At 51.8% G+C, this 227,494-nt stretch carries 236 protein-coding genes, 5 tRNA genes, 2 pseudogenes and 1 riboswitch (2 of these 244 running past the window's edge); of the genes and pseudogenes, 106 read left to right on the plus strand and 137 right to left on the minus strand.

Annotated features, from left to right (window positions below; translation table 11 throughout):
• From FOB24_RS14805 to FOB24_RS14830, 6 genes are all read left to right on the plus strand, one after another.
• A protein-coding gene (locus FOB24_RS14805) for a Csu type fimbrial protein (RefSeq protein WP_069324672.1) crosses the window boundary here: on the plus strand, positions 1-833 show its 3' portion. Its footprint begins 136 nt before the window's first position; the window shows 833 of its 969 coding nt (coding positions 137-969); its start codon lies beyond the left edge, outside the window; it ends in the stop codon at positions 831-833.
• A gap of 322 nt (positions 834-1,155) precedes the next feature.
• Positions 1,156-2,430, plus strand: coding sequence for a Glu/Leu/Phe/Val family dehydrogenase (locus FOB24_RS14810; protein WP_038641196.1), 1,275 nt, complete (start codon positions 1,156-1,158; stop codon positions 2,428-2,430).
• Between the two features lie 326 nt (positions 2,431-2,756).
• On the plus strand, positions 2,757-3,827 hold the full coding sequence (gene dhaK / locus FOB24_RS14815; RefSeq protein WP_150345103.1) for a dihydroxyacetone kinase subunit DhaK: 1,071 nt from the start codon (positions 2,757-2,759) through the stop codon (positions 3,825-3,827).
• Between the two features lie 11 nt (positions 3,828-3,838).
• Positions 3,839-4,471: a dihydroxyacetone kinase subunit DhaL gene (gene dhaL, locus FOB24_RS14820; protein WP_038641211.1), complete on the plus strand. Its 633-nt coding sequence runs from the start codon at positions 3,839-3,841 to the stop codon at positions 4,469-4,471.
• A 10-nt stretch (positions 4,472-4,481) separates the two neighbouring features.
• Positions 4,482-5,912 (plus strand): dihydroxyacetone kinase phosphoryl donor subunit DhaM, encoded by a 1,431-nt coding sequence (dhaM, locus tag FOB24_RS14825; RefSeq protein ID WP_150345104.1) that lies wholly within the window; start codon positions 4,482-4,484, stop codon positions 5,910-5,912.
• A gap of 168 nt (positions 5,913-6,080) precedes the next feature.
• Positions 6,081-7,793: an alpha,alpha-trehalase gene (locus FOB24_RS14830; protein WP_087856080.1), complete on the plus strand. Its 1,713-nt coding sequence runs from the start codon at positions 6,081-6,083 to the stop codon at positions 7,791-7,793.
• Positions 7,794-7,840: 47 nt separating this feature from the next.
• On the opposite strand, the gene FOB24_RS14835 is transcribed toward FOB24_RS14830, so the two are convergent.
• Positions 7,841-8,095, minus strand: coding sequence for a GlsB/YeaQ/YmgE family stress response membrane protein (locus FOB24_RS14835; protein ID WP_069324680.1), 255 nt, complete (start codon positions 8,093-8,095; stop codon positions 7,841-7,843).
• Positions 8,096-8,293: 198 nt separating this feature from the next.
• Here FOB24_RS14835 and ycgR point away from each other — a divergent pair, with 198 nt between their 5' ends.
• Complete coding sequence (gene ycgR, locus FOB24_RS14840) at positions 8,294-9,028, plus strand: flagellar brake protein YcgR (RefSeq protein WP_038641216.1); 735 nt, start codon at positions 8,294-8,296, stop codon at positions 9,026-9,028.
• Positions 9,029-9,039: 11 nt separating this feature from the next.
• On the opposite strand, the gene emtA is transcribed toward ycgR, so the two are convergent.
• A complete protein-coding gene (gene emtA, locus FOB24_RS14845; protein WP_016153365.1) occupies positions 9,040-9,651 on the minus strand; it encodes a membrane-bound lytic murein transglycosylase EmtA in 612 nt (203 codons plus the stop codon).
• A gap of 98 nt (positions 9,652-9,749) precedes the next feature.
• Here emtA and ldcA point away from each other — a divergent pair, with 98 nt between their 5' ends.
• Entirely contained in the window at positions 9,750-10,664 is a 915-nt protein-coding gene (ldcA, locus tag FOB24_RS14850) for a muramoyltetrapeptide carboxypeptidase (RefSeq protein WP_150345105.1), read from the plus strand.
• 97 nt (positions 10,665-10,761) lie between these two features.
• A complete protein-coding gene (locus tag FOB24_RS14855; protein WP_038641221.1) occupies positions 10,762-12,495 on the plus strand; it encodes a potassium/proton antiporter in 1,734 nt (577 codons plus the stop codon).
• Here FOB24_RS14855 and FOB24_RS24715 read toward each other — a convergent pair.
• The 3 genes and pseudogenes from FOB24_RS24715 to FOB24_RS14865 all read right to left on the minus strand — a co-directional run.
• A pseudogene (locus tag FOB24_RS24715) lies at positions 12,433-12,585 on the minus strand (hypothetical protein); the annotation flags it as partial. The gene FOB24_RS14855 and the pseudogene FOB24_RS24715 overlap by 63 nt on opposite strands.
• On the minus strand, positions 12,546-13,616 hold the full coding sequence (dadX, locus tag FOB24_RS14860; RefSeq protein ID WP_038641223.1) for a catabolic alanine racemase DadX: 1,071 nt from the start codon (positions 13,614-13,616) through the stop codon (positions 12,546-12,548). The pseudogene FOB24_RS24715 and the gene dadX, both read right to left, overlap by 40 nt.
• Positions 13,617-13,628: 12 nt before the next feature.
• On the minus strand, positions 13,629-14,927 hold the full coding sequence (locus FOB24_RS14865) for a D-amino acid dehydrogenase (protein WP_085048063.1): 1,299 nt from the start codon (positions 14,925-14,927) through the stop codon (positions 13,629-13,631).
• A gap of 322 nt (positions 14,928-15,249) precedes the next feature.
• On the opposite strand from FOB24_RS14865, the gene FOB24_RS14870 reads away from it, so the two are divergent.
• Positions 15,250-16,782 (plus strand): SpoVR family protein, encoded by a 1,533-nt coding sequence (locus FOB24_RS14870; RefSeq protein WP_069324685.1) that lies wholly within the window; start codon positions 15,250-15,252, stop codon positions 16,780-16,782.
• 93 nt (positions 16,783-16,875) lie between these two features.
• Here FOB24_RS14870 and fadR read toward each other — a convergent pair whose 3' ends face one another.
• A complete protein-coding gene (gene fadR / locus FOB24_RS14875) occupies positions 16,876-17,595 on the minus strand; it encodes a fatty acid metabolism transcriptional regulator FadR (protein ID WP_038641229.1) in 720 nt (239 codons plus the stop codon).
• A gap of 237 nt (positions 17,596-17,832) precedes the next feature.
• Here fadR and nhaB point away from each other — a divergent pair, with 237 nt between their 5' ends.
• The 3 genes from nhaB (at position 17,833) to FOB24_RS14890 (ending at position 20,501) form a co-directional block, all read left to right on the plus strand.
• Positions 17,833-19,377: a Na(+)/H(+) antiporter NhaB gene (gene nhaB, locus FOB24_RS14880; protein ID WP_038641231.1), complete on the plus strand. Its 1,545-nt coding sequence runs from the start codon at positions 17,833-17,835 to the stop codon at positions 19,375-19,377.
• A gap of 141 nt (positions 19,378-19,518) precedes the next feature.
• Positions 19,519-20,049 (plus strand): disulfide bond formation protein DsbB, encoded by a 531-nt coding sequence (gene dsbB / locus FOB24_RS14885; protein WP_042307884.1) that lies wholly within the window; start codon positions 19,519-19,521, stop codon positions 20,047-20,049.
• Between the two features lie 110 nt (positions 20,050-20,159).
• A complete protein-coding gene (locus tag FOB24_RS14890; protein WP_150345106.1) occupies positions 20,160-20,501 on the plus strand; it encodes a DUF1971 domain-containing protein in 342 nt (113 codons plus the stop codon).
• A gap of 29 nt (positions 20,502-20,530) precedes the next feature.
• On the opposite strand, the gene FOB24_RS14895 is transcribed toward FOB24_RS14890, so the two are convergent.
• The 3 genes from FOB24_RS14895 to FOB24_RS14905 form a co-directional block, all read right to left on the minus strand.
• Entirely contained in the window at positions 20,531-20,977 is a 447-nt protein-coding gene (locus FOB24_RS14895) for a YcgN family cysteine cluster protein (protein WP_199952001.1), read from the minus strand.
• A 92-nt stretch (positions 20,978-21,069) separates the two neighbouring features.
• Complete coding sequence (locus tag FOB24_RS14900; protein WP_038641240.1) at positions 21,070-21,729, minus strand: fumarylacetoacetate hydrolase family protein; 660 nt, start codon at positions 21,727-21,729, stop codon at positions 21,070-21,072.
• Positions 21,730-21,797: 68 nt separating this feature from the next.
• A complete protein-coding gene (locus FOB24_RS14905) occupies positions 21,798-22,091 on the minus strand; it encodes a YcgL domain-containing protein (protein WP_038641242.1) in 294 nt (97 codons plus the stop codon).
• A gap of 126 nt (positions 22,092-22,217) precedes the next feature.
• Here FOB24_RS14905 and minC point away from each other — a divergent pair, with 126 nt between their 5' ends.
• From minC to minE, 3 genes are read left to right on the plus strand one after another with little or no spacing between them, the layout of a single operon-like run.
• On the plus strand, positions 22,218-22,925 hold the full coding sequence (gene minC / locus FOB24_RS14910; protein WP_121529147.1) for a septum site-determining protein MinC: 708 nt from the start codon (positions 22,218-22,220) through the stop codon (positions 22,923-22,925).
• Between the two features lie 23 nt (positions 22,926-22,948).
• Positions 22,949-23,761, plus strand: a complete 813-nt coding sequence (gene minD / locus FOB24_RS14915; protein WP_038641246.1) for a septum site-determining protein MinD — start codon at positions 22,949-22,951, stop codon at positions 23,759-23,761.
• A gap of 3 nt (positions 23,762-23,764) precedes the next feature.
• Positions 23,765-24,031: a cell division topological specificity factor MinE gene (gene minE, locus FOB24_RS14920; protein ID WP_003833739.1), complete on the plus strand. Its 267-nt coding sequence runs from the start codon at positions 23,765-23,767 to the stop codon at positions 24,029-24,031.
• Between the two features lie 86 nt (positions 24,032-24,117).
• Here minE and FOB24_RS14925 read toward each other — a convergent pair whose 3' ends face one another.
• Positions 24,118-25,035 carry a LysR family transcriptional regulator gene (locus FOB24_RS14925; RefSeq protein WP_038641248.1) on the minus strand — a complete coding sequence of 306 codons (918 nt, stop codon included), beginning with the start codon at positions 25,033-25,035 and terminating at the stop codon, positions 24,118-24,120.
• Between the two features lie 103 nt (positions 25,036-25,138).
• On the opposite strand from FOB24_RS14925, the gene FOB24_RS14930 reads away from it, so the two are divergent.
• A complete protein-coding gene (locus FOB24_RS14930) occupies positions 25,139-26,224 on the plus strand; it encodes a tartrate dehydrogenase (RefSeq protein ID WP_137350742.1) in 1,086 nt (361 codons plus the stop codon).
• A gap of 384 nt (positions 26,225-26,608) precedes the next feature.
• Here the strand turns inward: FOB24_RS14930 and rnd are convergent, their stop codons facing one another.
• The 5 genes from rnd to FOB24_RS14960 form a co-directional block, all read right to left on the minus strand.
• Positions 26,609-27,724 (minus strand): ribonuclease D, encoded by a 1,116-nt coding sequence (gene rnd / locus FOB24_RS14940; protein ID WP_038641255.1) that lies wholly within the window; start codon positions 27,722-27,724, stop codon positions 26,609-26,611.
• 84 nt (positions 27,725-27,808) lie between these two features.
• Positions 27,809-29,494, minus strand: a complete 1,686-nt coding sequence (fadD, locus tag FOB24_RS14945; protein ID WP_123261005.1) for a long-chain-fatty-acid--CoA ligase FadD — start codon at positions 29,492-29,494, stop codon at positions 27,809-27,811.
• 204 nt (positions 29,495-29,698) lie between these two features.
• Positions 29,699-30,283, minus strand: a complete 585-nt coding sequence (locus FOB24_RS14950; RefSeq protein ID WP_038641259.1) for a Slp family lipoprotein — start codon at positions 30,281-30,283, stop codon at positions 29,699-29,701.
• A gap of 95 nt (positions 30,284-30,378) precedes the next feature.
• Positions 30,379-31,074, minus strand: coding sequence for a tRNA (adenosine(37)-N6)-threonylcarbamoyltransferase complex dimerization subunit type 1 TsaB (gene tsaB, locus FOB24_RS14955; protein ID WP_137347822.1), 696 nt, complete (start codon positions 31,072-31,074; stop codon positions 30,379-30,381).
• A 58-nt stretch (positions 31,075-31,132) separates the two neighbouring features.
• Positions 31,133-33,043 (minus strand): ATP-dependent DNA helicase, encoded by a 1,911-nt coding sequence (locus FOB24_RS14960; protein WP_150345107.1) that lies wholly within the window; start codon positions 33,041-33,043, stop codon positions 31,133-31,135.
• 140 nt (positions 33,044-33,183) lie between these two features.
• Here FOB24_RS14960 and FOB24_RS14965 point away from each other — a divergent pair, with 140 nt between their 5' ends.
• Positions 33,184-33,528 carry a RidA family protein gene (locus tag FOB24_RS14965; protein WP_042307863.1) on the plus strand — a complete coding sequence of 115 codons (345 nt, stop codon included), beginning with the start codon at positions 33,184-33,186 and terminating at the stop codon, positions 33,526-33,528.
• A 6-nt stretch (positions 33,529-33,534) separates the two neighbouring features.
• Here the strand turns inward: FOB24_RS14965 and FOB24_RS14970 are convergent, their stop codons facing one another.
• Positions 33,535-33,714, minus strand: coding sequence for a YoaH family protein (locus tag FOB24_RS14970; RefSeq protein ID WP_003020986.1), 180 nt, complete (start codon positions 33,712-33,714; stop codon positions 33,535-33,537).
• An 83-nt stretch (positions 33,715-33,797) separates the two neighbouring features.
• Between FOB24_RS14970 and pabB the strand changes: the two genes are divergently transcribed.
• From pabB to FOB24_RS14990, 4 genes are all read left to right on the plus strand, one after another.
• Positions 33,798-35,159, plus strand: coding sequence for an aminodeoxychorismate synthase component 1 (pabB, locus tag FOB24_RS14975; RefSeq protein ID WP_150345108.1), 1,362 nt, complete (start codon positions 33,798-33,800; stop codon positions 35,157-35,159).
• A 3-nt stretch (positions 35,160-35,162) separates the two neighbouring features.
• On the plus strand, positions 35,163-35,741 hold the full coding sequence (locus FOB24_RS14980) for a CoA pyrophosphatase (protein ID WP_038641269.1): 579 nt from the start codon (positions 35,163-35,165) through the stop codon (positions 35,739-35,741).
• 183 nt (positions 35,742-35,924) lie between these two features.
• Entirely contained in the window at positions 35,925-37,289 is a 1,365-nt protein-coding gene (sdaA, locus tag FOB24_RS14985) for an L-serine ammonia-lyase (protein ID WP_038641271.1), read from the plus strand.
• Positions 37,290-37,419: 130 nt separating this feature from the next.
• A complete protein-coding gene (locus FOB24_RS14990) occupies positions 37,420-39,021 on the plus strand; it encodes an EAL domain-containing protein (RefSeq protein WP_150345109.1) in 1,602 nt (533 codons plus the stop codon).
• 6 nt (positions 39,022-39,027) lie between these two features.
• Here FOB24_RS14990 and yoaE read toward each other — a convergent pair whose 3' ends face one another.
• Together yoaE and FOB24_RS24655 are read right to left on the minus strand one after the other, a co-directional pair.
• A complete protein-coding gene (gene yoaE / locus FOB24_RS14995; protein ID WP_038641275.1) occupies positions 39,028-40,587 on the minus strand; it encodes a CNNM family cation transport protein YoaE in 1,560 nt (519 codons plus the stop codon).
• Positions 40,575-40,784 (minus strand): protein YoaL, encoded by a 210-nt coding sequence (locus tag FOB24_RS24655; protein WP_072014731.1) that lies wholly within the window; start codon positions 40,782-40,784, stop codon positions 40,575-40,577. Before FOB24_RS24655 ends, yoaE begins: the two co-directional genes overlap by 13 nt.
• Before the next feature lie 262 nt (positions 40,785-41,046).
• Here FOB24_RS24655 and manX point away from each other — a divergent pair, with 262 nt between their 5' ends.
• The 5 genes from manX to mntP all read left to right on the plus strand — a co-directional run bounded on the left by manX (position 41,047) and on the right by mntP (position 45,250).
• On the plus strand, positions 41,047-42,009 hold the full coding sequence (manX, locus tag FOB24_RS15000; RefSeq protein ID WP_005122176.1) for a PTS mannose transporter subunit IIAB: 963 nt from the start codon (positions 41,047-41,049) through the stop codon (positions 42,007-42,009).
• Between the two features lie 58 nt (positions 42,010-42,067).
• Complete coding sequence (locus tag FOB24_RS15005) at positions 42,068-42,868, plus strand: PTS mannose/fructose/sorbose transporter subunit IIC (protein WP_005122174.1); 801 nt, start codon at positions 42,068-42,070, stop codon at positions 42,866-42,868.
• Positions 42,869-42,880: 12 nt separating this feature from the next.
• Positions 42,881-43,732, plus strand: coding sequence for a PTS mannose transporter subunit IID (locus FOB24_RS15010; RefSeq protein WP_006684184.1), 852 nt, complete (start codon positions 42,881-42,883; stop codon positions 43,730-43,732).
• Between the two features lie 60 nt (positions 43,733-43,792).
• A complete protein-coding gene (locus tag FOB24_RS15015) occupies positions 43,793-44,251 on the plus strand; it encodes a DUF986 family protein (RefSeq protein ID WP_038641277.1) in 459 nt (152 codons plus the stop codon).
• Positions 44,252-44,683: 432 nt separating this feature from the next.
• Positions 44,684-45,250, plus strand: coding sequence for a manganese efflux pump MntP (gene mntP, locus FOB24_RS15020; RefSeq protein ID WP_038641279.1), 567 nt, complete (start codon positions 44,684-44,686; stop codon positions 45,248-45,250).
• On the opposite strand, the gene rlmA is transcribed toward mntP, so the two are convergent.
• From rlmA to mgrB, 6 genes are all read right to left on the minus strand, one after another.
• Complete coding sequence (gene rlmA, locus FOB24_RS15025; protein WP_150345110.1) at positions 45,247-46,056, minus strand: 23S rRNA (guanine(745)-N(1))-methyltransferase; 810 nt, start codon at positions 46,054-46,056, stop codon at positions 45,247-45,249. The genes mntP and rlmA overlap by 4 nt on opposite strands.
• A 63-nt stretch (positions 46,057-46,119) precedes the next feature.
• Positions 46,120-47,865: a peptidoglycan glycosyltransferase FtsI gene (ftsI, locus tag FOB24_RS15030; protein ID WP_038641283.1), complete on the minus strand. Its 1,746-nt coding sequence runs from the start codon at positions 47,863-47,865 to the stop codon at positions 46,120-46,122.
• 219 nt (positions 47,866-48,084) lie between these two features.
• Positions 48,085-48,294 carry a transcription antiterminator/RNA stability regulator CspE gene (gene cspE, locus FOB24_RS15035; RefSeq protein ID WP_001062678.1) on the minus strand — a complete coding sequence of 70 codons (210 nt, stop codon included), beginning with the start codon at positions 48,292-48,294 and terminating at the stop codon, positions 48,085-48,087.
• A gap of 12 nt (positions 48,295-48,306) precedes the next feature.
• A complete protein-coding gene (locus tag FOB24_RS15040; RefSeq protein ID WP_006684179.1) occupies positions 48,307-48,450 on the minus strand; it encodes a DUF2627 domain-containing protein in 144 nt (47 codons plus the stop codon).
• 636 nt (positions 48,451-49,086) lie between these two features.
• Entirely contained in the window at positions 49,087-49,371 is a 285-nt protein-coding gene (locus FOB24_RS15045; RefSeq protein WP_069324695.1) for a YebO family protein, read from the minus strand.
• A gap of 74 nt (positions 49,372-49,445) precedes the next feature.
• A complete protein-coding gene (mgrB, locus tag FOB24_RS15050) occupies positions 49,446-49,589 on the minus strand; it encodes a PhoP/PhoQ regulator MgrB (RefSeq protein ID WP_038641290.1) in 144 nt (47 codons plus the stop codon).
• A 164-nt stretch (positions 49,590-49,753) separates the two neighbouring features.
• Between mgrB and FOB24_RS15055 the strand changes: the two genes are divergently transcribed.
• A complete protein-coding gene (locus FOB24_RS15055; protein WP_038641292.1) occupies positions 49,754-49,993 on the plus strand; it encodes a YobH family protein in 240 nt (79 codons plus the stop codon).
• 114 nt (positions 49,994-50,107) lie between these two features.
• On the opposite strand, the gene kdgR is transcribed toward FOB24_RS15055, so the two are convergent.
• The gene (gene kdgR / locus FOB24_RS15060; RefSeq protein ID WP_006684175.1) at positions 50,108-50,899 is read right to left on the minus strand and encodes a DNA-binding transcriptional regulator KdgR; all 792 of its coding nucleotides are present in this window, start codon (positions 50,897-50,899) and stop codon (positions 50,108-50,110) included.
• A gap of 174 nt (positions 50,900-51,073) precedes the next feature.
• On the opposite strand from kdgR, the gene FOB24_RS15065 reads away from it, so the two are divergent.
• A complete protein-coding gene (locus FOB24_RS15065; RefSeq protein WP_038641296.1) occupies positions 51,074-52,447 on the plus strand; it encodes an MFS transporter in 1,374 nt (457 codons plus the stop codon).
• Positions 52,448-52,493: 46 nt separating this feature from the next.
• Here the strand turns inward: FOB24_RS15065 and htpX are convergent, their stop codons facing one another.
• From htpX to FOB24_RS15085, 4 genes are all read right to left on the minus strand, one after another.
• Entirely contained in the window at positions 52,494-53,375 is an 882-nt protein-coding gene (gene htpX, locus FOB24_RS15070) for a protease HtpX (RefSeq protein WP_003034964.1), read from the minus strand.
• A gap of 192 nt (positions 53,376-53,567) precedes the next feature.
• Positions 53,568-55,616, minus strand: coding sequence for a carboxy terminal-processing peptidase (prc, locus tag FOB24_RS15075; RefSeq protein ID WP_069324696.1), 2,049 nt, complete (start codon positions 55,614-55,616; stop codon positions 53,568-53,570).
• A gap of 19 nt (positions 55,617-55,635) precedes the next feature.
• Positions 55,636-56,322 carry an RNA chaperone ProQ gene (gene proQ, locus FOB24_RS15080; protein ID WP_003833781.1) on the minus strand — a complete coding sequence of 229 codons (687 nt, stop codon included), beginning with the start codon at positions 56,320-56,322 and terminating at the stop codon, positions 55,636-55,638.
• Positions 56,323-56,418: 96 nt separating this feature from the next.
• Positions 56,419-56,916 (minus strand): GAF domain-containing protein, encoded by a 498-nt coding sequence (locus FOB24_RS15085; RefSeq protein ID WP_038641301.1) that lies wholly within the window; start codon positions 56,914-56,916, stop codon positions 56,419-56,421.
• A gap of 128 nt (positions 56,917-57,044) precedes the next feature.
• Here FOB24_RS15085 and yebS point away from each other — a divergent pair, with 128 nt between their 5' ends.
• The 5 genes from yebS to FOB24_RS15110 all read left to right on the plus strand — a co-directional run bounded on the left by yebS (position 57,045) and on the right by FOB24_RS15110 (position 63,062).
• Complete coding sequence (gene yebS, locus FOB24_RS15090) at positions 57,045-58,328, plus strand: membrane integrity lipid transport subunit YebS (RefSeq protein WP_038641303.1); 1,284 nt, start codon at positions 57,045-57,047, stop codon at positions 58,326-58,328.
• Positions 58,297-60,930 carry a PqiB family protein gene (locus FOB24_RS15095; protein WP_150345111.1) on the plus strand — a complete coding sequence of 878 codons (2,634 nt, stop codon included), beginning with the start codon at positions 58,297-58,299 and terminating at the stop codon, positions 60,928-60,930. The genes yebS and FOB24_RS15095 overlap by 32 nt, the downstream gene beginning before the upstream one ends.
• Before the next feature lie 112 nt (positions 60,931-61,042).
• On the plus strand, positions 61,043-62,431 hold the full coding sequence (gene rsmF / locus FOB24_RS15100; RefSeq protein ID WP_263364682.1) for a 16S rRNA (cytosine(1407)-C(5))-methyltransferase RsmF: 1,389 nt from the start codon (positions 61,043-61,045) through the stop codon (positions 62,429-62,431).
• 100 nt (positions 62,432-62,531) lie between these two features.
• The gene (locus FOB24_RS15105; RefSeq protein ID WP_029139506.1) at positions 62,532-62,768 is read left to right on the plus strand and encodes a YebV family protein; all 237 of its coding nucleotides are present in this window, start codon (positions 62,532-62,534) and stop codon (positions 62,766-62,768) included.
• A 102-nt stretch (positions 62,769-62,870) separates the two neighbouring features.
• Positions 62,871-63,062 (plus strand): YdfD/YebW family protein, encoded by a 192-nt coding sequence (locus FOB24_RS15110; protein ID WP_032939629.1) that lies wholly within the window; start codon positions 62,871-62,873, stop codon positions 63,060-63,062.
• Here FOB24_RS15110 and pphA read toward each other — a convergent pair whose 3' ends face one another.
• The 5 genes from pphA to yobA form a co-directional block, all read right to left on the minus strand.
• Positions 63,063-63,704, minus strand: a complete 642-nt coding sequence (gene pphA / locus FOB24_RS15115; RefSeq protein ID WP_087856062.1) for a protein-serine/threonine phosphatase — start codon at positions 63,702-63,704, stop codon at positions 63,063-63,065. It lies immediately after the preceding gene.
• 73 nt (positions 63,705-63,777) lie between these two features.
• Positions 63,778-65,058, minus strand: coding sequence for a hypothetical protein (locus FOB24_RS15120; RefSeq protein ID WP_085048049.1), 1,281 nt, complete (start codon positions 65,056-65,058; stop codon positions 63,778-63,780).
• Positions 65,059-65,639: 581 nt separating this feature from the next.
• On the minus strand, positions 65,640-65,978 hold the full coding sequence (locus tag FOB24_RS15125; protein ID WP_038641391.1) for a YebY family protein: 339 nt from the start codon (positions 65,976-65,978) through the stop codon (positions 65,640-65,642).
• 20 nt (positions 65,979-65,998) lie between these two features.
• On the minus strand, positions 65,999-66,871 hold the full coding sequence (gene copD / locus FOB24_RS15130) for a copper homeostasis membrane protein CopD (RefSeq protein ID WP_069324700.1): 873 nt from the start codon (positions 66,869-66,871) through the stop codon (positions 65,999-66,001).
• Positions 66,872-66,874: 3 nt separating this feature from the next.
• Positions 66,875-67,249: a CopC domain-containing protein YobA gene (yobA, locus tag FOB24_RS15135; RefSeq protein WP_038641395.1), complete on the minus strand. Its 375-nt coding sequence runs from the start codon at positions 67,247-67,249 to the stop codon at positions 66,875-66,877.
• A 143-nt stretch (positions 67,250-67,392) separates the two neighbouring features.
• Here yobA and FOB24_RS15140 point away from each other — a divergent pair, with 143 nt between their 5' ends.
• The 3 genes from FOB24_RS15140 (at position 67,393) to exoX (ending at position 69,071) form a co-directional block, all read left to right on the plus strand.
• Positions 67,393-67,623, plus strand: a complete 231-nt coding sequence (locus tag FOB24_RS15140; protein WP_038641397.1) for a DNA polymerase III subunit theta — start codon at positions 67,393-67,395, stop codon at positions 67,621-67,623.
• A gap of 106 nt (positions 67,624-67,729) precedes the next feature.
• Positions 67,730-68,386 (plus strand): carbon-nitrogen hydrolase family protein, encoded by a 657-nt coding sequence (locus tag FOB24_RS15145; protein WP_150345113.1) that lies wholly within the window; start codon positions 67,730-67,732, stop codon positions 68,384-68,386.
• Positions 68,387-68,408: 22 nt separating this feature from the next.
• Positions 68,409-69,071 carry an exodeoxyribonuclease X gene (gene exoX, locus FOB24_RS15150; RefSeq protein WP_150345114.1) on the plus strand — a complete coding sequence of 221 codons (663 nt, stop codon included), beginning with the start codon at positions 68,409-68,411 and terminating at the stop codon, positions 69,069-69,071.
• Here exoX and ptrB read toward each other — a convergent pair.
• The 4 genes from ptrB to yebG form a co-directional block, all read right to left on the minus strand.
• On the minus strand, positions 69,053-71,128 hold the full coding sequence (gene ptrB / locus FOB24_RS15155; RefSeq protein ID WP_190971837.1) for an oligopeptidase B: 2,076 nt from the start codon (positions 71,126-71,128) through the stop codon (positions 69,053-69,055). The genes exoX and ptrB overlap by 19 nt on opposite strands.
• A gap of 86 nt (positions 71,129-71,214) precedes the next feature.
• A complete protein-coding gene (locus FOB24_RS15160; RefSeq protein WP_038641405.1) occupies positions 71,215-71,874 on the minus strand; it encodes a tellurite resistance TerB family protein in 660 nt (219 codons plus the stop codon).
• Positions 71,875-71,968: 94 nt separating this feature from the next.
• Positions 71,969-72,322: a protein YebF gene (gene yebF / locus FOB24_RS15165; RefSeq protein WP_038641408.1), complete on the minus strand. Its 354-nt coding sequence runs from the start codon at positions 72,320-72,322 to the stop codon at positions 71,969-71,971.
• Between the two features lie 121 nt (positions 72,323-72,443).
• Positions 72,444-72,734, minus strand: coding sequence for a DNA damage-inducible protein YebG (yebG, locus tag FOB24_RS15170; protein WP_085048046.1), 291 nt, complete (start codon positions 72,732-72,734; stop codon positions 72,444-72,446).
• Between the two features lie 132 nt (positions 72,735-72,866).
• Here yebG and purT point away from each other — a divergent pair, with 132 nt between their 5' ends.
• Positions 72,867-74,045, plus strand: a complete 1,179-nt coding sequence (gene purT / locus FOB24_RS15175) for a formate-dependent phosphoribosylglycinamide formyltransferase (RefSeq protein ID WP_150345116.1) — start codon at positions 72,867-72,869, stop codon at positions 74,043-74,045.
• Positions 74,046-74,113: 68 nt separating this feature from the next.
• Here the strand turns inward: purT and kdgA are convergent, their stop codons facing one another.
• The 3 genes from kdgA to zwf all read right to left on the minus strand — a co-directional run bounded on the left by kdgA (position 74,114) and on the right by zwf (position 78,311).
• The gene (gene kdgA / locus FOB24_RS15180; protein WP_038641415.1) at positions 74,114-74,755 is read right to left on the minus strand and encodes a bifunctional 4-hydroxy-2-oxoglutarate aldolase/2-dehydro-3-deoxy-phosphogluconate aldolase; all 642 of its coding nucleotides are present in this window, start codon (positions 74,753-74,755) and stop codon (positions 74,114-74,116) included.
• Positions 74,756-74,789: 34 nt separating this feature from the next.
• Positions 74,790-76,601, minus strand: coding sequence for a phosphogluconate dehydratase (gene edd, locus FOB24_RS15185; protein WP_150345117.1), 1,812 nt, complete (start codon positions 76,599-76,601; stop codon positions 74,790-74,792).
• 234 nt (positions 76,602-76,835) lie between these two features.
• A complete protein-coding gene (gene zwf / locus FOB24_RS15190) occupies positions 76,836-78,311 on the minus strand; it encodes a glucose-6-phosphate dehydrogenase (protein ID WP_003034896.1) in 1,476 nt (491 codons plus the stop codon).
• A 365-nt stretch (positions 78,312-78,676) separates the two neighbouring features.
• Between zwf and FOB24_RS15195 the strand changes: the two genes are divergently transcribed.
• Both FOB24_RS15195 and pyk read left to right on the plus strand, forming a co-directional pair.
• The gene (locus FOB24_RS15195; protein WP_150345581.1) at positions 78,677-79,546 is read left to right on the plus strand and encodes a MurR/RpiR family transcriptional regulator; all 870 of its coding nucleotides are present in this window, start codon (positions 78,677-78,679) and stop codon (positions 79,544-79,546) included.
• A 118-nt stretch (positions 79,547-79,664) separates the two neighbouring features.
• Complete coding sequence (gene pyk, locus FOB24_RS15200; RefSeq protein ID WP_038641420.1) at positions 79,665-81,107, plus strand: pyruvate kinase; 1,443 nt, start codon at positions 79,665-79,667, stop codon at positions 81,105-81,107.
• 44 nt (positions 81,108-81,151) lie between these two features.
• Here the strand turns inward: pyk and lpxM are convergent, their stop codons facing one another.
• From lpxM to znuA, 3 genes are all read right to left on the minus strand, one after another.
• Positions 81,152-82,123 (minus strand): lauroyl-Kdo(2)-lipid IV(A) myristoyltransferase, encoded by a 972-nt coding sequence (lpxM, locus tag FOB24_RS15205; protein ID WP_085048042.1) that lies wholly within the window; start codon positions 82,121-82,123, stop codon positions 81,152-81,154.
• A 119-nt stretch (positions 82,124-82,242) separates the two neighbouring features.
• The gene (mepM, locus tag FOB24_RS15210; RefSeq protein ID WP_050764953.1) at positions 82,243-83,562 is read right to left on the minus strand and encodes a murein DD-endopeptidase MepM; all 1,320 of its coding nucleotides are present in this window, start codon (positions 83,560-83,562) and stop codon (positions 82,243-82,245) included.
• 15 nt (positions 83,563-83,577) lie between these two features.
• Positions 83,578-84,522 carry a zinc ABC transporter substrate-binding protein ZnuA gene (znuA, locus tag FOB24_RS15215; protein WP_038643243.1) on the minus strand — a complete coding sequence of 315 codons (945 nt, stop codon included), beginning with the start codon at positions 84,520-84,522 and terminating at the stop codon, positions 83,578-83,580.
• Between the two features lie 78 nt (positions 84,523-84,600).
• Here znuA and znuC point away from each other — a divergent pair, with 78 nt between their 5' ends.
• Both znuC and znuB read left to right on the plus strand, forming a co-directional pair.
• Positions 84,601-85,362 (plus strand): zinc ABC transporter ATP-binding protein ZnuC, encoded by a 762-nt coding sequence (gene znuC, locus FOB24_RS15220; protein ID WP_150345118.1) that lies wholly within the window; start codon positions 84,601-84,603, stop codon positions 85,360-85,362.
• Complete coding sequence (gene znuB / locus FOB24_RS15225; protein ID WP_069324707.1) at positions 85,359-86,144, plus strand: zinc ABC transporter permease subunit ZnuB; 786 nt, start codon at positions 85,359-85,361, stop codon at positions 86,142-86,144. Before znuC ends, znuB begins: the two co-directional genes overlap by 4 nt.
• 78 nt (positions 86,145-86,222) lie before the next feature.
• Here the strand turns inward: znuB and ruvB are convergent, their stop codons facing one another.
• The 6 genes from ruvB to aspS all read right to left on the minus strand — a co-directional run bounded on the left by ruvB (position 86,223) and on the right by aspS (position 91,479).
• Complete coding sequence (gene ruvB, locus FOB24_RS15230; RefSeq protein WP_005120696.1) at positions 86,223-87,233, minus strand: Holliday junction branch migration DNA helicase RuvB; 1,011 nt, start codon at positions 87,231-87,233, stop codon at positions 86,223-86,225.
• Between the two features lie 8 nt (positions 87,234-87,241).
• Complete coding sequence (ruvA, locus tag FOB24_RS15235; RefSeq protein WP_038641428.1) at positions 87,242-87,853, minus strand: Holliday junction branch migration protein RuvA; 612 nt, start codon at positions 87,851-87,853, stop codon at positions 87,242-87,244.
• Between the two features lie 80 nt (positions 87,854-87,933).
• A complete protein-coding gene (ruvC, locus tag FOB24_RS15240; RefSeq protein WP_003034867.1) occupies positions 87,934-88,455 on the minus strand; it encodes a crossover junction endodeoxyribonuclease RuvC in 522 nt (173 codons plus the stop codon).
• 34 nt (positions 88,456-88,489) lie between these two features.
• The gene (locus FOB24_RS15245) at positions 88,490-89,233 is read right to left on the minus strand and encodes a YebC/PmpR family DNA-binding transcriptional regulator (RefSeq protein WP_006684137.1); all 744 of its coding nucleotides are present in this window, start codon (positions 89,231-89,233) and stop codon (positions 88,490-88,492) included.
• Positions 89,234-89,261: 28 nt separating this feature from the next.
• The gene (gene nudB, locus FOB24_RS15250) at positions 89,262-89,705 is read right to left on the minus strand and encodes a dihydroneopterin triphosphate diphosphatase (protein WP_038641430.1); all 444 of its coding nucleotides are present in this window, start codon (positions 89,703-89,705) and stop codon (positions 89,262-89,264) included.
• 1 nt (position 89,706) lies between these two features.
• Positions 89,707-91,479: an aspartate--tRNA ligase gene (aspS, locus tag FOB24_RS15255; RefSeq protein WP_042307805.1), complete on the minus strand. Its 1,773-nt coding sequence runs from the start codon at positions 91,477-91,479 to the stop codon at positions 89,707-89,709.
• A 266-nt stretch (positions 91,480-91,745) separates the two neighbouring features.
• On the opposite strand from aspS, the gene FOB24_RS15265 reads away from it, so the two are divergent.
• The 5 genes from FOB24_RS15265 to cmoB all read left to right on the plus strand — a co-directional run bounded on the left by FOB24_RS15265 (position 91,746) and on the right by cmoB (position 95,446).
• Positions 91,746-92,312, plus strand: coding sequence for a hydrolase (locus FOB24_RS15265; RefSeq protein WP_150345119.1), 567 nt, complete (start codon positions 91,746-91,748; stop codon positions 92,310-92,312).
• The gene (locus tag FOB24_RS15270) at positions 92,309-93,127 is read left to right on the plus strand and encodes a DUF72 domain-containing protein (RefSeq protein WP_150345120.1); all 819 of its coding nucleotides are present in this window, start codon (positions 92,309-92,311) and stop codon (positions 93,125-93,127) included. Before FOB24_RS15265 ends, FOB24_RS15270 begins: the two co-directional genes overlap by 4 nt.
• Positions 93,128-93,301: 174 nt before the next feature.
• Positions 93,302-93,697, plus strand: a complete 396-nt coding sequence (locus tag FOB24_RS15275) for an MAPEG family protein (RefSeq protein ID WP_038641437.1) — start codon at positions 93,302-93,304, stop codon at positions 93,695-93,697.
• 40 nt (positions 93,698-93,737) lie between these two features.
• Entirely contained in the window at positions 93,738-94,481 is a 744-nt protein-coding gene (gene cmoA / locus FOB24_RS15280) for a carboxy-S-adenosyl-L-methionine synthase CmoA (RefSeq protein ID WP_038641439.1), read from the plus strand.
• Complete coding sequence (cmoB, locus tag FOB24_RS15285) at positions 94,478-95,446, plus strand: tRNA 5-methoxyuridine(34)/uridine 5-oxyacetic acid(34) synthase CmoB (protein ID WP_137350754.1); 969 nt, start codon at positions 94,478-94,480, stop codon at positions 95,444-95,446. Before cmoA ends, cmoB begins: the two co-directional genes overlap by 4 nt.
• 235 nt (positions 95,447-95,681) lie before the next feature.
• Here cmoB and cutC read toward each other — a convergent pair whose 3' ends face one another.
• Together cutC and FOB24_RS15295 are read right to left on the minus strand one after the other, a co-directional pair.
• The gene (gene cutC, locus FOB24_RS15290) at positions 95,682-96,428 is read right to left on the minus strand and encodes a copper homeostasis protein CutC (protein WP_085048039.1); all 747 of its coding nucleotides are present in this window, start codon (positions 96,426-96,428) and stop codon (positions 95,682-95,684) included.
• A gap of 2 nt (positions 96,429-96,430) precedes the next feature.
• Positions 96,431-96,997: a VOC family protein gene (locus FOB24_RS15295; RefSeq protein WP_038641445.1), complete on the minus strand. Its 567-nt coding sequence runs from the start codon at positions 96,995-96,997 to the stop codon at positions 96,431-96,433.
• A gap of 238 nt (positions 96,998-97,235) precedes the next feature.
• On the opposite strand from FOB24_RS15295, the gene argS reads away from it, so the two are divergent.
• A complete protein-coding gene (argS, locus tag FOB24_RS15300; RefSeq protein ID WP_085048037.1) occupies positions 97,236-98,969 on the plus strand; it encodes an arginine--tRNA ligase in 1,734 nt (577 codons plus the stop codon).
• A gap of 182 nt (positions 98,970-99,151) precedes the next feature.
• Complete coding sequence (gene mrdA, locus FOB24_RS15305) at positions 99,152-101,089, plus strand: penicillin-binding protein 2 (protein WP_038641449.1); 1,938 nt, start codon at positions 99,152-99,154, stop codon at positions 101,087-101,089.
• Here the strand turns inward: mrdA and bglB are convergent.
• The 5 genes from bglB to flhB form a co-directional block, all read right to left on the minus strand.
• Positions 101,061-102,200 carry a beta-galactosidase BglB gene (bglB, locus tag FOB24_RS15310; protein ID WP_150345121.1) on the minus strand — a complete coding sequence of 380 codons (1,140 nt, stop codon included), beginning with the start codon at positions 102,198-102,200 and terminating at the stop codon, positions 101,061-101,063. The two genes, mrdA and bglB, sit on opposite strands and share 29 nt — an antisense overlap.
• On the minus strand, positions 102,201-103,787 hold the full coding sequence (locus FOB24_RS15315) for an MFS transporter (RefSeq protein WP_038641453.1): 1,587 nt from the start codon (positions 103,785-103,787) through the stop codon (positions 102,201-102,203).
• A gap of 261 nt (positions 103,788-104,048) precedes the next feature.
• Positions 104,049-104,441 (minus strand): flagellar protein FlhE, encoded by a 393-nt coding sequence (flhE, locus tag FOB24_RS15320; RefSeq protein WP_038641455.1) that lies wholly within the window; start codon positions 104,439-104,441, stop codon positions 104,049-104,051.
• Positions 104,441-106,519, minus strand: a complete 2,079-nt coding sequence (gene flhA / locus FOB24_RS15325) for a flagellar biosynthesis protein FlhA (protein WP_006684120.1) — start codon at positions 106,517-106,519, stop codon at positions 104,441-104,443. Before flhA ends, flhE begins: the two co-directional genes overlap by 1 nt.
• Positions 106,512-107,663, minus strand: coding sequence for a flagellar biosynthesis protein FlhB (gene flhB, locus FOB24_RS15330; protein ID WP_038641457.1), 1,152 nt, complete (start codon positions 107,661-107,663; stop codon positions 106,512-106,514). Before flhB ends, flhA begins: the two co-directional genes overlap by 8 nt.
• A 491-nt stretch (positions 107,664-108,154) precedes the next feature.
• Here flhB and FOB24_RS15335 point away from each other — a divergent pair, with 491 nt between their 5' ends.
• From FOB24_RS15335 to FOB24_RS15350, 4 genes are all read left to right on the plus strand, one after another.
• Positions 108,155-108,730, plus strand: coding sequence for a fimbrial protein (locus FOB24_RS15335; RefSeq protein ID WP_087856046.1), 576 nt, complete (start codon positions 108,155-108,157; stop codon positions 108,728-108,730).
• Between the two features lie 79 nt (positions 108,731-108,809).
• Positions 108,810-109,505 (plus strand): fimbrial biogenesis chaperone, encoded by a 696-nt coding sequence (locus FOB24_RS15340; protein ID WP_150345122.1) that lies wholly within the window; start codon positions 108,810-108,812, stop codon positions 109,503-109,505.
• Positions 109,505-112,033 (plus strand): fimbria/pilus outer membrane usher protein, encoded by a 2,529-nt coding sequence (locus FOB24_RS15345; RefSeq protein ID WP_150345123.1) that lies wholly within the window; start codon positions 109,505-109,507, stop codon positions 112,031-112,033. Before FOB24_RS15340 ends, FOB24_RS15345 begins: the two co-directional genes overlap by 1 nt.
• Before the next feature lie 186 nt (positions 112,034-112,219).
• Complete coding sequence (locus tag FOB24_RS15350; RefSeq protein WP_223851214.1) at positions 112,220-113,179, plus strand: fimbrial protein; 960 nt, start codon at positions 112,220-112,222, stop codon at positions 113,177-113,179.
• Positions 113,180-113,229: 50 nt separating this feature from the next.
• Here FOB24_RS15350 and cheZ read toward each other — a convergent pair whose 3' ends face one another.
• From cheZ to tar, 6 genes are read right to left on the minus strand one after another with little or no spacing between them, the layout of a single operon-like run.
• On the minus strand, positions 113,230-113,874 hold the full coding sequence (cheZ, locus tag FOB24_RS15355; protein ID WP_038643245.1) for a protein phosphatase CheZ: 645 nt from the start codon (positions 113,872-113,874) through the stop codon (positions 113,230-113,232).
• A 13-nt stretch (positions 113,875-113,887) separates the two neighbouring features.
• Entirely contained in the window at positions 113,888-114,277 is a 390-nt protein-coding gene (gene cheY / locus FOB24_RS15360; RefSeq protein WP_038641468.1) for a chemotaxis response regulator CheY, read from the minus strand.
• Positions 114,278-114,295: 18 nt separating this feature from the next.
• Positions 114,296-115,345 (minus strand): protein-glutamate methylesterase/protein-glutamine glutaminase, encoded by a 1,050-nt coding sequence (locus FOB24_RS15365; protein WP_038641470.1) that lies wholly within the window; start codon positions 115,343-115,345, stop codon positions 114,296-114,298.
• A complete protein-coding gene (cheR, locus tag FOB24_RS15370; protein ID WP_038641472.1) occupies positions 115,342-116,214 on the minus strand; it encodes a protein-glutamate O-methyltransferase CheR in 873 nt (290 codons plus the stop codon). Before cheR ends, FOB24_RS15365 begins: the two co-directional genes overlap by 4 nt.
• Before the next feature lie 19 nt (positions 116,215-116,233).
• Positions 116,234-117,835 (minus strand): methyl-accepting chemotaxis protein IV, encoded by a 1,602-nt coding sequence (gene tap / locus FOB24_RS15375; protein WP_150345124.1) that lies wholly within the window; start codon positions 117,833-117,835, stop codon positions 116,234-116,236.
• Between the two features lie 43 nt (positions 117,836-117,878).
• Positions 117,879-119,540, minus strand: a complete 1,662-nt coding sequence (gene tar, locus FOB24_RS15380; protein ID WP_087856042.1) for a methyl-accepting chemotaxis protein II — start codon at positions 119,538-119,540, stop codon at positions 117,879-117,881.
• Positions 119,541-119,946: 406 nt separating this feature from the next.
• Here tar and FOB24_RS15385 point away from each other — a divergent pair, with 406 nt between their 5' ends.
• Positions 119,947-121,206: a dicarboxylate/amino acid:cation symporter gene (locus FOB24_RS15385; RefSeq protein WP_150345125.1), complete on the plus strand. Its 1,260-nt coding sequence runs from the start codon at positions 119,947-119,949 to the stop codon at positions 121,204-121,206.
• Between the two features lie 79 nt (positions 121,207-121,285).
• On the opposite strand, the gene cheW is transcribed toward FOB24_RS15385, so the two are convergent.
• The 6 genes from cheW to flhD all read right to left on the minus strand — a co-directional run bounded on the left by cheW (position 121,286) and on the right by flhD (position 126,724).
• Positions 121,286-121,789: a chemotaxis protein CheW gene (gene cheW / locus FOB24_RS15390; protein WP_038641481.1), complete on the minus strand. Its 504-nt coding sequence runs from the start codon at positions 121,787-121,789 to the stop codon at positions 121,286-121,288.
• A gap of 21 nt (positions 121,790-121,810) precedes the next feature.
• The gene (cheA, locus tag FOB24_RS15395; protein WP_121529173.1) at positions 121,811-123,859 is read right to left on the minus strand and encodes a chemotaxis protein CheA; all 2,049 of its coding nucleotides are present in this window, start codon (positions 123,857-123,859) and stop codon (positions 121,811-121,813) included.
• Between the two features lie 4 nt (positions 123,860-123,863).
• The gene (motB, locus tag FOB24_RS15400; protein WP_038641486.1) at positions 123,864-124,793 is read right to left on the minus strand and encodes a flagellar motor protein MotB; all 930 of its coding nucleotides are present in this window, start codon (positions 124,791-124,793) and stop codon (positions 123,864-123,866) included.
• On the minus strand, positions 124,790-125,677 hold the full coding sequence (motA, locus tag FOB24_RS15405; RefSeq protein ID WP_032939611.1) for a flagellar motor stator protein MotA: 888 nt from the start codon (positions 125,675-125,677) through the stop codon (positions 124,790-124,792). Before motA ends, motB begins: the two co-directional genes overlap by 4 nt.
• 124 nt (positions 125,678-125,801) lie before the next feature.
• Positions 125,802-126,386: a flagellar transcriptional regulator FlhC gene (gene flhC, locus FOB24_RS15410; protein WP_170973258.1), complete on the minus strand. Its 585-nt coding sequence runs from the start codon at positions 126,384-126,386 to the stop codon at positions 125,802-125,804.
• A complete protein-coding gene (gene flhD / locus FOB24_RS15415) occupies positions 126,383-126,724 on the minus strand; it encodes a flagellar transcriptional regulator FlhD (protein ID WP_003034622.1) in 342 nt (113 codons plus the stop codon). The genes flhC and flhD overlap by 4 nt, the downstream gene beginning before the upstream one ends.
• A 793-nt stretch (positions 126,725-127,517) precedes the next feature.
• Here flhD and uspC point away from each other — a divergent pair.
• Positions 127,518-127,946 (plus strand): universal stress protein UspC, encoded by a 429-nt coding sequence (gene uspC / locus FOB24_RS15425; RefSeq protein WP_038641488.1) that lies wholly within the window; start codon positions 127,518-127,520, stop codon positions 127,944-127,946.
• A 16-nt stretch (positions 127,947-127,962) separates the two neighbouring features.
• Here the strand turns inward: uspC and otsA are convergent, their stop codons facing one another.
• The 6 genes from otsA to FOB24_RS15455 all read right to left on the minus strand — a co-directional run bounded on the left by otsA (position 127,963) and on the right by FOB24_RS15455 (position 134,834).
• Positions 127,963-129,384, minus strand: coding sequence for an alpha,alpha-trehalose-phosphate synthase (gene otsA / locus FOB24_RS15430; protein ID WP_038641490.1), 1,422 nt, complete (start codon positions 129,382-129,384; stop codon positions 127,963-127,965).
• On the minus strand, positions 129,359-130,162 hold the full coding sequence (otsB, locus tag FOB24_RS15435) for a trehalose-phosphatase (protein ID WP_087856039.1): 804 nt from the start codon (positions 130,160-130,162) through the stop codon (positions 129,359-129,361). The genes otsA and otsB overlap by 26 nt, the downstream gene beginning before the upstream one ends.
• 175 nt (positions 130,163-130,337) lie before the next feature.
• Complete coding sequence (gene araH, locus FOB24_RS15440) at positions 130,338-131,324, minus strand: L-arabinose ABC transporter permease AraH (protein ID WP_042307755.1); 987 nt, start codon at positions 131,322-131,324, stop codon at positions 130,338-130,340.
• 14 nt (positions 131,325-131,338) lie between these two features.
• The gene (gene araG / locus FOB24_RS15445; protein WP_038641495.1) at positions 131,339-132,853 is read right to left on the minus strand and encodes an arabinose ABC transporter ATP-binding protein AraG; all 1,515 of its coding nucleotides are present in this window, start codon (positions 132,851-132,853) and stop codon (positions 131,339-131,341) included.
• Between the two features lie 115 nt (positions 132,854-132,968).
• Positions 132,969-133,958, minus strand: coding sequence for an arabinose ABC transporter substrate-binding protein (locus FOB24_RS15450; RefSeq protein WP_038641497.1), 990 nt, complete (start codon positions 133,956-133,958; stop codon positions 132,969-132,971).
• A 318-nt stretch (positions 133,959-134,276) separates the two neighbouring features.
• Complete coding sequence (locus FOB24_RS15455; protein ID WP_150345126.1) at positions 134,277-134,834, minus strand: DJ-1/PfpI family protein; 558 nt, start codon at positions 134,832-134,834, stop codon at positions 134,277-134,279.
• A gap of 554 nt (positions 134,835-135,388) precedes the next feature.
• Here FOB24_RS15455 and FOB24_RS15460 point away from each other — a divergent pair.
• Positions 135,389-135,892, plus strand: coding sequence for a non-heme ferritin-like protein (locus tag FOB24_RS15460; RefSeq protein WP_038641501.1), 504 nt, complete (start codon positions 135,389-135,391; stop codon positions 135,890-135,892).
• 136 nt (positions 135,893-136,028) lie between these two features.
• On the opposite strand, the gene FOB24_RS15465 is transcribed toward FOB24_RS15460, so the two are convergent.
• Positions 136,029-136,280 carry a DUF2766 family protein gene (locus FOB24_RS15465; protein WP_005127709.1) on the minus strand — a complete coding sequence of 84 codons (252 nt, stop codon included), beginning with the start codon at positions 136,278-136,280 and terminating at the stop codon, positions 136,029-136,031.
• A gap of 131 nt (positions 136,281-136,411) precedes the next feature.
• On the opposite strand from FOB24_RS15465, the gene FOB24_RS15470 reads away from it, so the two are divergent.
• Positions 136,412-137,833 (plus strand): MFS transporter, encoded by a 1,422-nt coding sequence (locus FOB24_RS15470; RefSeq protein ID WP_150345127.1) that lies wholly within the window; start codon positions 136,412-136,414, stop codon positions 137,831-137,833.
• A gap of 33 nt (positions 137,834-137,866) precedes the next feature.
• On the opposite strand, the gene FOB24_RS15475 is transcribed toward FOB24_RS15470, so the two are convergent.
• Positions 137,867-138,505, minus strand: a complete 639-nt coding sequence (locus tag FOB24_RS15475; protein ID WP_038641506.1) for an RpiB/LacA/LacB family sugar-phosphate isomerase — start codon at positions 138,503-138,505, stop codon at positions 137,867-137,869.
• Positions 138,506-138,772: 267 nt separating this feature from the next.
• On the opposite strand from FOB24_RS15475, the gene FOB24_RS15480 reads away from it, so the two are divergent.
• Both FOB24_RS15480 and ftnA read left to right on the plus strand, forming a co-directional pair.
• Entirely contained in the window at positions 138,773-139,108 is a 336-nt protein-coding gene (locus FOB24_RS15480; RefSeq protein WP_038641508.1) for a YecR-like lipofamily protein, read from the plus strand.
• Between the two features lie 193 nt (positions 139,109-139,301).
• Positions 139,302-139,799 carry a non-heme ferritin gene (gene ftnA / locus FOB24_RS15485; RefSeq protein WP_038641510.1) on the plus strand — a complete coding sequence of 166 codons (498 nt, stop codon included), beginning with the start codon at positions 139,302-139,304 and terminating at the stop codon, positions 139,797-139,799.
• Between the two features lie 45 nt (positions 139,800-139,844).
• Here the strand turns inward: ftnA and FOB24_RS15490 are convergent, their stop codons facing one another.
• Complete coding sequence (locus tag FOB24_RS15490) at positions 139,845-140,084, minus strand: YecH family metal-binding protein (protein ID WP_038641513.1); 240 nt, start codon at positions 140,082-140,084, stop codon at positions 139,845-139,847.
• A gap of 227 nt (positions 140,085-140,311) precedes the next feature.
• Here FOB24_RS15490 and tyrP point away from each other — a divergent pair, with 227 nt between their 5' ends.
• Positions 140,312-141,523, plus strand: a complete 1,212-nt coding sequence (gene tyrP / locus FOB24_RS15495; RefSeq protein ID WP_150345128.1) for a tyrosine transporter TyrP — start codon at positions 140,312-140,314, stop codon at positions 141,521-141,523.
• Positions 141,524-141,550: 27 nt separating this feature from the next.
• Here the strand turns inward: tyrP and FOB24_RS15500 are convergent, their stop codons facing one another.
• The 4 genes from FOB24_RS15500 to FOB24_RS15515 all read right to left on the minus strand — a co-directional run bounded on the left by FOB24_RS15500 (position 141,551) and on the right by FOB24_RS15515 (position 144,179).
• Positions 141,551-142,216, minus strand: a complete 666-nt coding sequence (locus tag FOB24_RS15500) for a YecA/YgfB family protein (protein WP_042307734.1) — start codon at positions 142,214-142,216, stop codon at positions 141,551-141,553.
• Between the two features lie 208 nt (positions 142,217-142,424).
• Positions 142,425-142,706: a heavy-metal-associated domain-containing protein gene (locus tag FOB24_RS15505; protein WP_038641518.1), complete on the minus strand. Its 282-nt coding sequence runs from the start codon at positions 142,704-142,706 to the stop codon at positions 142,425-142,427.
• Entirely contained in the window at positions 142,703-143,059 is a 357-nt protein-coding gene (locus tag FOB24_RS15510) for a mercuric transporter MerT family protein (RefSeq protein ID WP_069323582.1), read from the minus strand. The genes FOB24_RS15505 and FOB24_RS15510 overlap by 4 nt, the downstream gene beginning before the upstream one ends.
• A complete protein-coding gene (locus tag FOB24_RS15515) occupies positions 143,037-144,179 on the minus strand; it encodes a transglutaminase-like domain-containing protein (RefSeq protein WP_150345129.1) in 1,143 nt (380 codons plus the stop codon). The genes FOB24_RS15510 and FOB24_RS15515 overlap by 23 nt, the downstream gene beginning before the upstream one ends.
• A gap of 328 nt (positions 144,180-144,507) precedes the next feature.
• On the opposite strand from FOB24_RS15515, the gene FOB24_RS15520 reads away from it, so the two are divergent.
• Complete coding sequence (locus tag FOB24_RS15520; RefSeq protein WP_121529181.1) at positions 144,508-145,533, plus strand: patatin-like phospholipase family protein; 1,026 nt, start codon at positions 144,508-144,510, stop codon at positions 145,531-145,533.
• Between the two features lie 19 nt (positions 145,534-145,552).
• On the opposite strand, the gene FOB24_RS15525 is transcribed toward FOB24_RS15520, so the two are convergent.
• Both FOB24_RS15525 and FOB24_RS15530 read right to left on the minus strand, forming a co-directional pair.
• Entirely contained in the window at positions 145,553-146,023 is a 471-nt protein-coding gene (locus FOB24_RS15525; RefSeq protein ID WP_087856035.1) for an SRPBCC family protein, read from the minus strand.
• A 13-nt stretch (positions 146,024-146,036) separates the two neighbouring features.
• Entirely contained in the window at positions 146,037-146,726 is a 690-nt protein-coding gene (locus FOB24_RS15530) for a LolA family protein (RefSeq protein WP_121529182.1), read from the minus strand.
• A 200-nt stretch (positions 146,727-146,926) separates the two neighbouring features.
• Between FOB24_RS15530 and FOB24_RS15535 the strand changes: the two genes are divergently transcribed.
• The 5 genes from FOB24_RS15535 (at position 146,927) to FOB24_RS15555 (ending at position 151,882) form a co-directional block, all read left to right on the plus strand.
• Positions 146,927-147,271, plus strand: a complete 345-nt coding sequence (locus tag FOB24_RS15535) for a hypothetical protein (protein ID WP_085048013.1) — start codon at positions 146,927-146,929, stop codon at positions 147,269-147,271.
• 446 nt (positions 147,272-147,717) lie between these two features.
• The gene (locus FOB24_RS15540; protein ID WP_087856032.1) at positions 147,718-148,167 is read left to right on the plus strand and encodes a hypothetical protein; all 450 of its coding nucleotides are present in this window, start codon (positions 147,718-147,720) and stop codon (positions 148,165-148,167) included.
• A 71-nt stretch (positions 148,168-148,238) separates the two neighbouring features.
• Positions 148,239-149,606, plus strand: coding sequence for a Dyp-type peroxidase (locus FOB24_RS15545; RefSeq protein WP_150345130.1), 1,368 nt, complete (start codon positions 148,239-148,241; stop codon positions 149,604-149,606).
• A gap of 240 nt (positions 149,607-149,846) precedes the next feature.
• A complete protein-coding gene (locus FOB24_RS15550; RefSeq protein WP_150345131.1) occupies positions 149,847-151,463 on the plus strand; it encodes a hypothetical protein in 1,617 nt (538 codons plus the stop codon).
• 41 nt (positions 151,464-151,504) lie between these two features.
• Positions 151,505-151,882 carry a hypothetical protein gene (locus FOB24_RS15555; protein ID WP_223851215.1) on the plus strand — a complete coding sequence of 126 codons (378 nt, stop codon included), beginning with the start codon at positions 151,505-151,507 and terminating at the stop codon, positions 151,880-151,882.
• Positions 151,883-152,009: 127 nt separating this feature from the next.
• Here the strand turns inward: FOB24_RS15555 and FOB24_RS15560 are convergent.
• The 6 genes from FOB24_RS15560 to uvrY form a co-directional block, all read right to left on the minus strand.
• A tRNA-Leu gene (locus FOB24_RS15560) sits at positions 152,010-152,096 on the minus strand.
• A 12-nt stretch (positions 152,097-152,108) separates the two neighbouring features.
• Positions 152,109-152,182: transfer RNA gene (locus tag FOB24_RS15565), tRNA-Cys, on the minus strand.
• Between the two features lie 51 nt (positions 152,183-152,233).
• A tRNA-Gly gene (locus FOB24_RS15570) sits at positions 152,234-152,309 on the minus strand.
• 151 nt (positions 152,310-152,460) lie between these two features.
• Positions 152,461-153,009, minus strand: coding sequence for a CDP-diacylglycerol--glycerol-3-phosphate 3-phosphatidyltransferase (gene pgsA, locus FOB24_RS15575; RefSeq protein ID WP_038641531.1), 549 nt, complete (start codon positions 153,007-153,009; stop codon positions 152,461-152,463).
• Positions 153,010-153,064: 55 nt separating this feature from the next.
• The gene (uvrC, locus tag FOB24_RS15580) at positions 153,065-154,897 is read right to left on the minus strand and encodes an excinuclease ABC subunit UvrC (RefSeq protein WP_150345133.1); all 1,833 of its coding nucleotides are present in this window, start codon (positions 154,895-154,897) and stop codon (positions 153,065-153,067) included.
• Positions 154,894-155,550, minus strand: coding sequence for a UvrY/SirA/GacA family response regulator transcription factor (gene uvrY, locus FOB24_RS15585; protein ID WP_038641535.1), 657 nt, complete (start codon positions 155,548-155,550; stop codon positions 154,894-154,896). Before uvrY ends, uvrC begins: the two co-directional genes overlap by 4 nt.
• A gap of 392 nt (positions 155,551-155,942) precedes the next feature.
• On the opposite strand from uvrY, the gene FOB24_RS24720 reads away from it, so the two are divergent.
• Together FOB24_RS24720 and FOB24_RS15590 are read left to right on the plus strand one after the other, a co-directional pair.
• On the plus strand, positions 155,943-155,990 hold the full coding sequence (locus tag FOB24_RS24720) for a hypothetical protein (RefSeq protein WP_419866966.1): 48 nt from the start codon (positions 155,943-155,945) through the stop codon (positions 155,988-155,990).
• Between the two features lie 19 nt (positions 155,991-156,009).
• Positions 156,010-156,234: a DUF2594 family protein gene (locus FOB24_RS15590; protein ID WP_006684077.1), complete on the plus strand. Its 225-nt coding sequence runs from the start codon at positions 156,010-156,012 to the stop codon at positions 156,232-156,234.
• 66 nt (positions 156,235-156,300) lie between these two features.
• Here the strand turns inward: FOB24_RS15590 and sdiA are convergent, their stop codons facing one another.
• The 9 genes from sdiA to FOB24_RS15635 form a co-directional block, all read right to left on the minus strand.
• Complete coding sequence (gene sdiA / locus FOB24_RS15595; RefSeq protein WP_038641538.1) at positions 156,301-157,023, minus strand: transcriptional regulator SdiA; 723 nt, start codon at positions 157,021-157,023, stop codon at positions 156,301-156,303.
• Between the two features lie 231 nt (positions 157,024-157,254).
• Positions 157,255-158,007 carry an L-cystine ABC transporter ATP-binding protein TcyN gene (gene tcyN, locus FOB24_RS15600; protein WP_003030477.1) on the minus strand — a complete coding sequence of 251 codons (753 nt, stop codon included), beginning with the start codon at positions 158,005-158,007 and terminating at the stop codon, positions 157,255-157,257.
• A complete protein-coding gene (gene tcyL / locus FOB24_RS15605; protein ID WP_006684074.1) occupies positions 158,004-158,672 on the minus strand; it encodes a cystine ABC transporter permease in 669 nt (222 codons plus the stop codon). Before tcyL ends, tcyN begins: the two co-directional genes overlap by 4 nt.
• Before the next feature lie 20 nt (positions 158,673-158,692).
• Positions 158,693-159,679: a D-cysteine desulfhydrase gene (gene dcyD, locus FOB24_RS15610; protein WP_085048011.1), complete on the minus strand. Its 987-nt coding sequence runs from the start codon at positions 159,677-159,679 to the stop codon at positions 158,693-158,695.
• Between the two features lie 107 nt (positions 159,680-159,786).
• Positions 159,787-160,587 carry a cystine ABC transporter substrate-binding protein gene (gene tcyJ, locus FOB24_RS15615; protein ID WP_032939603.1) on the minus strand — a complete coding sequence of 267 codons (801 nt, stop codon included), beginning with the start codon at positions 160,585-160,587 and terminating at the stop codon, positions 159,787-159,789.
• A 100-nt stretch (positions 160,588-160,687) separates the two neighbouring features.
• On the minus strand, positions 160,688-161,239 hold the full coding sequence (fliZ, locus tag FOB24_RS15620; RefSeq protein ID WP_150345134.1) for a flagella biosynthesis regulatory protein FliZ: 552 nt from the start codon (positions 161,237-161,239) through the stop codon (positions 160,688-160,690).
• Between the two features lie 56 nt (positions 161,240-161,295).
• Positions 161,296-162,015 (minus strand): RNA polymerase sigma factor FliA, encoded by a 720-nt coding sequence (gene fliA, locus FOB24_RS15625; RefSeq protein WP_038641545.1) that lies wholly within the window; start codon positions 162,013-162,015, stop codon positions 161,296-161,298.
• Positions 162,016-162,211: 196 nt separating this feature from the next.
• The gene (gene fliB, locus FOB24_RS15630) at positions 162,212-163,414 is read right to left on the minus strand and encodes a flagellin lysine-N-methylase (protein WP_150345135.1); all 1,203 of its coding nucleotides are present in this window, start codon (positions 163,412-163,414) and stop codon (positions 162,212-162,214) included.
• A gap of 79 nt (positions 163,415-163,493) precedes the next feature.
• Positions 163,494-164,729 carry a FliC/FljB family flagellin gene (locus FOB24_RS15635; RefSeq protein ID WP_150345136.1) on the minus strand — a complete coding sequence of 412 codons (1,236 nt, stop codon included), beginning with the start codon at positions 164,727-164,729 and terminating at the stop codon, positions 163,494-163,496.
• 255 nt (positions 164,730-164,984) lie between these two features.
• Between FOB24_RS15635 and fliD the strand changes: the two genes are divergently transcribed.
• The 4 genes from fliD to amyA all read left to right on the plus strand — a co-directional run bounded on the left by fliD (position 164,985) and on the right by amyA (position 168,735).
• Positions 164,985-166,385 (plus strand): flagellar filament capping protein FliD, encoded by a 1,401-nt coding sequence (fliD, locus tag FOB24_RS15640; RefSeq protein ID WP_150345137.1) that lies wholly within the window; start codon positions 164,985-164,987, stop codon positions 166,383-166,385.
• A 15-nt stretch (positions 166,386-166,400) separates the two neighbouring features.
• On the plus strand, positions 166,401-166,808 hold the full coding sequence (fliS, locus tag FOB24_RS15645; RefSeq protein WP_150345138.1) for a flagellar export chaperone FliS: 408 nt from the start codon (positions 166,401-166,403) through the stop codon (positions 166,806-166,808).
• Positions 166,808-167,179, plus strand: coding sequence for a flagella biosynthesis regulatory protein FliT (fliT, locus tag FOB24_RS15650; RefSeq protein ID WP_003030458.1), 372 nt, complete (start codon positions 166,808-166,810; stop codon positions 167,177-167,179). The genes fliS and fliT overlap by 1 nt, the downstream gene beginning before the upstream one ends.
• A 68-nt stretch (positions 167,180-167,247) precedes the next feature.
• Positions 167,248-168,735: an alpha-amylase gene (amyA, locus tag FOB24_RS15655; protein WP_137347784.1), complete on the plus strand. Its 1,488-nt coding sequence runs from the start codon at positions 167,248-167,250 to the stop codon at positions 168,733-168,735.
• A gap of 40 nt (positions 168,736-168,775) precedes the next feature.
• Here amyA and yedD read toward each other — a convergent pair whose 3' ends face one another.
• On the minus strand, positions 168,776-169,189 hold the full coding sequence (gene yedD / locus FOB24_RS15660; protein ID WP_038641556.1) for a lipoprotein YedD: 414 nt from the start codon (positions 169,187-169,189) through the stop codon (positions 168,776-168,778).
• Positions 169,190-169,374: 185 nt separating this feature from the next.
• Between yedD and yedE the strand changes: the two genes are divergently transcribed.
• A complete protein-coding gene (yedE, locus tag FOB24_RS15665) occupies positions 169,375-170,580 on the plus strand; it encodes a selenium metabolism membrane protein YedE/FdhT (protein ID WP_148043753.1) in 1,206 nt (401 codons plus the stop codon).
• Positions 170,577-170,810: a sulfurtransferase-like selenium metabolism protein YedF gene (gene yedF / locus FOB24_RS15670; RefSeq protein WP_000790504.1), complete on the plus strand. Its 234-nt coding sequence runs from the start codon at positions 170,577-170,579 to the stop codon at positions 170,808-170,810. Before yedE ends, yedF begins: the two co-directional genes overlap by 4 nt.
• 54 nt (positions 170,811-170,864) lie before the next feature.
• Here yedF and fliE read toward each other — a convergent pair whose 3' ends face one another.
• Positions 170,865-171,179 carry a flagellar hook-basal body complex protein FliE gene (gene fliE, locus FOB24_RS15675; RefSeq protein ID WP_016153486.1) on the minus strand — a complete coding sequence of 105 codons (315 nt, stop codon included), beginning with the start codon at positions 171,177-171,179 and terminating at the stop codon, positions 170,865-170,867.
• A gap of 216 nt (positions 171,180-171,395) precedes the next feature.
• Between fliE and fliF the strand changes: the two genes are divergently transcribed.
• The 14 genes from fliF (at position 171,396) to rcsA (ending at position 182,895) form a co-directional block, all read left to right on the plus strand.
• On the plus strand, positions 171,396-173,069 hold the full coding sequence (gene fliF, locus FOB24_RS15680) for a flagellar basal-body MS-ring/collar protein FliF (RefSeq protein WP_150345139.1): 1,674 nt from the start codon (positions 171,396-171,398) through the stop codon (positions 173,067-173,069).
• The gene (fliG, locus tag FOB24_RS15685) at positions 173,062-174,060 is read left to right on the plus strand and encodes a flagellar motor switch protein FliG (RefSeq protein WP_003030443.1); all 999 of its coding nucleotides are present in this window, start codon (positions 173,062-173,064) and stop codon (positions 174,058-174,060) included. Before fliF ends, fliG begins: the two co-directional genes overlap by 8 nt.
• The gene (fliH, locus tag FOB24_RS15690) at positions 174,053-174,760 is read left to right on the plus strand and encodes a flagellar assembly protein FliH (RefSeq protein WP_069323568.1); all 708 of its coding nucleotides are present in this window, start codon (positions 174,053-174,055) and stop codon (positions 174,758-174,760) included. The genes fliG and fliH overlap by 8 nt, the downstream gene beginning before the upstream one ends.
• Positions 174,760-176,130, plus strand: a complete 1,371-nt coding sequence (fliI, locus tag FOB24_RS15695) for a flagellar protein export ATPase FliI (RefSeq protein WP_038641572.1) — start codon at positions 174,760-174,762, stop codon at positions 176,128-176,130. Before fliH ends, fliI begins: the two co-directional genes overlap by 1 nt.
• Positions 176,131-176,151: 21 nt before the next feature.
• Positions 176,152-176,595 (plus strand): flagellar export protein FliJ, encoded by a 444-nt coding sequence (fliJ, locus tag FOB24_RS15700; protein WP_003030438.1) that lies wholly within the window; start codon positions 176,152-176,154, stop codon positions 176,593-176,595.
• Entirely contained in the window at positions 176,592-177,806 is a 1,215-nt protein-coding gene (gene fliK, locus FOB24_RS15705) for a flagellar hook length control protein FliK (RefSeq protein WP_150345140.1), read from the plus strand. Before fliJ ends, fliK begins: the two co-directional genes overlap by 4 nt.
• 104 nt (positions 177,807-177,910) lie before the next feature.
• Positions 177,911-178,378: a flagellar basal body-associated protein FliL gene (fliL, locus tag FOB24_RS15710; protein ID WP_038641578.1), complete on the plus strand. Its 468-nt coding sequence runs from the start codon at positions 177,911-177,913 to the stop codon at positions 178,376-178,378.
• Positions 178,379-178,382: 4 nt separating this feature from the next.
• Positions 178,383-179,387 (plus strand): flagellar motor switch protein FliM, encoded by a 1,005-nt coding sequence (gene fliM, locus FOB24_RS15715; RefSeq protein WP_038641580.1) that lies wholly within the window; start codon positions 178,383-178,385, stop codon positions 179,385-179,387.
• Positions 179,384-179,797: a flagellar motor switch protein FliN gene (fliN, locus tag FOB24_RS15720; protein ID WP_005127761.1), complete on the plus strand. Its 414-nt coding sequence runs from the start codon at positions 179,384-179,386 to the stop codon at positions 179,795-179,797. Before fliM ends, fliN begins: the two co-directional genes overlap by 4 nt.
• Positions 179,797-180,174: a flagellar biosynthetic protein FliO gene (gene fliO / locus FOB24_RS15725; protein WP_137350964.1), complete on the plus strand. Its 378-nt coding sequence runs from the start codon at positions 179,797-179,799 to the stop codon at positions 180,172-180,174. The genes fliN and fliO overlap by 1 nt, the downstream gene beginning before the upstream one ends.
• Positions 180,174-180,911, plus strand: coding sequence for a flagellar type III secretion system pore protein FliP (gene fliP / locus FOB24_RS15730; protein WP_150345141.1), 738 nt, complete (start codon positions 180,174-180,176; stop codon positions 180,909-180,911). Before fliO ends, fliP begins: the two co-directional genes overlap by 1 nt.
• 9 nt (positions 180,912-180,920) lie before the next feature.
• Positions 180,921-181,190 (plus strand): flagellar biosynthesis protein FliQ, encoded by a 270-nt coding sequence (fliQ, locus tag FOB24_RS15735; RefSeq protein WP_032939600.1) that lies wholly within the window; start codon positions 180,921-180,923, stop codon positions 181,188-181,190.
• Positions 181,191-181,198: 8 nt separating this feature from the next.
• Positions 181,199-181,984, plus strand: a complete 786-nt coding sequence (fliR, locus tag FOB24_RS15740) for a flagellar biosynthetic protein FliR (protein ID WP_038641586.1) — start codon at positions 181,199-181,201, stop codon at positions 181,982-181,984.
• A gap of 287 nt (positions 181,985-182,271) precedes the next feature.
• Complete coding sequence (gene rcsA, locus FOB24_RS15745; RefSeq protein ID WP_038641587.1) at positions 182,272-182,895, plus strand: transcriptional regulator RcsA; 624 nt, start codon at positions 182,272-182,274, stop codon at positions 182,893-182,895.
• A gap of 54 nt (positions 182,896-182,949) precedes the next feature.
• On the opposite strand, the gene dsrB is transcribed toward rcsA, so the two are convergent.
• The gene (dsrB, locus tag FOB24_RS15750; RefSeq protein ID WP_038641589.1) at positions 182,950-183,138 is read right to left on the minus strand and encodes a protein DsrB; all 189 of its coding nucleotides are present in this window, start codon (positions 183,136-183,138) and stop codon (positions 182,950-182,952) included.
• 163 nt (positions 183,139-183,301) lie between these two features.
• Here dsrB and yodD point away from each other — a divergent pair, with 163 nt between their 5' ends.
• On the plus strand, positions 183,302-183,529 hold the full coding sequence (gene yodD / locus FOB24_RS15760; protein WP_032939599.1) for a YodD family peroxide/acid resistance protein: 228 nt from the start codon (positions 183,302-183,304) through the stop codon (positions 183,527-183,529).
• Between the two features lie 205 nt (positions 183,530-183,734).
• On the opposite strand, the gene FOB24_RS15765 is transcribed toward yodD, so the two are convergent.
• Together FOB24_RS15765 and FOB24_RS15770 are read right to left on the minus strand one after the other, a co-directional pair.
• On the minus strand, positions 183,735-183,917 hold the full coding sequence (locus FOB24_RS15765; protein ID WP_038641592.1) for a YodC family protein: 183 nt from the start codon (positions 183,915-183,917) through the stop codon (positions 183,735-183,737).
• A gap of 77 nt (positions 183,918-183,994) precedes the next feature.
• Positions 183,995-184,909 carry a DUF808 domain-containing protein gene (locus FOB24_RS15770; protein ID WP_170973267.1) on the minus strand — a complete coding sequence of 305 codons (915 nt, stop codon included), beginning with the start codon at positions 184,907-184,909 and terminating at the stop codon, positions 183,995-183,997.
• A gap of 175 nt (positions 184,910-185,084) precedes the next feature.
• Between FOB24_RS15770 and yedA the strand changes: the two genes are divergently transcribed.
• The gene (gene yedA, locus FOB24_RS15775) at positions 185,085-186,005 is read left to right on the plus strand and encodes a drug/metabolite exporter YedA (protein WP_087856013.1); all 921 of its coding nucleotides are present in this window, start codon (positions 185,085-185,087) and stop codon (positions 186,003-186,005) included.
• Here the strand turns inward: yedA and FOB24_RS15780 are convergent.
• The 3 genes from FOB24_RS15780 to FOB24_RS15790 form a co-directional block, all read right to left on the minus strand.
• Entirely contained in the window at positions 185,997-186,464 is a 468-nt protein-coding gene (locus FOB24_RS15780) for a very short patch repair endonuclease (protein ID WP_038641598.1), read from the minus strand. The two genes, yedA and FOB24_RS15780, sit on opposite strands and share 9 nt — an antisense overlap.
• Complete coding sequence (locus tag FOB24_RS15785; protein WP_085047998.1) at positions 186,445-187,875, minus strand: DNA cytosine methyltransferase; 1,431 nt, start codon at positions 187,873-187,875, stop codon at positions 186,445-186,447. The genes FOB24_RS15780 and FOB24_RS15785 overlap by 20 nt, the downstream gene beginning before the upstream one ends.
• Before the next feature lie 76 nt (positions 187,876-187,951).
• Positions 187,952-188,644, minus strand: coding sequence for a phosphohydrolase (locus FOB24_RS15790; protein WP_150345142.1), 693 nt, complete (start codon positions 188,642-188,644; stop codon positions 187,952-187,954).
• A 440-nt stretch (positions 188,645-189,084) separates the two neighbouring features.
• On the opposite strand from FOB24_RS15790, the gene ompC reads away from it, so the two are divergent.
• Positions 189,085-190,260, plus strand: a complete 1,176-nt coding sequence (gene ompC / locus FOB24_RS15795; RefSeq protein ID WP_085047996.1) for a porin OmpC — start codon at positions 189,085-189,087, stop codon at positions 190,258-190,260.
• A 105-nt stretch (positions 190,261-190,365) separates the two neighbouring features.
• On the opposite strand, the gene FOB24_RS15800 is transcribed toward ompC, so the two are convergent.
• From FOB24_RS15800 to FOB24_RS15815, 4 genes are all read right to left on the minus strand, one after another.
• The gene (locus FOB24_RS15800) at positions 190,366-190,698 is read right to left on the minus strand and encodes an EmrE family multidrug efflux SMR transporter (RefSeq protein ID WP_003839058.1); all 333 of its coding nucleotides are present in this window, start codon (positions 190,696-190,698) and stop codon (positions 190,366-190,368) included.
• 79 nt (positions 190,699-190,777) lie between these two features.
• Positions 190,778-191,137, minus strand: a complete 360-nt coding sequence (locus FOB24_RS15805) for a hypothetical protein (RefSeq protein ID WP_150345143.1) — start codon at positions 191,135-191,137, stop codon at positions 190,778-190,780.
• A gap of 209 nt (positions 191,138-191,346) precedes the next feature.
• Positions 191,347-192,186 (minus strand): MBL fold metallo-hydrolase, encoded by an 840-nt coding sequence (locus tag FOB24_RS15810; protein ID WP_121529200.1) that lies wholly within the window; start codon positions 192,184-192,186, stop codon positions 191,347-191,349.
• A gap of 17 nt (positions 192,187-192,203) precedes the next feature.
• Positions 192,204-192,383: a hypothetical protein gene (locus FOB24_RS15815; protein ID WP_087856009.1), complete on the minus strand. Its 180-nt coding sequence runs from the start codon at positions 192,381-192,383 to the stop codon at positions 192,204-192,206.
• Between the two features lie 219 nt (positions 192,384-192,602).
• Between FOB24_RS15815 and FOB24_RS15820 the strand changes: the two genes are divergently transcribed.
• Positions 192,603-193,502 (plus strand): LysR substrate-binding domain-containing protein, encoded by a 900-nt coding sequence (locus FOB24_RS15820; protein ID WP_150345144.1) that lies wholly within the window; start codon positions 192,603-192,605, stop codon positions 193,500-193,502.
• Positions 193,503-193,685: 183 nt separating this feature from the next.
• Here FOB24_RS15820 and FOB24_RS15825 read toward each other — a convergent pair whose 3' ends face one another.
• Positions 193,686-194,432, minus strand: a complete 747-nt coding sequence (locus FOB24_RS15825) for an SDR family NAD(P)-dependent oxidoreductase (protein ID WP_085047990.1) — start codon at positions 194,430-194,432, stop codon at positions 193,686-193,688.
• Between the two features lie 70 nt (positions 194,433-194,502).
• A complete protein-coding gene (locus tag FOB24_RS15830; RefSeq protein WP_087856006.1) occupies positions 194,503-195,192 on the minus strand; it encodes a helix-turn-helix transcriptional regulator in 690 nt (229 codons plus the stop codon).
• Between the two features lie 176 nt (positions 195,193-195,368).
• Between FOB24_RS15830 and FOB24_RS24725 the strand changes: the two are divergent.
• Positions 195,369-195,572 (plus strand): annotated as a pseudogene (locus tag FOB24_RS24725) (hypothetical protein); the annotation flags it as partial.
• Between the two features lie 27 nt (positions 195,573-195,599).
• On the opposite strand, the gene FOB24_RS15840 reads toward FOB24_RS24725, so the two are convergent.
• A tRNA-Ser gene (locus FOB24_RS15840) sits at positions 195,600-195,689 on the minus strand.
• A 93-nt stretch (positions 195,690-195,782) separates the two neighbouring features.
• Between FOB24_RS15840 and mtfA the strand changes: the two genes are divergently transcribed.
• From mtfA to FOB24_RS15865, 5 genes are all read left to right on the plus strand, one after another.
• Complete coding sequence (gene mtfA, locus FOB24_RS15845; RefSeq protein WP_085047988.1) at positions 195,783-196,580, plus strand: DgsA anti-repressor MtfA; 798 nt, start codon at positions 195,783-195,785, stop codon at positions 196,578-196,580.
• Positions 196,581-196,679: 99 nt separating this feature from the next.
• Positions 196,680-196,755, plus strand: a tRNA-Asn gene (locus FOB24_RS15850).
• Positions 196,756-197,017: 262 nt separating this feature from the next.
• On the plus strand, positions 197,018-198,055 hold the full coding sequence (locus FOB24_RS15855) for an extracellular solute-binding protein (RefSeq protein WP_038641620.1): 1,038 nt from the start codon (positions 197,018-197,020) through the stop codon (positions 198,053-198,055).
• Positions 198,039-199,727, plus strand: a complete 1,689-nt coding sequence (locus FOB24_RS15860; protein WP_150345145.1) for an ABC transporter permease — start codon at positions 198,039-198,041, stop codon at positions 199,725-199,727. Before FOB24_RS15855 ends, FOB24_RS15860 begins: the two co-directional genes overlap by 17 nt.
• Positions 199,728-199,737: 10 nt before the next feature.
• Positions 199,738-200,421 carry an ABC transporter ATP-binding protein gene (locus FOB24_RS15865; protein ID WP_038641624.1) on the plus strand — a complete coding sequence of 228 codons (684 nt, stop codon included), beginning with the start codon at positions 199,738-199,740 and terminating at the stop codon, positions 200,419-200,421.
• A 24-nt stretch (positions 200,422-200,445) separates the two neighbouring features.
• Here FOB24_RS15865 and ldtA read toward each other — a convergent pair whose 3' ends face one another.
• The 23 genes from ldtA to pduF form a co-directional block, all read right to left on the minus strand.
• Complete coding sequence (gene ldtA, locus FOB24_RS15870; protein WP_085047985.1) at positions 200,446-201,375, minus strand: L,D-transpeptidase; 930 nt, start codon at positions 201,373-201,375, stop codon at positions 200,446-200,448.
• 126 nt (positions 201,376-201,501) lie between these two features.
• Positions 201,502-202,566: a nicotinate-nucleotide--dimethylbenzimidazole phosphoribosyltransferase gene (gene cobT / locus FOB24_RS15875; RefSeq protein ID WP_150345146.1), complete on the minus strand. Its 1,065-nt coding sequence runs from the start codon at positions 202,564-202,566 to the stop codon at positions 201,502-201,504.
• A gap of 24 nt (positions 202,567-202,590) precedes the next feature.
• Positions 202,591-203,334: an adenosylcobinamide-GDP ribazoletransferase gene (gene cobS, locus FOB24_RS15880; protein ID WP_038641631.1), complete on the minus strand. Its 744-nt coding sequence runs from the start codon at positions 203,332-203,334 to the stop codon at positions 202,591-202,593.
• Positions 203,331-203,876, minus strand: a complete 546-nt coding sequence (gene cobU, locus FOB24_RS15885; protein WP_087856003.1) for a bifunctional adenosylcobinamide kinase/adenosylcobinamide-phosphate guanylyltransferase — start codon at positions 203,874-203,876, stop codon at positions 203,331-203,333. The genes cobS and cobU overlap by 4 nt, the downstream gene beginning before the upstream one ends.
• Complete coding sequence (locus FOB24_RS15890; RefSeq protein ID WP_150345147.1) at positions 203,873-205,393, minus strand: cobyric acid synthase; 1,521 nt, start codon at positions 205,391-205,393, stop codon at positions 203,873-203,875. The genes cobU and FOB24_RS15890 overlap by 4 nt, the downstream gene beginning before the upstream one ends.
• Entirely contained in the window at positions 205,390-206,205 is an 816-nt protein-coding gene (locus FOB24_RS15895; protein ID WP_150345148.1) for an energy-coupling factor ABC transporter ATP-binding protein, read from the minus strand. Before FOB24_RS15895 ends, FOB24_RS15890 begins: the two co-directional genes overlap by 4 nt.
• Positions 206,206-206,213: 8 nt before the next feature.
• Entirely contained in the window at positions 206,214-206,891 is a 678-nt protein-coding gene (locus FOB24_RS15900) for an energy-coupling factor ABC transporter transmembrane protein (RefSeq protein WP_016156861.1), read from the minus strand.
• Positions 206,878-207,159, minus strand: coding sequence for an energy-coupling factor ABC transporter substrate-binding protein (locus FOB24_RS15905; RefSeq protein ID WP_038641640.1), 282 nt, complete (start codon positions 207,157-207,159; stop codon positions 206,878-206,880). Before FOB24_RS15905 ends, FOB24_RS15900 begins: the two co-directional genes overlap by 14 nt.
• Before the next feature lie 2 nt (positions 207,160-207,161).
• The gene (gene cbiM, locus FOB24_RS15910) at positions 207,162-207,899 is read right to left on the minus strand and encodes a cobalt ECF transporter S component CbiM (RefSeq protein WP_038641642.1); all 738 of its coding nucleotides are present in this window, start codon (positions 207,897-207,899) and stop codon (positions 207,162-207,164) included.
• A complete protein-coding gene (locus FOB24_RS15915) occupies positions 207,896-208,609 on the minus strand; it encodes a cobalt-factor II C(20)-methyltransferase (protein ID WP_038641643.1) in 714 nt (237 codons plus the stop codon). Before FOB24_RS15915 ends, cbiM begins: the two co-directional genes overlap by 4 nt.
• On the minus strand, positions 208,606-209,400 hold the full coding sequence (cbiK, locus tag FOB24_RS15920; RefSeq protein WP_150345149.1) for a sirohydrochlorin cobaltochelatase: 795 nt from the start codon (positions 209,398-209,400) through the stop codon (positions 208,606-208,608). Before cbiK ends, FOB24_RS15915 begins: the two co-directional genes overlap by 4 nt.
• A gap of 10 nt (positions 209,401-209,410) precedes the next feature.
• The gene (locus FOB24_RS15925; RefSeq protein WP_038641647.1) at positions 209,411-210,196 is read right to left on the minus strand and encodes a cobalt-precorrin-6A reductase; all 786 of its coding nucleotides are present in this window, start codon (positions 210,194-210,196) and stop codon (positions 209,411-209,413) included.
• A complete protein-coding gene (locus FOB24_RS15930; protein ID WP_003030278.1) occupies positions 210,193-210,918 on the minus strand; it encodes a precorrin-3B C(17)-methyltransferase in 726 nt (241 codons plus the stop codon). Before FOB24_RS15930 ends, FOB24_RS15925 begins: the two co-directional genes overlap by 4 nt.
• The gene (gene cbiG, locus FOB24_RS15935; protein ID WP_038641649.1) at positions 210,918-211,973 is read right to left on the minus strand and encodes a cobalt-precorrin 5A hydrolase; all 1,056 of its coding nucleotides are present in this window, start codon (positions 211,971-211,973) and stop codon (positions 210,918-210,920) included. The genes FOB24_RS15930 and cbiG overlap by 1 nt, the downstream gene beginning before the upstream one ends.
• Entirely contained in the window at positions 211,954-212,727 is a 774-nt protein-coding gene (locus FOB24_RS15940) for a cobalt-precorrin-4 methyltransferase (RefSeq protein ID WP_085047979.1), read from the minus strand. Before FOB24_RS15940 ends, cbiG begins: the two co-directional genes overlap by 20 nt.
• Positions 212,720-213,289: a decarboxylating cobalt-precorrin-6B (C(15))-methyltransferase gene (locus FOB24_RS15945; protein WP_038641653.1), complete on the minus strand. Its 570-nt coding sequence runs from the start codon at positions 213,287-213,289 to the stop codon at positions 212,720-212,722. The genes FOB24_RS15940 and FOB24_RS15945 overlap by 8 nt, the downstream gene beginning before the upstream one ends.
• Positions 213,279-213,884 (minus strand): cobalt-precorrin-7 (C(5))-methyltransferase, encoded by a 606-nt coding sequence (locus FOB24_RS15950; protein ID WP_061381971.1) that lies wholly within the window; start codon positions 213,882-213,884, stop codon positions 213,279-213,281. Before FOB24_RS15950 ends, FOB24_RS15945 begins: the two co-directional genes overlap by 11 nt.
• Positions 213,878-215,014: a cobalt-precorrin-5B (C(1))-methyltransferase CbiD gene (gene cbiD / locus FOB24_RS15955; protein WP_150345150.1), complete on the minus strand. Its 1,137-nt coding sequence runs from the start codon at positions 215,012-215,014 to the stop codon at positions 213,878-213,880. The genes FOB24_RS15950 and cbiD overlap by 7 nt, the downstream gene beginning before the upstream one ends.
• Positions 215,011-215,643, minus strand: coding sequence for a cobalt-precorrin-8 methylmutase (locus FOB24_RS15960; protein ID WP_150345151.1), 633 nt, complete (start codon positions 215,641-215,643; stop codon positions 215,011-215,013). Before FOB24_RS15960 ends, cbiD begins: the two co-directional genes overlap by 4 nt.
• Positions 215,644-215,653: 10 nt before the next feature.
• The gene (cbiB, locus tag FOB24_RS15965) at positions 215,654-216,613 is read right to left on the minus strand and encodes an adenosylcobinamide-phosphate synthase CbiB (protein ID WP_087855995.1); all 960 of its coding nucleotides are present in this window, start codon (positions 216,611-216,613) and stop codon (positions 215,654-215,656) included.
• Positions 216,610-217,989, minus strand: coding sequence for a cobyrinate a,c-diamide synthase (locus tag FOB24_RS15970; protein WP_150345152.1), 1,380 nt, complete (start codon positions 217,987-217,989; stop codon positions 216,610-216,612). The genes cbiB and FOB24_RS15970 overlap by 4 nt, the downstream gene beginning before the upstream one ends.
• Positions 217,990-218,077: 88 nt before the next feature.
• A riboswitch (cobalamin riboswitch) is annotated at positions 218,078-218,252 on the minus strand.
• Between the two features lie 329 nt (positions 218,253-218,581).
• Positions 218,582-219,493, minus strand: coding sequence for a transcriptional regulator PocR (pocR, locus tag FOB24_RS15975; RefSeq protein WP_006683984.1), 912 nt, complete (start codon positions 219,491-219,493; stop codon positions 218,582-218,584).
• Positions 219,494-219,696: 203 nt separating this feature from the next.
• Complete coding sequence (pduF, locus tag FOB24_RS15980) at positions 219,697-220,506, minus strand: propanediol diffusion facilitator PduF (protein WP_087855993.1); 810 nt, start codon at positions 220,504-220,506, stop codon at positions 219,697-219,699.
• Positions 220,507-221,030: 524 nt separating this feature from the next.
• Between pduF and pduA the strand changes: the two genes are divergently transcribed.
• The 8 genes in view from pduA to pduJ are tightly spaced (at most 19 nt apart) and all read left to right on the plus strand, a layout consistent with a single transcriptional unit that may run on beyond the window.
• Positions 221,031-221,312 carry a propanediol utilization microcompartment protein PduA gene (gene pduA / locus FOB24_RS15985; RefSeq protein WP_003030255.1) on the plus strand — a complete coding sequence of 94 codons (282 nt, stop codon included), beginning with the start codon at positions 221,031-221,033 and terminating at the stop codon, positions 221,310-221,312.
• A complete protein-coding gene (pduB, locus tag FOB24_RS15990) occupies positions 221,312-222,124 on the plus strand; it encodes a propanediol utilization microcompartment protein PduB (protein WP_150345153.1) in 813 nt (270 codons plus the stop codon). Before pduA ends, pduB begins: the two co-directional genes overlap by 1 nt.
• An 18-nt stretch (positions 222,125-222,142) precedes the next feature.
• Positions 222,143-223,807 carry a propanediol dehydratase large subunit PduC gene (gene pduC / locus FOB24_RS15995; RefSeq protein ID WP_038641668.1) on the plus strand — a complete coding sequence of 555 codons (1,665 nt, stop codon included), beginning with the start codon at positions 222,143-222,145 and terminating at the stop codon, positions 223,805-223,807.
• A 10-nt stretch (positions 223,808-223,817) separates the two neighbouring features.
• Positions 223,818-224,492 (plus strand): propanediol dehydratase medium subunit PduD, encoded by a 675-nt coding sequence (gene pduD, locus FOB24_RS16000; RefSeq protein ID WP_038641670.1) that lies wholly within the window; start codon positions 223,818-223,820, stop codon positions 224,490-224,492.
• 14 nt (positions 224,493-224,506) lie between these two features.
• Positions 224,507-225,025: a propanediol dehydratase small subunit PduE gene (gene pduE, locus FOB24_RS16005; RefSeq protein WP_016153529.1), complete on the plus strand. Its 519-nt coding sequence runs from the start codon at positions 224,507-224,509 to the stop codon at positions 225,023-225,025.
• A gap of 15 nt (positions 225,026-225,040) precedes the next feature.
• Positions 225,041-226,873 carry a diol dehydratase reactivase subunit alpha gene (locus tag FOB24_RS16010; protein WP_121529217.1) on the plus strand — a complete coding sequence of 611 codons (1,833 nt, stop codon included), beginning with the start codon at positions 225,041-225,043 and terminating at the stop codon, positions 226,871-226,873.
• On the plus strand, positions 226,863-227,213 hold the full coding sequence (locus tag FOB24_RS16015) for a glycerol dehydratase reactivase beta/small subunit family protein (protein WP_038641675.1): 351 nt from the start codon (positions 226,863-226,865) through the stop codon (positions 227,211-227,213). Before FOB24_RS16010 ends, FOB24_RS16015 begins: the two co-directional genes overlap by 11 nt.
• A gap of 19 nt (positions 227,214-227,232) precedes the next feature.
• On the plus strand, positions 227,233-227,494 hold the 5' portion of the coding sequence (gene pduJ / locus FOB24_RS16020) for a propanediol utilization microcompartment protein PduJ (RefSeq protein ID WP_001057752.1). Its footprint extends 14 nt past the window's final position; only the first 262 of its 276 coding nucleotides appear in the window; it begins with the start codon at positions 227,233-227,235; the stop codon falls past the right edge of the window.

Here is a 227,494-nt window from a genome sequence, read left to right on the forward strand (position 1 = left end):
CGTCAACAATGACGTTCAGCTACACCTGTACCAAAGAGCTTGGTGACACGCTGGCGGGGATCAATCTGTGTTTTAATATTGGCGCCTCGGCCGTCAGTGGTCAGGTGACACCCCGAAATATGTCGTTAAGCGGCGACCCGGCCAGAACGTTGACCTATCAACTGTATCAGGGTGCCAATGGCTCGAATGTCTGGGGTAGCCAATACCAGACGGGGACCACGTTTCCGATGGTGCAACTTAACTTGCTCAATCTCACGCCTGTCACTGGTTCACTAACGGTCTCTGCCCAGATCGTCACCCCGCAAACCGCAGCTGTCCCAGGAAACTATCAGGATAGCTATACGACGGCGACAGCGTTTGTCACGCTCAATCCCGGCCTGCTTTTCCCGCCCACTACCTGTGGCGATACCGTTGCCGCCAGGTTTCCTTTCACCGTATCAGCGGCTGTCAGCAAACAATGCAACATCACCTCGGCGACTAATATCAGCTTTACGCCAACCAAGGCCACCGGGCGTAATCTGACGGCTTCAAATACCGTGGGCGTCGCATGCTCTAATAACACCCCTTACACCATCGGCTTGCAACCCTCCAATGGGAATACGGCGGGTAGCGGTCAAATGACCGGGACGGGGACGAATGCCGATAAAGTCCCCTACCAGCTTAGCTCAACGCCAGGACCTTCCGGTACGGTCTGGGGCAATACAGCGCTCAATACCGTCGCGGGTAACGGCACGGGTACAACCACGGCGTACCCGGTTTACGCCACCGTTCCCAGCGCGAACTACACACCCGACAACTATGCCGATACCGTTACCGTCGTCGTTACCTATTGACGCCCCGCTAAAAAGCAATAAGGAAAACACATTTTATTATCATATTGTTTACTTTTAGAGGTGCGTCATAAATCTGACAAATTATGAATTTCACAACCAATGCATATTAACCCACTTAAAAAGCAAATATTTTCAATAAACACCACATTGAAAGGATAACTATTCACAGAATATCTAAAGCCCACACTAATAATACAGATAAACCGAGCAGGGCAAGCAGGCCGTCCTTTGAAAAAAATGTTAAATTTAGGTGTGTATGGTGAGATTCACTGTATACCACGGCCAAATTAAGAACATATTACTTTTATAACTAAGGTTTATCATGGATAAGTTATCTTACGCTTCAGATAGCAGCACATCTGCCTGGAATACCTACCTGCAACAAATCGAGCGTGTGGCCCCTTACCTGGGCGAACTTTCCCATTGGGTGGATACCCTGCGTCACCCAAAACGCGCGTTGATTGTCGATATCCCGGTACAAATGGATGACGGGACTATCCGTCATTTTGAAGGGTATCGCGTGCAACATAACCTTTCCCGCGGTCCGGGCAAAGGCGGTGTGCGTTTTCATCCTGATGTTGATCTTAATGAAGTGATGGCCCTGTCCGCATGGATGACCATCAAATGCGCAGCATTGAATCTGCCGTACGGCGGTGCCAAAGGTGGTGTGCGCGTCGATCCGTTCTCACTGTCTGAAGGCGAACTGGAGCGTTTGACCCGTCGTTATACCAGCGAAATCGGCATTATTATTGGACCACAGAAAGACATCCCTGCGCCGGATGTGGGTACAAACGGTAAAGTGATGGCCTGGATGATGGATACCTATTCCATGAACCACGGCACCACCGTGACCAGCGTGGTCACCGGTAAACCTATTCACCTCGGCGGCTCGTTAGGCCGCGATAAAGCCACCGGTCGCGGCGTTTTTGTCAGCGGTCTGGAAGTGGCTCGTCGTGCCAATATCGACGTTGAAGGCGCTCGCGTCGCGGTGCAAGGTTTTGGTAACGTCGGCAGTGAAGCCGCCCGTCTTTTCGCGGCAGCTGGCGCACGCGTAGTCGCTATTCAGGATCACACCGCGACGCTGTTTAACGCTACCGGCATCGACATGTCCGCGCTGTCAGCCTGGCAACTGGAGCACAAACAGATTGCTGGTTTCCCGGGGGCTGAAACCATCGCCAGCGAGGCTTTCTGGAGCCTGGAGATGGACATTCTGATCCCTGCCGCGCTCGAAGGTCAGATCACCCGTCACCGCGCTGAAACGCTGACCTGTAAACTGATACTCGAAGGCGCCAACGGTCCAACCTATCCGGATGCCGACGACGTTCTGGCAAGCCGCGGTATTGTGGTTGTTCCTGACGTAGTTTGTAACGCCGGCGGCGTTACCGTCAGCTACTTCGAATGGGTTCAGGACATGGCAAGCTTCTTCTGGAGCGAAGAAGAGATCAACCAACGCATGGATAAAATCATGACCGATGCGATGGTACACGTGTGGGAAAAGGCCGCTGAGAAATCCTGCTCTCTGCGTACCGCCGCCTATATTGTCGCCTGTGAGCGTATTTTGCTGGCACGTAAAGATCGCGGAATTTATCCGGGCTAAGATTGGATCTTTTCCTGTTCATAAACCACCTGCCTGGCAGGTGGTTTTTTTTCAGCAAAACCCAGCGCGTAATCGCTTTCCCGCCTGATACTGCCCAATCTCACATTTCCGCTGTTTTTTGCGGCTATACGTTTCAATATGGAACATATTGAGATAGCAATGTTCCTTATTGAAACACCACCAACAGCAATTTTCTTTTGCATACCCGTGTGCAAAATTACTTTATCGGCAGCGAGCGGTCGCCGTAGCGTTGTACAAACCGATACCCTACATCAGATGGCTGCAGAATTTTGGCAGCATCCAGGACTGTCTGCGGAGCATAAATAATGAAAAAATTGATCAACCGTGTTGAAGACGTACTGAATGAACAACTCTCCGGACTGGCGAAGGCTTACCCCTCCCTGGCGCTGCATCAGGACCCGGTGTACGTCACTCGCGCAGATGCGCCGGTGATGGGCAAAGTGGCGCTCCTCTCCGGCGGCGGCAGCGGACATGAGCCAATGCACTGCGGTTATATTGGGCAGGGCATGCTCGCCGGGGCCTGCCCGGGTGAGATTTTCACCTCACCTACGCCGGATAAAATGTTCGAATGCGCCATGCAAATTGACGGCGGTGAAGGCGTCCTGCTGATCATCAAGAATTACACCGGCGACATTCTTAACTTCGAAACCGCCGCCGAGTTGCTGCACGAAAGCGGTATTAAAGTCACGACCATGGTGGTGGATGACGACGTCGCGGTGAAAGATAGTCTGTATACCGCCGGTCGTCGTGGCGTGGCGAATACCGTATTGATAGAAAAACTGGTCGGCGCGGCAGCCGAACGCGGTGACTCGCTGGAAGCCTGCGCGGCACTCGGGCGTCAACTGAATAACCAGGGACACTCCATTGGGATCGCCATTGGCGCCTGTACCGTTCCGGCCGCCGGGCAACCGTCGTTCACGCTGCAGGATAACGAAATGGAGTTTGGCGTGGGTATCCACGGGGAGCCGGGCATTGACCGCAGAGCCTTCACGTCTCTCGACCAAACCGTAGATGAAATGTTCGACACGCTGCTGGAAAACGGCAACTACAGCCGCACGCTGCGTCATTGGGACAACGTCCAGGGCGCGTGGCAGGAAGGCAAAGAAAGCAAGCGGGCGTTGCAAAGTGGCGATCGCGTCATCGCGCTGGTCAATAATCTCGGTGCGACGCCGTTGTCAGAACTCTTCGGCGTGTATAACCGCCTCGAAAGCCGTTGCCAGGATGCGGGGATCGTCATTGAGCGCAACCTGATCGGCTCTTACTGTACCTCTCTGGATATGACCGGTTTCTCAATCACCCTGTTACAGGTGGATGACGAAACGCTGAATTTATGGGATGCACCGGTTCACACCCCTGCTCTCAACTGGGGTAAATAAGGAGATTCATGATGTCCCTCACCAGAACGCAAATTGTTAACTGGCTCTATCGCTGCGGCGAAATATTCACTACCGAAAGTGATTTTCTCACCGGGCTGGACCGGGAAATCGGCGATGCAGACCACGGTCTGAACATGCATCGTGGCTTTAGTAAAGTGGTCGAAAAACTGCCGTCTATCGCCGATAAAGACATCGGCTTTATTTTAAAAAATACCGGCATGGTATTGCTCTCCAGCGTTGGCGGAGCCAGCGGCCCGCTGTTCGGTACCTTTTTCATCCGCGCCGCCCAGGTCACGCAAGCCCACCAGAGCCTGACGCTGGACGAGTTGTATCAAATGATTCGCGATGGCGCAGAAGGCGTCATTAGCCGTGGTAAAGCTGAGCCTGGCGACAAAACCATGTGCGACGTTTGGTTGCCGGTGGTGGAATCTTTACGTCAGTCCTGCGAGCAAAAGCTAAGCGTACAGGCGGCGCTGGAAGCCGCAAGCCAACAAGCGGAAGCCGCGGCACAAAGCACCATCACCATGCAGGCACGCAAAGGCCGCGCCAGCTACCTTGGTGAACGCAGCATTGGCCATCAGGATCCTGGCGCAACGTCCGTCATGTTTATGATGCAAATGCTGGCTCAGGCGTCCAGAGAGTAAGGATAAAGCGATGGTAAACCTGGTTATTGTGTCTCACAGCGCCCAACTGGGCGAAGGCGTCGGCGCGTTAGCCCGACAAATGTTAATGGGCGATGGCTGTAAACTCGCTATTGCCGCAGGCATTGACGATCCTGAGAATCCCATTGGCACCGATCCGATTAAGGTGATGGAAGCCATCGAGTCCGTGGCCGATACGGATCACGTGTTAGTGATGATGGATATCGGCAGCGCGTTGCTGAGTGCGGAAACCGCCCTTGAACTGCTCGACCCTGACATCGCCGCGAAAGTCCGTCTGTGCGCCGCCCCGCTGGTTGAAGGCACGCTGGCCGCGACGGTTAGCGCTTCTGCGGGTGCTGATATCGAGCAGGTCATCCGTGATGCCATGCACGCCCTCGACGCCAAATGTGAGCAACTGGGTTTACCTTCGCCCTCGGCAGCAAAGTCCGCTTCTGCCGAACTATCACCCGACGCAGATGCCCGTTCGATTGCCATTGTGGTGAAAAACCCCAACGGTATCCACGTTCGCCCGGCCTCACGGCTGGTATCTACGCTGTCTGGCTTTAACGCCGACATGTGGCTGGAAAAAAACGGCAAGTGCGTCGTTCCTGATAGTCTCAATCAGATAGCCTTGCTGCAGGTGCGTTGTAACGACACGCTGCGCCTGATTGCCAAAGGCGAACAGGCAGAAGATGCCCTGGCCGCGTTCAAACAGTTGGCGGCAGAGAATTTTGGCGAATCGCTCGCACCAACGCAGGCGAAAAACGTGGCGACTCAGGTCCCGTCACGGGTAACGGGGACGGTATTTTGTTACACGCCATTCTCACCCGAGATAAGCCCGCAGCCCGCAGCGTCATTGCAGGCTGAGCAGCAGCGATTACAGGCCGCCATCCAGAGCACGCTGAACGATTTAAGCGAGCTAACCGCGCTCGCTGAAGAGAAGTATTCCGCCGATATCGCCGCGATCTTCTCCGGTCACCACACGCTGTTGGACGATCCCGAGCTGTTCGATATGGCGTGCGACGTAATGCGTGAAAAGCAGTGTAGCGCCGCCTGCGCCTGGCAGCAGGTGCTGAGCGAACTCAGCCAGCAGTATTTACAGCTCGACGATCCCTACTTACAGGCGCGATATATCGACATTGAAGATTTACTGTCTCGTTCGCTGCAGCATTTAACAGGAGCGACGGCGCAAATCCCGACGTTCAGCCGCCCGACAATCCTGGTCGCGGACGTCATTTACCCGTCTACGGTGTTGCAACTCGACCCGCTGACCATCAAAGGGATCTGTCTGCGTGCCGGGAGCGAGGCTTCTCACCCCGCGATTATCGCCCGTGAAATGGGACTTTGTTGGATGTGTCAGCTTGGGGAGACCCTCGATAGTATAAAGACGGGAGATACGGTCACTCTTGACTGCGTGGCGCATCGGATAACCCATACAGGTTAATGGCATCAGCACACCCTTTCTCAACAGGGTGTGCATCTTCCTGGCGCGTCGGGAAATGTCTGTTTATTCGCAAAATGGGGAGTCGATCACGCGCAACGGTCGATCCTGAACTAAGGTTTTCTCATGGTAAATGCCGCTGCTTCGGCACACCGCTAAGGAGATTAACCGATGATAACACCAGCAATTCGCCATTCCGGGCTGCTTTCTGTAGCGATAAAACTGACGTTTGCCAGTACCCTTTTTGCCTTTACCTCTTTTACCGTCAATGCGGAGGACGCGCCAGCAACGACACCGCAACCACCTGATATTCTGCTCGGCCCTCTGTTTAACGATGTACAAACGGCCAAATTGTTCCCTGACCAGAAAACCTTTGCTGACGCGGTTCCCAATAGCGATCCGTTAATGATCCTCGCCGATTACCGAATGCAAAAGAATCAATCTGGATTCGATTTACGTCATTTTGTCGGAGTGAACTTTACCTTACCAAAAGAGGGTGAGAAATACGTCCCCCCTGCCGGGCAATCGCTGCGCGAGCATATTGATGGTCTGTGGCCGGTGCTAACACGCTCAACAACAGACGTTGAAAAATGGGACTCGCTGCTGCCGCTCCCGGAGCCATATGTGGTGCCAGGCGGGCGTTTTCGCGAAATATATTATTGGGACAGCTATTTCACCATGCTGGGGCTTGCCGAAAGTAATCACTGGGACAAGGTCTCCGACATGGTGGCAAATTTCGCTTACGAGATTGATGCCTGGGGACACATTCCTAACGGCAACCGCACCTATTATCTGAGCCGTTCTCAACCGCCGTTCTTTGCCTTTATGGTTGAACTGCTGGCGCAGCACGAAGGGGATGATGCGCTGAAAAAATACCTCCCGCAGATGCTCAAAGAGTACACCTACTGGATGGAGGGCGTCGAAACGCTCCAGCCCGGTCAGCAAAATAAGCGCGTGGTCAAGCTGGATGACGGCACCATTTTGAACCGCTACTGGGATGACCGCGATACACCGCGGCCAGAGTCATGGGTGGAGGATATCGCCACCGCTAAAAGTAACCCGAACCGCCCGGCCACCGAAATCTACCGCGACCTGCGCTCCGCCGCCGCGTCCGGCTGGGACTTTAGTTCCCGCTGGATGGATAACCCCAACCAGCTAGGTACCCTGCGTACCACCAGCATTGTGCCGGTCGATCTCAATGCGCTGATGTACAAAATGGAAAAAATGATCGCCCTCGCCAGTAAAGCCGCTGGTGATGATGCCAAAGCTGCTCAATATGACGGTTTTGCCAATGCCCGACAAAAAGGGATCGAAAAGCACCTGTGGAACGACAAAGAAGGCTGGTATGCCGACTACGATCTAAAGAGCCACAAAGTACGTAACCAACTCACTGCCGCCGCCCTGTTCCCGCTGTATGTTAATGCAGCGGCAAAAGATCGCGCCAGTAAGGTCGCCGCGGCAACCCAGGCGCATCTGCTGCAGCCCGGCGGTCTTGCTACCACCTCGGTGAAAAGCGGCCAGCAATGGGATGCGCCAAACGGCTGGGCCCCTCTCCAGTGGGTCGCGGCAGCCGGGTTACAGAATTACGGTCAGGATAACGTCGCCATGGACGTAACCTGGCGATTCCTCACCAACGTGCAGCACACTTACGATCGCGAGAAAAAGCTGGTTGAAAAGTATGACGTGAGTACCACTGGCACCGGCGGTGGCGGCGGTGAATATCCGTTGCAGGATGGGTTCGGCTGGACTAACGGCGTAACGCTAAAAATGCTCGACCTGATTTGCGCCAAAGAAAAACCGTGTGACAGCGTCCCCGCATCGCGTCCAGCCCCGGCTGGGACGGCATCAACTGAGCCTCAAAAGCAGACGCAACCGACGCCATAACGAACTTTCTATTCCAAAGAAACGGCCCCCCAGAGGGGGTCGCTCACTCAATCTCGTCGCACAAGCCGGAAAACACCCAGCACAACAATCGCGCCGACTACGGCCACCAGGAAGCTGTGGAGATTAAATCCGCTGACATCACCGCCGATACCAAACATTGTTGCCAGCCATCCGCCGACCACAGCGCCGACAATACCGAGAATACAGGTCAGGATAAATCCACCGCCATCGCGCCCCGGCATAATCAGTTTGGCGATAATACCTGCAATCAGACCAAAAACAATCCAGGCAATAATTCCCATTTTCAGGCCCTCTTTCCAGTGAATGTGCGCTCGTTATTCCCGCGCCAGTGCATTAAGTATAGGCAAGCTGTTGGATGACGTTTTTCCACACAGACTTAATTCATTGGCTTTGGCAAAAAATTTCATTCATTTGTCTTAAGTTCCGTCGTTTGATGCCGATAATCCAACGATAAACCAGGCATCCAGGAGTCATTAGGTGTGAGCAACTACAATGAGCAGTTCCTGAAGCAAAATCCGTTAGCGGTGTTAGGCGTTCTCAGGGACTTAAATTCGCAGCAGGTTCCACTGCGTATCTCCTGGTCAGGTGGCCAGTTCATTAGCAAAATACTGGCGGTCACCCCGGACGAACTGATCATGGACTTTGGCAGTCAGGAATATGAAAACCAGGCCGTGCAGCGGGCCAGCCAGATCTCAATTATCGCCGAAACGCAGGGCGCCAAAGTGGAATTCACGCTGCCGCAGCTTAAAAAAGGCGAGTATCAGCGACTACCGGCATTTATCTCAACGCTGCCGCCTTCCCTGTGGTTCATACAGCGTCGGGAGTATTTCCGTATCGGCGCGCCGCTGCATCCTCCCTATCGCTGCGCGGCAAAGATGCCGGACAACAGCATTCTGCATTTTCGCCTGTTCGATTTGTCTCTCGGCGGCATGGGTGGACTGTTAGAAACGGCAAAGCCAGAGGGACTGGTAGAAGGCATGCGCTTCTCACAAGTTGAACTGAACATGGCGCAATGGGGTGTGTATCACGTTGACGCCCAGCTGATTTCCATCAGCGAGCGCGTGGTTATCGACAGCAAAAACGAAACCATTACTACTCCCCGCCTGAGCTTTCGTTTTCTCAACGTCGGCCCGGCGGTGGAGCGGAACTTACAGCGGATTATTTTTTCCCTTGAGCGCGAAGCCCGGGAAAAAGCAAATAAGGTGCGCGGATAGCATTACATGAACTACATGACATCCAGCGCTTGCTGGAGCTTCCAGATATAGCGCGGAGCCTGCGGCGCCGGATGATTATCAGCCACATGTTCAATAAATTCATCCGGGCTGAGATCGTTGATCTTATTAATGGCTTTTTTTCTGTCGGAGGAGAATGTTCGCAGCAGGGCGCCCGCCCCGTTAGCGTACGACACCACCAGCGCATATTGCATCACCTGAGGATCTTCAATTCCGGCCAGCGGCCCGGTCTCAAGAATACTCAGGTAGGCGGCTCCCATCGAAATATTACGCTCAGGATTTTTCAGCTCGCTGGTCGACGGCTCTCCGCTCCATCCCATACGACGGTAAACATCGCGTCCTGACGTGGACGCTTTTAACTGCATCAGACCAATCGCATTCGATTTACTGACCGCATTCGGGTTTCCGCCAGATTCAATGGCGATGATAGCGGTAATCAATTGTGGGCTGACACCCCAGGCCGCACCGGCTTTTTCACTGATCGGCATCCATTGCATTGCGCGTTTGACCGGAACTTCAGCATTCCATGGCGGATTTTTGTAATCCTGTTTTGAACTACAGCCCGCAAGTAATACAACCAAAAAAGCAAACCATCTCAATTTCACGTCATCTATCCTTATAGCCGGAACCTGTCGCTGAGGTGACAACGACATACCTACGCGGCATGATATACATTTGGTTTTAGTTGTAGCAAGGAAATGCCATGTCCCGGTTTCACTTAATTGCCCCTTCGGGCTACTGTATCAACCAGCAGGCTGCATTACGTGGGCTTGCGCGGCTTACTGAGGCCGGTCACCAGGTCGATAATTCAGCGGTCATTGCGCGCCGATGCCAGCGTTTTGCGGGCACAGAATCAGAACGTCTGGCAGATGTGAACTCGCTCGTTAATCTGCACACGCCTGATACTATTGTCATGGCGGTACGCGGCGGCTATGGCGCGAGCCGTTTACTGGAAGGGATCGACTGGCAGGGACTGGCTGCTCGTCAGCAACAAAACCCGCTACTGCTGTGCGGGCACAGCGATTTTACGGCGATTCAGTGCGGTTTGCTGGCGCAGGGCAATGTGATTACCTTCAGCGGCCCAATGCTGGCGGCTAACTTCGGGGCCGAGGAGATGAACGCGTTTACCGAGCACCATTTCTGGCAGGCTTTGCGTCATCCCCAATTTACCCTTGAATGGCAGAGTAACGGCCCGGCGTGTGCGACCGAAGGTACGCTATGGGGCGGAAATCTGGCGATGATCATTTCGCTGATGGGCACACCGTGGATGCCCGCTATCGAAAATGGTGTGTTGGTGCTGGAAGATATTAATGAGCACCCATTCCGTATTGAACGCATGCTGCTGCAGCTATACCATGCGGGAATACTGGCCCGGCAGAACGCCATTATTCTTGGCAGTTTTAGCGGCAGTGCGCCCAATGACTATGACGCCGGTTACAGCCTTGATTCGGTTTGCGCTTTTCTACGCGACAGATTGTCAGTTCCGTTAATCAGCGGTCTTGATTTTGGTCATGAACAACGTACCGTCACCCTGCCTTTGGGTGCCAATGCGGTGCTGAAAAACGATAAAAATGGCGCTCAGCTCACCATAAATGGTCATCCGGTACTTAAATCGTAAAAAAAGCTGCCAACAGGGCTAAGTAAAACGCTGTTTCTGTCGTTATTATGTTAGGGTTTGTTAATACGAAACAGCGTAATTCAGGAGTAAACGAACGTTGGATGCCGCAGCAGTTATTAGCCTTTTTATTTTGGGTTCCGTTCTCGTCACCTGCAGTATCTTACTCAGTTCATTCTCATCACGTCTTGGCATCCCTATTCTGGTGATATTTCTCGCTATCGGGATGTTAGCGGGGGTGGATGGTGTAGGCGGTATTCCTTTTGACAACTACCCTTTTGCCTACATGGTGAGCAACCTGGCACTGGCGGTTATCCTGCTCGACGGCGGCATGCGCACCCAGGCCAGCTCTTTTCGCGTCGCGCTGGGTCCGGCGCTATCGCTGGCGACCGTCGGGGTACTGATTACCTCCGGACTTACCGGCATGATGGCCGCATGGTTGTTTAATCTGGATCTGATTGAGGGGCTATTGATTGGCGCGATAGTCGGTTCCACCGATGCGGCGGCGGTCTTTTCCTTGCTTGGTGGTAAGGGGCTTAACGAACGTGTTGGCTCCACGCTGGAAATTGAATCCGGGAGTAATGACCCGATGGCGGTATTTTTGACTATCACGCTTATCGCCATGATCCAAAACCACGAGACCGGTTTAAGCTGGATGTTCGCGGTGCATATACTCCAGCAGTTTGGTTTAGGGATTGTGCTGGGTCTGGGCGGCGGCTATCTGCTGCAGCAAATGATTAACCGCATTTCGTTGCCTGCCGGGCTGTATCCGTTACTGGCTTTAAGCGGCGGGATCCTCATTTTTGCCCTGACTACCGCACTGGAAGGCAGCGGTATTCTGGCGGTTTATCTGTGCGGTTTCCTGCTGGGTAATCGCCCGATTCGCAACCGATTTGGTATTCTGCAAAACTTCGATGGCCTGGCCTGGCTGGCGCAAATCGCCATGTTCCTGGTGCTGGGGCTACTGGTCACGCCTTCCGACCTGCTGCCTATCGCGATTCCAGCGCTGATTTTGTCCGCATGGATGATTTTCGTGGCTCGTCCGCTGTCGGTCTTCGCCGGGCTGCTGCCGTTCCGTGGCTTCAATCTGCGCGAGCGTATTTTTATCAGTTGGGTGGGCTTGCGCGGCGCGGTGCCGATCATCCTTGCCGTCTTCCCGATGATGGCCGGCCTGGAAAATGCGCGTCTGTTCTTTAATGTGGCGTTCTTCGTGGTTCTGATCTCCCTGCTGTTTCAGGGAACGTCACTTTCCTGGGCGGCTAAAAAGGCCAAAGTGGTGGTTCCCCCGGTCGGCTGGCCCGTTTCGCGTATTGGTCTGGATATTCACCCGGATAACCCCTGGGAGCAGTTTGTTTATCAGCTCAGCGCGGATAAGTGGTGTGTGGGAGCCGCATTGCGCGACCTGCATATGCCGGAAGAAACGCGAATTGCCGCCCTGTTTCGTGACAATGTCTTGTTTCATCCATCGGGCAGTACGCGCCTGCGTGAAGGTGACGTGTTGTGCGTCATTGGTCGCGAGCGCGATCTCCCCGCTCTCGGCAAGCTATTCAGCCAGTCGCCGCCGGTATCGTTAGACCAGCGCTTCTTTGGGGATTTTATTCTCGAAGCCAGCGCAAAATATGCCGACGTGGCGCTGATATATGGCCTCGACGATGGCACAGAATATCGCGATAAACAACAAACGCTGGGTGAAATCGTTCAGCACCTGTTAGGCGCCGCGCCGGTCGTCGGTGACCAGGTTGAATTTGCTGGCATGATCTGGACGGTGGCCGAGAAAGAAGATAATGCGGTGCTGAAGGTTGGTGTTCGCGTTGCTGAAGATGAGGATGAGTGACGTAGCTGTTTTTGCCGGGTGGGAGCTGCGCCTGACCCGGCATACAAAAGTTACACCGTCACAACCGGTACGCGCAGCGCCAGCGAACACATCAGTTCGTAGCCCACCGTACCCGCAGCAGCGGCCACATCGTCAATTTTAATCTCTTTGCCCCACAGCTCTACCGGCGTGCCGATCCCCGCCTGAGGACATGGCGTCAGGTCAACCGCCAACATATCCATTGAGACCGTTCCGACCGTTTTGGTGCGTACACCATCTACCAGCACTGGCGTGCCGCTCGGCGCATGGCGCGGATAACCATCTGCATACCCGGTCGCCACAATGCCGATGCGTTGCTCCCCGCTGGCGGTGTAACGCCCGCCGTAACCGACCCGATCGCCGGCTTTCAGCGTTTGTATGCCGATAATTTCGCTGCTTAACGTCATCACAGGTTTCAGGCCCGTATTGGCGATGTCTCGCCACTGTCCAGACGGCGATGCTCCGTACAAAATGATGCCCGGACGAACCCAGTCATAATGCGCTTCAGGATGCCACAGCGTCGCAGCCGAATTGGACAGTGACCGTCTGCACTCCAGCCCTTCTGTCGCCTGCGCAATACGTGTCATCGCTTCCTGAATGCCATCCGGGTGTTCTGCATCAGCGAAGTGCGACATCAGCGTCATTTCACCGACATTGGGCATGGCCCGCAGCTGTTGCCAGACCGTGGAAACTCTGTCTGGTAAGAAACCCAGCCGGTTCATGCCGCTGTTCACCTTCAGATAAACATCGAGCGGTGCGTTCAGGCGCGCATTCTGCAATGCTTTTAGCTGCCAGTTACTGTGCACACACGTTGTCAGACGATATTTGTCATATATCGTCAGGTCGTCGGCGTGGAAAAAACCCTCCAGCATTAATATCGGGCCTTTCCATCCCCGCTCGCGCAGGGTTATCGCCTCTTCAAGATTGAGCATGGCAAAACCGTCGGTTGTGCCCAGCGCATTCCATACTCGTTCAATGCCATGTCCGTAAGCATTGGCTTTCACTACCGACCAGACGCGGGCGTCCGGTGCGGCCTGGCGAGTAATGGCCAGATTTTGTTTCAACGCCTGCAGGTCAATGCTGGCCAGTATCGGGCGGGTCATCTCTCATCCTTATCAGTTATGGGCGCCGTGTAAATGCCGTGGCCGAGAGGGGGTAAACCCCGGGCTGTAACGCGCCACGCTCAAATCGTCGTAAGGAATGGCTGGGGTACGACCAGATAAAATATCGCTCAGCAGCTGGCCGGATCCACAGGCCATCGTCCAGCCCAGTGTGCCATGACCCGTATTAAGCAGCAGATTTTTAAAGCGGGTTCGTCCCACGACCGGCGTACCGTCCGGGGTCATCGGACGCAGTCCGGTCCAGAATGTAGCCTGCTCCACATGACCGCCGCGCGGGAAAAGATCGCGTACAACCATCTCCAGCGTTTCGCGGCGAGGCTGCAGCAATTCGGTATTGAAGCCAACAATCTCCGCCATGCCGCCAACGCGAATACGGTTATCAAAGCGGGTTATGGCGATCTTGTAGGTTTCATCAAGGATAGTAGAAACCGGGGCCCCATCATCCTGCGCCACAGGAATGGTCAAGGAATAACCTTTAAGCGGATAGACCGGAATATCAACAATACCTTTGAGCATCGCCGTGGAGTAAGAGCCAAACGCCATCACATAAGCATCGGCTTTAATAATTTCATCCCCACACTGGACGCCATATATTTGCTCCCCCTCGCTGAGTAGCTTATCGACCGGGGTGTTAAAGCGGAACGTGACGCCCGCTTGCTCGGCCATCTGCGCCAGGCGCTGGGTAAACAGCTGGCAATCACCGGTTTCGTCATTTGGTAAACGCAAGCCGCCGGTCAGCTTATGCGCCACTTCCGCCAGCGCGGGTTCGACTTCCGCCAGGCGGTTTGCTTCAAGCAACTGATATGGCACGCCCGCATCTTCGAGCACGGCGATATCGCGGGTGGCGTTCTCATACTGTTGAGCAGTACGGAACAGCTGTAACGTTCCACCCTGACGTCCTTCATACTCAATGCCGGTAGAGGCGCGCAGCGCTTTCAGGCAATCACGGCTGTATTCCGCCAGCCGTACCATGCGTCCTTTGTTTTCCATGTAGTGGCTGGTGTCGCAGTTACGCAGCATTTGCCACATCCATTTCAACTGGAACTGAGTCCCGTCGAGACGGACGGCCAGCGGGGCATGGCGCTGAAACATCCATTTAATTGCTTTAAGCGGTACGCCGGGCGCCGCCCATGGTGCTGCATACCCTGGAGAGATTTGTCCGGCGTTTGCCGCACTGGTTTCCAGTGCCGGACCGGGCTCACGATCAATGACGGTGACATCATGTCCAGCCTGACTTAAGTACCAGGCGCTGGTCACGCCAACGACACCACTTCCCAGTATGACAACTCGCATAGCCACTCCGTTAACAGTAAAAGAACAATCATCTAATTACATCTTGATAACTCAGTTGAAAATATTATTCAACATATGGCTTTTTTATGGTGACTTATCTCACATATAGCAGTGATTGCTGGGAACTCCCGGCTTTGGAATCTCATGCTGTGCGTTATTTTTATCCAGCATAAAATTTTGCGGATATGCCTTTTTTCTGCGCTTCGCTAACGTGAAATCGCAAAGAAAAAATTTCTGCCGCAGCACGTTTTTTAACACCATGATCTATGCTTGAAATGAGGTACTCCACACAGAGAGTGCCGCCAACAATGAGGGTGCGCGAATGGCTACGATTGATTCCATGAACAAGGACAGCACACGGTTAAGCGATGGACCCGACTGGACGTTTGATCTGCTGGATGTCTATCTGGCGGAAATAGACCGCGTGGCGAAACTCTACAGACTGGATACCTACCCGCACCAAATCGAGGTGATCACCTCCGAACAGATGATGGATGCCTACTCCAGCGTCGGGATGCCAATCAACTATCCGCACTGGTCGTTTGGTAAGAAGTTTATTGAAACCGAGCGCTTGTATAAGCATGGTCAGCAGGGGCTGGCCTATGAAATCGTCATTAACTCCAATCCGTGTATCGCATATCTGATGGAAGAGAACACCATCACCATGCAGGCGCTGGTGATGGCGCATGCCTGCTACGGACATAACTCTTTCTTCAAAAATAACTACCTGTTCCGTAGCTGGACGGATGCCAGCTCCATTGTCGACTATCTGATCTTCGCGCGAAACTACATTACCCAGTGTGAAGAGCGTTACGGTGTGGATGAAGTCGAAAAGCTCCTCGACTCCTGCCATGCGCTGATGAACTACGGCGTGGACCGTTACAAACGACCGCAAAAAATCTCGCTTCAGGAAGAGAAAGCCCGGCAGAAAAGCCGTGAAGAGTATCTACAAAGCCAGGTGAATATGCTGTGGCGCACGCTGCCGAAGAAAGAGGAAGAGAAAACCATTTCCGAAGCGCGGCGATATCCTTCCGAGCCGCAAGAAAACCTGCTCTATTTTATGGAAAAAAACGCGCCGCTACTGGAGTCCTGGCAGCGTGAGGTCTTACGCATCGTGCGCAAGGTCAGCCAGTATTTTTATCCGCAGAAACAGACGCAGGTGATGAATGAAGGCTGGGCCACCTTCTGGCATTACACCATCCTTAACCACCTTTATGATGAAGGTAAAGTTACCGAGCGTTTCATGCTGGAGTTTCTGCATAGCCATACCAACGTGGTTTTCCAGCCGCCGTACAATAGTCCGTGGTATAGCGGGATAAACCCTTACGCGCTGGGCTTTGCGATGTTCCAGGATATCAAGCGTATCTGTCAGTCCCCCACCGAGGAAGACAGGTACTGGTTCCCGGATATTGCCGGTTCCGACTGGCTGGAAACGCTGCATTTTGCGATGCGCGATTTTAAAGATGAGAGTTTTATCAGTCAGTTCCTGTCACCAAAAGTGATGCGCGATTTTCGCCTGTTCACCGTGCTGGATGACGATCGCCACAATTACCTGGAGATTTCCGCTATCCATAATGAGGAAGGATATCGTGAAATTCGTAGCCGACTGTCGTCGCAATATAACCTCAGCAACCTGGAGCCGAATATTCAAGTCTGGAATGTCGATCTGCGCGGCGACCGTTCGCTCACCTTGCGTTATATTCCGCATAACCGTGCCCCGCTGGATAAGGGACGCAAAGAGGTACTGAAACATGTGCACCGGTTATGGGGTTTTGACGTGATGCTGGAGCAGCAGAATGAAGATGGCAGCGTGGAGCTGCTGGAGCGTTGCCCGCCGAGGATGAACGGTCTGTAATTCTTATTGCCGGAGGCGGTGTAAACACCTTATCCGGCCTGCGCATTCGAGGCCGGATAACACGCTTTAGCGTCGCCATCAGGCATTGCGTAATTAGCGTCCCTGAATAGCTAAATCGCCCGGCAGGTTTTTCTGCATACGATGCCAAATCTCGCCGCTGTCGTGACCATAGCGGCGCACCGTTTCATAAACCTGCTCATGAGCGCCCTGCTCGCACAGTTCTGACAGCTTACGATAGAAGCTCAGCGCCAGACCACGCGCTTCTGGATTAGCAAAATAATGACGACCAATACGGGTATATAACCCTTTCATTCCGTTGAGGATCAGACCGTATATGGGGTTACCGGACGCAAATGCCAGACCGCGAAAAATGTTGTAGTCCAGATCGGCGAACGCATCAGCGTGGTCAGCTACCTGATTTGCTGTCGCCAACACCTCCTGCGCTTTGTCAGGATGCTGGCGAAACGCGGTACGGATAAAGATGGTTGAAATGTTGGTGCGCACAGACAGCAGATTATCGATCAACTGCGGTACGCTCTCGTGATCGAGGCGCGCCAGCGTTTCAAGAATATTCAACCCGGAGGTTTCCCAGAAGTTATTCACCTTCGTCGGTTTGCCGTGTTGAATGGTCAACCAGCCGTCCCGCGCCAGACGCTGTAATACTTCGCGCAACGTAGTACGTGTCACTCCGATCAGTTCAGAGAGTTCACGTTCAGCGGGCAAAATAGTGCCAGGTGGGAAGCGGTTATTCCAGATACTCTCAATGATGTACTCTTCCGCGAACCCCGCCGGGCTTTGCGCCTTAATGACCATAGTAATAATTCCATTACACAGCAAAACATAGTTACAGTTATCATACCAGACGGGTTTCATAGCTGATAGCTGACGAAATGAAGAAAAAGTGGATCAAGGCTTCATTTTCCAGATAACGCTGATACTCACTCCCCCCTTGCCATTCACGTGAAGAGCTTGCCTGCGCACCCTCCTCCCGCTAAGCTTTGCGGTCAAACATAAAAACATCATTTCATTTTTAAAGGTAGGGAAATCACCATGGAGCTATCATGGAGCCGCGCGATGTGGCGGAATTTTTTAGGTCAGTCGCCAGACTGGTATAAACTTGCACTGCTCATCTTCTTAGTCGCTAACCCGATTATTTTTTTCATCAATCCCTTTATTGCAGGCTGGTTGTTGGTGGCCGAGTTCATTTTTACGCTGGCAATGGCGCTAAAATGTTATCCGCTGCTGCCGGGCGGGCTGTTGGCAATTGAAGCTGTCATCATTGGCATGACCAGCGCCGCGCATGTGCGTGAAGAAGTTGCCGCCAACCTTGAGGTGTTACTGCTGCTGATGTTTATGGTGGCAGGCATCTACTTTATGAAGCAACTGCTGTTGTTTATTTTCACCCGTCTTCTGCTCAGTATTCGTTCCAAGTCACTGCTGTCGCTCTCCTTTTGCATTGCTGCCGCCTTCCTGTCCGCGTTCCTTGACGCGTTGACCGTCGTTGCCGTGGTGATAAGCGTAGCGGTCGGTTTCTATGGCATCTACCATCGCGTGGCCTCTTCCCGTGGGGAAGATAACAATATGCTCGATGACAGCCATATCGATCAGCACAACAAGGTCGTTCTGGAGCAGTTCCGTGGTTTTCTGCGTAGCCTGATGATGCACGCAGGCGTCGGTACGGCGTTAGGCGGCGTAATGACCATGGTTGGTGAACCGCAAAACCTGATTATCGCCAAAGCTGCTGGCTGGCACTTTGGCGACTTCTTCCTGCGCATGTCACCAGTCACCGTTCCGGTGCTGATTTGCGGTCTGCTAACCTGCGTGCTGGTCGAGAAATTACGTTGGTTCGGCTATGGCGAAACGCTGCCGGAGACCGTCCGCGATGTCCTGCAAAAATTTGACGATCAGAGCCGTCAGCAGCGAACCCGCCAGGACAAGATCAAACTGATTATCCAGGCGATTATCGGCGTCTGGCTGGTGGTCGCCCTGGCACTGCATCTGGCGGAAGTGGGATTAATTGGTCTGTCAGTGATTATTCTGGCAACGTCGTTAACCGGCGTTACCGACGAACATGCTATAGGCAAAGCCTTTACCGAGTCGCTGCCCTTCACCGCCCTGCTGACCGTGTTCTTCTCTGTTGTTGCGGTGATCATCGATCAGCAGCTCTTTTCGCCGATTATTCAGTTCGTTTTACAAGCCTCTGAACACGCGCAATTAACGCTGTTCTATCTGTTTAATGGTCTGCTGTCGTCTATTTCTGATAACGTCTTTGTCGGCACTATCTACATCAACGAAGCCAAAGCGGCCCTGGAACAGGGGACTATCAGCCTTAATCAGTATGAACTGTTAGCGGTGGCGATTAACACCGGGACCAACTTGCCTTCCGTAGCCACACCAAACGGGCAGGCGGCGTTCCTGTTTCTGCTGACTTCCGCCCTGGCACCATTGATTCGCCTCTCTTATGGTCGCATGGTATGGATGGCTCTGCCTTATACCCTTGTCCTGACACTCGTCGGGTTGCTTTGCGTGGAGTTCACGCTTGTTCCTATGACCGAATGGATGACCCAGTCGGGCTGGTTAGCTACACTTTCATAACAATTAGCCGGGTAAATCACTGCCCGGTTTGACTTTTTGCATGATAATTATCCGATTACGCAAATTTTCAATTCCCGCTAGTGGCGCATAAAGTGAATTGGTTTAAACTGCGGTCTCTACGCATGTTGCAGGGAAATTATTATGTTGCGATTTTTAAACCAGTGTTCCCGTGGTCGTGGAGCGTGGTTATTGTTGGCGTTTACCGCCTTTGCGCTGGAACTCGTCGCGTTGTGGTTCCAGCACGTCATGCTGCTAAAACCTTGCGTGTTGTGTATTTATGAACGTAGCGCATTATTTGGCGTGATGGGTGCGGGACTGGTGGGGGCTATCGCGCCAAAAACACCGCTGCGCTATGTGGCAATGGTTATCTGGATTTACAGCGCCTGGCGCGGTCTTCAGTTAGCGTATGAACACACCATGATTCAGCTTCACCCGTCACCATTTATGACCTGTGATTTTGCCGCGCGCTTTCCGAGCTGGTTACCGCTGGATAAATGGCTGCCGCAGGTGTTTGTGGCATCGGGCGACTGCGCTGAGCGTCAGTGGTCGTTTTTAACCCTCGAAATGCCGCAGTGGCTGCTCGGGATCTTCGCCGCATATCTTGTTGTGGCAATACTGGTCGTCATAGCACAACCGTTTAAACCGAAAAAACGTGACCTTTTCGGTCGCTAACAGAGACGCTCCTTCGGGAGCGTTTTTTTTGGCTTAAATTCATTGCCTGCTGGCATCTATAAGATGTATATTAAATACATCTTATAGATGCCACACGAAGGAGATGTCTTATGTCCCATTTACGCATCCCGGCAAACTGGAAAGTTAAACGCTCTACTCCCTTCTTTACGAAAGACAATATTCCTGCGGCACTGCTCTCCCACCACAACACCGCTGCGGGGGTGTTTGGACAGCTCTGCGTGATGGAAGGCACAGTCACGTATTATGGCTTTGCCAATGAAGACGCAAAAGAACCCGAAGTGAAAGTAGTGATTAATGCCGGCCAGTTCGCGACCAGCCCACCACAATACTGGCATCGCGTTGAATTAAGTGACGATGCGCAATTCAACATCAATTTCTGGGTTGAAGACGACAACCATGGAGATGAAATGTATCAGGCGAAAAAATCTTAACCCTTAACGCCTGCTAATCGATGGGCGGCTCAGTCCGCCCATGAAGGTTTGTTCAGGATATGATCCTGCCAGTCGCGCACTTCTGATTCTTTTACCGCAATATGACGTACCGAAATACGTTCGCCATGCATTGCCGCTTTCGACCCGATCAGCAACGGATGCCATTCTGGCAACCCTTTTCCTTCCGCCAGCAGACGATAGGCGCAGGTCATCGGCAACCATTCAAAGGTAGGCAGATTATCACGCGTGAGTTTGATGCAGTCCGGCTCGTATTCGAATCGACGTTCGTAGTTACGGCACTGGCAGGTTTTAATATTGAGCTGCTTACAGGCGACGTTGGTAAAATAGATTTCGTCAGTGTCTTCATCCATCAGCTTATGCAGGCAGCATTGACCACACCCATCACATAATGACTCCCACTCGGCATCGGTCATTTCATCAAGGGTTTTACTTTGCCAGAAAGGTATGTCGCTCATCAGGGTATCCGCTATTGTAATAAAGCTGCACCTTATAACCAGTCTGGCACGCTGATGCAAGTTTTGCCGCCCGAAAAGGCGGCAAGCAGAGACTACAGCACGCGGGTGGTCAGTGTTTGTCCATGGAAACTGATAGCCAGTTCATCACCACTACTTAACGGTCCAACCCCTGCTGGCGTACCCGTCAGCACAACATCGCCCGCTTTGAGCGTAAAGAAACGGCTCATGTAGGCAATCAAAGGAACAATGGGATGGATCATATCTGCCGTCGAGCCGTGCTGACGCGTTTCGCCGTTTACCGTCAAGCCGAGCATTGTATCCTGCGGATCACCATCAAATTCCGCCACCGGGATAAATCCTGACAGCGGGCATGAGTTATCAAAGCCCTTGGCTTTTTCCCACGGCTGACCGGCTTTCTTCATTTTGCCCTGAATATCGCGCAGGGTTAGATCCAGCGCTACGCCATAGCCAGCGATGGCTTTACGCACATGTTCTTCTGTCGCCTGGCGTAAGGTTGCGCCAATCAGTACCGCCAGCTCAACCTCATGGTGAACCGACCCCATATCGGATGGGATCGCCAGCGGCTGGCGCAAATCACACAGCGCAGTTTCCGGTTTGATAAACAGTACCGGCTCTTCCGGGGTGGTTCCCCCCATCTCTTTTATATGGTTGGCATAGTTACTGCCTACGCAAACCACCTTACTCACCGGATAATCCAGCAGAGCACCATGCCAGTTGTGATGTTGATACATTACTTTCCCCTAACGTAGTATAGATTTCAGGTACTGCATCGATGGAACGTGCTGCTGCCGGATGCAGTTTAACGTTTAGCGTCTGATGTATTTTGTTTGGCCGCTGCCAGATGCTGTTTGAGCAAATCTTCTGGCGGTGGCGGTATTTGTAAATAATAGCCCTGCTCGATTAGCGCCTGTTTTACTTTTTCAAGATCGGCATTAACCAGTTTTTTTCGACCATCAAGCGGCAACATCATTGCCAGCGTTGGCTGACCAAATCCTTTCATCAGTTCTTCAGGAACTCGCGAGAAATCGTCTTTTTTTTCGACATATAAATAAGTCTGGTCACGTTTGCTGCTTCGGTAGATCACACAAAACATATCTTTTACTCTGAATTCACGGAATGGTGGCTTGCCTCAATATAATACTGACTATAACATGCCTTATAGTCTTCGGAATATCACCCCGCGCTGGGGATGATAAATAGCAAATTGAGTAAGGCCAGGATGTCAAACACGCCAATCGAGCTTAAAGGCAGTAGCTTCACCTTATCAGTGGTTCATTTACATGAAGCAGAACCCGAGGTTATTCGTCAGGCGTTGGAAGACAAAATCGCGCAGGCCCCTGCATTTTTAAAACATGCGCCCGTGGTGGTTAACGTGAGTGGTCTTGAAAGCCCGGTAAACTGGTCGGCGCTGCAGGAAGTTGTCGCGTCTACCGGCTTGCGCATTATCGGCGTTAGCGGATGCAAAGACGCCCAATTAAAGGCTGAAATTGACGAAATGGGACTTCCTTTACTGACTGAAGGTAAAGAAAAAGCGCTTCGTCCCGCGCCTGTTGAGGCTCCAGTTCCCGTCCCGCCGCTGCAAAACGTTACTCCCATCACAAAAACACGATTAATAAATGTACCGGTTCGTTCCGGTCAGCGCATTTATGCTCCACAATGTGATCTGATTGTTACAAGCCACGTCAGTGCGGGCGCCGAGCTTATCGCTGATGGCAATATTCATGTTTATGGGATGATGAGAGGTCGAGCGCTGGCAGGCGCAAGCGGTGACCGGGAAGCGCAAATTTTTTGTACCCATCTGACGGCAGAACTGGTGTCTATCGCAGGTGTTTATTGGCTGAGTGATAAAATCCCAGCAGAATTTTATGGCAAAGCGGCACGCCTGCAATTAGCAGAGAACGCTTTGACAGTTCAACCGTTGAATTGATCCCTTTTTAACAAGGAATTTCTATGGCACGCATTATTGTTGTTACTTCGGGTAAAGGGGGCGTTGGCAAAACCACCTCCAGCGCGGCCATCGCTACAGGTTTGGCCCAGAAGGGAAAGAAAACTGTCGTTATTGATTTTGATATCGGCCTGCGTAATCTTGATCTGATTATGGGTTGTGAACGCCGCGTCGTTTACGACTTCGTCAACGTTATTCAGGGCGATGCGTCGTTAAATCAGGCGTTAATCAAAGATAAGCGTACCGAGAATCTCTTTATTCTTCCGGCCTCACAGACCCGCGATAAAGACGCGCTGACGCGTGAAGGCGTCGCAAAAGTTCTGGACGATCTGAAAGCGATGGACTTTGACTTCATCGTCTGCGATTCCCCGGCGGGTATCGAAACCGGCGCGCTGATGGCCCTGTATTTTGCTGATGAAGCCATTATCACCACAAACCCGGAAGTCTCTTCTGTACGCGACTCAGACCGTATTCTGGGTATTCTGGCGTCGAAATCCCGCCGCGCAGAAAACGGTGAAGAGCCGATTAAAGAGCATCTGTTGCTTACGCGCTACAACCCTGGCCGCGTAAATAAAGGTGACATGCTGAGCATGGAAGACGTACTGGAAATTCTGCGAATCAAGCTGGTTGGCGTGATTCCTGAAGATCAGTCAGTCCTGCGCGCGTCTAACCAGGGTGAGCCGGTTATTCTCGACATCAATGCTGATGCCGGTAAAGCCTATGCTGATACCGTAGACCGTCTGTTGGGAGAAGAACGTCCTTTCCGCTTCATTGAAGAAGAGAAGAAAGGTTTCCTCAAACGCCTGTTCGGAGGATAAGTTATGGCATTACTGGATTTTTTTCTCTCGCGGAAAAAGAGCACAGCGAACATCGCTAAAGAGCGACTGCAGATTATTGTTGCGGAACGTCGTCGTAGTGACGCCGAGCCACATTATTTACCGCAGCTAAGGAAGGATATTCTCGACGTTATCTGTAAGTATGTACAAATTGATCCAGAAATGGTCACCGTACAGCTTGAACAAAAAGACGGCGATATTTCGATCCTCGAGCTGAACGTAACATTACCTGAAGCAGAAGAGTCTAAATAACCTTTTGTGTAAATGCGTCATGGTTGCAAAAAAGGCAGATTATTCTGCCTTTTTTAATTTTCGTCCTTTGCCAATCTGCAACACCTTTATTCCAACGTAAACTTCGGGTAGTTTTCGGCAAAATAGCGGCGCAAATACTCAACGGTAATACGGATTTTTGCCGACGTCGCCAGGCGTGAAACATAAACCGCCCAAATATTTGCTGGTTGATAATACTCAGGCAATATGTGTATCAGATGTCCGCTGGCAATGTTGCCACAGACATCCCACCACGAACGCAGAGCAATTCCCTGGCCGTCAAGACACCATTGATGCACCACTTCGCCATGATTAGATGACAAAGGCCCGGTCACTTTAATTGAGTGAGTCCCCTCTTTATTGCGCATTTGCCAGATACCAAACGGATGGTCACGCTCTTTAATGACCAGACAGGGAAAAGTAGAGAGATCGTTCAGTTGCTTCGGCATTCCATGCTGCGCCACAAACTCCGGCGAGGCGCAAAGAATGCGATAGTTAGTCGCCAGTTTACGGGCAATCAGATTAGGTGCGATATCATCCCCGATACGAATATCGAGATCGACGCCCTCATTCACCAGGTCCACCAGACGGTCTTCAACATCGAATCTCAGCTCCAGCTGTGGGTACTCTTTCGCCAGCGCAGACAACGCAGGAGCCACCACCCGGCGGCCAAAACCAAAACTGCTGATAATACGTAACATCCCTTGCGGGATCTGCCTGACATCGGACAGCTCGTCCATCATCTGATCGACATCATGCAGGATCCGCTGCGCCCATTCGTATATCCGCTCCCCCTCTTCCGTTATGGTCACCCGCCGTGTTGTCCGGTGTAATAGCACCACGTTCAGCGTCTGCTCCAGGAGGGCTACACGCTTACTGATATAAGCCGGTGATACGCCCAACTCTTCGGCAACGGCGGCAAAACCCGCGCGGCGCGCAACCAGCATAAAGACGCGCAAATCATTTAACAGCGGCAGATTATTCATGATCTGTGTTTTATGTTTCACCAGTTAGGGGGATTAACTATCGTTCAGTCAATTATAGGATGAGGGGAAAGTCAATTTTGATGGCGTACAAGTGAGAGCTGCTATGAAGAAAACCTATCGTATTGCCGCTATCCCCGGAGATGGCATTGGTAAAGAAGTCCTGCCTGAAGGCATTCATGTGTTACAGGCAGCCGCCGAACGCTGGGGCCTGTCGCTTAGCTTTGAACAAATAGAGTGGGCCAGTTGCGAATACTACGCCCAACACGGCAAGATGATGCCGGATGACTGGCGTGAACAGCTGCAATCCTTCGATGCGATCTATTTTGGTGCCGTGGGCTGGCCGGACACCGTCCCGGACCACATTTCACTATGGGGTTCGCTGCTTAAGTTTCGCCGCGAATTCGATCAGTACGTTAACCTGCGCCCGGTGCGGCTGTTTCCCGGCGTCCCTTGTCCGCTGGCGGGCAAACAGCCGGGAGACATTGATTTCTACGTCGTGCGTGAGAACACCGAGGGGGAGTACTCTTCCCTCGGCGGACGTGTGAGCGAAGGTACCGAACACGAGATGGTGATCCAGGAGTCGGTTTTCACCCGTCGTGGTGTCGACCGTATATTGCGTTACGCCTTTGAACTGGCGCAAAGCCGCCCGCGCAAAACGCTAACCTCAGCGACTAAATCAAACGGTCTTGCCATCAGTATGCCCTACTGGGACGAGCGCGTCGAAGCGATGGCGGCCAACTATCCAGAGATCCGCTGGGATAAACAGCATATTGATATTCTCTGCGCCCGCTTTGTGATGCAGCCGGAACGTTTTGACGTCGTGGTCGCTTCCAATCTGTTTGGCGATATTCTCTCCGATCTCGGTCCGGCCTGTACCGGTACAATTGGCATTGCGCCATCTGCCAACCTAAACCCGGAACGCACCTTCCCGTCCCTGTTCGAGCCGGTACACGGTTCAGCCCCCGATATCTACGGTAAAAATATCGCTAACCCAATCGCGACAATCTGGGCTGGCGCGATGATGCTCGACTTCCTTGGTCACGGTGATGCCAACTATAAGGCCGCCCACGACGGCATTCTGGCGGCAATTGAGCAAGTTATTGCCAGCGGCCCGAAAACGCCAGATATGAAAGGTAACGCCACCACACAGCAGGTTGGTGAGGCCATTAGTCGGGCATTGCGCCTTTAAGCTTCGTGCCATTAAAAACGGGAGCACCCGGCTCTAATACCGATCAGTTAAGCATGTATGGAGAACATGTGATTCTTACTCAGGATTCCGTTCACCTCAGCGCTGTCATTTCTTGAAACGCAGTTACCCGTGAACGGGCAAGGGAGGCTCACCGCCTCCTCCCTTGCAACCCAGGCTCCCGGCGGGATTGTAAAGGGCGTGGCGGAGAACGCCCTTTATACGCTCACAGGAATCAGTGTCTCAGAGAAACGATGAACATGAGGTGAACGGAACCCTTTCTCTGATATTGCATGTTCATTACTTCCGCTAATACTGGTTGATGCTTTCTGATACTGAGACGCTAACTGACTAGCATTAAAGCACCCGGCTCCCTTTTTAGCTTGCTTACTGCGGATACTCCAACAGCAGCGCGTTAAGACGCTCAGCCATCAGTTCGCCACGCCAGCCGGAAATCAGCTCAGGCAGGGATTGCTGCGGCTTTAATTTCCAGTGCCAGTTGAGCAATTGGTTGATCTGGCGGCGTGAAGCCAGCAGCTCGACGCTGAGATTTTGCTCCGCACTGACTTCGGCAACCAGCGCCTTAATGGCTTTGAACGCCTTGCGGTAGCCTGGCATATCCATCAAATTCAGTAGCGGTTGCGGCAGCGACGCCTCCGGTAAAGCCTGCGCTTTCTCGACAAGGGAAATCAGCGTCTTGCCGTGGAAGCGAATTTCGCTGCCGGAAAGCCCCAGGCTGTCCAGTTCGCCCAGACTACCCGGCATATAACGCGCCACCGCCCATAAGTGTTCCTCACGCACCACGAAGTTTACCGCCAGATCGCGCTCGCGCGCTTTACGCAGTCGCCAGTCGGCAAGCAGTTGCAGACAGGCCAACTGACGGGTACGCAGTTGCCAGGCATTGGTGATCTCGCGCCAGGCATCCTCGGGCGCCAGAATCTCCTGGCGACGCTGCTGCATTAAGCGACATTCGTCCAGCGCGGCGGGCAGCCAGCCGCTGGCTTCGGTTTCAGCCATCAGCGTTGTGGTGATCGGTAACAAATACCAGACGTCAGCCGCCGCGTATTCACACTGACGCTCGGTCAGCGGCCTGGCCAGCCAGTCGGTACGGGATTCGCTTTTGTCCAGGGCTATGCCAGTAAACTCTTCCACCATCGCGGCAAACCCCCACGACAGCGGACGACCGCAAAAAGCGGCGAGGATTTGCGTGTCAATCAACGGCTGAGGGAGTTCACCAAAGGCATTGAGAAACACCTCCAGATCTTCACTACCGGCATGCAGAAACTTGGTTATCGCCGTATCACGTAAAATATCGCGTAGTGGCGACCAGTCAGTGATCCCCTGTGGGTCAATCAGAGCAACGTGTTTGCCATCAAACAGCTGGATCAACCCCAACTGCGGATAATAGGTACGCGTGCGAACAAATTCGGTATCCAGGGCTATCGCCGGAAATTCACGGACGGCTTCGCACAGCGTGGCCAACGCGTCGTCCGTAGTGATCATTTGATAATTCAAATCGTGCTCTCTTAGGTTTACGCCAAAAAAAACGCCGGATTACCCGGCGTTTTCTGCTGGCTGACTTAACGCTCAGCCTTTATTGTCCACTTTGGCACGTGCTTCGTCACGTAATTCTCGTCGCAAAATCTTTCCAACGTTAGATTTTGGCAACTCATCACGAAACTCCACCAGCTTCGGTACTTTATAGCCCGTCAGATGACGACGACAAAAAGTGACCAGCGCCTCTTCGGTTAACGAGGCATCTTTCTTCACCACGAAGATTTTCACCGCCTCACCGCTGCTGCCCGATGGAACGCCAACCGCAGCGACTTCCTGTACGCCAGAATGTTGCATCACCACGTCTTCAATTTCATTCGGATAAACGTTAAAGCCGGACACCAGGATCATATCTTTCTTACGATCGACAATCCGCAGGAAGCCTTCATCATCCATCACCGCAATATCGCCAGTGTGCAACCAGCCGTCTTTGACAATTTCATCAGTCGCATCCGGTCGCTGCCAGTAACCCAGCATCACCTGCGGACCTTTCACGCACAGTTCACCCGGCTCTCCCGGCGGCACTTCGTTATCGTCGTCATCCACCAGCTTGACCTCGGTGGAAGGAACCGGTAAACCGATACTGCCGCTGTGGTAGTCGATATCGTGAGGGTTGACGCTCACCAGCGGAGCGCACTCCGTCAGGCCATAGCCTTCCAGCAGATACTGACCCGTCAGCTTCACCCAACGCTCGGCCACCGCCTGTTGAACCGGCATGCCGCCGCCTGCCGAAAGATGTAGCGAGGAAAAATCCAGTTGCTGGAACTCTTTGTTATTCAGCAGCGCGTTAAACAGCGTGTTAACGCCAGTCATCGCGGTGAAGGGGTATTTCGCCAGCTCTTTGACCAGTCCTGGAATATCGCGCGGATTCGTAATCAGCAGGTTTTGACCGCCCAGCTCAATAAACAGCAGGCAGTTCATTGTCAGCGCGAAAATGTGATACAGCGGTAAGGCCGTTACCACCAGCTCTTTACCCGGATGCAGCAACGGTCCGTAGGTGGCGTTAACCTGCTCAAGGTTAGCCAGCATGTTGCGGTGCGTGAGCATCGCGCCTTTCGCCACACCGGTTGTCCCACCGGTATATTGCAGAAACGCCAAATCTTCCGACACCACTTCAGGCTTCACATACTGCATGCGATAACCGTTTTGCAGCGCACTGCGAAACGAGATGGCATCCGGCAGGTGATATTTTGGCACCAGGCGCTTAATGTACTTCACGACAAAGTTAACCAGCGTCCCTTTGGCGGTAGAAAGTTGATCGCCCATACGCGTCAGGATCACGTGTTGCACCGACGTTTTATCGACCACCTTCTCCAGCGTGTGAGCAAAGTTAGACACGATGACAATCGCCGACGCGCCGCTGTCATTGAGCTGGTGTTCCAGCTCGCGAGGCGTGTACAGGGGGTTCACGTTCACGACGATCATGCCAGCACGTAAAATCCCAAACAGGGCGACCGGATATTGCAGCAGGTTCGGCATCATCAGCGCGACGCGATCGCCCTTTTTCAGCCCGAGCCCTTGTTGCAAATAGGCCGCAAACGCCCGGCTGCGCTCTTCAAGCTTGCGGAAGGTCATCACCTCCCCCATGTTTACAAACGCGGGCTGATCGGCATAGCGCCTTACTGAGTGTTCAAAGAGTTCCACCAGGGATTGATAACGGTCAGGATTGATCTCCGCAGGGACACCAGCGGGATAACGGTTAAGCCAAACCTTTTTCAATACATCACCTCTAAAATGCATATTCGTCGTCATCACAACCCCAGGCAATAAACAAACTGTTAACATAATATTAACTCAGCGTACCAGTTTGTTTATTACACAACGACAAGGTTGCGAAGCACGTCACTATTTATTTTTCTTATATCCACATTAATGCAGAAACAGCGGACGAGCCGCTGTTTCTTTTACTAATAAAACAAAGAGTTACTCAGTTACTATGGTCTGAACCTGTGCCGGACCGGGATTGTACCATCCCCATCCGCCGTAGCCACCGTAAGGCCAGCCACGCGCGCCGTAGAACCAGGGGTCGATCGGCTGAGGCGGCATAACAATCTGCTGAGTAATATGCCAGCGTTTATAACCGGTTACCTGCATCAGCATGAATTTATACGGCGTACTGCCAATTTTTCCGTCCACTGTTCCGCTAATCGGACCGACGACGGTAACCAGTTGACCACGAAAATCCACCGGGTCGAGAAAGCCGTTTACATCGGCAAAAATTCGTCCGCGAGAGGCTTCGCCCAGCACGGGGCGCGCCCCGCTATCGAGAGGAACCGTGGCAATTTCCAGACGGGATTTCCCCTGCTGGTTCTGAATATCCACCACTTTGCCGCCGAAACGCGCTTCCTGTCCGACATAAAGCTGCGGCGCATTCATCACCCGCACCAGATCCTGCTGTGGCGTAGGGCTTGAGCCTTTAATCGCATCTGGGATGGTAACGCAGCCGCTTAGCATTAACGCCAATACGCCCGCCAACACACCTTTCACTACCTGCTTTTGCACCGCCATATTGCGACTCCCTCTTCTTAGCGCCTGCCCCGGAAAATTCACCGATGCGGGTCACTGACGACTGCGCGAATTAACCGGGGATGTACTACTAAGATTCATTCTTTACCGGGAAGTTTCTTCCACGCCACGGTGTTACGTAAATAAACCGGTTCAGCATGTTCAACCGCCACGGTCTTACCGGCAGCCAGCAATTGCGTGGCGACAGGCAGCATGTCTTCAGCCGCCGGCAGCAGAACACCGCCATCGCTCAGCGTCAGGCCGCTGTCTTTACCCAGTTCAGGCCAGGCAGGCCACCCAGTTCCGACAGTGACCCATTCGCCAGACAGTTGCAGCAAGCGTTCATGTACTTGTTCAGGCGTTAACACGGCTTCGGTTTCTTCACCGCGCCAGATGCCATTTTCATCACGCTGGTATTCGGCCCAGTAAACCTCGCCCATTCGCGCATCAATCGCCGCCAGCACGCGGGTGGCGCCAGACTTACGCCAGGCCCCCTGCGCCATGGTCGCCAGGGTAGAGACGCCGATCATCGGCAAATTCGCGCCTAACGCCAACCCCTGAGCAATGCCAATCCCGATACGTACGCCGGTGAAACTGCCGGGGCCGCGACCAAACGCCAGGGCGTCGATATCGGATAAGGCTAATTCGCCAGCGGCCAGGATCTCCTGGACCATCGGTAAAATTCGTTGGGTATGTTCTCGTGGGCAAAGCTCGAAATGAGCTTTGATAGTACCGTCATTCCACAGGGCAACAGAGCACGCCTCTGTGGCGGTATCGATAGCCAGAATTCGCATGGGTGTTTGTGATCAGATCAATAAATTTGGCGCGCATCTTACCACACTCCGTAACAAATTACTCAGTCGATGGTATGGCAAGAAAACGGACAGCACGCGCAATGTCACGCGTGCGCGGCGCAGGCGGAAGACTCGCCAGGAAGGTAGCGCCGTAGGGTCGCATCACCAGGCGGTTGTCGCAAATTACCAGCACGCCGCGATCGTCTGCGTCACGAATCAGCCGTCCTACGCCCTGTTTCAGGGTGATTACCGCATCCGGGAGTTGAACCTCGTCGAAGGGATCGCCGCCGCGCAGGCGACAGTCTTCCATCCGGGCTTTTAACAGCGGGTCATCCGGCGAAGTGAACGGCAGTTTATCGATAATGACCAGCGACAGCGTATCGCCACGCACGTCTACCCCTTCCCAGAAGCTGCTGGTAGCAACCAGTAACGCATTACCTGCGCTGACAAACTGCTGTAACAGTTGCCCTTTACTGGTTTCGCCCTGCAACAGGACCGGCAGCGTCATGGTGGCGCGGAATTGTTCTGCCAGATCGCGCATCATCGCGTGTGAGGTACACAGCATAAAGCAGCGACCGTTGTTTGCTTCAATAATGGGACGCAGCATTGACGCTAACTGGCGCGCGGCTCCCGGCTGGTTGGTTTGCGGGAGATTACGCGGCACGCAGAGCAGCGCCTGACGCGTGTAATCAAAAGGACTCGGCAACAGCATCGACTCGGCGTCATCTATGCCCAGCCGCGCAGTGAAATGATGAAGGTCATCGTTTACCGACAGCGTCGCGGAGGTAAAAATCCAACAGCCCGGCTTTTGTTCCATCACTTCTTTGAATTTATCCGCCACGGTGAGCGGCGTTAGCGCAAGAGTGAAATGGCGGGAGGTGCATTCATACCAATAGCTGAAGCCTGGCTGGTTAATCTCTTTCAGGTGCTTCAAACGGGCGCGATAAAGCGTGGCACGCTCAAACGCAGCATCCAACAACGCCGAACGTCCAAGAGACAGTTTCGCCACGTCGTAGCACAGCTCCAGCGTGTCATCGAGCAACAAAAACGCGCGCTGCACACGCTGGTCAGCCAGCAGTTCGCGCAGATTGCCGCGATAGCCCGGCTCGCCAAGTTGCAGGCGGAAGTCCTGCGCGCTTTGCGCCAGGCGATCGGCGCACTTCTGCAACTGCTGAGTGTCTTTCAGCTCGGTGCGATAGGCAATGGTGATGTCTTTCGCCAGGTCTAACAACTGACGACTGGAGAGCGATTGACCAAAGTACTGGCTGGCGATATCCGGTAACTGATGCGCTTCATCGAAGATCATCACTTCAGCTTCGGGGATCAGCTCGCCAAATCCGCTCTCTTTCACCACCATATCAGCGAGAAACAGATGGTGGTTGACCACCACCACATCTGCCTCCATCGCTTTTTTACGCGCTTTAACGACAAAACACTCTTTGTACAGCGGGCAGTCGCTGCCCAGACAATTGTCGTTGGTGCTGGTGACCAGCGGCCAGGCCTGAGAATCTTCCGCCACGCTGACGCAGGTACTGATGTCGCCATCAAGGGTTTGATTTGACCAGGAGCGCAGCAGAATGACGTCGCTTAAGGTTTGTACCGGCAGGTCGCCGCCCGCCAGCGCCTGCTGTTCAAGGCGTTCCAGACACAGATAGTTGGAGCGCCCTTTCAGCAGCGCCAGTTTGCCGGTGAATTCCAGCGCCTTTGCGACGGTCGGGAGATCGCGGCTATAAAGCTGATCCTGCAACGCTTTCGAACCGGTAGAGACGATGACTTTTTTACCCGCACGCAACGCAGGTGCCAGATAAGCGTAGGTTTTACCCGTTCCGGTTCCGGCTTCTACAACAAGCGGCTGTGATTTTTCAATGGCATGGCTAACGGCGAAGGCCATCTGCCGCTGTGGTTCACGCGGTTTAAAACCCGGTATCGCTTTAGCCAACTGACCGTCTGCTGCAAAATCGTCCGTCACACTACCCCCTGTTCATTTGAACAGGGATTATGTCAGGCCAGCGGGTCTTTCGCCAGTTGAAGAGGTGACGTAGGCACAACATTATGGCAGTCTTGGCGCAACCTGAAGCCATTATGAAAAACGTAAATGAGGAATGATTTATGACAATTGTGCGCATTGATGCCGAAGCGCGTTGGTCCGACGTGGTTATCCATAACAACACGTTGTATTACACTGGTGTACCGGAAAACCTGGATGCAGACGCCTTTGAACAAACGGCGAATACGCTGGCGCAAATTGACGCAGTTCTGGAAAAACAGGGCAGCAACAAGTCACGTATTCTTGATGCCACCCTTTTTCTGGCAGATAAAAGTGACTTTGCCGCGATGAACAAAGCCTGGGACGCGTGGGTCGTTGCCGGTCACGCGCCGGTACGTTGTACGGTCCAGGCCGGGTTGATGAACCCGAAATACAAAGTAGAGATCAAGATTATCGCTGCGGTGTAAGCGACGTTACTCGTCTTCATCTTCGAAACGCGCCACGATCCGCTCGCCGGTATGGCTGGCGCGTAACTCTTCAGCAACCAGAGCAATCGCTTGTCCGCTGCTCATCCCTTGCGACATCAGTTCCTGAATACGCTCGACCGCTTTTTGCTGCTGCTCATGACTGAGTGAAGGTAAACCTGCAAACATTGTTAACTCCTGCTAAATTGTCTGCGCTAATTATTTCATGCTACCAGGCGGTTAGCCAGTAGAGTAGCAACGAGTCAGGACAGATGAAGACGTTATCTCCCGCAGTAATCACATTACCCTGGCGTCAGGACGCCGCTGAACGCTATTTTTCGACCTTAAGCCATCTCCCCTGGGCGATGCTGTTGCATTCGGGTCATGCTGACCATCCACATAACCGTTTTGATATTCTGGTGGCGGATCCCGTCGCCACGCTGGTTACGCGCGCAGAAGAAACCGTTGTCTATGACGGACACGCAACTGTACGCACGCTTGATGACCCAATGACGGTATTACATTCAGCGCTCAGCGCACGGGGGATTCACCCGAGCTGTCACCCCAATCTGCCGTTTCAGGGCGGCGCGTTAGGTCTGTTTGGCTACGATCTTGGCAGAAGATTTGAATTGCTGCCCACGATTGCCACGCGCGATATTGCCCTGCCGGATATGGCCGTCGGCATTTACGACTGGGCGCTGATTGTCGATCATCAGCTGCAGACCGTATCCCTGCTCAGCCATACCGATGTCGAAGCGCGGCTGCAATGGCTCAACGCGCAACAATCCTCAAAACGTGAGCCATTTACATTAACCTCGGCGTGGCAGTCCAATATGAGCCGTGCCCAGTACGGCGAAAAATTTCGCCAGGTCCAGAGTTATCTGCACAGCGGCGACTGTTATCAGGTCAATCTTGCTCAACGTTTTCAGGCGCATTATCAGGGCGATGAGTGGCAGGCATTTGTACGACTCAATCACGCTAATCGTGCGCCGTTTAGCGCGTTCATTCGTCTTGAGGAAGGCGCAATCCTCAGCCTTTCACCCGAACGGTTTATTCTGTTGGAAAACCAGCACATCCAGACGCGTCCTATTAAAGGGACGTTGCCAAGACATGAAGATGCTGATGCCGATCGTGAGCAGGCCCAACTGCTGGCGAACTCACCGAAGGATCGTGCGGAAAACCTGATGATCGTCGATTTAATGCGCAATGACATCGGTCGCGTTGCCGTGCCGGGTTCGGTACAGGTTCCGGAGCTGTTTGTAGTCGAGCCGTTCCCTGCCGTTCATCATTTAGTCAGCACCATTACCGCACGTTTGCCGGAATCTTTGCACGCTACCGACCTGCTGCGCGCCGCCTTCCCCGGCGGCTCCATTACCGGCGCGCCGAAAGTGCGGGCGATGGAAATTATAGATGAGCTGGAGCCGCACCGACGTAATGCCTGGTGTGGCAGCATTGGTTACCTGAGCTTTTGCGGCAATATGGACACCAGCATCACCATTCGCACACTGACGGCCACAAACGGACACATTTATTGTTCCGCAGGCGGCGGCATTGTGGCGGACAGTCAGGAAGACGCGGAGTATCAGGAAACATTTGATAAAGTGAATCGTATTTTGCACCAACTGGAGAACTGACACGTGGAATACAGCAGCCTGACGCTTGATGATTTTTTATCGCGCTTCCAACTCCTGCGCCCGCAGGTTAACCATGCCGCGTTAAACCAGCGCCAGGCCGCCGTACTGATCCCTGTCGTCCGCCGACCACAGCCGGGTCTGCTGCTAACCCAGCGATCCGTTCATCTGCGCAAACATGCCGGCCAGGTCGCTTTTCCTGGCGGCGCGGTGGACAGCACCGATGCCTCGTTGATCGCCGCAGCCCTTCGCGAAGCGCATGAAGAAGTGGCCATTCCGCCGTCATGCGTTGAGGTGATCGGCGTACTGCCGCCGGTCGACAGCGTCACCGGTTTCCAGGTTACCCCGGTCGTCGGCATTATCCCGCCTAATCTGCCGTATCGCGCCAGTGAAGATGAGGTTTCCGCGGTGTTTGAAATGCCGCTGGCGCAGGCGTTACATTTGGGGCGTTACCATCCGCTCGATATTTATCGTCGCGGTGATTCTCATCGCGTGTGGCTTTCGTGGTATGAGCAATATTTCGTCTGGGGAATGACCGCCGGGATAATTCGTGAGCTGGCTCTGCAAATTGGCGTCAAGCCCTGACTATACTTATCTTTACGCACGCCATAGACAACTTGAAACTCAGGTCACAACATTAGTAAAACCGCGGTTATCTATTAGTTTAATTCATGTGAATAGTTAAGCCGATCGCCGCGTTCCCTCTTACACTATGCGCAGTTATAACATCGTTACTGGAAAGCCCAGTCGCCCTGTAGGAGTATTATCGTGATTAGTCTATTCGACATGTTTAAGGTGGGGATTGGTCCCTCATCTTCCCATACCGTAGGGCCTATGAAGGCGGGTAAACAGTTCGTCGATGACCTGGTCGAAAAAGGATTACTGGACAGCGTTACTCGTGTCGCCGTCGACGTGTATGGTTCACTGTCGCTCACGGGTAAAGGTCACCACACCGATATCGCCATTATTATGGGTCTGGCGGGCAACGAGCCTGCTACCGTAAACATTGACAGCATTCCCGGATTTATCCGCGATGTAGAAGCGCGTGGACGCCTGCTGCTTGCACAGGGTCAGCACGAAGTGGATTTCCCGCAGAATGATGGAATGCGTTTTCATAACGGCAACCTGCCGCTGCATGAAAACGGCATGCAGATCCATGCGTATAATGGCGAAACCGTCATTTACAGCAAAACGTACTACTCAATCGGCGGTGGATTCATCGTTGATGAAGAACATTTTGGTCAGGATACCGCCAATGAGGTCAGCGTACCTTATCCGTTCAAATCCGCCACTGAAATGCTGGAATACTGCAACAGCACCGGCCTGTCCCTCTCTGGCATGGTGATGCAGAACGAACTTGCTCTGCACAGCAAAAAAGAGATTGAAGAGTACTTTGGCAACGTCTGGCAAACCATGCAGGCCTGTATCGATCGTGGGATGAACACCGAAGGCGTTCTGCCTGGGCCGCTGCGCGTTCCGCGTCGCGCCTCTGCCCTGCGTCGTATGTTGGTCTCCAGCGACAAGCTCTCCAACGATCCGATGAACGTGATCGACTGGGTGAACATGTTTGCGCTGGCCGTTAACGAAGAAAACGCCGCGGGTGGTCGCGTTGTCACAGCGCCAACTAACGGTGCCTGCGGTATCGTGCCTGCGGTCCTGGCCTATTACGATCATTTCATTGAGTCCGTCAGCCCGGATATCTACACCCGCTATTTCCTGGCGGCCGGTGCAATTGGCGCGCTGTACAAAATGAACGCATCTATCTCCGGTGCTGAAGTCGGCTGTCAGGGTGAAGTTGGCGTGGCTTGTTCTATGGCGGCTGCCGGTCTGGCTGAGCTGCTGGGTGCAAGTCCTGAACAGGTGTGTGTTGCGGCAGAAATCGGTATGGAGCATAACCTCGGTTTAACCTGTGACCCGGTTGCCGGTCAGGTACAGGTTCCGTGCATCGAACGTAACGCCATTGCTTCCGTGAAAGCTATCAATGCCGCACGTATGGCAATGCGCCGTACCAGTGCGCCACGCGTTTCACTGGATAAAGTCATTGAGACCATGTACGAAACGGGTAAAGACATGAACGCCAAATACCGCGAAACGTCCCGTGGTGGTCTGGCAATCAAAGTTCAGTGTGACTAATACTTAATTTTCGCCCATCTGCGACGGATGGGCGAATTTATCTCCCCTTCCTCGTCTACTGTAATTTTCCCCACTACACTTGCTCTGTTGCTTTTGGCTTTTGTGACCAACGGCTTATCGGGCGGCCCGCATGCATACAGCACAACGGATCATTAAAAACTATCGCCGGAATCGCTTATTTGTTTGCACCCTATGTGCCCTGGTAACGCTTATTCTCACGTTAACGGTCCGATTTATTTCGGAGCGTAATTTAAATCATCGAAATACCGTAACCTTTGCCAACCACGCGGTTGAAGAGTTGGATCACGTGCTTTTGCCCCTTCAGACCGGACGAGATGTGCTGTTGCCGTTGATTGGTCTCCCCTGTTCAGTCGCGCGTTTACCGTTGAGCAAGCATGCTGCCAGGCTGCAAACGGTACGCTCTGTCAACCTGGTTAAAGATGGGATTCTGTATTGCTCCAGCATTTTTGGTTATCGCAATGAGCCTGTTCGTCAACTGGAGCCTGAATTACCAAGCCAGGAGTCGCTACTGCTGTTATCAACCGACCATTCGATAATTAAAGGTAGTCCGATTCTGACACAATGGTATCCATCCTCTGCCGATGGTGAAGATGGCGTGCTGGAAATCGTCAACATTGAGTTATTATCATCCATGTTGCTTGAGCCACAACTGCCGCAGATCACCCATGCCAGCTTAAGCGTCGGCAATCGCCATCTGCTCTACGGACAAGGTGTTGTCGATACGCTACCTGAACTAAAGAATGAAAAACGCTACCAGCTCTCATCACAGCATTTCCCATTTACTATCAGCGTTACCGGTCCGGGCGCCAGTGAACTGGCGATTAAACATCTGCCAACACAACTGCCGCTGGCGGTGATCCTCAGTCTGTTAGTGGGGTACCTGGCGTGGCTGGCAACCGCCAACAGAATGAGTTTCTCCTGGGAGATAAATCTGGCCCTTGCCGCCCGGGAATTCGAGCTGTTCTGCCAGCCGCTGCTCAATGCGCAAACGCAGCAATGCATGGGGGTGGAAATCCTGTTACGCTGGAATAATCCGCGTCAGGGTTGGATCTCTCCCGAAGTGTTTATTCCCATCGCCGAGGAGCACAACCTGATCGTGCCCCTGACGCGTCATGTCATCGCAGAAACCATTCAGCAACGACACGTCTTCCCCATGAGCAGTCAGTTTCATATCGGGATCAATGTCGCCGCCAGCCATTTTCGCCATGGCACGCTGTTAAAAGATCTCAACCAATATTGGTTTAGCCAGCATCCCATTCAGCAGTTAGTCATCGAACTTACCGAACGTGATGCGTTACTGGATGTGGATTATCGGGTTGTACGCGAGCTAAATCGCCTTGGCGTAAAACTGGCGATTGACGATTTTGGCACTGGCAACAGCTCGCTCTCCTGGCTGGAAAAACTCCGCCCGGATGTACTGAAAATTGATAAATCATTTACTTCTGCGATCGGTACCGATGCCGTGAACTCAACCGTTACAGACATCATCATCGCGCTGGGAAAAAGACTGAATATCGAACTGGTGGCGGAAGGGGTTGAAACTCAGGCGCAGGCACAGCATTTGCGCCGGCACGGTGTACATTTATTGCAAGGTTTTCTGTATGCGAAGCCAATGCCGCTACGCGATTTTCCAAAATGGCTGGCGGGCAGCACGCCGCCGCCCACCCGGCATAACGGGCGACATAGTATGCCCGTTATGCCATTTCGCTAAACCCGATTACTCGTCTTCGTCGTGAGCAGGTTGTTCTTTAACAATGCGAACTAAATCCACACGATAGTCATTCGCTTCGACAATCGTAATACTCAGCGGCGCAACCTCGATAACATCGCCGACGCGTGGAATATGACCGTTAGCCGCGATGACTAAACCTGCCACCGTCGCGATATCTTCGTCTTCATCCACCAGCGTATCCACGTCCAGCGCCTGCTGCAATGCATGCAGGTCGGTTCCGCCTTTCACCAACCAGCCGCCGGCATCAGCAATAATTTCAGGCGTTTCATCGGCATCGGGGAACTCACCGGCGATAGCTTCTAATACGTCCAGCGGTGTAACCAGCCCCTGCACGACACCAAATTCGTTAGTGACGATCACGAAACTGCCGCGGGCACGACGCAGAACGCCCAACAGATTGATCGGGTCCAGCGTTTCCGGGACCACGATAGCCGGAGAGGCTGAGGCAATCGCCGCCACATCCACACCCTCTTCCAGCGCTACCAGCAGTTCTTTGGCACGGACGATACCGATAATTTCGTCCAGCTCACCGCGACATACCGGGAACAGGCTGTGCGGTGACGAAAGCAATTGCTCGCGAATTTCCGCTACGCTCAGGTCCGCATCAACCCAGCTAATCTCGCCACGAGGCGTCATAATGCCACGTAATGAACGCGAGGCCAGGGAGAGTACGCCGTTGATCATATAGCGTTCTTCTTCCACAAATGCGCCTTCCGGAACGGGCACAGGTACCGGATTGTCGGATTCCATCTGCGCGCTGGCCTGACGTTTACCGCCCATCAGACGCAGGATTGCATCCGCAGTCCGCGCACGCAGCGGCAGGGTCGACTGGTGGCGAATAAAGTTACGACGGGCAATCTGGTTAAACAACTCGATAATGATCGAGAAGCCAATCGCCGCATACAGATAACCTTTCGGAATGTGGAAGCCAAACCCTTCGGCAACCAGACTCAGACCAATCATCAACAGGAAGCTCAGACACAGCACCACCACCGTCGGATGTTGGTTCACAAATCGCGTCAACGGCTTGGAAGCCAGCAGCATCACGGCCATAGCTATCACGACCGCCGCCATCATGACCGGCAGATGGTTGACCATACCGACCGCAGTAATCACCGCATCCAGCGAGAACACCGCATCAAGGATGACAATCTGCGTCACCACAACCCAAAAGCTCGCATAGCCTTTCGTCTGCCCGGTATCATGTTCACGGTTTTCCAGCCGCTCATGCAGCTCTGTCGTAGCCTTGAACAAGAGGAAGATACCGCCCAGCAGCATAATCAGATCGCGCCCCGAGAACGCATAGTCCATTACCGTAAACAGCGGCTTTGTCAGCGTTACCATCCACGAAATCACGGACAACAAGCCCAGACGCATAATCAGTGCCAGTGACAAACCGATTAAACGCGCTTTATCTCGCTGTTTCGGCGGCAGCTTATCAGCCAGGATCGCAATGAAGACCAGGTTATCAATACCCAGAACAATTTCGAGAACGACAAGCGTGAGCAAACCCACCCAAATCTGCGGGTCCATTAATAATTCCATGACAAGCTCCTGCTTAAGGAATGACCAAACTGCGCGCTGAGGATCTCAGGCGTTAAAGCATTATGCAGAGAAAATTTGTGGCAAAAAGTGCCAATCTGACAGGCGCAAAGCGGCCTGAGGGTGAAATGACGTCGGTGACGATCCATATGGTGGGCTACTGCCCTATACTCCTGAGTAATTAAACAGATGCTAAACATAACAGAGACAACCGGTTTTTAGCAAAGATTTACCTTCCTTTGCAATAAGTTGTTTCGGAGATATTTTACCCTTCGAAATTTCTTTTCATCGGAAGTTAAATTACGGATCTTCATCACATAAAATATTTTTTTCGATATCTAAAATAATTCACGAAAATCATAGGTTTTTCTTTGTAACCCTTATCTGAATCGATTCGATTGCGGACGACGATTCAAATACATCTTTACGTTGATGTGTTAACGATAATAAAGGAGGTAGCAAGTGACCATTGCTATTGTAATAGGCACACATGGTTGGGCTGCAGAGCAGTTACTTAAGACAGCAGAGATGCTGTTAGGCGAGCAGGAAAACGTCGGCTGGATCGATTTCGTTCCAGGCGAAAATGCCGAAACGCTGATCGAAAAGTACAACGCTCAGTTGGCAAAACTCGATACCAGTAAAGGCGTGCTGTTTCTCGTTGACACATGGGGAGGCAGCCCGTTTAACGCTGCGAGCCGCATTGTCGTCGATAAAGAGCATTACGAAGTTATCGCCGGTGTGAACATTCCCATGTTGGTTGAAACCTTCATGGCGCGTGATGACAACCCGAGCTTTGATGAATTAGTGGCACTGGCCGTTGAAACCGGTAGCGAAGGCGTGAAAGCGTTGAAAGCGAAACCGGTGGAAAAAGCCGCTCCTGCCCCCGTTGCGGCACCAAAAGCAGCAGCACCGGCTAAACCGATGGGCCCGAACGATTATATGCAGATCGGTCTGGCGCGTATCGATGACCGTTTAATTCATGGTCAGGTAGCCACTCGCTGGACCAAAGAAACCAACGTAACGCGCATTATCGTCGTCAGCGATGAAGTTGCCGCCGATACCGTGCGTAAAACGCTGCTGACTCAGGTAGCACCTCCGGGTGTGACGGCGCATGTGGTTGATGTCGCGAAAATGATCCGCGTCTACAACAACCCGAAATATGCAGGCGAGCGTGTGATGCTGTTGTTCACCAACCCGACCGATGTGGAACGTATCGTTGAAGGTGGTGTGAAAATTACCTCTGTAAACATTGGCGGTATGGCTTTCCGTCAGGGTAAAACACAGGTAAACAACGCAATTTCTGTTGATGAAAAAGACATCGAAGCCTTCAAAAAACTCAACGAACGCGGTATTGAGCTCGAAGCGCGTAAAGTTTCGACCGATCAGAAACTGAAAATGATGGATTTGATTGCCAAGGCGAAATAATTCCCTGGCATTTACTTAGTTTTCACACTTAAGTCTGTATAGCAATAGGAGAAGTACAATGGAGATTACCACTCTTCAGATTGTGCTGGTGTTCATCGTCGCATGTATCGCGGGTATGGAGTCGGTACTCGATGAATTTCAGTTCCACCGTCCGTTGGTGGCCTGTACGCTTATTGGCGCCGTTCTCGGGGATATGAAAACCGGTATTATCATCGGTGGTACCCTGGAAATGATCGCCCTGGGCTGGATGAACATCGGTGCTGCGGTTGCACCAGATGCCGCACTGGCGTCAATTATCTCTACCGTTCTGGTTATCGCGGGTCACCAAAGCATTGGTGCCGGTATCGCGCTGGCTATCCCGCTGGCAGCAGCAGGTCAGGTTCTGACCATCATCGTTCGTACTATCACCGTAGCATTCCAGCACGCAGCGGATAAGGCGGCCGAAAACGGCAACCTGACGGCGCTCTCCTGGCTGCACGTGTCCTCACTGTTCCTGCAGGCTATGCGTATCGCTATCCCGGCGGTAATCGTGGCGATTTCTGTAGGTACCAGTGAAGTTCAGAGCATGCTCAACGCCATTCCGGAAGTCGTCACCGGCGGCCTGAATATCGCAGGCGGTATGATCGTGGTGGTTGGTTATGCGATGGTCATCAATATGATGCGCGCGGGCTACCTGATGCCGTTCTTCTACCTCGGCTTCGTCACCGCGGCATTTACTAACTTCAACCTGGTTGCTCTGGGTGTGATTGGCGCAGTGATGGCAATCCTCTACATTCAGCTGAGCCCGAAATATAACCGCGTCGCCGGTGCGCCAGTTCAGGCAGCTGGTAACAACGATCTTGATAACGAACTGGACTAGCAGGTGAGCGAAATGGTTGATATGACTAAAACTACCACCGAGAAAAAACTCACTCCGAGTGACATTCGTGGCGTGTTCATTCGTTCTAACCTGTTTCAGGGTTCATGGAACTTCGAACGTATGCAGGCGCTGGGTTTTTGTTTCTCCATGGTACCGGCTATCCGCCGTTTGTACCCGGAAAACAACGACGCACGTAAGCAGGCTATTAAGCGTCACCTGGAATTCTTTAACACCCATCCGTACGTAGCCGCACCTGTGCTGGGCGTTACGCTGGCGATGGAAGAGCAGCGTGCCAACGGCGCAGAGATTGACGATGGTGCTATCAACGGTATCAAAGTTGGTCTGATGGGACCGCTGGCAGGCGTCGGCGACCCAATCTTCTGGGGTACGGTACGTCCGGTATTTGCTGCGCTTGGCGCTGGTATCGCGATGAGCGGCAGCCTGCTTGGACCACTGTTGTTCTTCATTCTGTTTAACCTGGTGCGTCTGGCAACCCGTTACTACGGTGTGGCATACGGCTACCGTAAAGGGGTCGATATCGTTAAGGATATGGGCGGCGGCTTCCTGCAGAAACTGACTGAAGGGGCGTCAATCCTCGGCCTGTTTGTCATGGGGGCATTGGTTAACAAGTGGACGCACGTGAATATCCCGTTAGTGGTCTCCACTATCACCGGTCAGGATGGTCAGACTCGCGTCACCACCGTGCAGACTATCCTTGATCAGCTGATGCCGGGCCTGGTTCCTCTGCTGCTGACTTTCGCTTGTATGTGGCTGCTGCGTAAGAAAGTGAACCCGCTGTGGATTATCGTTGGCTTCTTCATCATCGGTATCGCGGGCTACGCTGTCGGCCTGCTTGGCCTGTAAGACTGTTGTACACCACCGGGGGCTTGCCCCCGGTTTTTCTATTCAGAGGATTGAGGATTCATGACTATCACGGACCTGGTGCTGGTTCTTTTTATCTTTTCGCTGCTGGCGTATGCCATTTACGATCAGTTCATCATGCCCCGCCGTAATGGCCTTACTCTGCTGACGGTCGCCCTGCTTCCTCGCAGCCGTGTTGACAGTGTTATCTTCATTGGCCTGGTAGCTATTCTTATTTACAACAACGTCACCAGCCACGGGGCGCAATTCACCACGTGGTTATTATGCGCACTGATATTGATGGGGTTGTATCTGTTCTGGATCCGTACGCCGAAAATCATCTTCAAGCAAAAAGGTTTTTTCTTTGCCAACGTCTGGATTGAATATAACCGCATTAAAGAGATGAATTTATCAGAGGACGGCGTGCTGGTGATGCAATTAGAACAGCGGAGATTGCTGGTTCGCGTACGAAATATAGACGATCTTGAAAAAATATATAAACTTCTCATTTCAAATCAGTAAATTAGAAAGATAGCCTGAACTATGTTTTTTATATATTTTTGAAAACAAAACATAGCTAAGGCTATATTACAACGTCCGTAATGTTATTTATTTTAACGTTCTGTTTATAAATAAATCTAAATGAAAATCGTTTTCAATTAGAAGTCAAATATTATTTCCCTGTTTCTTGTTTTATATTCTCAATATATGTTAAGGTTGCGCCCGTCGTTGGGGAGTAGCCGATTTCCAGACTCCGGAAATGTACGTGTCAACATACTCGTTGAAAAACGTGGCGCGTACGGACTGAACATACAGCTTCAGTCAGGCGAGACCATAGGCACATCAACTGCAATGCATACCTGAATGGCACGATATATTTCGTGATTTTAATCTGTGTGCATGGTTACTGGGGGCAGTGATGTGTTTTATGGATACCCCGGTCAGGACGCTGTTATGAATCTCACCGCTACTGTACTTCTCGCTTTCGGCATGTCGATGGATGCTTTCGCTGCATCAATTGGCAAAGGCGCCACCCTGCATAAACCCAAATTTTCTGAAGCTCTGCGCACCGGTCTCATTTTCGGCGCAGTTGAAACCCTGACGCCGCTGATTGGCTGGGGAATGGGCATGCTGGCAAGCAAATTCGTGCTGGAGTGGAACCACTGGATCGCTTTCATTTTGCTGATTTTCTTAGGTGGGCGAATGATAATCGAAGGTTTTCGCGACAACGGTGATGAAGATGAAGAACCGCCGCGCCGCCACGGATTCTGGCTGCTGGTCACCACCGCTATCGCCACCAGTCTCGACGCGATGGCCGTCGGGGTGGGTCTGGCGTTCCTGCAGGTTAACATCATTGCGACTGCGCTGGCCATCGGCTGCGCCACGTTGATGATGTCCACGCTCGGCATGATGATCGGTCGTTTTATTGGTCCGATGCTGGGCAAACGAGCTGAAATCCTGGGCGGGGTGGTACTGATTGGTATCGGCGCCCAGATCCTCTGGGCGCACTTCCACGGTTAATTCTGGCGCTGCCAGATGTGAATACTAAAATCTGTCTGGCAGTCAAACGTCGTTTTTCCTGCCAGCGTTTCCCACACTTCCGGTTTTGCCCGCCAGGCGAACGGCGTCATTTGCAGTAATGCTACGGCTTCGCTGCCCTGGAGCTGCATCTGATAGCCCAGCGCAATACTTTGCTGCAGGACAAAACCTTCCAGTTGTTCGGTATGTGGCGCATGCAAACGCACCTCATCATAAATCAGCCCTTTCAGCTCCATTAAATGACGCGGCCCAGGCGTAGCGGTGATTACCCATCCTCCCGGTTTCACCACGCGAGCCAGCTCTTGCGCTTTACAGGGCGCGTAGATCCTGATGATGGCATCCATGGACGCATCGGCAAACGGCAGACGATGGCTGGAAGCCACGCAAAAGGTGACCTGCGGATAACGGCGGGCTGCGGCCTTAATCGCCACTTTAGAGACGTCGAGGCCAACGGTCTTGCCGCCAGTCAGCGTATCGGCAAAGGCATGGGTGTAATACCCTTCTCCACAGCCGATATCCAGAATCGCCGCGTTCTCTGAACTCAGCGTCTGCGCAAGCACATTCACAATCTCGTCACGCAGCGGTTGATAGTGTCCGGCATCAAGAAACGCCCGGCGCGCCTGCATCATCTCAGCGCTGTCACCCGGATCGCGCGACCGCTTATGCTGAACCGGCAGTAAGTTGACATACCCTTCTTTCGCCACATCAAACTGGTGCCGCTCAGGGCAAATAAAACTGTTTTTCGTTTGAGTAAGAGGCTGGTGGCAAAGAGGACAGGAAAACGACATGACAACTCCGGCAGGTGATTTGAGGGCGCAAGTGTAACGCGAATTGCGCCCCGGGAAAATAACTTACAGCGTCGGTGAGGATACGCTGTCACCATGCATCACCAGCAGGTGATCGGAGTCGGCAGGCATGCCGTCTGGTTTAACATTTTCCAGGCGTAAAACATCTCCCATAATCTGGCTGAATACCGGCGCGGAGACGGCGCCCCCATAGTAAGCACCGTTTTGTGGATTATTAATAACCACGACTAAGGCGAATTTCGGGTCGCTCGCTGGCGCAACGCCTGCCGTATAAGCCACGTATTTATCAACATATTTACCATCATCGCCAATTTTTTTCGCCGTCCCGGTCTTCACCGCAACCCGATAATCCCTGACCGCGGCCTTGGTTCCCCCACCGCCGGGTAACGCGACGCTTTCCATCATATGTTCAACCTGATGAACCAGCGCCTCCGGCATCACCCGCGTCCCTATTACCGGCGGATCAATACGGGTGATAGAAAGGGGGCGATAGATGCCAAAACTACCGATGGTAGCATAGACATGCGCCAACTGGAGCGGCGTCACCATGAGCCCATAACCGAATGCAAAGGTGGCGCGATCCAAATCGCTCCAGTAGCGGCGTTGAGGCATTAAACCACTGCTTTCGCCGGTTAATCCCAACCCGGTTGGGTCGCCAAAGCCAAAACGTTTATAGGTATCCAGCAATTTCTGCACCGGCATAGCTAACGACAAGTGCGAAACGCCCGTGTCGCTCGATTTCTGCAAAATGCCGGTCAGCGACAGCTCCGGGTAAAATCCGACGTCGCGAATACGATGCCCGTCGACATTAAAAGGATGGGTATCAATTACGCTGTCCGGTTGCACAATCCCCTGCTGGAGCGCGGTCATGATCACCAGTGGCTTAACGGTTGAACCGGGTTCAAAGGTGTCGCTAATGGCACGGTTACGAAAATCATCCAGTACCGCGCCGTCTCGATTGTTGGGGTTAAAGTCGGGGAAACTTGCCATGGAGAGAATTTCGCCGGTGTCAATATTAACCAGTACCGCGGCCCCGGATTCCGCTTTATTCCATGTAACGGCATTGTCCAGCGCGTCTTCGGTAACCGTCTGCAAACGCTCATCAATACTGAGTTGTAACTCATGTGCAGGCACCGGCATCACTTCGGTGATATTTTCGATGACATGGCCAAATTTGTCTTTACGGACCAGGCGGGAGCCGGGTTTGCCCATCAACTGGCTATTGAAGCTTTTCTCCAGGCCTTCAATACCCTGGCCATCAATATTGGTGAAACCAATGAGATTAGCCGCAACATGTCCGGCGGGATAAAAGCGGCGTGATTCTTCACGCAGATTGATTCCCGGAAGATTAAGGTTATCGATCCATTCAGCCTGCTGAGGAGAGATCTGGCGCGCCAGATAAATAAAGCGTCCCGCAGGATTACTGTTAACACGCTCAGCCAGAGAACTGAGCGAAATGTTCAGAGTCTTTGCTAACGCCTGCCAACGTTCGTTGTAGCCCACGCCTCCCTTGCTGATAATGGTTTTAGGGTCTGCCCAGACGGCATTCACCGGGACACTTACCGCCAGCGGTCGCCCTTCTCTGTCGGTAATCATTCCGCGTGGCGAGGCAATGGTAACCTCGCGTAACGAACGCATATCTTCCTGTTTTACCAAAGTTGTCGGCGTGACAATTTGTAGCCACGCCACACGACCCAGCAGCAATCCCAGGCTTAATAATATCGCCACACAAAGCAGGGCAAAACGTACGGGAGTAAAATTGCGCGCATCTATGTCGTTTTTCTTTTTCACCTGGACTCCCGCATGATAGTTTTTCAGGTGTCTGATTTAACGAGAAATGCCGCGAGAATGCGGGGAAAACTATGCTACGAACATCACGCCTTTGCAACAAAGCGCTAATGGATGGGCTTTCAGAAATATTTTGACGTAATTTGAATTAAAAAGCCCCGCATAAGCGAGGCTTTATATCTGAGATGGTTGCGCAAGAGCGCATCAAATCAGTGGTGTCGATCAGATAGCTGTTACGTTTACAGCAGCCGGACCTTTCTGGCCGTCCTGAATTTCGAACTCAACGTTCTGGCCTTCAGCCAGAGTTTTGAAGCCGTTACCCTGGATAGCGGAGAAGTGTACGAACACGTCTTTGCTGCCATCAGCCGGAGTAATGAAGCCAAAACCTTTAGACTCGTTGAACCACTTAACTTGACCTTTAATCTTTGCCATTTGCAAAATTCCTTAGAGTATTTTCTTCGCCCGCGGGCATAACATAGATAAAACTGAGACATTACTGCTTGAGGCACTAATATAAGGTTCGGCAGAGAAGCGGTATTCAACGTCAACGTGTTTACTCAGGACTTCTTTACTGAAAATGCCACACATAAACAGAACTGTACCTCGTTTAACCCAAAACGTGTTATCACATACAACGTAAATAATGGCAAGCCATTTTTAAACGTGTCTCGATCGGTCGCACAAATCCTGTTGTTCATCAAACAACCACTGCACAGTTATGCGCCAGACCGAGCAGAGTTATATTCTCACCTCTCTCCCCTTGCCCCGTCAGGCTTGCACCGTCACAGGGACATTTCTACCATAGCTCAATAGCTTCGGTTGTTCCAGGTTATCTGTCACAGGGGCTGGTGGATATCATTTTTTATGCTTAGTAATGCATAAAATGTCACAAGCGTAAAAATGAGATCCGCCTTCTGGTTTTGCACTAAAATAATGAAAGAATGATGACAATGAACAAAAAAAGTAAGAGAAACGTTTCGCTGTGAATAAGACGATCGCTATCACAAAAATGACATAATCATATTTTTAACGTATGGGAAAATATATTTAGATCAGACCGCACGTAAGATATTAATTGGATAGAGTATCTGAAAATACTCAGGTGACAGGCGACGCCGAACGCTAATTACGCGGCGAGAGCAGAAGAAAATGATCTGACATGTTGACGACAGGATGAGGTATCTGCGAACCGCATCAGCAGACCTTCACCCTGCCATACTGTTTTTAGCGCTCAGCTACCAGGCGGATGATGTCGTCATCTTCATCCTTCGCAGCAACCGCTGCAGGTTCTGCCGTTTTTTCTGGTTCGTTAGCTTCACAAAGGCGACGGAGCAATGCGTTCTGTCTTTTTTGCTGGTCTAACAATGCTTCAAGCAGTTCTATCTGCTCGTTAGTACGCGAACTTGCCCGATTGACGAAAAACCACAACACAAGCCCAACAACCAAAACCACCACCGATACCGCTAAAGACGCAAAACTCAACGCGCCAGAATTCAAAACTTCGTTCATTTCACCACCTCAATGTAGACAGCATAGTTTACCACTGCCGCACAAGAAGGTAATCAACTGTTGTAAAAATGCGCTTACCAGGGAATAAATTTATTGATGGCACAAATACCGCTGAAAAATTGTACGTCCTGATCGCACATGATGTTAAACACCTGCGCCCACATCAATATGCATACCAGCACGATAACAATCAGTACCACCCAGCGTATTTTTTTCACTCCAGCTCCACTCTTCAACTCTACATCTTATGACTATAAATTATCATGCGTTACCTAAACCCAGCGTTAACTGTAACGGCATTCCATCTTTTTAGGAATGATTGACTTGTTTCATCCCGTGTACAGGCTAATCTACTAATAACGAGAAAAGATAAGAGGTTGTAATGCGTCTGATTATCCGCGCTATTGTGTTGTTAGCTCTGGTTTGGATCGGTTTATTACTCAGCGGCTATGGCATTTTGATTGGGAGTAAAGAGAATGCGGCCGGTCTGGGTTTGCAATGCCAATATCTGACCGCTCGCGGGACCAGCACCGCACAATATGTCCACTCAAACAGCGGCCTTATTGGCCTTTCAGATTGCCCTGTATTGCGGAAAAGTACTGTCGTTATCGATAACGGTTAAGATAGAAGCAATACATTCTCAATGCTATTTGCGCAAAACAGCGTTAATTTTATTCATTAAAAAACCCCAGGTACGCAATACCTGGGGTTTTACACTTAGCGCTATTGCTGCGGATTAGAACGGATAGTCGTTATAGCCCATTTGTTCAGAAATCTTACGCGCTGCCGTATGCAGCATCGCCACATATTCGTGTAAACGCTCTTCGGAAAAGCGCAGCGTCGGGAATGAGATACTCAAGCCCGCAATCACCACGCCAAAACGGTCAAACACTGGAACACCGATGCAGCGCAGGCCTTCTTCCTGCTCTTCGTTATCTTCGCCGTATCCCTGTTCACGTACTTTATCTAACAATACCAGCAATTCATCAGTATTTGTGATAGTACGGTCGGTGCTGCGTTTATACTCGATGCCGTCAAGAATTTCCTTCACTTCATCGCGGTCACGCCATGCCAGAAGAACTTTACCGATAGCCGTACTGTACAATGGGTTACGACGACCGACGCGGGAATACATACGCAGATTGTACATGGAGTCGATTTTATGAATGTAGACGATGCTGTCTTCATCCAGCGCACCAAGGTGTACGGTCTCTTTGGTCAAACGTGAAAGTTCACGCATCTGGATGTCAGCACTACGGATCAGATCAACGTTTTGTAACGCGCGCGCACCCAGTTCGAATAATTTCAGGGTCAGGGAGTATTTCTCTGACTCCCCTTCTTGTGCCACATAACCCAGCGTTTTCATGGTCTGCAAAAAGCGATAAACGGTGCTTTTCGACATCATGACGCGTTGCGACAGCTCGGTAATACCAATTTCGCGCTCTTCACCCAGCGCCTGCAGGATGCCAAAAACTTTCAGCACGGAAGATACAGAATCAGGTTGTTTATCCAGATCTGCGATTGCCATTTATCACCTCATTACGAGTGTTTTATAAAAATCAGAACCGGTTTTTATTATAATTTCGCGGACCTGCCCTCGCAATCGCTCTTTGCTTACTTAGTTACAAATCTGCGACCTAACGCCTGTATATCAATGCTAAGATTATTATTCTCATCATAATTCCCGATAAAATGACCCCTTATGGAAAAAATTCAGGCTGATGGCCTGCCATTGCCCCAGCGATATGGTGCAATTTTAACCATTGTTATTGGCATCTCTATGGCAGTACTCGACGGCGCAATAGCTAACGTCGCACTTCCGACGATTGCTACCGACCTTCAGGCGTCACCCGCCAGTTCAATCTGGATCGTTAACGCCTATCAAATCGCCATTGTCGTTTCACTGCTGTCACTCTCATTTTTGGGTGATATGTTTGGCTATCGACGCATTTATAAATGTGGTCTCGTCGTATTTCTGCTTGCCTCGCTGTTCTGTGCTTTATCAGACTCGCTACAAATGTTAACTCTGGCCCGCGTGGCTCAGGGGTTTGGCGGCGCGGCGCTGATGAGTGTAAATACAGCATTAATTAGACTTATTTATCCCCAGCGTCAGCTTGGTCGGGGGATGGGAATTAACTCCTTCATCGTGGCGGTATCCTCAGCGGCAGGCCCCACCATTGCCGCGGCGATCCTCTCTATCTCGTCATGGAAATGGCTGTTTCTGATTAACGTCCCGCTGGGAATAATTGCCCTGCTGCTGGCTATGCGCTTTTTGCCACCTAATTCGTCCCGCAGCAATAAACCACGCTTTGACCTGCCAAGTGCGGTAATGAATGCCTTAACGTTTGGCTTGTTAATTACCGCGCTCAGTGGATTTGCGCAAGGGCAGTCGCTAAAATTGATTGGCACCGAGCTTGTGGCGCTTATCGTGGTCGGTTTTTTCTTTATCCGCCGCCAGTTGGCGTTGCCGGTACCGTTATTACCGGTTGACCTGCTGCGTATTCCGCTGTTTTCACTCTCGATTTGCACGTCAATCTGTTCATTTAGCGCGCAAATGCTGGCGATGGTTTCTCTGCCCTTCTTTCTTCAAACCGTGCTCGGTCGTAGCGAAGTCGAAACGGGCCTGCTATTGACCCCATGGCCGCTGGCAACCATGGTGATGGCGCCGCTGGCCGGATATCTTATCGAACGCGTCCACGCGGGGCTATTGGGTGCACTGGGTATGGCCGTGATGGCAAGCGGATTATTTGCCCTGGTGTTACTTCCCTCTGCGCCCTCCGATATTAATATCATCTGGCCGATGATATTGTGCGGCGCGGGTTTTGGTCTATTTCAGTCACCGAATAACCACACCATCATCACCTCCGCACCGCGTGAACGCAGCGGCGGGGCGAGCGGGATGCTGGGGACTGCGCGCTTGTTAGGGCAAAGTACCGGCGCGGCACTGGTGGCGTTAATGCTCAATCAGTTTGGTGACAGCGGAACACATATGTCGCTGATAACTGCGGGTGTACTGGCAACGGCTGCCGCCATAGTGAGCGGCTTACGTATCACGCAGCCGCGCGTTCAGGCATAAAAAAAGCGCGTCTGACGACGCGCTTTTTCTTCCAGACTTCTTAGGGTTACTTCAGGTATTCCCCACTACGCAGCGCTTCAATACGCTTATCCAACGGCGGGTGAGTCATAAACAACTCACTCAACGATTTGGATTTACCGTTGATACAGAACGCCATCATGCTGGTGGCTTCCTGCGGTTCATAGCTGGTTTTCAGACGCTGCAACGCGGCGATCATCTTCTCACGGCCGACCAGTTTGGCAGAACCGGCATCCGCATGGAATTCACGGTGGCGTGAGAACCACATGGTAATAATGCTGGCCAGAATACCAAACACCAGTTCCAGCACCGTCGCCACCGCAAAGTAGATTAATGGGTTGCCGTTGCTGCCCTCGCCCTCATCGCGGTTACCGCCCATAAATCCGGCGGCAATTTGCGCCAGAATACGGGAGATAAAGATAACGAAGGTGTTGACCACCCCCTGAATGAGGGTCATGGTCACCATATCACCATTGGCAATGTGGCTGATCTCGTGCGCGATAACTGCTTCGGCTTCGTCCGGGCTCATGTTTTGCAACAGGCCAGTACTCACAGCAACCAGCGAAGCATCCCGGCGCGCACCGGTAGCAAACGCGTTAATATCTGGCGCATGGTAGATTGCAACCTGCGGCATAGCGATACCGGCCTGACGGGCCTGATTCGCTACCGTATTCATCAGCCAGCGTTCTCTTTCATTACGGGGCTGTTCGATCACTTCCCCGCCAACGGACTTTAACGCCATCCATTTGGACATCAGCAGCGAAATGAAGGAACCACCAAAACCAAACAGCAGTGCCATGATCAACAAGCCTTGAACGCTGCTTGACTGAATCCCTGTCAGGCTCAATACCAGCCCGAAAACGACCATCACAGCCAGGTTCGTCAGCAGGAAGAGCGCGATTCGCATCATAATTTTCTTTTAACCTCAATTTAACAAAACGCACTATGCGATTACCCATATCGTATGGGTCTTATGGCTATTTTCAAGCATCCATAGGTGCTAAGTCACCAGAAAGACACAACTTTACATTTTATCGTATCAGACTGACGTCTTCATGCGGTTGTTAAAAAAACAGGCACAATTTCTTGTGCCTGTTGGAGGTTATTGACTGGTTGCGGGCTGTTCCGCTGGCTTCTCTTTTTCAAGATGCGCCAGGTCGAGCGCTATTTTTACCGTTTCATCCAGATACGGATCCGGCTCCTGGTAATCTTTCGGCAGATCGTCCAGTTTCTTCAACAACGGTTTGCCTTCACGCTTAAACCGATCGTTGATGCGCGCCAGACGCAGTGCATCATCTTCGTTATTCTCTTTCTCACGCTGAGCGTAATTCAGAGAAGCAATGCTGCGCTTATCCTTCATCGCATTAAATCGCGCAATGTCCTTCATGATGTACTGGAACTCAGGATCGTTCGCAATACGTGCATTGTGCTCTTTTAGCAATTCAGGTCCAAATGGCGTCAGGTTATCAGACTTTGTATAGGTTGCCGCATCAATGCTATCCCACGGCAGCGCGTTATCTTCAAACTTCTCACCGGTTTCAGTTTCTTCATTACCTGTCGGCATGATGATATCCGGCGTAACGCCCTTACGCTGCGTACTGCCACCATTTACACGGTAGAATTTCTGGATCGTGTACTGAACGGAACCCAGTGCTGGCCATTCCGGACGCAGCATCTGATCGTAAATACGGTTCAGAGAACGATACTGCTGTACGGTGCCCTTCCCAAAGGTCGGTTCACCGACGATCAGCGCACGGCCATAATCCTGCATTGCCGCGGCAAAAATTTCCGATGCCGAGGCACTGAAGCGATCGACTAACACCACCAGCGGACCTTTGTAATACACAACACCGTCGGTATCGCTGTCTTCACGCACTTTGCCGTTATTGTCACGAACCTGAACCACCGGGCCGGAAGGAATGAACAGACCAGAAAGCGAGACCGCTTCGGTCAGTGCGCCACCACCGTTAGTACGCAGATCGATAATCACGCTGCTGACATTCTGTTTTTCCAGTTTCTGCAGCTGAACTTTTACGTCATCCGTCAGACCAACATAGAAACCAGGAATATCCAGTACGCCGACCTTTTCTTTGCCAACGGTTTTCACAGACATTTTAACAGCGCGGTCTTCGAGACGAATGCGTTCACGCGTTAGCGTGACAATGCGCGTCTTGGTGCCTTTACCAGCAGGCAGGATTTCGAGGCGAACTTTGCTGCCTTTAGGTCCTTTGATCAGCGCCACAACATCATCCAGACGCCAGCCAATCACATCGACCATGCCTTTTCCGGTCTGGCCCACGCCGACAATACGGTCGCCAACGCTTATCGCTTTGCTCTTGGCTGCCGGGCCGCCTGCCACCATGGAGTTAATGACGGTGTAGTCATCATCCATTTGCAGAACTGCGCCAATACCTTCCAGAGACAAGCTCATTTCAGTATTAAACTGTTCTGTGTTGCGCGGAGAAAGATAGTTAGTATGCGGGTCTATTTCACGAGCAAAAGCCGTCATCGCCAGTGAGAACACATCTTCACTGTTCGTCTGCGCCAGGCGGCGAATGGCAAATTTATAGCGACGTGTCAGCGTTTCGCGAATTTCCGCATCGGTTTTACCGGTCAGCTTCAGGCTGAGTTCGTCAAATTTTACTTTGCCGTCCCACAGCGCATTGAGCTCTGCTTCGCTCTTCGGCCAGGGAGCTTTGCTCCGGTCGAGGTTAAAGGTGTCAGTCCCGGTAAAATCCATTGGACGCGCCAGCACGCTTAGCGCGTACTGATATCGTTCAAAGCGGCGTTTTTGCGCCAGATTATAAAGATCGTAAAAGACATCCAGCTTGCCCGTGCGCAGTTCATCGCCGAGGACAGTTTTCTTTTTTGCATACTGTTCGATATCGCTCGCCAACAGCACGTTATGGCTGTAGTCGAGCAGATTCAGATAGCGGTCAAAAATTTTTGCCGAAAACGCCTGATCCAGATCGAACTGGCGATAGTGTGAACGTGTAAAACGTGAAGTTACACGTTCACTCACCGTCGCATGCTGGGTTTCTTCCTTTAAAACGGGGATTTGATCGGCACGCGTGATGTCTTCTACAGCAAGTGCCTGGCCTGCTAATGCAAGCAGACCAGCTAACGCAGTAAGCCTAAAAAAAGTGTTCATGCCAGGCCTGGCCTCCGTTTCAGAACACCAGGTGTTCTGCGCGTACAATCAAAGACATACCCGAATTCAGCTGTACACGGACGCCATCTTTGGTGATTTCTAATACGGTGGCATCCATCGCATTATTACCTGCTTTCACCTTCAAGGACTGCCCTACCGTCAGCACTGAAATATCAGATACCGGGGTATGCTGTTCTTCACGAGGAGCACGCGGTGCTTTTGCTGCTGGTTTTTCAGCGCGAGGTTTACGTTCAGCCCCTTCTTTACGACGCGGAGCAGGACGCGGCTTACGCTCGCGACGCGGTGCGTCTTCTTTTTCGCCGGCAGCAGCGGCCGCTTCGCGTTTTTTCGCCTGTTGCTCTGCACGTTGCGCCTGAACGCGAGCTTTAGCTTCTTCCAGCTGTTTGCGAGCATGTTCAACATGTTGCTCATCCAACTCACCACATGGGTTGCCGTCGAGATCAACACGCGTTGCGCCCAATTTAACGCCATACAGATAGCGCCAGCTTGAAGTATAGAGACGTAAGGCAGAACGGAGCTGTGTCTTGCTGAGGTTCATTTCGCCCTCAACACGCTCTACCAAATCCTGAAAAATGCCAATTTTCAGTGGGCGCGCTTCGCCTTCAGCACTAAAACACTGCGGGAAGCGTTCGGCCAGAAACGCGATGACTTCTTTACTGCTATTCAACTTAGGTTGATTTTCCATGAAATTTCCTGATTACAACGGACGTAGCCAACAAGCGCAGGCATGAACAGGCGACATTATAATGACGTCATCAGTAATTGCTACGTTATCCGTTGATTATCCTGCGACGCTCGCAAAGAATTTTTTGTAATCCGTCGTTGCAAGCACGGTTTCAAGCTGTGCCACAAGCGTACGCAGCCCCTGTTCGTCTTCTTCAGTGAAGCGACCAAACGCAGTGCTATCAATATCCAGCACGCCGATTATCTGATTTTCAACGGTGACAGGCAGAACGATTTCCGCGTTGCTGGCGGCATCGCATGCGATGTGCCCGTCAAACGCGTGCACGTCTTCGATACGCTGCACCTGATTGCGCGCCACCGCGGTACCGCATACACCACGCCCTACCGGGATCCGCACACAGGCAATTTTGCCCTGGAAAGGGCCAAGTACCAGAGTCTCGCCCTCAAGCAGGTAAAAACCGGCCCAGTTTACTTGTGCCAGACGCTCGTACAACAATGCGCTGGTATTTGCCAGCGTTGCCAGAAAACTAGTTTCACCTGCCATTAATGCCTGAAAATCACGGTTCAGATCCGTGTATAGCTCTGATTTGTTCATTATGTAATCACTTAGTTGTCTTACTTAAAACTGCAGCCTACTAAAATAAACATTAAATGCGTTAATGCTCAAGATCATTCCCGTCATGAGTTAAGATAACATTACTTCAACATTTTGATACGCGATACATGGCCCTTACGACATCACGCATCACGCCAACTAAAAAAATAGCCATCAGGTCTATCGGCGAGGCACTACCGCGTGCACATTATCATCGTTGTCCTGAATGCGACCTGATATTTAGCTTGCCTAAAATGCGCTCGCACCAAAGCGCATTCTGCCCACGCTGTCAGGCAAAAATCCGTGACGGACGCGACTGGTCCTTAACGCGGCTGGCAGCAATGGCTGTCACCATGTTGCTGCTGATGCCCTTCGCCTGGGGAGAGCCGCTGTTACATATTTTTTTGCTCGGTGTACGCATTGACGCCAATGTGATGCAGGGTATCTGGCAAATGACCCGCCAGGGTGACCCACTCACCGCATCTTTCGTGCTATTTTGCGTTGCGGGCGCGCCGATTATTCTCGTTACCTCAATCGCTTATCTGTGGTTTGGTAATATTCTCGGGATGAACCTGCGTCCGGTGCTACTGATGCTGGAAAGGCTCAAAGAGTGGGTGATGCTCGATATCTATCTTGTGGGTATCGGCGTCGCGTCAATTAAAGTTCAGGACTATGCTTATTTGCAACCTGGGGTGGGACTGTTTGCTTTTATTGCGCTGGTGATCCTCAGTATTTTGACGTTATCGCACCTCAACGTAGAACAGCTTTGGGACCGTTTTTACCCACAAAGGCCTGCTCGTCGGCCCGATGAAAAGCTTCGCGTTTGCCTTGGTTGCCACTTTACAGGGTATCCGGACGCCCGCGGCCGCTGCCCTCGTTGCCACATACCGTTGCGCTGGCGCAGAAATCAAAGTATTCAAAAATGTTGGGCTGCTCTGCTGGCCTCGATTGTCCTGCTGCTGCCTGCGAACCTCCTGCCTATCTCGATTATTTATGTCAATGGCTCCCGGCAGGAAGACACGATCATGTCAGGCATACTGTCTCTGGCGAACAGTAATATCGGCGTGGCGGCGATCGTGTTTATTGCCAGTATTCTGGTGCCATTCACCAAAGTGATTGTGATGTTTACGTTGCTCATCAGCATTCATTTTAAATGTGAGCAAGGATTGCGTACCCGCATCAAACTACTGCGCATAGTGACCTGGATTGGTCGCTGGTCAATGCTGGATCTTTTTGTTATCGCTTTAACCATGTCGCTGATTAATCGCGATCAGATACTTGCTTTTACTATGGGACCGGCTGCGTTTTATTTCGGCGCAGCGGTAATATTGACTATTCTTGCAGTGGAATGGCTGGACAGCCGCTTACTTTGGGATGCACATGAGTCAGGAAACGCCCGCTTCGCAGACTGAAGCGCAGATTAAAACAAAACGTCGTATCTCCCCGTTCTGGCTGCTGCCGTTCATCGCATTGATGATTGCAGGATGGCTTATCTGGGGAAGCTATGAAGATCTCGGTAATACCGTAACCATTGACTTTATGTCGGCGGACGGCATTGTGCCTGGCCGTACCCCTGTTCGCTATCAGGGCGTCGAAGTGGGCACGGTGCAGGACATCAACCTCAGCAAAGACCTGCGTAAAATTGAAGTCCGCGTCAGCATCAAATCAAATATGAAAGATGCACTGCGCAAAGATACCCAGTTCTGGCTGGTCACGCCGAAAGCGTCACTGGCGGGGGTTTCCGGCCTGGATGCGTTAGTTGGCGGCAACTATATCGGCATGATGCCCGGAACCGGCGAGCCAGAGGATCATTTCGTCGCGCTTGATACGCAGCCGAAATACCGTCTGAACAATGGCGATTTGATGCTGCACCTGCGGGCCCCCGACCTCGGTTCGCTTAATAGCGGCTCGCTGGTTTATTTCCGCAAAATCCCGGTAGGTCGGGTCTATGACTACACCATTAATCCAAATAATCAGGGCGTAACCATCGACGTGCTGATTGAACGTCGCTTTACCAATCTGGTGAAAAAAGGCAGCCGTTTCTGGAACGTATCAGGGGTAGACGCGGATGTCAGCCTCAGCGGCGCCAAAGTGAAACTGGAGAGTCTGGCTGCGCTGGTAAATGGCGCCATTGCCTTTGACTCACCGGAAGATTCGCAACCCGCCGTTGCCGACGACACGTTTGGTTTGTATCAGGATCTCGCGCACAGCCAGCGCGGCGTGATCGTTAAGCTCGACTTACCCAGCGGCGACGGACTGAAAGCAGGCTCAACTTCGCTGATGTATCAAGGATTAGAAGTCGGTCAACTGACCAAACTGGATTTAAATCCGGGCGGGAAAGTCACCGGCGAGATGACGGTCGATCCCAGCGTCGTCACGCTATTGCGCGACAACACGCGTATTGAATTACACAGCCCTAAATTATCATTAAGCGATGCGAATCTCAGTTCGCTGCTGACGGGCAAAACATTCGAACTGATACCTGGCGAGGGCGAGCCGCGTAACCAGTTTGCGGTGATTCCTGCAGAGCAATCATTGTTACACGATCCGGGCGTCATGACGCTGACGCTGACCGCGCCAGAAAGTTACGGGATTGATGCCGGCCAACCGCTGATTCTTCACGGCGTACAGGTCGGTCAGGTGATTGATCGCACGCTCTCCAGCAAAGGCGTTTCGTTTACCGTCGCCATCGAACCGCAGCATCGCGCGCTGGTGCAAGGCGACAGTAAGTTTGTGGTCAACAGTCGGGTCGATGTCAAAGTTGGGCTTGATGGCGTGGAGTTTCTTGGTGCCAGCGCCAGTGAGTGGATCAGCGGCGGCATTCGTATTTTGCCTGGTACAAAAGGTGAAATGAAAAAAAGCTATCCGCTGTATGCCAATCTGGAAAAAGCGATTGAGAACAGCCTGAGCGATCTGCCAACCACCACGGTCAGCCTGAGTGCCGAGACGCTGCCCGATGTGCAGGCCGGTTCGGTGGTCTTATATCGTAAATTCGAAGTCGGTGAAGTGATTAGTGTTCGTCCACGCGCCGATGCGTTTGATATCGATCTGCATATCAAACCGGAATATCGCAACCTGCTGACCAGCAACAGTGTGTTCTGGGCCGAGGGCGGCGCCAAGGTTCAGCTTAACGGCAGCGGTTTAACCGTTCAGGCTTCTCCCCTGTCGCGAGCGATTAAAGGCGCAATAAGCTTCGATAACCTGAGCGGCGCCAGCGCCAGCCAACGCAAAGGCGACAAGCGGATTCTGTATGCGTCAGAAACCGCTGCGCGTGCGGTGGGCGGCCAGATAACCCTGCACGCCTTCGATGCCGGTAAACTGGCGGCCGGGATGCCGATTCGCTACCTGGGAATCGATATTGGCCAGATCCAGACGCTTGAGCTGATCACTGCCCGTAACGAAGTTCAGGCCAAAGCGGTACTGTATCCGGAGTACGTACAGACCTTTGCGCGTAGCGGCACACGCTTCTCCGTGATTACCCCGCAAATCTCAGCAGCCGGCGTGGAGCATTTAGATACCATCTTACAGCCGTATATCAACGTTGAACCTGGCCGCGGTAACCCGCGCCGTGATTTTGAGCTGCAGGAAGCTACTATCACCGACTCTCGTTACCTCGATGGTCTGAGTATTGTGGTGGAAGCACCGGAAGCGGGTTCATTAAACATCGGTACGCCAGTTCTGTTCAGAGGTATTGAAGTCGGGACCGTCACCGGGTTGACGCTCGGCTCCCTTTCCGATCGCGTGATGATCGCTATGCGCATCAGCCAGCGCTATCAGCATCTGGTGCGTAACAACTCTGTATTCTGGCTGGCATCCGGCTACAGTCTCGACTTCGGCCTGACCGGCGGCGTCGTGAAGACCGGTACCTTTAATCAGTTCATTCGCGGTGGGATCGCCTTTGCAACCCCGCCGGGTACGCCACTGGCCCCGAAAGCACAGGCTGGTAAACACTTCCTGTTGCAGGAAAGCGAACCGAAAGAGTGGCGTGAATGGGGAACCGCCCTGCCACGATAACATCTCCCTTTGCTCCGGCGTACTCGCGCCGGAGCACTTATGCTACACTGCGCACCTGTTTTTTTGCCGGTGGTACCAAGTGGCTTATTTTCCCGACGCCTTTCTGACACAAATGCGTGAAGCAATGCCTTCCACGCTCTCATTCGATGATTTTCTCGCTGCCTGCCAGCGTCCGCTGCGCCGTAGCATCCGCGTCAATACGCTGAAAATCTCTGTTGCCGATTTCCTCACTCTGACAGCGCCATATAACTGGTCGCTCACCCCTGTTCCATGGTGTGCTGAAGGCTTCTGGATTGAACGCGATGATGAAACGTCACTGCCGCTCGGCAGCACCGCAGAACATTTAAGCGGCCTGTTTTATATTCAGGAAGCCAGCTCAATGTTGCCAGTCGCCGCGCTGTTTGCCGATGGCAATACCCCGGAACGCGTAATGGATGTCGCGGCAGCTCCCGGCTCCAAAACCACGCAAATTGCCGCCAAAATGAATAATCAGGGCGCGATTCTGGCGAATGAGTTTTCCGCCAGTCGCGTCAAAGTCCTGCATGCCAATATCAGCCGTTGCGGTATCAACAATGTCGCCCTGACCCATTTTGACGGGCGGGTATTCGGCGCGGCATTACCAGAAACATTCGATGCCATATTGCTGGATGCTCCATGTTCCGGCGAAGGCGTGGTACGTAAAGATCCCGATGCGCTGAAAAACTGGTCCATAGAAAGTAATCTGGAAATTGCCGCAATCCAGCGTGAGCTCCTCGACAGCGCATTTCACGCTCTGCGTCCCGGCGGCACATTGGTTTATTCAACCTGTACGCTGAACCGTGACGAAAACGAAGCCATTATGCAGTGGTTGATTGAAACCTACCCGGATGCCGTTGAATTTTTACCGTTGGGCGATTTATTCCCGGAGGCTGAACACGCCCTGACGCCGGAAGGATTCCTGCATGTGTTCCCGCAGATCTACGATTGTGAAGGATTCTTCGTCGCGCGTTTGCGCAAAACGGCCGCCATTCCTGCGCTACCCTCACCGAAATATAAAGTGGGCAACTTCCCGTTCAGCCCGCTGAAAGGACGTGAATCCGCGCTTGTTGCTCAGGCCGCTAACGCCTGCGGATTACAATGGGCAGACAATTTACGCCTGTGGCAGCGCGATAAAGAGATCTGGTTATTTCCGACAGAGATTGAACCCCTGATTGGCAAAGTTCGTTTTTCCCGCCTCGGGGTTAAACTGGCTGAAACCCACAACAAAGGGTATCGTTGGCAGCATGAAGCCGTCATCGCCCTCGCCGATCCAGGCCACAGCCATGCGTTCGAACTGAGCCTTTCCGAAGCGGAAGAGTGGTATCGCGGTAGAGATGTTTACCCGCAAACTTCACCCGCAACTGACGACGTGTTAGTTACGTTCCAGCATCAGCCGATCGGCCTGGCAAAACGTATTGGATCGCGATTGAAGAATAGCTATCCACGCGAGCTTGTCCGGGATGGCAAACTCTTTACAGGATAACGCACGTTTTGACTGGCGCTTTTGCTAACGTTGACTACGCTGAAAAATGGACGACCTAACTGGTCGTACCACAATCAGCAGATAAACGGAGAGCACGATGATGAAAACCAGTGTGCGCATTGGCGCTTTTGAAATCGACGACGCCGAGTTGCATGGCGAATCGCCGGGGGACCGAACGTTAACCATTCCATGTAAGTCCGATCCGGATTTATGTATGCAACTGGACGCCTGGGATGCCGACACCAGCGTCCCGGCCCTTCTGAATGGAGAACATTCTGTTCTGTTTCGCGAGCACTACGATCGTAAGTCAGATGCCTGGATCATGCGCCTTGCCTGATTCAAAAAGAACCCGTCGCCAGACGGGTTATTTCCTGGCTAATTTCCCTCATCTATCAACATCTTCTACACTAGAGGTATGGCTTTACCATTAGAGGATGGAATGTTCACGCTGGTTCTTTTTGTGTGCTACCTTGACGGCGGTTGTGAAGATATCGTGGTTGATGTCTACAAAACTGAGCAGCAATGCCTTGTATCGATGGACGATCAGCGCATTCGTAACGGCGGATGTTTGCCTGCGGACGATTATATCGACAGCTTCTGGCGTCCGGCCCAGGAATACAGTGATTTCTGATTATTGCAGTTGCACCAGCGTTAATTCGCCGCCAAATACCGCACCGGTATCAATATAGTGCAGATTGTCGCGATCCAACCGATGCCGCAGCGGCGTATGTCCAAACCAAAAGTGATCCGCGCCGCGTATGCCGTTACCATTGTTCATCAACCGCGCTCGATCCCACAGTACCCGCTGTAAATCGACCTCTTTTTGCCACTGGTAATCATCATCCGGGTAATCAGCATGAGCAACAACGTGTATACCACTCCGGCAGCGTAGTTCCAGAATCCAGGGTAACTTTCGGCACGCTTCCAGTGCTAACCTCGCCGCGGGCTGATCCGCGTGAGCAAACCACGCGCCGCCGTTCATAAACCACGACAGTTGCTCCCCCGTCGCCAGTGCATCCAACGCCATCTGCTCATGATTGCCCCTGACTGCCACAATCCAGCTTTTACGCATCAGGCGCAGGCAACGGAGACTGTCAGGGCCACGGTCGATAACATCGCCCACTGAAACCAACAGATCCTGCCAGGGATCAAAATGGCACTGGCGCAGTTTAGCCATCAATAAAGAGAAGCAACCGTGGAGATCCCCAACGACCCAGACGTGTCGCCAGTTTGTTGCTGCGATCCGCTGGTAGATATTGTCAGGCTGTCCCATTTGACCTCCTGCATACAAATATTACCCTTCACTTAATTAAACCATAGCAGCAAAATTCCGAACGATGCTGGTGTCACGACCCTATGTGATCAGCCCGCCTAACAGGCACCTGGGCAACAGCTTCCAGCTCTTCTTCCAGTTCTGTAACAATAGATTGCAGGTCATAAGTGGGTGCATTTCGCGTGCTGGCTCTTTCTTCTCTTTTATGTTTGCTTGTTATTTTTATATAAAAATCAATAACCTCAGGTATGTCTGCTGTGATTTTTTTCACGTCATTATCATGGTAAAAGAGCAGTGGCGGCCCACCCTGGGTATTAAATGCAACGGCCTTTAATGGTGTCAGCTCCATAGCTTCAATAAATCCTTTATCACAGCTTAAAATTCCAGGGAAAAAATACCGTTGGTCATTTCCGGTATTGAAGGTAATAGCTTGTTCTAAATATCTGCAATGAGTAAGGTCCCATGCCATCCCATGTAAAGCTGGCCACATATTTTTTGATTTTTTATGTATCTTGTTAAAAAATCTAAATTGAGTTCCTCTTTTAAAGAACTCACTTGCAAGAATCAGCTCTCTTGTGGCCAGAAAACCGACTTTGTTGTGTGCAAAAATTAACAGATCGATAAGTTTATTCTTTAGCGACCTGGCGGGTGATTTGATTTGGATGATACTCATCATTAGAAGGTAAGCATATATACTATCATGTCGATCTCGTAGCGCACGCCTGAACTCAGAATCCTTGTGTTTAGCAAGCATAGAATTAAAATGTCTGTCAGTTTTAAGTAAAAGCTCACTTTGTGATATTTTTGATGTCAATTTCCCGGTATTTCCCGTTTTGATGAAATCTACATCCTTTATAAACTCGTAACCTAACAATTTATCAAATATTTTATGATGGTTTTCTTTTACATCTAAATTGTTAAGATTCTCCAGTTCATACAGTACAGAATCTACCTGAGTATTTTTATGGGAAATAAAATTGAATATTTCTTCAATGTCATCATCTAAACCTGAGACCTTTCCGTTAATATAAGGCCGCAAATAACTTAATGCCTGGCTATCAAGGGATATTGAGTAGTCTATTTTAAAAGTAGAGCAGCGTTTATCACTAAACATTTCTTCTATCGTTTGAGGATCCATGACGAACACGTTTTCATCATTGAATAAAGAACGAATAGATGCTCCGTTTTCGAACTTTTTGTTAGTTTGAAAGCCCGGATATGGACCTTTAGGAGACGAAAATACAAATTTATATTCAGGTATTAACTGATAGACATTAGTGTAGAGATTTAATGAGGAAGAGAGATCGTCTGCATTACCAATTTCCATCACCAGCCATTCTTTAAACTTATCCATTTCTTCTGTCTCTTTACTGTGAGTCTAAGTCCCGAGTCAGTGGTGAGAACTTCACCTATTGATGAAGAAGTATACCGCTATCGGTACAAGCGAGTCCAAACGTCTGAGGGAACAAGAACCCACTGAAAACACTGACACATAAGTCATGCACACTCCTGGATACGAGGAAAAACAGCACCCAGCCCTGTTCTTTTTCTCTGCAAATACACTGTGAATGTTAAAAACTGTGTGGTATAACGAAGCAATCCCAAATACTGATATGTGGACAAATTTCGGAAATTTTTGGACATGACGTTCTAACTTATTGAAATGAAATCCGCATAAAAAGAGACCGAATACGATTCCTGTATTCGGTCCAGGGAAATGGCTCTTGGGAGAGAGCCGTGCGCTAAAAGTTGGCATTAATGCAGGCTAAGTTACCCTGCCATTTAAGAATAGATGACAGCGCCAGGTTTTCCAGTCCGCGACTAAAGTGACCGGAAAAAAAGGCAGTCTGTTACACGACCAAATGTAAAAACCGCAAGTTCTCCTGTGAGATCCTGCGGTTTTTTTATTGGAAATCAGAACGCTACATCTGACAATTAACAGAGTTTTTCTGCACGCTCAACAAACGGCGCCAGGCTCATTTTTTCACCCGGTTTCGTCGGGTCATCAATCTGGATAATCTCAATCGGCTTCGCCGTGGTTTTACCGCTCGCAACCTGTTCTCTGGCAACATCATTCAATGGATATTGCACCAGCGTGCTGGGATTGATGACATACAGCGCGTGACCTGCACGGCAGGTCAGCATCACCTCTTCCCGATTAAACGCCCACTTATCTTTGCCAACCTCAAAACGGCTGACGGTGATGACCTGTGGCGCTGCCAGCGCGGCCCCTGAACTTGCCAGTAGTAGTAAAGAGAGAATGATTTTTTTCATGCGTTTTGCCAGTCCATCAATCAAAAAGGTTCGAGGGTTGCAAACAGGCTGACAATCGCCAGCACAACGGCCCCTATTCCCCATTCCAGTTTTGTCATCCAAATGAAATAGAGCGTCACACAGCCATTATCCTGCTGCATGCGTGGTACCAGAACATACCGATTCGCCAGGGCAATCGCTACCATTAGCATGACAAGGGCACCTTTTAACAAAAGCAGTTGCCCATAAGCCATGTGCCAGGAGCCGGAAACACCGACAATAAACAGGGCATTCATAATCCCGGTAAGTAAAACCCCGGCCACGAAGAGATGCCCATAGCGGGAGAAACGCATCATGGTTCCGATCGCTTGTTCCCGCCAGCGGCCCTGCGCCATTCTCATACAGTAAAGTACGGGCAGCAACCCGCCAAACCAGGCGGCGGCACATATCAGATGTAAGGCATGGTTAACCTGTTGGATAGCCCCAGCGACGCCAGTATGCAGCGTTGCATGTCCAACACCTGCCAGCAAAATAAACTGAGCAATCGTCAGCATCAAGAGCAGCCGCGACATGCTGCGCGGCACAACGATGGTCACCACCAACGTGACCATCGCGAGGATAATCTGCCATAGCCAGACGCCGCCAAATTGCGTCTGCAGAACGGCGCCCCAAACGTCTGTAGAGACGACATCCCGCCATCCTGAGCCCATTAAGCCCCCCTGGATCGCCAGCATTAGCGTCGCGCTGATAAAACTCCACGTCGCGGCATGGCGTTGCAGACGTAAAAAACGACGCATCATTAAACGGCGAACCGAAACGGGAGCCAGCCATGCGCCGTAAAGCGCACAACCAAACACCAGCATCAACGCGGTAAAATGAATAAATCGCAGGGCAACCCAGGTAAATGCCAGCATCGGTTATTTCACGCTAAAGGTATATTGTCCCTTTGTCTTGTGACCATCCACGGATACAACGTGCCAGTCAACCGTATATTTTCCGGCCTCCAGCGTTTGAGCGAGCGGAATAATCAGTTGCGTTTTGTCCTGATCGCTGCGGGTCGCTTTGCCCGTCTTGATTGATTCCTTTTGTGGACCTGTCAGCGTTGCGCCGCTGAACGCAGGTTCGACGCCCTCAGAAAAATTCAGCGTCAGCGCCTGGGGAGAAGCGGTGACTTCCGCATTCGCCGCCGGACTTTGTTTTGTCAGGTGAGCATGCGCCAATGCAGCGGGTGTTGCGAGGAGGCTGGCGAGTACGATGAGAGTATTACGTAGCGAAGATGCAGATGAAGCCATTTCAACTATTCCTTTTTGTTATGTCTAATCTATAGAGAATAACCTTCTACAATGATCGAGTCGAGAATCATCAATTCTGTCTTGCCATTAATGCGCACTCTTAGTAACTTTGCGCGCCGGAAGACAGAGAAAAGGAGCAGCCTATGAACATCAATCTGGCCAAACTTGAGCAAGCCGAAATGGATAAGGTCAATGTTGACCTGGCCGCGGCGGGTGTCGCATTTAAAGAACGCTACAATATGCCGATCGTTGCCGAAGTGGTTGAACGTGAACAGCCCGAACATTTACGCGACTGGTTTCGTGAAAGACTCATCGCGCATCGCCTGGCATCCGTCTCCCTTTCACGTTTACCGTACGAGCCGAAAGTTAAATAAAACTTATATTACGTTACGATTCCTTACATGATGCCTGCTACAGTATAAGTATATTCTTAATCTATACTTTAAAGATGGTTGTAGACACTATGAAAAGGAAATCATTATGTCACACTGGAAAATCGCAGCAGCACAATACGAACCTCTTCACGCGTCAGTGACCGAAAACGTTGCCCATCACCTGCAATTCATTCAGGCAGCCGCACAATGCCAATGTGAATTGCTGGTCTTCCCCGCCCTCTCCTTGTTGGGCTGCGTTGATGAGAATGACTCCCTCCCAGCGCCACCTGATGAAGCGTTGCTGGAACCGCTGGCGCATGCCGCAGCGACTTACCGCATGACAATTATCGCGGGATTGCCGGTAGAGCATAACAATCGTTTTGTGAAAGGCATTGCGCTTTTCTCTCCCTGGATGACATCACCATTAACGTTTCATCAGAGCCACGGGGCCTGTATTGCCAGACAGCGCAATGCCATTAGCGTTGTGGATAGTCAGCCAGAAGGTATTGATATCGATCCTGCTTTTTCGTTATTCACCAGTAGCCAGTCCATCAGCGAGCCAGAACTCCTCTCATCCGCATCTCAGCTACAAAGTTTCTCGCATAAATTTGCCATCGCGGTATTAATGGCCAATGCACGCGGGAGCAGCGCGTTATGGGACGAGCGAGGTCGATTGATTGTACGCGCCGACAGCGGTTCTTTGCTCTTAACCGGTCAACGCACGCCACGGGGTTGGCAAGGTGATATCATTCCATTACGCTAGTCGTTTTGGTCGGGAGCATGGCATGTTGCGCATAATAGATACAGAAACCTGTGGTCTGCAGGGAGGCATTGTTGAGATTGCTTCTGTCGATGTGGTTGATGGAAAGATAGTTAACCCAATGAGCCACCTGGTGCGCCCTGACCGCCCCATTAGCCCCCAGGCGATGGCTATTCATCGCATTACTGAAGCGATGGTAGCCGATAAGCCATGGATTGAAGATATCATTCCGCACTATTACGGTAGCCAGTGGTATGTGGCGCACAACGCAAGTTTCGACCGCCGCGTATTGCCAGAGATGCCCGGAGAGTGGATCTGCACCATGAAGCTCTCCCGTCGATTGTGGCCAGGAATCAAATACAGCAATATGGCGCTGTACAAATCACGTAAGCTGAACGTTCAGACGCCTGCAGGCCTGCATCACCACCGCGCTCTGTACGATTGCTACATCACTGCGGCTTTGCTGATCGACATCATGCAGACTTCAGGCTGGACCGCAGAGCAGATGGTCGACATTACCGGCCGCCCTGCATTACTCACTACTTTCACATTTGGTAAGTACCGTGGAAAACCGGTATCAGAGGTGGCAGAACGCGATCCGGGCTATCTGCGTTGGTTATTTAATAACCTCGACAGTATGAGCCCGGAGCTGCGATTAACGCTGAAGCACTATCTGGATAACATCTGATCTGAAGCTTGCCCAGACAGCGTTCCCTGTGCCAGCCCAATCAAAAACGCGTACTCCAGGGCCACGCCTTCGTAAGATTTAAAACGCCCGGACTTACCGCCGTGCCCGGAATCCATATCCGTGCACAGTAACAGCAAGCGATCGTCCGTTTTCAGCTCACGCAATTTTGCCACCCACTTTGCCGGTTCCCAGTATTGCACCTGGGAGTCGTGTAATCCCGTCGTGACCAGTAAATGCGGATAATCCTGCGCGGTGACGTTGTCATAGGGGCTGTAGCTTTTCATATACGCATAGTACTGCGGATCCTGCGGATTACCCCATTCCTCAAATTCACCGGTGGTCAATGGAATTGAGTCATCCAGCATCGTGGTCACCACATCGACAAACGGCACCTGGGCAATCACGCCATGGAACAAGTCCGGGCGCTCGTTGATGGCGACACCCATTAACATTCCGCCGGCGCTTCCCCCCATGCCGTAACATAACGATGGCGCGCCATAGCCCATTTTTAGCAGCGCATCGCAGACGTCGAGGTAATCATTAAAGGTATTTTTCTTGTGCAGAAACTTACCGTCTTCGTACCATTGCTGACCCAACTCACCGCCGCCACGCACATGGGCAATGGCATAAACAAAGCCGCGATCCAATAAGCTTAAACGGCTGCTACTGAAATCAGCATCCATACTGGCGCCATACGAACCATAGCCGTAAACCAGTAATGGGTTTTTCCCTTTCAGGAAATACTTTTGATGATAAACCAGTGAGACCGGAACCTCGGTACCATCGCGCGCGGTGATCCAGACATGTTCGCTGCGGTAATTCGCCGCATCAAATCCGGGGACCTCCGTCTGCTTAAGCACGCGACGCTCCCCGGTGTCCATATCCAGTTCAAACAACGTGTCCGGCGTGGTCATGGAGGAATAGCCATAGCGCAGTCGCGATGTCTCCGGTTCCGGGTTATAGGCAAGCCAGGTCACATACGCCGGATCGTCAAAGGCGATACCGATCACTTCGCGCGTTTTGCGATTGATCTGACGCAGACTGGTTAAACCCTGCTGGCGTTCTTCCACCACCAGCCAGTCGGTAAACAGGGTAAACCCCTCCAGCATGACGTTTTCGCGCGGCGGGATCAGCACCTCCCACGCTTGTTCATTGCGTACGCGCGTGCGGTACAGACCAAAGTTTTTACCTTCACGATTAGAGCGCAGATAAAACTTGTGCTGATAGTGATCGAGGCTGTACTCGTGGTCTTTACGCCGCGCTAAAAAAAGCAACGGTTCGGCGTCGGCCAGTTCTGCATCCAACAGCAGAACCTCACTGGTCGTCGCGCTGGCGATATGGATCACCACATAATGTAACGAGGTGGTTTTATGCAGACTGACATAAAACATGTCATCGGCTTCTTCGTACACCAATTCGTCCAGTGACGAGGGAGATCCGACGGTATGCCGCCAGACCTGGTACGGCAGTAACGTCGTGGCGTGTTTGCGAACGTAATAGAAGGTCTGGGAATCATTCGCCCAGACCAGATCCGCTTCAACGTTATCCAGTACTTCCGGATACCAGTTGCCGCTTTCCAGATTGCGGAAGCGAACGCCATATTGCCGCCGGGAGAGGTAATCTTCGGCCAGCGCCATAATGCTGTTATCGGGTGATATCGCCAGCCCTCCCAGCGTATAAAATTCACTGTGGGCTGCGCGTTGGTTGCCGTCCAGCAGAGTATCCCATTCATCCCACTCTTCGCTGAGAACCGACTGGCGCTGATAAATGGCATATTCACATCCCGGTTCATAAATATGCCGGTAACGATAACCATTTTTCACATAGGGAGCGGACGCATCCTGTGGGGGAATACGGTCGATAATTTCTTTCAGAACGCGGTCCTGCAAAGCCTGCTGCGAAGCCATAACCTGATGGCCATACGCATTTTCCTGTTGCAGGTATTCGAGCACGTCCGGCTGCGAGCGGGTGTCGTCTCGCAACCAGTAATAATTATCAACACGTGTATCGCCATGCTGCGTCATGGCGTGAGGAATACGAGAAGCTTTTGGTAGCATGTCATTGTTCTTTTGCTTAAACATCCTATAAGGGTGGCAAAAGACAGCGATGATGCAAGCGAAACATGCGCCTTAGCGATAAGTAATTAACCCGGTAAAGCCTGTTTTTGCGCCTTGAGATCCTGTTCAATGCCGTCACGAACATCCTGTGGGATCTTCAACGCATCACCCAGAGCATTCAGATAGCTGCGCTCCATAAAGTGGTCGATATCAATCGCCGCACAGCTCAGGAAGTAAATTTCCAGCGCCTCTTCTTCGTTGCGGATCCCTTGCGCCAAGCGCTGAGGATCCAGCGGTTGTTCGATAGCCCGCTCAATCAGAACGCGGCCTTGCTCCTCAACACCCGCGTCACGAAGCTGCTGTTCAATGGCGGTACGCTCTTTGGCATCAATATGACCATCGCTTTTAGCCGCAAAAACCAGCGCCAGGATCAGGCGTTCAGTTCGCTCATCCAGCGGCGAGCTTTGTACGCCGAACTGCGGCTCATCCTGATGCGCGGCGCGAACTTTATCTTTGTATTTGTTCCACAGCACGGTTCCGGCAACCGCACCACCACCCACCAGAAGCGCGCTGGTGCCGTATTTGCTCAGTAACTTACGTGAGGATTTGTTGGCAACCAGTAATCCCGCCAGACCGCCTAACGCGCCAGGGACCAGAAGTTTACTCAGCCCTTGCTCGCCGGAAGATGATGCGGAGGATCCTTTTTGCCCAAGAAGAGATTGTAGTTGGTTCAGCCAGTTAGCCATTTTGCCCCTCAAGTACAGACGAATAATCGTCAAAGCGTACCCGAGGGGATGTCAGGAAGTGTTCAGCTCATCAAAAGATGTGCAAATACGCTCATTACTGCGGTTGATACTCCGCCGTTCCGGCCTGGCAGTCGACTTTTACCTGATAGTGAATATCCGCGCTTTTTCCGCGAACCGTCAGCGGGACCGACCATTTGCCATCTTTGCCCGTAATATCGGGGGTATTAACCCAGGCGACAGGATCGGCTTGCCCAACACGCTTTTGATCGTCAGCCCAGCGCGCGATGCGATTTTGTTGATAATCACGTTTCACGCTCGCCGCAATACCATCAGCATTCAGCCCTTCGCATTTTGGAAACTGAACATTTTTGCTTTCCATATTTGCCGCAAAAACAGATACGCTGGCAGATAACAACAGCAGGCTTAATAACGCTCTTTTTTTATACATTTTTTTCTCCTTTATCTCCCCTTCGTCTTTCCGGTTGCATGTAGCAATGCGAAAGGACGTCAGGGATTGCACAATGATTCAGGGAAAAGCATGGTACAAAACGTCAGGAGCGCAAGTCGTTTCAGGCAGCCTGGGTATCATCCTCAGCGTGCGCGTCATTTTTAACGGCCTGCGGAGACGGCAGCTTGCCGTTTTTCAGGATGGCGCTCAGCACATCTTTTTGCTCAGCCAGCCACAGGGAAAGCGCTTCACGCTGCTCGTCTTCAAGCGCTACCGGTGACTGCTCCAGCCATGTGTCGAGCAAATCCGCTGTATCAAGCATTTTGTCATACGCATCGGCTTCCTTTTTGCTGGTAAACGACATTTTTTCCTCACCTTCCCGAATGACTACGTATTTAACTTCAACCGCCATTTTTGCAGCCTCTTAAATTACCTGTATTTATGTACAGTATATTCTTTTTGCGCCCCAAAATCAACCTGGTAATAAAGACAGACGCAAACGTTTTCGTATATACTGCGCCCAGATAAAACAGGGGATTAATTTATGACGTTATTAGGCACAGCGCTGCGTCCCGCAGCAACGCGAGTGATGTTATTAGGTTCAGGTGAACTGGGTAAAGAAGTGGCGATCGAATGCCAACGCCTGGGTGTGGAAGTCATTGCCGTGGATCGTTACCCCGACGCGCCAGCCATGCACGTTGCCCATCGCTCATACGTTATCAACATGCTGGATGGCGAAGCGTTACGCGAGGTTGTCGCGCGTGAAAAACCACATTATATCGTGCCGGAAATAGAAGCGATTGCCACGGATATGCTGGTAAAGCTGGAACAGGAAGGGCAACACGTTGTGCCGTGCGCGCGAGCGACCCAACTGACCATGAACCGCGAAGGGATCCGTCGCCTCGCCGCAGAGGAGCTGTCTTTACCAACCTCTTCTTTTCGCTTTGCAGAGAGCGAAACTCGCTTTCGCGAGGCCGTCGCCGAAATAGGCTTTCCTTGCATCGTGAAGCCAGTAATGAGTTCCTCAGGTAAGGGGCAAAGCTTTATTCGTTCAGCCGATCGGCTCACCGAAGCCTGGAACTATGCTCAACAGGGAGGCCGGGCAGGCGCCGGGCGCGTTATCGTCGAAGGCGTGGTAGATTTTGATTTTGAAATTACCCTGCTTACCGTTAGCGCCGTTGATGGCGTACACTTTTGCGCGCCGGTAGGGCATCGTCAGGAAGATGGCGATTATCGTGAATCCTGGCAGCCTCAGCAGATGAGCGACCTGGCGCTGGCGCGCGCGCAGGAGATTGCCCGTAAAGTCGTGCTGGCGTTAGGCGGCTACGGTCTGTTTGGCGTGGAGCTGTTTGTCTGCGGTGATGAGGTCATTTTTAGCGAAGTCTCCCCTCGCCCGCACGACACCGGGATGGTGACCTTAATTTCGCAGGACCTGTCTGAATTTGCCCTGCACGTCCGCGCATTTCTCGGTCTGCCCGTTGGCGCAATCCGTCAGTATGGGCCTTCCGCTTCCGCCGTTATTCTGCCGCAACTTAGCAGCCAGAATGTGACGTTTGATAACGTACAGGCCGCCGTGGGCGCTGGCCTGCAAGTACGATTCTTTGGTAAGCCGGAGATCGACGGGAGCCGTCGTTTAGGCGTGGTACTGGCTACAGCGCAAACCATTGAAGACGCGGTTGAACGCGCGAAACACGCCGCCGCACAGGTGAAAGTTACAGGATAAAAAACCAGCCCCGTAGGCCGGATAAGGCGTTGATGCCGCATCCGGCCTACGGTTTACACATTAACGGCTTACTGCTTCGCGCCTTCTACTGCTTCACGAGCCAGTTTGGTAATGCGTTCGTAATCGCCAGCTTCCAGCGCATCTGCCGGAACCAGCCAGGAACCACCGATGCACAGCACGCTTTTCAGCGCGAGGTAGTCACGGTAATTCGCCGGAGAGATACCACCGGTCGGGCAGAAACGTACCTGAGAGAACGGGCCCGCAATCGCCTGCAGCGCTTTAGTACCGCCGTTCGCTTCCGCCGGGAAGAATTTGAACTCTTTCAATCCGTAGTCCATACCCAGCATCAGTTCAGAAACCGTGCTGATGCCAGGGATCAGCGGAATAGTCCCTTCCGTTGCAGCTTTTAACAGCGGCTCGGTCAGACCCGGGCTGATAGCAAACTGCGCACCGGCTTCGGTGACTTCAGCCAGTTGTTGCGGATTCAGTACAGTACCTGCGCCGACGATGGCGTCCGGAACTTCTTTCGCGATCGCGCGAATGGCATCCATCGCACATGCAGTACGTAAGGTCACTTCCAGAACGCGCACGCCACCTGCAACCAGCGCTTTTGCCATCGGCACCGCATGTTCCAGTTTATTAACCACAATAACCGGTACAACCGGGCCAGTGGTCAGGATTGCTTCTGCACTTGTCTTCCAGTTTTTCATCAGAGTTTTCTCTCGCCTGATTACAAAATAAGTCTTAAAAAGTGATACAGGTTGCGCCCTGCTCCGCTCCGGACAGCTTCTCACGCAACGCGCTGAACATTTCACGTCCGGTCCCCACGCGCGATGCGCTGAGGTCTGGAATGTGAGGCTGACGTGAAGCAAGTTCTTCTTCGTCAACCAGCAGCGTCAATTCACCTGTCTGTCCATTCACACGAATGATGTCGCCATCACGTACTTTTGCCAGCAGACCGCCATCATAGGCTTCTGGGGTTACATGGATTGCTGAAGGCACTTTACCTGAAGCACCTGAAAGTCGTCCATCGGTAACTAACGCAATTTTGAAACAACGGTCCAATAATACACCAAGTGGCGGCATGAGTTTATGTAATTCTGGCATTCCGTTCGCTTTTGGTCCCTGATGACGCACAACAACTACGCAATCGCGGTCAAGCAGACCGGCATCGAACGCCGGTAACACATCGTGCTGACTTTCAAAAACGACTGCCGGCGCTTCAATAACCTGATTTTCAACCGGTACCGCCGACGTTTTCATCACTGCGCGCCCGAGGTTACCGCTCAGCACTTTAGTGCCGCCGTGGTGGGAGAAAGGTTGGTCAAAGGTGGCAATCACGTTGCTGTCCAGTGATTTCGCCGCCCCTTCGCGCCAGTCCAGTTCACCGTTGTTAAGCCACGGCTCCATGGTGTAACGCGATAAACCGAATCCGGCAACGGTATTCACATCTTCATGCAGCAGACCCGCATTCAGCAGCTCACGCATTAGCACCGGTACGCCGCCCGCCGCCTGGAAATGGTTAATATCCGCCGGACCGTTCGGGTACAAACGCGCCATCAGCGGCACGATATCGGACAGATCGGAGAAGTCATCCCAGTTAATCAGAATCCCGGCCGCGCGCGCCATGGCCACCAGATGCATCGTGTGGTTAGTTGAGCCCCCGGTCGCCAGCAGCGCCACAATTCCGTTCACCACCACTTTTTCATCGATCATTTTACCGATCGGCATCCATTCATTGCCGTTCCCGGTAAGACGCGTAACCTGACGGGCGGCAGCAGCGGTCAACGCTTCACGCAGCGGCGCATCCGGATGGACGAATGAGGAGCCTGGCAGTTGCATCCCCATGAACTCAACGACCATCTGGTTGGTATTCGCCGTACCGTAGAACGTACAGGTACCCGGTGCGTGGTAAGACGCCGCCTCGGACTCGAGCAGCGCCATGCGATCAACTTTGCCTTCCGCATAGAGTTGACGAATACGCACTTTTTCTTTGTTCGCCAGGCCGCTCGCCATCGGCCCGGAAGGAATGAAGATTGACGGCAGATGACCGAATGACAGCGCCGCCATCACCAGGCCAGGGACAATTTTATCGCACACGCCGAGGAACAACGCGCCATCGAACATATTGTGAGAGAGACCTACAGCCGCTGACATCGCAATCACTTCACGACTCAGCAGCGAAAGCTCCATCCCATCCTGTCCCTGGGTAACACCGTCACACATGGCCGGCACACCACCGGCAACCTGACCTACCGCATTGGCTTCATGCAGCGCCTGGCGAATGATAGCCGGATAATGTTCATATGGCTGATGCGCAGAAAGCATGTCGTTGTAGGAGGTAATGATCGCGATATTGTTACGCAGCATGCTTTTCAGCGATGCTTTGTCGTCCGGTTGACACGCGGCAAAGCCATGCGCCAGGTTACCGCATGCCAGTTGCGAACGATGAACGGTGGTCGATTTAGCTTGTTCAATACGGGCGAGGTAGGTGGAACGTGTATGGCGAGAACGTTCGACGATACGTTGTGTTACGCGTAACAAATTCGGATTCATAGAGGCTCCTAAAATTTATCTGTCAGAGCGGTAGGGTTAACAATGCTTATCAGTCGTGTTAAAAAGTGCTGAATCGCTTGTTTGCCGTAGCTCAGGGGCAAAATCGTTTCAGGCAGTGTAATAAAAAAAGCCCCGCGGGTGAATCCACGCGAGGCTTAAAAGTGCAAAAATTATTCTGCAATCTGTGTTAGATCATGTTACCGGTAAAATACCCCCTATGGGTAAGGCGATCTTTTACTCGAATTCGTTCCAGGAACGACCATCTCGGGTGATCATTGCCACAGAGGCAACCGGTCCCCAGGTCCCTGCCTGATACGGTTTCGGCGCATCGTTGTCCATCGCCCATGCTTCGGTAATTGAGTCGACCCACTTCCAGGCCTCCTCAACTTCATCACGACGCACAAACAGCGCCTGAATACCGCGCATCGTTTCAAGCAGCAGTCGCTCATAGGCGTCGGCCAGATGCGTCTGGTTAAAGGTTTCGGAATAACTCAGATCAAGCTTGGTGATTTGCAGGTTATGCTTGTGATCCAGACCCGGCACTTTGTTCAGCACCTGGATATCAACACCTTCATCAGGCTGCAAACGAATAGTCAGCTTGTTCTGCGGCAGATCCTGCCAGGATTCCCGGAACAGATTCAGCTCAGGCGTTTTGAAATAGACGACGACTTCAGAGCATTTCGTCGGTAAACGCTTGCCGGTACGCAGATAGAACGGAACGCCCGCCCAACGCCAGTTATCGATATCCACACGGATCGCCACAAACGTTTCCGTATTGCTGCTTTTGTTCGCGCCCTCTTCTTCCAGATATCCTGGAACTTTTTTGCCCTGGGCAAAACCCGCGGTGTACTGACCGCGAACCGTCTTTTCACGCACGTTTGAGCGGTCGATACGGCGTAGTGATTTCAGTACCTTCACTTTTTCATCACGAATGCTGTCAGCGCTCAGGTCCGACGGCGGAGACATCGCGATCATGCACAAGATCTGCAGCAGGTGGTTTTGGATCATGTCGCGCATTTGACCGGCCTGGTCAAAATAGCCCCAGCGACCTTCAATACCCACTTCTTCCGCGACGGTAATTTCAACGTGATCGATCGTGCGGTTATCCCAGTTGTTTACAAACAGGGAGTTGGCAAAACGCAGAGCCAGCAGGTTCAGCACCGTCTCTTTACCGAGATAGTGGTCGATACGATAAACCTGACACTCTTCGAAATATTCACCGACCTGATCATTGATCTCGCGCGATGTTGCCAGTGACGTTCCCAACGGTTTTTCCATCACGACGCGGGCAGGTTTAGCATTCAGCTTTGCTTCACCCAAACCTTTGCAGATCGCGCCAAAGGTGCTTGGCGGCATCGCGAAATAGTTAATCGTAGTCCGTGATTTCTGATCCAGCATTTCACCCAGACGGCTAAATGCTGCGGTATCATTGACATCCAGATTACAAAACTCCAGACGGCCGCTGAGGGTCTCCCACAAACCTTCATCAATTTTTTCTTTCATGAAGGTTTCGAGCGCTTCGCGCACAACCTTGGTATAGGCTGCTTTGTCCCAGTCGGCACGCCCTACCCCGATGATACGGGTTTCCGGGTTAATCTGGCCGGCCTTTTCCAGTTGATACAGGGAAGGCAGCAATTTCCGCCGCGCCAGGTCGCCCTTCGCGCCGAAAATGACCAGGTCACATGCCTGGGCTGTTTGCGTTACCGCCATGTCATTCTCCTCAATTAAGTGTCTGGTGCTTTTGCCAGAAACTGGTTGTAATTTTATTACAGTGCACTGTACTGCTTTTACGTGAATCCGGAAACCGTAAACGCTTATCCAGCCGTGCTGTTACCGCAAACAGGCGTTTGATTGGCGTTTACCTCTGCAAAATGGATAAAAAAGTCGCTTTTTTTCGTAGTCATGAAGAAGTAACAAAACCAGACTTCGATCATGTAATGAAAAAAAACAACAACTATTCTGTCCATTTTGCCCCGTTCCTTCCGTGGCAGGGGTAATATCTAGCAAATGTATCCCCCGATTTCCCCGTATCGCTGAAATCGTTTTTTCCCATGAGCCATGAGTCGACCTACATCATGAATATGCTGGAAAAAATCCAGTTAAAACTGGAACAGTTGAGCAAATCAGAGCGTAAAGTCGCTGACATTATTCTTGCCTCACCCGACCAGGCAATCCATTCAAGCATCGCTGCGCTTGCGCTGGAAGCCAACGTCAGCGAGCCGACGGTGAACCGCTTCTGTCGCAGTATGGATACGCGCGGCTTTCCTGATTTTAAACTTCATCTGGCGCAAAGTCTGGCAAATGGCACCCCTTATGTTAATCGTAATGTGGATGAGGATGACAGCGTAGAATCTTACACGGGAAAAATCTTCGAGTCGGCGATGGCAAGTCTTGACCACGTTCGCCAGTCTCTGGATAACACCGCGGTAAACAGGGCGGTGGATTTGTTAACCCAGGCGAAGAAAATTGCCTTTTTTGGCCTTGGGTCTTCCGCCGCGGTAGCACACGACGCGATGAACAAATTTTTTCGTTTTAACGTACCGGTGATCTATTCCGACGATATTGTACTGCAACGTATGGGTTGCATGAATTGTAGCGACGACGACGTTATTGTGCTGATTTCGCATACCGGAAGAACCAAAACTCTGGTTGAACTGGCGCAGTTGGCGAGGGAAAACGACGCGATGGTTATCGCCTTGACCTCTCCCGGCACGCCGCTGGCGCGCGAAGCCACGCTGGCCATTACCCTCGACATACCGGAAGATACTGACATTTATATGCCCATGGTCTCTCGACTTGCTCAACTGACCGTGATAGATGTGCTGGCTACAGGATTTACTTTGCGCCGCGGGGCAAAATTTAGAGATAACTTGAAGCGTGTCAAGGAAGCACTCAAGGAATCGCGTTTTGATAAAGAATTACTCATCAAGAGTGATGATCGCTAAAAGCAATAACAATGTTCTACCCTTTTATCATCCGGGTCGTTCATTTACCGTCAATGTTTGAGAACGACCGGATTAATGTTCACGCAACACCTAGTTGTTTCAGTCAACGGAGTATTACATGTCCAGAAGGCTTCGCAGAACCAAAATCGTTACCACGTTAGGCCCAGCAACTGATCGCGATAACAACCTCGAAAAAATTATCGCTGCGGGTGCGAACGTCGTACGTATGAACTTTTCGCACGGCTCTCCAGAAGATCACAAAATGCGGGCGGATAAGGTCCGTGAAATTGCCGCAAAACTGGGACGCCATGTAGCTATTTTGGGTGACCTGCAGGGACCTAAAATCCGCGTATCAACCTTTAAAGAAGGTAAAGTTTTTCTTAATGTTGGCGACAAGTTCCTGTTAGACGCCAACCTTGGCAAAGGCGAAGGCGACAAAGAAAAAGTCGGGATCGATTATAAAGGTCTGCCTGCTGACGTCGTGCCAGGCGATATCCTGCTACTTGATGACGGTCGCGTACAGCTTAAGGTGCTGGAAGTCCAGGGAATGAAAGTCTTCACCGAAGTCACCGTCGGCGGCCCGCTGTCCAATAATAAGGGCATCAACAAACTGGGCGGCGGTCTTTCTGCTGAAGCCCTGACCGAAAAAGATAAAGCTGACATCGTCACTGCAGCGCAAATCAGCGTTGATTATCTGGCCGTCTCCTTCCCGCGCTGCGGCGAAGACCTGAACTATGCCCGTCGTCTGGCGCGCGACGCAGGTTGCGATGCGAAAATCGTCGCCAAGGTAGAACGTGCGGAAGCTGTCTGCGACCAGAATGCGATGGATGACATCATTCTGGCTTCCGACGTGGTGATGGTCGCGCGTGGCGACCTGGGCGTTGAAATCGGCGATCCTGAGCTGGTAGGTATTCAAAAAGCGTTGATTCGTCGCGCACGTCAGCTGAACCGTGCGGTCATTACCGCCACACAGATGATGGAGTCGATGATTACCAACCCAATGCCGACCCGTGCGGAAGTGATGGACGTGGCTAACGCCGTTCTGGACGGTACCGATGCCGTTATGCTCTCTGCAGAAACGGCAGCAGGCCAGTACCCGGCAGAAACCGTCGCGGCAATGGCTCGCGTATGCCTGGGTGCCGAGAAGATCCCGAGCATCAATGTCTCCAAACACCGTCTTGACGTGCAGTTTGACAACGTCGAAGAAGCAATTGCTATGTCAGCGATGTATGCCGCTAACCACCTGAAAGGGGTAACCGCTATCATCGCGATGACTGAGTCTGGTCGTACCGCGCTGATGACCTCTCGTATCAGTTCTGGCCTGCCGATTTTCGCTATGTCTCGTCATGAACGTACGCTGAATCTGACCTCTCTGTATCGCGGCGTCACCCCGGTTCACTTTGACAGCGAAACTGATGGCGTGGTTGCCGCCAATGAAGCGGTGAACCTCCTGCGCGATAAAGGTTATCTGGTTTCCGGCGACCTGGTGATTGTGACCCAGGGCGATGTCATGAGCACCATTGGCTCAACCAATACCACGCGTATTCTGACCGTCGAGTAACTACCGTCTGATGTAAAAAGGCCTCTCACATGAGAGGCCTTTTTTTATTTCTTCGGATAGAGATCTTTGCGTTTATAAGGCTCAATTTCACCCGGTTTACGCGTCTTAAGCAGTTTTAAAATCCAGGTGTATTGCTCAAGGTGTGGGGCAACAAAAATTTCCACCTCTTCGTTCATTCGTCTGGCAATTGTGTGATCATCCGCCGTCAGGATGTCATCCATCGGAGGACGTACCTGGATCGTCAGGCGGTGCGTTTTACCATCATATACCGGGAACAGAGGCACCACGCGCGCATGGCACACCTTCATCAGACGGCCAATCGCCGGTAACGTTGCTTTATAGGTCGCAAAAAAGTCCACAAACTCGCTGTGTTCAGGACCATGGTCCTGATCCGGCAAATAGTATCCCCAATATCCCTGACGTACAGACTGAATAAACGGTTTGATACCATCGTTACGCGCATGCAGGCGGCCACCGAAACGACGGCGCACCGTGTTCCAGACGTAATCGAATACCGGGTTTCCCTGGTTGTGGAACATCGCCGCCATTTTCTGCCCCTGGGAAGCCATCAACATCGCCGGGATGTCCACCCCCCAGCCATGAGGAACGAGAAAAATCACCTTTTCATCGTTGCGACGCATCTCTTCGATGATATCCAGGCCTTGCCAGTCAACCCGACTCTGAATTTTCTCCGGGCCGCGTATCGCCAGTTCCGCCATCATGACCATCGCCTGAGGCGCGGTCGCGAACATTTCATCGACAATGGCCTCGCGCTCAGCTTCACTACGCTCAGGAAAGCAGAGAGACAAATTGATCAATGCTCTGCGACGCGAGCTTTTTCCCAGTCTTCCGGCGAGCCGTCCGAGCTTTGCCAAAATAGGATCGCGGAATGATGCTGGCGTTAACGCAATCCCGGCTATCGCCGCCACGCCAAGCCAGGCGCCCCAGTAGCGCGGATGGCGAAATGATTTGTGAAACTCAGGGATATACTCAATATTCTTTTTTTTCGTTTCCATGCTCTTCCAGTGTCTGGTATCGCGAAAAGTAAATCTGCTGATAGTGTAGCGGCGCACCGTGTGCCGTACAAAATAAAAAAGCCGGCACGCATCGCGTACCGGCTCTGTCAGTGTGCTAATTAATCAAAACGCAGTTGAGGAACAACTTCTTTCACCTGTGCCAGGTAATCAGTGCGATCTGAACCAGTCAACCCTTCTGTACGCGGCAGTTTCGCCGTCAGCGGGTTAACAGCCTGCTGGTTGATCCAAACTTCGTAATGCAGGTGCGGGCCCGTTGAACGTCCGGTATTGCCTGACAGCGCGATACGGTCGCCACGTTTCACTTTTTGTCCTGGCTTAACCAATAGCTTACGCAGGTGCATATAACGCGTAGTGTAGGTGCGACCATGACGTACCGCAACATAGTACCCAGCGGCGCCGCTGCGCTTCGCGACAACCACTTCACCATCACCCACCGATAGCACTGGCGTCCCCTGCGGCATCGCAAAGTCGACACCTTTATGCGGCGCTACGCGTCCCGTCACCGGGTTCAGGCGACGCGGGTTAAAGTTCGAGGAGATGCGGAACTGTTTCGCCGTTGGGAAACGCATAAAGCCTTTCGCCAGTCCGGTACCATTTCGGTCATAGAACTTACCGTCTTCAGCGCGGATGGCGTAATAATCTTTGCCTTCAGAACGCAAACGCACGCCCAGCAGTTGGCTTTGCTCACGTTTGCCGTCGAGCATTTCGCGAGACATCAGCACCGAGAACTCATCGCCTTTTTTCAGTTTGCGGAAATCCATCTGCCACTGCATGGCCTTGATCACCGCACTGATTTCAGAGCTGGTCAGCCCGGCATCTTTAGCACTGGCAACGAAGCTCCCGCCGACTGTGCCTTTGATACGGCTGTTGACCCAATCGCCCTGCTGCATTTCGCTACTCATTTTGAAACCCGTCGCAGTGCGATCGTAAGTACGAGTTTCGCGACGAGAAACTTCCCAGGTCAGGCGTTGCAGGTCACCTTCCGCGCTTAGCGTCCAGGAAAGTTGCTGGCCAATTTTCAGGTTACGCAACTCTTTATCGGAAGCAGCAAGCTGGCTGATGTCACCCATATCGATGCCGTACTGATTCAGAATACTGCTCAGCGTATCGCCCGTAGAGACGACATACTCATGCACACCGGCCTCACCAGACGTTTTGTCATCCAGTTCATCCTGGGGGATAGCTTCATCTTCCTGAGCGGCCTGATCGATAGGTTCGCTGGCCTCAGGCAACAGAGAACGAATCTCGCTTTTTTCCAGCTCGATAGTTTTGACGATGGGTGCAGAATCGGGGTGGTAAACATAGGGCCGCCAGACAGCGACGGCCAATGTCAGTACGGTAAGCGACCCCAGCATAACGCGATGGGGTCGCGGCAGATTATTAAATGCCAGAGCGACAGAGCGGGCTATCTGTTGCACGTATTCACTTCCTCATTAATCTCCTTTCAGGCAGCTCGCGTACTGGTTGGCTAATTGGTTCAAAAACGCTGAATAGCTTGTTTTACCCAGTTTGATATTCGTTCCGAGTGGATCCAACGTTCCCATTCGAACGGTTGTCCCTCTCGCGACGGCTTCAACGACCGCTGGCCTGAACTGTGGCTCAGCAAAAACGCAGGTTGCTTTTTGCTCAACCAACTGTGTTCTTATTTCATGTAAACGCTGCGCACCAGGTTGAATCTCAGGGTTCACGGTAAAGTGACCAAGCGGTGTTAGTCCGTAGTGTTTCTCGTAGTAGCCATAGGCGTCATGAAAAACGAAATAACCTTTGCCCTTGAGCGGCGCGAGCTCGTTACCTACCTGCTTATCGGTTGCGGCTAATTGTGCCTCAAAATCCTTCAGGTTGGCGTCAAGTTTGGCTCGACTTTGCGGCATAAGTTCCACTAATTTTTCATGGATTGCAACCGCTGAGGCCCGCGCTATCTCTGGGGAGAGCCAAAGATGCATGTTGTAATCGCCGTGATGGTGATGCTCGTCACTTTTTTCACCACCCGCATCGCTGTGTCCATGATCGTCATCGTCGTCGTCAGCACCTTTCATGAGTAACGGTTTCACGTCATTAAGCTGCGCAATCGTTACCTGTTTCGCGTTAGGAATATTCTTGACTGACTTTTCCATAAACGCTTCCATCTCAGGTCCAATCCACACGACTAAGTCCGCGCCCTGTAAGCGTTTTACGTCTGAAGGACGCAGTGAGTAATCGTGTTCGGAAGCCCCGTCAGGCAGCAGAACCTGGGTATCAGTTACCCCATCAGCAATGGCTGAAGCGATAAATCCCAGCGGCTTAAGAGACGCCACAACGGCGGCATTTGCCGCCTGTGTTGCACTACCCCAAAGAGCAGCGGATAATGCTGCGAAAAGAAGCGTATTTTTATGTAACATAATGCGACCAATCATCGTAACGAATGTAAGAAATGTGATATTATAACATTCTATAACTTCTGCAAGACTAAAATTGATATGACGACTTTGGTTTCACTGGAAAATGTCTCGGTCTCTTATGGTCAACGCCGCGTCCTTTCTGACGTATCGCTTGAACTTCGACCCGGTAAAATTTTGACGCTTCTCGGCCCAAATGGTGCCGGGAAGTCAACCCTGGTGCGCGTTGTTTTAGGGCTGGTAGCGGCTGACGAGGGAGTTATCAAGCGTAATGGTCAATTGCGGATTGGCTATGTGCCGCAAAAGCTGTACCTCGATACCACGCTTCCGCTGACGGTCAGTCGTTTTCTGCGCTTACGTCCCGGCACCAAAAAAGAGGATATTCTTCCGGCGCTGAAGCGCGTTCAGGCCGGGCATCTGATGAATGCGCCGATGCAAAAACTCTCTGGCGGGGAAACGCAACGCGTCCTGTTGGCCCGTGCTTTATTGAATAAGCCTCAGCTACTGGTTCTTGATGAACCGACCCAGGGTGTGGATGTCAATGGTCAGGTCGCACTGTACGATCTTATCGACCAGTTACGACGTGAACTGGATTGCGCCGTACTGATGGTTTCCCATGACCTGCATCTGGTGATGGCTAAAACCGATGAAGTGCTGTGCCTCAACCACCATATTTGCTGTTCCGGCGCGCCGGAAGTGGTTTCCATGCACCCGGAATTCATCTCAATGTTCGGGCAACGCGGCGCCGAACAACTCGGAATTTACCGTCATAATCATAATCATAATCATCGCCACGATTTACAGGGTCGTATCGTCTTACGCCGGGGAAATGGTCACTCATGATTGAATTGTTATTACCCGGTTGGTTAGCCGGGATCATGCTGGCCTGTGCCGCCGGCCCACTCGGCTCGTTCGTTGTCTGGCGTCGTATGTCTTATTTTGGTGATACGCTGGCCCACGCTTCACTGCTGGGCGTCGCTTTTGGTCTGCTGCTGAATGTAAATCCTTTCTATGCCGTCATTGCCGTGACCCTGATGCTGGCGGCCGGTCTGGTATGGCTGGAGAAGCGCCCTCACCTCGCGATCGATACCTTGCTTGGTATTATGGCGCACAGCGCGTTGTCATTGGGGCTGGTTGTCGTCAGCTTGATGTCAAACATCCGCGTGGATCTGATGGCCTACCTGTTTGGTGATTTACTCGCCGTGACGCCAGAAGATCTCATCTCCATCGCCATTGGCGTGATTATCGTTCTGGCGATTCTGTTCTGGCAGTGGCGCAACCTGCTGTCGATGACCATCAGTCCGGATCTGGCTTTTGTTGATGGCGTGAAGCTGCAACGCGTTAAGCTGTTGCTGATGCTGGTTACAGCTTTAACTATCGGTGTGGCGATGAAGTTTGTCGGGGCGCTGATTATCACCTCTCTGCTGATCATCCCTGCGGCAACCGCCCGTCGTTTCGCCCGCACACCGGAACAGATGGCAGGCGTCGCCGTTGGTGTGGGTATGATAGCGGTTACAGGGGGGCTGACCTTCTCAGCCTTTTATGATACCCCAGCAGGGCCATCCGTGGTGCTGTGTGCCGCGCTGCTGTTTATCTTCAGCATGATGAAAAAGCAGGCGAGCTAAGCGAGTGTTGCCCGGTGGCGCTGCGCTTACCGGGCCTACAAAATCGCCCTGGCCTGGTGAGCGTAGCGACTTCAGCCGCTAAGGCATCTCTGGCGGCGTGATCCCGAAATGGTTCCAGGCGCGCACCGTTGCCATTCTTCCGCGCGGCGTACGCTGCAGAAAACCTTGCTGAATCAGATACGGCTCCAGCACATCCTCAATGGTTTCACGTTCTTCCCCGATCGCCGCCGCCAGGTTATCCAGGCCGACCGGTCCACCGAAGAATTTATCGATCACCGCCAGCAGCAGCTTGCGGTCCATATAATCGAAGCCTTCCGCGTCGACGTTGAGCATATCCAGCGCCTGAGCGGCGATATCCGCCGAAATGGTGCCGTCATGCTTCACCTCGGCAAAATCACGTACCCGGCGTAATAAACGGTTGGCGATACGCGGCGTACCACGGGCGCGACGCGCCACTTCCAACGCCCCTTCATCGCTCATTTCCAGTCCCATGAAGCGGGCGCTACGTCCGACAATGTGCTGCAGATCGGCAACCTGATAGAACTCCAGTCGCTGCACAATACCAAAGCGATCACGCAGCGGGGACGTTAACGACCCGGCGCGCGTCGTCGCCCCAATCAGGGTAAACGGCGGCAGATCGATCTTAATTGAACGTGCAGCAGGCCCTTCGCCAATCATGATATCCAGTTGATAATCTTCCATCGCCGGATACAGCACCTCTTCCACCACCGGCGACAGGCGATGGATTTCATCGATAAAGAGAACATCGTGGGGTTCAAGGTTAGTGAGCATCGCCGCCAGATCGCCCGCTTTCTCCAGCACAGGTCCGGATGTGGTGCGCAGGTTGACGCCCATTTCATTGGCCACAATATTGGCAAGCGTGGTTTTACCGAGGCCAGGAGGACCAAAAATCAGCAGGTGATCGAGGGCATCACCGCGCAGCTTTGCCGCCTGAATAAAAATCTCCATTTGCGAGCGTACCTGAGGCTGGCCAATATACTCTTCCAGCAATTTAGGGCGGATCGCACGATCCACCAGGTCTTCAGGTGTCGTGCTGACAGCCGAAATCAGGCGATCTGCTTCAATCATCCTTTACCTCACAATGCCGCGCGAAGCGCTTCACGAATCAGGGTTTCACTGCTGGCATCAGGGCGGGCAATTTTGCTCACCATGCGGCTGGCTTCCTGTGGTTTATAGCCTAACGCCACCAGCGCAGCAACCGCTTCCTGCTCGGCGTCCTCCGTTGCCGGACTTGCCGGAGAGGTCAGGACCAGATCCGCCGCCGGGGTAAAGAGATCGCCATGCAGACCTTTAAAGCGGTCCTTCATTTCTACAATCAAACGCTCGGCAGTTTTCTTTCCAATGCCGGGTAACTTCACCAGCGCGCCAAGTTCTTCACGTTCAACGGCATTCACGAACTGCTGGGCAGACATACCGGAGAGGATCGCCAGCGCCAGCTTCGGGCCTACGCCATTGGTTTTAATTAACTCTTTAAATAGCGTGCGTTCTTGCTTGTTGTTGAAGCCATACAGCAACTGCGCGTCTTCACGCACCACAAAATGGGTGAAGATAATCGCTTCCTGTCCGGCTTCCGGCAGCTCGTAAAAACAGGTCATGGGCATATGCACTTCATAGCCTACCCCACCCGTTTCCAGAAGGACCAGCGGGGGTTGTTTTTCAAGAATGATGCCTCTGAGTCTGCCTATCACATGACGCTCCTGCGTTAAGGGCTAAAAGGTAATGCGCTATCATAAAAAAAGGCTGGATAGATATCCAGCCTCATTTGTCACTAACGTAACCGACCTCGCGCCAGATTCAGCCTCGACTCGCTCATTTGCATGGCATTCTGACTGACATGGCAGTGGGTAATGGCAATCGCCAACGCATCCGCGGCGTCCGCCTGCGGGTTGGCGGGCAGCTTCAGTAGCGTACGCACCATATGCTGCACTTGGCTTTTTTCCGCACTACCGATACCAACCACGGTCTGTTTTACCTGGCGGGCCGCGTATTCAAAGACCGGAAGGTCCTGATTGGTCGCCGCAACGATTGCCACGCCGCGCGCCTGCCCCAGCTTTAGCGCCGAGTCGGCATTCTTCGCCATAAAAACCTGCTCAATGGCAAAATAGTCCGGCTGGAACTGGGTAATAATCTCCGTCACGCCCGCATAAATCAGCTTCAGACGTGACGGAAGATCGTCGACTTTGGTGCGAATACAGCCGCTGCCGAGGTAGGTCAGTTGCCTGCCGACCTGACGGATTACGCCATAACCGGTAATGCGTGACCCCGGGTCAATGCCGAGAATAATAGACATCACGCATCTCCTGTTACTTTATGGCTTAACCACATCATTCTAAGGTCGCAGCAACCTCATCGGAGATTTCACCGTTGTGGTAAACTTCCTGTACGTCGTCGCAGTCTTCCAGCATATCGATCAGACGCATCAGTTTCGGTGCCGTTTCTGCATCCATGTCTGCTTTAGTGGACGGGATCATCGTCACTTCAGCGCTGTCTGCTTTCAGGCCAGCCGCTTCCAGCGCGTCACGCACTTTGCCCATCTCTTCCCACGCGGTGTAAACATCAATTGCGCCGTCGTCGTAGGTCACTACATCTTCAGCACCGGCTTCCAGCGCCGCTTCCATGATGGTGTCTTCGTCGCCTTTCTCAAAAGAGATCACGCCTTTTTTGCTGAACAGGTAAGCCACAGAGCCGTCGGTGCCCAGGTTACCGCCGGTTTTGCTGAACGCATGACGCACTTCAGCCACGGTACGGTTACGGTTGTCAGACAGGCATTCAATCATCACTGCGGTGCCGCCAGGGCCGTAACCTTCATAGATGATGGTCTCCATATTCGAGTCTTCATCACCGCCCACGCCACGCGCGATGGCACGGTTCAGGGTGTCACGGGTCATGTTGTTGGACAGCGCTTTATCCACCGCCGCGCGCAGACGCGGGTTAGCATCCGGATCGCCCCCGCCCAGCTTAGCCGCCGTCACCAGCTCACGAATGATTTTGGTGAAAATTTTACCGCGCTTGGCATCCTGCGCGGCTTTACGATGTCTGGTATTGGCCCATTTACTATGACCTGCCATAAATAATATCTCCAAAAAGCGCGCCTTCTCAGGCGACGTTAATCACAAATTCTTCAATCGCCTGCCGATTACTCCACGACTTGGTTAACTGGGCGGCTTCAACCGCATTAACCCAACGATAGGTCAGATGTTCGGTGAACACGATCTCTCGTTCTGAGGGAAGTGCCAGGCAAAACCAGGATTCAGTATTACGTTCAATTCCCGGCGCATAGCGATGACGTAAATGGCTAAAAATCTCAAACTCCACCGTGCGCTGACAGTCAATTAAGGTCAGTTGCTCAGTCGCAACATCAATGGCGACCTCTTCCTTTACTTCGCGCATGGCGGCCTGCGACGCGGTTTCACCCTCTTCCAGACTGCCGGTGACCGACTGCCAGAAGTCAGGATCGTCGCGTCGCTGTAACATCAGCACTCTCCCGGTGTCCTTTGCATAAATCACGACCAACACCGAGACAGGCTGTTTGTACTTCATATCAGTTATTCTCGGCCTTCTTCACAACCTGAATGCTCAGTTCCGCCAGCGCAGCTTCGTTAGCGAAGCTTGGCGCTTCAGTCATCAGACACGCGGCTGCCGTCGTTTTCGGGAAGGCAATAACGTCGCGAATGTTATCAGTACCCGTCAGCAACATGGTCAGACGATCCAGACCAAACGCCAGGCCCGCATGCGGCGGAGTACCATATTTTAGCGCATCCAGCAGGAAGCCGAATTTCTCGCGCTGCTCTTGCTCGTTAATGCCCAGAATACCGAATACGGTCTGCTGCATGTCACCGTTGTGAATACGTACGGAACCACCACCTACTTCATAGCCGTTGATAACCATATCGTAAGCATTGGCAACCGCATCTTCCGGCGCAGCTTTCAGCTCAGCAGCGGTCATGTCTTTCGGCGAGGTGAACGGGTGGTGCATCGCGGTCAGACCGCCTTCACCATCGTCTTCAAACATCGGGAAGTCGATGACCCACAGCGGCGCCCATTTCGACTCGTCGGTAATGCTCAGATCTTTACCCAGTTTCAGACGCAGCGCGCCCATCGCGTCGGCAACCACTTTCTTGTTGTCGGCACCGAAGAAAATCATGTCGCCGTCTTGCGCTCCGGTACGCGCCAGAATCGCTTCCACGATTTCTGCGTTCAGGAACTTAGCCACCGGGCTGGTGATACCTTCCAGACCTTTCGCACGCTCGGTGACTTTGATGTAAGCCAGACCTTTCGCGCCGTAGATCTTAATAAAGTTACCGTAATCATCGATCTGCTTACGGCTTAAGCTCGCACCGCCCGGTACGCGCAGAGCGGCTACTCGGCCTTTCGGATCGTTCGCCGGACCAGAGAACACCGCGAACTCAACGTCTTTCACCAGATCGGCGACGTCAACCAGTTCCATTGGGTTACGCAGGTCTGGTTTATCGGAGCCGTAACGGCGCTCAGCCTCGGCAAAGGTCATGATCGGGAAATCGCCGAGATCCACACCTTTCACTTCCAGCCACAGATTCCGCACTAACGCTTCCATTACTTCACGCACCTGCGGCGCAGTCATGAAAGACGTCTCGACGTCGATCTGGGTAAATTCAGGCTGACGGTCAGCACGTAAGTCTTCATCGCGGAAGCATTTTACGATCTGATAGTAACGGTCAAAGCCAGACATCATCAGCAGCTGTTTGAACAGCTGAGGAGACTGCGGCAGCGCGTAAAACTTGCCTTTATGAACGCGGGAAGGCACCAGATAGTCGCGCGCGCCTTCCGGCGTCGCTTTGGTCAACATCGGGGTTTCGATGTCGAGGAAGCCGTGATCGTCCATAAAACGACGCACCAGGCTGGTAATTTTGGCGCGTGTTTTCAGGCGCTGCGCCATTTCAGGACGACGCAGGTCCAGATAACGATACTTCAGACGCGCTTCTTCGGTATTAACGTGGTTAGAGTCCAGCGGCAGTGAGTCTGAGCGGTTGATGATGGTCAGATCGGACGCCAGTACTTCAATTTCGCCAGTCGCCATATCGGCATTGACGTTTTTCGCATCACGCGCACGCACGGTGCCCGTAACCTGGATGCAGAACTCATTACGCAGTTCGGAGGCCAGCTTTAACGCGTCCGCACGGTCCGGATCGAAAAATACCTGCACGATACCTTCGCGGTCGCGCATATCGATAAAGATCAGGCTACCAAGATCACGACGACGGTTGACCCAACCACACAGAGTCACCTGCTGCCCCTCGTGGGACAGACGTAGCTGCCCGCAATATTCTGTACGCATGAGATATCCCTTAACTTTGCCGCAGGCGGATTGTCATCTGTCTCGCAGATGACGAAGTCGCAGCTTTAGCTGAATGTCACAACTGAATGAAAAAAGGCGGCTATTATACTGGAAATTCTGCCGCACGATAAGTCCGGTACTGACTGTACGCCTGTTTCCTCGACGGGCATTGCGTAATCTCACAAAAAATAACAAAAATTGTCGCCCCTTTCACACTGATTCGCGATTAAGGTGTAACGGAATTCTTATTTTTTACTGGAGTGACCATGCTGGAACTGAACGCAACAACAATCGCCCTTGTCGTTATTGACTTACAGGAAGGGATCCTGCCTTTCGCTGGCGGACCACATACGGCACATGATGTGGTTATCCGCGCCGCACGGTTGGCGGAAAAATTTCGTGCTAAGGGTTCTCCAGTAGTGATGGTACGCGTTGGCTGGTCTGATGATTATGCTGAAGCGCTGAAACAGCCGGTTGATGCCCAGGCCCCGGCCAAAGCGTTACCCGACAACTGGTGGCATTATCCGCAAGCCCTGGGCAAATGCGCCAGCGATCTGGAAGTCACCAAACGTCAGTGGGGCGCGTTCTACGGTACCGATCTCGAGCTACAGTTGCGCCGCCGGGGCATCGATACCATCGTCCTGTGTGGCATCTCCACGAATATTGGCGTGGAATCCACCGCGCGAAACGCGTGGGAGCTAGGATTCAATCTGATTATTGCGGAAGATGCCTGTAGCGCCGCCAGTGCTGACCAGCATCAAGGCAGCATGACACACATTTTCCCACGCATTGCGCGCGTGCGCAGTGTGGACGAGATCCTGCACGCGTTATGATCTATATCGGCTTACCCCAGTGGTCGCACCCGAGATGGGTGCGACTTGGGATCACCAGCCTGGAAGAGTATGCCCGGCACTTTAACTGCGTGGAAGGCAACACCACGCTGTATGCGTTGCCAAAAGCCGAGATTGTCGCCCGCTGGCATGCTCAAACCACCGATGCGTTTCGATTTTGTTTTAAGTTTCCGGCCACCATTTCACATCAGGCCGCGTTGCGTAACTGTGATAATTTGGTACAGGAATTTTTCACGCGCATGTCACCGCTGGAAGCGCGCATCGGGCAATACTGGTTACAATTACCCGCCACCTTTGCCCCACGCGATCTGTCCGCTCTGTGGCCGTTTCTCGACGCGCTCCCCAAATCCTTTACCTACGGTGTCGAAGTTCGCCATCCGGACTTCTTTGCCAAAGGCGAAGCCGAGCAGCAACTGAATCGCGGCCTGCATGAGCGAGGTGTAAACCGGGTGATTTTAGACAGTCGCCCGGTGCATGCCGCCATCCCGCATACTGAAGCGGTACGAGAAGCTCAGCGTAAGAAACCAAAGGTTCCGGTTCATGCAGTGGTAACAGCCAATCATCCGATGGTGCGTTTTATCGGTAGCGATGATATGGCACAAAACCGGCAGTTATTTGCAGTTTGGTTAACCAAGCTGTCGCAGTGGCAGCAATCCACGACGCCGTATCTTTTTTTACATACGCCGGATATCGCGCAGGCCCCGGAGCTGGTAGACACGTTATGGGCGGATTTACGTAGCGCCCTGCCAGAGATCGGATCAGCACCGTCTATTCCACAGCAATCTTCTCTTTTCTGAAATTGCCACCTATCATAGACAGTGCCATCAACTCAACCATACTCTAAATAATTCGAGTTGCAGGAAGATGGCAAGTGAGAGAATCCCCTGGAGCTTACATAAGTAAGTGACTGGGGGGAGCGAGCACAGCCATCGCGCATGCAACTTGAAGTATGACGAGTAAAGGGAGTTTGTATGGTCAGCGCGCTTTATGCCGTATTAGGTGCGTTATTGTTAATAAAGTTCTCATTTGACGTCGTGCGCCTGCGTATGCTGTACCGCGTTGCCTATGGTGACGGTGGTTTTAGCGAACTGCAAAGCGCTATCCGTATTCATGGTAATGCGGTGGAATATATTCCTGTCGCGTTAGTGCTGCTGTTATTTATGGAAATGAACGGCGCAGAAACGTGGATGGTGCATATTTGCGGACTGATGTTGATTGCCGGACGACTGATGCATTATTACGGATTCCACCACCGGCTTTTCCGCTGGCGGCGTTCAGGCATGAGCGCGACCTGGTGTTCGCTGTTGCTAATGGTGCTGGCGAATCTTTGGTATATGCCCTGGGAGTTGGTTTTCTCCCTGCATTAGCGCACAATACGCCACTTTATTTTTCCCGGATTTTTACGTTATGTCTCACCGCGACACGCTTTTTTCTGCGCCTATCGCCAGTCTGGGTGACTGGACCTTTGATGAACGGGTAGCTGAAGTCTTCCCGGATATGATCCAGCGTTCCGTTCCCGGCTACTCCAATATCATTTCGATGATTGGCATGCTGGCCGAACGTTTCGTACAACCCAACACACAGGTCTACGATCTCGGCTGCTCTTTGGGCGCGGCGACGCTCTCGGTGCGTCGCAATATTCATCACGAGAATTGCAAAATTATTGCCATTGATAATTCCCCGGCGATGGTTGAGCGCTGCCGTCGTCATATTGACGCTTATAAGGCACCAACCCCGGTTGACGTCATCGAAGGCGATATTCGCGACATTACTATCGAAAACGCCTCGATGGTGGTGCTGAATTTTACCCTGCAGTTCCTTGAGCCACCTGAGCGCCAGGCATTGTTGGATAAGATTTATCAGGGACTGAATCCCGGCGGTGCGCTGGTGCTGTCGGAGAAATTCAGTTTCGAAGACGCTCAAGTTGGCGAGCTGCTGTTCAACATGCACCATGACTTCAAACGCGCAAATGGCTATAGCGAACTGGAAATCAGCCAGAAGCGCAGCATGCTGGAGAACGTGATGCTGACCGACTCCGTAGAAACACACAAAGCGCGCCTGCATCAGGCTGGTTTTGAGCACAGCGAATTGTGGTTCCAGTGCTTCAACTTTGGTTCCCTGGTGGCGTTGAAAGCTGAGGTTTGCGCATGATCGATTTTGGTAACTTTTATCAGTTGATTGCCAAAAATCACCTTTCCCACTGGCTGGAAACACTCCCGGCGCAAATCGCTGCCTGGCAGCGCGATCAGCATGGCTTATTTAAGCAGTGGTCGAATGCGGTGGAGTTTTTGCCAGAGTTAACGCCGTATCGTCTGGACTTACTGCATAGCGTCACCGCAGAAAGCGAGCAACCACTTAGCGACGGTCAGCTCAAACGCATCGACACCCTGATGCGGAACCTGATGCCATGGCGTAAAGGGCCATACTCGCTCTACGGCGTCAATATTGATACCGAATGGCGCTCAGACTGGAAATGGGATCGCGTCCTGCCGCATTTATCGGATCTTACCGGCCGTACCATTCTCGATGTCGGCTGCGGCAGCGGATATCACATGTGGCGTATGATTGGCGCGGGGGCGCACCTGGCGGTGGGCATCGATCCTACGCAATTGTTCCTGTGCCAGTTTGAAGCGGTGCGTAAACTGCTGGGCAACGATCAGCGCGCGCATCTGCTGCCGCTGGGTATTGAACAGCTTCCGGCGCTCAACGCCTTTGATACCGTATTTTCCATGGGTGTGCTGTATCATCGACGTTCCCCGCTGGAACACCTGTGGCAGTTGAAAGATCAGTTGGTTAAAGAGGGTGAACTGGTACTGGAAACGTTGGTAGTCGAGGGTGATGAAAATACCGTACTGGTGCCGGGTGACCGCTACGCGCAGATGCGTAACGTCTATTTTATCCCCTCTGCGTTGGCGCTAAAAAACTGGCTGGAAAAATGCGGATTTGTTGATGTACGCATCGCCGATGTCTGCGTCACCACCATCGAAGAGCAGCGCCGCACCGAGTGGATGATAACCGAATCGCTGGCCGATTTTCTCGACCCGAACGACCACAGTAAAACGGTTGAAGGCTACCCCGCCCCATTACGCGCGGTATTGATTGCGCGTAAGCCGTAATAGATTGCCGAATGACCGTTACGTATAGCACCGTTTCTCCAAAATAGTTCACGTTGCAGCAAGGCGGCAACGCAGTAAATCTCCGGGAGCGTAGATAACTACGTGACCGGGGTGCGCGAGGCGGCCAACGCTGCTGCGGCTTGAAATATGAAGGAGAAAAAAAGGCCCCTGTTGAAATTGCAGGGGCCTGGTACGAGCAAGCATCATATTGGGCGACATGATGCAACGGTAAAAATCAGCTGGCCTGATGGCGTGCCATGATTGCTTTCATTTCAGCAACCGCCGCTCCGTCTACCGCATAGCGAGAATACTCATCCGCCTGCGTATCCGAAGACATCGACAACCCCGAATGGCGATAACGCATTGGGGAAGCCAGCCATACTCCGGCAGAACTATGGACTTCCTGCACTCCAGCATCCAGGAACAGGGACAAATTCGAGGCGCGAACCCCCGCTCCGGCCATAATGATTGGAGCACCCGCCTGCGCAATAAGTTCCATTATTTTTGTTAAACCTTGCACTGCATCTGATTTTTGCCCGGAAGTCAGTACCCTGGCGATGCCCAATTGAGAGAGTTTTTGTAGCGCATTGAGTGGGTTAGCGCACATATCAAACGCCCGATGAAAAGTGACATTCAGCGGACCGGCAGCCGCCATTATTTTTTCCATGCGCGGCATATCGACATTGCCATCCACATCTAAAATACCGGTCACCAGCCCTGGAAATCCCAGTTCTCTGACCATCGCAATATCATCCAGCATTGCCGCGAATTCACCGTCGGTATAACAAAAATCCCCTCCACGCGGGCGGATAATCGGGTTGACGGGAATAGCAACATGCTGACGAACCGAACGCAATACGCCCAGTGACGGCGTTAAGCCCCCTTCTTTGGGCGCCGAGCAAAGCTCAATGCGATCCGCGCCGTTTTGCTGCGCCGTAAGCGCGCATTCCATGCTGTAACAGCAAACTTCCAGTAAGGCCATGTTTACTCCTGTCGCTCACTTGCCACAATGGTTTCAATCGACCACGGGTGAAACTTTATCGTCACACTGCCATCGCTGACCGCCAGCGTAGGATTGGGTAATCGCTCACGCTCTCCTTTCGGTGAGCTGGTTTTCACGAAAATGCCCGGCTGACTCAAGCCTTGATCGGAAAGCAGCGCCAACGCTCGCGCATTCAGCGTTTGTGCATCACCCGGCAGGACAATCTCAATATGCTCCCAACCTTCATGTGGATAACGCTTTTCTCCCGGCCACGGCAGCTCTACGATGGAAAATGTCCAGTGCAGTACGCAAACCGGCTCATGAAGTTTGAACAGGCAAATGGGTCTGCCATTGATGATATTCTCTGACAATAGTTCACCGCACTGCTCAAACCCACGACGCCAGCGCTCTGCGGTAGTATTTTGATGGCAACGCAAAGAAATGTGATCGGCTTCAAGCGGTGTGACATCCAGACCAAGACGGGTGGAAAGTTCTGTTAACGCCTGCGTGAAATGCGGTAAATCTGCGGAAATATCATGCAGTTCTGCAACTGTTTGCCAGTTCGCCATAATAAAAGCTCATATCCATGTTCAAAGCCGCTAATTTACTCTGTTGCACTGCGCCATCCAACCGCTGTTTTTTTCAAACGCGATATGCATAATTATACGTTATTGCGTTGCTTTCATTTCCGACAGCGCACTGTACTCGCAATGCTGACGGCAACGGGCATTTGCAGTATACTCCCGCCCTAAATTCTTAAACTGGCGCGGTGAATTTTATCCCGCTTCATAAATGTAAGGTATTCCGGTGAATATTCAGGCTCTTCTCTCAGAAAAAGTCAGTCAGGCCATGATTGCTGCAGGCGCGCCTGCAGATTGCGAACCGCAGGTTCGTCAGTCAGCAAAAATACAGTTCGGTGACTATCAGGCCAACGGCATGATGGCTGTCGCTAAAAAACTGGGTATGGCGCCGCGACAACTGGCTGAGCAGGTGCTGACTCATCTGGATCTCAACGGGATTGCCAGCAAGGTTGAAATTGCTGGCCCGGGCTTTATCAATATTTTTCTCGATCCGGCATTTCTGGCGCAGCATGTTCAGCAGGCGCTTGCCTCCGATCGTCTGGGCGTAACCCAACCGGCTAAACAAACCGTTGTTGTCGACTACTCCGCGCCTAACGTAGCGAAAGAGATGCACGTGGGTCACCTGCGTTCCACCATCATCGGTGACGCTGCGGTGCGTACGCTGGAGTTCCTCGGCCACAATGTTATTCGTGCTAACCACGTTGGCGACTGGGGTACTCAGTTCGGTATGCTGATCGCATGGCTGGAAAAACAGCAGCAAGAAAACGCCGGAGAGATGGCGCTGGCTGACCTGGAAGGTTTCTACCGTGACGCGAAAAAGCATTACGACGAAGATGAAGCCTTCGCAGAACGCGCCCGTAGCTATGTTGTTAAACTGCAAGGCGGCGACGAATATTTCCGTGAGATGTGGCGCAAACTTGTCGACATTACCATGTCGCAGAATCAGTTAACTTACGACCGCCTGAACGTCACGCTGACCCGTGACGACGTAATGGGGGAAAGCCTGTACAACCCGATGCTGCCAGGTATCGTGGCCGATCTGAAGGCGAAAGGTCTGGCTGTTGAGAGCGAAGGCGCTACCGTCGTATTCCTTGATGAGTATAAGAACAAGGAAGGCGAACCGATGGGCGTTATCATTCAGAAGAAAGATGGCGGCTATCTCTACACCACCACCGACATCGCCTGCGCCAAGTATCGTTACGAAACGCTGCATGCCGACCGCGTTCTCTATTACATCGATTCCCGTCAGCATCAGCACTTGATGCAGGCCTGGACCATCGTCCGTAAAGCTGGCTATGTGCCGGATTCCGTGCCGCTGGAACACCACATGTTCGGTATGATGCTGGGCAAAGACGGTAAACCGTTCAAAACCCGTGCGGGCGGTACGGTTAAACTGGCCGATCTGCTGGATGAAGCGCTGGAACGCGCGCGTCGTCTGGTGGCTGAGAAGAACCCGGATATGCCTACCGATGAGCTGGAAAAGCTGGCGAATGCGGTCGGTATCGGCGCAGTGAAATATGCGGATTTGTCCAAAAACCGTACCACTGACTACATCTTCGACTGGGACAATATGCTGGCGTTCGAAGGCAACACCGCGCCGTACATGCAGTATGCCTACACCCGCGTACTGTCCGTGTTCCGTAAAGCGGAAATCGACGAGAGCACGCTGGCAAATGCGCAGGTCATTATCAATGAAGATCGCGAGGCCCAGTTGGCTGCGCGTCTGCTGCAGTTTGAAGAAACGCTCACCGTCGTGGCCCGTGAAGGTACGCCGCACGTGATGTGTGCCTACCTGTACGACGTAGCGGGTCTGTTCTCCGGCTTCTACGAGCATTGCCCTATCCTCAGCGCGGAGAACGAAGAGATTCGTAACAGCCGTCTGAAGCTGGCGCAACTGACGGCGAAAACCCTGAAGCTGGGTCTGGATACGCTGGGTATCGAAACCGTAGAACGTATGTAAGTACGCAATGATTGAGGCCTGAGTCTGTAACGCGGACTCAGGCCTTTTTTATTTCCGTAACAGGCTATCTGTAACAACTCACAAGGAATGACACATTTCCGTAGAGATATGGAACATTTTTTGCCTGTCATCCCGTTTGAGCCTCCGTATCATTAGGCGGCGAATTAATCGGGTACGGGTCAATGACATTCAGAGATTTTGAGGCGGAAGAAAAACTCTTCCAGCGGCGTGTGATAGTGGCCTTTGGCCTTGTGGTTATCTGTTTTGGCATCCTGATTTACAATCTCTACAATTTACAAATCTGTCAGCACCAGTATTACACCACCCGCTCGAATGCAAACGACATCAAAATGCTGCCCGTCGCTCCAACGCGAGGCATGATTTACGATCGTAACGGCATCCCGCTGGTGCGCAACGTAACCTGGTACGACATTTCCGTTACGCCTTATAAAATCAGCGATATGGATACCCTAATCAGGCAGCTAACGCCGATCGTTGACCTCACCCCGGATGACATTGACCAGTTCCGCCATGAGCTAAAATCCAGCAGCCGTTATCGCCCGGTAGTGCTAAAAAATGCGCTGACCGATGTAGAAATCGCTCGCTTCTCGGTTAACCAGTTTCGTTTCAGTGGCGTCAATATCAATAGCTATGAAGACCGCCAGTACCCCTATGGGGCCGCACTGGCGCATGTACTTGGCTATGTTTCAAAAATCAACGACAACGATCTGAAAGCACTGGATAAAAAAGGTCTGGCAGAAAACTACGCCGCCGATCACAACATCGGCAAGCAGGGTATTGAGCACTATTACGAAAACGAACTGCATGGAAAAACCGGTTATCAGGAGGTGGAAGTCGATAACCACGGACGCATCGTCCGCTTGATCAAGGATGTGCCGCCTGTTGCCGGGAAAGATATCCATCTGACACTGGACTTACATTTACAGCAATACATTGAGAGTCTGTTGGCGGGCCAGCGTGCGGCAGTACTGGTGGAAGATCCGCACGACGGTTCCGTGCTGGCGATGGTCTCCAATCCCAGCTATGACCCCAATCCGTTTGTCAAAGGCATCAGCTATCAGGACTATAACAAGCTGTTGCAGGATAAAGACCTGCCTTTAATCAACCGCGTCACGCAGGGGTTATACCCTCCTGCCTCCACGGTCAAACCCTACATGGCGATGTCAGCGTTACTGAACGGCGTCATCACCCCGCAGACCAGTTTCTTCGGCGCGCCCACCTGGACGCTACCCGGCACCGAGCGACATTATCGTGACTGGAAAAAAACCGGTCACGGTATGCTGGACGTCACCAAAGCGATTGAAGAATCCGCCGATACCTTCTTTTATCAGGTGGCGTATATGATGGGGATCGACCGGATTAACAGCATGCTCAGCCAGTTTGGTTACGGTAAACCGACCGGTATCGATCTTGATGAGGAGTATAACGGCCTGCTCCCGAGTCGCGAATGGAAACAGAAAGTACATAAAAAAGCATGGTATCAAGGGGATACCATTTCTGTTGGTATCGGCCAGGGCTACTGGATTGCCACGCCGATCCAGATGGTAAAGGCTATGGTAGCGCTGATTAACAACGGCAAAGTCATCGCTCCTCACCTGCTACTCGATGAAGAAAGCGGCAAAACCCTCACGCCATACCAGGCTCCTGAACCGCCGTCGCAAATCGCCTCTGCGTCGTCACCCTACTGGGGGCTGGTGCGTCAGGCGATGTTCGGCATGGCAAATGAACCAAACGGTACCGGGTATAAGTTCTTTCACACCGCACCTTACGGCATTGCGGCGAAAAGTGGCACATCGCAGGTCTTCAGCCTGAAAGAAAATCAGACCTACAATGCGAAAATGATTCCTGTCCGTTTGCGCGACCATGTGTTTTATACCGCTTTTGCGCCCTATAAGAACCCGAAAGTCGCCGTGGCGTTAATCCTCGAAAACGGCGGCAGCGACGGTGTTACCGCCGCGCCGGTCATGCGGCAAATCATGGATCATCTGTTTGCGCCGCAGGATAATGCCGCGCAAACAGAGGTGAATCAACAATCAGGTCCGTTAGCGGCAGCCCCCTCTGCCAACGAGATCAAAAATACTTACGCAAGTATTCGGTAAGGCACAGTATCGCCATGGCCTGTCCATATGGCATGGAGGTCCGCGGGATATTGCGGTAAAAATCGAGATTGTGCCCCATTCCGGTACCAAACGAGGTGTGCATCAATTCACCTTCTGGTGAGATATGTTGCACAATGCCTCTGATGGCTTTTTCGGCCACCGCGGCATACTCTTGTCCGACATAGCGTTTACGTACTGCTTTGAGGATCCCATACGCAAATCCGGCGGTAGCTGACGCTTCCAGATACGACTGCTGATCGTCCAGCAGCGTGTGCCACAATCCACTTTCATCCTGGCACCTTGCCAGCGCCGCGATTTGCGCGTGCAGGACCTGCACCAGATAGCGGCGAACGGCACTGTTTTCTGGTAAATCGAGCAGTTCGAGGAAGTCCGGGATTACGATAGTTAACCAGCTGTTACCACGCGCCCAGCGGGCGTTGGCAAAATTATGCCGCCCTTCATAGCTCCAGCCGTGGAACCACAGCCCCGTTTCTTTATCCATCAGGTTCTGCACATGCAGCAGGAACTGATAGGTTGCCTCTTCGATATATTCTGGACGGTTGAGCAACTTGCCGATTTTCGCCAGTGGCAAAACCGTCATCATCAACGTGTCATCCCACATTTGCTGATGATTCTCTTCCGCCAGCGTAATGTGCTGCATACCGCCGAATTCGGTACGCGGCATATCATGCATGGCCCACTCAGCCCAGCTGTCGAGCCACGGCAGATACGCGGGGTTACGCGTCTCTTCATAGCGATACGCCAGCGTTAAAAACGGCGCCATAGTGTTGACGTTTTTGGTGGTCGCACCTTCAGCAAAGCGATCGGCAAACCAGCTATCGATGATATCGCGCATCGTTTCATCGCCGGTTTGCTGATAATACTGATACATCCCGTACAGGCCGACGCCGTGCGTCCACTCCCATCCCGCCCAGCCTTTGGTATCAATAACGCGGCCGTCGTCCAGACGCAGCAGGAATTCGCCTGTCTCATCATGAATATTGACCAGGTTATGCGTCACCTTTTTGATCAACGTTTTTAATTCATCCCTGGCAATAAAATGGTCAGGTTGTCGCAATAACGGGCTGTGTTTAACCGGGTAAACAATCATTTACTTCACCTCTGTCAATGTCGAATTCAATGCGGCACCCTTTTCCAGTTTCGGTGCTGCTGGCTTATTACGATTCAGGTAACCAATATTGTTGTTGCCCCAAAGTGATTCATATGGCATGCCCGACAGCATCTCTACGGTCGCGCGGCCTTTGGCGGAGAGCCCTTCCGGCACGGGGCGTCCCGATGCCCGCATTTTTGCGGTCTCTTCACGTAGGGTACTGTGGGTTTGCAGGTTCAGTTTGAAGCGCAAGGAAACCAGGAAACCCAGCGCCAGAACAATTAGCGTACCGCAGCTCAGAATTAACAAAATGGTATGGCTGACCGCCGCGGGTTGTACGCTGTGACCGGAGACAAAACCGGACATCTGCATGACAATCCCAACCAGCATCACCGCTCCCGCCTGTGACGCCTTACGCGTTAACGTCATAATGCCGGCGAAGATCCCTTCCCGGCGCTGGCCGGTAATCACTTCGTCAACGTCAGCAATATAGGTGTAGGTATTCCAGGGGACATAATTGATACCGCCGCGTCCCAGACCCGCAATGGCAGAGACCAGCAGCAACAGAGAATAAACATCGCTTAACCCGGCATAGTAAAGCAGCGCATAAGAGAGAGAGCTCGCGCCAAACAGGACAACCACCATCCGGTATGATGGCGCGGGTCCAAAGCGGATACACAATGGGATCATGGCGATAACGGCAATGAACTGGAAGATAGCCATCGTTCCCAGCAGGTTTGACGCCATCGAGGCTTCCTGCATCAGCACAAACACCACATAGTAAGTAAAGACGGCGTTAAAAACGTCCTGCGCTATATAGCCGCCGAGATACATTCCTAAATGCTGGCGGAAGATTCGGATGCGCAGTGTTGAACTCAGTTCAACAAACAGACGGGTCATGCTTTGGCTAAAGGTCAGCTTTTTCTTCTCTTCTTCGGCTCGCAGCGCGGCTTCAGTCCACTCAGCACGTGGGCGCTCCCAGGTAAAGAACCAGACGAAAATCAGCATCAGCGCGCACAGCACAGAGAACACCAGGCTGGCGTAGAAAAAAGACACCGGGTTATCTTTGCCAAACAGCGTCAGCAGAACGCCGGGTAAGAACGAGGCCAGAATAGCTGACATTTGCGCCATCGAAATACGCGCGCCGGAAAACTTGGTTTTCTGTTTGAAGTCATCGGTCATTTCGGGCACCAGCGTTTCATAGGGCACCAGAATCATGGTGTAGACCACGTCAAAAATCAGATAGGTCAGCAGGTAGTACCAGAAACCCATGTCACCCACCCACATCAGCGAGTAGCTAAAGACGCAGGGGATCCCCAACAGAATAAAAAACTTACGTCGCCCGAAGCGTTTACCGAGCCAGGTGGAACCAAAGTTATCGGTTAAAAACCCCATTAACGGGCTAACCACGGCATCCAGCACCCTGGCGGTGGCAAAAATGAAGGTCGCCTCGATAGGCGTCAGGCCACAAAACGTAGTGTAAAAATAGAGCAGCCAGGCGGCGGTTAATGCCGTGGTACCTGCGCCCAAAAAATCCCCCGAACCGTAGGCAAAATAGTTAACCAGTCCGATTTTACGTGTCTTCATTGCCGTTACCCCTGCACATTATTGGGAGGCCCCGCAATCCTCGCGTTGATATTGGGCGTCCTTACAGGGTCACAGTAAAAGCTAACAGGAAGTGAAACCTTTCTGTTTCTGCCAGGGATGTTCGCGAAATGGCAATAGCACAAAGAGTCCGGCAACGTATGTCACCAATTTTATAAAACAGCGTTTCTTTTTAATCAAAGCGGTGGGCTAAAATTGCGAAGCAGCCAGCAGTTTCTGCTGCTGGCCTAATGAAGGAAGGCGTTAACGATAGTTTACTATTACCTGATTGCTCTGTACTTGTAAGGCGGGGATCAGACGACCGCCGCCGGGAACTTCCCAGACAAAATGCATCGGTTCGATGGCGGGAACATTATTAAACCCGTTGGTGGTGCCACTTTGTCCGTCCAGCTCGACACAGCGGGACTGAGAACATAAACGCACACGTAACCCCGCAGGGGTTGGTCCATTAAGCGCATAGCGCCACGCCACCAGGGTCATCAAACCCGAGACGGGCTGACTGGGAACCAGTGGTGCGGACGAGGCTGACTGGCCACGGTGGTTTAAGGTGATGCCCATTCCGCTCGCCTGCCATGCCCCTTCTCCGGCCGCCTGCGCCACCAAAGGAAAAACCAACAGCCACAGTAAGTTACGCATTATTTACCTCCAATGGTCGCCGTCATACGAATATGGCGGTTATCGGAAAGCTCCATGTTCGATAACACCACCAGTTGCGGTATGCTGCGGCGTAAAAAGCGTGCCAGTAACGGGCGTAACGCGTGATTAACCAGCAATACCGGCGGCGCACCCAACATTTCCTGGCGGGAGAGCGCTTCCTGAGTTTGGGCCAGCAGCCGGTCTGCCAGACCAGGCTCCAGACCGCCGCCGCCCTGTAATGCTTGCAGCAGCAGACGTTCAAGCGGGGTATCCAGACCAATAACCTGAACCTCTTCATTACCCGGGAACCATTGCTGGGTGATGGCGCGCCCCAGCGCAACGCGGACTACCGCAGTAAGCTCATGCGGATCGTTTTGCAGCGGCGCATGTTCAGCCAGCGTTTCAAGAATGGTGCGCATATCGCGAATCGGTACTTTTTCGTCCAGTAAGTTCTGCAGCACTTTGTGCAGTGTGGTCAGCGTCACAACCCCAGGGACCAGATCTTCGGTTAGCTTTGGCATCTCCTGTGAGACGCGGTCCAGTAGCTGTTGCGCTTCCTGACGCCCGAACAGCTCAGCGGCAAACTGACCAATCAGGTGATTCAGATGCGTAGCGACAACGGTACTGGCTTCAACCACCGTAAAGCCCTGAATCTGCGCCTGTTCCTTCAATGCGCTCTCAATCCAGATAGCGTCCAGACCGAAAGCCGGATCGACCGTTTTCTCTCCCGGCAACGAACCTGCCGCCGTCCCCGGGTTAATAGCCAGCCAACGTCCGGGATAGGCGTCCCCGCTGCCGATTTCCACCCCTTTCATCAGAATGCGATAGCGGGCGGGTTGCAGATCCATATTGTCGCGAATGTGGACCACCGGCGGCAGGAAGCCCATATCCTGGGCAAATTTCTTACGAATACTGCGAATTCGCCCCAGTAGCTCGCCATCCTGCTGAAAATCCACCATTGGGATCAGGCGATAACCCACCTCCATTCCCAGTGAATCCTCCAGTTGCACATCGTTCCAGGTGGCTTCCACCACAGAGTTATTTTCCGGCATTTTTACCGGCTGAGGTTCAGCAGGCGCTTTGAGTTCGCGACCACGCATCCACCAGGCCAGGCCGAGTAATGCGGCGGTAAACATCAAAAATACCAGGTTTGGCATACCAGGTACCAGGCCCAGCAAACCCAGCACCGCTGCACTAAGCAGCATAACGCTTGGATTACTGAACAGTTGGGTCACCATCTGTTCGCCTACATCCTGATCGGTACTCACGCGGGTCACGATAACACCCGCCGCCGTTGAGATAACCAGCGCGGGGATCTGCGCGACCAGGCCGTCACCGATAGTCAGCAGGGTATAACTTTCCGCGGCGCTGCCCATGCTCATACCATGCTGTAGCACCCCGACCAACAGGCCGCCAACCACGTTGATCACCATGATCAAAATACCGGCGATGGCATCTCCGCGTACGAATTTACTCGCACCATCCATCGAACCGTAGAAGTCCGCTTCCTGCGTCACTTCCGAACGGCGTTTTTTGGCTTCATCTTCGCCAATCAGTCCGGCATTTAAGTCGGCATCAATCGCCATCTGCTTGCCGGGCATACCATCCAGCACGAAGCGTGCGCCAACTTCAGCGATACGACCGGCGCCTTTGGTAATAACCATAAAGTTAATGATGACGAGAATAACGAAAACCACGATCCCGATGGCAAAGTTACCGCCCACCAGGAAGTGGCCAAAGGCTTCAACCACCTTCCCCGCCGCGGCCGCACCGGTATGTCCTTCCATCAAAATGATACGCGTCGACGCGACGTTCAGGGCCAGGCGCAATAATGTGGTGAACAGCAAAATCGTCGGGAATGCAGCAAACTCAAGCGTGCGCTGTGTAAACATCGCCACCAACAGCACCATGATCGACAGCGCAATATTAAACGTGAACAGCAGATCGAGGATGAAAGCCGGCAGCGGCAGCACCATCATCGACAGGATCAGCAGAATGAGGATCGGCCCGGCAAGGATTTGCCATTGCGTGGATTTGAGGTTGCCGGGCAGGCGCAGCATCGCGACCAGATTAGCCATCAGTATTCTTCTCGTTCAGGAAATCCAGTGCGTCAGGCACCGGAAGGTTTTCAGGTTGTGGTGGCGGATTGCCGCCTGCCAGACGCCAGCGTTTTAACTGCCATACCCATGCCAGCACTTCGGCAACGGCGGCATATAATTGCCCCGGTATTTGCTGACCAATCTCTGCATGACGATATAACGCACGCGCCAGTGGTGGTGCTTCTAGCGTGGGGACACGATGCTCGGCGCCAATCTCACGAATGCGTAACGCCACCAGCCCCGCGCCTTTGGCAACAACTTTCGGCGCGCTCATTTTGTTCTCGTCATACTGCAACGCCACCGAGTAGTGCGTGGGGTTGGTTACAATGACGTCCGCTTTCGGTACATCCGCCATCATGCGACGCTGTGCCGCCGCGCGCTGCATTTGGCGTATTTTGCCCTTAACGTGCGGGTCACCTTCGCTTTGCTTAAATTCGTCACGGATATCCTGACGCGACATGCGCAGCTTTTTCAGATGGCTATAAATCTGGAAAAAAACGTCGAACCCGACCATGGGAATGACGCCCAGCACCACCAACAGCGCGCACATACCGACTAAATCCAGGGCATTGCCCATCGCCGTAATCGGTGATTCCGCCATCAGCCGCATCATCGCCGGCCAGTTATGCCAGAGATAAAATCCGGCCACGCTTCCCACTAACGTGGACTTCAGTATCGCTTTGAGTAGTTCGGCACCGGTTTGCGCGGAAAACATGCGTTTAATGCCTGGCAGCGGATTCAACTTAGAGAACTTGGGTTGCAGAGATTTACCACTGAAGATCAAGCCACCAAGCATCACGGGTGAGATCAATGCCACCAGAACGACGCCAGTAATCAACGGCAACAGCGCAATCATCGCGTCTTTAATCAGCAGGATGATTTGGCTGAGGATCAGATTGGGGTCATTGACCATACTGTGGTCAAACCGTAGTCCAGCCGACAGCATGCCAGCCAGTCTGCGGGCCAGCGACTCTCCACCAATCCAGATAATGCACACTCCCACCAGCAAAATAAGCAGTGAAGTCAGCTCCTTGGATCGGGGGATCTGCCCTTCCTCCCGGGCTTTTTCAAGTCGGTGGGGTGTGGGGGCTTCTGTTTTGTCGTCGTCGCTTTCTTCTGCCACAGTACGTGCTCGCTGCCCATTACGTCTGACTTATCATGCCAGCATGGTCCGTAAGCAATGGCGAGAAAAAACCGCGCAATCATGCTCTTTTCGGGGTTTACCCGGCGGATAGATCCTGCGCAATATCGTCTCATCGTCGGCTAAAATCGCTTTCACAGCATAATATTTATTAATTTCTGAATTAAGAAACATTAAAAAAAGACGAACATAACTCTGTTAACAGAACAAAATCGAATAAAAAAATAGCAATTCCGCCTAAGTTTTAGAAGAAAGCAATATAAGAAATGCTTAACATAATCACATTATATATCATTCCCTTCAGACTCAATAATAAAATAAAAAATCATAAGCTTTAATTATAACCCACTTAACCCCACCCTACTCCACAACGATTAAACCTCATGTATACTGGCGGCCGAATAATATTACCGTTGAGCTACACCCATATTTTTATGGAATAAAATATTAACACTTACAGGGATTATCAAATCATGAAGATGAAGAAAAGCGCTGTATTTTTTGCTCTGCTGTCAGCATATTCACTTAATGTATTAGCCGCAGAAATGAATGCAGGGACGATTCATTTTACCGGAGAAATTATTGAACCAAGTTGTGTCATTGATGGAGATAATGGTACGGACAGCACTATACCGCTGGGTACGTGGCCGACATCATTATTTACCACAGTAGGTACAGAAACAGATCTGGTTGATGTCGATATAAAACTGACTGACTGTCCGGTGACGACTGAAGGTCTGACTTCCGTGCAGTTAACCTTTAATGGCCCTACCGCATTAACCAAGTCCAATACGCTTCTTGACGTCAGTCAGATCACGACCGCAGGAGAGACGGCAGCTACCGGAGTGGGTATTGCACTTAGCCCGATCAACTCACCAACAACATTGTTGGCCTTCGATGGTTCAGAGGGGCAAGTTTATATTCCGCTATCAACAGAGTCCACCGATACCATTCAGGCTCACCTTCAGGCTCGCTATAAATCGTTCGCAAAAGAAGTCACCGCTGGCCCGGCTGATGCGGACATGACAATTAATATTTTATATCGCTAACACTTTCTATTTTTACGCCTGGAATACTTCCAGGCGCTTAATACCATCGATAATATTTAACCTATTACGGGTCCATTTTATGCGCATCCTTATTATGGTGGCATTATTCCCTCCTCTCTTTTACTCGTGTTTTTGTCCGGCGAGTGGAATTCAGGTTGGCCGCACACGGATTATTTTTGACGCTAACAAAAAAGAGGTCGCGCTGGCGCTGACTAATACTGACACGCAACTGCCATGGTTAATTCAGTCGTGGACCGATACGGGGGATGAGAAGACGCGCGGACCTTTTATCGTTACCCCGCCGCTTTTTCGCCTCAATGCGCAAAAGGAGCAGAGCCTGCGTATCACCTGGAACGGCACGCCACTGCCAGAGAATAAAGAATCGCTGTTTTATATGAACGTGCGCACTATTCCGGCTACCGCCAAAGAAAATGAAAGTAAAAATATTCTTCGGCTAATCTATAAAACCCGTCTCAAACTGCTCTGGCGCCCTAAAAATATTACGGGTTCACCGGCACAAAGCTGCGAGAAGTTACAGTTTGTGCGTTCAGGTAACCAGTTACAGATAACGAATAATAACGCCTTCTATACGGTTTTCGATAGCTTACACTTGGGCGCAGTTTCACTTCCGAAGGCGGATATGGTGGCACCTTTCAGTACCGCCACTTTCCCGCTGCCCGTGCAAGCTAACGGTGATCAGGTTACCTGGCACTGCATTACCGACTACGGAAATGCCTCGCAACAATACTCGGCCCCGTTGAGCAAGGGGGGTTAATGTTGCGACGTTCTACGTTTGCTCCTTCGAGGCTGTCGCTGCTAATCCGCGGTCTTCTCAGCATTGCATTTGTCGTTTCAGGCCATGCTTTCGCACGGGAATATTCCTTTTCCTCTTCATCACTGGAGGGCAACGAACTCTCGCAACAGGATATCGATTTGTCGCTTTTCTCCCGCGAAAATGCGCAACTGCCCGGTACCTGGCCTTCGCGGCTACAGCTCAATAAGACGTTGCTGGGTGAAGAACCGGTTACCTATACAAGTGCCACGGATGGTACGCTTCAGGCACAGTTCACGCCGGAAATGCTGCGCCACTGGGGCGTTAAAATTGAGAACTATCCAGCACTTGCGGATGCGCCAGCGAATGTACCTCTCCCACACCCTCTGGGGTATTACATCCCGCAAGCCTCATCATCGCTCGACTTTTCCACGATGACGCTCAATATCAGCATGCCGCAGGCCGCCATTGCGAATCCGGCCAGGGATGGTATTGACCCGTCACTGTGGGATGACGGCGTACCGGTTCTGTTTACGGATTACAGTTATTCAGGTTCACAGACCCGTGACGGTAACCATAATACCTCTGACAGCCAGTACCTCAATCTGCGTAGTGGTCTTAACCTGGGCGGATGGCGGGTACGCAACTATTCCACCTGGAGCAAATCTGAAAGCATCAATGCCTGGGATGCCATTAATACCTATCTGCAGCATGATATTGATGTGCTACGCAGCCAGTTTACCGCGGGTGAAAACAGCACCCGTGGCGATGTCTTCGACAGTATTCAGTACACAGGTGTAAATCTGGCCTCCGATGACGAAATGTTACCGTTCAGCCAGCGCGGCTACGCGCCCGTTGTACGCGGGATCGCCAGTTCAAATGCGGAAGTCTCCATCCGGCAAAATGGCTATTTGATCTACCAGCAAAACGTTGCCCCGGGGGCTTTTGAGATTTCCGATCTCTACTCGACAACCAACAGCGGCGATCTGGATATCACGGTAAAAGAAGCCGACGGAACGGAGCATCATTTTACCCAACCCTACTCCAGCACCGCCGTGATGTTACGTCCCGGCAGGATAAAATACGAAGTCACCGCGGCCCGTTACCGGGCTGCCAGCAGCAGCGACGAGAAAGAACCCGAATTCGCCCAGGCCAGTTTTATCTACGGTTTGAACAATGCCGCAACGCTGTTCGGCGGAGTCACCTCTTCTGGTGATTATCAGGCTGCGAACGCCGGGATCGGTATAGCACTGGGCGAGTTGGGCGCCCTTTCGGCTGACGTCACGGCCGCCAGAGCCACGCTGGATAATGATCAAACAAGTTCCGGGCAGTCGTATCGCCTGCTTTACTCGGGCAAGATCGAGCGTACCGCCACCAACTTCACGCTCGCCAGCTATCGCTATTCTACGCAGGGCTATTACAGCTTCAGTGATGCCAATAAGAAATACAGCGGTAATGAAGATGACCTGATGTTCAGCTATAACAAACGCAACCGAATTCAGGCCAGCATCAGCCAAACATTGCTGGGCAGCAGCATCTACCTGAACGGTTATCAGCAGGACTACTGGGGAACCTCAGAAACTGAACGCAGCCTGTCTGCCGGAGTAAATACGACAATAAATGGGATTAGCTATCATCTGACTTATACCTACAGTAAAACCAGCGATCGACAAGACGATCAGATGATCGCCTTTGGACTCAGCGTGCCTCTCAGCCGCTGGTTGCCCAAAGCATGGTCGACCTATAACATCAGCAGCAGCAAACATGGCTATACCCGCCATAATATCGGGTTGAACGGCACGCTACTTGACGATCAGCGTCTGAGCTATTCCCTGCAGCAAAGCCACAGCAATCACGACGGCGAAGATACCAGCAGTCTGTACAGCAGCTACCGCTCACAATACGCCAGTTTGAACGCCGGCTATTACACTTCATCGGACCGCTCGCAACAGTTGAATCTGGGTGCCAGCGGCGCGATTGTCGCCCATCCTCACGGCATCACCTTTTCTCAACCATTGGGCGATCAGTTTGCCATAGTCTCTGCTCAAGGGGCAAAAGGCATCCGCTTTCAGAATCAGCGCGGTGTCCGCACCGACTGGCAGGGTAATGCTGTCATCCCCTCCCTGACGCCGTATCAGAAAAACAGCATCCGAATTGATACCACCAGCCTGCCGGATGATGTTGATACCGATGCAACTGCCACCACCGTCATTCCAAGCAGTAGCGCAGCGGTGGCGGCAAACTTTGTCGCGCACATCGGTTATCGGGCGCTTCTCCATCTCACCAATGCCAGGGGACAAGTGATTCCTTTCGGTGCAATGGTCTCCGTCGATAATGCCTCAATTCTCGGCATCGTTGATGATACCGGCACCGTCTACCTCGCAGGGGTTCCGGCGACCTTTCCGATAACCATTCAATGGGGTAAGGCTCGTGAACAACAATGCCATGCCAGCGTGGTCCTCCCTGAGCCCGAACACGCTGCGAATCTCGCAGGGATTCTCTCTACTCAGGCCATTTGCAAACAGGAATAATATATGCGCCACATTTTTGCGGTCGTATTGACCTCGGTTCTCTTTATATTGCCAGCCTCAGTCCAGGCTGCGATAACGCTATTATCAAATTGCTTTGGAGCATCTGCTGACTATTCAGTGTCATATGAGCATGAACTCAGCAGCACAGAAAATAACACAAATTATTCATACTTAACGGGGAGCTACATGCCAGGTACCGGGCCTGAGATCGAAGCCAATTGCACATGTCCCGCCAATACCACATCAGCATCGATGATTTATGAATACAACTTCGCCGGTAGTCCGCTGACGGCAGGCGTCAGCGGATACGGAGTCTTAACAGAGAACCTGGATATCAAGGTTTCGGGATTTAACGACGCTATCGACAATCCCGATGGCATGGGGTTAAGTGAGATCAAAATCACCGAGTACCCGACCCCAATCGGCAATATGGGCAGTCAAAAGGCAGACCAAAAACTGTCGGAAGGGACGGCAGATGTCTGTAACAACGAAACGCGACCGACCGGTGGCGCAACGGTCAAACGAAAGTTCAAGCTCAGCGTGATTCGCTTTTATCTGTACATTAAAAAACCGATTCTGGGTGAAGAGATCATCAACCCCACGCTGGTTGTGCAAAGCTATGCCTGTCTGTATACAGGAAATGGTTCATGCCGCAACACCGATGCTCAACTGGTGTCCAATATCTGGCTGAGCGGTAAGCTTACCGCCCCTCTCAGTTGTACGATTAATGCTGGAAGCACCATTGAGGTTGATATGGGGAGTATTATCAGCAGTCAGTTTGTTAACCAGGGTCAACCGCCAAAAGGCTATACGCTGAAAGATGTCGATATCGCCTACCATTGTGACGGCCCCGCCATCAGCAACAGCGACAAGATTAAGCTGACGTTGACCGCCGATCAGGGCGTGGTAGAGGGTAGTCAGTCCTACATCGCCAAACTGATTGGCAGAAACGATCTCGGTATCAGAATGTTTGATGCAAATAATCAGAACGTTGTACTGGATGGTTCTGTGGACTTTCCGGTTACGCTGGATGAACAGGGAAATGGCATAATTAACATGACGGCCGCGCCGGTCTCTACCACCGCCAGCCGCCCGGAACCAGGAAGCTTTGAAGGCAACATGACCGTTAAAATGGATTTACGCTGAGAGCTTTCCCCTCAGACCTACTCTGCGGCCTGAGGGGACTCGCGCAACAATCAGAACCCGAGACTATCCAGCAGGTCGTCAACCTGATCCTGACTTGCCACCACGCCGGCTTTTGAGGTGTCAACCTGCGGGCCGTTCAGTAAGCTTTCGTTTTCACGTTTTGGACGAGCGCCCTGCTCCGGAATGTTTTCCAGCAGAACCATCAGCAGCTGACGTTCAATCTCCTGGATAACATCCATCATACGCTTGATGACCTGACCGGTGAGGTCCTGGAAATCCTGCGCCATCATGATGTCCAGCAACTGGGCATTGGTGAAGCTGGTATGTCCGGGCACGTCACCAAGAAACTGACGGGTGTCGGTGACCAGCTCCCGGGCGTCAGACAGCTCGATCGGATTTTCGAACCATTCATCCCAGCGTTTTGTCAGCTCTTTGGCCCCTTTTTCCATCGCGTCCTGGTGCGGTTGCGAAGCTTCCACGCTGTTCAGCGCGCGCTCTGCCGCCTGTGCAGTCATTTGCACAACGTAATCGAGACGATCGCGGGCATCGGGAATCGCTTCCGCCGCTTCGGCAATAGCCTGATCCAGCCCCAGTTCGCGCAGGCTGTCGCGCAGCATTCGGGTCAAACTGCCGATGCGCGCGATGATGTCCCCTGCTGAGTGTTCGTCAGCAGGTTTAATTTGTGGTTGCATCATCATTATCACACCCTCACATGCCCAGTTTCTCAAAGATCTTATTGAGTTTTTCTTCCAGCGTCGCCGCCGTAAACGGTTTAACGACATAACCACTGGCGCCTGCCTGTGCTGCCGCAATAATGTTTTCTTTCTTCGCTTCTGCCGTGACCATCAGCACTGGCAGGGAAGACATTCCGCCATCTGCACGAATGGTTTTCAGCAGTTCCAGGCCGTCCATATTCGGCATGTTCCAGTCGGAAATGACAAAACCGAATCCCCCAGTCTGCAGCTTATTCAGCGCATCCACGCCGTCTTCCGCCTCTTCAACATTGTTGAACCCCAGCTCTTTGAGCAGGTTACGCACGATGCGACGCATGGTGGAAAAGTCATCCACAACCAAAAACTTAAGCTCTTTATCCGCCATAAAAAATAGACTCCTGATTCAAATACGTATTGCCTGTCCGGCACTGATTTTCGCCAGCATTTGCTGGCTTACCTGGCTAAGATCGACCACTTCGCTTACGCCACCCATATTGATGGCCTCGCGCGGCATGCCGAACACCACACAACTTGCTTCATTTTGCGCAATGGTCCAGGCGCCAGCCTGGTTCATCGCTAACATTCCGGCGGCGCCGTCGTTGCCCATGCCGGTCAGGATCACTCCCACCGCATTACGCCCCGCATGTTTTGCCACCGAATGGAACAGCACATCCACTGAAGGCCGGTGCCGGTTAACCGGCGGGCCGTCATGAATTTTGATTTGGTAGTTCGCGCCGCTACGCGCCAGCTCCATATGTTTGTCACCGGGCGCAATATACGCATGCCCCGGGAGAACGCGTTCCCCGTCTTCGGCTTCTTTCACCGTGATCTGACACAGTTTGTTCAGACGTTCGGCGAACGAGCGGGTAAATCCTGGCGGCATATGCTGGGTGATAAGAATACCTGGACTTGAAAGCGGCAATGGCTGGAGTACATGGCGAATTGCCTCTGTTCCTCCGGTTGAGGCGCCAATCACCAGCAATTTTTCCGAACTGAGTAATGGCCCTGCTTTCAAGGTCGTTGGTGCTGCCATGGGTTTATGAGCCGCCAGTTTTGCCCGCGACGCAGTGCGGATCTTCTCCGCGATCATTTCGCTGTAGGCCAGCATCCCTTCACGGATCCCCAACTGCGGTTTAGTGACAAAATCAATCGCCCCCAACTCCAGCGCCCGCAACGTGACCTCTGAACCTTTACCGGTCAGAGAAGAGACCATGACGACCGGCATCGGACGCAGACGCATCAACTTCTCAAGAAAGTCGAGACCGTCCATGCGCGGCATTTCCACATCCAGCGTCAGTACGTCGGGATTGTATTTTTTGATTAAATCCCGGGCGACCAACGGATCTGGCGCCGTCGCCACCATTTCCATATCACTGTGGCTGTTAATAATTTCGGTCATGATTTGACGCATCAATGCAGAATCATCAACCGACAACACCCTGATTTTACTCATGCTTTATCCTTACCTGGCGCATGCGCATACACGGTCTGTCCACGCAGGCTAAACTCGCGCACGAGGTTGCTAAAGTTTTCTGAATGACCTGCGAACAGCAGCCCATCTGGTTTAAGAAGTGGAACAAAACGGTGCAAAATGTCCTGTTGCGTCGTTTTATCGAAGTAGATCATTACGTTACGGCAAAATATGGCATCGAAGGGCCCAGGCACGTTGTACTGCTTATCCAGTAAATTCACGCTGGAAAATTCAACATGCCCCGCCAGTTCCTGCCGGACGCGTACCAGCCCTTCATGCGGTCCGGTGCCGCGCATGAAATAACGCTGCAACTGCTGGGGTGACAGCGTCTTTAGCTCATCAAGGCGGTAAATACCGCTTCTCGCCTTTTCCAGCACTTCGGTATCAATGTCGCTGGCAAAAACACGCCAGCGGCCCGGCGCCATACCTAAGGTATCGGCGAGCGTAATGGCGATGCTGTACGGCTCTTCTCCGGTTGACGCCGCCGCGCTCCAGACGCGGTATTCACCGCTACGCCGACGAGCATGATCCGACAGCACCGGAAAATGATGCCCTTCGCGAAAAAACGCGGTCAGGTTGGTGGTCAGAGAATTAATAAAAGCCTGCCACTCAGCACTGTTCTGGTTAGCTTCCAGCATGCTGAGATAGCGACCAAAGTCATCCAGACCCAGGGTTCGCAGGCGGCGGACCAGGCGGTTATAAACCATGTCCCGCTTATGGTCGGCCAGTACGATCCCCGCACGCTGGTAGATTAATTGACATATCCGACGAAAATGCGCGTCAGACAGCGCGAGGCGCTGTGTCATCTGTAACAATAATGACGTTTGCCCGGAGGGCAGAGATGATGTCATAGCGCCTTCTCAATCACATTCAGGATACAACGGGCACAACCTGCGGTTGCGCCAACTCTTGTTTTGCTACGTTTTGCTCTTCAAGCTTAAAAAATGCGACACAGGCAGAAAGATGATCGGCCTGCGTGGCGAGTTGTCCGGTGGCGGATGCGGCTTCTTCCACCAGCCCGGCGTTTTGCTGCGTCACGGAGTCCATCTGGCTGACGGCCTGCGCCACCTGTTCAATACCTCTGCGCTGTTCATCAGACGCCGAGGCAATCTCCCCCATGATGTCGTTCACCCGGGTCACAGAGCTGACAATTTCTGTCATCGTGCGCGCCGCCATATCGACCAACTGCGATCCCTGATGAACCCGGGTGACAGATTCCTCAATCAGTCCCTTAATTTCCTTTGCTGCCTGTGCGCTCCGGCTGGCCAGATTGCGCACTTCTCCAGCAACAACGGCAAAACCGCGCCCCTGTTCCCCCGCTCGGGCAGCCTCTACAGCGGCATTCAGCGCCAGGATATTGGTCTGAAAGGCAATGCTGTCAATCACCCCGATAATGTCGCCAATTTTCTGCGAGCTGGCGGAAATCTCATGCATAGTACTGGCGACCCGCGACGTCTGTTCGCCACCTTTATGGGCTGTGTCTGCCGCACTTTTAGCAATTCCTGAAGCCTGGCGCGCGTTATCCGCATTCTGCCCAACGGTGGCAGTGAGTTGTTCCATACTGGCGGCCGTTTGCGCCAGTGCAGCCGCCTGCTGTTCAGTTCGTGAAGACAAATCGTTATTGCCCATCGCGATCTCTGAAATGCCGCTGTGCATGGCTGAGCTACCCTGGCGAACTTCACTCACCGTTTCACGCAGCGCCTGCTGCATCTTCTTCAGGCTGGCAAAAATGGCCGAGATCTCATTGCGACCATAAACTGCTACCGGCCGTGCCAGGTTACCCGCGGCAATGCTGTCGAAATGGCTACCGATAATCGCCAGCGGCTGGACAATCATCTTGCGCGACCAGTACAACGCCGCACTGGTTAACAGCACCGCCAGTACCACCATGACGGCGAAAATCACCCCCGACATATGATAATTTCGCTGGCTGAGATCCCCTGCTGTTTGCAACACGCGGTCGATGTTGCTCTGCCACGCGTTAACATTCGCATCAAAAGCAGCCTGCGAAGCCTGCACCGGCGCGGTCAGAAAATCTGACAATTGGTTGTTCTCAAGCCAGGTTGCCTGATGAACAAGATCGCTGTGCCATTGGCTAAAGCTTTTCTCCGTCGCGACAATCAGCGCCTTCTCTTCTTCTGTGGTATCCGACGTCGCCATAAAGCGTTTAAACATTGACTCGGACTGCGCCAGGCTATCGCGCGCAAGCGTCATCAAGGCTTTGATATCCTCTGGCGGATAGCTCAGTGCAGTCAGCGTTCCTGCCTTATTAAGGGCCGTACTGGCCTGTAATAACACAGCGCGGGTTTGGGCCAGCGCAGCGCGTTGTTGGTTACTCCGTTCGACCTGATTCAGGTTTTGAAAACCGTCCCGAAATGCCCAGAAGGACAAGCCATTACTGCTAATCTGCAAAACACCGCAGAGGATTAAAATCAAAAACAGCGTGGTCGAAATTCGAATACGATTAAACATCAACGCTCCCATCGGGCGGCGCAGGCCGCGGTTTAACTACCAGTCAAAATGTTTCCCAATTCGTATCTTGTTCACTATTCTGGCGCGGAGATGATGCAGTCGCTGTCGCCGCCGCAGGTAACCGCGTATCACGGGGTTTAGCCGACGTCGGGCGTGACGCGAGACGGAAAATCGACACCGACTGGGTTAAGCGACTGGCCTGTTCTTCGAGCGCTGCCGCTGCGGCGGCCGATTCCTGAACCAGCGAGGCGTTCTGTTGCGTCACACGATCCATTTCAGATACTGCGAGCGCAACCTGATCTATCCCGCGGCTCTGTTCGTCTGAAGCAGAGGCGATTTCCCCCATAATGTCGGTCACCCGCGTCACCGCATTGACGATGTCATTCATGGTTTCCCCGGCGCTCTCTACCAGGACAGAACCGGTATCCACTCGGGAAACAGAGTCTTCAATCAATGCTTTGATCTCTTTCGCCGCCTGCGCACTACGGCTCGCCAGATTACGCACTTCGCCTGCGACCACGGCAAAACCACGCCCTTGCTCACCGGCACGCGCCGCTTCAACCGCCGCATTCAGTGCGAGAATATTGGTCTGGAAAGCAATGCCATCAATGACGCTGATGATGTCGGCAATTTTCTTCGAGCTATCGGCAATTTCATGCATGGTGTTCACCACGCGATCAACCACTTTGCCGCCATGTTGTGCGGTATCAGAGGCGCTTTTCGCCAATTGAGAAGCCTGACGCGCGTTATCCGCGTTTTGCTTCACGGTTGCGGTCAGTTGTTCCATGCTGGCGGCGGTCTCTTCCAGCGCAGATGCCTGTTGCTCAGTACGGGATGAAAGATCGGTGTTACCACTGGCAATTTCGCTGGTACCGGAATAAATCGCATCAGAACCTTCACGTACCAGGGTGACGGTTTCCGTCAGCGAACGCTGCATATGGTCAACCGTACTGGCCAGCTCACCAATTTCGTTACGTCCGTGGACCGTCAACGTCGCGGTTAAATTACCGCTGGCGATCTCACGGATATGAGCAATAACGCGCGCCAGAGGGTTGAGCAAGGTATGACGGATGCCGTACCACACCACCACCAGAATCAGCACCAGCACCACGGCCAGAATGCCGAGCTGCCATTGGGCGAAGTGGTAATCACGCGCGCTTTGATCGAACGCCTGAACGTAAAGCTTCTCGCTAACGCTGGCATACTTGCCCAACGCCTCGCCGAGCGCGTTTTGCATTCCCTGAGTAGGTTGCGCGAAATAGGCGTCCATATTGCCGTTTTCCAGAAACTGGACCAGTTCTGATAAGGCCGCATGGTACTGCTGATACTTCTCATCAACGTTGCCGCTGGCTTCTGCCATCTCCGGCAACGGCGTGATGTTTTTAAATTTTGCGTAATGCGTTTCTGCCTGCGCCAGCGATGCTTTCGCATTCTTTAGCAGATCGTTTTTCGCGCTGCTTTGCTGATTGGACGCATCCATCATCATACGCGCGGAAGAACGGCTTAAATTAATTCGTGTTTGCAGCATCAGATCCCATGTCGAGGTGAGTTCGCTTTGCTGCTGTCGAAGATCGTTAGAAATAACAAAACTTTGCTGATTCTGCTGCAATGAAGAAAACAACAGACCACCGGAAACAAGCTGTAGCAGTGCGAAAACCCCCAGCACCATCATCAGCATTGTGACAACGCGGATACGGTTAAACATAAGGCACCTTCCTGAAAACGAGTTATCAACGTTATCGGCACTCGCTGAGATAACTTTACGTTTGCGAAAGGGAAATACGGGAGGGAAATACAGTCAGGCAGAACCACCGAACAGCAGTTGAACAGCCACCACAAGTCATTCACATAAAAACATCATAATTATCATGTAAATAACATTCATATCTGCCTGTTCTTAGGATCAGATGAGAACAATCATGCACTTTTTCGTGATTCAGATCACATATCCTCTTCGTAAATACCACAACAAAATGAATAAAAAATTAAAAAAAGTTGTATCCGATTACGCTTTAATCCAATTTATATGATGAATACTTCGTTACCACTTAATAAGTATAAAAAATGAGTAACCGAACAATAAATGTTAAATCCTTACTGAGGGCTTTTTAGTGGCAAATGCAAACAAACTCACGTTGTTTATTGTGATCTTCATGCTGGCGGGGATCCTGTCGGGTGCAGGGATCCACTCTTATGCCTCGCCCGGCGTTGTTACCGCCTGGGCCGATAATATTACGCTTCTCACCGACATCTTTTTGCGCCTGATTAAGATGGTGATTGCGCCTTTAGTCTTCAGCACCCTGACCGTGGGTATTATGCGCCTGGGCGAAACCTCAACCATCGGGCGCGTGGGTGGCAAAGCGATGATCTGGTTTATCAGCTCTTCTATTCTGTCTATTCTGGTCGGTCTGTTTGTGGTCTCCCTCGAACAACCCGGCAGCGGCCTGAACCTGGCGATCCCGCTGGAAGCCAGCGATACCGGCCTGGCCGTAGGCGGTATGAGCCTGAAAGGTTTTCTGACGCATACCATTCCCACCAGCATCGCTGAGGCGATGGCCAACAATGAGATTCTGCAAATCGTCGTGTTCTCGATGTTCTTCGGCATCGGTGGTGCTTCGCTCGGCGAAAAATTTAACGCCCCGCTGGTTGCCGCGCTGGATGTCGTCTCCCACATTATGCTGAAGGTGACCGGTTACGTGATGTATGTTGCGCCGCTGGCTATTTTTGCCGCAATATCTTCCGTTATCTCCACCCAGGGCCTGGGGATCCTGCTCAACTACGCGTCGTTCATTGGCGGTTATTATGTGGCCATTTTGCTGACCTGTCTGGTCCTGCTGGCCGTGGGTTATGTGATGCTGAAAAAAGAGGTGTTCCGTCTGGTCAGCATGCTGAAAGACCCGGTGCTGGTCGCCTTCACCACCAGCAGTTCCGAAGCCGCTTATCCGAAAACGCTGGAGCAATTAAGCAAATTTGGCTGCTCGCCTAATATCGTGTCATTTGTACTGCCTATCGGTTATTCGTTTAACCTGGTGGGTTCTATGGTCTACTGCTCATTTGCATCTATGTTTATCGCACAGGCCTACAATATCCATCTCTCCTTTGCAGAAATCACCGTCCTGATGTTGACCCTGATGCTGGCGTCCAAAGGGATTGCCGGTGTGCCGCGTTCTGCGCTGGTGGTGCTGGCGGCAACCATCCCAAGCTTTAATATTCCGGTTGCAGGAATTTTGTTACTGATGGGTATCGACCATTTCCTCGATATGGGGCGCTCAGCGATCAACGTATTAGGTAACGGGATTGCAACGGCGATGCTGGCACAGGATGAAGGTTTACTGGAAGAAGAACCGGAACTGGTTGAACGGGAAGCGTAAGAAGGAAAGGTGTCGGATGCGCTACGCTTATCCGGCCTACAATAGCAATTATTGTAGGCCGGATAATATGTTTACTTATTTACGCCATATGAGCAGCGGCAATATCTAACAACGCCATCTCTTCGCTGTTCAGCAGTTTCTCAATGTTGACCAGAATCAGCATCCTCTCTCCCAGCGCGCCCAGACCCGTCAGATATTCCGTTGACAGCGTAACCGCGAATTCCGGTGCCGGTCGGATTTGATCGGTTGTCAGCGACAGCACGTCAGATACGCCGTCAACCACAATCCCAACCACCCGTTGCCCCAGATTCAGTACAATCACCACGGTGTTTTCGTTGTAATCCACATCGCTCTGGCTAAACTTCACGCGCAGATCAACAATCGGCACAATCACACCGCGCAGGTTTGTAACGCCTTTGATAAACGCTGGCGTGTTAGCAATGCGGGTTACCTGATCGTAACCACGAATTTCCTGCACTTTCAGGATATCGATACCGTACTCTTCATCCCCCAGCGTAAACACGAGGAATTCCTGACCTGACGGTTCGCCGGCCAGTTTAGTTACATTACTCATACCGGTCATATTATTCCCTTTCTTACTCAATCAGGCGGCTGTGATCGCCACACGTTGTTCGCGGTTTAACCCCTGCAATGCAGACACATCAACAATCAACGCGACGCTACCGTCGCCGAGAATCGTTGCAGCAGAAATACCTGGCACTTTGCGGTAGTTGCTTTCCAGGTTTTTGACCACCACCTGGTGTTGGCCAATTAACTGATCGACAAGCAGCGCATAGCGACGACCTGCGCTTTGTAAAATCACCACGATGCCCTGCGTTGCTTCGGTTTTTGCGCCTTCAACTTCGAAGACTTTCCACAACTCAACCAGCGGCAAATATTCGCCACGCACTTCCAGAACGCGCTCTCCTCCGGCCAGCGGATGGAGATCTTCTTCGCGCGGTTGCAGTGACTCCATCACGGCATTCAGCGGCAGAATAAAGACTTCGTCCGCCACGCGTACGGACATCCCGTCAAGGATCGCCAAGGTCAGCGGCAGCAAAATTCGGATGGTCGTCCCCTGTCCTTGCTTCGATTGGATCTCAACATGGCCGCCCATCTCCTGGATATTTCGCTTCACCACGTCCATCCCCACACCGCGACCAGAGACATCCGTCACCTGTTCAGCCGTCGAGAAGCCCGGGGCGAAAATCAGCATACCGACTTCGTCATCGCTCATGTTTTCGTGGATCGGCATCCCCTGGGAGATGGCTTTGGCGAGGATTCGTTCGCGGTTCAGACCAGCGCCATCATCGGTCACTTCAATACAAATATTCCCGCCCTGGTGTTCAGCGGAAAGCGTCAGATTGCCGATGGGGCTTTTCCCGGCTTCGAGACGTTTTTCCGGCAGTTCAATACCGTGGTCCAGACTGTTACGCACCAGGTGCGTCAATGGATCGATGATGCGTTCAATCAGGCTTTTATCGAGTTCTGTTGAACTCCCCACCTGCGTCAGCTCAACCTGTTTACCCAATTTACCCGCCAGGTCGCGGACCAGGCGTGGGAAGCGGCTGAATACGTACTCCATCGGCATCATACGAATCGACATCACCGACTCTTGCAAATCACGGGCGTTACGTTGTAACTGCCCCATACTGGTGATGAGATCGCCGTGATTGACCGGATCCAGTTCATTAGAACGCTGGGCCAGCATTGACTGGGTGATAACCAGTTCACCGACCAGGTTAATGAGCTGATCAACCTTCTCAACCGCTACGCGGATGCTGGTTGATTCACTGGCGCGGGCAGGCTTATCACGTTCCGCGCGGGCGTGTGGCGCTTCACTGGCGGCGGTTTTAACCGCAGGCGCGACGGCAACCGGCTGCGGCGTCGCGACTACGGCTACCGCTTCAGTTTCCGCTTTCGCATCAACCGCCACGGGCGCTGCGCTGACGGTTTCGAATTCAATCTGATCCGCTTCAATTACGAAGCAAAGCACCGCAATAATGTCATCTTCCGCAAGGTTGCCATCCAGCGTTGCAGACAGCGTATCGCTTCCTTTCACCACGTCGGTTAAGGTCGCCAGATTTCCTAGCTCCTCTTCCAGCAGATCGACTTCACTGGATTTCAGGCGCGAGAGAATAATCCGTTTCTTGACCTCTTTACTGGCCGGAGCGGGATTGGCAACGGTTTCTTCCTGCATCGCCGCCCCGTCAACAACGCTCAGCTTTGCGGTATTGACGAGCGCGGCTGAGGTTTCACCTTTTGCTTCAAGCGCTAACTGTCGTAACGCATTACAAATGTACTCAAAGCTGGCGGCATCCGGCTCTTCTGAGTTTTTATAGGCGTCGAGCTGTTCCTGCATAATATCTTTCGTTTCCAAAAACAGGTTGATAATGTCGGCATTAAGCTGCATCTCGCCACGCCGTGCTTCATCCAGCAGGTTTTCCATCAGATGGGTCGTTTCCTGCAAAATGGTAAAGCCGAAGGTGCCCGCCCCGCCTTTTATCGAGTGAGCGGCACGAAAAATGGCATTCAGCTGTTCGGAATCCGGGGCTTCAGGAACCAAATCGAGCAGGTGTTGCTCCATGTCGGCCAACAGTTCGTCGGCTTCATCAAAAAAAGTCTGATAAAAATCGCTAATATCCATGCTCACGCTATCACCTCGGATTGGCTGGTGGCGATGTGGGAACGCTTGCCGGCGGAAGTTCCGCTGGCTGTTGTAAGACACTTACCGGCTCATTCTGGCTTTCAGCGTTTTCATGCAAAATGGCCTCTTCTGCCTGCTTATTGAGAACCAGCAGGCTAATACGGCGGTTGATGGCGTCCTCAGGACCGCGATCGCTCAGACGCATCGTGGCGGCCATGCCTACCACCCGTAATACTTTTCCATCATCCAGACCGCCGCTAACCAGCTCGCGGCGCGACGCATTAGCGCGATCGGCAGACAGTTCCCAGTTGCTGTACCCTTTCTCACCGTTGGCGTAAGGGTAATCGTCTGTATGTCCGGAAAGACTGATTCGGTTAGGGATGCCGTTGAGCACTGGCGCAATAGCCCGCAGGATATCGCGCATATACGGCTCAACTTCAGCACTGCCGGTCTTAAACATTGGTCGGTTCTGACTGTCGATAATCTGAATACGCAGCCCTTCCTGAACTAAATCAATTTTCAAATGCGGGCGCAGCGCACGCAGTTTAGGGTCCGATTCAATCAATTGATCGAGATCGCCGCGAAGTTTGCTTAAACGGCTTTGCTCCATGCGTTTTCTCAAATCATCAATATTCGGCTGCTTGTGCACTTCTCCCTGCTGCTGGGTGTAATCATCCCCTCCACCAGGGATGGGGCTTTGGCTATTCGAAATACGATTGCCGCCTGTCACCGCGGTAGCCAGTGGAGTACGGAAATATTCGGCAATCTGGATCAATTCTTTAGGGCTGGAGATGGAAATGAGCCACATCACCAGAAAGAAGGCCATCATGGCGGTCATAAAATCGGCGTAGGCGATTTTCCACGAACCATGCGCCCCACCACCATGACCTTTATGTTTGCGTCGCTTTACGACGATAATGGGATGGGCCTGATTTTTCATGCGTCCTCGGTCGTCTGCTGCGCAGCTGGATTTCTCACCGCACGAACATGCTCTTCCAGTTCGATAAACGAAGGACGTTCGCTGGAATACAATGTCTTACGACCAAATTCGACGGCAATCGGCGGGGCGTAACCATTCAGGTTGGAGAGCAGCGTTATCTTCACGCACTGCATCATCTTGGTGGTTTCAGCGCTTTTCTGACGCAGGACACTGGCAAGTGGAGAAATAAAGCCATAGGCCAGTAAAATACCGAGGAATGTCCCCACCATCGCATGCGCAATCAGCGAACCCAGTTCAGCCGCCGGGCGATCGGCGGAAGCCAGCGCATGGACAACGCCCATGACCGCCGCCACAATCCCGAATGCCGGTAGCGAGTCGCCAACCATCGCCAGGCTATTAGCCGGAACTTCGGCTTCGCTCTCATGAGTCTCAATTTCTTCGTCCATCAGCGCTTCAATCTCAAACGTATTCATGTTGCCGCTGATGATCAGTCGCAGATAATCGACAATAAAATCAAGCATCACGGCATCCGCAAGAATGCGTGGATAGCTGGCGAAGATTTCACTCTCTTTAGGGTTTTCGATGTCACGTTCGAGCGAGAACATGCCCTGCTGACGTGACTTGGCCATCAGGCGATATAGCAGCGCCAGCAGATCCATATACATCGCTTTGGTGTATTTCGAACGACGGAAAAGCATCGGGATCGCTTTCATCGTTCCCTTAATGGCTTTTCCGTTATTGCCGACGATGAATGCCCCAATACCTGCGCCACCGATAATCACCAGCTCAGCCGGTTGATAGAGTGCCCCAAGGTGTCCGCCGGTCATCATGTAACCGCCGAAAACTGTACCAATAACAACCAGGTAACCTAATAAGATAAGCACGACATCATCCTTTCGCAATTGACTATGACAGGATGCGCAGTCGGGAAGTTAACTTGAGGTCAGGACAAAAAAAAGCAGCGGTAATCGCTTACCGCTGCTGGAGTGTTTATCCACACCGTATCAGTTAAACAGCCTGTTCGATCTGTTCATCCAGCAGTTGTGGAATAATATCGGCAGCATTCTGGGAAAGTTTACGTCTTTTTACGGCCCGTGATGGCGGCTGGCATAAACTGCAGGCAAAGCTGCCTGCGGGTTGGTGTGCGTGGGTGATAAAGTTCCCGCCGCAGCAGTTGCATGTGGACAATTCCAGCAATCCGCTGTCGACAAAACGTACCAGCGTCCATGCGCGAGTTAACGCCAGCAGTGGACCATCTTCCTGCTGCGGACACTGCTCAAGATATAAACGATACGCTTTAATTACGGCATCCACACCGCTACACAACCCTGTTTTGAGCAGGAATTGCCATGCATTGCAAAACATCGAGGCATGGATATTTTGTTCCCACGTCATAAACCAATCGGTGGAGAAAGGAAGCATCCCTTTTGGCGGAGGACTGCCGCGTAATTCTTTGTACAGCTTGATAAGACGACCACGACTTAATTGCGTTTCGCTTTCCAGCATTTGCAAACGGGCGCCCAATGTGATTAATTCCATTGCCAACTGGATATCACGCGCTTCCTGAACAATGCTTTTTTCGCTCATCATCAAGCCCTTTTCTTGCGCGCGGCATCATCGATGTCGCTTAACAGTCGCGTAGAAAGCATGATGCCGGTATGAATTTGCTGGAGATCGTCAACGCGGGAGTCTTGCGTCAGGCGAGTGACAGTCTGGTGATCGTCGAAACGGAAGTGACACACCAGTTGGTTTGTTTCAGCCAGTTTGACCATTTGAGGAAGAGTTAATGTTGCCAACGTGTCCGCCATCTCTTCGCTGATACCAAGGCGAAACATCGCAGATGCTTTGTCCTGAACGATCAAACGTTGTGCAAGCAATAAATATGACAAATTGATGTCATAAATGTGTTTCAGCAACTCGGATGTATGCATTATTTGCATCCATAATAACCAACATTATTTTCATGCGGTAAAACCGCACCCCGTGATGTCGCCGGGAAGTCCCGGTAAAAAAAAGCAAAAGGTCAAATACATAGCAGCGTGACGACACATACACGTTGTGTAAATCAGCCCTTTTGAAGAATGCGCACTTCTTACAAGCTCACATCAATTCTTACAATTGTCTAAGATTTTTCCTAATTCGACGCAACTCTACCCGCCGCAAGTTACACATACAACGGAACCGTGCTGCGAATTTAAAGAATATGTGACGCAGATCACATAAATCAGCTAAACACTTAACATAAATCCATCAGCGTAGCTTTTACTTTGCTTATTTTTTAAACCAGCATTCATCTTTTCGATTCCTGGGCTACGAATATTCTTGCAATAAAAGCGAATAGTATTTTGTTCACAAACGTTAATATCACGCTGTGAAATAGCGAGCTGGATCACATATTTTATGTAAAACGACTTTTCAATTAAATTGTTTATAAACAATAACTTAAATATTAAGGGTGATTAATTAATACCGCGCAGTGATAACCCGTCAAATGTTAATATTTGTTTATTTTTTATTAACACATTGTTTTCATTGGCGGTGAGTTTTACTTAAGTGACCAGAACCTATTTGCAATTTATATGAAGCGATTATTCTATTTATAAGAATAATTAATGAATAATAATGATGGGATTCACACTATCCTGGGGAGAAACGTTGCAGTATGGAGTAAGCTGAGTAAAGCAGAAAAGTTCTCTCATAATTCTTGAAAAAAAGGAGCGAGTTATGAGCTATGCGCACATTCTGGTGGCGGTTGCCGCCACCCCTGAAAGCCAGCAATTGTTAGCCAAGGCAGTTTCTATCGCTCGCCCTGTCAACGCCCGCATTAGCCTGATCACATTGGTCTCAGACCCTGAAATGTATAACCAGTTTGCCGCCCCCATGCTGGAAGACCTGCGTGAACTCATGCAAGAGGAGACCCAGGATTTTATCGATAAACTCAGCAAAGAAGCCCAGTACCCCATCGAGCATACTTTTATTACCTATGGGGCACTGAATGAACATATTCTCGACGTTTGCCGTAAACACGCAGTCGATCTGGTCATTTACGGCAACCATAACCAGAGCTTCTTTTCGCGCGCTTCGTGCTCAGCAAAAAGCGTGGTCGGCGCCAGCCAGGTGGATGTTCTGCTGGTTCCTCTGGCTGGAGATTAATACCGTCTTCAGGTCGTTACGCCAGTTTCGAACAGGAAGGCACACTGTCTGACAACTGGCGCTTACTCTGACGCGACGTAACTTTTCTTAGATCGCATATAAATCTCGCCTGCCAGTTGTCGATATCGTTTTTAATGATAGTCTCAAGCATTTCAGCATGACGAGAGATACGTTCAGCAAGCGACATTGTCAGCGCCTGGTTAAGTGCGCCAGCCACTTCATCCCGGTCATAAGGATTCACAATAAGCGCAGAAGTTAACTCATTCGCCGCCCCGGCAAATTGCGATAACACCAGAACGCCGGGGTTGGCCGGATCCTGTGCAGCCACATACTCTTTCGCCACCAGGTTCATACCATCGCGCAATGGCGTCACTAACCCTACATCAGAATAGCGGAATATTTTCATCAGCAATTTGCGGTCAAAATACTGGTTCAGATAGTAAAGCGGCGTCCAGCCCAACTGCCCATATTTACCGTTAATCCGCCCGGCCTCTGTCTCCAGTTGATGGCGAATGTCCTGGTAGGCCTGCACCTCTCCGCGCGAGGTTGGCGCTATCTGCGTATAGCGAATTTTGCCATGGTGCTGCGGGTAATGCTCCAGCAGCGCCTCATAGGCCTGGAAGCGCTCTGGCAAGCCTTTGGAGTAATCCAGACGCTCAACGGAGAATATATTCTTCACATTCTTAAGCTCTGCCTTTAACTGCGCCATTTTTGGCGGCAGAGGACCTGAAGCTTGGCGTGCGATTTCCTCCGGCTCGATGCCGATTGGATACACTTCTGTGCAAAACGCTTTATCCCATGCTTTGTGGCGCTTATCGCTGTGGGTAGTTACCTGAGTCTGGACAGCCAGACAGTCCAGAAAAGCCTGGCGATCGTTTTCGGTCTGGAAACCCAGTAAATCAAAATCACACATCTGCTCAAGCAGAGCCTGGTGTGGAGGGAGCGCGTTAAAAATTTCCGGCGTCGGAAAAGGGATATGCAGGAAAAAACCGATGCGATTATTCACGCCGCGTTTACGCAACTCGTAGGCAAACGGTAACAGGTGGTAATCATGAACCCAAATAATGTCATCTTCGCTCAGCAGCGGCAGCAGTTTATCTACCAGCAAGGCATTAACCCGCTGATACCCCTCCCAGGCCGGGCGCTGAAACTGAACTAAATCCAACCGGTAGTGGAATGCAGGCCATAAAACGGCATTCGAAAACTGACAGTAATACTCTTCATAATCCTGCTCGCTCAAATTAAACGAGGCCCAGGTAATATTGCCACGAGTGACCTTTTTTAACGGTTTATCCTCATTACCGATATCGCCACTCCAGCCAAACCACAATCCACCAGCAGTTTTTAACGCGCCCAACACACCGACCGCGAGCCCACCTGCGCTCCCTTTGTCATCTGGCGAGGCGATACGATTAGATACTACGACTAAACGACCCATAGTCACCTCTTCTGTTGTTTGTTGTATTCGATTGTTGCTGCGAAGAGTTAATTTGCTCCAGCCAACGCCAGACATCGCTGACGCCATCCAGACGCCATGTCGCCAGCGTCGCCCCGCTCCCCACCTTCACTGAAATACCGCCTGCGCGGTTAACTACCTCAAAGCCGGTTTCATCCGTTAGATCATCACCGAAAAATACGGGGATCCTTCCGGCAAAAGGCGCTTCCTGCATAAATGCAGCAATCGCATCACCTTTATTCGTACCTTTCGGTTTTATTTCAACGACACATTTTCCATGCTGCAATGCAAGCTGCGGCCATGTATGCGTGATGCATTCCGCCAGCGTTACCAGCGCTGCTTCATGCTCTGGCGCCTGACGATAGTGCAGCGCGAAAGCCATACCTTTTGCTTCCAGCGTCGTGCCAGGCAGTTTCGACAACGCCGTCTGTAACAGCGCGCCGGCTTCACGTTCAATACCCGCGGGCAGGCGCACTATATGGGTTTGACCATTGATGTCACGGCGTTCTGCCCCATGCACTCCGGCAAGCGGAAAACGAAAGGGAGTGGTGAGGCCGTCAAGCTCAGCCATCGAGCGCCCTGAAATCAATGCCAGCGCACCCGCGTTATGCGTCGCCAACTGATGTAATAATTGCAGGATTGTCTTAGGGACAACGACCTGGTCAGGATAGGGCTTGATCTCAGCCAGTGTCCCATCGAGATCAAAAAAATAAGCACAGTTTGCAGATTGTTCAGGGGGTAATGTCAGTGATGCTGTCACCCGGTTATCCTCCTCATCATGGTTTGTACGCCGCGCGGATCGCGCCGTATAGATGATGTATGACGGATATAAGTATAGACAGTGTGACCATGCTCGCCATTTGGAAAAACAATCGCCAGCCGGGTAGCGGCTGGCGATTAGCTGAGGCTAGACTAAAAAGTTAGGGCTTAAATCATTAAATGGTACGCTTCGCTTTTTGCTTGTAACGGTCGAAGATTACCGCCGCCAGCAGGATGAGACCACGTACGACGTACTGTGCAAAAGGAGAGATATTCAGCAGGTTCATCGCGTTCTCAACCGTCCCCAGAATCAATACCCCGGCGACCACATATGAGATTTTTCCGATGCCGCCTTTCAGCGAAACGCCCCCTAATACACATGCAGAAATCACGATCAGCTCATAACCGATTGAGGTCATTGGCTGACCGCTGGTCATGCGCGATGCGAGGATAATGCCGGCAATTGCGGATACCAGACCGGAAAGAATAAAGATAATAATCTTGGTGCGAACAACCGGAACCCCGGCCAGGCGCGCAGCCTCTTCATTCCCCCCAATAGCCAGCGTGTTACGACCAAACGTGGTTTTATTTAACAGTAAGCCAAATACGATGAAACAAACGATCGTTATCCAGATAGGTGCCGGCAGCCCGAACCAGTTAGCATAGCCAAGGGTGAAGAAACGCTCGTCTTCAATCCCGACCGCCTTACCGTCAGAGATAATGTAGGCCAGACCGCGGACAATCTGCATCGTCGCCAGAGTGGTGATCAGGGCATTGATTTTTAACCGGGCAATCACAAACCCATTCACCAGACCGCATAAAATCCCCAGCAACAGCCCGGCAGCGACGCCAATCCACAGGCTCTCGGTCATGTTGATGACCACGGCAGTAGTGACCCCCGCACAGGCAATGACGGATGCAACGGACAGGTCGAAGTCACCGGATGCCAGGCAAAAGAGCATCCCACATGCGACCATACCCGACATCGATACCGCCAGTCCCAGCCCCTTCATGTTGATGAAGGTGGCAAAGTTTGGCACGAAGATGGCACAAACCAGGAACAATGCCGCGAACACCACCAGCATCCCGTATTGATCCCAAATGCGGCCAAGATTTAGCGCCGATTTCGCAGCACCTGAACCCGATGTAGAAACGGAAGACATCATACTCTCCTTATTCAGGCCACAGCCTGGCTGACTTTAGGCATTGCAAGGCTCAACGCCTGGCGTTCATCCGCCTGTTCATGAAGTAACTCCCCGGCAATCTCGCCTTCTCTCATCACCACGATACGATCGGCGACACCGAGAACTTCTGGCAGGTCACTGGATGCAAACAGCACGGCCACGCCGCGCGCCGCAAGGGCATAAATCACGTTATAAATTTCATGCTTGGCGCCCACATCAATGCCGCGGGTAGGTTCATCCAGCAAAATCACTTTCATCTCTTCCGATAACCACCTGCCAAGAATAGCCTTCTGTTGATTACCGCCAGAGAGGTTCATGATCAGTTGCTCCGCCCCCGGTGTTTTGATGTTGAGCGAACGAATATGGTGATCGGCATTGGTTTCTTCCCAGCCGTTATTGATCACGCATCCTCCCAATACATGTTTACGACGCGCGCTAATGTTGATGTTGTTACGCACCGAATGAACCGGAATAATCCCTTCAGCTTTGCGATCCTCCGGGCACAGCATCATCCCCGCTTCAATGGCGTGGCTCGGTTTGCGGATATCAATTGGCTGTTCATCAATAAACACCTGGCCTGCGGTGATACGCGTGCCGCCAAACAAGCCTTTCATTAATTCGCTACGTCCAGCGCCCACCAGCCCAAACAGTCCGACGATTTCACCGCTACGCACCGATAAACTGATCGGCGTGCGCACGCCTGGGGCTTTGACCTCATGCAAACGCAGGCGCTCTGCGCCATAAGGCCTGGATTTCCAGCCATAAATATCACCCAGGTCACGCCCTACCATCGCCTGCACCAGCGCATCGTGATCGACCTGCTGCATATCCGTAAACGTTTTAACGTAGTGCCCATCTTTAAATACGGTAATGGCATCGCTAAGGGCAAAAATCTCCTCCATACGGTGCGAGACATACAGAATGATGCGCCCTTCGTTGCGCAGCTCACGGATAACGCGAAACAAATTCTCAATCTCGCGTGCCGACAGGGAACTGGTCGGTTCATCAAAGGCGATAATTTTGGCGTTACGCGCCAACGCTTTTGCAATCTCTACCATCTGCCATTGACCAATGGAGAGGTATTTCAGTGGCGTGTCGGGATCTATATCCATGCCCAGATGCTTAAGCTGTAGCCCCGCTTCATAGTTCAGCAGCGACCGATTCACAATGCCGCCTTTATGCGGCAGTTGCCCTAAATAGATATTTTCGGCAACGGTCATTTCCGGGACGAGATGCAGTTCCTGGTAAATAATGGCGACACCAGCGTTCAACGCGGCTGTGGTATCCGCAAACGAAACTTCTTGTCCGCGGATCGCCAGGGATCCCGTCGTTGGCGCATAGTTACCACTGAGAATTTTTAAGAGTGTTGATTTTCCGGCGCCATTTTCGCCCATCAGCGCATGCACCTGACCGGCATAGCAATCGAAACTGATATCCGTAAGCGCTTTAACGCCGGGGAACGTTTTGCCAATGCCGCGAAATGAGAGATACGGGGTAGACTGTTGCATAACGTCTCCGTGATTCAGATCTTTATACCGGATGGCGGCTTTGCCTTATCCGGCCTACTGAGTACGTAATTCGTAGGCCGGATCAGACGCTTTGGCGACGCATCCGGCATTTATGTTACTTACCGCCTAAACCTTTCTTCGCCAGTTCTTCTTTGAAGTTATCGCGGGTAATCAGCACCACATCCGTCACTTCAGTAAACATCGGTGGCTCTGCACCTTTCGTTACCCAGTTGTAGAGCATTTGGCTTGATTTATAGCCGTGAACGTCCGGGCTTGGCAGTAATGAACCGTAGAACCCGGTCGCTTCGCCTTTAGAGAGTTCACTCACCGCGTCAACGCCGTTAATACCGATACCGATCACGTTCGGCGCTTTAAAGCCTTGCCCTTCGGTCGCACGTACGCCGCCCAGCACGGTGTTGTCGTTCATCCCCACGATCAGCCAATGTTTGACTTCAGGATGCTGAACAAGCATGGAGTTGGCGGCGTCGAATGCGCCAGGGATATCATTCGATTTGGTTGGAACCTGGTAGATCTGTTTTTCCGGGAAGCCCGCAGCTTTCAGCGCTTCCATTGAGCCTGAAGTGCGGCGGCGCGCGGTATCCAGTTCGTTCGCGGTAATGGCCATTACCGCGGTGGATTTCACATCCCACCCGCGCTTTTGCATCTCCTTGTACAGCTCCTGACCCTGGCGTTCACCAATTTTTGTTGCCGCCATCATGACCAGCGGCACGGTGTCCATCGGTTTCCCTTTCGCGTTGGCAAACTGGTCATCGACAGCAATGACTTTCATATCGTAGCCGCGCGCCTTCGCCATAATGGCAGGCCCGAGTTTGGGATCCGGCGTACAAATCACAAACCCTTTCGCACCGCTTGCAGCCAGGCTGTCAATCGCGTTAAGGGTTTTCTCACCATCCGGGACGGCGATTTTTATCACCTCAAAACCAAGGTCTTTACCGGCTTTATCGGCAAATTTCCATTCAGTCTGGAACCACGGTTCTTCCGGTTGTTTGACCAGGAAACCGAGCTTCATGGACTCAGCGATAGCGGATTGTGACATAATGGCAGCCAGGCCGATGGCCGCCAGCGCTTTAGTGAATTTGTGCATGGTCAACTCCAGCTTTAACGTTCTTTTATGTAGGGTAAAATCAGACGATTTTTTGTAATTCGGACGTAAAACAAGGCATTACCTTTTATTGATAAGATCAATGCCAGTGCTGAGAGTATTTTTAGCGGGAAATTGATTCTCCATAAGAGAGCGGCATCACACCACAGAATTACAGTAATTGCGTACATAAATTCAGCGAGAAATGACATAAAGAAACGCGATTTTGACGACGAAGAAAAAGAGGAATAGCAGATTAGTCCATAACATCAGTCAGCAAATCCTTGTCCCCGAATGCTGAAGCATTCGGGAAAACAATGTTTACCATGGGTAGTAAATGTGGTCGGCGTGATCGCGAATCGGAATATCATCTCCCAACAGACGCGCCGAAAGCGTAAACGCAAAATCAAAAATATGCCCTAATCCTTTGCCGCTAATAAGATTGCCATCCTCAACAACGGGCGCATCGATATATTCGCCATCCGTGACGTTTTGCCATAAATCTCCCGAGCACACGTAGCGACGCCCCTTTAGCAGACCGTTGCCGCCCAGTACGCGCGCGGCCGCAGAGCACACAGGACAAATCAGTTTTCCCGCCTCATCATGGCAGGTGACAAACTGGATGACTGCCTCGCTGGCGGCAAGATTAACGCTACCTTGCGGCCCCCCAGGCAACACGACGGCATCGTAGAGATGGGCCTGACGCGCAGCCAACGTACTGTCGGTCACCATCGGTACGTCATGATAGCTCACCACCGCACGCGACTCCGCGCAGGCCAGCGTTTCGACTTCGATATTCAGGCGACGCAGAATATCAATGGTAACAATCGCTTCCGCCTCTTCAAAACCAGGCGCCAGCAGCACCGCAACCTTTTTCATAGGTAACTCCTCGATTTCCCCACATTCACCAAACAATAAATGCCGAATCGTACAGGTCGTTAAATTTATTAATTTCAGCAAAAATGATCTGGCGCAAAATATTAACTACCAGATAGTTTTCATTTACCTTACCCAATCGTGAAATCGCCACCAGCCGGGACTTCATAATCAGCGAGGTCAAGACAATAACGTATTGTTAAATTTAATTTTGTGATATGAAACAACATTTCATTATCAGAATATTACTATAAATACTTAAATATCAATCAATTACATTCACGCATCTTATATGACGAAATGCAGGTATTAAGAATATTGCTATGACAATATGTAAAAAAACATAAATATGCAGATTTAAGGATTTTCTTATGTCAGATCACGCGCTATGCTGAATCTCGATCGGAAGCGGATATAATCCGTGATCACTAAAGGACCGGCGGAACGGATTTATTCTGCTAACAGTTTTAATTGTACGTAGATGTGAAGTGCGGCGACAGCCCGTTGCACTGACGTTAGTAACGTACATTCTCCTTTCTGGAAATAAGGATATTGATATGGCTGCAGTTGGAATTGTTCATAAACTCAACACGCAAATGAATCTTGAGTTCTACGCATCGAATCTTTACCTGCACCTTAGCGAATGGTGCTACGAACATAGCCTGACAGGTACCGCAACGTTTCTACGCACGCAGGCGCAGGGTAACGTAACTCAAATGATGCGTATGTTTAATTTTATGAAAAGCGCCGGGGCTAACCCCATCGTCAAGGCCATCGATGTTCCGGGTGATGAACTGACTTCCCTTGAAGAACTGTTTCAGAAAACACTGGATGAGTACCAACAGCGTTCGAGTAAGCTTTCACGCTTAACCAATGAAGCTGAAGCATTGAACGATGAGCCAACCGTTGATTTTCTCCACGATCTGGAAAAAGAGCAGCAGCAGGATGGCGTACTGTTACAAACCATTCTTGATGAAGTCCGCAGCGCGAAACGCGCGGGACTGTGCATGGCGCAAACCGATAAACATCTGCTGAACGTCGTAAACTACCAACATCACTAATCTTCAATTTTCATAACGCTAGCCGGATAGTCATGCCACGCATCTTATCCGGCTAGCGCTCAATGATCGCTACGCTCGCGCCTCTCATTCTCAAAGGCGCAAAAAACCTTTCTAAAACCTGAAACAACGGTTTATTTTAGTGAGACTCATTCTGCGGCGTGAATTTCAACTCGATCAAGGCAACTGCTTTTTGTATTGCGCGCATAGTAACCGGATCGGCACCTGCAGGGTGACTTGAAAAGTCGATGCTTTTCAGTTGGCTGGACATTTTCTCCCGGACTTCTACCGGGGCGATAACATCAATGACATCCAGAATTTGTTTGATAACCAGCTGACAGGCAACAACGTCCGAGAGCAGTTCCTGATCGGCATTCAGTGTTTGGGACATAATGAGCTCCTTATAGAAAGGTCGTCATAGTACCCATTCAGCGATCGAAACGGTAGCGGCGTACGCATAACGGATACGCTGAAAATAAATAAACAGACCCGGTCAGTTTCTTTTGAGATGGCAAGCACAACATGAGTGAACATTTAGCAGTTGAGAATAAACGCGGTCTCTCCCCGGCGGCATTACTTGTAGCCGGCGCTTTCTTTATGGAGTTTATTGACGGTACGGTGATCGCTACCGCCCTGCCCGACATGGCCAAAAGCTTTGGCGTACAGGCGGTTGACCTGAATATTGGTATTAGCGCCTACCTGATCACCCTCGCCGTACTTATCCCCGCCAGCGGCTGGATTGCGGACCGCTTTGGCGCCAGAAAAGTGTTTACCCTCGCACTGGCGATATTTACCCTCGCCTCGGTCTTATGCGGTTTGTCCACCAGTCTTGAAAGCTTTGTCGCCATGCGAATCTTACAGGGCGTGGGCGGCGCATTAATGGTTCCTGTTGGCCGCCTTGCGGTACTACGCACCACGCCTAAACATCAGTTAATCACCGCCATTGCGACTCTGACCTGGCCCGCGTTAGTCGCGCCCATCATCGGCCCTCCGCTTGGCGGATTCATCACCAGCTATGCCAACTGGCGTTGGATCTTCTTCATTAACGTCCCATTGGGAATACTGGCGATAGCGCTGGCGCGACGTTTTATTCCGGATATTCATGACGACGAGCGCCGTCCGTTTGATATAGCGGGTTTTGTCGCGACCTCTGTTGCCATGGTAAGTCTGGTGTATGCCATGGAGTTGCTGGGAACCCAGCAGCCGCAGGGTTGGCTAACTGCCGGACTTCTCACGCTGGGAATAGTGACTTTCCTGTTTGCCCTACGCCATTTTCGCCGCGCCGCCTGGCCGATGATTCGTCTTGATGCCATGAGCGTCCCGACTTTTCGCGTCACGATGTATGGCGGATCGCTGTTTCGCGCCTCTATCAGCGCCGTACCATTTCTGCTGCCGTTAATGTTCCAGGTAGGTTTTGGCATGAACGCTTTTCACGCAGGTTCGCTGGTGTTGGCGGTGTTTGTAGGCAATCTGACGATAAAACCTGCCACCACGCCGTTGATACGCTGGCTGGGCTTTAAGAAATTGCTGTTGATCAACGGGGCCCTTAACGTCCTGGCGCTGCTGGCCTGTGCATTGATAACGCCGCAAACGCCCGTATGGGTTATTTTGCTGGTGCTGTATCTGGGCGGTGTGTTCCGTTCAATCCAGTTTACCGGCGTCAGTACGCTTGCATTTGCGGACGTCCCCGCGTCGCAAATGAGCTACGCCAATACGCTGTTCAGTACGGCAACACAGTTAGCAGTGGGACTGGGAATTTCATTAGCCGCTATTGGGATCCGCATCGGCGCTGAAGTCAGTCAATGGCTGGCGCTGGGCAATATTCCGGGGATCAGCTTCCGCCTGGCCTTTGTGGCTATCGCCATAATTTGTCTGGTCGGTATGGTGGATACGCTGCGGCTTACCCGTGATGCCGGAAGTGCGGTGTCAGATAAGAACAGATAGCCCGGCGGGAGAACACCGCCGGGCCAGCAGGATTTAGCCAATAATCTCGCGCACAAACGCTTCGATCGACTTGTCCTGGCAGTTTTCAAAGAAGCACTGCTGGAAGCGTGGACCCGAGACGGCGGTTTTCACCAGTTCAGGATCGATAGCGCGCAGCGTATCCAGATAATTCTCTTTTACCACTGCAGCTTTCACCTGATTCAGAATACCGGCGTTACGCACCTGCGGCTCTTTACGTTCCGGTGGATAACCTTCCCCGGTACGTCCAGTAAACGCTTTTTCAAACATATAGCGCACATTGAGCTCGGCGCCCCAGCCAAAGCCTTTGGCGAAGGCCAGAGAAAGCGCATTCCCATTGTTGATCTGAGAAAACAAGAATGCGTCCGCCGGATCGAGGCAGTAGCCGCATACGACTCCCGGATGGATATTCAGTGACATCATTGCGCCCTGACCCGTACCACAGCCGGTGACCACAAAATCCACGGCTCTGGAATTCAGCAGGATGCTGGCCATAATCCCTAAATGAATGTAGGTCAGATGATGGTCATTTTCATCGCTCATGCCGACGTTATAAACGGGAAAACCTTTCTCATCCGCAACGGCTTTAAGCTCGTTATGAATGATGGCGTTTTTGCTTGCCTGGCTGTTTTCCATCATCAATGCAATTTTCATTCTGTCATCTCCTGAATGCGTAGCGTGGACTGCTGAAAGTCATAACATTCAGGCCACATTACTATTTTGCAAACCCACTTTCAAATTTAATGAAATTTTGTTTTATAAAGTAATGAAGGGCTCACATTTTTCCCTCAGCAGCTCAGAATGGCCTCAAGAAAGTGACGTCGTTGCGATTAATCGCAGGTGATCTTCAGGCTATTCAAGCCATTGATACGTCGAAAGGCATGCCATGATAGACTATCTCCGAACTTTCAGAGCGATCTCATGAAGACCTTTATCATTGCCCTTTTGCCGCTCGTGCTGACAGGATGCACTATTACTAAACAGGCGCAGGTGAGCGAAGCCAGCGCCATCACCGGCGTGGTTCGCCTGACTTACAACCAGGCCATGTTGCAAACGGCACGAACCGATGACTACGTAACCCAGGGAACCGCCACCAAAGAGTGCCAGCGTATGGGTTATGCCAGCGCCGTTGCGTTTGGGCAGCCAGTGTCAACCTGTAGCGTATATGCCGGTTCTTTGTGTTTGAACACCAAAATTACGCTCGCCTGGCAGTGTCACGGCGTCGCGGTATCTCCAGCGTCCTCATTCAATTACTAATATTTTCGACCAGCATTTTTTTGCTGGTCATTTGTTACTTCGGTATTTATATCCTCCGCTCAATAGCGTTAATGCGTTTTATTCCCATTCGTATTTTTAATAAATAAATTTATTATTTTACCTTTTGCAAATAATTAAATAACAAATTATAGTGGCGCCACGTAATATATAATAACGTTTGTGGAGCAGAACCATGCTGAAAACAGAAATGATCGACCAACTGAATGAGCAAATGAACCTTGAATTATATTCATCTCTGCTCTACCAACAGATGAGCGCGTGGTGCAGCTATCACAGCTTCGAAGGTGCTGCCGCGTTTCTGCGCCGTCACGCCCAGGAAGAGATGACGCATATGCAGCGTCTGTTCGACTACCTGACTGACACCGGTAGCTTACCGCGTATTAATACCGTCTCTTCCCCCTTCGCTGAATATGCTTCTCTGGACGAACTGTTCCGTGTCACTTACGAACACGAACAGCTGATCACCCGGAAAATTAATGAACTGGCTCACGCGGCAATGACCCACCAGGATTATCCGACGTTTAATTTCCTGCAGTGGTATGTTGCCGAGCAGCATGAAGAAGAGAAATTATTTAAATCTGTTATTGATAAGCTATCGCTGGCAGGAAAAAGCGGTGAAGGTCTTTATTTCATCGACAAAGAGCTGGCTACGCTCGATACGCAGAATTAATTCTGTTGGATAACGGTGGTGAGATGCCACCGTTATTCGATAATCTTAATGGCGGCAGATCTTGCTTTCGTGCGTAGAGAAGCCGTCTTCTTTTGCAATAAACTTCCCCTTCGCCGCTAAAAATGCCACCAGCTCAGCCGCCGTCATTCCTTGCGCAGAACAGGTGTGAAAACGTGCCCGCTCGCCAAAACGAGCCGTAATCGCCGCTTCAAGACTGGCATTTGAATACTGCTCGCCAGATTCAATCATCATGTTGAGCACTTCATGCCCGTGAATAGATTCCATACTACCTCCTCAATAAAGGGCATAGCCTAATGTGAAGCGCAGGGCGCTGCTTTGCGCTAACACAGGTTTACCAGCAGATAAATGTCATTTCCCATACATCTTAAAATCACCCAATAATCGTAAAGATTAATGTACATGCATTGTAACGGTGATTTGACGAAAATAATGTTTTGCCTTAACCTGCGCCGCAGATATAACCGTTGATTATCTCTGGGACAGAGGAAAGCGTGAAAAACAGAACCCTGGGTAGTATTTTTATCGTGGCGGGAACCACGATTGGTGCCGGTATGTTGGCAATGCCGCTGGCTGCGGCAGGCGTGGGGTTTAGCGTCACGCTGGTATTGTTAGTCAGTCTGTGGGCGTTAATGTGCTACACCGCGCTGTTGCTGCTTGAAGTGTATCAACACGTACCGGCTGACACCGGGCTGGGTACCCTGGCGAAACGTTATCTTGGCCGTTACGGACAATGGGTAACGGGTTTTAGCATGATGTTTTTAATGTACGCGCTGACGGCGGCGTATATCAGTGGCGCAGGTGAACTGCTGGCCTCCAGCATCAGCGACTGGACCGGGACAGCTATCTCGCCATCAACAGGTGTACTGCTGTTCACCTTTGTTGCCGGTGGTGTGGTTTGCGTTGGGACGTCGCTGGTCGATCTGTTCAACCGTCTGTTGTTCAGTGCCAAGATAATTTTCCTGGTGGCGATGCTGGCCCTGTTAATGCCGCATATCCATAAAGTGAATCTGCTTACGCTGCCGCTTCAGCAAGGGCTGGCGCTGTCCGCGATCCCGGTTATCTTCACGTCGTTCGGTTTTCACGGCAGCGTTCCGAGTATCGTCAGCTATATGAACGGTAACATCCGTAAACTGCGCTGGGTATTTATTACCGGTAGCGCCATTCCTCTGATCGCCTATATTTTCTGGCAACTGGCAACGCTGGGCAGCATTAACTCGTCCACGTTCATGAGGCTGTTAGCCAACCACGCTGGCTTAAACGGATTGCTACAGGCGTTACGTGAAGTCGTGGCATCGCCGCACGTTGAACTGGCGGTACATTTGTTTGCCGATCTCGCACTGGCGACCTCTTTCCTCGGTGTCGCGCTGGGGCTGTTTGACTATCTGGCAGACCTTTTCCAGCGCCGAAATACCGTAGCAGGAAGGATGCAAACCGGCGTGGTGACGTTCCTGCCGCCGCTGGCATTCGCGCTGTTCTATCCACGTGGTTTCGTGATGGCGCTGGGATATGCGGGCGTTGCCCTCGCGGTACTGGCGCTACTGATCCCCGCCATGCTGGCATGGCAAAGCAGAAAACATAACTCGCAGGCTAACTACCGCGTGGCGGGTGGCGCACCGGCGCTGGCGTTGGTGTTTATGTGCGGCATTATGGTGATCGCGGTACAGTTTTCCATTGCAGCAGGGTTACTGCCTGAAGTGGGTTAAACAAAAGGGGCTTTACGCCCCTTTCTGTTAATGCAGACAGCACTGCTTATATTTTTTCCCACTGCCGCACGGGCACGGGTCGTTACGTCCTACCTTGGCATCCACTTTTACCGGCACCTTCACCGGCGTTTCCTGCGGATGCGCCATCCACCAGGCATGCAGATCCAACGCCGCCAGACGGATAGCGTCCACGCTTTCCTCAAACTCTTCTGGCGTCAGTTTCTCAACCACCGCGAAGTTTTCTTCTGTACCATGCAGCGCAATAGCCTCGAGCGCCGGTTTCAACGTATCCGGTAATGCGGACCAGTCCGACAACGCGACGCCGCGCATATAACCAAAGCACCACTCTTCTACGATGGTCAGTTCATGCTCGTCAATTTCACGCAGACCAAACAGCGGCTCAAACTGCTCAGGGTATTCATCCAGACGATCGGCCGTATCCGCCATGTGCTGAAACGCCAGGTTCATGAAGCGCGTCATTTCTTTTTCGGAGGACCAGCGAGGGACATACTGCGCACCACCCCAAATTGCGACCAGCCACTGCTCCGGTTCAATTTCATACGGTGAACTGAGCACCGCCGTCAGCAAACCATCCAGTTCTGACACATCCAGAATAGCCTTGTCCGTATTGTACTTAGTCAGTACATCATCCAGCCATTCCAGTTCGCTCTCGTTTAATGGTCCCGTTTTCATAACGCTTTTCCTTAGTCAAAAATTCTCGCCTGTAATCATCCTACATGGCTGGAGGGATAACAGATACAAATGGGCGTGGGCGGCTTACAACTGCCGCCAGTTCAGGTTAACAGGAAACGAGGGGAATTCCGGTAGTTAACGCACAAAAGAGAACACCAGGCCGCCGGGCATCATACCGGGAAAACAGAACAAAACCACCCGTAGGTGGTTATTGTTGCTCAATACGGTTAAGCGTCGCGCTATACCCGGTTTTTGCTACCGCTTTAAGCAAAGTCTCGGTAGGAAAACCTTCAGGCACGATCGCTTCTGCCTGCCTTGTCTTGAGTGAGGATTTGGCCTTAATGACGCCATCGGTTTCGCGTAATGCCTGATTGACCGAAATTACGCATAACGAGCAGGTCATATTTTGTATATCCAGCACCACTTTTTGATTGGCCGCCTGAACCCACAACGGCAATAATAAGCCTGCAACTAACGTGAAAATCTTCATTCAAACACCTCATAAAACCAGGCAACCAGCGTTGGGTAAAATAACACCGGCAAAATCAACGCCAGCGCACACCAGTAGAGAACGCGCGCTTGTTTCAGGGTTAGCCAGCCAGAACACCACAACCGTTTGGAAAAATAGAGTCGCCAGAAAACACGCAGTAATAATCCCAATGACAGCAGCATCAAAGGAATTCGTAAAAACTCAAACCGGGTTAAAACAGCAAAGCTCGCCGCTGAAATACCAAATAACAGATATAACAGCGGCCCAACGCAGCATAAACCGGCAGTGACGGCAGCCGCCGCGGCCGTCAGCAGGGTCAGTCCCGCGCCTTTAGCGTTGTTCTGTGGCGACATAGCGGTAGGAGAACACTTTAGGATCGTAGAAATTGATCGGGTCGCCATCGACTTCTGCGTAAGGATAACCAAAGTTGTTCATGGCGCCCTGCTCTGTCGCCGGATACAACTCGAAATCACGTCCGTAGTTGAATCCTACCCAGTTCATTTCCCAGTTACCAAACAGATAAGCGTTGACGGCCTGGACATCGGCGTCCTGATGCGATTTTTTCTCAGTCAGACGCATTTTGGTCACGTCAGCGGGATCGCACGGTAACCAACCGTAACCTGCCAGATAGAATTCGGCGCGACAGTGCTGTCCACCGCTGACATCGGCAACGCCTGCGCTATCGGCCTTGCCAAAGGCGCTTGTCGAGTAGCGCTCGAGCTTATTGGCTTTGCCCAGACGGATACCAAACAGTTCACGCGCCGGAATACCGCTGGCCCGTGCCAAAGCAACAAAAACGGAGCTCATATCGGTACATTTTCCCTTGAGCTTGCCGCTTTTTAAGATCTCCGCCACATCACCGGTACCGCAGCCAATAACGTCATTATCTCGTTCCATATGGCTACTCACCCAGTCGTAAATGAGACGCGCTTTTTTCAGCGGATCTTGCTCATTACCGGTAATTTTGCGCGCGGTTTCCAGAACCAGCCCATCAACAGGCGTATGTGCCGTCGGTAACAAGTAGGGTTTTACATCCAGCGGATAAATAATCTGCTCCGGTACTTGCCAGGTTTTTAGCGCATCCTGCTTTAACGGCTCCCAGTCAGCGGTTTCAATGTCGATATCAACGTTAATCAACAATTCGCTCTGGGAGTCTGGCCAGGTGGCGAACAGCGTCTTCGCGCCATAGGCATTGTTGGTGGTGACATACGCCTGCTGATAGTTACCGCTAAAGGCAAGGGCTGTCATTTGTTGAAACGCGGTATCTACAGGTAGCGGGATCCAGAGTTTCACCACACCGCGCGATCCCTCAGGAGGGTTGAGTTTATACGTTTGTGATAAGACAAAGCGTCGACGCGCGACAGGCGCGACTGTTGGCTCCGCGGCATGTACTGTCTGGCTAAGAACCGTAGGCCCGACTAAACCGGCGGCGGAAAGGAGAACGCTATTTTTGAGAAATTGTCGACGTTGCATTGCTGTCTGTCCATGTTGTAAGAGTTGAGCTACGGCCCGTTGGGAAACCGGCGATCATCACAGCAGACAGACGCTGACTTAAAAAGGCGAGTCGATGGAGATTATTCATCAATAACAGACCTGTTAACTGTGAATGAAATGAGAGACTACAAGGTCGCTATTAAGCCATTTACAGGCAAAAAAGTACAGTAGCAAGCGGATATCAATCTGCCAGATCACCCTGTCGCATGAAGCAAACGCAGCAGAAATCCGGCCTATATTTAAATGCATGCAATAGTAGAAATAACCCAATCCATAATCCCGTTTCATATTCTGGGAGGAAGTAAAAATGGCAATGAGAATACTGTCTATTGATGGCGGCGGGATCAGAGGCATCCTGCCGGGTATGCTACTTGTGGCACTGGAGAAGAAATTGCAGGATATATCAGAAAATCCTGCCGCCAGAATTGCGGATTACTTCGATCTGGTTGCCGGTACCAGTACCGGGGCCATTCTGTGTTCTGCTTATGTTTGCCCTGACGCAAAAGGAAAACCAAAGTTCTCCGCTCAGGAAGCCGTCAATTTCTACCTTCAGGATGGGGATGAAATTTTTGATGTCGGTGTCTGGAAAACAATCAGTTCACTGGGTGGCGCTACCGATGAGAAATATTCTGCAAAGGAGCTGGAGCGAGTATTAAAAATGGCATTCGGTGAAACAAAACTCAGTGAATTATTAAGACCAACCTGCTTTGTTTCTTATGACGTGAGCAGTCGTCTTCCTGTCATTTTCAAACAACATTCAGCCCTCGCCAAAAATCGGGACTTCCTGGTCAGGGACGCTTTACGGGGTACCTCTGCGGCTCCCACCTATTTCGAAGCAGCGCGTATTTATTCATTGCCCCCTGTTCCCGAAAAATTTGTCCTGGTTGATGGCGGTGTGGTAGCAAACGACCCCGCGCTCTGTGCCTATTCCGAAGCGATTAAATTCAGTAATGTCGCTGGCATTAAGGATATGATTATTGTCTCACTGGGAACCGGCAAGAAACTGCAGGGGTATTCCTATTCCGAAGTTAAGGACTGGGGTCCCTTTGGCTGGGCAAAACCGGCTATTGATATCGCGCTTGAGGGGGGGCCGCAGATGACCGCGTATTATCTGCAACAAATTGCCTCAACGGTAAAAAATTCTAAATACTACAGAATACAGCCTGAACTATACGGCGCCGATCCAACGCTGGATAACGCATCGCGTGAAAACTTAGAACTTCTGCGCCAGGCAGGTCTACAAAATGCCGCCGTGTATGATAAGACATTGACTGAGATCGCTAAGTTATTAATCAATAGTGGAGGCAATTTTAAATATCAGGACGCTCATTAATCCCCAACGCTGACTGAACTCAAAATATATGCACCTTCGTTGCCAGTTTACGGGCTAACCCTCTTGCCCCCTCACGCATGACCGCATTGTGATTCCAGCGAAATACGGGTGCCGCCAGCGGGGCAAGATAATTCATCCAACGGATAGTGGTTCGGACATTCCAGTCATATTTGACAATAGTCTCTTTGCCACTCGCAGTAAAAGACCACACACCTCGCCCTTCTACCGCCCCGCTGGCTTGTCCTTCAAGCAGAGAGCAAGGGAGAATATTCAATACGTTGATATCAAAGGTTAAACGATAAGGAAGCGCCCCTTTCCAGGTATAACGATGTAGCGCGCCAATGCCCTGTAAATCCCCCTTCTTGATCTCCACAATTCTTTCCAGACTGCCCCACCATTCCGGCCACTGGTCCGGATGGGAAAAAATATCCCATACCTCCTGGATTGAAGCCTCAACCCGCCAGACCGTGGAAAACTGATACTCAGCCATAGTACGGGCTCCCTCAAGGCGTGAAGAAATTAGCGGGAAAACGGATGTTGATAACCATAGCTTCCAGAAGAACGGTTTCTAATCGCCGCCCATCTGGGGCATAGCCGATCACTTTGGCAGGGAATCCGTGATAATTATCCAGCCAGACGTCGTAGCGGTGAACGCCATCCACTGTCATTATTCCCGGCCCAACCACAGACACATGCGTCGTCTCCCGCCCCGCTAGACGCTCCTGAGCAACAACCGTCGTTGTTCCCTCGCGCTGCAGATGGCGAATATTGCCTAACAACACGCCGATATCAGAACGATCCACCCGATGACCGCGCTCATCCTGGATCAATGAATTGGTCGGCGACAGGTGCAAAATGGGCAACGACCCCACACCAAATGGCCATAATGTCACTTTACCGGTGACGGGATTAAAGATGAGCACCGCGCCTGAATGCGGCTGGGAAAAATCCATTCGTACGTAGCCGGGTTTCTGATAGCTGTAGCGAATGATTTTATTCTCATCCTGCGCAGATGAAGATCGCAGCATGACCTGATAAGAGGTCATGTTGTTAAATGACTGCAGCGAAAATGCAACAGGATCCGTGGCTCGGGCTCGCGGTGATAATCCCCCTCTTTCTTCCACCGACCATACTGAGCAACTAAAGACAAGCAATGCGGTGAACGCAACTAGCGGAAAAAATGAGACGCTCATGGCCGCCCCCTGTATCTGTACTATCTGCCAACAGGAGTCATCGCCTGTCGACTGTTATTATAGTTCTTAACCGCGCGGCGCTACTCTCCCGGCTTCTCAGACTCAGTAGGGACTGTTGGTTAAATTGTTGGTTTTCTTTTCAGTTGAGATGACAACATCAAGCTATACTTTAATAGCCACACTCTTAACAGGTATTAATCATGAAACTGCCATCGGTATTTTCATGCGCCGTTCTCATCTTACTGCTGCTGGCGTCATCATCTGCCACAGCCAGCGCGTTACAAAACCAGGCCGCGAGTGAGCAAGCGTTAAGCGCGGCACTCCGTGCCGGTAATGGCATCATCATCATTGGCGGTACAGATGATTTCGCTTTCACGTTCAGGGCACCAAACCGAATCCACAGACATTTAGCGATTCAGGATAGCTTTGGCGATCCCACCATGATAAATGGTTTCCAGGACCTCAACGATAATCCTGCCCGAAATGGGTTTATCAACAACCCTGCCCGAGGACGATTTATGCTTAACGCACCGATTCGTCGATAATCGACAAACAATGTCTGCAATGATCGTTACCTGAAATACGTTCTCGGTATACGTGCCACTGGTTTGACATAATTATATGAACAGTTTCCCATATAACTCAGTTTGGCTTAAATTTTCACCTACGATTACTCATTATATTTTCTTATTTCTGTACAGAGATTTCACCCGCTGGTATTAATGACACATATAATAACCAATAAAATAATAAGATTACCCTGACTCATTACATCAATAAAAGCACCACTGAAATTATAAATATATATTTCTCATAAGGACAGCCTTCCTTCAAAATAGTGCTAAACTTTGGTACAGGGTAAAGAAAAAGTTTTAACCTGGAAACTCCAACACAACGGAGCCTGTTAATCTTTTTTAATTCATCGCTCCAGCATTCTGCCCCTGATTTATCCGTTGTACTGGTATCGTTAATCATCTCTGGGAGTTACACAATGCCACATGCTCTGAATATGACAATGCCATTAAAACAGGATGAGGGATCCCTACAAGCCCTTCAACAGCTCAAAGCAACATTTGCAGATACCTTCCAGAAGGAGATTGGCAACGCGCTAGCTGAGTCGAATATCGTCCATTATGCCAGAATTCTAATTCTCGATGACAAATACATTCAGATACTCACTGAATACGATGGAGATAAAATAAACTATGCGCTCTTCTTCTACCGCAAATTACCTAACGTATTCAGAGGTATTTTTAGTCTGGTAGAAGGTGCTCCTGCCATAGATGATTTAATGCAGAGTGAAGATTTGTTTGTCGCAACATCAAAAAGTTTCGACGTACATGCTCTGGGAAAAAAAGATGATGATGATGAAGCTGGATGGCTATTCTCAGCATTTGAAGATAAGACGGTAAATGACATAAAGCTTGCACTATCCAAATGAAGCACAGTTTACACAATCGGGAATCGGCACTCATGGATTCCCGTTTTTCAATTGTCTATAAGGCGGCCCGTATGTCTTTAACAGATCTGTCCGATATCCAGGGCTTGATTCACCATAGTTACGGCTACTCAAAGTCCCGTCATCTCTTGTTTGAAATCACCAGCCAGGAGGCAGGTAAACGTTTACTGGATTACCTGGCACCGTTGACAACGCATGCGATGGTCCTACCCGCGGCAAAACCCTCAGCATTACTCAACGTCGGGATCACCTATAAAGGACTTGAAGCACTACGAGTGGCCCCCCGCTTGTTAAAATTTTTCCCTTCGGAGTTTCGGGAGGAACCAAATAAACAAACGATGGGAGATTTAGGTCTTAGCGATCCAGCAAACTGGTGGAATGGAAAATTCAAAACGGAACAGATACATCTGGTCGTGCACCTGTACACGCAGTCACTTGAGATTCTGGACGAAGTGACTGCCGATGTTCGCAACGCTGCCATTGGTTGTCAGGAATTACGCCCGACCAGAGAAGATAGAGCTATTGAAGGCGGGTGGATCGACAATACCCCCGGCGAACTTCATTTTGGCTATCGTGATGGTATCTCCCAGCCTACAGTTCGCTGGAATGATGCCCCCCTTCAACAAGGCGAAATTGACTATCGGCATTTTATTCTCGGCTACGCAACACAGAAGATCCAATCAGCTCCAATGATACTGCCTTCTTCTCCAGACTCTGTTCTGGCAACGGAGTTAGTTCGCAACGGCTCCTATTCCGTGTTTCGTTGGCTTTACCAGGATGTGGCGTTGTTTAACCGCTTTCTTCGTACAGAAGGTCCCAGAGTATTCCCATTATTGCCACCGAAGGACGCAGAAGAATTGCTCGCAGCCAAATTGATGGGACGATGGCGTGATGGCACGCCACTAGTCGAGTCGCCTGATGTGCCCAATACATTACTTTCCAGTAGTAACAACTTTGGTTACACCGGAGATCTTAATGGTCAGCGGTGTCCTTTCTCCGCGCATATCCGGGTTGTTAATCCGCGAGATCAAGCGCTCAATCCTACTTCAGCGGCAGAAGAGATCCCCCGAGTTATTCGCCGAGGTACCCCATTCGGGCCAAAATTAACTGAGGAGGAGGATGATCAGGTTGAACGTGGGCTGGTAGGAATGTTTATTTGCGCCAGTATTCTTCGGCAGTTCTACAAACTCACGGGTTGGATGAAAGTGAATGACTTCAGTCCCATTTTTCCCGATCAACACGCCCAGGATCCTTTGGCAAATCGCTCTTCTGCAAATACCACCACTCCCTTCTTGATTCCGACCGAGCAGAGTAGTCAAAACGTGGCATTACACAATTTCGTGACCACCAAAGGAACCGCTTTTTTTCTGCTGCCGGGGGTGAAAACACTACAAGCTATTGCACAAGGGAAGTACCAGTAGAAGAAAAGCAATCTTTGACTATTTCTAATGATAATATTATCAACTGCTTTTATTATTCTGCTTGAAAAAATTAATGCTTTTTTCATATATACAATATGTGCTGAAATACAAAAATAAAAAGTATCCATTCACAACAATATAATTTTTGTGACTTGAAAATTATGTCACTAATCCATCCAGTGTTGGCTTACGTCACAGCACGTTGCTGCAACTTTTTCAGTTTACTATGCAGAGCCCATTATGATCAGAAAACTCAGAAACGACCAAAGAGATATTAATACTCCTGATGATGTCATCATTAAAATGGAGTCTCGCGCCCCTGACCAGGACCCTACTCTTGGAGTAGCCGTAGCTCAAAGTATTATAAAAGGTATCAGTACGAATAAGTTAGTCACGATCGGTGACTCCGTAACACAGGGATTTCAGAGCGGTGCCATTTTCAATACCCGACTTAGCTGGCCGAAAATTGTCGCATATGAAATAGGATGTGACTCCTCTTTTCGTTTTCCTCTTTATGACGGCTACGGCGGGTTACCACTAAATATTGAATATCTCTTGCGTGTATTGGAACAAAAATTCGGACCTGATATTAACGTGCTGGAACTTCCGCTAGCTCTTTTCGAAGCCCGTCACCTGATGGCTCAAATCGAAGATTACTGGGAAAGAGGCACAGGAGCAACAGTCCCCCCAACTTCCGGCATAATGCATAACCTTGCTGTATATGGTTGGGATCTGCGTGATGTACTGGACCGCACGACCCAAAACCTGCTAAAGGACAGGGTTATCCCTAAAGATAATGTCTTTTCGCAGGTTGTTGAAAATGCCAATATCAGAGCAGGACTAGGAGTTTATAGTTCTTTTTCATTAAACGACACAGTATTGGATGCGGCCAGAAAGCTTGGTGAACAAGGGGCATTACCCGGAACCGGAGGCAATGACAAAACCCCCGGAATTGAGACCCTTATAGTCTTTCTTGGGGCGAATAATGTTCTTGGAGCCGTCACTCATCTGAAGGTGGAATGGAGCAATAGCGGTTATGATCAACTAGGTAAAGCGAAAAACAGCTTTACGGCATGGCGTCCAACTCATTTTGAGAGTGAATATCAACTACTCGCGCAAAAACTGGATGAAATAAAAGCTCAGCATGTAATTTTAGTCAATGTACCGCATGTCACAATTGCTCCGATCGCACGCGGCGTTGAAGGAAAAGTAGAGAAAGGTTCTCGCTATTTTCCGTATTACACACGTCCATGGGTTAAAGACGATCAGTTTAATCCATCGAACGACCCTCACATCACCGCGAATGAAGCCAGGGCCCTTGATAGCGCAGTTGATCAGTATAACGACACCATTTCGGCAATAGTCAAGGAACGCCGAAAGCAAGGTAAAGATTGGTATGTTATGGATATAGCAGGCATGCTCGATCGTCTTGCTGCGCGACGTTATATCACAGACTTTTCCGCTCGCCCAGACTGGTGGACACCTTATGAATTACCTTACGCGTTAAAAACACTATACCCTGCAGTCACATCACATTTCTTCTCTTCTGGTCCGCAAGGACGGATTCAGGGCGGATTATTCTCACTTGATGGTATCCATCCCACAACCATTACCTATGGACTGATAGCGCAAGAAATCATAAATATCATGCAACTGGCGAAAGTTCCGTTTTATCACTCTGATGGCGTTACGTTGCGACAGGGTCCAGTACAGGTCAATTTCGACCGCTTGATCAAACTGGACACCTTAATTTCCCAGCCGCCGACTTCACTGGCAGGCGATCTCAAAATTTTGGGATGGCTGGATGAGGTTGCTGATATTTTCACTGGCTTCAATCCATTTCACAAACAATCATGAACACACTAAAGCTTCCCCCACCGCCGGGGGCTTCCCGAATAATGGTAAAAACCCCCATTTACGCTCGTGAGGAATGGGGTAATACACAGTTATTTGTCATAAAAGGAGAGACTTATTTTTTCAGAGCAACGGGGAAATGGCTCGATTTTTTTATCCTATGTAACCCCAACGGTTATGACCTTTGGTATCTCAAGATTGCCAAAAAAAATCTGCGTTGCAGACTACCAGGTGCTAACTGGTTTACCCTGATTGGAGCGATTGATGAAAGGGTGGACTCTCTGTTCGTGATTGGCGACGGGACCCGTCACACAAAAGGATGGACCGCACCATATTCAGGAAATCTCTGCGCATTCGCTAACGACATGCCAGGCATGTACTGGAATAATTTCTCATCCATCATGCTTGAGGTATGGCAATAGTCCGTCTGGGAGCATGATCAACATGTAGCGAAAGTTTATTGATTTACCAAGATCTCAGGCACAAAAAAACCACCCGTAGGTGGTTTCACGACACTGCTTATTGCTTTGATTATTCTATTCTTTCCCATGGTACCCGGAGTGGGACTTGAACCCACACAGCGCGAACGCCGAGGGATTTTAAATCCCTTGTGTCTACCGATTCCACCATCCGGGCTCGGGAAGAAATTGGAGGCGCGTTCCGGAGTCGAACCGGACTAGACGGATTTGCAATCCGCTACATAACCGCTTTGCTAACGCGCCGAAATCTTCTGGCTTTTCAGCCGACACCCGCTATTGCCGATGCCTTTAATTTGGAGCGGGAAACGAGACTCGAACTCGCGACCCCGACCTTGGCAAGGTCGTGCTCTACCAACTGAGCTATTCCCGCATCACCAAGTAACTTTGTTAATCACTTGATTTTGTTATCGTCTGGCAATCAGTGCTGCCGTTCGATGCGTTGCATTCTACTTACCTGACGCAATGAGTCAACGATATTTTTCACCACTGACGATCGTTTGCTGAAATTTGCGCCGAAACGATCACTGTTCAAGCAAATCTCCCCATGCAGCGCTCAAATACTGGAACATTGACCACAAAGTCAGTACCGCAGCGACGAAGAAAAGTGCGATCCCGGCATACTCTACCCAAATATTTGGACGCCACAGCAGCCACGCCAATGCGGCCATCTGCGAAGTGGTTTTCACTTTACCGATCCAGGACACTGCCACACTGCTGCGTTTACCCAGTTCTGCCATCCATTCACGTAGCGCAGAGATGATAATTTCACGCGCGATCATCGTGGCGGCAGGAAGCGTCACCCACCAGCTGTGATAGTGCTCCGTCACCAGCACCATCGCGATAGCAACCAGCACTTTATCGGCAACGGGGTCGAGGAAGGCGCCAAAACGCGTGCTTTGGTTCCAGCGACGCGCCAGATAGCCATCAAACCAGTCGGTGACCGCCGCAATACAGAAGATCAGCGCACAAACAAAGGGAGCCCAGGTGAATGGCAGATAAAACGCCAATACAAAGAATGGGATCAGGATGACGCGAAACAGCGTGAGCAACGTAGGGATATTAAATTGCATATGACGGATAACTATCTGTTGTCAGTGAAATTACCCCTATGTTGCTACAGAGGGCCTAATGTTTCAACGAGTAGAAGATCTTTTCTGCCAGAGCTTGCGAAATACCCGGCACTTTTGCAATTTCTTCAATACTTGCGTTACGAAGACCTTGCAAACCGCCCATATATTTCAACAACATCTGCCGACGCTTAGGCCCAACGCCTTCAATGGTCTCAAGCGTGCTGGTACTTTTCACCTTCGCGCGTTTTTTCCGGTGTCCGCTAATCGCATGATCGTGAGATTCATCGCGGATATGCTGTATCACATGCAATGCGGGCGAATCCGGCGGCAGGCTAAAGCCCTCTCCTTCCGGCTCAAAGAATAGCGTTTCCAGACCCGCTTTACGATCGGCCCCTTTCGCCACCCCCAGCAAAAGTGGGTGCTGTTTATCCCAGGGAACATCCAGCTCAGCAAAAACGGCTTTCGCCTGTCCCAACTGACCTTTACCGCCATCGATCAATATGACGTCCGGAACCTTACTTTCTTCTATCGCCTTACCGTAACGCCGACGCAGAACCTGATTCATCGCCGCATAATCGTCGCCCGGCGTAATGCCGGTGATGTTATAACGACGATACTCTGCGCGCAGTGGGCCATTGGCATCAAAAACCACGCAGGAGGCGACCGTCTGCTCGCCCATCGTATGGCTGATGTCAAAACATTCCATGCGTTTTACAGCGGGTAACTTCAATACCGATGCCAGCGCCGTCAGTCGCTGAGTAATGGTCGACTGCTGAGAAAGCCTGGTGGTTAACGCTACTGCCGCGTTGGTACGCGCCAGCTTCAGATAACGCGCACGATCTCCGCGCGGTTTCGTCTGAACATTAATCTTCCGCCCGGCCAGTTCAGACAATGAATCCGCCAGCAGAGTTTTATCGCTAAGATTAAAATCGAGCAGGATCTCGCCGGGTAAGGTACGCATCTGACTTCCCTGCAAATAAAACTGCCCGACAAAGGTTTCCACCACCTCGCCGAGTTCTGTTCCATTCGGTACTTTCGGGAAATAGCTGCGACTGCCCAACACTTTACCCTGACGAATGAACAGTACGTGCACACAAGCCATGCCAGCGTCAAACGTCACCCCGATAACGTCCAGATCATCCCCGGAATTCGAGACAAACTGTTTTTCGGTGACGCGACGTACAGCCTGAATTTGGTCACGAATACGCGCAGCCTCTTCAAATTCGAGATTTTGGCTGGCCTTTTCCATCCGGGCGATCAGTTGGGTTAATACCTGATCGTCTTTCCCGGACAAGAATAAACGGACGTACTCGACCTGCTGTGCATACTCTTCTTCACTCACCAGGCCCGCCACACAGGGACCGAGGCAACGGCCAATCTGATATTGCAGGCAAGGTCGCGAGCGATTGCGATACACGCTGTTTTCGCACTGGCGGATGGGAAAAATTTTCTGCAGCAGCGCCAGCGTTTCTCGTACGGCATAGCCGTTGGGGAACGGTCCAAAGTACTCGCCTTTGGCATGCTTGGCCCCACGATGCATCGCCAGGCGTGGATGAGTATCGCCGCTGAGGAAAATAAAAGGATACGATTTATCATCGCGCAGCAATACGTTATAGCGCGGCTGATACAGCTTGATGTAGTTGTGTTCAAGCAATAACGCTTCGGTTTCGGTGTGTGTCACCGTGACATCAATCTGCTGGATTTGCGCGACCAACGCTTCGGTCTTACGCGACGCGAGATTACTACGGAAGTAACTGGAAAGCCTTTTTTTCAGGTCTTTCGCTTTCCCGACATAGATAACCGTCCCGGCGGTATCATACATACGATAAACGCCGGGCTGACTGGTTACGCTCTTCAGGAACGCTTTGGCATCAAACTGATCGGTCACTGGCTTGTTAATGTCTCCGCATTACACAGGCCATGGCGAATTGCCAGGTGAGTCAACTCGACATCGCCGTGAATGTTTAATTTACTGAACATTCGATAGCGATAGCTGTTCACCGTTTTAGGACTAAGATTCAGTTGTTCTGAAATCTCATTGACCTTCTGACCTTTGGTGATCATCAGCATAATCTGCAACTCGCGTTCAGACAAACTGGCAAACGGGGTTTCCGTTTTCTCAGGTTCAATCTGGCTGAGCGCCATCTGCTGAGCGATATCGGAGGCAATATAACGTTGCCCGGAATAAACCGAACGAATGGCACTCACAACTTCCTGGGGGGCGGCTCCTTTGCTGAGATATCCTGCGGCACCTGCCTGCATGACCTTTGCAGGTAACGGGTTCTCGGTATGTACCGTCAGCATAATCACTTTAATGTCTGCCGTTGAACGCGCAATTTTGCGGGTTGCTTCGAGACCGCCAATACCGGGCATATTCATATCCATCAGCACAACGTCCACGGTATTTGAGCGGCACCATTTCACCGCATCTTCACCGCAGCACGCTTCGCCGACAACTTTTATGCCTTTTATATCTTCCAGAATGCGTCGTATCCCTGCGCGCACCAGTTCGTGGTCATCAACAAGAAAAACGTTGATCAAAGGAATATCTCCAGAATAGGGATAACGCTACCGATAGTTAATCGGTCCTATGTTAACGGGTTTTATCTCAACTTTGAAATGTAAAAAACGTCCGACTTTCGATTTTGCTCTCGTTTTTGGAAATTAGATTGTACGGCGGGTGGAAAATTTCAGGCCTCATAGCCTGCTGCCACGGTTATATCTGCATAGCTGTTTCAGAATAGTGACAAAAAATTCATATTCCTGCGCTGAATGCAAAACAGGCAGCCAAAGTTGTAACAACAATTAACGAGTAAAATACTCGAAATAAACAACAAGTGGAGAAAATATATGCACTGCAACATGTTGTTTATTTTAATGTCCATCCCTTTAGCTTGCACAAAAAACAACCACTGATATTTTTAGCCTCGCTTATGGTATACTCCGCCGCCTTAAGATCTGACATCGCACTTTTTCATTGAAACATAACGAGGAAAATAAATGAGTACGCCTGACTTTTCCACTGCTGAGAATAACCAGGAACTGGCCAATGAAGTCACCTGTCTGAAAGCCCTGTTAACACTGATGCTGCAGGCAATGGGTCAAGCCGATGCTGGACGCGTGATTCTTAAAATGGAAAAACAGATCGCGCTGATTGAAGATCAATCACAGGCTGCGGTATTTTCCAGCACTGTTAAGCAAATTAAACAGGCCTACCGCCAGTAACAAGAAACCGGCTGACAGCATTGCTATCAGCCGGTTTTGCGTCTGACACTCAGAACGATAATTTATTCAGATAAGCCCGGTCGCAGCGGCGTAACACGCTATCTGCGTTTTGTTTGGCGCATTGAATTTCTTTTGCATATTCTTCTGGTGAAAGTTAACGGTATTTTCAGAAATCGACAGTATTATCGCTATCTCCGAAGACGTTTTCCCCTCTGCGGTCCACTTCAATATTTCTTTTTCCCGCTTGCTAAAACGCATCTCTGGCACCATGACCATGTCATCTTCCAGTCGCGTCAGCACCGACAGGCTTTCCCGCACCAGAAGCTGCATTCTGAGCTCCACTTCATCATTCGCAAAACGACTATTTTGGACACTCGCTCGCGATACCGATAAAAATCCCAACGCCCGATTCGGCAACATTAAACATTGCGTCATCCCTTTGCGTAAACCGTGATTGCGTGCGGCGTCCCACAGGGGTTGCGCATCACGAAACAAGCTATCGTCCCAGGGTAAATGCCCCTGGCTGAAGTTTTCAGGCTTCAGCACCGGATCAATGGCGAAATAATTCTCGGACTGATAATGTGCCACCCACGCTTTGGGATAGGTCGTATGAAGTGACGTTTTAGGACGGGTAAAGGGTACGGGATGACGAACACAGAGAGCGTAGAAATCGAACTCTAAATGCTGCGTCTGTTGTTGTAACTCATTATAGACATCCTCTGCCGTCGCCATTTCCTGAAAGCGTAACAGCATGCTCCGTCGCCAGGTAAAGAAATCATGATCCTGCATACTAAGTGGTAATGCCCCTGCGATTGATAATCATCCAAACATATGAAACAAGCTAACACATAAATGTATTTTATATATGCAAATTATCGGACAAATGAAAAATTACTTGAGCGTGACTCAATCGCCAGAGTAAGCAATAGAATCAAGTATTAATAATAAAGCAATATTTATAAATAGTTATGCGCACAGCACTCACCATAAAACAATGCCGGTGAGTGCTGCTTGTACTATTTATTGCATGAGGAATTTTTCGAGAAACTGACGGGTTCGCGGCTGTTGCGGATGCGTAAATAAAGATTTAGCGGGTCCCTGCTCCACTATCCGTCCTTGATCCATAAATATCGCCCGGTCAGCCACATCACGCGCAAAGCTCATTTCATGCGTCACAATCACCATGGTGCGTTTTTCCTGCGCCAACTGGCGAATGGTATTAAGCACCTCGCCAACCAGTTCAGGGTCAAGCGCTGAGGTGGGTTCATCGAATAAAATAACCTCTGGTCGCATCGCCAGCGCCCGGGCAATCGCCACGCGCTGCTGCTGCCCACCGGACAGGCGGCGCGGATAGCTGGTTTCTTTTCCCGCCAGCCCGACTTTTGCCAGCAGTTCGCGCGCACGGGCTGTCGCTTCGGCTTTAGGTTCGCCTTTGACAATCACCGGACCTTCAATAATGTTTTCCAGCACCGTACGATGGGGAAACAAATTAAAGTTCTGGAACACAAAGCCTACGTGCTGGCGCAACTGGCGAATCAGTCCTTTCTGCTGAGTTAACGACCGCGCGGTATCAATGGTTATCTCACCCACTTTAATGGTGCCCGCCTCCGGTTGCTCCAGCAAATTAATGCTCCTCAGCAGCGTGGTTTTGCCCGAACCGCTCGGTCCGATAATCGCCACAACTTCACCGGGTTTGACGTCGAGATCGATCCCATGCAGCACCGTTTGCCCATGGAATTTTTTGACCAGGTTTCTGACTTCAATAGCACTCATTTCGGCTCTTTCTCCTGGCGGTTCAGTTGTTCTTCAAAATAGTTCTGCAGCGCAGAAAGCACTGTCGCCATTACCCAATAAATCAAGGAGGCCGCCAGATACATAGTGAACACTTCCAGCGTACGCGAGGTAATCAGCTGCGCCTGACGGAACAGTTCAGGAACCTGAATAGTCGCGGCCAGCGAAGTGTCCTTCACCAGGCTGATAAAGCTGTTGCTCAGCGGCGGCAGCGCAACGCGTGCCGCCTGCGGCAGGATCGCCCGGCGCATGGTCTGCCAGCGCGTCATGCCAATACTGGCCCCCGCCTCCCACTGCCCTTTGTCGATGGAAGAGATTGCCGCCCGCAGCGTTTCCGCCGCGTAGGCCGCCGTATTCAGCGACAAACCAATCATCGCCGCCGGGATGGGATCCAGCTCAATACCAAACTGCGGCAGACCGTAATAGATCATAAAAAGTTGGGCGATCAACGGCGTTCCGCGAAAGACAGAGATATAAAAGCGCGCCAGCCAACGTACAGGTAATAGCGGCGACAGGCGCATTAGCGCCAGGATAAACCCCAGCACGAGGCCAAAGAACATCCCGCCGATACTCAGTTGCAGCGTAAAAACCGCGCCTTTAAGCAGATACGGTAGGGAATCGATCACCAGTTGGATACTTTCTTGCATTACGTTTTTCTACCTGATTGTTACACGTGAGGATGGTAGGCAAACAATGCAGGCGCCCCACCGGTATGGATAAAGAGAATTGGCCCTTCATCTTTAAAGCGCTTCTGGCTGATGCCGTCAATCAGACCCGCCATCGCCTTGCCGGTATAGACCGGATCCAACAAGATGCCTTCCAGCCGCGCCAGCAGTTTTACTGCTTCCATGCCCTCTTCGTTTGGCGTACCGTAGCCCGGCGCATAATAATCATCCCATAGCAGGATATCCGCTGAGGCCGTCAGTTCCAGTTCACGGGCAATGTCCTGCTGTAGCGTAACAACTTTGGGCTTTTGATCGGCCACGCTGCGCGAGACGGTCACGCCAATCAGCTCAACGTGTGGCATCAGCTGTTCCAGCCCAACGGCCAGTCCGGCATGCGTACCCGCGCTGCCCGACGCCACGACCACGGAAGACAGCTCTACGGCCCCTTCACTCTGTTGCGCAATTTCCAGCGCGCTTTCCACATAGCCCAGCGCGCCCAGAGCATTGGAACCCCCAACCGGGATCACGTACGGACGGAACCCTTGCGCTTCAATCCGCGTCGCCAGTTCCTGAAGTTGCGCATTCGGATCGGTCAGCGCATCGCACATTTCAATCTGGGTATTAAACAGGTCCAACAGCAGACGGTTGCCGTTGCTGAGATAGTTTTCCGCCGTGGTGCCAATCGGGTTTTCCAGCAGCGCCACGCAGTGCAGGCCAAGTTTAGCCGCTACCGCCGCCGTCTGGCGCACATGGTTAGACTGGATAGCGCCCGCGGTTATCAACGTATCGGCCCCTTCACGCAGCGCATCCGCCGCCAGAAACTCCAGCTTACGCAGTTTATTGCCGCCCATGGCCATCGGCGTAACGTCATCGCGTTTGATGAAAATATCGCGCCCAAGATAGTCGGAGAAGCGTGGAAGATATTCGAGCGGTGTTGGTGCGCCAATAAATTCCAGACGTGGAAAGCGCGTTAAGTTATGCAGCGGCATACAGCCTCCGGTATTTGTTGTTGTGATGTTCTTTTTATTATGCACGTTCAGGCGCAATGAAATAAAAAAAGGCGCTGTTAAAGGCGCCTTTTTTCATCGGATGACGATTATTTCGTCACATCCGCTCCAAACCATTTTTCAGACAGCGCTTTCAGCGTACCGTCTTTTTGCATTTCGGCAATGGCGGCATCAACCGCTTTCAGCAGATCTTCATTGCCCTTGCGCAGCGCCACACCAGATTCCTGGCGGGAGAAAGCCTCACCGGTGACCGCCAGCGTATCTTTGGTTTTCTTCACCAGATCCAGCGCTGCCAGACGGTCAACCAGAATCGCGTCGATACGGCCTACACGCAGATCCTGATATTTGGTCGGGTCATCATCATAGGTACGAATATCCACGCCCTGCACGTTCTGGCGCAACCACTCTTCATAGTTGGTGCCCAGACCCACGCCGACTTTTTTACCTTTCAGATCGGCGGCGGTCTTGATAACGCCTTCATTGCCTTTCTTCACCAGCGCCTGGATACCAGAGACCGTATACGGGGTAGAGAAATCGTATTTTTTCTTCCGTTCGTCAGAGATGGTCACCTGGTTGATAACCACGTCAATGCGTTTGGAATCAAGCGAGGCCAGCATGCCGTCCCACTTGGTCGGCTTCAACGTGGCTTTCACCCCAAGGTGCTTTGCCAGTGCTTCGGCGAACTCCACTTCGAAACCCGTCAGCTTGCCGTCATCGCCCTGAAAACTAAACGGGGGATAGGTCCCTTCCAGGCCCACCAGCAGCGTACCGCGCTCTTTAACTTTATTTAACAGACCTTCATCTGCATAAGTCTTTACGCTCATTCCGGCGACAAGTGCAACAGCCATTACACCCATCAGAGCCTGACGTCCCAGAAGTGCTAATTTCATAGTTACCCCGAATATTGTCATTAGTGACTATCATTTATGACCGTAGTGTAGAGCGTTTGTCGTGATTCACAAACACCACTCCGTTACACCTTATTCGTTTTTAATATATATCAGAACTGGCTGTCCAGGAGGATTTCTGCATATGCCCCATATGCGTATGGGCTTTAAACTGCTCATACTTACGCAATGCGATGCGATAATTGTTGGTGCTGGTTTCCGGCAGCCACGGGGCAAGGTTTTCGTCGAGGAACCCTTCCTGCAGCAATTCGTGAGAGATATTTTGTTCAGTCAGATGATTGCCAAGGCGGCGCAGGCGGACAACGTATTCACGTACCGTGCCGTAGCTCATTTCGGTCTGCTCAAATAAAAATTGTTTAAATCCGATGATGTCAAAAAAGTCGCTCTGCTCTTTGCAATGCAAATCACCGCAAAAACGACACAGCGCCACCCACTCTTTTTTCTCCTGTTCCCACTCTGCTTCATCCAGCAACGTGTCCAGGCGGGCGATGGCGATTTTATTAACAATTTGTCCACGGCGAACCAGCGTGATCCTGTCGAGCAACTTCAGGCAATGGGCGCAATGCGTCTGGCTGTGTTTGAAATCTTTGAGGTAGCGGCTTAGAGGCCGTCTTTTTGATTGCTGCACCGTCATGAGAACTCCTGGTAGTCAATTCGTAATGCGGCATTGTTCAGGGGTAATGATTACCCCTATAGCTTACCCAGCTTGGTGCGTAGACGTTTGATGGCCTGGCTGTGCAACTGGCTGACCCGCGACTCCCCGACTTCCAGTACCGCGCCGATCTCTTTCAGATTCAGCTCTTCCTGGTAGTACAGCGTTAACACCAGCTTTTCGCGCTCCGGCAACGCCTCGATCGCCTCCATCACGCGCTGGCGGAGGTTACCCTCAAGTAACTGTTGTAACGGGTTTTCCTGCTGATGTTCTTCCGTCACCAGCTCAATACTATCGCCATGCTCTTCCCGCCACTCGTCGTAGGAGAAGAGTTGGCTGTTATTGGTATCAAGCAACATCTGACGATACTCTTGCACAGGAATAGCCAGACGCTCCGCCACTTCGGTTTCCGTCGCGTTACGCCCTAACTCCTGCTCCAGTTGTCCCATCGCCTGTGCCACTTCGCGAGCATTGCGCCGAACGCTACGCGGCACCCAATCCCGGCTACGTAGTTCGTCCAGCATCGCTCCACGAATACGCTGCACTGCGTAAGTGGTAAATGCCGTTCCTTGCAAAGCGTCATATCGGTCAACTGCATTCAATAACCCGATGCCGCCCGCTTGTAGCAGGTCATCCAGTTCTACGCTCGCCGGCAAACGCACCTGAAGGCGCAATGCTTCGTGACGCACCAACGGTACATAACGCTGCCACAGCGAGTGTTTATCCATTACACCTTCAGCGGTATACAGTGAATTCACGATAAACAGCCCTGCGTTAAATGAGTTATCGGCATGATTATCCGTTTCTGCAGGGGGTTCTATCGGGGGAATAAGGCTATAAAAGAAGGGTTATTTCACTTATGTAGCTGATGGCGTTATTTCGCATCAGAAATAATCAAACATAAATCAAATGGTTAGCTTGCGAGGGATGCGTTTTCACGCATCCCTGCTTAAATTATGTCAAGAGATGAATCATCGACAGGTCATCACCTGTGCGCACGGTCTCGATATGCTTTTGAAAGTTCTCATGTACGGTAGGGTTATGCTGACTTAACGAATGGAAGCTGTAGACGATATTGATGGCGTCCTCCTTCTCCAGGTATGTTCTTTCGTAGGCACTGGCAGCAATCAGCATTTTGATGAAATAGTATTCGACACTTATCATATATAATGTACGAAGCGGGTCTACGTTCTTTTGATTGGGAAAGTTGTTTTCCCAAATTTTATACAAAATGAAATTTTTAAGATCGAATCCAGCCTCATCCTGTTGTTCGTAAACCTTCTGCCATGTAGCCTCAAGTTTAGCAACCCCGTCACCCACAGAATGATTTTCTTCCAGGGTCAATGTTCTCAAAAGACACTGGATATAATAGTTAAGTACACCATTGGCGCGGCCTACCGGAAGACTGCGGAAATAATCCTGAAGCAAGAGCACTAAATTGACTTTAACATTGTTGTCAGCAGAAAATTTCGACAGTTCCTCTCGCATTTCACCTGACTGTATTTGAGTCATAATCGCGTGATAAATTTGCTCAACTTCAGCCAGCGCCACATTATCAATCTGATTAAACTTCTTAACGCATAAAGTAAGTTTAATCAGCGCATATAGCCCCACATCCACATCACGACCTGCCTGTTCCACCAGGCTCAGACAGAAAAGATTAAGTAGCTTTTGCTGTTGCGAAAAGACCGGTGCAGTAAAAGCATTAGGCACAATTTTACTGCTCTCATTCAGAACCATCGCATTGGGATCGGTCAGGACTAAACTGGCGACTTCCGGACACGACAGATTTAATGCTTTTCTTACATCGTTTTTGTAGATACGCTCACTACGCGGAAATGTTTTACATGTCGTGCTTAATGCTTCGACGCCAAGCGTTTTCTGGACCTGGCAAAGGCTGTCTTCGGTCAGATAAGGACAGTTCCCGCTATCTTCATTAAGTTTGATTAATCCCCAATTATCAACATTTTTCTTAAGGAGAATGATATTTTCCTTAGCGATCCCTCTGATACTATCATCTTTACTGGAAATATACTTTTTCACCGTTGACCTATCCAGAGTTATACGCCATGTTTTACAGCAATGATCGCGACATTGCGTTCCAGAGCATTGGAAGGCTTTAACAAAAGCCGGTTCAGTAACGGTAATTTCTTGCATTATTCAGACTCCAGTATAGAAAAAAGGCAGCTTTCGCTGCCTTTATTTTCTCTGACTACTAAGTAACCCAATCGATGGATTAACGCAGTAAAGAGAGGACGTTTTGCGTGGTCTGGTTAGCCTGCGCCAGTACAGAAGTACCCGCCTGCTGCAGGATCTGCGCACGAGACATGTTAGACACTTCGGTCGCGTAGTCGGAGTCTTCGATACGGCTACGGGCAGAAGACAGGTTGTTAACGGTGTTACCCAGGTTAGTTACTGCAGATTCAAAACGGTTCTGCACCGCACCCAGGGAGCTACGGAATTTATCAACATCAGACAGCGCATCATCGATTTTCTTCAGCGGGTCGAGGCTGATATCAGGGGTTACTGCAGCAGTTTGGGTTATTGCACCCGCACCATCAATCGTCGCACCTTTGTATGTACCATCAGCCTGTTTAACAGCGAATTTCGTTGCGCCTGCCTCTTTATAAGAGATCAGGCTTTGATTCGCAGCGGTAAGCGCTGTGGTATCAACTTTCACATCTTTACCGACGGTTGTGGCAGCTGTAGCACCTGTTGGGGTAACTTTAGCGCTAGCACTGTCAAATGATACCTTACCATTGGTATTGTCAAGCGTTGCCGCCCAGAAGTCAGTACCGTCTGTAACCAAGTATTTGCCTGCTGTATCTTTAACTAAAGACGTACCAGTTGTAATACCACCCGCTTTCTGATCGGTAATGTCAGCAGCTGCTGGCGTAACCTGGGTATTAATTTTGCTTCCGTTAGAAATGGTGGTTGCAATTTTAGTCACATCCAGATCGTTCAGCTTCAGGGTTTCGCTGTTGATTTTTTTCAGGTCAATAGTGATAGTTTCACCATCTTTTGCACCAACCTGAATGGTCAGTTGACTGTCCTGGTTCAGAACTTTTTTGCCGTTGAAGTCGGTCTGCTGAGAAACGCGGTTGATTTCTTCCAGACGCTGATTAATTTCGTCCTGGATAGAGGACAGGTCGGAGTCGGAGTTAGAGCCGTTCGCTGCCTGGACGGACAGTTCACGCACACGCTGCAGGTTGTTGTTGATTTCAGACAGCGCGCCTTCAGTGGTCTGTGCAACAGAGATACCGTCGTTAGCGTTACGGGAAGCCTGAGTCAGACCTTTGATGTTAGCGGTGAAACGGTTTGCAATCGCCTGACCAGCAGCATCGTCTTTCGCGCTGTTGATACGCAGACCAGAGGACAGACGCTCGATAGCAGAGCCCAGAGCGGACTGAGATTTGTTCAGGTTGTTTTGGGTCAACAGCGACAGGCTGTTTGTATTGATGACTTGTGCCATGATCTTTTCCTTATCAATTACAACTCGATGTTATTGGGCTGTTGCCCACGGTTTCTCACCGTAACCCATGTATCGGCACCTTAAATTCGAACTTTAGAAAATTTTTACTTTCCGCTCTCTTTTTTCTTAGCCCGTGAAATACCCTCTATATGCACCACTATTCCGCGCATTATTTTGACAAAACTATCATTAAACTTTGCGCGCAGATTGCCGATAACCCGCTTAACAATTGTTTGCAATCACAAGGAATCGGGCATGGCTTCATTTACATCATTAGGCGTAGGCTCAGGCTTACCACTGGACACGTTGCTAAACAACCTGACTATCGCTGAGAAAAAACGTTTAAATCCAATTACTCAGCAACAGACCGACAATACCGCCCGTCTGACGGCTTACGGTACGCTGAAGAGTGCGCTGGAAAAATTCCAGACGGCCAATACCGCGTTAAATAAACCGGAACTGTTCAGAAGCAGTAATGTGACCAGCAGTACTGAAGACCTGAAAGTGACCACCGAAGCCGGCGCGGCACCGGGTATTTATACCATCAGCGTCACGCAGCTGGCCCAGGCGCAGTCTCTGAGCACCTCATCGGTTGCTTCAAACAAAGAGGCGCTGGGTGATGGTTCTGCCACCCGTACAATTAAGATTGATCAGCCGGGTCGTAAAGAGCCGCTGGAGATTAAACTGTCGCAAGACAAAACCACGCTGGACGATATCAGTAAGGCGATTAACGATACCGATAGCGGAATCTCCGCCAGTATCGTGAAGGTGAAAGATGGCGAGTTCAAACTGGTGCTGACCGCAGCAGAAGGTATGGACAGCAAAATGACCATCTCTGTTGACGGCGACAGCAAGCTGAACGATATGCTGGCCTACGACAGTACAACCGGCACCGGAAAAATGACTGAGTTGGTTAAAGCGCAAAACTCCAAGCTCACGATGAACGGTATCGATATTGAACGTCAAAGCAACAAAGTCACCGATGCCCCGCAGGGCGTGACGCTGGAACTGACCAAAAAAGTCACCGACGCGCGTGTCACTGTCACGAAAAGCAATGAGAAAGCTACGGAAGCGATTAAAGGCTGGGTGGATGCCTATAACTCACTGATCGATACCTTTAATACGCTGACTAAATATAAAGCCGTAGACGCAGGTGCGGAAGGTCAGGACAAAGATAACGGCGCACTGGTGGGCGACAGCGTGGTACGTACCATTCAGACCGGTATTCGCGCGCAGTTTGCCAACTCTGGTAGCGAAGGTGCCTTTAAGACGCTGAATGAAATTGGCATCAAGCAGGATGGCAAAACCGGCAAGATGACCATCGATGACACCAAACTGAAAAAAGCGCTGGACGAAAACACCGCTTCGGTACGTGAGTTGTTGGCTGGCGACGGCAAAGAAACAGGGATCACCACCAAAATTGCCGCTGAAGTGAAAAGTTATCTGGCTGATGACGGCATTATCGATAATGCGCAAGACACCATTAACGCCACGCTGAAGAAACTGACCAAACAGTACCTGTCCGTCAGCGCCAGCATTGACGACATGGTTGCGCGCTATACGGCGCAGTTTACCCAGCTCGATAGCATGATGAGCAAACTGAATAACACCAGTACCTACCTGGGCCAACAATTTACAGCGATGAATAAATCCTGATAACACGAGGTAAGCATGTATACCGCGAGCGGTACCAAAGCCTATGCACAGGTCAGTGTGGAAAGCGCCGTAATGAGCGCCAGCCCGCATCAGCTGATCGAAATGTTGTTTGATGGCGTGAACAGCGCCCTGGTGCGCGCTCGCCTGTTTATGCAACAGGGTGATATCGTCGCCAAAGGCGAGGCGTTAAGTAAAGCCATTAATATTATCGACAATGGTCTGAAAGCAGGTCTGGATCAGGAAAATGGCGGTGAAATCGCCACCAACCTGTCTGCGCTGTATGACTATATGATTCGTCGTTTACTGCAAGCCAACTTGCGTAATGATTGTCAGGCTATTGAAGAAGTCGAAGGGTTGCTCGGCAACATTGCGGAAGCCTGGAAACAGATCTCACCGAAAGCGTCGTCCCAGGAGTCTCGTTAATGACCTCAGCCGTGGAGTTTATCAACCGTTGGCAGCGCATCGCGCTACTCAGTCACTCGCTGCTGGAACTGGCGCAGCGGGGTGAGTGGGACCTTTTACTGGAACAGGAAGTTACCTATCTGCAAAGTATTGAAGTGGTCATGGAAGAGCAAACTCCACCTGGCATTACACGAAGTATTCAGGACTTAGTGGCCGGGTATATTAAACAGACGCTGGATAACGAACAGTTACTCAAAACACTGTTACAACAGCGGCTGGATGAACTCAGCAATCTTATCGGTCAGTCGACACGCCAGAAGACGCTCAATAACGCCTATGGCCGTCTTTCCGGCATGCTGTTAGTACCCGACGCCCCCACCGCCCCGCAATAATTTTCTGTTAAATCTGAATAATCTTCCATACTCCAGAGGTCGGCCAAACGACTTCTGGAGCACGGAAGATGAAAAATCCCACGTTATTGCAGTATTTTCACTGGTATTACCCCGATGGGGGTCAACTCTGGCCCGAGCTTGCCGAACGCGCAGGCGGACTCAATGATATCGGCATCAATATGGTATGGCTGCCCCCCGCCTATAAAGGCGCATCAGGCGGTTATTCCGTTGGCTACGACTCGTACGATCTGTTTGACCTGGGCGAGTTTGACCAGAGGGGAACCATCCCCACCAAATATGGCGATAAAAACCAGCTGCTGGCGGCAATTGACGCGCTGAAACACAACGACATCGCCGTACTGCTCGACGTGGTGGTTAACCACAAAATGGGCGCGGATGAAAAAGAGAGTATTCGTGTCCAGCGGGTTAACGCCGACGATCGCACGCAAATAGACGATGAAATCATCGAATGTGAGGCCTGGACGCGCTATACCTTCCCCGCCCGCGCAGGCCAGTATTCACAATTCATTTGGGACTATAAATGCTTCAGCGGCATTGACCATATCGAGAACCCCACCGAAGACGGCATTTTCAAAATCGTTAACGATTATACCGGTGAAGGCTGGAACGATCAGGTGGATGATGAACTGGGTAATTTTGATTATCTGATGGGCGAGAACATCGATTTTCGAAATCACGCCGTGACCGAGGAGATCAAATACTGGGCGCGCTGGGTGATGGAGCAAACCCAGTGTGACGGTTTTCGTTTAGATGCGGTGAAACATATTCCGGCATGGTTTTATAAAGAGTGGATTGAACACGTACAGGAGGTCGCGCCCAAGCCATTGTTTATTGTCGCGGAATACTGGTCCCACGAGGTCGACAAACTGCAAACCTACATTAACCAGGTGGAGGGGAAAACCATGCTGTTCGACGCCCCATTGCAGATGAAATTCCACGAAGCCTCCCGTCAGGGCCGCGATTACGACATGAGCCAAATCTTCACGGACACGTTAGTCGAGGCCGATCCGTTTCATGCCGTCACGCTGGTTGCCAATCACGATACCCAGCCGTTGCAGGCGCTGGAAGCCCCTGTCGAGTCATGGTTTAAGCCGCTGGCCTATGCGTTGATCCTGCTACGGGAAAACGGTGTACCATCGGTGTTTTATCCTGACCTCTACGGGGCGCATTACGAAGACACCGGCGGCGATGGCGAAACCTATCCTATCGACATGCCGATCATTGAACAGCTTGCCGAACTGATCCTCGCCCGCCAGCGCTTCGCTCACGGCGTTCAGACGCTCTTTTTTGATCACCCTAACTGTATCGCCTTTAGCCGCAGCGGAACGGACGAAGATCCCGGCTGTGTGGTGGTGTTGTCTAATGGTGATGATGGGGAAAAGACCATCAATCTCGGCGCGAATTACGGTAATAAAACCTGGCGTGATTATCTGGGAAATCGCGAAGAAAGCGTGGTCACCGATGAAAACGGGGAAGCAACGTTTTTCTGTAACGGCGGTAGCGTCAGCGTGTGGGTGATTGAAGACGTGTTGTAATACTCAACCCCGGTGGCCGCTGGCTACCGGGGCGTGCTGCTTATGGCAGCGGCGTGGCCAGCGGTGTTTTCTTTAACGCGTCAGCACATTCCGGCGTCGGGCGATCCACCCGTTGCAGCGTCATGCCATCATACTCCAGCGTATTGCCTTCGCGCTCAATCTCATACAGCTCACGTTTCACGGTCACGTTGGTGAGATCGCCGGAAATCATCGTCAGTTTCCCCGGTAGAGCAATGACCCGCTGCCACTGGCGACAATCCAGCGTATCGCCCTCTTTCGTCACCACCAGGCTGGCAATGGCTTCCGGACTGACCAGGCTACGTTGCGGACCTTTTGACTGCCAGTAGCCTTCCAGACCTGCTGGCGCTGGCGTTTTCACCACGTCGTTATAATTCTCTACTTCGGCGCATCCGCTCAACGCCAGAAATACCCCAACGATTGCTAATTTTTTCATCATTCATCCTGCATGCGAAGAAAATGGGATTGTGGCATTAAAGGTCTGATGCCGCCAGCCTTTCGGTAGCATTGAGAAATATTGATCCAGACAGTGTTACCTCTTATTACTCATAGTCAAAAATTCTGATCGGTGTAGTATCCACACTTCTTGTTACATACCTTCTGAGTTCAGAGGCAAAACGCATGTCATGGCAACACTTCAAACAGGCCTGGTTAATTAAATTTTGGGCCCCTGCCCCTGCGGTCATCGCAGCGGGTATTCTCTCTACTTACTACTTCGGCATCACCGGAACCTTCTGGGCCGTTACCGGCGAATTCACCCGTTGGGGCGGTCAAATCCTGCAATTATTCGGCGTTCACGCCGAAGAGTGGGGATACTACAAGCTGATCCATCTTGAAGGCTCCCCCCTGACCCGCATCGACGGTATGATGATCCTCGGTATGTTCGGCGGCTGTTTTGCTGCCGCACTCTGGGCCAACAACGTCAAACTCCGCATGCCGCGCAGTCGGATACGCATTATGCAGGCGATAGTCGGCGGGATGATTGCCGGATTCGGCGCCCGTCTGGCAATGGGGTGTAACCTGGCCGCGTTCTTCACCGGTATTCCGCAGTTCTCGCTACACGCCTGGTTTTTTGCGCTGGCAACAGCCATTGGTTCATGGGTTGGCGCACGCTTTACCCTGCTGCCGATGTTCCGTATTCCGGTCAAAATGCAGAAAGTCTCCGCCGCTTCCCCGCTGACGCAAAAACCGGATCAGGCGCGTCGTCGTTTTCGCCTCGGGATGCTGGTGTTTATCGGCATGATCGGCTGGGCGTTACTCACTGCGATGGATAAACCTAAGCTCGGCCTGGCGATGCTGTTCGGCGTCGGGTTCGGTCTGCTGATTGAACGGGCGCAGATCTGCTTCACTTCAGCCTTCCGCGACCTGTGGATTTCCGGTCGCACCCATATGGCAAAAGCGATCATCTTCGGGATGGCGGTCAGCGCCATCGGTATCTTTAGCTACGTGCAACTGGGCGTCGAGCCGAAGATTATGTGGGCGGGTCCGAATGCAGTGCTTGGCGGCTTGCTGTTCGGCTTCGGTATTGTTTTAGCGGGCGGGTGTGAAACCGGCTGGATGTACCGCGCGGTTGAAGGCCAGGTGCATTACTGGTGGGTTGGTCTGGGCAACGTTATTGGCTCAACCATTCTGGCTTACTACTGGGATGATTTTGCGCCTGCTCTGGCCACCAACTGGGATAAGGTGAATCTGCTCAACACCTTTGGTCCGCTGGGTGGCCTGCTGGTGACCTATCTGCTGTTATTTACCGCGCTGATGCTCATCATCGGCTGGGAAAAGCGTTTCTTCCGCCGTGCCGGGCTGACGCCAGCCAAGGAGTCTGTATGAAAAATATCGTGCCTGATTATCGCCTCGATATGGTCGGCGAGCCGTGTCCGTATCCGGCAGTTGCCACGCTGGAGGCGATGCCGCAATTGAAGAAAGGTGAAATTCTGGAAGTGGTGAGCGACTGCCCGCAGTCAATCAATAATATTCCACTGGATGCGCGCAATCACGGCTATACGGTGCTGGATATTCAGCAGGATGGCCCAACGATTCGCTATTTGATTCAAAAGTAAGTGTTTGCCGGATGGCGCTGCGCTCATCCGGCCTACATTATCTGCACGTTGTCCCTACACCTGCATCGACATCACTTCCTGATACGCCGATACCAGTTTATTACGAACCTGAATCCCCATCTGCATCGACACCGACGCTTTTTGCATATCGGTCATCACATCATTCAGCGCAATACCCGGTTCACCGAGGGTAAATTTCTCAGCCTGGACACGGGACGCGGTCTGCACATCGCTGATTCTGTCTAACGCCGCATGTAGCTGACCGGCAAAACTCACGGTCGGTTGTGGCTGCATATCCTGCATTTTTGCTGACATCGCCGTGGTTTGTAACTGGCTGATGACCCCTTCAATCCCCTGTATTGCCGACATTCTGATCCCCTGGATGAATTTTCACATAGCTGAGATTACCAGTTAGTCAATAAGATAAAGGCGTTAAATAACGATAAAAAACCACGGTTTTTAACCCATAGAAAAATTCGAAACCGCAAATAATGAGACCGTCAATTTTTCGAGTTTGCTGACCCGGGAGTGAGTCTTGTTCCACTTTGCAAAAAACGCCGTCCACGATAAGCCACGAGGTGCGAGATGAGTGCGACAGCATCGACTGCAACCCAGCTTAAACCTCTCGAGTGGTTAAACCGCCTGCGCGCGAATCCCAGAATTCCTCTGATTGTGGCAGGAGCCGCTGCCGTCGCTATCGTTGTGGCGATGGTTCTGTGGGCCAAAGCGCCCGACTACCGCACCTTGTTCAGCAATCTTTCCGATCAGGATGGCGGCGCGATTGTCACCCAACTGACGCAGATGAACGTTCCCTATCGTTTTACTGAGGGAAGCGGCGCTATTGAAGTTCCTGCCGATAAAGTCCACGAGCTGCGCTTGCGTCTGGCGCAGCAAGGCCTGCCGAAAGGTGGCGCCGTTGGCTTTGAACTGCTGGATCAGGAAAAGTTTGGTATCAGCCAGTTTAGCGAGCAGGTCAACTACCAGCGTGCGCTGGAAGGTGAATTAGCCCGCACCATTGAAACCCTGGGCCCGGTAAAACGCGCCCGCGTGCATCTGGCGATGCCTAAACCTTCGCTGTTTGTACGTGAGCAAAAAGCGCCTTCGGCCTCCGTCACCGTTAATCTGGAACCGGGTCGTGCGCTGGATGAAGGTCAAATCAGCGCGGTCACGCATTTGGTCTCCAGCGCTGTTGCAGGCTTACCGCCGGGCAACGTGACGCTGGTCGACCAGGCGGGTCATCTGTTAACCCAGTCGAACACCAGCAGCCGCGATCTCAACGATGCGCAACTGAAATACGCCAGCGACGTCGAAAGCCGCGTGCAGCGCCGAATCGAATCGATCCTGTCGCCGATTGTCGGCAACGGTAACGTCCATGCACAAGTCACCGCGCAACTGGATTTTGCTAATAAAGAGCAAACCGAAGAGCAATACCGTCCAAACGGCGATGATTCCCAGGCCGTGCTACGCTCGCGCCAGTTAAACGTCAGTGAGCAGATTGGTAGCGGAGCGCCTGGCGGCGTACCGGGCGCATTGTCTAATCAGCCAGCGCCGGCTAATACCGCGCCAATCGCCAATCCACCGGCTAATCAGCAAAATGCGCAAACCACGCAGACAACGAATAACAGTAACAATGCAGGTCCGCGCAGTACGCAGCGCAATGAAACCAGTAACTATGAAGTCGACCGTACCATTCGCCATACCAAAATGAACGTTGGCGATGTGCAGCGTCTCTCGGTGGCCGTCGTGGTCAACTATAAAACGTTACCGGATGGCAAACCGCTGCCGTTAACTGCCGAACAGATGAAACAGATTGAGGATCTGACCCGCGAGGCGATGGGGTTCTCCGACAAACGTGGCGACACCCTGAACGTGGTGAACTCTCCGTTCACAGCGACCGACGATTCCATGGGTGAGCTTCCGTTCTGGAAACAGCCGTTCTTTATTGATCAGTTAATGTCCGCAGGTCGTTGGTTACTGGTTCTGCTGGTCGCCTGGCTCCTGTGGCGGAAAGCCGTTCGCCCGCAGTTGCTCCGTCGCAGCGAAGAAGCGAAAGCCGCGCAAGAACAAACACGTATCCGTCAGGAAACCGAAGAAGCGGTAGAAGTTCGCCTCAGCAAAGACGAACAGACCCAGCAACGTCGCACGAATCAGCGTCTGGGAGCAGAAGTCATGAGCCAGCGTATTCGTGAAATGTCAGATAACGATCCGCGCGTCGTGGCGCTGGTCATTCGTCAGTGGATGAGTAACGATCATGAGTAATGCCCTTACCGGTACCGATAAAAGCGTCATCCTGCTGATGACCATTGGCGAAGATCGCGCGGCGGAGGTGTTTAAGCACCTTTCCACGCGCGAAGTTCAGGCGCTCAGTACGGCGATGGCCAACGTACGCCAGATCTCCAATAAACAGTTGACGGAAGTGCTGGCGGAGTTTGAACAAGAAGCCGAACAATTTGCCGCGCTCAACATTAACGCCAACGAATATCTGCGCTCGGTGCTGGTGAAAGCGCTGGGTGAAGAACGCGCGTCCAGCCTGCTGGAAGATATTCTGGAAACCCGCGATACCACCAGCGGCATTGAAACGCTCAACTTTATGGAGCCGCAAAGCGCCGCCGACCTTATCCGCGACGAGCATCCACAGATTATCGCCACCATTCTGGTGCACCTCAAACGGGGCCAGGCGGCCGATATTCTGGCGCTGTTCGACGAACGTTTACGTCACGACGTCATGCTGCGTATCGCCACTTTCGGCGGCGTACAGCCTGCCGCGCTGGCGGAATTGACCGAAGTATTGAATGGCCTGCTCGACGGCCAGAACCTCAAGCGCAGCAAAATGGGCGGCGTGAGAACGGCAGCGGAAATCATCAACCTGATGAAAACCCAGCAGGAAGAAGCCGTTATTACCGCCGTGCGCGAATTCGACGGCGAACTGGCGCAGAAAATTATCGACGAGATGTTCCTGTTCGAAAACCTGGTGGACGTCGACGATCGCAGTATCCAGCGCCTGCTGCAGGAAGTGGATTCCGAATCGCTGCTGATTGCCCTGAAAGGCGCCGAACAGCCGCTACGCGAGAAGTTCCTGCGCAATATGTCGCAACGTGCTGCCGATATTCTGCGCGACGACCTTGCCAACCGCGGTCCGGTACGTTTGTCGCAAGTGGAAAACGAACAGAAAGCGATTCTGCTTATTGTGCGTCGTCTGGCGGAAACCGGCGAGATGGTGATCGGCAGCGGCGAGGATACTTATGTCTAACGAACTGCCGTGGAAAGTCTGGACCCCGGACGATCTCGCCCCACCGGTGGCGGAGTTTGTCCTGGCCGACCACAGTGAAACACCGTTGTCAGAAGAGACCGATGAGCCGGAACTCTCAGCAGAGCAACAGCTTGAGCAGCAGCTCGCGCAGTTGCAAATGCAGGCCCACGAGCAAGGTTATAACGCTGGTCTGGCGGAAGGTCGACAAAAGGGCCACGAACAAGGCTATCAGGAAGGGCTGAATCAGGGCCTGGAGCAAGGCCAGAACCAGGCGCGCGCGCAGCATGCGCCAATCACTGCCCGTATGCAGCAATTGGTGAGCGAATTTCAGAATACGCTGGACGCTCTGGACAGCGTGATTGCCTCGCGCCTGATGCAAATGGCGCTGGAGGCGGCGCGTCAGGTGATAGGTCAGACGCCTGTCGTAGATAACGCGGCGCTGATTAAACAAATCCAACAGCTGTTGCAGCAGGAACCGCTATTTAGCGGTAAACCGCAGTTGCGCGTACATCCGGACGATCTCCAGCGGGTGGAAGAGATGCTCGGCGCCACCCTCAGTCTGCACGGCTGGCGGCTGCGCGGCGATCCCACGTTGCATCACGGCGGCTGTAAAGTCTCTGCCGACGAAGGCGATCTGGATGCCAGCGTCGCCACGCGCTGGCAAGAGCTCTGCCGTCTGGCCGCGCCAGGAGTCGTGTAATGACCACTCGTCTGACTCGCTGGCTCAATACGCTGGACAACTTCGAAGAGAAAATGTCGCTGCTGCCTGCGGTGCGTCGTTACGGGCGTCTGACCCGCGCCACCGGGCTGGTGCTGGAAGCTACCGGATTACAGCTGCCGCTGGGCGCCACCTGCGTCATTGAACGGCAGGATGGCAACGAAACCCAGGAAGTTGAAAGTGAAGTCGTGGGCTTTAACGGTCAGCGACTGTTTCTGATGCCGCTCGAAGAGGTCGAAGGCGTTCTGCCCGGCGCGCGCGTGTACGCGAAGAATATTGCCGGAGAAGGTCTGCAAAGCGGGAAACAATTACCGCTGGGTCCTGCTCTGCTGGGCCGGGTGCTCGACGGCAGCGGCAAACCGCTCGACGGTCTGCCCGCGCCGGACACCACCGAAACCGGGGCGCTGATGACGCCGCCGTTTAACCCGCTGCAGCGCACACCTATTGAACATGTGCTGGATACCGGCGTGCGCCCCATTAACGCGTTATTAACCGTCGGGCGCGGTCAGCGTATGGGACTTTTCGCAGGTTCGGGCGTCGGTAAAAGCGTCCTGCTTGGCATGATGGCGCGTTATACCCAGGCCGATGTCATCGTCGTCGGTCTGATTGGCGAACGTGGCCGCGAAGTTAAAGATTTTATTGAAAATATTCTCGGCGCTGACGGTCGCGCACGCTCGGTGGTGATTGCCGCTCCGGCAGACGTTTCGCCGCTGTTGCGTATGCAGGGCGCGGCCTACGCCACGCGCATCGCCGAAGATTTCCGCGATCGTGGACAGCACGTATTGCTGATTATGGATTCCCTCACCCGCTATGCGATGGCGCAACGTGAGATCGCGCTGGCGATCGGCGAGCCGCCAGCAACCAAAGGTTATCCGCCGTCAGTATTCGCCAAATTACCGGCGCTGGTGGAACGTGCCGGGAACGGTATTCACGGCGGCGGGTCAGTTACCGCGTTTTACACCGTCCTGACCGAGGGTGACGATCAGCAGGACCCGATTGCCGATTCAGCACGCGCGATTCTGGACGGTCACATTGTGCTGTCCCGCCATCTGGCCGAGGCAGGTCATTACCCGGCCATCGATATAGAAGCCTCGATCAGCCGTGCCATGACCGCGCTCATTAGTGAGCAACACTATGCGCGGGTGCGTAACTTTAAACAGTTGCTGTCCAGCTTCCAGCGTAACCGCGATCTGGTCAGCGTCGGGGCGTATGCCAAAGGCAGCGATCCGATGTTGGATAAAGCCATCGCCTTATGGCCACAACTGGAAGCATTTTTACAGCAAGGCATCTATGAACGGGCTGACTGGGAAGATTCCCTGCACGCTTTAGAACTGATTTTCCCTGGTGTGTGATTGAGCAGGAGAGCATAGGTCATGGCACAACATGGTGCATTAGCAACGCTGAAAGACCTGGCTGAAAAAGAGGTAGATGACGCTGCTGTCTTATTGGGAGAGATGCGTCGTGGCTGTCAGCAGGCGGAAGAACAGTTGAAAATGCTGATCGATTATCAGCATGAGTACCGTAACAATCTGAATAACGATATGGGTCAGGGTATTACCAGTAATCGCTGGATTAACTATCAGCAGTTTATTCAGACCCTGGAAAAAGCGATTGAGCAACATCGCCAGCAGCTCAATCAATGGACACAGAAAGTGGACCAGGCGCTGAACAGTTGGCGCGATAAAAAACAACGGTTGCAGGCGTGGCAGACTCTGCAGGACAGACAAACCTCGGCGGCGTTACTGGCCGAAAATCGTCTGGATCAGAAAAAAATGGATGAATTTGCTCAGCGTGCAGCTATGAGGAAACCCGAATGATTACTTTACCCCAACTGATTACCACCGACACCGACGTAGCCGCAGGTCTTCAGTCAGGCAAAGCGGTAGATTCACCCGAGGATTTTTTAGCGCTGCTGGCTGGCGCATTAGGTGCGGGCGACGCGCAGGGTAAAGGCGCGCCATTGACACTTGCCGACTTGCAGGCGGCGGGCAGTAAACTGCAAAAAGGGTTGCTGCAAAAAAATGGCGATGTCACCCAGGCGGTCAAGTTAACCGATCTGCTGGCGCAAAAAGAGATGCAAACCGATGCTTCTCTTGCCGACATGACAGATGCTCAGCAACTGTTGTCAGCGCTGACGCCGTCGCTGAAAGTGAATGCCCTGACGACACTGGGCAAAACTGTTCAGCAGGATGAAAAAAACACCACGCTCAGCGATGACGATCTCGCCAACCTGAGCGCGCTGTTCGCCATGCTACCGGGACAACCGTTGGCGACACCTGCCGTCGACAACACCCCTGCCCCCATTGATGCCTCGCTTTCGGCGTTGTCACGAGGCACGGCACATGGCGCTATCACCGATAACGCAGGGGAACTGCTGCCCGGTGACGCCAAAAAAGGCAAAGCAGACATTGCCTCTCCTGGCAGCAGCCTGGATCAGACAAACAATCCGACGCTAACCCCACTGACGGTAGCGGCGGCGACCAGAGCGGAAATTGATAGCGCCCCTTCGCCGACCAGCATTGGCGTGACGGCGGCTCCGTTAAGTGGCCCACAGACACATGCTCAGCCGTTACCTACCGCCGCGCCGGTGCTAAGCGCTCCGTTGGGTAGTCAGGAATGGCAGCAATCACTGAGTCAGCACGTCACACTATTCACGCGTCAGGGCCAGCAGAGCGCAGAGCTGCGCCTGCATCCGCAGGATCTGGGTCAGGTGCACATTTCCATTAAGCTGGATGACAACCTCGCACAGTTGCAAATGGTATCACCACACAGTCACGTGCGCGCCGCGCTGGAAGCCGCGTTACCAATGCTGCGTACGCAGTTGGCTGACAGTGGGATCCAGTTGGGACAAAGCAACATTAGCAGTGAGAGCTTTGCCGGACAGCAGCAGTCTTCCGGACAGCAACAACAGGCTGGTCGCGCTCAGGGACAAGATATTTTTGCCGCTGAAGATGACGCCATCCTGGCAACGCCAGCCTCGCTGCAAGCCGCTGCCCGCGGTGATGGAGCAGTAGACATCTTCGCCTAACGCCAGAGGTAGCATGATTATCCGCGTCTTTTCCACGCTTTGTCGTGGACAGGACACGGGATAATCAGCCCATAAGCTGTACCGAAACAGGAAGCCCGTATCTGATGACTGACTCCGCGATTAACAAAAAAAGTAAACGCGCTATTTGGATCCCTCTGCTGGTATTAATTACCCTCGCCGCCTGCGCAACTGCGGGGTATAGCTACTGGCGCATGCAGCAGCAGCCGTCCGCCAGCGTCAAAGCGGAACCGGCTCCACCGCCTGCGCCGGTGTTCTTTGCGCTGGATACCTTTACCGTCAATCTGGGTGATGCGGACCGTGTGCTGTATATCGGTATCACGCTGCGCATGAAAGACGAGGCGACACGTGCGCGTCTGAATGAATATTTGCCGGAAGTACGCAGCCGCTTGCTGCTGCTGTTTTCTCGTCAAAATGCGGCTACGCTCGCCACCGAGGAAGGTAAACAACAGCTGATTACCGCCATCAAAGAGACGCTCGCGACTCCGCTCGTTGTCGGGCAGCCAAAACAGGTTGTCACCGACGTTCTTTATACAGCTTTTATTCTGCGGTAAAGACATGGGCGACAGTATTCTTTCTCAGGCTGAAATCGACGCATTGCTGAATGGCGATAGCGAAACCAAAGACGAACCCATTACCGGTATCGCAAAAGAGAGCGATATTCGACCTTATGATCCCAACACCCAACGCCGCGTGGTGCGTGAGCGTTTACAGGCGCTGGAGATCATTAACGAACGCTTCGCGCGCCAGTTCCGTATGGGATTATTTAACCTGTTGCGCCGTAGCCCGGATATTACCGTGGGGGCGATTCGTATCCAGCCGTATCACGAATTTGCGCGTAACTTACCGGTGCCGACCAACCTGAACTTAATCCACCTCAAGCCGCTGCGCGGTACGGGTCTGGTGGTGTTCTCACCAAGTCTGGTATTTATCGCCGTTGATAACCTGTTCGGCGGCGATGGACGCTTTCCGACGAAAGTGGAAGGTCGCGAATTTACGCATACTGAACAGCGCGTTATCAACCGCATGCTGAAGCTGGCGCTGGAAAGCTACAGCGACGCGTGGAAGGCCATCAATCCGCTGGAAGTGGAATACGTTCGTTCCGAGATGCAGGTGAAATTTACCAACATCACCACCTCGCCTAACGACATCGTGGTGAACACCCCGTTCCACGTTGAAATTGGCAATCTGACCGGTGAATTTAACATCTGTCTGCCATTCAGCATGATTGAACCATTGCGCGAGCTGCTGGTGAATCCACCGCTGGAAAACTCACGTAATGAAGATCAGAACTGGCGCAATAATCTGGTGCGTCAGGTTCAGCATTCTGAGCTGGAGCTGGTGGCAAACTTTGCCGACATTCCGCTGCGGCTGTCCCAGATTTTAAAGCTGAAACCCGGCGATGTACTGCCGATTGAAAAACCCGACCGCATTATTGCTCATGTGGACGGCGTGCCTGTACTGACCAGCCAGTATGGCACCGTGAACGGTCAGTATGCGTTACGCGTAGAACATCTGATAAACCCGATTTTGAATTCGCTGAATGAGGAACAGCCCAAATGAGTGATATGAATAATCCGTCCGATGAGAACACTGGCGCATTGGACGATCTGTGGGCTGACGCGTTAAACGAGCAAAAAACCACGACCACCAAAAGCGCGGCCGATGCGGTATTCCAGCAGTTAGGCGGCGGCGACGTTAGCGGCGCTTTGCAGGACATCGACCTGATCATGGACATTCCGGTCAAACTGACCGTTGAACTGGGCCGTACGCGCATGACCATCAAAGAGCTGCTGCGTCTGACGCAAGGTTCCGTTGTCGCGCTGGATGGTCTGGCGGGCGAACCGCTGGATATCCTGATCAACGGTTATCTGATCGCCCAGGGTGAAGTGGTGGTGGTCGCGGATAAATACGGCGTGCGTATCACCGACATTATCACCCCATCAGAACGCATGCGCCGTCTGAGCCGTTGATCATGAACACCCAGGCGACAGTTTCTCAGCCAGCCGCCGTCCCCGGCTCACCGCTGGTGCAGGTAAGCGGCGCGCTGCTGGGGATCATTGTGTTGATCCTGGCGGCAGCCTGGGTCATTAAACGCCTGGGCTTTGCCCCCAAAAGCAACGGTACGCGAGGGCTGAAGGTTGCGGCAAGTACCTCACTGGGCCCACGTGAGCGCGTGGTGATTGTTGAGGTGGAAGATGCGCGCCTGGTGCTGGGCGTCACGGCCTCGCAAATTAACCTATTGCACACCCTGCCCCCGGCACCTGCCGATGCAGAAGAAAAACCGGCCTCCCCTGCGGATTTCCAGGCCATGATGAAGAGTTTGCTCAAGCGTCCCGGGAGATCCTGATGCGCCGTTTGTTTTCCATCACGCTGGCAGGCTTATGGCTTTTCAGTCCAGTCGCCCTCGCCCAGCTCCCGGGCCTGGTGAGTCAACCGCTGCCAGGCGGCGGACAAAGCTGGTCATTGCCTGTACAGACGCTGGTGTTTATCACCTCGCTGACCTTCCTGCCTGCCATTTTATTGATGATGACCAGCTTCACCCGCATCATCATCGTTTTCGGTTTGTTGCGAAATGCATTGGGAACGCCGTCTGCGCCCCCTAATCAGGTACTGCTGGGGCTGGCGCTATTTTTAACCTTTTTCATCATGTCGCCAGTGATCGATAAAATCTACGTTGACGCCTATCAGCCGTTCAGCGAAGAGAAGATCTCCATGCAGGAAGCCATGGAGAAAGGCGCCCAACCGTTACGCGAGTTTATGCTGCGCCAAACCCGTGAAGCCGATCTGGCGTTGTTCGCCCGTCTGGCAAACAGCGGTCCCTTACAGGGACCAGAAGCCGTACCGATGCGAATTTTGCTTCCGGCTTATGTCACCAGTGAGCTGAAAACCGCATTCCAGATAGGCTTTACCATTTTTATCCCGTTTCTGATTATCGATCTGGTCATCGCCAGCGTGCTGATGGCGCTCGGGATGATGATGGTGCCGCCCGCCACGATCGCGTTACCGTTTAAGCTGATGCTGTTTGTGTTGGTGGACGGTTGGCAATTGCTTGCCGGCTCGCTGGCACAAAGCTTTTACAGTTAGAGGCGCGAAATGACACCTGAATCGGTCATGATGATGGGGACAGAAGCGATGAAAGTCGCTCTGGCCCTTGCCGCGCCTTTGCTGTTGGTGGCCCTCGTTACAGGTCTTATCATCAGCATTTTGCAGGCGGCGACCCAGATTAACGAAATGACGCTGTCCTTCATTCCCAAAATTGTTGCGGTTTTTATTGCCATCATTGTTGCCGGCCCGTGGATGCTTAACCTGTTGCTCGACTACGTGCGTACGCTGTTCAGCAATTTACCGTATATCATCGGGTAGACAACGTTATGTTGCAGGTGAGCAGCGTTGAGTGGATGCAGTGGCTGAATCTTTACTTCTGGCCGTTGCTGCGCATCCTGGCGCTCATCTCCACAGCGCCCATTCTCAGCGAACGCGCCATCCCCAAGCGGGTAAAGCTGGGGCTGGGATTGATGATAACCATTGTTATCGCCCCATCTATTCCCCCAGCAGACGTCCCCATCTTTTCCATCGGCGCGTTGTGGCAGGCCATGCAACAAATTCTGATCGGTATCGCCTTAGGCTTCACCATGCAGTTTGCGTTTGCCGCCGTTCGTACCGCCGGGGAACTGATTGGCCTGCAAATGGGGCTTTCCTTTGCGACATTCTTTGACCCCGGTAGCCGCCTGAATATGCCGGTCCTGGCACGACTGATCGACATGCTCGCCATGCTGTTATTCCTCACCTTTAATGGCCATCTGTGGCTGATTTCGCTGTTGGTGGATACGTTTCATACCTTGCCCATTGGCGGCAATCCGGTTAACAGCAATGCATTTCTCGCGCTGGCGCGGGCGGGTAGCCTGATTTTCCTCAACGGGCTGATGCTGGCCCTACCGGTTATGACGCTGCTGCTGACGCTGAACCTTGCGCTTGGCTTGTTAAATCGCATGGCGCCACAGCTGTCGATTTTTGTCATTGGTTTTCCTCTCACCCTGACCGTGGGTATTTCATTAATGGCGGCGCTGATGCCATTAATTGCGCCATTCTGCGAGCGCTTGTTCAGCGAAATTTTTAATTTGTTGGCCGATATCGTCAGCGAAATGCCCGGAAAATAATAACCCTTAATTTTTATCCTGTTTTACTAAGGATTGTCCTAAATTTAAAAACCGACAACATCCACCAGGATATCGCTGTCGCGGTTTATTTGTTTTTGCCTCACTCACATAACGCAACATTTACTTTACTTTAAGATGTTTCCTGGCAAATTATACGCAACTTTACGGGATAGTAAATTCGCCTGAAAACAGCGAAAGCGTCATCTTGGGTCGTTATTATTCCGTTTAGTTGTGATGCAATAATCAGGTAAGGGGAATTATCGTTACGCATTGAGTGAGGGTATGCCATGTCAACGATTATTATGGATTTATGCAGTTACACCCGGCTAGGGTTGACCGGATATCTGGTCAGTCGGGGGGTGAAAAAAAGGGAAATCAACAATATTTCCAGCGTTGGTGAACTCAGTCTCGCCTGTGTTTCTCTGCAACCCGCTGTGGTGTTTATTAATGAGGACTGTTTTATCCACGATCCTGCTGACAGTCAGCAAATCAAGCAAATCATTAATCAGCATCCCAGTACATTATTTATTGTATTTATGGCAATTGCCAATGTGCATTTTGATGAGTATCTTTTAGTCAGAAAAAATTTATTGATCAGTTCTAAATCAATTAAGCCTGATTCACTGGATGAACTTCTTGGCGATATTCTGAAAAAGGAAGTCAATATTGCTATCGATGTTAATCTGCCGACATTGTCATTAAGCCGTACCGAATCCAGCATGCTACGCATGTGGATGGAGGGACAGGGAACAATACAGATATCAGATCAAATGAATATCAAGGCCAAGACCGTCTCATCCCATAAGGGAAATATAAAACGAAAGATTAAGACGCATAATAAGCAAGTTATCTATCACGTGGTTCGACTCACGGATAACGTCACCAATGGTATCTTTGTGAATATGCGCTAAAACGTTCTGACTGGTGGCGGAACCACCAGTCAGAATCATGCAGAAGAACTTACCTCACTCTATTTTTTCCACAAAGATACCGTCCTGATGACCTGATTCATTAAAGAACCAGATACCGAGCGGGTAGTCTTCCAGCGAAACCAGGTACATGGTGCCTTCACTAAACTCTTCGATTGCCAGTACCACGCCCGGCCGACGTGGACCGCCGTCCGTTTTGACTGTGACCCGATCATTCACCTTCATCATTTTCCTCCTGTGGCTTTGTGCCAGTGTAGAACAAATTCCTTTTTGTGGCAGCGTCCGGCGCATGCGATTGCGGGTTTTCTCGACGGTCTATACTTAAGTGGTGCGCATCTGAGGTTTTGATGCGCTCCCCCGGTATCCTTAACGGTTGAGAGGTATGAGGATGAAAACCGCGAAAGAGTACAGCGATACGGCCAAACGTGAAGTCAGCGTCGATGTAGACGCGCTGCTGAAGGCAATCAACGAAATCTGCGAGAGTGAAATTCATCGCAGTCAGGACGATCCTGAACGCGTCAGCATCGACGGGCGTGATTACCATACATGGCATGAACTGGCCGATGCGTTCGAGCTTGATATCCATGATTTTAGCGTGTCGGAAATCAATCGCTGACTGAGGGTGAAAAAAATCCCGGCCCTCATCGGGCCGGGATCAAGCTTGCTTATGCAAGAAGCACTTGAAAATTCGTTACACCAGGAAATCTGATGTAAAACAAACCTTATCTGCAATTTTTTTGCCTGACAAGAAAATAATTCTCACCAAAATGATAAATATAACTAATGGTTGAGAGTTAGCCGGGTTACGGCCAGGCCCAATATCAGGTGTCCTGGCAGAGCGATCTTTGCTCGCCGGGCACCAGTTCATCTTCACGGAATGCTTCCCGTTTAACGCCAAAGCCGTCGTACCAGCGACACTCCACCATTCCGCTGGCATACCCGGTAACGATCATGCGTGGGCCACCCTCTTTCGAAGTGACTTCCTCACTGACAGAAAAGACCATACCTGCCTCCTGTATCAAGAGAAACCTTTACACCTTAGACGACAAAAAGGCTTTTTGCGTAATTAATCCGGCGACAATTAGTGCGAAACTCCGCGCAGTCTGGCAACGGTTTTCACCAGCAGAACGACTATTCCACCAATGATAAAGCCGAGCACCAGATTAAGCAGGGTCGGAAGCATAAGCCCAATCAATGCGCTTTGCTGCTGGGCAAAATGTTCTATCGCATGATGCAGCGGTGATATTCCATGTACAACAATCCCACCCCCTACTAAAAACATCGCCAGCGTGCCCACCACTGAAAGTGTTTTCATCAGCCAGGGGGCAACAACCAGTAGTCCTTTCCCCAGCGATTGGGCAAGCAGGCTGCGCTTTTCTGCCAGCCAGTAGCCGATATCATCCAGCTTAACGATAATCCCTACCAGGCCATACACGCCCACGGTCACCGCTAAGGCGATACCTGATAACACCAGCACCTGATTCAACAACGGCGCATCCGCCACAATACCGAGGGTGATGGCGACAATCTCAGCGGATAAAATGAAATCGGTACGTATCGCACCTTTGATTTTATCTTTCTCGAAGGTCAGTGGGTCCTGCGCCGCCAGAGATGCCAGACGCTGCTGGCGCTCTTCCGGGGTCTCTTTGTGTTTACGCGCTTCCAGGGTGTGAAGCACTTTTTCCACCCCTTCAAAACAGAGAAACGCCCCGCCTACCATTAATAAGGGGGTGATCGCCCAGGGTATAAAGGCGCTAATCAATAGCGCCAGCGGTACAAGAATAACTTTGTTAACAAACGACCCTTTAGCCACGCTCCAGACCACCGGGAGTTCGCGGTTCGCCCGCACGCCCGACACCTGTTGCGCATTGAGCGATAAGTCATCTCCCAAGACACCCGCGGTTTTTTTCGCGGCCAGTTTTCCCATGACCGAGATATCGTCGAGTAAGGTAGCGATATCATCGAGTAAGGTCAGTAAGCTACTTCCTGCCAAAATGTTAACCCTCAATATTATTTTTTTGCCGTATTAAGTATGAAGTAAAACACGCCATGCGGAAACTGGCCTTTCTGGTCAACAAATATTTAACAATGGCATGCAATTATAAATCTCGCCAGCACGATAGTTTTGACGTTTACTATGTTGCACCTTTTTATTTCCACCGTGAGGGATTATGCGTTTCAGGCAATTGTTACCACTTTTCAGTGCGCTCTTCGCGCTGTATATCATTTGGGGTTCCACCTACTTCGTTATTCGCATTGGCGTGGAAAGCTGGCCGCCGTTGATGATGGCTGGCGTGCGTTTTCTCTCTGCGGGCATTTTGTTAACCGCATTCTTACTGATTCGCGGGCATAAGCTGCCGCCTCTGCGCCAGCTCCTGAACGCCGCGTTAATTGGCGTCCTGCTGCTGGCTGTGGGTAATGGGCTGGTCACCGTCGCAGAACATCAAAATGTGCCTTCCGGTATCGCCGCGGTGGTGGTTGCTACCGTTCCGCTGTTTACGCTGTGCTTTAGCCACTTTTTTGGTATCAAAACGCGCAAACTGGAATGGGTGGGAATCGCCATTGGATTAGCAGGAATCATCATGCTGAATAGCGGCGGTAATTTAAGCGGTAATCCTTGGGGTGCTGTATTAATCCTGATCGGTTCGATAAGTTGGGCGTTTGGCTCGGTGTACGGCTCACGCATAACGTTACCCGTTGGCATGATGGCTGGGGCCATTGAAATGTTAGCCGCCGGGGTTGTGCTGATGTGCGCCTCGTTGCTCTCCGGGGAAAAACTGACCACTATGCCGACATTTTCAGGCTTTATGGCGGTGGCGTACCTGGCCCTGTTTGGCTCTATTATTGCCATTAACGCGTATATGTATCTGATTCGCAACGTCAGTCCGGCGTTAGCCACCAGCTATGCCTACGTTAATCCGGTTGTCGCCGTACTGCTAGGTACCGGTCTGGGAGGAGAAAGTCTGGCGCTCATCGAATGGCTGGCGCTCGGCGTGATCGTATTTGCGGTGGTATTGGTTACCCTCGGTAAATACTTATTCCCTATGAAAGCGGATGCCGTTGCTACCCCGTCGGAAAAGACACTACAGTAAGTGAATACCCTGAGTGTCGATCTGCGCGGTGGCACCGCCGCCGCAGATCCACTCGATGACACGTTCAGATAACGCCTCATCGCCGAGTTTTTCGCGCCCGCGCAGGGCGCACTCCCAGACAATCAGTACACGCCAGCCCAGAGTCTGCAATTTTTCACAATCCCGCGCGTCACGCTGGACATTTTTACCTATTTTTTCCAGCCAGAATTCCGTTCGCGTGGCAGGGACTTTAAACAAGTAGCAGTTGTGATGATGCCAGAAACAGCCATGGGTAAAGATCACACAACGGTAATCATCCACTACAAAATCGGGGCGACCAGGTAACGTCGCATCCTGCACGCGAAACGTTACGCCCTGCTCTGTCAGTACGCTGGCAAGGCGTTTTTCAATGGCGGTATCACGGGTGGCGATCGCCCGCATATTTTTACTGCGCGTTGCTTTATCGTGAACGTCTGCCATGCAGGTTCTCTTTTTCGCGAATAGCAACCGCCTGTTTGATTTTCGGCTCCAGCAGTCTGGCAACCGCCGCGAATGCCGGAACGACCACCGAATTACCAAACTGGCGATAAGCCTGAGTATCCGACACCGGGATCCTGAACTGATAGCCCTGCGGTGATTCAAACCCCATCAGGCGCGCGCACTCCCGTGGTGTAAGCCGGCGCGGACGGTGCTGCTGGTTCAATGGATCGTCAAAATCCTTTTCCCCCAGCGCCATATCCCAGCCGCGATCGACAAGGATCTCGGCGCCGTCTTTATAATAGCGTGCGGATAATGTGCGCGTTACGCTATCGGGATTACCAGGATACACCATGCCATAACCAAACCCATTCCCCCGCGCCTGGTGCTTTTTCGCATAGCGGTATAAATATTTCCACAACACCGGCGTCAGCACATATTTCGCATCGACGGTCGGCTCAAGCAGCTCCGCCAGCGTAGTACGTCGCGGCGGATAGCGAGTGACAATATTGCGCAGCGTGAAGTCTGATTTCAGATTCAGATCGCGTCGAAATCCGACGAGCACAATACGTTCACGATGCTGAGGTAAAAAATGTTGTCCATCGATTATTTTCGGATCGTCAGGTCCATTATCCGCCGCATCCGCGACGTCATAACCCAGCTCATCCAGCGTCTGCATAATGATGCGAAACGTTTTACCCTGGTCGTGACTTTTCAGATTTTTAACGTTTTCGAGCACAAATATTGCTGGTCGACGCGCATCGATAATGCGCACCACATCAAAAAAGAGTGTGCCTTGTGTATCACAGGCAAAGCCGTGGGCCCGCCCTAACGCATTTTTCTTTGATACCCCAGCCAGGGAGAAAGGCTGACAAGGAAATCCTGCCAGCAGTACGTCATGTTCAGGAATATGTTGGCGAATATGTTCCGCCGCCTGCTGGTCGCTTACTCCATCATGATGACTCAGCGTGACATCGCGAATATCTTCATTAAAGTGATGCTGGAGCGGATCGCAATAATTATTCGCTTTGTAGGTGCGCACCGCATGCTTGTTCCATTCGCTGGTAAACACGCACTGCCCGCCAATCGCCTCAAAGCCGCGACGAATCCCACCGATGCCGGCAAACAGATCGATAAATCGAAAGGCATAGTGCGGATGATGCGCAGGTGGCGTCGGCAGCAAGGAATTCAGATGAGCAAGCTCATTGTCGCTGAGGCGATACCATGTTTCGTTCGCCACTACTCGCTTAAAGATGGCCGGACTCCAGCGGTTCTCACCAACACCATTCAGATGAGCAACCAGGGTTTTCACGTCATAAATTTCAAGCAACTTAGCCAAAATTACCTGTGCGGCGGCCTTGTTATCATCTGTCATTGGGTTCATGGAGCCTGCTACTGAAAAATTATCCTGCATACATTTAACCGGCCGAAATGGATAACCGACAGATTAACATAAAATAGCGCGGTTGACGTTGCGGCTGTACTGGCGACTAACGTGCTTTAAAGGGTTGAATCGCGTCGAGATCCAGCATTGCATACTCTCCTTTTAACTCCGCACTCAGCTTCGCCATATACGTCAGTAAAAAGTCAGCATTATGCTGCGCTAAATGTCGGCCTTGTTCAGTTTGCATTGTCAGCGGCAGCGTCAATAATTTGGTCTGAAAGTGATCGAGCGCATACTGTTTATCGTCAAGGCAACGCTTCCGCGCGAACGGATCTTCCGCGTCAAACAGCGCCACGCCTAACGCACCAGACACGGCAAATACGCGTGCTAAACCGATAGCCCCCAGCGCCTCAAGCCTGTCGGCATCCTGCACAATTTTAGCTTCAATAGTTTCCGGTGCTATCTTCGCGCTGAAACTGTGCGCCTCAATGGCATGACATACGGCAGGTATACAGTGTTGCGGAAAATCAGGGAAATCGCGCCTCAGAATGCGGCGTGTTTCCTGCGCCGCCAATACCGACGAGCGATAACGATCCGGATGATTCTTCGGCAAGCTGACAAGATCATGGAAGTAGCACGCTGTAAGAACCACCAGCCAATTTACGGTCGCATCCGTGCTTAGCTTTTGCGAGGTCTTCCACACGCGACGAAAATGAGAGATATCATGGGCAGCATCCTGCCCAGAATGGTTATCCTGTAGCCACGCTTCAAATTTTGACTGCCAATCTTGTCGTTCCATGCGGTCTCTCTTTGCAGAAAGAAAACCACCTTAACAACAATTTTCATTGCAGACCACTGTCAGCGCTTCAATTTATATAAATATATTATCACTCTCAATTTTATATAATCACAGAAAATTTATTATTCACTGTTCACCATAGCAACAGATAATCATATGTAATCAAACAATAAATAACCCCCAAAAATAAAATACACGAAAGCAATGAACGCAAGAAATACATAACCTACTGATAAAAATAAATTTATCATGTAAATAACATTATTAAACACATATACATTAATTTATAAAAAGACGCTATAGAAACATTATGAAATATCTTAAATACATTTGTTACATGTTATATTTTAAATTAAATGAACTTCATAGATAGTATCCAAATGTAGTCTTTCGGATAGTACTACATATTCATATTAATTATTATCATAAGGGAATACATAATGAAAAGAAAAGTACTGGCACTTCTCCTCCCTGCTTTATTAGCTGCAGGCGCAGCGAATGCCGCTGAAATTTATAATAAGAACGGCAATAAACTGGATCTGTACGGCAAAGTCGATGGTCTGCATTATTTCTCTGACGATGCGGGTAGCGACGGCGATCAGACCTATGTACGTGTGGGCTTTAAAGGCGAAACCCAGATCAACGACATGCTGACTGGTTATGGTCAGTGGGAATATAACGTCCAGGCCAACGGCACCGAAGGTGAAGGTGCAGATTCATGGACCCGTCTGGCTTTCGCTGGCTTAGGTTTTGGTCAGAACGGTACCTTTGACTACGGTCGTAACTATGGCGTTGTCTACGACGTAGAAGCCTGGACCGATATGCTGCCGGAATTCGGCGGCGATACCTACACCCAGACCGACGTGTATATGACCGGTCGTACCAACGGCGTTGCCACCTACCGTAATAAAGGTTTCTTCGGTGAGGTTGATGGTCTGAACTTCGCTCTGCAGTACCAGGGCAATAATGAAGATGGTGGTTCAGGCGAAGGTACTGGTAATGGTGATGGACGTAGACTGTCTCGTGAAAATGGCGACGGTTTCGGTATGTCCACCTCCTATGACTTCGACTTCGGTTTAAGCCTCGGTGCGGCATACTCCAGCTCTGACCGTACTAATAATCAGGTTGCTGCTGGACGTGGCGACAGTAGCCATGCCAACCGCTATGCTGGTGGTGACACAGCTGATGCCTGGACCGTGGGTGCCAAATATGATGCGAATAACGTGTACCTGGCTGCCATGTATGCTGAAACACGCAATATGACCGCATACGGTAAAGGGGATGGAGTTGAAGGCGGTATTGCTAACAAAACGCAAAACTTCGAAGTTGTTGCACAATACCAGTTTGACTTTGGTTTGCGCCCGTCCGTTGCATTCCTGCAGTCTAAAGGCGTTGATTTAGGCGGCTGGGATCACCATAGCAATGGCACCCCACGCTACACCGACAAAGATCTGGTCAAATATGTTGATGTAGGTATGACTTACTACTTCAACAAAAACATGTCCACCTACGTTGATTACAAAATCAACCTGCTGGATGAAGACGATAGCTTCTATGAAAGCAATGGTATCGCGACTGACGACATCGTTGCCGTTGGTTTAGTCTACCAGTTCTGATTGAGATACAAACAGCAAGCCCGCTTCATATGAAGCGGGCTTTTTTCACCGCACGGGGATAAGCTCTGCTAAGAGCGCCAGATATCCGACACGCTTTCAATAGAATTAATGCGGGGAAGATTTGGAAAAAATATTAATAACCAGAACCCCTGCACAAATAAGGAACATGCCTGCGATCGCCGGAAAATCAAGCTTCTGCCCACTTACCAACCAGCCCAAAAGGCTGATTAATACGATTCCAGCACCTGACCAAATTGCGTACGCAATACCCGTTGGAATGGTCGACAGCGTCTGAGCGAGAAGATAAAAAGCAGTGCAGTAGCATACAATGGTTGCTACAGATGGCCATAGACGTGTAAATCCGTCAGAGAACTTCATCAGGGTTGTACCTATTACTTCAGCTACAATGGCCCCGGCAAGGAAAATGTATGAATTCAAAATCTGGCCCCATGTGACAATCTAAAACAATTATCGTATCACAAAGGATCAGGTGAGTTTGAACACAGCCAAAACTCCTTCAACTTAGTACAAAAAGACCGTCTGAAGCGCCGCGAGGTCTGCTATGCGCGGACGTTGGGGTTGATGTTAAAGTCACCACAGAGCTGACATCGGTCTGTGGACTGCCAGATTCGAATACCCAGTTTTCCATTTCCCGGGTAAGTTTTTGCTTAGTATCAGCATCAACGACGCCATCAGGAAATCTGATATTTATAACTTTTCCTTTATCATCAATATCATATACTACTTTGAATTTATTACTTTCATCCACCAACGTCCTTACCCCAGTTTTGCTTATTGTTTCACTTGCATGAGAACTAAAAGCTAAACCTGCGGACAAAACAGCAATAATGGCCACACCCAACAGCTTGTTATTCATAGTGTTATCTACCCGCAAATAAATAATGATAAATAGAAATAATTATCATTTCCACTGTTTGTTTTTACAGCTACGCTGGGTGTGGCAATATTGAGGGACCTGAACTGGTGCTCTCACGGCGCAGAACCAAACCTAATCTGACGGTCCACTCTGGACAATAATGACGTTGAATAGCACTAATCAATTACAAGCCTGTCGGGCATATCCGTTCAATTCTCAGAGTAAGAAAGGCGGTATCCACTCCCCTCTCTGAAAATGCTGGCAAACCCCGCCTGGCCTAAATGCATACCTGCAATGAGCATTTTTTTGCTGACAGCTTTTTCCATAATTTTCTTCCTTGTTTCCTCGGCCTGAGCGGGATCGGTATCGAATAAAATAGAGACATTCGGGTGCGCTGACTGAATATGAGGGTAGTGGACGATGTCGCCCCATATTAATAAGCATTTATCATCTGCATCAATGCGAAATCCTGTATGCCCGGGCGTATGACCCGGTAACCATACTGGGAGAATACCTTCTGCAATGTTATCCCCGTCGAAAAAACGCAGGTTTCGCGCATAAGCGTGTAACGTTTGGCGGACCAGCCCAAAATTACGTTGCCCGCGCTCATTCGCCATGCTGAGTTTTTTATCATCCAGCCAATGTTGCGCTTCAAGAGGATGAAGCATAATTTGAGCGCGCTGAAAAACTGGCCGTTTTTCAGGATCCAGCAGACCGCCAATATGGTCCGGATGGCAGTGCGTCAATAACACAGTATCGACCTCGTCAGGACTGATCCCCACTGCTGCAAGGTTTACGTTGAGTTGCCCTCCTTTGTTGCTCAGCGGCCCTGCGCCAGCGTCGACCAAAATGACCCGACCCCGACCGCGGATAAGATAGCAGTTTATATGGATATCGGCAGGCTCATCGAGCCCGGCGTCATTTTGAATGACGTCCGCATCAGCTTTTTCAATGCCTGACAGTAAATCCAGGCTGGCTGACATTGTACCGTCACTCAGCGCCGTAATCTGAAAATCTCCAATCTGCCGAAACGGAAAGAAATGGCTCATCAGTACCTCGGGATTAGTTACGGGCAAATATGTGTTGTCAGGCCAGATGCCTGTTGGATGGCGAAATCCAGTTCACGAATAAAGTTTTCCATCACCTCCTGTGTTCGAGCAGAGGGCACGGCATTTATGGATAAAATTGTTAAGGTTTTGAACTTGTCAGAGTGGTTTTCAGAAAGATAAAAGGTCAGATTAGGCATTCCATTCTGCCTCGCTTTCAGAATCGTTATACGAACATTCCACGGTATACCACATCAGTTCATCTCCACATGAGTCATAAACGCAAGCAAAACAGTTGCTCAATGATTTTTCATCATGCTACAAGCTAGTTATACGGCTTAAAATCGATAATAAGTCACGGGTTAGTGATGTTTAGTCACTAATTGCAGGCTACAGGCTCAGAGCAAGGAACAAATTTCATGCGCAGAAAAATACCCAGTAGTACGTCCCTTCAGGCTTTTGATGCCGCTGCAAGGCACGGTAATTTTGCCCGCGCTGCAGAGGAATTATCGTTAACGGAAGGGGCCATTAGCCGTCAGATTGCGCGACTTGAAGCTTTGCTGAACTGTAAATTGTTCGATCGTGTGGGAAGCAGGGTAAAGCTCAATCCTGTCGGCGCGCGCTATGCACATCACGTCCGTGAAACGCTCGACAGGCTTGAAAGAGATACGCAGTACATAATGGGCATGCCAGAGGGGAGTAAGAGTCTGGATATCGCCGTCCTGCCAACCTTTTCCAGCCGTTGGCTTATTCCTCGCCTGAACGGTTTTACCTCTTTATTCCCGGATATAACGTTAAATATTGCGGCCAGAACGGATCCTTTCATTTTGTCAGGAAGTGGATTTGACGCTGTCATTCATTTTGAACATTCCGCATGGGCAGGAATGCGTACGCAATTTCTGTTTCAGGAAAATCTGGTGCCTGTTTGTCATCCTGGACTACTAACCAGTCATGACGTCACGCAACAGTTGAACGAACTGCCGCGGATACACCGTCGACAAAACCCTGAAGCATGGCATCACTATGCCCGGGAAAGCGGGATATTTCTTGAGAATCCGGCTCAGGGAGTACGCTACGATCTTCATGAAATGGCCATCGCTGCCGTTATGGCGGGACAAGGGGTAGCATTGGTACCACGCATGTATGTCGAGAATGAATTGAGCTGTGGCCTGCTTGCTTCGCCCTGGCCAGCTTCAGACACGCTGAACAAAAGGTTTTGTTTAGTACAACCGACGGAAACGGGAATAAACGAGGCTGCGCTGGAAAGCTTTAAATGCTGGTTGCTTGCTGAAATGAATACGCTCACATCGATCACATAATACTGAACGATACATTACGTCCAGGTCTTCAACTCAGTTGCATCTATGCTCACGTTAAACCATACTGGAAATATTGTTATCACTTGCGCTGCAACGGAAGCGTTAATTATATTCTAACGCTCCCAGTGAGCCTACCACTTTGGCAAGGCAATTCTTAGTGTTTACCAGGTCCTGTGGGGTATTTTACTCGGCTAAATAACCACCATCGATTGGATAAACCCCTCCAGTGCAGAACGCTGAATTATCTGACAACAAAAACAATATAAAGTCTGCTATTTCTTGCATTTTTGCCATCCTTTTCATGGGGTGACTGTTTGCAAAACTACGTACGATATTTTCAGGGAATTCACTCATTCGTGGGGTTTGGACATAGCCGGGAGCGACAGCATTAATCCGAATGCCTTGACTTGCAAACTCTAGCGCAGCGGTTTGGGTTAAACCGATTATACCATGTTTAGCCACGGTGTAAGGCGCTAATCCAGGAATGCCAACCAGACCATTGACTGCAGATAAATTAACTATAGAGCCACCAAATTTCATCATCTCCGGTATTTCATATTTTAGGCAGTAAAAAACACCGCTCAATGAGGTGGCAATAACCTTATCCCAGTTTTCAACTGTCTGCTCTGTTATGTTTTTACCATGTTCACCCGTTAAGCCTGCGTTATTTACGGCATAATCGAGTCTGCCGAAATATTTGATAACCTCATCTATCATTTGCCGTACTTGTTCAGGCTGTGACACATCACATCCGATCCCCAACGCTTGTTGTCCCAGTGAAGATAATCGTTTCGCTTTTTGTTTAGCCTGCTCTGACGAGCGGGATACAATAACAACCTTCGCGCCATGTTTGTGTAATTGCTCGGCGACTGCCTCACCTATACCTGCAGTACTTCCTGTTATGACAGCAACTTTATTCTGGAAATTCATAACTCCCCCTATGAAGTAGAATTGTGTCTTTCATCTGGGTTAGTATACAAATTAGCTATGACAGTTTTTGTCAGTACTCTTTCTCCTCACAAATTCCTTCTTTTATTCTCCATTTTTTCAATAAAACTGTCCTACTTTCACTATATAGGGAATCCAGTTGTATCATCTCTTCAATTTTGTCAGTTCTAAAATGACGAAAATCATTTCTCATCTCACACCATGCAACCAAAAGCCAGCACGACTCCATATATACCAATCCGATAGGCCATATAACCCGAGAAGAGTAAGTATCTTTCTTGTCACAATACTTTATTTTGATTCTGTGTCGCTTTTTAATAGCATTGCGGATACCTGCAAAAAAGATCTCATTATTTTCTGAAGGACCAATCAGATAGGACTGACTCTCAATAAGATTTTGTAATTCACCGGGAATGACCGCGTGTATTTTGGCAAGTGCAGTCCTTGCGATATTTTTGAAGTCATAATCGGTATTATGTGATACCCAATTTAACCCAAGTGTAATAGCATTAATTTCTTCATGAGAAAGATTTAAGGGTGGTAAATGGAAATCAGACTTAACGATATAACCAATTCCAGCACCACCCTCAATGCACACGCCTTGATGCTGTAGCGTTTTTATATCTCTGTAAATGGAGCGCACACTTATTCCCAATCTTTCAGAGAGAGTGGATGCAGTGATTGGATATCTTTGCGCCCTTAATATCTGTAGTAATTCGAGAAGCCTTTCTGTTCTGGTCATGTTGATAAATCCATCTTAAGCCTGAGAGGCTATCTTAAATCATCTGTTGGATAAGCATCTTAATCCAAAGTTAGCGTACACACTTAAGTTGAACTGCCCACATTGATTAAGGATGCCCCATTGAACTTACAGCTCAAAGAAGACGGCCAGACTTGATGGCGTTCTGGCTACGCCAACTTTCAGATTACGAAGTCTCGAGTAAGGACAAACAACTCTTCTCAGGTCACAAAACTGAAAGCCAAGTTGTGGTTTATGACAGAAAAGTGAGAATTTCTCCCACATAGGATCTTCCAGTATTGGGCAAATCAGAAGATGATGATGGCGAGCTTTATACTAAGCGAATATACCGACACTATACCAAGTGTGACATGAGTCGTTGAAAGGAATTGAGCTAAGTGTTTGAATAGTGGCGGAGAGAGGGGGATTTGAACCCCCGGTAGAGTTGCCCCTACTCCGGTTTTCGAGACCGGTCCATTCAGCCGCTCTGGCATCTCTCCGTTTTGGTGGTTGCCATGATGCCAGGTAATTTGGCATTTTAACAGACCCAGTTCCGTCAATTTCGTTCAAGTGACGAGTTTGCGAGCAAAACGATGATTAAGTGGCCCTGGAAAGAGCAAGAAACAGCCCGAAATGACGACTGGCCCTGGGATAACGCCCTGGCTATTCCGCTTCTGGTGAATCTCACCGAGCAAGAACAAGCCAGACTAATCGCCCTGGCCGAGCGTTTTTTACAGCAAAAAAGATTGGTAGCACTTCAGGGGTTTGAGCTGGACCCGCTAAAAAGTGCGCGCATTGCTCTGCTCTTCTGTTTACCTGTTCTGGAATTGGGGATCGAGTGGCTCGATGGGTTTCATGAAGTTCTCATCTACCCTGCCCCATTTGTTGTCGACGACGAATGGGAAGACGAAATTGGTCTGGTACACAATCAACGTGTCGTTCAGTCCGGGCAGAGCTGGCAGCAAGGTCCGATAATTCTCAACTGGCTTGATATTCAGGATTCCTTTGATGCCTCAGGCTTTAATCTGATCATTCATGAAGTCGCGCATAAGCTGGATATGCGTAATGGCGATCGCGCCAGCGGAATTCCGGCGATTCCTCTGCGAGACATTGCCGGCTGGGAGCACGACCTGCATGCCGCAATGAACAATATTCAGGATGAAATCGATCTGGTAGGGGAAACCGCATGCAGTATAGATGCCTACGCTGCAACCGATCCGGCCGAATGCTTTGCCGTATTATCCGAGTATTTTTTCAGCGCACCTGAATTATTTGCTCCACGATTCCCGGCTTTATGGCAGCGTTTCATCCAGTTTTACCGCCAAAACCCAATGCAACGGTTACGTGATAACCCCGAAGATGACCATTATCGCTCATCAAATGTTCATTAACACTGAATTTGAAGATTAATTAACCAATTGAAATGACGCGCTAATTTTACTGTTGACACCTCAGGGTGAGGTCAGTAATATGCGCCTCGTTCACACGATTCCTCTGTAGTTCAGTCGGTAGAACGGCGGACTGTTAATCCGTATGTCACTGGTTCGAGTCCAGTCAGAGGAGCCAAATTTAAGAAGCCTGCTTAAGGAAACTTGAGCGGGCTTTTTGCTTTTCAGGCTTACATAAAAGCATCCTGCATAAGCGTTCTGCCTGTTGTACCGCCCCTATTCCATGTCGCATCACACCATTGATTAAAGTTATGTAAATGTAAATCGTTTAAACTTTGCAATTATTGTAACTGCTAGTGATTATCATTTATTGTACGCGAGCCAAAAGAACGAGCCCTGCTCGGTTCACTGTACGTTCCAATTACTCTGGGATATAAACGATGAATGCTCTGCCTCGCACCGGACTGCGCCGTATCACGCTTGCCTCTGCCCTGGTCTTCGCTGTTAGCCTGCCGGCTTTCGCCCAGGAAACATTAACGCTTTACACCACCCGTGAACCAGGTCTGATTCAGCCGTTACTTGATAGCTGGACAAAAACCAGCGGCATCAAAGTCAGTACGGTTTATATCAAGGATGGCATGCTTGAGCGCGTTAAAGCGGAAGGCAAAAACTCCCCTGCCGACCTGCTGATGACCGTTGATGCAGGCAATCTCCTCGATCTCGTGGAAGCCGGAGTGACCCAGCCGGTAGAGTCAGAAGCATTGAAAACCGCGATTCCAGCCAACCTGCGTGGCGCGGATAACCAGTGGTTTGCACTTTCTATGCGCGCTCGTGTGCTGTATGCCGAAAAATCAATGCCCATTGATAACTGGCATTACGAACAACTCGCCAGCCCGGAGTATAAAGGTAAAGTCTGTATCCGCTCCGGGCAGCATCCGTATAACACGGCGCTGATCGCTGCGATGATTGCCCATCACGGTGAAGCTAAAACCGAAGACTGGCTGCGCGGCGTGAAGGCTAACCTGGCCCGTAAAGCCACCGGCGGCGACCGCGACGTTGCCCGCGATATCCTCGGTGGAATTTGTGATATCGGTCTGGCTAACTCCTATTACGTCGGCCATATGAAAAATGCCAAAGAAGGCAGCGATGCTCGCCAATGGGGCGATGCCATCAAAGTCGTAAAACCAACCTTTGAGAATGGCGGTACGCACGTCAATATCAGCGGCGCTGCCGTTGCCCGCTATGCGCCAAATAAAGCCGATGCCGTTAAGCTGATGGAGTATCTGGTTTCCGCGCCTGCCCAGCAGCAGTATGCGAAAGCGAACTTTGAATATCCGGTATTGAAAGGCGTAACGCTTGATCCGGTTATCAGCGCCACCATCGGTGAAATTGATGTCGATAAGACACCGTTAACTGAAATCGTGAAGTATCGTAAACAAGCTAGCCTGCTGGTAGATAAAGTTGGATTCGATCAATAAACCTTTGCAGTTTCCAGCGTTACGCGGCCTGGTTTCCGGGCCGCAGTCATTATTAACGCCGTTGCATCTTGGCGCGCTGTGCGTGGCGCTTGGCGTCCTGACCCCCGTCATTGCGCTGATCTGGCAGGCTACCCAGGCCGATTTATCTCACTGGGATAATCTCCTGACGTGGGTGTTGCCTGCCGCGTTAAAAAATACCGTACTGTTGTTAGCGGGTGTCGCCGTGATGGTCGGCGTCATTGGCGTAGGTAGCGCATGGGCGGTGACGGCATGGGATTTTCCTGGACGCAAAATTCTCAGTTGGGCGCTACTGTTGCCGCTGGCGATGCCGACCTACATCGTCGCCTTTGCCTGGCTCGATCTGCTGCATCCGATTGGTCCCCTGCAAACCTTAATTCGTTTCTTACTGGGCTTTGACAGCCCACGACAGTTCCGCCTGCCAGATTTACGCTCTCTTTCCGGTGCAATAATTCTGCTCGGCTTAGTACTTTATCCTTACGTGTACCTGACCACCCGCGCCATGTTTATCAGCCAGCCGGCTCATTTACTGGAAGCCGCACGTACGCTGGGATGCAGCGCGACCGGAACTTTTTTTCGCGTTGCCCTCCCCATGGCACGTCCGGCCCTGGCCGTTGGCATCAGTCTGGCATTGCTGGAAACGCTTAACGACATCGGCGCGTCGGAATTCCTTGGGGTACAGACGTTAACTGTTACCGTGTACACCACGTGGATCTCGCGCTCCGATTTATCTTCAGCGGCGCAAATCGCCTGCATGATGCTGATGTTTATCTTCTTTATTCTGACGCTGGAATTTTATGGCCGCAGAAAACAGGGGTTCAGCAGCCGCAGTCTGCGGGAAATTCAACCCACGCGCGTGCAGGGTTGGCGCGGCTGGCTGCTTGGTGCCGTTATTTCGCTGCCGGTTGTGCTGGGTTTTCTGGCCCCGGTGCTGTTTTTAATGTGGGAAAGCGCCAAACGTATCGGCAATGACAACCTCCTTTCCCCTTCGTTACTGTCAGCATTACAAAATACGCTCTTGCTCGCGGCGGGAACCACGCTGGTGGTGGTTTGCGTCAGTATGCTGGTAGCCTGGAGCGCACGCCATAGCGCTGCAGACAACGCGATGCCGGGGTTTCGCCGTGGCGTGATGCGTCTGGCCTCTTTAGGCTACGCGGTTCCCGGCACAATCCTGGCGATTGGTTTTTTAACGCCCGCCATGGCGGTTGACCGTTGGCTGGCTGACTTGCTGGATGTGCGTGGCCTGCCGCTGATGTCAGCCGGGATCCTGCTGGTCATTTGTTGCGCCATGCGTTTCCAGGCGATTGCCATCGGCGCGCTGGATTCCGGTCTGGGACGCATTCCACCTTCGCTGGAGCAGGCTTCCCGGCTGTTGGGCGAGAATGGCGCGGGCACGTTTGCACGGGTTCATTTCCCTCTACTGCGCCCGGCGCTGGTAAGCAGCGCCCTGCTGGTTTTTGCCGACGCGATGAAAGAGCTACCCACAACATTACTTTTGCGTCCGGTTAACTTCGAAACGCTGGCAACATTGCTGTATGCGGAAGCCGCTCGTGGAACTTATGAAGAAGGTGCAATCGCCGCGCTAATGATTGTTTTAGCTGGCACGCTACCGGTTATTTTATTGGTGCGTCACCAAATGACTCGCCGGGGTTAAGAGAGTAACAATGTCAGAAATTGCATTACGCCTCCAGGATGTGCACGTTGCCTATGGCAACAGCCAGCAATCGGTACTGAATGGATTTTCAATGTCGGTACGCAAAGGGGAAATCGCCTGTCTGTTAGGGGCTTCAGGCTGCGGGAAAACCACGGTTCTACGCGCCGTTGCGGGGTTTGAACGACTGCGAAGCGGAGAGATCTATGTGTCTCAGCATCGTGTTGCCGCTCCCGGTGTTCATCTCCCGCCTGAAAAGCGTCATGTCGGCATGGTTTTTCAGGAATATGCGTTATTTCCGCATCTGACCGCGCACCAAAATGTCGCCTTTGGATTACGCCGTATGCCGCGTGAAGAACAGCAGGCCCGGGTGGCGGAGCTGTTAAAAATGGTGGAATTACATAGCCATGCCAACCGCTATCCCCATGAACTTTCCGGCGGTCAGCAGCAGCGCATCGCGCTCGCGCGTGCGCTGGCACCGCATCCGGAAATTCTGTTGCTGGATGAACCCTTTTCCAGCCTTGATAAGCGCACGCGCGAGCGTCTTGGCAACGAGGTACGGGATATTTTGCGCGCTGCCGGGCAAACGGCACTGCTGGTTACCCACAGCGAACACGAAGCGCAGCTAATGGCAGACCATATCGGCGTGGTAAAAATGGGGCAGTATCAAATTAAAAAAGCGCCCCACCTTATCTGACGATAAACCTGGGCCGCTTTAATATTAAAAATGCTGCTGAACCTGGCTGATGTTCACCGGCATACCGGAGCGTCTTTCCAGGGCCTGATTCCCGCGGCTCACATCCACGCCACTCCCGCTGATAAATGTGCGCAAAGCGGGAGTGATCGGCAAGGGAACCTTTCTGTCAGACTCGTACTCAGAACGATTTCTTGACAGCGGCTCATGCACTTCTACCCAGCGGCTGCCGTCTGGTTCCACGCTGTATTTCACCGGGCGGTCAATCAGTTGCACACGCGTCCCAACCGGCACCGTGTCAAACAAGTACTTAATATCGTCATTACGCAAACGGATGCAGCCCTGGCTCACCCGCAGACCAATACCAAAGTTAGCATTAGTGCCGTGAATGGCATAAAGCCTGCCGATATAAATCGCATACAGGCCCATCGGGTTATCTGGTCCGGCAGGCACAAACGCCGGTAAGGTTTCCCCACGTGCGGCATATTCCCGTCGGGTATTCGGCGTCGGCGTCCAGCTCGGCGCTTCCTGCTTACGCTCGACCGCCGTCACCCAGTTACGCGGCGTTTCTCTCCCCGCCTGTCCAATGCCAATCGGCAAAACTTCAACCGTGTTTGTGCCCGGAGGATAGTAATAAAGACGCATTTCGGCGACGTTGATAACAATGCCTTCACGCACGGTATCCGGCAAGATCAGTTGCTGCGGTACGACCAGCGTTGAGCCAGACTTAGGCAGAAAAACGTCTACGCCGGGATTGGCCTCGAGCATATTGCTCAACCCTTGCCCGTACTGCGCGGCAAAGGCCTCCAGCGGCTGGGTGTTTCCGGGCGGGACCGTAATCGTCAGCGGGCTACCTACCAGACGACTACCTTCTGGCGGCAGCGGATAACTCACCGCGTGTGCTACCTGACTCGCAAGCAGCATGATGAGTGAACAAAGCAGTTTTACACGACGCATCTTTTTCCTTTCCGTTGCCGCAGCAGATATCCGGTAATTATAGCTTTTATTATCTGTTTTAGTGGGTTACGAATTCAATGCGCAAAAATAAACCTCGCCATACGGCGAGGTTCTGGGGGCACGTAACTATGCTTCTTTACCATCCGGTAGCACAATGTTGCTGGCGGCTAACTGCCCCATGTTGTGGTACATCGCGCAGGCTGCCTCAATAATCGGCATCGCCAGCGCGGCCCCGCTGCCTTCACCTAAACGCATCCCCATATTCAGATACGGATCCAGCTCCAGATGCGCCAACGCAGTGCGGGCCCCCTTCTCAGCAGAGAAATGTGACGGGATCAGATAGGGTTTAATCTGCGGTGCGATCTGGCAGGCCGCCAGCGCAGCAGAGTATGAAAGAAAACCATCCAGCACGACCGGCAGCCCACAGGAGGCCGCGCCCAGCATCACACCCGCCATGCCAACCAGATCAAATCCGCCCACTTTTGCCAGTACATCGATACCGTCATTGCGATCCGGTTGATTGACGGCAATGGCTCGCCGCACAACCTCTACTTTATTACCTACTCTGGAAAGCGGCAGGTTAGCGCCGATGCCCACCACATCTTCGGCATCGCTGCCGGTCAGCACGCTGACGATAGCCGCCGCGGGCGTGGTATTTGCCATACCGAGTTCACCCACGCCAAACAGCGTTACGCCCTCTTTCGCCAGTTCATGGGTATAGCGGATAACTTCCAGCAGCAGTTCCTCTGCCTGCGAACGGCTCATTGCCGGGCCCTGGGCAATATTGCCGCAGCCGCGCGCGACGCGCATATTCACCACGCCGGGGATAAGCTCCGCGTCAATTCCCACGTCAATGACATGCACCTTTGCCCCAGCCTGAGCGGCCAGAACGCAAACGCCGGTCGTCCCACGCGTCATATTGGCGGCCTGAATAGCCGTGACCACTTTAGGCGAAACGGCAACCCCTTCATCCCAGACGCCATGATCGGCGCACATCACCAGCATCGCTTTGTCCTTCACATGCGGCATACCTTTCAGGCCAGGCATACCAGCCAGTTGCACAGCAAGAGATTCGAGCCGACCCAGACTTCCCGGCGGCTTTAATAAGCCATCAATATGCTGCTGAGCACGCAGCATCGCGGCACTGTCAGGTGAAGGGATCGCGTGGAGTAAAGAGGTTAAAGTCTGCATAAGGGTTCCAGTATGTTGGCTGACTCAAAGCAGAGCCAGCAAGAATATCAACTCGCCAAGTTCAATGGCTGCGCCCAACGTATCGCCGGTTTGCCCACCCAACGTACGTTTTAATAACTGCCCAAGAATGAAAATCGCCACCATCGTGACAGCCATCGCTGCTACGCCGCGCATGCCCGGAAGCAGCACAGCGGCCAGGATTGCCGCCAACCCCAGTGTGACGCAGGTTTGACGCCCGGTAACTTTGCCGATAAAGACATTGCCCAGCCCTTCTTCGCGGGCGTAGCGATGTCGATACATCAGCAAAACAGCGCTACCCCGCCCGGCGACACATGCCGCAGCCAGCGCCGCCAGCATTGGCGTGCCACGTAAAGCCAGTTCGCTCACTACCAGCACTTTGGCCAGCAAAACGAAAATTAACGCCAGACCGCCATGGGTTCCCAGGCGACTGTCGCGCATGATTTCCAGCATCCGTTCGCGTCGACGGGCAGAAAAAATACCGTCACAGGTATCCGCCAGACCGTCCAGATGAAAACCGCCGGTCAACAACGCCAGCGTCAATACGGCAAATAAGGCTGCCAGTGGAGTACCACACCAGGGCTGCAGCGCCATAAAGACCAGCCCCGTCAGCCCGCCCAGCACCACGCCTATCAGGGGAAACATCACGATACCGCGCGAATAGTGCTCGAAATCCAGTCCTTGCGACCAGCGAGCAGGAACGGGCAAGCGGCTGATAAAAGAAAGCATTGCCCAGAACAACTTACTCATTTAATTTTGACTCCAATTCCTGATACCACCAGCCACACCTCATCAGCTGCCGTCGCCAGTCTCTGGTTCACACGTCCGGCAATATCGCGAAAATGCCGGGCCAGACGGTTCTCCGGAACAATCCCCATTCCGACTTCGTTAGTCACCAGGACCACCGTTGCCGGGCAACGGTGACAGGCAGCAATCAGCAAACGGATCTCATCCTCGATGGACCGCTCCATCGCTGCATAATCCCAGCTATCCGGGTCGCTGTCACCGCCCAGCGCGAACAGCAGATTGGTCACCATGGTGGTGATGCACTCCAGCAAAATGGCTTCCTGAGGATCGTTTGTTGCCGTAATCAGTTCATCGAGATGTTGCCAGCGCTCGGCAGTACGCCAGTGCGCAGGGCGTCCATCGCGATGGTGCTGAATGCGCGCCGCCATCTCCTCATCAAAAATCTGCGAAGTCGCGATATACAGAACGTTTGGGGAATCAGCGATTAGCGCTTCCGCATGTCGACTCTTGCCGCTTCGTGCGCCGCCCGTAACCAGAATCATCATACGGGCTCCCGGTGTTGCTTCATGATGGTATAAATTTTCTCAATATCGATGTGTTGCCGCATCGCATCCGCCAGCAGATCAAACTGCTGCGATTTATATTGCGCGTAATGGAAGGTGGAATCCAGCGGTGCTAATCCTTTGCGTACGCGCAGGCCATTCACCAATGCACGGGTAAATTCATCGCTGTCGAACAAACCGTGAAGATAGGTGCCGAACGCCAGGCCATCTGGTGTTACCGCGCCGTCAGCCACATGTCTGCCTTCTTTGCGCAGCGTCATCACCGACTGGCATGCTTCGGATAATGCCGTTTCGCCCATATGGATTTCATAACCGCGAACGGATAAGTCTGCCGCGCCCGCCAGCCAGTCGGGCAGCGAAGAAGCCATTTTCCCCTCAACCAGGGTCGTGGTTTTATGCTGGGCAAAATGGGTCACCGTATTAAGCAAGCCCAGACCCGGCAGCGTACCGAGCCCTGATTCCACCTCATCAATGATGGTATCGCCGAGCATTTGGTAGCCACCGCAAATCCCCACCACCGGAACGTTATTACGATGCAATTGCACGACGCCATGCGCCATTCCGCTTTCACGCAGCCACACCAGATCGCCCAGCGTGTTTTTGCTGCCTGGCAGAATCACCAGATCGGCCCCTGCCAGTTCTTCAGGCTGGCGAACATAGCGCACGCGCACATCCGGTTGTGCCGCAAGCGCATTGAAATCAGTAAAATTAGAAATGTGCGGAAGTTGAACAACGGCAATGTCGATGTCGCGTTTGTCAGTACGCAGATACTTGCCCTTTTGCAGCGCCACGCCGTCTTCATCTTCCAGATCAACATCCAGCCATGGCATGACGCCCAGCACCGGAACGCCGGTCAGCGCTTCAATTTGCTCGATACCGGAGTACAGCAACGCCACATCACCGCGAAACTTATTGATGATCACCCCTTTTACCCTGGCGCGTTCATGGTCATGCAGTAGCGCCAGCGTGCCGTAAATAGAGGCAAACACGCCGCCGCGATCGATATCGGCCACCAGAACGACCGGGCATTGCGCCATCTCAGCCATGCCCATATTGACGATATCGCGATCGCGCAGGTTAATCTCAGCGGGGCTTCCCGCGCCTTCCAGCACCAGCACATCGAACTCCTGCGCCAGACTGTTATACACTGACAGGATCTGCTCCCGCAGGCGCGGCTTATACTCGTGGTAACTCACCGCATCCATATCGGTCGCCACTTTGCCCATCAGCACAACCTGCGCTTTACGATCGCTGGTCGGCTTAAGCAGCACCGGATTCATACGCACATCCGGCGTAATGCCGGCCGCCTCAGCCTGAAAAATTTGCGCGCGGCCCATCTCTTTCCCCTCTGGCGTAATGCCCGAGTTCAGCGCCATATTCTGCGATTTGAACGGCGCGGTACGCAGTCCGTCCTGGTAAAAAATTCGACACAGCCCGGCGACCAACACGCTTTTACCCACATCAGATGCCGTTCCCTGCAACATTATTGCCTGCGTCATGACGCCTCCTTCAGTGCGTTCTCTCGCATACGACTAAAAAATTCAGCCTCTGTTTTACACAGCGGGAAACCCAGCTCAGTATGCAGCTTCACCAGCCAGGGCTGGGTCAATCCAGCTTGTTCAATAAGATCCGTCCGGGCGAAAACCTCACCCGGGGTGCCGTGCGTCAGCACTTCGCCCCGGCGTAAAACGTAAACTGCATCGCTGACCTCATAGATAAGATCGATATCATGGCTGGAGATAACCACGTGGTTTCCTTGCGCTACGATGCGTTTGATTATCTCAATCATCTGCGTGCGGCCTGATGGGTCAAGGCCTGCAGTAGGTTCATCCAGTAGCAGATATTGCGCCTGCAACACCAGCGCACTGGCAATCGCCACGCGTTTTTTTTGCCCGTGGCTTAAACACTGAATAGGCTGATGGCGAAAATGCTGGGCATCAACCAGCGTGAGCGCATCTTCCACCCGACGTGAGATTTCAGCTTCATCCACCCCAAGGTTGCGCAGACTGAACGCAATATCGCTGTCGATATCGGTATAAAAGATTTGCTGATCGGGATCCTGAAATACGGTTGCCACCTGCTGACGCAGCGCCAGCAGGCCGCGCTTGCTGTAATCCAGCGGTTTGCCCTGCCACATCACCGCGCCTTGCTGCGGTCGCAATAACCCGCTCAGATTCATAAACAGCGTGGATTTCCCGCAGCCATTGGCCCCTACCAGCCCGGTGACGGCATGCGTAGAAAAGTCCAGCGTTAGCCCTTTGAGGATCGGGTCATCCTGATAGCGAAACCAAAGCGCTGAAGTGGCAAGCATACTTTTCCTTACAGGTGAAAATCACCTTGATACAGTTTGATATCCAGTGTGGTGGTCATTTGCTGGTAGCGGATCAACACACGGGTAAATAACAATCCCACCAGCATCGCCAGCGAGCGGTAGCCCAACGGCAAGCTACGATAACCAAAACGCAGCGTTTGCGCGCGATGAATAGCCAGCGCCTCGTCTAACAGGATAAAAATAAACCGCCAGGTCAGCAGGATCTGTTCAGTCAGCAGGCGAGGAACGTGTGCGCGTTTGAGTAAAATAATCAACTGCGGAAACGGCAGATTCAGCACTAACCAGAAGGTTGCCGCCAGCGCCGCAAGGCTGCGCCAGAAGGTTTCATTGGCAGTGACCAGGCCTGGCGCGCTCACGCCTAACCAATAGCTTCCTACGGGGATACTGGCCAGCAGGGTTTGCGGATCGCGGCTAAAACTAAACAGGATGGTCACAACACCAACCGTCAGAAAACCAAACGGCAATGCCATCCAGCGGCACCAGCGCCAGAAGGAAATGCGCAGCAGCCAGCAGCTCAGCGCGGCAATCAGTAACAGCTCGATACCCTGCCCCAACGGGGGCAGGGTAAACGCCAGAATCATCATCATCAGCCAAAGCAGAAATTTCCGCACCGGCGAGACATGAAACCAGCGGCTTTGATAGCTAAGCCTGTCAAGCCCGGTCATCACGGCGTTGTCTGCCCTTGGTGTAACCCAGAATGTAGAAAATTACGGCAGCGCCCAGCGACCCCTGGAGCGTAAACAGCAGGCTTTCAATTTCGCCACTTGCCGGTTCGTACAACGGCTGGAACCACGGCTCATAATGCGGGGCGATAGCCTGAATCTGGCTTTCCGCCTCACCGTCTGAACCACCGTACTCTCCACCGTGGTTGATAAAGAACGGCAGGATCACCAGCGCCACCACCATGCATAACAAAATCAGCGTCTTTTTCATCGTTAATGTCCTTGTGCGGTTATCAACTGGCGTTTGGTTAGCTGGTCATAAATCATTACGGTGAGCAGACCTTCCGCAATCGCGATGGGGATCTGCGTCAGGCAGAAAATGCCCATGAATTTCACAATCGACCCCATTGCGCCTGCGGACGGATCCGGGAACGCAACGCCCAGTTGCACCGAGGTAACAAAATAGGTGACGAGATCCGCCAGCATGGCGCACAGGAAGACGCAGACATCCCGGCGTAGCCCCGCGCGGCAGGCCATTTTCCACACCATGTAACCTACTACCGGGCCAATCACCGCCATCGACATACCGTTGGCGCCGAGCGTCGTTAAACCACCGTGCGCCAGCAGCAAGGCCTGGAATAGCAGGACGATTGCACCGAGAATAGCGACCACACCCGGTCCGAACAGGATAACCGCCAGCCCGACACCAGTCGGATGCGAGCAGCTTCCGGTAACGGAAGGAATTTTCAGCGCCGACAGCACAAAAATAAACGCGCCGCAGAGGGCCAGTAACACTTTTTGGTGGCTGTCTTCCTGGACGATTTGACGCAAGCGCACTAATCCGTACCACAGGCAAGGTAAAAACAGCAGCCACCAGGCCAGCGCCCACATTGGCGGCAAGAAGCCTTCCATAATGTGCATGGCGAACGCTTGCTCAGGGACAATCATCAGTAATAGCGCCGCAGCCAACCCGCTGAAAGACAGCTGTTTTAGCTGTTGTTCAAGCTTCATTGTGCATACTCCCACTGTTTATTAACCAGAATGGTCGAGAAATAAGGCAGCGGCTGGTCGTCGCTGACTTCGTTGAGATGACGCCAGCACTGCTCACCCGGCAGTGTGGCTTCAGACATCATCAATGCGCAATTCAACAAGCCCTCTTGTTGCAGCAACGCTTTGATGCGCGCAAAACGACCGTACACTTTCATCAGCACCAGGCTGTCATGCTGCTTTAACGCCTGCTGGATTTCCGCTTCCGGCGCGGTACATGAGACCACCGCCAGCGACTGTTGCTCCATGGCGAGCGGCGTTTTCGAACGCGCGGCAATCGCGGCAAAAGAGGTCACGCCCGGAACGATTTCCAACCAGTCAGGACAGCCAATACGCTGGAGTAAAAAGACCCAAGTACTAAACAGCATGGCATCACCAAGGGTAATAAAACCAACCTGTTTACCGGCCTCCACTTCCTGAACCAGCGCGGCGGCAACCTCATCCCAGACAGCCTCTTTTTCAGCGCTGTCGGCACTCATTGGAAAATGGCAGCAGCGGACTTCGGTCTGCTCGCCGATATACTCCCGCACGATTGACAGCGCCAGGCTGTCGCCGCCTTTACGCCCGGCAGGCGCATAGAGAATATCGAGCTGACCCAGCGTGCGGGCGGCGCGCACGGTGATGAGATCGGAAGCGCCTGGCCCGGTGCTTAACGCGTACAGTTTTCCGCTCATGCCGCTTCCTCCAGCGCCACATTCAGCGCCTGCTGTAAATGCGCCACAAACATGGCGCGCACCGCCGGATTCTCACCCAACCCACTGAGCCACGGCGTAGCCCGTATCCCGGCCGCATTAAACAATGTCTTCCACGAATCGTCTTCGTCGGAGGCCATATCATTGATGGCATGGTCGCCAGCAACTAACATCAGCGGCATCAGATGCACCGCCGTCACCCCTTCCTGAGACAAACTATCAATTAACACATCCACTTCCGGGTAGCTTTCCACCGCCCCGACCCGCGCCGGGTAGCGCTGCGCCGTCATCATATGATCGAGACAGGCATAAGCGGCAAAGGCATGATGGCTGGCTCCGTGCCCCATAAAGACCACTTTTTCCTTTTCGCCAAGCGGCGGCATCTGCTGTTGCAGCGCCAGCATCAGGTGCGCGTAATCTTCATGGCTGCTCAGCAGCGGTACGCCGAGCGTCAGGCGAGAAAACAGCGGACGCATACTTTGTACTTCGCGGACTATTTTTTCGTATTCGTCGCCGTTGATGATGTGCAGCGACTGAATAGCCACATCCTGATACCCCTGCTCTGCCAGCTTTTGCAGCGCCTGCAACGGCGTGTCGATATCAATGCCGTCACGCTGCTTGAGCTTGCGGATAATCATCCCGGAGGTAAACGCACGGAACAGGTCACGATCCGGGCAACTGGCCGCGAGATCGCGCTCGCAGGCCACAATATTTTTCTCACAGGTGTCGTGATAGCTGGTGCCAAAGCTGACCACCAGAAGCGCCTTTTTCATCTCTAACTCCTTAAGCAGCGGCCAGCCAGCGCGTTAAACGCGCCCCAAATGCGGCCTGACTTTCCAGTAACTCTTCTCCCGTCACCAACGGTGCCGGACGTGTAATCACGATGCAGGGGATACCAGCATCCAGACAGGGTTGAACTTTTTCCTGATAACCACCTTCCGCACCAGATGCTTTGGTGATCACCACATCAGCCTGACACTGACGGTAAAATGCGGCGTTGAACTCGGCGCTAAACGGCCCGCACAACGCAAAAATTTCACCGACGCCAAAACCCAGATCCGCGCATTGCTGAATGACCTCAGGTACAGGCAAAACACGCGCCAGCAGCGTTTTTTCCGCTAATCTTTCACGCCAGATGGCTAAATCTTTACTGCCGGTGGTGAGCAACACGCGTTTACCGAAGCGTCGCGCCACCTCGCAGGCTTGCTGAATACTCTGTACGGTAAACAGATGCGGGTGGGTTAAACCACTCAACTGCTCAGGACGTTGGTAGCGGCTCAGCAGCACGCCCGCCGCTTCGCAAGCGCTCACGATATTGCGGCTCACCACCTCGGCATACGGATGCGAGGCATCAATCACCCAGCGCGTCCGATTTTCCTGCAGCCAGGCAATCATTTGCTCACGCTCCAGACGTCCGCAACGCACCTGGCCTTTGATGTCTCCCGCCAGCTGCTTCCCCGTTGGGGTCGCCACTGACAGGGTGTAGGCCACGTTTGCCGCATCCAGTTGCTGGCACAGCATGCGCGCATCGCTGGTACCGCCCATGACCAACACGTCACCGTAATTCACAGCACATAACCTCGTGGCGTGATCATCAGGCCGTCCTGTACGTAGGTTGTTTTATTGCCAACGATCACCAGACTGGTCATATCAACCGGCTCAAAGTCCATTTCACCGAGAGTGGTCAGCCATTTTTCCTGCTTTTTACGTCCGGCTGATTTCACGATACCCACAGGCGTTTGCGCGCTCTTGCTGGCGGAAAGCAGCTCAAATGCGCGCGCCAGATGACCTTCGCGACCGCGACTGCGCGGGTTGTAGAAACAGATAACAAAGTCGGCTTCGCCAGCGGCAACGATGCGTTTTTCGATAACCGGCCATGGCGTCAGCAGATCGCTTAAGCTGATGTGGCAGAAGTCGTGCATCAACGGCGCGCCCAGTAAGGAGGCGGCGGCGATGCTGGCAGTCATGCCTGGGATCAGTCTGACCTCAACATCCAGCTTTTGCTTACTGACCAGCTCCAGCACCAGCCCGGCCATCCCGTAAATCCCCGCATCACCGCTACTGATGAGTGCCACATTGTGACCCGCCTGCGCCAGTTCGATCGCCGCCTGACAGCGTTCAATCTCCTTGCACATCCCGGTTTTGATCACCTGTTTGTCGCCAGTAAAGGCCTTAACCAGATGGGTGTAGGTTTTATAGCCAACGATGATTTCCGCTGCCTGTAGTGCTTCAACGGCTTCCATGGTCATCATTGCCTGCGAGCCAGGGCCAATTCCAATTACGCTTAACATCAGTGTGAAACTCCCAAAGTGATAGTGACGCCCTGTTCTCGCAGGGTCTCGCCTAACAGTTGTCCGTGGCTCAGCAGCCAGGCTGCAGGACCAGAAACGCTTCCTGTCCCCACCGTTTTGCGAACAAACGATGAGGCCGGAAAACGGTGTTCATGCTCACGCAGCGCGTCAGCGGAAAAGGTTTCGAAAGGCACGCGGCAGCACGAAGCCAACTGGATGAGCCCCTGTTCATCTTTTTTCAGCGTGATACTGCCAATGGCTTTGAGCGCCAGCGGGTCGAGTTGCTGGGCTTCAAGTTGACGGGCAAGCAGCGCAGCCAGCAGTGGAAACGGTGTGTCGCGGCGACAACCAATTCCGGCCACGACCCGCTGCGGCACCAGCTTCCAGTGCGGAACAGGCAGTTCGGGTAAGTTGGTGCGTAAGGTGATACACACCAGCGCATCCAGTTCGGGAAGCTGATTGAGATCGGTTACCGTGATAAAACCACGGCGATCGCAATGGCTGATATCCTGAGTCAGTTCGTCATCCCACCACAGGCCAACCCGCTTGTTGCTGACCAGCATCTGATTCACGATCTTCACCGCCGAACGGAAATCGCTCATCCGGGCATTCAACTGGAATGCCAGCGTATCCAGGGCCGCCATATCGTTGACATCCGTCGCCGTGGTGATAACCGGGTCGGCGCCCAACATGCCTGCCAGATAACGCGCCAGCGCATTCGCGCCCCCTGCGTGGCCGGAGAGCAGGCTGATGACATGCTGGGCACGTTCATCAATGACCACCACCGCCGGATCGCAAAATTTATCGTTGACCAGCGGGGCCAGTACGCGCACCGCAATGCCGGTCGCTCCGATAAAAATCAGCGCCGAATAATTCATAAACGCTTCGCGGGCGGTATTGGCAAAGCCGTTTTCAAAGGGAATAAACCCCTCCTCCAGCAGCTTTTCACTGGTAAAACAGGTGACCGGCAGCATAGCCGCCAGACGTTTCGCCAGCACAACGCCGCCTGGCGTCAGGCAAAAAAGCGCAATTGACTCAGGCTTTACGGTATTCATGGCTAAAGTCCGCCGCATAGAGTTTGGAGTAGTGATACTCCGAGCCCAGGAAATCACCGACCAGAATCAGGGCCGTTTTGCGGATGCCCGCATCGCGAACCTTGTCGCCAATATCCGCCAGAGTACCGCGCACGGTCTGGCTTTCCGGCCAGGTCGCCTTGTAGATCACCGCCACTGGCGTGGTCGCCGGATAACCGCCTTCAATCAAACGCTCGGCCACCCGATGAATACGCTGGACGGAAAGATAAATCGCCATAGATGTCTGGTGACTGGCAAACGACTCCAGTTGTTCGCGCTCGGGGACCGGCGTGCGTCCTTCCAGACGGGTAATGATCAGGCTTTGAGAGACTTCAGGCACGGTATACTCCACGCCGAGTTCCGCCGCCGCACCGAGGAATGCGCTGACGCCGGGCACCACCTGCCAGTCGATCCCGCGTTTGGTCAGTTCCTCGCCCTGCTCGCGGACGGAACCGTACAGTGAGACGTCGCCAGTTTGCAGACGCACCACGGTCTTGCCAGCCTTCACGCCAGCTTCCATCAGATCGAGGATCTGCTCCAGATGCAGTTCAGCGCTGTCGTGGCATTCAGCACCGGCGGGGCAATATTCCAGCAGTTCGGTGTTAATCAGCGATCCAGCGTAGATAACCACCTGCGCCTGCTGTAGCAAACGGTAACCTTTGAGGGTAATCAGCTCGCGATCGCCAGGACCTGCGCCAACGAACCACACGCTACGGGGATCAAAAATCTCAGACATGGTTTCCTTCCTTCTGACAGGCGATAACAAATACGGGGTTATTCGGTTTGAAATAATGACCACTGCCAAGCGTGGTAAGCGAGGAAACCTGTAGCTGCAGGCAATCCACTCCCTGTACGCCAAGATGGTCCAGATGAGCCAGCGCGGTATTGAGGTTTTCCTGGAGGATAAACGTCATTACCAGCCGCCCGGCGGGATGCAGTTGACGCATCGACCAGTCAATGAGATCGGTCAGATGCCCACCGCTGCCGCCCATAAAAATGGCATCGGCTTTTTCGGCGATGGTCATTGGCGCAACGCCGGGAAAAATGTCGATATTTGCGCAGGCAAAATGCTGGCGATTTTCATCCAGCAACCTGAGCGCCGCCGGGTTACGTTCGATTGCCGTCACGCGCAATCCTGGATATTGCAGCGCCGCTTCTATCGACACGCTGCCTGTTCCCGCACCAATATCAATCAGGTGACTGGCGCGGTGTAATTCAAGTTTTGAGAGGGCAAGTGCGCGTACCGCTTCTTTGGTCATCGGCACCTTCTCTCCACGCAGAAACAGCTCATCTTTCATCAAGGATCACCACTGCATTCATGTCATAGTCGGCATTAATTTCACTCACAGGCAGGACATGGATCCGCTCGTTTTCCATCGCCAGGTTTTCGCCAATAACCATCCAGCGATGTCCCTTGCCTCGAGTGATTAGCTGCTGCGCGATTTCACGTGGGCCGCACAACGCATCTGTAACCATCCCCACCTTGTTATGTCGGGCCAGTTCATCGAAACAGACGCTGCGCCCGTGGCTACTGGTCAGCCACATATCGTTCATATCGATACCGGACTGCGCGCACAGATACTGCACCGCGCTAATACCGGGAATAATGCGTACCTGCCCGATGCCAAAATGCGCCACCATGCGCGTCCCAATGCCGTAGAACAGCGGATCGCCAGACGCCAGTACGACGACATGCTTATCCTTGTGCGCAGTTACCCAGTTCAGGAGCTCCGCGATATTGGCGCCAAGAGCAAACCGTTCACCGGTGAAATCCGGGAATTGCTGCAAATGCCGCTTTCCGCCGACCAGCACGTCAGCCGTTGCGACCGCTTCACGCGCCGCAGGCGTCATCAAATGCAAACCCGCGGGTCCCATTCCCACAACGGTTAACATTGCATCTCCTCAGCAATTTCTGCGATCGGGCGATTACTGCCAAGCACCTGATTGTCAAACGAGAACATGATGGCGTCGCAGGTCGGGGGATTTTTGGTAAAGCGCAACGTTTGCAGAACGCGCATACAGATCCGCTCCGCCAGATGGTTATAAATATGCTGAAAGCCGTACGCGTCGATGTGTTCCATCGCCGCTTCGGTAGTATCGCAGTCGCTGACCAGCCTCAGCAGTTCCAGAGGCGCGCCAAGCAACGCGAGATGGGCCACCAGCGTTTCCATACGCGCATCGGCAATATGGCTGTGGGTATGGAAGATCCCCGCCGCGATTTTGATAAGTTTCCCGGGATGTCCCACCAGCACGATTTGCCGAAATCCCAGACGGACGGCTTCTTCAATCATGTAGCCGACAAAGTTGCTCATGGTGACCACAACCTGGGTGTCGATGCCCATCTGTTCACGCACAAAACGTTCACCGTGGTTTCCCGGCACCAGAACCACGCGATCCAGACCCGCCGCGCGTTTAATTTCCAGCTCCAGCGACAGCGAACGCTTCCAGCTCTCTTCCGACATTGGCGTGACGATACCCGTGGTGCCAATAATCGAAATACCGCCCAGAATGCCAAGCCGCGAGTTGTAAGTTTTTTGCGCCCGCTCTTCGCCTTCCGGCGCGAAGATTTCAATCTGCGCCCCACGATTTGGACCAATCGCTTCACGTACCGCCGACTCAATGGTCTGGCGAGGTGTGCGGTTAATCGCCGAACTCCCCACCGGTAGACCGATCCCTTTGCGGGTAACCGTACCGACCCCTTCACCGCCCTGTAAGGCGATCACGCCACTATCATCTAACGTCACGTGGGCAAAAATCAGCATGCCATGCGTGGCATCGACATCATCGCCACCGTCTTTACGGATCGCGGCTATCGCCTGCTGCCCTTCGATATGCGGCGATTCGACGTTCAGGCACAGCGTCACCCCGGAAGGCGTCACGATGGAAACCTGATGGATCAGGTGCTGGCGCAATACCATCAGCGCCGCCACTTTTGCAGCCGCCGTCGCGCACGATCCCGTGGTATATCCTTTACGCAGCGCTTTGCCGTTGTGCCACACCGGCGTATCGAAGGCCTCGCTCATCGCGCCCCCTGCATGTGATAAAGCATGGCATTGACGATAGCAGCGGCGACGTTACTCCCCCCTTTACGGCCTAACGCAGCAATGGCCGGCAGGTTGCTTTGGGTCAGGGCATCTTTCGACTCTTCAGCACCAACGAACCCAACCGGTACACCAACCACACCGCTAACCGCAACATCATGCTCAAGCAGGCGGAACAGCGCTGTCGGCGCGTTGCCAAAAACAAACAGCTTTTCCCCCTCTTCTTTCACCGCAACATCGACAGCCGCCATTGAGCGGGTGATCCCCTGCTCTTTTGCCGTACGTACGACTCGTGGATCGCTGATATAGCAGCGGCACTCGCCGCCAAATTTTGCCAGCAGCGTTTTATTGATCCCGGAAAGGGCCATGGTGGTATCGGTATAAATCACGCTCGAACGGCTAAGCGCCGCGCAGAACTGCTCCAGCACATCACTGGAAAACCACAGAATGTCCAGCCAGTCGAAATCCGCCGTGGTGTGAATGACCCGCTTGATAATGGCTTCATGCAACGGACTGGCAAACTGATAGTCCGGACGGGTTTCACGGATAATCTCGCCTATAATGTCGAAACTTTTGGCCTCAATAGCCTGGGGTTGCTGGATATATTGCATAGTGTTGTCCTCAGGCTACACCGACCAGCAGCCACCGCAGCGCGATAAACAGCGCCAGTGCCAGCGTCGATGCCACCCACATCAATCGAATCGTATGGGAAATGTCGTCTACCGAAATGTCGCGTTGTGCATCACCAATCCACGGTTTCTCAACGCGCTCGCCAAAGTAGTCATTAGGGCCACCCAGACGAATACCTAATGCCCCGGCAACGGAGGCCTCCGACCACGCGCAGTTTGGGCTACTGTGGTTATAGCGATCGCGCCAGCCGATCTGCAAAGCACGCGAACCGTCCTGACGGCATAAAAATGCAGCCACGCCCAGCAGCAGCCAGCTCAGTCTCGCAGGAATATAATTTGCGACATCATCCAGACGCGCGCTGACCATACCGATAGCGCGGTATTTTTCATGTTTGTAACCCACCATGGAGTCAAGGGTATTTACCGCTTTGTAGGCCATCGCCAAAGGCGCGCCGCCGAGAAGAAGGAAAAACAGCGGCGCGATGATGCCATCAACGGTGTTTTCGGCCACGGTTTCCACCACGGCACGATTGATCTGCTGAGGTTGTAATTGCGAAGTATCGCGACCCACGATCCAAGATAACTTTTCCCGACTTGCGGCAAGGTTACCGGCACGCAACGGACGTTCGACATCCTGCGCGGCGTTCGCCAGACAGCGCCCCGCCAGCACGGTAAAGATCATCCAAACCTCTACCACCCAACCAAGCCAGGGATGAATAGAGTGCGCCAGCGCCAGTACGCCCCAGGACACAGCCCAGGTCAGGCCAACCACCACTACCCACATCGCCGCGCCACCAATGCGCAACGCACGATCGCTATGGCAGTAGCGCCGCACGACTCGCTGCATGGCAGAAATCAGATTGCCAATCCAGCGCACCGGATGCGGCCAGTTCTGCGGATCGCCAATAATAAAATCAAGCAGCCAGGCAACACACCACGCAAGGATCGTCATAGCGCGCTCCTCGCGGCTGCCAACCAATGGTTAAGCATCTGCGGACGTTGAGCAAAATGAACGTGTAGATAGCTGGCGAAAGTGTTACCCACCTGCCAGCCGCCGGACCAGGTCTGCAACGTTTTGCCATCGCGCACTTTACGACAGTGCATCACCGCGGGAGTTTCAGGAATAAAATCTGAGTAGTGAAATTCATGCCCACGCAGCACTTCGCCTTCTGCAGCTAACAAGGTTTGCTGCGCGGCCTGCGCCTCGCAGTAGCCAAATCGGGTCAGACGTTTCCCCATTTTGCTGTGACCGGGAATGATATCCGCCATCAACCAGCTATCACCGTGGCTGTCCTCCAGCGAACTGCCGAGATACATCAGCCCACCGCACTCGGCGTAAATCGCCACGCCGCAGTGATGTGCGGCTCGCAATTGCTTAAGCAGCGAGACATTGCGGGCCAGAGCCGCAGCATGTAACTCAGGGTATCCGCCACCCAGCCAGATCATCTGACAATCAGGTAAACAGGTGTCGTGCAACGGGCTAAAACGGACAATCTTCAGCCCCGTGCGTTCAAGCAAAGTAATATTGTCCGGGTAATAAAAGTTGAACGCTTCGTCATCAGCGATAGCAAGCGTTAGCCCTTCTCCGGCATCAGTATCGGGAAGCGTAGGCCATTCACCCGCAGGGAGGGTGTTTAGCTGGCTTAATTTCAGTAGAGCATCGATATCCAGCGTCTGCTCCAGCGTCGCGGCAAAGTCCTGCCACGGCTGCTGATTGATAACAGACTCACGCGCAGTAACCAGCCCCAGATGACGCTCCGGAAGCGCAACGCCTTCCATACGGGGAACGTAGCCTAATACAGGAACGGAACAGTAACGCTCAATCGCCACCTTCAGCAGCTGATAATGCGTTTCGCTGTTGACCCGATTAACGATCACCCCGGCGATGTTCAGCGTGGGATCAAAATGCTGAAAACCCATTACCGTTGCGGCTATCGAGGTGGAAACAGCTTTACCATCAACCAGTAAGATGACCGGGCAACCTAACTGTTTGGCCATCGCGGCGGTACTGCAGTAGTTCGGGTCGGTACCATAACCGTCATACAACCCCATCACGCCTTCAATCACGGCGATATCGGCATGTTGCATCTGCTCGCGGAATAAAGCATTGAGAGTGGAAGCGGGAAGCATGAAGCTATCAAGATTGCGGGAAGCGGTACCGCATACCGCTGTATGCCAGCCGGTATCAAGGTAATCAGGCCCCACTTTGCAAGGCTGGACGCGTAAACCGCGTTTTTTCAACAAGCTCAACAAGCCCAGCGTCACCGTGGTTTTACCACAGCCGCTTCCGGTACCTGCAAGAACAAATGCGTGAAAATTGGCCGCCATACCCTGATCCTGTTCAGGGTGGTAGGGGTGTAGAGATACCCAGTCTCTCGACTGTATGCATCTGAACCACCCACTTCCCACCGAAGTTGTTGGTAGTCACTGACAGGCAGGTCTTCTGGCTTAGCGTCATCCTCACCCGTCCTTCCCAATCTTGCGATCAGTGGTCCATACGGGGTCGTCAGCATCACAGCAGCGGGGGCTGCGGGGGATTCTCACCCCCTTCCCTACCACAAATGTGGCAAACCTGTCAGTTCAGGAGCCTTAATTAAGCTCCCTGTTATGAGGTAAATTCACGACCTCATGACAATAATTCAATTTAATATCTTTCCGGATTCATTCAGCCAATTATCTGGCATAAACCCACTTATTCACATGTTCACATTTTGAATGAAAGTGTCAGCAAAGAATAAAGAAAGTCAGGCATACAGACACTGTATCTCATCACAAAAATAAAAACTGGTGCAGTTTATCCCTCTAATACTATTATTTTGTTGCGCTATGACAATTTATTGACTGCTGTTGTTACTTTTCATTTTATAATTACTGACATAGCGCCCGATATCAAAAATCGGCAATAGCAAAATATTGCTATTTAAGCGGACTCACCGCGTGAAATGACATTTATTTGCTGGCGAAATGCCTGCGGCGTAACCTGATACGTCTGGCGGAATACTTTGCAGAAATAACTGGTTTGTGAAAAGCCTAAATTACGCGCAATGCTGGCTATGCTCCAGTCACTATGACAGAGTAACTCTTTGGCACTCGCCATTCGCTGTTGATTTACCCAGGCGTTAAACCCGATACCCTGATATTTTTTGAACAATTTACTGAAATAGTAAGGGCTAAGGTAAACATGAGACGCAACATCTTCCAGGCGTAACTCATCTGACAAATGCGCATCAATATAGCGCAGCGCTTTTTTCATTTTGCTGTCGTGAGGATTCGGCGTTCGGTTGGCGCGTACTGGCTCTGCCTGCTGCGGGTTGTCTTTGATAACCACAAAATTTAGTTGTTTTTTAAGGCAATTTTCCACGATGAGCTTTAGCAGATCCGCCGAGGCGATAACGCGCGAATAGTCCATCTCCGGCACATTACGAAATTCACTGAGCAGTTCGGGATCGGCTTGCCAGCGGTCATCGACGTTCAGGATATCCACCAGGCCGACATCGTTACTTAAACGCACCTGACCACACAATACGAACCCAACCAGGTGACCCGCAATTACCAGCGGAATTGAGAAGTCGGTAAGCCCCGCGTGGCAGCGATAGATGCAGGGTTGATCGGATTTTGAAGCTTCCAGCCCGCCACAGCGATCGCTCATACGACAACGGGTACTGTGCTGAGGATGCTGGCGCATCAACTGACAAAAAGGGGTGAAATTAAAAAGCTCAGAAATTTCATCACCGTGAATATTGACAACCACAACAGCCAGACTGGTGGCCTGCGCAAAATCCTGTGCGATTTTATTAATGAGTTCTGAGTTCAGGGCACTCGCAGAAATCATGATAAAACCTCTCAGTTAATTTATTGTTATAAATAAAACATACTATTTACACATCCAGTTTCATCTCGCTTTCCTGGGCGCTGATGAAAGTCATCATCGAACATAACAAAAGTCTCCCATTGTGGGGAGACTTTTTCAGCGGTTCAGGAAACCGGATCACGAAAACAGTTTTTACGCTTTAAAAATAAACATCTTCCGTGAAGCTAGCTCTCATTTTCCTCCAGTTTACACGTATTACACGGTAAATTTTTGCCAATAAAATAACGATAAATTGCTGCGCCCGCGCACGCACCGATGATGGGGGCCACAATCGGTACGATGAAATAAGGGATATCACGCCCGCCAGTCATCGCCACATCTCCCCACCCGGCCATCCATGCAAATAATTTTGGACCGAAATCACGTGCCGGGTTCATCGCAAATCCGGTGAGCGGCCCGGTAGATGCACCGAGAACAGCCACCAGAATGCCAATCAATAAAGGCGCCAATGGCCCTCTGGGGACGCCATTACCGTCATCGGTAAGTGCCATGATCATGCCCATCAGAATGGAAGTGATCACTACTTCAACCAGCGCAGCCTGCCAGACGCTGAGCGCCGCCGCTGGATAAGTACTAAAAATACTGGCCAATTGCAGGCTTTCAAGGCTGCCGCGTACCATTTGATGGGCAGACTCATATTCGGTAAATAGACTTCCGTACAGCAGATAGGCTAGCAACGCGCCGCCAAAGGCACCCGCAACCTGCGCTACGGTGTATGGCACAACTTTGCGCCCCGGAAAACAGGCAAATAACCACAGGGCGATGGTGATTGCAGGATTGAGATGCGCGCCAGAAATCCCCGCTGTCAGGTAAACGGCAAGCGAGATCCCCAACCCCCATATGATGCAGATCTCCCATAATCCCAAACTGGCGCCCGCGACTTTAAGTGCGCTCAGGCATCCGATGCCAAAAAACAAAAACAGCCCGGTACCCAAAAACTCAGCAATGCATTGCGCTTTTAGTGAATCGTTCATTGTGACACCTTCTAAGCAGAGTTCGTGTCTTTACCAGCGGACTCCTTGCTGGTACGTAGAATACTTCAAGGCTTACTATAAAAAGCCGTATCGGCAAAATGTTGGCAATCTGAAGGCGGCATGCCCCTCAAAATCGTGCTGAGATAGCAAATTCTTGCTATCACTTTTATTAAAACAGGCGAGAACACAGGGAAATCCACTATTAGTGGTACATTTGTGAAACGATAAAATATTGCTATTGGCAGAATTATGTTTTCAGACAATCATCACATTTTCATTTTTCCGCATAGCAAATGCCATTTTTAATGTCACTAACAAAAGTGTAAATATGGAATGAACATAACTAAATATTCATATTATGAAAATAAAAAATAACCATTAAAAACAAAAAGATAAAATAAAACATAGCAATTTTATATCACCATAACCTCACTATTTTTTCATTCATACTTTCAACTCAGCCATTCTTTTTCCTCGCTTCTTTTTATAGTCATGAATATCGGGACAACCCAGGCGAGGTCTTTATGCAACAAGAAGCGTTAGGAATGGTAGAAACCAAAGGCTTAACTGCAGCCATAGAGGCCGCAGATGCAATGGTGAAGTCAGCCAATGTAATGCTGGTCGGCTACGAAAAAATTGGTTCGGGGCTGGTAACCGTTATTGTCCGCGGCGATGTCGGCGCAGTCAAAGCAGCAACAGATGCCGGCGCCGCCGCAGCCCGTAATGTGGGAGAAGTGAAAGCCGTACACGTTATCCCGCGCCCTCATACCGATGTAGAAAAAATCTTACCGAAGGGAATTAGCTAATGAGCAGCAATGAGCTGGTTGAACAGATCATGGCGCAGGTGATTGCTCGCGTGGCAACCCCAGAACAGCAGGCTATCCCTGAAAATAATCACCCAACACGAGAAACGGCTATGGCAGAGAAAAGCTGCAGTTTAACGGAGTTTGTCGGTACCGCGATTGGCGACACCGTCGGTCTGGTAATCGCCAACGTAGACAGCGCCTTACTGGACGCGATGAAACTTGAAAAACGTTATCGCTCCATTGGCATCCTTGGCGCCCGTACTGGCGCAGGTCCGCACATTATGGCCGCCGATGAAGCGGTAAAAGCAACAAATACGGAAGTCGTCAGTATTGAATTGCCACGAGATACCAAAGGCGGCGCGGGCCACGGCTCGCTGATTATCCTCGGTGGCAACGATGTTTCCGACGTGAAACGCGGAATTGAGGTTGCGCTGAAAGAGCTGGATCGCACCTTTGGCGATGTTTATGCCAACGAAGCCGGTCACATCGAGATGCAATACACCGCCCGCGCCAGCAACGCGCTGGAAAAAGCCTTTGGCGCGCCGATTGGCCGTGCCTGTGGCGTGATTGTCGGCGCACCAGCCTCCGTGGGTGTCCTGATGGCTGATACTGCGCTGAAATCCGCCAATGTAGAAGTTGTAGCCTACAGCTCCCCGGCCCATGGCACCAGCTTCAGCAACGAAGCCATTCTGGTCATCTCTGGTGATTCCGGCGCAGTTCGTCAGGCTGTTATCTCCGCCCGTGAAATCGGTAAAACCGTACTCGGGACCCTCGGCTCAGAGCCGAAAAACGATCGTCCGTCCTACATCTGATATCAGTGAGGCTGATTCATGAGATCGAAAAGATTTGAAGCACTGGCGAAACGCCCTGTGAATCAGGATGGTTTCGTTAAGGAGTGGATCGAAGAAGGCTTCATTGCGATGGAAAGCCCGAACGACCCTAAACCATCGATTAAAATCGTCAACGGTACTGTGACTGAACTGGACGGCAAATCCGCCAGTGAATTTGACTTAATTGACCATTTCATTGCCCGCTACGGCATTAACCTGGCGCGCGCTGAAGAAGTCATGGCAATGGACTCGGTCAAACTGGCCAATATGCTTTGCGACCCTAACGTGAAGCGCAAAGATATCGTGCCGCTGACCACCGCCATGACACCAGCAAAAATTGTCGAAGTGGTGTCCCATATGAACGTCGTCGAGATGATGATGGCCATGCAGAAAATGCGTGCCCGTCGAACTCCGTCTCAACAGGCGCACGTCACTAACGTCAAGGATAACCCGGTACAGATTGCCGCTGACGCTGCAGAAGGCGCATGGCGCGGATTTGACGAACAGGAAACGACCGTTGCCGTCGCACGCTACGCGCCATTTAACGCCATTGCCTTGTTAGTCGGTTCACAGGTTGGACGACCTGGCGTGTTAACTCAGTGCTCTCTGGAAGAAGCAACCGAACTTAAGCTCGGCATGCTGGGCCACACATGCTACGCGGAAACTATCTCCGTCTATGGTACAGAACCCGTCTTTACCGACGGCGACGACACACCATGGTCGAAAGGCTTCCTCGCCTCTTCCTACGCCTCTCGCGGCCTGAAAATGCGCTTTACTTCCGGCTCTGGCTCTGAAGTTCAGATGGGTTATGCCGAAGGTAAATCGATGCTTTATCTGGAAGCCCGCTGCATTTACATCACCAAAGCCGCTGGCGTGCAGGGTTTGCAAAACGGCTCAGTAAGCTGCATCGGCGTACCTTCTGCCGTCCCGTCCGGTATTCGTGCAGTTCTGGCCGAAAACCTGATCTGTTCTTCTCTGGATCTGGAATGCGCCTCCAGCAACGACCAGACCTTTACCCACTCGGATATGCGTCGTACCGCGCGTCTGCTGATGCAGTTCCTGCCAGGTACTGACTTCATCTCTTCCGGTTATTCCGCGGTGCCGAACTACGACAACATGTTCGCCGGTTCCAACGAAGATGCTGAAGACTTTGACGACTACAACGTTATCCAGCGCGACCTGAAAGTGGACGGCGGCCTGCGTCCGGTTCGAGAAGAAGATGTTATCGCCATTCGTAACAAAGCGGCCCGCGCGCTGCAGGCTGTGTTTGCCGGGATGGGATTACCGCCAATCACTGATGAAGAAGTGGAAGCTGCGACTTACGCTCACGGATCGAAAGATATGCCAGAGCGCAACATCGTTGAAGACATCAAATTTGCACAAGAGATCATCAGTAAAAATCGCAACGGTCTTGAAGTGGTAAAAGCGCTTGCTCAGGGCGGGTTTACCGATGTTGCGCAGGACATGCTCAACATCCAGAAAGCCAAGTTAACCGGAGATTATCTGCATACCTCCGCCATTATCGTTGGCGACGGACAGGTGCTATCCGCAGTAAATGACGTCAATGACTATGCCGGTCCGGCAACAGGTTATCGCCTGCAAGGCGAACGCTGGGAAGAGATCAAAAACATCCCTGGCGCACTTGATCCCAACGAACTTGGCTAAGGGGTGAAAAATGGAAATTAATGAAAAGCTGCTGCGCCAGATAATTGAAGACGTGCTGTCTGAAATGCAGACCAGCGACAAACCCGTCTCATTCCACGCATCGACAGCGGCAAGCGCGCCGCAGGCCGCAGCGGTACAGAGCGACAGTTTTCTGACCGAGATTGGCGAAGCTAAACAAGGTCAGCAGCAAGACGAAGTGATTATTGCCGTAGGTCCAGCGTTCGGGCTCTCACAAACCGTCAATATCGTCGGGATCCCGCATAAGAATATCTTGCGCGAAGTGATTGCCGGGATTGAAGAGGAAGGCATTAAAGCACGCGTTATCCGCTGCTTTAAATCCTCTGATGTCGCGTTTGTCGCCGTGGAAGGCAACCGTCTGAGCGGTTCCGGGATCTCTATCGGCATCCAGTCAAAAGGCACCACGGTTATCCACCAGCAGGGGTTACCGCCGCTTTCTAATCTGGAACTGTTCCCTCAGGCGCCGCTTCTGACGCTGGAAACCTATCGTCAGATCGGTAAAAACGCCGCGCGTTATGCCAAGCGTGAATCTCCGCAACCGGTCCCTACTCTGAATGACCAGATGGCTCGACCTAAGTACCAGGCGAAATCGGCCATTCTGCACATTAAAGAGACCAAATATGTCGTGACGGGCAAAAACCCGCAGGAACTGCGCGTGGCGCTTTGATAAAGGATAACTCCATGAATACCGACGCAATTGAATCGATGGTTCGGGATGTGCTGAGCCGGATGAACAGCCTGCAAGGCGAGTCCGCAACTCCGGTTGCGGCAAGTTCATCAGCACATACCGCGAAAGTCACGGATTACCCTCTCGCGAATAAACATCCTGAGTGGGTAAAAACCGCGACCAATAAAACCCTGGATGACTTCACGCTCGAAAATGTTCTGAGCAACAAGGTGACGGCACAGGACATGCGCATCACGCCTGAAACGCTGCGCCTGCAGGCGGAAATCGCCAAAGATGCCGGGCGTGACAGACTGGCGATGAACTTTGAGCGCGCCGCAGAGCTAACCGCTGTACCTGACGATCGCATCCTGGAGATCTATAACGCGCTACGCCCGTATCGCTCGACTAAAGATGAGCTGATGGCTATCGCTGACGATCTCGAAAATCGTTATCAGGCAAAGATCTGTGCGGCTTTCGTTCGTGAAGCGGCAGCGCTGTATGTTGAGCGTAAAAAACTCAAAGGCGACGACTAACTCAGGGACAGGATCATGCGATATCTAGCTGGCATTGACATAGGTAACTCATCAACGGAAGTCGCTCTGGCTACCCTGGATGAGTCTGGCGCGCTGTGTATTACCAACAGCGCCCTGGCAGAAACCACCGGGATAAAAGGCACATTGCGTAATGTGTTTGGCATTCAGGAGGCACTTACGCTGGCAGCAAAAAACGCCGGCATCAATGTCAGCGATATTTCGCTCATCCGTATTAACGAAGCCACTCCGGTCATTGGCGACGTGGCGATGGAAACAATCACCGAAACCATCATCACTGAATCCACCATGATCGGCCATAACCCTAAAACGCCGGGCGGTGTCGGGCTGGGTGTTGGCATTACTATTACGCCGGAAGAGCTGCTCAGCCGTCCGGCGGATACACCTTATATTCTGGTGGTGTCATCGGCATTTGATTTCGCCGATGTCGCCACGATGATTAATGCCTCGGTACGCGCCGGATACCAGTTAACTGGCGTAATTTTGCAGCAAGACGATGGCGTGTTAGTCAGCAATCGTCTGACTCACCCCCTGCCCATCGTGGATGAAGTGCTTCATATCGACCGTATCCCATTGGGTATGTTAGCTGCTATTGAGGTCGCGGTTCCCGGAAAGGTCATTGAAACGCTTTCTAACCCCTACGGGATTGCAACTGTCTTTGGTCTCAATGCCGACGAGACTAAAAACATTGTCCCGATGGCGCGCGCGCTGATCGGCAACCGCTCTGCCGTGGTGGTGAAAACGCCGTCAGGCGATGTGAAAGCACGAGCCATTCCCGCCGGGAATCTGGAGCTACAGTCACAAGGGCGTACCGTACGCGTCGACGTTGCAGCAGGCGCTGACGCGATTATGAAAGCCGTTGGCGAGTGCCCGAAACTGGATAACGTTACCGGCGAAGCGGGGACCAATATTGGCGGCATGCTGGAACATGTACGCCAGACAATGGCTGAATTAACCAACAAACCCAGTCAGGAAATCTTTATTCAGGATCTACTGGCGGTTGATACCTCGGTTCCCGTCAGCGTGACCGGTGGACTTGCCGGTGAGTTTTCGCTGGAACAGGCTGTCGGTATTGCCTCAATGGTGAAATCAGATCGCCTGCAAATGGCAATGATTGCCCAGGAGATCACGCAAAAGCTCAACATTGATGTCCAGGTTGGCGGGGCTGAAGCCGAAGCGGCCATTCTCGGGGCCTTAACCACTCCGGGTACGACGCGACCACTGGCTATTCTGGATCTCGGTGCGGGATCGACCGACGCCTCCATCATCAACCCGAAAGGCGAAATTATTGCCACACACCTGGCGGGTGCGGGCGATATGGTCACGATGATTATTGCCCGTGAACTGGGGCTGGATGACCGTTATCTGGCCGAAGAGATCAAAAAGTACCCGCTGGCGAAAGTTGAGAGCTTGTTCCATCTTCGCCACGAAGATGGCAGCGTTCAGTTCTTCCCTGAGCCTCTTCCACCAACGGTTTTTGCCCGCGTGTGCGTAGTAAAACCTGATGAGCTGGTGCCCCTGCCAGGCGAACTGGCGCTGGAGAAAGTACGGGCCATTCGCCGCAGCGCCAAGGAGCGCGTTTTTGTCACCAACGCGCTCAGAGCGTTACGTCAGGTGAGTCCGACCGGGAACATTCGGGATATTCCCTTTGTGGTGCTGGTTGGTGGCTCGTCCCTGGATTTCGAAGTACCGCAACTTGTAACCGATGCGCTGGCGCATTATCGCCTGGTTGCCGGGCGCGGCAACATTCGTGGCACCGAGGGTCCGCGCAATGCGGTCGCGACCGGGCTGATTCTCTCCTGGCACAAGGCGTTCGCTCATGGAAAGTAATCTCAACACGCCCGCTATCGTTATCTTCACCACCGGTGACTGTGCTGACACCTGGAACGACGTGCTGCTGGGTATTGAAGAAGAAGGGATCCCGTTTGTGATTCAGGAGAACCATTCAGCCGACGTTATCCACAACGCATGGCTCGCGGCATGCCAGTCGCCGCTGCTGGTTGGCATTGGCTGCAGTCGCGAAAAACTGGTCGTGCACTACAAAAATCTACCCGCGTCAGCGCCGCTTTTTACGCTGATGTATCAACAAGATAACCACGCTCGTCGCAGCATCGGTAATAACGCTGCGCGGCTGGTTAAAGGCATTCCATTCCGGGAATGCCACTCATAACCCACAGGAGACAAGCAGTATGAATAACGCACTGGGACTGGTTGAAACAAAAGGGCTTGTCGGCGCTATTGAAGCCGCTGATGCCATGGTGAAATCCGCAAACGTGCAGTTGGTCGGTTACGAAAAAATCGGCTCAGGCCTGATCACCGTTATGGTCCGTGGTGATGTCGGTGCGGTGAAAGCCGCAGTAGATGCAGGAAGCGCAGCTGCAAGCGCCGTTGGCGAGGTGAAATCCTGCCACGTTATCCCGCGTCCGCACAGCGACGTTGAAGCCATTTTAC

This window comes from Citrobacter werkmanii (genome assembly GCF_008693645.1).
Classification (GTDB): domain Bacteria; phylum Pseudomonadota; class Gammaproteobacteria; order Enterobacterales; family Enterobacteriaceae; genus Citrobacter; species Citrobacter werkmanii.

Excerpts from the sequence above, each read along its gene's own strand:
- FOB24_RS14810 (WP_038641196.1), top strand. The coding sequence starts at position 1,156 with ATGGATAAGTTATCTTACGCTTCAGATAGCAGCACATCTGCCTGGAAT.
- dhaK (WP_150345103.1), top strand. The coding sequence starts at position 2,757 with ATGAAAAAATTGATCAACCGTGTTGAAGACGTACTGAATGAACAACTC.
- dhaL (WP_038641211.1), top strand. The coding sequence starts at position 3,839 with ATGTCCCTCACCAGAACGCAAATTGTTAACTGGCTCTATCGCTGCGGC.
- dhaM (WP_150345104.1), top strand. The coding sequence starts at position 4,482 with ATGGTAAACCTGGTTATTGTGTCTCACAGCGCCCAACTGGGCGAAGGC.
- FOB24_RS14830 (WP_087856080.1), top strand. The coding sequence starts at position 6,081 with ATGATAACACCAGCAATTCGCCATTCCGGGCTGCTTTCTGTAGCGATA.
- FOB24_RS14835 (WP_069324680.1), bottom strand. The coding sequence starts at position 8,095 with ATGGGAATTATTGCCTGGATTGTTTTTGGTCTGATTGCAGGTATTATC.
- ldcA (WP_150345105.1), top strand. The coding sequence starts at position 9,750 with ATGTCCCGGTTTCACTTAATTGCCCCTTCGGGCTACTGTATCAACCAG.
- dadX (WP_038641223.1), bottom strand. The coding sequence starts at position 13,616 with ATGACCCGCCCGATACTGGCCAGCATTGACCTGCAGGCGTTGAAACAA.
- FOB24_RS14865 (WP_085048063.1), bottom strand. The coding sequence starts at position 14,927 with ATGCGAGTTGTCATACTGGGAAGTGGTGTCGTTGGCGTGACCAGCGCC.
- FOB24_RS14870 (WP_069324685.1), top strand. The coding sequence starts at position 15,250 with ATGGCTACGATTGATTCCATGAACAAGGACAGCACACGGTTAAGCGAT.
- fadR (WP_038641229.1), bottom strand. The coding sequence starts at position 17,595 with ATGGTCATTAAGGCGCAAAGCCCGGCGGGGTTCGCGGAAGAGTACATC.
- nhaB (WP_038641231.1), top strand. The coding sequence starts at position 17,833 with ATGGAGCTATCATGGAGCCGCGCGATGTGGCGGAATTTTTTAGGTCAG.
- dsbB (WP_042307884.1), top strand. The coding sequence starts at position 19,519 with ATGTTGCGATTTTTAAACCAGTGTTCCCGTGGTCGTGGAGCGTGGTTA.
- FOB24_RS14890 (WP_150345106.1), top strand. The coding sequence starts at position 20,160 with ATGTCCCATTTACGCATCCCGGCAAACTGGAAAGTTAAACGCTCTACT.
- FOB24_RS14895 (WP_199952001.1), bottom strand. The coding sequence starts at position 20,977 with ATGAGCGACATACCTTTCTGGCAAAGTAAAACCCTTGATGAAATGACC.
- FOB24_RS14900 (WP_038641240.1), bottom strand. The coding sequence starts at position 21,729 with ATGTATCAACATCACAACTGGCATGGTGCTCTGCTGGATTATCCGGTG.
- FOB24_RS14905 (WP_038641242.1), bottom strand. The coding sequence starts at position 22,091 with ATGTTTTGTGTGATCTACCGAAGCAGCAAACGTGACCAGACTTATTTA.
- minC (WP_121529147.1), top strand. The coding sequence starts at position 22,218 with ATGTCAAACACGCCAATCGAGCTTAAAGGCAGTAGCTTCACCTTATCA.
- minD (WP_038641246.1), top strand. The coding sequence starts at position 22,949 with ATGGCACGCATTATTGTTGTTACTTCGGGTAAAGGGGGCGTTGGCAAA.
- minE (WP_003833739.1), top strand. The coding sequence starts at position 23,765 with ATGGCATTACTGGATTTTTTTCTCTCGCGGAAAAAGAGCACAGCGAAC.
- FOB24_RS14925 (WP_038641248.1), bottom strand. The coding sequence starts at position 25,035 with ATGAATAATCTGCCGCTGTTAAATGATTTGCGCGTCTTTATGCTGGTT.
- FOB24_RS14930 (WP_137350742.1), top strand. The coding sequence starts at position 25,139 with ATGAAGAAAACCTATCGTATTGCCGCTATCCCCGGAGATGGCATTGGT.
- rnd (WP_038641255.1), bottom strand. The coding sequence starts at position 27,724 with ATGATCACTACGGACGACGCGTTGGCCACGCTGTGCGAAGCCGTCCGT.
- FOB24_RS14950 (WP_038641259.1), bottom strand. The coding sequence starts at position 30,283 with ATGGCGGTGCAAAAGCAGGTAGTGAAAGGTGTGTTGGCGGGCGTATTG.
- tsaB (WP_137347822.1), bottom strand. The coding sequence starts at position 31,074 with ATGCGAATTCTGGCTATCGATACCGCCACAGAGGCGTGCTCTGTTGCC.
- FOB24_RS14965 (WP_042307863.1), top strand. The coding sequence starts at position 33,184 with ATGACAATTGTGCGCATTGATGCCGAAGCGCGTTGGTCCGACGTGGTT.
- FOB24_RS14970 (WP_003020986.1), bottom strand. The coding sequence starts at position 33,714 with ATGTTTGCAGGTTTACCTTCACTCAGTCATGAGCAGCAGCAAAAAGCG.
- pabB (WP_150345108.1), top strand. The coding sequence starts at position 33,798 with ATGAAGACGTTATCTCCCGCAGTAATCACATTACCCTGGCGTCAGGAC.
- FOB24_RS14990 (WP_150345109.1), top strand. The coding sequence starts at position 37,420 with ATGCATACAGCACAACGGATCATTAAAAACTATCGCCGGAATCGCTTA.
- yoaE (WP_038641275.1), bottom strand. The coding sequence starts at position 40,587 with ATGGAATTATTAATGGACCCGCAGATTTGGGTGGGTTTGCTCACGCTT.
- FOB24_RS24655 (WP_072014731.1), bottom strand. The coding sequence starts at position 40,784 with ATGTTTAGCATCTGTTTAATTACTCAGGAGTATAGGGCAGTAGCCCAC.
- FOB24_RS15005 (WP_005122174.1), top strand. The coding sequence starts at position 42,068 with ATGGAGATTACCACTCTTCAGATTGTGCTGGTGTTCATCGTCGCATGT.
- FOB24_RS15010 (WP_006684184.1), top strand. The coding sequence starts at position 42,881 with ATGGTTGATATGACTAAAACTACCACCGAGAAAAAACTCACTCCGAGT.
- FOB24_RS15015 (WP_038641277.1), top strand. The coding sequence starts at position 43,793 with ATGACTATCACGGACCTGGTGCTGGTTCTTTTTATCTTTTCGCTGCTG.
- mntP (WP_038641279.1), top strand. The coding sequence starts at position 44,684 with ATGAATCTCACCGCTACTGTACTTCTCGCTTTCGGCATGTCGATGGAT.
- rlmA (WP_150345110.1), bottom strand. The coding sequence starts at position 46,056 with ATGTCGTTTTCCTGTCCTCTTTGCCACCAGCCTCTTACTCAAACGAAA.
- cspE (WP_001062678.1), bottom strand. The coding sequence starts at position 48,294 with ATGGCAAAGATTAAAGGTCAAGTTAAGTGGTTCAACGAGTCTAAAGGT.
- FOB24_RS15040 (WP_006684179.1), bottom strand. The coding sequence starts at position 48,450 with ATGTGTGGCATTTTCAGTAAAGAAGTCCTGAGTAAACACGTTGACGTT.
- FOB24_RS15045 (WP_069324695.1), bottom strand. The coding sequence starts at position 49,371 with ATGAACGAAGTTTTGAATTCTGGCGCGTTGAGTTTTGCGTCTTTAGCG.
- FOB24_RS15055 (WP_038641292.1), top strand. The coding sequence starts at position 49,754 with ATGCGTCTGATTATCCGCGCTATTGTGTTGTTAGCTCTGGTTTGGATC.
- kdgR (WP_006684175.1), bottom strand. The coding sequence starts at position 50,899 with ATGGCAATCGCAGATCTGGATAAACAACCTGATTCTGTATCTTCCGTG.
- FOB24_RS15065 (WP_038641296.1), top strand. The coding sequence starts at position 51,074 with ATGGAAAAAATTCAGGCTGATGGCCTGCCATTGCCCCAGCGATATGGT.
- htpX (WP_003034964.1), bottom strand. The coding sequence starts at position 53,375 with ATGATGCGAATCGCGCTCTTCCTGCTGACGAACCTGGCTGTGATGGTC.
- prc (WP_069324696.1), bottom strand. The coding sequence starts at position 55,616 with ATGAACACTTTTTTTAGGCTTACTGCGTTAGCTGGTCTGCTTGCATTA.
- proQ (WP_003833781.1), bottom strand. The coding sequence starts at position 56,322 with ATGGAAAATCAACCTAAGTTGAATAGCAGTAAAGAAGTCATCGCGTTT.
- FOB24_RS15085 (WP_038641301.1), bottom strand. The coding sequence starts at position 56,916 with ATGAACAAATCAGAGCTATACACGGATCTGAACCGTGATTTTCAGGCA.
- yebS (WP_038641303.1), top strand. The coding sequence starts at position 57,045 with ATGGCCCTTACGACATCACGCATCACGCCAACTAAAAAAATAGCCATC.
- FOB24_RS15095 (WP_150345111.1), top strand. The coding sequence starts at position 58,297 with ATGAGTCAGGAAACGCCCGCTTCGCAGACTGAAGCGCAGATTAAAACA.
- rsmF (WP_263364682.1), top strand. The coding sequence starts at position 61,043 with ATGCGTGAAGCAATGCCTTCCACGCTCTCATTCGATGATTTTCTCGCT.
- FOB24_RS15105 (WP_029139506.1), top strand. The coding sequence starts at position 62,532 with ATGAAAACCAGTGTGCGCATTGGCGCTTTTGAAATCGACGACGCCGAG.
- FOB24_RS15110 (WP_032939629.1), top strand. The coding sequence starts at position 62,871 with ATGTTCACGCTGGTTCTTTTTGTGTGCTACCTTGACGGCGGTTGTGAA.
- pphA (WP_087856062.1), bottom strand. The coding sequence starts at position 63,704 with ATGGGACAGCCTGACAATATCTACCAGCGGATCGCAGCAACAAACTGG.
- FOB24_RS15120 (WP_085048049.1), bottom strand. The coding sequence starts at position 65,058 with ATGGATAAGTTTAAAGAATGGCTGGTGATGGAAATTGGTAATGCAGAC.
- FOB24_RS15125 (WP_038641391.1), bottom strand. The coding sequence starts at position 65,978 with ATGAAAAAAATCATTCTCTCTTTACTACTACTGGCAAGTTCAGGGGCC.
- copD (WP_069324700.1), bottom strand. The coding sequence starts at position 66,871 with ATGCTGGCATTTACCTGGGTTGCCCTGCGATTTATTCATTTTACCGCG.
- yobA (WP_038641395.1), bottom strand. The coding sequence starts at position 67,249 with ATGGCTTCATCTGCATCTTCGCTACGTAATACTCTCATCGTACTCGCC.
- FOB24_RS15140 (WP_038641397.1), top strand. The coding sequence starts at position 67,393 with ATGAACATCAATCTGGCCAAACTTGAGCAAGCCGAAATGGATAAGGTC.
- FOB24_RS15145 (WP_150345113.1), top strand. The coding sequence starts at position 67,730 with ATGTCACACTGGAAAATCGCAGCAGCACAATACGAACCTCTTCACGCG.
- exoX (WP_150345114.1), top strand. The coding sequence starts at position 68,409 with ATGTTGCGCATAATAGATACAGAAACCTGTGGTCTGCAGGGAGGCATT.
- ptrB (WP_190971837.1), bottom strand. The coding sequence starts at position 71,128 with ATGCTACCAAAAGCTTCTCGTATTCCTCACGCCATGACGCAGCATGGC.
- FOB24_RS15160 (WP_038641405.1), bottom strand. The coding sequence starts at position 71,874 with ATGGCTAACTGGCTGAACCAACTACAATCTCTTCTTGGGCAAAAAGGA.
- yebF (WP_038641408.1), bottom strand. The coding sequence starts at position 72,322 with ATGTATAAAAAAAGAGCGTTATTAAGCCTGCTGTTGTTATCTGCCAGC.
- yebG (WP_085048046.1), bottom strand. The coding sequence starts at position 72,734 with ATGGCGGTTGAAGTTAAATACGTAGTCATTCGGGAAGGTGAGGAAAAA.
- purT (WP_150345116.1), top strand. The coding sequence starts at position 72,867 with ATGACGTTATTAGGCACAGCGCTGCGTCCCGCAGCAACGCGAGTGATG.
- kdgA (WP_038641415.1), bottom strand. The coding sequence starts at position 74,755 with ATGAAAAACTGGAAGACAAGTGCAGAAGCAATCCTGACCACTGGCCCG.
- edd (WP_150345117.1), bottom strand. The coding sequence starts at position 76,601 with ATGAATCCGAATTTGTTACGCGTAACACAACGTATCGTCGAACGTTCT.
- zwf (WP_003034896.1), bottom strand. The coding sequence starts at position 78,311 with ATGGCGGTAACGCAAACAGCCCAGGCATGTGACCTGGTCATTTTCGGC.
- FOB24_RS15195 (WP_150345581.1), top strand. The coding sequence starts at position 78,677 with ATGAATATGCTGGAAAAAATCCAGTTAAAACTGGAACAGTTGAGCAAA.
- pyk (WP_038641420.1), top strand. The coding sequence starts at position 79,665 with ATGTCCAGAAGGCTTCGCAGAACCAAAATCGTTACCACGTTAGGCCCA.
- lpxM (WP_085048042.1), bottom strand. The coding sequence starts at position 82,123 with ATGGAAACGAAAAAAAAGAATATTGAGTATATCCCTGAGTTTCACAAA.
- znuA (WP_038643243.1), bottom strand. The coding sequence starts at position 84,522 with ATGTTACATAAAAATACGCTTCTTTTCGCAGCATTATCCGCTGCTCTT.
- znuC (WP_150345118.1), top strand. The coding sequence starts at position 84,601 with ATGACGACTTTGGTTTCACTGGAAAATGTCTCGGTCTCTTATGGTCAA.
- znuB (WP_069324707.1), top strand. The coding sequence starts at position 85,359 with ATGATTGAATTGTTATTACCCGGTTGGTTAGCCGGGATCATGCTGGCC.
- ruvB (WP_005120696.1), bottom strand. The coding sequence starts at position 87,233 with ATGATTGAAGCAGATCGCCTGATTTCGGCTGTCAGCACGACACCTGAA.
- ruvC (WP_003034867.1), bottom strand. The coding sequence starts at position 88,455 with ATGTCTATTATTCTCGGCATTGACCCGGGGTCACGCATTACCGGTTAT.
- FOB24_RS15245 (WP_006684137.1), bottom strand. The coding sequence starts at position 89,233 with ATGGCAGGTCATAGTAAATGGGCCAATACCAGACATCGTAAAGCCGCG.
- nudB (WP_038641430.1), bottom strand. The coding sequence starts at position 89,705 with ATGAAGTACAAACAGCCTGTCTCGGTGTTGGTCGTGATTTATGCAAAG.
- aspS (WP_042307805.1), bottom strand. The coding sequence starts at position 91,479 with ATGCGTACAGAATATTGCGGGCAGCTACGTCTGTCCCACGAGGGGCAG.
- FOB24_RS15265 (WP_150345119.1), top strand. The coding sequence starts at position 91,746 with ATGCTGGAACTGAACGCAACAACAATCGCCCTTGTCGTTATTGACTTA.
- FOB24_RS15270 (WP_150345120.1), top strand. The coding sequence starts at position 92,309 with ATGATCTATATCGGCTTACCCCAGTGGTCGCACCCGAGATGGGTGCGA.
- FOB24_RS15275 (WP_038641437.1), top strand. The coding sequence starts at position 93,302 with ATGGTCAGCGCGCTTTATGCCGTATTAGGTGCGTTATTGTTAATAAAG.
- cmoA (WP_038641439.1), top strand. The coding sequence starts at position 93,738 with ATGTCTCACCGCGACACGCTTTTTTCTGCGCCTATCGCCAGTCTGGGT.
- cmoB (WP_137350754.1), top strand. The coding sequence starts at position 94,478 with ATGATCGATTTTGGTAACTTTTATCAGTTGATTGCCAAAAATCACCTT.
- cutC (WP_085048039.1), bottom strand. The coding sequence starts at position 96,428 with ATGGCCTTACTGGAAGTTTGCTGTTACAGCATGGAATGCGCGCTTACG.
- FOB24_RS15295 (WP_038641445.1), bottom strand. The coding sequence starts at position 96,997 with ATGGCGAACTGGCAAACAGTTGCAGAACTGCATGATATTTCCGCAGAT.
- mrdA (WP_038641449.1), top strand. The coding sequence starts at position 99,152 with ATGACATTCAGAGATTTTGAGGCGGAAGAAAAACTCTTCCAGCGGCGT.
- bglB (WP_150345121.1), bottom strand. The coding sequence starts at position 102,200 with ATGATTGTTTACCCGGTTAAACACAGCCCGTTATTGCGACAACCTGAC.
- FOB24_RS15315 (WP_038641453.1), bottom strand. The coding sequence starts at position 103,787 with ATGAAGACACGTAAAATCGGACTGGTTAACTATTTTGCCTACGGTTCG.
- flhE (WP_038641455.1), bottom strand. The coding sequence starts at position 104,441 with ATGCGTAACTTACTGTGGCTGTTGGTTTTTCCTTTGGTGGCGCAGGCG.
- flhA (WP_006684120.1), bottom strand. The coding sequence starts at position 106,519 with ATGGCTAATCTGGTCGCGATGCTGCGCCTGCCCGGCAACCTCAAATCC.
- FOB24_RS15335 (WP_087856046.1), top strand. The coding sequence starts at position 108,155 with ATGAAGATGAAGAAAAGCGCTGTATTTTTTGCTCTGCTGTCAGCATAT.
- FOB24_RS15340 (WP_150345122.1), top strand. The coding sequence starts at position 108,810 with ATGCGCATCCTTATTATGGTGGCATTATTCCCTCCTCTCTTTTACTCG.
- FOB24_RS15345 (WP_150345123.1), top strand. The coding sequence starts at position 109,505 with ATGTTGCGACGTTCTACGTTTGCTCCTTCGAGGCTGTCGCTGCTAATC.
- FOB24_RS15350 (WP_223851214.1), top strand. The coding sequence starts at position 112,220 with ATGCCAGGTACCGGGCCTGAGATCGAAGCCAATTGCACATGTCCCGCC.
- cheZ (WP_038643245.1), bottom strand. The coding sequence starts at position 113,874 with ATGATGCAACCACAAATTAAACCTGCTGACGAACACTCAGCAGGGGAC.
- cheY (WP_038641468.1), bottom strand. The coding sequence starts at position 114,277 with ATGGCGGATAAAGAGCTTAAGTTTTTGGTTGTGGATGACTTTTCCACC.
- FOB24_RS15365 (WP_038641470.1), bottom strand. The coding sequence starts at position 115,345 with ATGAGTAAAATCAGGGTGTTGTCGGTTGATGATTCTGCATTGATGCGT.
- cheR (WP_038641472.1), bottom strand. The coding sequence starts at position 116,214 with ATGACATCATCTCTGCCCTCCGGGCAAACGTCATTATTGTTACAGATG.
- tap (WP_150345124.1), bottom strand. The coding sequence starts at position 117,835 with ATGTTTAATCGTATTCGAATTTCGACCACGCTGTTTTTGATTTTAATC.
- tar (WP_087856042.1), bottom strand. The coding sequence starts at position 119,540 with ATGTTTAACCGTATCCGCGTTGTCACAATGCTGATGATGGTGCTGGGG.
- cheW (WP_038641481.1), bottom strand. The coding sequence starts at position 121,789 with ATGACCGGTATGAGTAATGTAACTAAACTGGCCGGCGAACCGTCAGGT.
- motB (WP_038641486.1), bottom strand. The coding sequence starts at position 124,793 with ATGAAAAATCAGGCCCATCCCATTATCGTCGTAAAGCGACGCAAACAT.
- flhD (WP_003034622.1), bottom strand. The coding sequence starts at position 126,724 with ATGCATACATCCGAGTTGCTGAAACACATTTATGACATCAATTTGTCA.
- uspC (WP_038641488.1), top strand. The coding sequence starts at position 127,518 with ATGAGCTATGCGCACATTCTGGTGGCGGTTGCCGCCACCCCTGAAAGC.
- otsA (WP_038641490.1), bottom strand. The coding sequence starts at position 129,384 with ATGGGTCGTTTAGTCGTAGTATCTAATCGTATCGCCTCGCCAGATGAC.
- araH (WP_042307755.1), bottom strand. The coding sequence starts at position 131,324 with ATGTCTTCCGTTTCTACATCGGGTTCAGGTGCTGCGAAATCGGCGCTA.
- araG (WP_038641495.1), bottom strand. The coding sequence starts at position 132,853 with ATGCAACAGTCTACCCCGTATCTCTCATTTCGCGGCATTGGCAAAACG.
- FOB24_RS15450 (WP_038641497.1), bottom strand. The coding sequence starts at position 133,958 with ATGCACAAATTCACTAAAGCGCTGGCGGCCATCGGCCTGGCTGCCATT.
- FOB24_RS15455 (WP_150345126.1), bottom strand. The coding sequence starts at position 134,834 with ATGAAAAAGGTTGCGGTGCTGCTGGCGCCTGGTTTTGAAGAGGCGGAA.
- FOB24_RS15460 (WP_038641501.1), top strand. The coding sequence starts at position 135,389 with ATGGCTGCAGTTGGAATTGTTCATAAACTCAACACGCAAATGAATCTT.
- FOB24_RS15465 (WP_005127709.1), bottom strand. The coding sequence starts at position 136,280 with ATGTCCCAAACACTGAATGCCGATCAGGAACTGCTCTCGGACGTTGTT.
- FOB24_RS15470 (WP_150345127.1), top strand. The coding sequence starts at position 136,412 with ATGAGTGAACATTTAGCAGTTGAGAATAAACGCGGTCTCTCCCCGGCG.
- FOB24_RS15475 (WP_038641506.1), bottom strand. The coding sequence starts at position 138,505 with ATGAAAATTGCATTGATGATGGAAAACAGCCAGGCAAGCAAAAACGCC.
- FOB24_RS15480 (WP_038641508.1), top strand. The coding sequence starts at position 138,773 with ATGAAGACCTTTATCATTGCCCTTTTGCCGCTCGTGCTGACAGGATGC.
- ftnA (WP_038641510.1), top strand. The coding sequence starts at position 139,302 with ATGCTGAAAACAGAAATGATCGACCAACTGAATGAGCAAATGAACCTT.
- FOB24_RS15490 (WP_038641513.1), bottom strand. The coding sequence starts at position 140,084 with ATGGAATCTATTCACGGGCATGAAGTGCTCAACATGATGATTGAATCT.
- FOB24_RS15500 (WP_042307734.1), bottom strand. The coding sequence starts at position 142,216 with ATGAAAACGGGACCATTAAACGAGAGCGAACTGGAATGGCTGGATGAT.
- FOB24_RS15505 (WP_038641518.1), bottom strand. The coding sequence starts at position 142,706 with ATGAAGATTTTCACGTTAGTTGCAGGCTTATTATTGCCGTTGTGGGTT.
- FOB24_RS15510 (WP_069323582.1), bottom strand. The coding sequence starts at position 143,059 with ATGTCGCCACAGAACAACGCTAAAGGCGCGGGACTGACCCTGCTGACG.
- FOB24_RS15515 (WP_150345129.1), bottom strand. The coding sequence starts at position 144,179 with ATGCAACGTCGACAATTTCTCAAAAATAGCGTTCTCCTTTCCGCCGCC.
- FOB24_RS15520 (WP_121529181.1), top strand. The coding sequence starts at position 144,508 with ATGGCAATGAGAATACTGTCTATTGATGGCGGCGGGATCAGAGGCATC.
- FOB24_RS15525 (WP_087856035.1), bottom strand. The coding sequence starts at position 146,023 with ATGGCTGAGTATCAGTTTTCCACGGTCTGGCGGGTTGAGGCTTCAATC.
- FOB24_RS15530 (WP_121529182.1), bottom strand. The coding sequence starts at position 146,726 with ATGAGCGTCTCATTTTTTCCGCTAGTTGCGTTCACCGCATTGCTTGTC.
- FOB24_RS15535 (WP_085048013.1), top strand. The coding sequence starts at position 146,927 with ATGAAACTGCCATCGGTATTTTCATGCGCCGTTCTCATCTTACTGCTG.
- FOB24_RS15540 (WP_087856032.1), top strand. The coding sequence starts at position 147,718 with ATGCCACATGCTCTGAATATGACAATGCCATTAAAACAGGATGAGGGA.
- FOB24_RS15545 (WP_150345130.1), top strand. The coding sequence starts at position 148,239 with ATGTCTTTAACAGATCTGTCCGATATCCAGGGCTTGATTCACCATAGT.
- FOB24_RS15550 (WP_150345131.1), top strand. The coding sequence starts at position 149,847 with ATGATCAGAAAACTCAGAAACGACCAAAGAGATATTAATACTCCTGAT.
- FOB24_RS15555 (WP_223851215.1), top strand. The coding sequence starts at position 151,505 with ATGGTAAAAACCCCCATTTACGCTCGTGAGGAATGGGGTAATACACAG.
- pgsA (WP_038641531.1), bottom strand. The coding sequence starts at position 153,009 with ATGCAATTTAATATCCCTACGTTGCTCACGCTGTTTCGCGTCATCCTG.
- FOB24_RS15590 (WP_006684077.1), top strand. The coding sequence starts at position 156,010 with ATGAGTACGCCTGACTTTTCCACTGCTGAGAATAACCAGGAACTGGCC.
- sdiA (WP_038641538.1), bottom strand. The coding sequence starts at position 157,023 with ATGCAGGATCATGATTTCTTTACCTGGCGACGGAGCATGCTGTTACGC.
- tcyN (WP_003030477.1), bottom strand. The coding sequence starts at position 158,007 with ATGAGTGCTATTGAAGTCAGAAACCTGGTCAAAAAATTCCATGGGCAA.
- tcyL (WP_006684074.1), bottom strand. The coding sequence starts at position 158,672 with ATGCAAGAAAGTATCCAACTGGTGATCGATTCCCTACCGTATCTGCTT.
- dcyD (WP_085048011.1), bottom strand. The coding sequence starts at position 159,679 with ATGCCGCTGCATAACTTAACGCGCTTTCCACGTCTGGAATTTATTGGC.
- tcyJ (WP_032939603.1), bottom strand. The coding sequence starts at position 160,587 with ATGAAATTAGCACTTCTGGGACGTCAGGCTCTGATGGGTGTAATGGCT.
- fliZ (WP_150345134.1), bottom strand. The coding sequence starts at position 161,239 with ATGACGGTGCAGCAATCAAAAAGACGGCCTCTAAGCCGCTACCTCAAA.
- fliB (WP_150345135.1), bottom strand. The coding sequence starts at position 163,414 with ATGCAAGAAATTACCGTTACTGAACCGGCTTTTGTTAAAGCCTTCCAA.
- FOB24_RS15635 (WP_150345136.1), bottom strand. The coding sequence starts at position 164,729 with ATGGCACAAGTCATCAATACAAACAGCCTGTCGCTGTTGACCCAAAAC.
- fliD (WP_150345137.1), top strand. The coding sequence starts at position 164,985 with ATGGCTTCATTTACATCATTAGGCGTAGGCTCAGGCTTACCACTGGAC.
- fliS (WP_150345138.1), top strand. The coding sequence starts at position 166,401 with ATGTATACCGCGAGCGGTACCAAAGCCTATGCACAGGTCAGTGTGGAA.
- fliT (WP_003030458.1), top strand. The coding sequence starts at position 166,808 with ATGACCTCAGCCGTGGAGTTTATCAACCGTTGGCAGCGCATCGCGCTA.
- amyA (WP_137347784.1), top strand. The coding sequence starts at position 167,248 with ATGAAAAATCCCACGTTATTGCAGTATTTTCACTGGTATTACCCCGAT.
- yedD (WP_038641556.1), bottom strand. The coding sequence starts at position 169,189 with ATGAAAAAATTAGCAATCGTTGGGGTATTTCTGGCGTTGAGCGGATGC.
- yedE (WP_148043753.1), top strand. The coding sequence starts at position 169,375 with ATGTCATGGCAACACTTCAAACAGGCCTGGTTAATTAAATTTTGGGCC.
- yedF (WP_000790504.1), top strand. The coding sequence starts at position 170,577 with ATGAAAAATATCGTGCCTGATTATCGCCTCGATATGGTCGGCGAGCCG.
- fliE (WP_016153486.1), bottom strand. The coding sequence starts at position 171,179 with ATGTCGGCAATACAGGGGATTGAAGGGGTCATCAGCCAGTTACAAACC.
- fliF (WP_150345139.1), top strand. The coding sequence starts at position 171,396 with ATGAGTGCGACAGCATCGACTGCAACCCAGCTTAAACCTCTCGAGTGG.
- fliG (WP_003030443.1), top strand. The coding sequence starts at position 173,062 with ATGAGTAATGCCCTTACCGGTACCGATAAAAGCGTCATCCTGCTGATG.
- fliH (WP_069323568.1), top strand. The coding sequence starts at position 174,053 with ATGTCTAACGAACTGCCGTGGAAAGTCTGGACCCCGGACGATCTCGCC.
- fliI (WP_038641572.1), top strand. The coding sequence starts at position 174,760 with ATGACCACTCGTCTGACTCGCTGGCTCAATACGCTGGACAACTTCGAA.
- fliJ (WP_003030438.1), top strand. The coding sequence starts at position 176,152 with ATGGCACAACATGGTGCATTAGCAACGCTGAAAGACCTGGCTGAAAAA.
- fliK (WP_150345140.1), top strand. The coding sequence starts at position 176,592 with ATGATTACTTTACCCCAACTGATTACCACCGACACCGACGTAGCCGCA.
- fliL (WP_038641578.1), top strand. The coding sequence starts at position 177,911 with ATGACTGACTCCGCGATTAACAAAAAAAGTAAACGCGCTATTTGGATC.
- fliM (WP_038641580.1), top strand. The coding sequence starts at position 178,383 with ATGGGCGACAGTATTCTTTCTCAGGCTGAAATCGACGCATTGCTGAAT.
- fliN (WP_005127761.1), top strand. The coding sequence starts at position 179,384 with ATGAGTGATATGAATAATCCGTCCGATGAGAACACTGGCGCATTGGAC.
- fliP (WP_150345141.1), top strand. The coding sequence starts at position 180,174 with ATGCGCCGTTTGTTTTCCATCACGCTGGCAGGCTTATGGCTTTTCAGT.
- fliQ (WP_032939600.1), top strand. The coding sequence starts at position 180,921 with ATGACACCTGAATCGGTCATGATGATGGGGACAGAAGCGATGAAAGTC.
- fliR (WP_038641586.1), top strand. The coding sequence starts at position 181,199 with ATGTTGCAGGTGAGCAGCGTTGAGTGGATGCAGTGGCTGAATCTTTAC.
- rcsA (WP_038641587.1), top strand. The coding sequence starts at position 182,272 with ATGTCAACGATTATTATGGATTTATGCAGTTACACCCGGCTAGGGTTG.
- dsrB (WP_038641589.1), bottom strand. The coding sequence starts at position 183,138 with ATGAAGGTGAATGATCGGGTCACAGTCAAAACGGACGGCGGTCCACGT.
- yodD (WP_032939599.1), top strand. The coding sequence starts at position 183,302 with ATGAAAACCGCGAAAGAGTACAGCGATACGGCCAAACGTGAAGTCAGC.
- FOB24_RS15765 (WP_038641592.1), bottom strand. The coding sequence starts at position 183,917 with ATGGTCTTTTCTGTCAGTGAGGAAGTCACTTCGAAAGAGGGTGGCCCA.
- yedA (WP_087856013.1), top strand. The coding sequence starts at position 185,085 with ATGCGTTTCAGGCAATTGTTACCACTTTTCAGTGCGCTCTTCGCGCTG.
- FOB24_RS15780 (WP_038641598.1), bottom strand. The coding sequence starts at position 186,464 with ATGGCAGACGTTCACGATAAAGCAACGCGCAGTAAAAATATGCGGGCG.
- FOB24_RS15785 (WP_085047998.1), bottom strand. The coding sequence starts at position 187,875 with ATGCAGGATAATTTTTCAGTAGCAGGCTCCATGAACCCAATGACAGAT.
- FOB24_RS15790 (WP_150345142.1), bottom strand. The coding sequence starts at position 188,644 with ATGGAACGACAAGATTGGCAGTCAAAATTTGAAGCGTGGCTACAGGAT.
- ompC (WP_085047996.1), top strand. The coding sequence starts at position 189,085 with ATGAAAAGAAAAGTACTGGCACTTCTCCTCCCTGCTTTATTAGCTGCA.
- FOB24_RS15805 (WP_150345143.1), bottom strand. The coding sequence starts at position 191,137 with ATGAATAACAAGCTGTTGGGTGTGGCCATTATTGCTGTTTTGTCCGCA.
- FOB24_RS15810 (WP_121529200.1), bottom strand. The coding sequence starts at position 192,186 with ATGAGCCATTTCTTTCCGTTTCGGCAGATTGGAGATTTTCAGATTACG.
- FOB24_RS15815 (WP_087856009.1), bottom strand. The coding sequence starts at position 192,383 with ATGCCTAATCTGACCTTTTATCTTTCTGAAAACCACTCTGACAAGTTC.
- FOB24_RS15820 (WP_150345144.1), top strand. The coding sequence starts at position 192,603 with ATGCGCAGAAAAATACCCAGTAGTACGTCCCTTCAGGCTTTTGATGCC.
- FOB24_RS15825 (WP_085047990.1), bottom strand. The coding sequence starts at position 194,432 with ATGAATTTCCAGAATAAAGTTGCTGTCATAACAGGAAGTACTGCAGGT.
- FOB24_RS15830 (WP_087856006.1), bottom strand. The coding sequence starts at position 195,192 with ATGACCAGAACAGAAAGGCTTCTCGAATTACTACAGATATTAAGGGCG.
- mtfA (WP_085047988.1), top strand. The coding sequence starts at position 195,783 with ATGATTAAGTGGCCCTGGAAAGAGCAAGAAACAGCCCGAAATGACGAC.
- FOB24_RS15855 (WP_038641620.1), top strand. The coding sequence starts at position 197,018 with ATGAATGCTCTGCCTCGCACCGGACTGCGCCGTATCACGCTTGCCTCT.
- FOB24_RS15865 (WP_038641624.1), top strand. The coding sequence starts at position 199,738 with ATGTCAGAAATTGCATTACGCCTCCAGGATGTGCACGTTGCCTATGGC.
- ldtA (WP_085047985.1), bottom strand. The coding sequence starts at position 201,375 with ATGCGTCGTGTAAAACTGCTTTGTTCACTCATCATGCTGCTTGCGAGT.
- cobT (WP_150345146.1), bottom strand. The coding sequence starts at position 202,566 with ATGCAGACTTTAACCTCTTTACTCCACGCGATCCCTTCACCTGACAGT.
- cobS (WP_038641631.1), bottom strand. The coding sequence starts at position 203,334 with ATGAGTAAGTTGTTCTGGGCAATGCTTTCTTTTATCAGCCGCTTGCCC.
- cobU (WP_087856003.1), bottom strand. The coding sequence starts at position 203,876 with ATGATGATTCTGGTTACGGGCGGCGCACGAAGCGGCAAGAGTCGACAT.
- FOB24_RS15890 (WP_150345147.1), bottom strand. The coding sequence starts at position 205,393 with ATGACGCAGGCAATAATGTTGCAGGGAACGGCATCTGATGTGGGTAAA.
- FOB24_RS15895 (WP_150345148.1), bottom strand. The coding sequence starts at position 206,205 with ATGCTTGCCACTTCAGCGCTTTGGTTTCGCTATCAGGATGACCCGATC.
- FOB24_RS15900 (WP_016156861.1), bottom strand. The coding sequence starts at position 206,891 with ATGACCGGGCTTGACAGGCTTAGCTATCAAAGCCGCTGGTTTCATGTC.
- FOB24_RS15905 (WP_038641640.1), bottom strand. The coding sequence starts at position 207,159 with ATGAAAAAGACGCTGATTTTGTTATGCATGGTGGTGGCGCTGGTGATC.
- cbiM (WP_038641642.1), bottom strand. The coding sequence starts at position 207,899 with ATGAAGCTTGAACAACAGCTAAAACAGCTGTCTTTCAGCGGGTTGGCT.
- FOB24_RS15915 (WP_038641643.1), bottom strand. The coding sequence starts at position 208,609 with ATGAGCGGAAAACTGTACGCGTTAAGCACCGGGCCAGGCGCTTCCGAT.
- cbiK (WP_150345149.1), bottom strand. The coding sequence starts at position 209,400 with ATGAAAAAGGCGCTTCTGGTGGTCAGCTTTGGCACCAGCTATCACGAC.
- FOB24_RS15930 (WP_003030278.1), bottom strand. The coding sequence starts at position 210,918 with ATGTTAAGCGTAATTGGAATTGGCCCTGGCTCGCAGGCAATGATGACC.
- cbiG (WP_038641649.1), bottom strand. The coding sequence starts at position 211,973 with ATGAATACCGTAAAGCCTGAGTCAATTGCGCTTTTTTGCCTGACGCCA.
- FOB24_RS15940 (WP_085047979.1), bottom strand. The coding sequence starts at position 212,727 with ATGTCTGAGATTTTTGATCCCCGTAGCGTGTGGTTCGTTGGCGCAGGT.
- FOB24_RS15945 (WP_038641653.1), bottom strand. The coding sequence starts at position 213,289 with ATGAAAGATGAGCTGTTTCTGCGTGGAGAGAAGGTGCCGATGACCAAA.
- FOB24_RS15950 (WP_061381971.1), bottom strand. The coding sequence starts at position 213,884 with ATGTTAACCGTTGTGGGAATGGGACCCGCGGGTTTGCATTTGATGACG.
- cbiD (WP_150345150.1), bottom strand. The coding sequence starts at position 215,014 with ATGAGCGAGGCCTTCGATACGCCGGTGTGGCACAACGGCAAAGCGCTG.
- FOB24_RS15960 (WP_150345151.1), bottom strand. The coding sequence starts at position 215,643 with ATGCAATATATCCAGCAACCCCAGGCTATTGAGGCCAAAAGTTTCGAC.
- cbiB (WP_087855995.1), bottom strand. The coding sequence starts at position 216,613 with ATGACGATCCTTGCGTGGTGTGTTGCCTGGCTGCTTGATTTTATTATT.
- FOB24_RS15970 (WP_150345152.1), bottom strand. The coding sequence starts at position 217,989 with ATGGCGGCCAATTTTCACGCATTTGTTCTTGCAGGTACCGGAAGCGGC.
- pocR (WP_006683984.1), bottom strand. The coding sequence starts at position 219,493 with ATGATTTCTGCGAGTGCCCTGAACTCAGAACTCATTAATAAAATCGCA.
- pduF (WP_087855993.1), bottom strand. The coding sequence starts at position 220,506 with ATGAACGATTCACTAAAAGCGCAATGCATTGCTGAGTTTTTGGGTACC.
- pduA (WP_003030255.1), top strand. The coding sequence starts at position 221,031 with ATGCAACAAGAAGCGTTAGGAATGGTAGAAACCAAAGGCTTAACTGCA.
- pduB (WP_150345153.1), top strand. The coding sequence starts at position 221,312 with ATGAGCAGCAATGAGCTGGTTGAACAGATCATGGCGCAGGTGATTGCT.
- pduC (WP_038641668.1), top strand. The coding sequence starts at position 222,143 with ATGAGATCGAAAAGATTTGAAGCACTGGCGAAACGCCCTGTGAATCAG.
- pduD (WP_038641670.1), top strand. The coding sequence starts at position 223,818 with ATGGAAATTAATGAAAAGCTGCTGCGCCAGATAATTGAAGACGTGCTG.
- pduE (WP_016153529.1), top strand. The coding sequence starts at position 224,507 with ATGAATACCGACGCAATTGAATCGATGGTTCGGGATGTGCTGAGCCGG.
- FOB24_RS16010 (WP_121529217.1), top strand. The coding sequence starts at position 225,041 with ATGCGATATCTAGCTGGCATTGACATAGGTAACTCATCAACGGAAGTC.
- FOB24_RS16015 (WP_038641675.1), top strand. The coding sequence starts at position 226,863 with ATGGAAAGTAATCTCAACACGCCCGCTATCGTTATCTTCACCACCGGT.